A 208,235-nucleotide genomic window follows, 5' to 3' on the forward strand; every position below is an offset into this window, starting at 1 on the left:
CTGGCGCAGGGTGCCGCCGGACAGGCTCTGCATCCAGCCGGGTTGCTGGGAGTGCCAGGCCAGGGTGTGGCCGCGGACCCGTTTGCCGTTCTGGAGGGCCCAGTTGTAGACGCGGTCGCCCTGGGTGAAGGTGAACTGTCCCCGGTTCGGCTCGGTGGCGTCGATCTTCATCTCGTTCTCGGCCGTGACCATGGTGAACTCGCGGCCGGCGATCGTGGTGTAGGCGGAGTCGCCGAGTTTGCCCGAGGCTATGGCGGTGCCGAAGTAGCGTCCGCTCTGCGCGGCGGCCGCGCCGAGGGTGCTCTCGGCGGCGTCGGCCGGGATCGCCGTCGCCAGTGCTGTGATCAGGCCGAGGGCGCCTAACGCGCCGGTGATCAGTGCCCGGCGGCGCGCGCCGCGCGGCCGCCGGGCGGTCGGTGGGGACATGGCGTTGACACGCATGGTTCGAGCCTCCAAAGGCGAATCATGGGGAAAGGATCGTGCGGGGCGCGACCCGTGCGCCGGTGGGGACGTACACCACAGGCGCCGGGACGGTAGTCCGTGTGCTGGACACCGCCGATCCGATAGGGGGGACCACCTCGGGCACTCAGTGTGAGAATGGCGGCCGAAAATTGTCAAGGACGCAGTGAAAATTTCCGGCTCCGCCCGTGCCGTTCGTCTCGATTGAGCAGGTACAACGTGCATCTTGGTGCCCGGAAAGTTTCGTCAGCTCCTGTCGTGGGGAGGCGGATGAAAGTTTCATGGCGACGCTCTCGCCGGCCCTCTCGATAATTCAAGGTGAGCGCCCTCGGCGGCCGCCTCCTCCGGCCGCCGCGCGCCACGGCGCTCTTGACAGCGCCGTTCCGGCTCGTATTTGCTCCCTCCGTCCCTTCCATCGGCCCGGAAGAGCTCGACCGGTCAGCGCTTTTGTTAGCGCTAACAGAGGAGAGGTGGATGCATGAGACCAGGCGAATCGCGCAGGAGAAGGCGCGCGGGCCTCGGAGCCGCGCTGGCGGCTGTGATCACGGTGGCGGCCACCACGTTGGCCATGTTCCTCACCACTGCTCCGGGAGCGTCGGCGGCGGCCTTGACCGAAGTGACGAACTTCGGGAGCAATCCCGGCGGACTGCGGATGTACCTCTACGTCCCCGACAGGGTGGCGGCCAGGCCGGGCGTCCTGGTGGCGATGCACGGCTGCAACGGCTGGGCTCCGGGCTTCCACCAGGGCACCGAGTTCGCCTCGCTGGCCGACCGGTACGGCTTCATCGTCATCTATCCGCAGGCGAACAAGACCGCCAACGGCCTGTCGAACTGCTTCGACGTGTGGTCGAACGAGGCTCTGCGGCACGGCGGAGGCAGTGACCCGGTGTCGATCGTCTCCATGACGAACTACGTGCTGCAACGCTACGGCGGTGACCCGCAGCGGGTGTTCGCGACCGGTTTCTCCTCCGGGGCGATGGAGACCAACAACCTGCTCGCCACCTACCCCGACGTGTTCAAGGCGGGAGCGCCGTTCTCGGGTGTCCCCTACGGCTGCCTCGGGCCGGCCGGATGCGGGGACAAGACGCCGCAGCAGTGGGGTGACCTGGTCAGGAACGCCTATCCCGGCTACACCGGGCCCCGGCCTCGCGTGATGGCCTGGCACGGCACCGCCGACTCCGTCCTGCCGTACACGATGTTGCAGGAGGAGGTCGACCAGTGGACCAACGTCCACGGACTGGGCCAGACCCCCGCCTCCACCGACAGTCCGCAGTCCGGCTGGACGCGGCGGGTGTTCGGTTCCGGGCAGGTCGAGGCGTACACCGTCGCCGGCGCCGGTCACGACCTGCCCCACCCGGGGATGGCGGCGTACGCCATTCGCTTCTTCGGCCTGGACGGCGGGTCGTCCACCACGACGCCGACTCCACCACCCGCAGGTCAGATCAGGGGAGTGGCCTCCGGCCGCTGCGTGGACGTGCCCAACGCCGCCACCACCGACGGCACCGCCGTGCAACTGTGGGACTGCAACGGCCGCACCAACCAGCAATGGACCCAGACCTCAGCCGGAGAGCTGAAGGTGTACGGCAACAAATGCCTGGACGCCGGCGGCACCGGCAACGGCACCAGAATCCAGATCTACTCCTGCTGGGGCGGCGACAACCAGAAATGGCGCCTCAACTCCGACGGCACCATCACCGGCGTCCAGTCCGGGCTCTGCCTCGACGCCGTCGGCGCAGGCACCGGCAACGGCACCGGGCTCCAGCTCTACACCTGCTCGGGCGGCACCAACCAGAAGTGGACCTGGACGTGACGCCCCACAACGGCGGGCCTCATCGCCCGGCGCGTGGCCGGTGGTGAGGGGGTGAGCATGCGTACCTGGAGGCGATGGCGGGCCGCCGTGCTGACGGTGGCGGTGTTGCTGGCGGCCGGCACGGCGATGGGGACGGGGGTCGCCGGAGCCGAGTCCAACGGCGGGGTACGGGTCATGCCGCTCGGCGACTCGATCACCGAGGGCACGCAGGTGCCGGGCGGCTACCGGATCGGCCTGTGGCAGCGCCTGGCCGGCGGCCGCTACACGGTCGACCTCGTCGGTTCGCAGTTCAACGGGCCCAGCAGCCTGGGCGATCATGATCACGAGGGCCACCCAGGCTGGCGCATCGACCAGATCGACGCGAACATCACCGGCTGGCTGCGTACGTACACGCCGCGTACGCTGCTGCTCCACCTGGGCACCAACGACATCCTGCAGAACTACGACCTGGCCGGCGCTCCGCAACGGCTGTCCACGCTGATCGACCACATCACCGCGGCCGTGCCGGACGCGGACGTCTTCGTCGCGACCGTCATCCCGCTGTCGAACGCCGGACAGGAGTCCGCGGCGCGCACGTTCAACGCGGCGATCCCCGGCATCGTCCAGAGCAAGGTGAACAGTGGCAAGCACGTCCACCTGGTCGACCTGCACAGCAGGTTGGCCACCTCGGACCTGATCGACGGCGTTCACCCGACCGCCGGCGGCTACGACAAGATGGCCGCCGCCTGGTACGCGGCGCTGCAAGCGGTTCCCGGCAGCATCGGCCAGCCGCAGGGCAACCCCTCCGGCGGCTCGGAGATCAAGGGCGTGGGCTCGGGCCGTTGCCTGGATGTCACCGGCGTGTCACAGGCCAACGGCGCGCAGGCGCAGATCTGGGACTGCAACGGCCAGACCAACCAGCGCTGGACGTCGACCAGCGCCGGTGAGCTGCGCGTGTACGGCGGCAAGTGCCTGGACGTGGCCAACCGGAGCACCGCCGACGGCGCCGGCGTGATCATCTGGGACTGCAGCGGCCAGGCCAACCAGCAGTGGCGCTTCAACACCGACGGCTCCATCACCGCCGTCGGTGCGAACAAGTGCCTGGACGTGCCGAGCAACAGCACCGCCAACGGCGTCAAGCTCCAGATCTGGTCCTGCAGCGGCGCCGCCAACCAGCGCTGGACCCGCGCCGGCTCATGACGACCCCCAGGAGGTGGAGAAGCGAATGCGCACAATTCTCGGCCTGACGACGGCCGCGTTACTGGCGGCCGGCTCCCTTGTCGCGATCGGCGGCGCCACGTCCCCGGCCGTCGCGCTGGAGAACGGCCTCGCCCGGACCCCGCAGATGGGCTGGAACGACTGGAACAGCTTCGGCTGCAACGTCAACGACGGCCTCATCCGCCAGACGGCCGACGCCATGGTCTCCAGTGGCATGGCGGCGGCGGGCTACACCTATGTCAACATCGACGACTGCTGGTCCACCAAGAGCCGGAACGCGAGCGGCGACCTGGTGCCGGATCCGCAGAAGTTCCCCGACGGCATCAAGGCCCTGGCCGACTACGTGCACTCCAAAGGGCTCAAGCTCGGCATCTACTCCTCGGCCGGCACCACGACGTGCGCGGGCTACCCGGCCAGCCTGGGCTACGAGCGGCGGGACGCGGCCCTGTGGGCGTCGTGGGGGATCGACTATCTGAAATACGACAACTGCGGCGACCATCGCGGCATGAACGGACAGCAGCGGTACACGGCCATGCGGGACGCGCTGGCCGCCGCCGGCCGCCCGATCGTGTACAGCCTGTGCAACTGGGGTCAGGAGAACGTGTGGACCTGGGGGACGCCGGTGGGCAACTCCTGGCGTGACACCGGCGACATCGCGGCCAACTGGAATTCCGTCATGGGCATCCTGGACCAGCAGGTCGGGCTGGAGTCGTACTCGGGCCCGGGGGGCTGGAACGACCCGGACATGCTGGAGGTCGGCGTCGGTTCGGTGACGGCTACCGAGGGGCGCGCGCACTTCAGCCTGTGGTCGCTGCTGAACGCGCCCCTCATCGCCGGCAACGACCTCCGTACGATGAGCGCCGACACGCGCACCATCCTCACCAACACCGAGGTCATCGCGGTCAACCAGGACTGGGGCGGCAAGCAGGGCCACAAGATCAGCGACAACGGCAACCTGGAGGTCTGGCGCAAGCCGATGAAGAACGGCTCGGTCGCGGTCGTCCTGCTCAACCGGGGCACCTCGACCGCGACCGTCTCCACCACCGCCGCGGCCTTGGGGCTGGGCTCGGCGTCCTCCTACTCGGTGCGTGACCTGTGGGCGCACGCGACGTCCTCCTCGCCGGGGACGATCAGCGCGCCGGTCCCCGGGCACGGGGCGGCCATGTACGTCGTGACGGGAGGCGGCATCGTCCCGCCCACCGCGGTCGCGATCAAGGGAGTGGGCTCGGGCAGGTGCCTCGACGTCGCCGCCGCCTCGCAGGCGAACGGCGCGCAGGCGCAGATCTGGGACTGCAACGGCCAGGACAACCAGCGCTGGACGCCCACCGCGAGCGGCGAACTGCGCGTCTACGGCGGCAAGTGTCTGGACGTGTACGACGGTGGAACCACCGACGGCACCAACGTCATCATCTGGGACTGCAACGGCCAGAGTAATCAGCAGTGGCGCTTCAACGCCGACGGCACCATCACCGCCGTCGGTGCGAACAAGTGCCTGGACGTGCCGAACAACGCCACCGCCAACGGCACCAAGCTGACCATCTGGTCGTGCAACGGCGGCGCCAACCAGCGCTGGACCCGTAACTGACCCGTCATCCCGGGAGTGATCGTGAGAATGGCATTACGGTTGCCGGCCACCACAAGAGCCGGACGCGGAATCGTATGGGTGCTGGTCCTGCTCGGCCTCGTGGCGTTCCTGCCCGCCCACCCGGCCAGGGCGGACAACCCGATCATCCAGACCGTCTACACCGCCGACCCGGCGCCGCTGGTGCACAACGGCCGGGTGTACCTCTACACCGGCCATGACGAGGACGGCTCGACCTGGTTCACCATGAAGGATTGGCGGGTCTGGTCCTCCACCGACATGGTGAACTGGACCGACCACGGATCCCCGCTGAGCCTGACCACCTTCAGCTGGGCGAAGTCCGACGCCTGGGCGGGACAGACCATCTACCGGAACGGCCGGTTCTACTGGTACGTGCCCACGACCGACCGGGCGACCGGCCGGATGGCCATCGGGGTGGCCGTCTCCGACAGCCCGACCGGGCCGTTCAGGGACGCACTCGGACGGCCGCTGATCGAGAACGGCGAGATCGACCCGACGGTCTTCATCGACGACGACGGGCAGGCCTACCTCTACTGGGGCAACCCGCACCTCTGGTACGTGAAGCTGAACCCCGACATGACCTCGTACTCGGGAAGCGCGACGCAGATCCCGCTCACCACGGCGGGATTCGGCACCAGGACGGGTGACGCCAACCGCCCGACGCTGTTCGAAGAGGGGCCCTGGGTCTACAAGCGGAACGGCCTGTATTACCTCGTCTTCGCGGCCAAGTGCTGCTCGGAGTTCCTCGCCTACTCCACGGCCCCCGGCCCCACCGGGCCCTGGACCTACCGGGGGACGATCATGCCCACGCAGGGCGGCAGCTTCACCAACCACGCGGGCATCGTCGACTACCAGGGCGGCTCGTACCTCTTTTACCACAACGGCGCACTACCGGGCGGCGGGGGCTTCACCCGTTCGGTGGCCGTGGAGAAGTTCACCTACGGCTCCGGCGGCACGATCCCGACGATCAACATGACCGCGTCCGGGGTGCCGCAGGTGGGCACCCTCAACCCGTACGTCCGCCAGGAGGCCGAGACGATCGCCTGGGAGTCCGGGGTCGAGACCGAGCCCTCCGGCGAAGGGGGGATGAACGTCGGCTGGATCGAGAACGGCGACTACATCAAGGTCAAGGGCGTCGCGTTCGGCTCCGGCGCCAGGACCTTCGCCGTGCGGGTCGCCTCGGCGTCCAGCGGCGGCAGGCTCGAACTCCGTCTGGACGGCGTCAACGGCCCGTCGGCCGGGACGTGCACCGTGCCGGGCACGGGCGGCTGGCAGACCTGGAGCACCGTGTCCTGTCCGGTCAGCGGCGCGACCGGCACCCGCGACCTGTACCTGAAGTTCACCGGCGGAAGCGGCTACCTGTTCAACATGAACTGGTGGCAGTTCAGCTGACGTCGCATCTCCCGCGCGTCACCGGTGTCACCGCCGCCCGCCTCCTGCCCCGCCGGCGAGAGGGGGCTGGGGGTTCCCGGCTGGCGGCCGGGGCCCGACACAGACCGGGAAACCTCCACCGAACTTCCGGCCCGCGCTGGAGGCGATCGCGCCCACGCGGCCGACCTGGCCGTACCCGGGACGCGCGAGGCGGTCGCGGCCACCCTGCCGTGCAGCTTGCCGTGGACGAAGCGGAAGGTGCGTCCGCGGGCCCGTGGCTGCTGGACGGCGACCGGCGTCAGTACTCGTGGTGGGGGTCGTAGCTGAACACGCTCGACCTCTCCTCCTCCTCGAACAGCACGGCCGGGTGGAAGGGTGAGTTCGGCGGCGCCTCGATCGCGGCGGCCCGCCGATCGTGTTCCGCGGTGAAGGCGGAGCTGAGGACCGCCCTTGCAAGAAGCGGCTGATGCAGGAGGAAGTCGCGGGGGCCGAGGTAGAGGTAGGCGTCAACGCCCGGGTAACCGTCGCCGGAGTCCAGCGGCGCGTCGCCGGGCAGCGAGTAGTAGGAGGAGTCCAGGTCGCCGAGCCAGGTGCCGTCGAACGTGGCGAGCGTCGGCACCGGCCAGGAGGCCATCTGCCGCTCCAGCCGGTCGTTGTCCTTGGCGAAGCCGAGGTGGGCCGTGACGATGAAGGCGCAGCCGGGATACTTCTCCTCGTAGATCTCCGCGGCGCCCTGTTCATGCCGTACGTGCCCGGTCCCGGAGAGCAGCAGGGCCCTGCGCTTCTTTGACAGCACCTCGCTCTGCAGGACGGAGGCCATGTGCCGGTCCCGCTGCCCGAGCAGTGACTGCAGATCCGCCTGGCTCGTCACCCTGCTCCAGTCGGCGGGCGGGTCGCAGGCCAGGACGCGCAACCGCTCGTGCACCGGCAGCCGCTGGTTGACGCGGCGGACCAGGGGATAGAGCTGCTCGTAGAAGGCCGAGTAGCCGGCCCCCGGCTGGAGGGTGTCGCGCCACGCCTGCCGTACCTCGGTCAGCGGCACGTCCTCGCCCGCCACGTACCGGTCGATGATCGGCTGGAACCTCGCGTTCCCGCCCTCGACGGCGATGTCGTCGACCCGGCCGGGCAACCGGGGGTCGCGCAGCAGCGAGATGAGGAAGTCGTCGACGTCCTTGACGCCGTGCGACGGGCTCAGCCCGCCGACGAGCTGGTGCGTGCCGAAGGCCCCCAGCAGCGCGTCCTTGGCGTCGAGCGGCCGGGCCTCGCCCGGCGCGGTCAGCGCTCGCGCCCCGCCGACCGCGGCGGCCGCCAGCGCGGATGCCGCGGCCGCGGCGAGGACCTTTCTGCGTCGCATCGGGCGACCTCCTCTTGCGTTCGTGGGATTTGTGTCGCCTGCCGTTCTACTCCGGCGCCGGTCCCGGGACGGTGCGCGCGGCTGTTACGCGGCTGAGACCGGCCGCCCGGCATGCTGGGTGCGGACCACCCGTCAAAAGAAGGAGCCTGGCCGGTCATGAGAGTGCTCGTGGTCGAGGATTTCGAGCCGATGGCTCGGGCGATCGTCACGGGTCTGCGGCGTGAGGGCATGGCCGTCGACGCCGTTCACGACGGCGGCGCCGCGCTCGAACGGCTGGCGTGCACGCGCTACGACGTGGTGGTGCTGGACCGGGACCTGCCCGTCGTGCACGGCGACGAGGTCTGCCGCCGGCTGGCCGCCGACCGGTCACCGGGCCGGATCCTCATGCTCACCGCCGCGGGCGGGCTCGGAGACCTGGTCGACGGCCTCGGCATGGGCGCCGACGACTACCTGGCCAAGCCGTTCGACTTCGTCGAGCTGATCGCCCGGGTACGCGCCCTGGGCCGCCGCTCGGCCCCGCCCACTCCGCCGGTGCTGCGCCACGGCGACATCAGGCTCGATCCGGCCGGCCGGGCGGCGTTCCGCGCCGGTCGGCGCCTGCCGCTCAGCGCCAAGGAGTTCGCCGTGCTGGAGCACCTGCTCGCCCGAGCCGAGCAGGTGGTCTCCGCCGAGGAACTCCTGGAACGGCTCTGGGACGAGGCAGCCGACCCGTTCACCACCGCCGTGAAGCAGACGATGTACCGGCTGCGGGCGAAGCTCGGCGCACCTCCCGTCATCCACACCGTCCGCGAAGGCGGCTACCGGCTCGGCGCGCCGAGTGCCTGACGCACGGTCCCCGCGCCGGGGCCGCGGGCTCACCGTCCGGGCGCGGCTGACCCTGCTGTACGCGGCCCTCATCTGCTCCTCGGTCGTCGTCTCCCTCGGCGTGGTCTACCTCCTCCTGAGCGGCAGCAGCTGGCAACGGGCCCCTGGTCAGGTGCGGCAGGGCGGGATCACGGCGGCGGGCGGGCACTCACCGGCCCTCCTCGCGCCCTTCGCCGCCGCGGAGAGGACGGCGGGGCTGGCCGTCGCGCTGGGGGTGGTCGCCGTGGTGTCGGTCGCGCTCGGCTGGCTGGTCGCCGGCCGTTTCGTACGCCCGCTGCGTACCATCATCGCCACAGCCCAGGACATCTCGGCCACCAACCTGCACCGGCGCCTCGGACTGCGTGGCCGCCGCGACGAGTTCACGGAGCTGGGCGGCACCCTGGACGACCTGTTCGCCCGGCTGGAGGCGTCCTTCGAGGCGCAGCGGCACTTCATCGCCAACGCCTCGCACGAACTGCGTACCCCGCTCAGCGCGGGCCGCGCGCTGCTGCAGCTCGCGATCACCGACCCGGCGCCGACCGTGGAGAGCCTGCGCGCCACCTGCGAGGAGCTGGTGGAGCTCGGCGACCGGCAGGAGCGCCTCATCGCCGCGCTGCTCACCCTGGCGAGCAGCCAGCGCGGCCTGCACCGGTCGCAACCGCTGGACCTGGCCGAACTCGCCGCCCGAGCGCTCGCGGCCCGCGAAGCGGAGGCCGACCGGCATGGCATCCGGCTCGACGTCGCGCTCGGCCCTGCCCCGGCGACCGGCGATCCGAGCCTTGTCGAGAGCCTGATGGCGAACCTGCTCGACAACGCCGTCCGCCACAACGTCCCCGGCGGGCAGGTCGAGATCATCACGGGCCGCACCGCCGCCGGCGCGGCCCGCCTGACCGTCGGCAACACCGGGCCGGTCATCGCGGCCGACGCGGTGGACTCCCTGTTCCAGCCGTTCCGCCGGCTCGGCGCCGAACGGATCCGCCCCGGCGAGCAGGACGGGTACGGGCTCGGCCTCGCCATCGTCCGGGCCATCGCCGGCGCGCACGGGGCCACCCTCCTCGCGCGCGCCCGCTCCGAGGGCGGGCTGCACATCGAGGTCACCTTCCCCGCCTGAGGGTCATGCCGCACACCGGCCTGCCCGCGGAAGCGAGCCATACCGAGAACTGTCCCGGTGACCCCAAAAAAGTCTTGGACGAGCGGTTACTGAAATCGTTTTCTGGAAGAGCTGGAGCCGTACCTCCCCTCGTCACCCCGCTCCGGCACCGGGAGGAGAACCATGAGGTCGTTGCGCATCCTGGCCGCCGTCACCGTGACGCTGGCCCTGACGACGAGTCCGGCGGTGGCTCAGTCGCCGCCGCCCGGCCGGGACAAGCCGGTCACCATCGTCTCCGATCAGGCGGGCGAAACCTTCACCGAGTCCGTCAGCACGGCGGATGCAATCGGGGTCCGGACCATCACCTGGACCTCGAACACCGGTGCGAAGCTCAGACTTCAGGGAGTGCTGCCCGGCAGCACCGTCCGGGTCGTCCACGCGGCCTCTCAGGTCCCCGGTGTGAGTCCTTCCGCCCAGCTCGCCGGCGGCCGAGCGGTCGGACTGTCCATCACCGGACCGAACCTCAGCAAGTCCGAACTGCTGAAGTACGCCGGGTCCGTCCCCGATCCGGCGACGAGCGGGGGCGCCGCCGCCCTGAGCACCCCGGTGGACCGGAACCCGGACTGGTGGCTGGTCGCCGACTTCACGTACCGCAACGCCCACATGTACGGCTGGTACACCTACTGGCTGGTTAACAACGACGGAGCCGGGAACTGGGGAGTCCTCGGCCAGATCTGGCACAGCGCCAACGACCTGGCGAAGGGCACGGAGATCAAGCAGACCTGGCAGTGGACCTATGTCCCGCCCGGCAACTGGGTCGTCGACCAGGACCCCAAGTGGACGCAGTTCTTCGAGCCCTGCCGGCAGCAGCCCATCTCCATCAGTTTCCTCGGCTTCTCGGTCGGAGGCAGCATCTACAACTGCCGGGGCCAGGTCGACCCCTGGGCCTGGGCCAACAGCACCGACACCGGCGTCGGGGTGAGCTGGAAGGGCAAGAGCGGCTACACGACCGTCGGCGGCGCGGTCGACTTCGCCATCTACAGTCCCTCGACCGCGGCCTGGAATGTCTCGGGCTGGGTCGCACTGATCGACGACTGACCGCTGGTAGTCAGGAGCAGTCCTGGGCCCAGGCGAGGCTCGCGGCGATGTAGCCGGTCACCAGGGGCGAGTGATCGGTGCTTCGCCTGGCCAGGACGAGGTGGGTCGGGGGATGATCGGCCAGCGGGACGTAGCGCACGCCTGGGACGGGAGTCGTCCGCGTCGTCCGCTCGGGGACGAAGATCGCGGCCCGCTGCCACAGGACCGCGTGCAGCCCCTCGCCGAGTGATCGCACCACCGGACCGTCGCCCGGAATCTGCCAGAACCTCACCCAGGTGGGGTCCGCCTCGCTGGGCAGCCGGACGGTCCGGTGGCCGTGCAGCTCGGCGCGGGCGACTGAGAGCCGGTCGGCCAGCGGGTCGTCCATGGGCAGCGCCACGTATATCGGCTCCGGCCGGACCACGTGAACCGCCAGCCCGGTCTCGTCGAACGGCGTGAACGTGATCGCCACATCGACCTCGCCGCGCCCCAGCCCGATCGTGGGATCGGCCACGTTGCCCTGGCGAAGCTGGACCCGCGAGGCCGGATACCGCTGGGTGAAGCTCCGGGCGGCCTCGGCCGACAAGGCCGACTCGGCCGGGCCCAGCACGCCGATCCGCAGTACCGGCTCACCGTTGGCCTGCCGTACCCGCTCGACCGCGCCCGCGGCGGCGGCGAGCAGTCCCCGGGCCTCCCTGAGCAGCACCTCGCCGGCCATGGTGAGGATCATCCCGCGCGCGGTGCGGACGAACAGCGCGCATCCCAGCTCCGCCTCCAGTTCGCGAATGCGCTGACTCAGCGGCGGCTGGGAGATGAGCAGGCGGTGGGCGGCGCGTCCCACGCTGCCCTCTTCCGCGACGACCACAAAGTATTGCAATCGGCGTAAGTCCACACGCGCGACGGTATATCGAAATCTTGACCATGGATCTACCGAAGGGGGCATGAACTTGATGGGGAGGGAATGGCGGGCACGAAGCTACGAATCGTCCTGCCGGCCGCCTTCCACGGGCTGGTGATGCCGGTCGCGCCGACGCAGGCCGCGGCGACGACGAACGTTCCGGGTCGGCGGCGAACTCTCCTTCGCCAAGGGCGAGATCTGGCCACACCCCGAGTTCAAGGACTCCGGCTTCCACGTCCGGTGCTCGGGAAAGAAGATCGTCAAGGTGGAGCGGGTCTCCACACCCTGACCTTGCGTACGGCGAGCCGCCGGGGATGCTCGCCCCATGAGCGTGCGGATCGAAGGAAACGGACCGGTCGCCACGGTAGTGCTTTCCCGGCCCGGAGGTCCGCAACGCCGTGGAGCCATCCCATGAAGCCCAACGGCAGGAGACCGTCTGCGGCGCCCCGGGGGTAGTTGACCATCATGGTTCTGGCCTTGCCGCCAGATGCGGTGCGCACCGCATCCGGCGAGCGTGAAGTGTGCCCGTCCGCCGAGCCGTCGCGTAGTGCACCAATCGCAGTTCGGCTTCCTGCGCGTGCGCTCGGCCGGGCACCGCAGTTACGCCGTCGATCTGCCGGCCCACCTCAGGCGCCGTCGCGGCCGGCCTGTGCCGGGTCGAGCGTCACGGAGGGGTGGCGCTCACGAACACCATGCGCGCCCGGCAGGGGGCGTTCAGGAGTGGACGGCGCGGATCTCCGTCACGGTGAACGTGTCGACGATGTGCCGGTTCTGCACCAGGAACCCCACCACCCCGGCCACCGCCTCCACGCCCAGGGCGGCCCTCACCCGTGCACTCAGAAGGTAGACCAGGGGCGTCGACGGCTGGGTCAGCGTGAGCCCGCGGTCGTGGCGGTGCACGTCCTGCAACGCCCTGATGGGGATCGGCCGCTCGGTGGTGAACCACGCCGCCACCTCCCATTGCAGAAGTGCCGGATCGGCGTCGGCACAGGCGTGGTAGCAGTCGACGCAGCCATGGCCGGCATGCCGTCCATGCGGGCAGGTCCACTGGGCGACCTCGGCGGGGCTCTGGTCGTGGGCGCTCAGGACGGCTGCTTCGGTGACGCGGCGGCGCGCCGGCCGTGACCGGTCCTCCGGCGGAGAGGCAAAGTCGCTGCTGATGATCGGATCCCTTCCCGGCTGCATCCCAACACGTCGGAGCCTACCGGCGGCAGCCTGTGGACTTCCTGGCACAGGTGGTGCAGCAGCGGTTCGACGACGGCGCCGAACCGCCGCCGTCGGTGACGTTCGGGGGCTCTTGCCCGACGATCGCCTTGCCGCCGCTTGGGCGCGCCCTGAACCGTGCGGAGTTCTCGTTCGAGAAGAAGGCCCCCTTCGGGGTGGAGGTGAGGTGAGGCCCAGCAGGCGGATGCGGCGGGTCTCGATCTCCATGACGAACGGGACCCGGCTTGTTGAGCGCGGCCCTGGCACCAACCGCTTCACCAAGGCCGTCGAGCAACTCGGCGGAGACCAGGCTCCGGCGCGGCTGGGCGGGCTGTAGGCGCTGGAGCAGGCCGAAGGGGACGTGACGCCGTAGGCGCGGCCCTCGGTTGGGAACCAGTCCTCGTCAAGGAAGCGGCCCGTCATCCGTCCCACGACGGTGAGAAAGGCGTGCGCCAGCTTCTCCTCGCCCGCGTTCAGGAGGGGGGCGCCCGGCTCCACCCGGTTCGGGTCGGTGCCCTTGAGCGGCGGGTGCCCGCACAGGGCGGCGACGGGCGGCTCCAGGGACGGCTACCACTCGGCGAACGAGCCGTCCCGGTGCCGCCAGATCGGGTTGCGCCAGGCGTGCGACGACGCCTGGCGCACCGCCTTCTCGTCGACCTCGATGCCCAGGCCGGAGGCCGTCGGGCGATCGAGGTGGCTGTCGGTGAAGGTGAAGACCGAGCGGTCCACCAGGTAGTCGAGGAGTTCGCTGCCGTCGTGGTAGCCGATGCCCAGCGACTGCTCCTGGATGAGGAAGTTCGGGGTCGCGAAGTCGATCTGCAGGCAGGCGGCCAGGGCGATCGGGCCGAGGGGGCAGTGGGGAGCGAGGGTGACGTCCCAGGTCTCGGCCATCGCGGCGATCCGGCGGACCTCGGAGATGCCGCCGGCGTGCGACAGGTCCGGCTGGATCACCGCCACGCCCGTGGGGAGCACGTCGCGGAAGTCCCAGCGGGAGAACAGGCGCTCGCCGGTCGCGATGGGGATCGTCGTGGATTCCACCACTCGTCGCAGGTCGCGGGAGAACTCGGGAAGCACCGGTTCTTCGGCGAACAAGGGGGACAGCGGCTCAAGCAGCGGCAGCACCTTGCGCGCGGCCGCCGACGTGAAGCGGCCGTGCAGGTCGACGGCCAGGTCGACGCCGTCGCCCACCGCATCGCGCACCGCCGCGAAGCGGGCCACGATCCGGCTGGTGAGGGCCGGTGACGGGATCGGCGGCAGCCGGCCCTCCCAGGCGGCGAACTTCAGCGTGTCGAAGCCCGCCTCCACCCTGGCCATGGCGTTCTCGGCCAGTTCCGCGTCCGTGTCGCCGTGCGCCCAGGTGTAGACCTTGGCCTGATCGCGCACCGGGCCGCCGAGCAGGTCGTAGACCGGCACGCCGAGAGCCTTGCCCTTGATGTCCCACAACGCCTGGTCGATCCCGGCGACCGCGCTGGACAGCATCGGGCCGCCCCGGTAGAAGCCGCCCTTCGACATCACCTGCCAGTGGTCCTCGATGCGGCCGGGGTCGGCCCCGACCAGCGCCTCCATCAGCGTGTTCACGCAGGCGGCGACCGTCTCGGCGCGGCCCTCGACGATGGGCTCGCCCCAGCCGCTGACGCCCTCGTCGGTGTCGACGCGCAGGAACATCCAGCGCGGGGTGACGATGAAGAGCTCGAAGCCGATGATCTTCACTGGAACACCTCGGGGTTGTCGCCGTGCAGGTTCCGGTGGAACGGGTCGCCCGGACCGATCTCGCCGGAACGCACCGGCCGCCCGGTGAGCGCCGACTTGTACATCGCCGTGATCAGCTCCAGCGCCCTGCGGCCGTCCTGGCCGCTGCCGCGTGGCCGCCGTCCGGCCCGCAGGTCGGCGATCAGGCCCCGGAGCTGGGCCAGGTGGGAGCTGGGCACGTCGTCGGGCGGGGGCCAGTCGAGGCCGGTCACGCCGGGGGCGGGGGTGATCGTCCAGTTCTCGTTGGCGTAGCCGTACAGGTGGGTGAGTTCCAGGGTGGCGGCGGCGAGGTCGATGCGCAGGTGGCTGACCTGGCGCGGCGCGAGCGACGTGCTGACGACCGTGGCCAGCGCGCCGGAGTCGAAGCGCACCAGCGCGGTCGTCACGTCGTCGGTCTGCACGTCGCGGGCGAGCCTGGCGGCCATGCCGCGCACCTCGCTCCAGTCGCCGAGCAGTTCGAGCATGAGGTCGATCTGGTGGATGCCGAGGCCCATGGCGGGGCCGCCGCCCTCGGTGTCCCACCGGCCGCGCCACGGGACCGCGTAGTAGGCGGGGTCGCGGAACCAGGTGGTCTGGCAGTGCGCGACGTACGGCCGGCCGAGCGCGCCGCCGGAGATCAGCGCGCGGGCGTGCCGCGCGGCCGAGCCGAAGCGCTGCTGGTAGATGATCGCGGCGTACGGGCCGCCGTCCCGCTCGGCCGCGGTGATCTCGTCGTACTCCGCCAGCGACAGGCACGGCGGCTTCTCGCACCACGCCCACGCGCCCGCGCGCAGCGACGCGATCACCTGGGCGCGGTGGAGCGCGGGCGGGCTGGCGATGTCGACCAGGTCGGGGCGCACGTCCCGCAGCGTCGTGGCGAGGTCGTCCGAGGCGTACGGCACGGCCCACCGATCGGCGAACGACTCGGCCGCCTCGACGGTGGCGTCGACGACCGCCACAACCTCGATATCGGCTGACATTTCGCGAAAAGTCGGCATGTGGGTGGAGTTGGCGATCTGGCCGCCGCCCACCAGGGCGACGCGAAGAGGGGAAGGCATGGGGGGTACCTCGGGGGTTCAGGCGGTTTGGGCGGAGACCACGCGCAGATAGGCACGAGCCGACTCGCGGGTGCGGATCTCGATCGGCAACACCACGTGCTCGACCTCCGACGCCGTCTCCGGGTGGTCGATGCGCTCGGCCAGCAGCCGCATCGCCCGCTCGCCCATCTCCCGCGACGGCAGGCGGGCGGCGGCGACGGTCAACGGCAGCAGGTCGAACGGGCCCGCGTCGTCCATGCCGGCCAGCTCGACCTGGCCGGGCACCTCGACGCCCATCGCGGTGAGGTCGGAGGCCGCGTGCGCCAGCACGAACCCGTTGGCGCACAGCAGCACCGTCGGCGGCTCGCGCCGGTCGAGCAGCCCGGCCAGCATCTCCCGCCGCCGGTCCTCCGGCAGCCGCAGGTAGGTCTTGAGCGCGGTCAGCTCCGGCGAGACCGGCAGCCCGTGCTCGCGCAGCGACTGCACGTGCCCGGTGAGGCGCTCCTGCACGGAGGTGCACTCGGTGGCGTCCCACAGCGCGGTGATGCGCCGGTGCCCCTGCCCGATGAGATATTCGGTCAGCCGGTAGCCGATGGCGAAGTTGTCGAAGAGCACCGCGTCGGTGGGGGACTCGGGATGGTAGCGGTCGACCATGACCAGCGGGACGTGCCGCCGCCGCAGCTCGGCCAGGGCGGGGGAGTCGTGGTGGGCGTCGACCGAGTACAGCGCGACGCCGCTGGCCTGGGTGTCGAGCGCCTGACGCAGCGCCTTCTCCTGGGCGGCCGGTGAGCCCTTGGTGTTGGACAGGAACATCCGGTAGCCGAGTTCGGCGCAGACCGATTCGATGCCGTCGATCACGTCGGAGTTGTGCGGCCCGTGCCCGTGCATGATGTAGGCGATGGAGCGCTCCCGCGTCGACTCGGCCGGGACGGGCCGATCGGCCACGAACGTGCCGCGTCCGCGCCGCCGTACCAGGTAGCCCTCGGTGACCAGTTCGTTGAGCGCACGCACCGCGGTGGTGGTGCTCACTCCGAACCGTTCGCAGACCTCGCGCTGGCTGATGAACGGCTCGTCCTGCACGTACTCACCGCGCGAGATCGCCGCGACCAGATCCCGCTTGACCTGCTGGTAGAGCGGCTCCTGGCTGTCGGACGATTCGTTCATCCTGCCCCCATCTGTCCCATTCGTGATCGTTGACACGTTAACACGCTAAGACTAACGTCGGGCCGCATTCGGCGAAAGGACACCCAGCGGTGACACCCGAGGAGTTCCTGAAGGTTCAGGACGAGCGCTACGACCCCGAACACCGGCTGCCGTGGCAGCTGTCACGCAGCAACGGATACCACACGACGATCCCGGCCGGCACCCGCGTGCACGACACCCGAACCTCCACCGACTACGCGATCGCGTTGCTGCAGGCCGGCCGCCTCGACCGCGCCAAGGACGTGCTCGGCGCGATCGTCGACCTGCAGGAGCGCGACCCGCTCGACGATCACTACGGCATCTGGGGCTACTTCATGGAGGAGCCGCCCCAGGCCATGGCGCCCGCCGACTGGAACTGGGCCGACTTCATCGGCGTACGGCTGGCCCAGGTGCTGGCCGCGCACGGGGACGTCCTCGACGGCCGGATCGCCGAGGCGCTGCGCCACGCGGCCCTGTCCATCTTCCGGCGCAACGTCGGCCCGCGCTACACGAACATCGCCCTGCTCGGCTCCGTCACCTGCGCGAGCGCCGGCGAGCTGCTCGACACCCCCGGGTTCCTCGACTACGGCAGGCGCAAGCTCGCCGCGATGCTGGAACGCGACGCCTTCGCCGAGTACAACTCGCCCGCCTACAGCCCGTTCCTGCTGGAGATCTGCGAACGCGCTCACGCGCTGGTCCGCGACCGGGAGTTCCTGGAGCAGATCGAGGTCATGCGCGAACGCGTGTGGGCGGCGCTCGCCGAACGCTTCCACCCGGGCACCGGGCAGCTCGCCGGCCCGCACGCCCGCGCGTACACCGACTGGCTCAGCGAGGAGTTGACGTGTTATCTCGCCGCCCAGACCGGAGCGCCGATCGAGGCGCGCCCCGGCGTCGGGACCCGCGACGACACCCCGCGCATGGTGCCCACCCTGCCCTGCCCACCGCACCTGGCCGAGCGCTTCGCCCGGCTCCCCGAGTCCGAGGTACAGGTCAGGACCGTCTTCGACGGCCGGACCACCGGCACCACCTGGCTCAGCGAGGACGCCACGCTGGGCACGGTCAACGAGGAGTTCGCCTGGGTGCAGCGCAGGCCGCTGCTCGGCTACTGGCGCACGCCCGAGGACCCGGCCGTGGTGCTGCGCGCCCGGATCATGCACAACGGCCACGACCTGACCGCCGCCTGGTGCCGCCAGGCGCAGGACGGCCCCAGAGTGCTGGCCGGATGGTGGCTCACCTACGACTCCGGCGACTTCCACCCGAACCTCGACAAGCCAGAAGGCAGCATCTTCGACGTGGGCGACCTGCGGCTGCGCGTCACGTTGCGCGGCCGGGGCGTGCGGGGCCGCGAGCTGGGCGACGGCGTCTTCGAGCTCGCCGCCGGGACGCGCCGGGCGGTCGTGCACACGGGCGAGGCCGGCTTCCTCGGCGAGCCCGCCACCTGGGCCCTGGCCACCGGTGAGGACGAGGTCGCCGTCGAGGCGGTGCTGTACGACGGGCCGCGCGAACCGGTCGACTTCCACCACGCGATCCTGCGTGCCGGGTTCGCCGTGGAACTGCTCAGGGCGGGCGCGGAACCCGCCGCGCAGCCGGTGCTCAGCGCCGTGGGGGAGGAGGAGGTCCGCTGGTCGTGGGGCGGCCTGGAGGTCGCCGTGCCCGCCCGTCCCACCCGCTTCTGAAAGGCGCGTTCCCGCATGCAGGAAACCCAGGCCCCCTGGCCGTCCAGGGACGGGCTGACGATCACGCGCGTGCGTGCCGTCGTCACGGCGCCCGAGGGCATCCCGCTGGTCGTGGTCAGGATCGACACCTCCGACGACGGTCTGTACGGCCTCGGCTGCGCCACCTTCACCCAGCGCTTCCACGCCGTCGCCGCGGCCGTGGACGAGCACGTGGGCCCGATGCTGATCGGCCGCCATCCGGCCGACATCGAGGACATCACCCGCATGGTCCACCTGTCGTCCTACTGGCGTGGCGGGCCGGTGCTGAACAACGCGCTGTCCGGCGTCGACATGGCGCTGTGGGACATCGCGGGCAAGCGCGCCGGCATGCCCGTGTACGAGCTGCTCGGCGGCCGGGTGCGCGCGGCGGCGCCCGTCTACCTGCACGCCGAGGGCGCCACCGTCGAGGGCACGCTGGAGCACGCCCAGCGGCTCATGGCCGCCGGATATCACCACGTCAGGCTGCAGACCGGGCAACCGGGGCTGGGCGGCTACGGCGCGCCCGGCAGGGCGAACGCCTACCCGGACTCGCCGCATCCCGACGGCTGGGACGTCAGGCACTATCTGCGCACCACCCCCGCCCTGTTCGAACGGGCCCGCGAGGTCCTGGGCGAGGACGTCGAGCTGCTGCACGACGTGCACAGCCGGCTCACGCCCAAGGAGGCGATCCTGCTGGCCAGGTCGCTGGAGCCGTACCGGCTGTTCTTCCTGGAGGACGTGGTCGCGCCCGAGCATTACGACCGGCTGCCCGAGGTGCGGACGGCCTCGCCCGCGCCGATCGCGGTAGGCGAGCTGCTCGTCTCGGTGCCCGACGCGGCCAGGCTGGTCCTGGGCGGCGGCGTCGACCTGCTGCGATGCCACGTCTCGGCCATCGGCGGGCTGACCCCGGCGCGCAAGCTGGCCGCGCTCTGCGAGCTGACCGGGGTGCGCACGGCCTGGCACTCCCCGGGCGACGTCTCGCCCGTCGGCGTGGCGGCGAACCTGGCGCTGGACGTCACCACGCCCGCGTTCGGCATCCAGGAGGGCCATGTCTACCCCGACAGCGTGTGCGAGGTGTTCCCCGGCACGCTCAATCCCGTTCGCGGCCACCTCCGTCCCGCCGACCTGCCGGGCTGGGGGATCGAGCTGGACGAGCGGCTGGCCGCCGCGTACCCGCCGGTCACGCACCTGCACGAGCGGTGGGCCGCACGGGTCCGCCGCCCCGACGGCGGCATAGAAGCACCTTAGTTGACGCGTTAACTCGTTGTATTTCGCCCGCGTTACCATCCCGTGCTTTACACGTTAACGCGTCATATATAGCGTTCGACTCGACTCGCCCCCCGGCATGAACTGGAGTCCCGATGAACACGTACATGGCTAGAGGAGCCGCGGGTCTGCTGCTCCTGGCCGCGGTCGCGGCGTGCGGCGGCGGGCAGGACGGCACGTCCGGCGGCAAGACCGAGATCACCGTCTCCGGCATGCCGCCCAGCACCCAGCCGGAGAGCCAGAAGAACTTCCTGGCCCAGGTCGCCGAGTTCGAGAAGGCCAACCCGACCATCAAGGTCAAGCCGACCGAGACGCAGTACGACGTCAAGACGTTCGCGGCGCGCCTGGCCGCGGGCCAGCTGGAGACGGTCTTCCGCGTCCCGCTGACCGACCCGCAGGCCATGATCAAGCGCGGCCAGGTCGCCGACCTCACCGCCGACATGAAGCTGCTCGCCAAGTCCGACTTCGACAAGCGCATCCTGGCCCCGAGCAGCACCCCCGACGGCAAGATCTACGGCCTGCCCACCGAGGCGTACGCCGCCGGCCTCGTCTACAACCGTGAGCTGTTCACCAAGGCCGGGCTCGACCCCGACAAGCCCCCCGCCACGTGGGACGAAGTGCGGGCCGCCGCCAAGACGATCAGCGACAGGACCGGGGTGCCCGGCTTCGGCATGCACGCCACCGCCAACACCGGCGGCTGGATGCTCACGACCATGACCTACTCCTACGGCGGCCGGATGGAGAAGGAGGAGGGCGGCAAGGTCGTCCCCGCCTTCGACGACGCCCCAACCAGGCAGGCCCTCGGCCTGCTCAAGGCGATGCGCTGGGACGACCGCTCGATGGGCACCCAGCACCTGCGCAACCAGGACGACCTGCTGCGCGACTTCGCCGCCGGCAAGGTCGCGATGATGATGGGCGCGCCCAACCTCTACGGCAGTTACGTCGCCAAGTTCAACGGCAAGCCCGAGGTGTACGGCCAGACCACGCTGCCGTCCGGGTCGGGCAAGGGCACGCTGCTGGGCGGCACGGTCGCCGTCGTCAGCCCGAAGGCCACGCCCGAGCAGCGCCGGGCGGCGGTCAAGTGGATCGACGCCGTCTACCTGCGGCCCAAGTACGACGCGGCCCTGGCCACCGAGCGGGCCGAGAAGAAGAAGGCCGACGGTCTCGTGGCCGCCGTGCCGCAGCTGCCGTTCTTCGCCCCCGCGGTCTCCGACCCGGTGATGGCCGCGGAGAAGGCCGCCTCCAACGTCGACTGGGAGCACTTCGCCACCTACAACGAGGGCGTGAAGGCGCAGGAGTTCATCTCCGAGCCGGCCGTCGCCGGCCAGGAGCTCTACGCCGCGCTCGACACGGTCGTCCAGGCGGTGCTGACCCGCCAGGACGCCGACCCGGCGGCCGAGATCACCAAGGCCGTCGAGAAGGTGAAGCCGATCCTGGACAGGTCGCAGCAGTGACGGCGCTGGCCGAGAAGGCGGGCGCGGACACGACGGCCACCACGCCGCGTCCGCCCCGGCGGCGCGGGACCAGGCACCCCTACGCGGTGGCCTCGGTGTTGTTCCTCGCGCCGCTGGTGCTCGTGTTCGCCGTGTTCTCCTGGTGGCCGATCCTGCAGAGCGCCATGCTCGCCTTCCAGCGCACCAACCTGGTCGAGGCGGCGAGCTGGGTCGGCTGGCAGAACTTCACCAACCTGTTCGCCGATCCGCTGCTCGGCAAGGCCGCGCTGAACACGCTCTGGTTCACCGTCCTCGCCCTGGTCCTCGGCTTCCCCATGCCGGTCTTCCTCGCGGTGGTCATGTCGGAGCTGCGCAAGGGCGGCGGCCTGTTCCGCGTGCTGGTCTACCTGCCGGTGGCGGTGCCGCCGGTCGTGGCGATCATGATGTGGAAGTTCTTCTACAACAGCGACTACGGCCTGCTCAACGGCCTGCTCGGGCTGGTCGGCCTGGGCCCGTTCCCGTGGCTGCAGGACACGCAGTGGGCGATGCCCTCGCTGGTGCTGGAGGCCACCTGGGCGGGCGCGGGCGGCACCGTGCTGATCTACATCGCGGCGCTGACCAGCGTCCCCAGGGAGCTGTACGAGGCGGCCGAGAGCGACGGCGCGTCGATCCGGCGGCGCGTGTGGCACATCACGCTGCCCCAGTTGCGCGGCGTGCTGCTGCTCATGCTGCTGTTGCAGGTCATCGGCACCTTCCAGGTCTTCACCGAGCCGTTCGTCATGACCGACGGCGGCCCGGAGGACGCGACGGTCACGGTGCTGCTGCTCATCTACCGGTACGCCTTCGTCTACGGCGACTACGGCATGGCCGGCGCGCTGTCGGTGCTGCTGGCGGTCGTGCTCGGCCTGCTGTCGGCGGTGTACCTGCGCATGACGAAGGCTTGGAGCACGACATGAGCGGACTGATCTCCGATTCCGACCGGAAGAAGCGCGGCGTACGCGCGGTGCTCGGCTCGACCCAGTTCGCCGTCTTCCTCGGCGTGCTCGTCGCCGGGCTCGGCCCGATCCTGTGGACGGTCAAGGGGGCGATCTCCCCGACCCGGGAACTGCTCACCGACCCGCTGCGCCTCTACCCGGCCGCCCCCGACTGGTCGCTGCTCGCCGAGGCGTGGAGCAGGCTGCGCATCGGCCACTTCATGCTCAACACGGTCGTCCTGGCCGGAGGGTCGTGGCTGGCGCAGATCGTCGTGTCGGTCATGGGCGCGTACGCGCTGTCGGTGCTCCGGCCGCGCTACGGCAAGTACGTCTACGGCGCGATCCTGGCGACCCTGTTCCTGCCGGGCAGCGTGTCGCTCGTCGCGCTCTACCTGACGGTGCTCGACGTGGGCATCGCCAACACCACGTGGGCGGTGTGGCTGCCGCACGCCGCGCACGCCTTCACCGTCCTGCTGATGAAGCGGTTCTTCGACGGGATCCCGCGCGAGCTGTTCGGCGCGGCCCAGGTCGACGGCGCCGGACCGTGGCGGATGTTCTGGTACATCGTGCTGCCCATGTCGAAGCCCGTCCTGGCCGTGACGTCCCTGCTGACGATCATGGGCGCCTGGAAGGACTTCCTGTGGCCCATGGTGGCCATCTCCGACGGCGAGATGCACCCGATCTCGGTGGCCCTGCCTAGGCTGGCGGAGTTCGCCGAGGAGAACATGGTCATCGCCGGCATGTTCATGGCGTTGATGCCGCCCGTGCTCGTCTTCATCGTCTTCCAGAAGTACATCGTGCGCGGCGTGGGGTTCACGGGGGTCAAGGGTTGATGCTCAGCAGAGTGCTCGTCACCGGCGCGGCCGGGTTGATCGGCCGGGCCGTCCTCGCGCGCTGCGCGGCCGAGGACGTGCCGGTGACCGCGCTGGTCCTGGAGGATCCGGGCGACCTCAAGGCCGACCGCGTCGTCGTGGGCGACGCGGGCGACCCCGAGGTCGTACGGCAGGCGCTGGAAGGCGCCGAGGCCGTGATCCATCTCGCGGCCATCCCCAGCCCCAACCACAACCCCCCGCAGGAGGTCTATCTCAACAACACCGGCGCCACGTTCGCGGTGCTCGACGAGGCGGGCCGGGCCGGGGTGCGCCGGGCGGTCATCGCCAGCAGCCTCAGCGTGCTCGGCATGCCGTTCTCCCCGCACGGCCTGGAACCGGCCTACCTGCCCGTCGACGAGGCGCACCCGCTGCTGGCCGCCGACCCCTACGCGCTGTCGAAGGAGGCCGACGAGTCCACCGCGCGCATGATGCACCGGCTGCACGGCATGACGGTGGTGGCGCTGCGCTTCCCGTTCGTCGGCGGCCCCGAGGACCGGCTGCCCGAGCGGGCCGCCGAGTTCGCCGCCGAGCCGGCCAGGGGAGCCGTCGACCTGTGGGCCTACCTGGACTCGCGGGACGCGGCCACCGCCTGCTGGCTCGGCGTCACCCGGCCGATCGACGGCTCCCACGTGCTGTTCGTGGCCGCCCCCGACACCATCGTCCCGCTGCCCACCGAGGAACTCCTCCACCACTTCCTGCCTCGTTCCCCGCTGCGCGCGGCCCTGCCCGGCCGGGCCGTGCCGATCGACGTGACCAAGGCCCGCCGAGTCCTCGGCTTCGAGGCGGAGCACCTGTACCGGCTCTGACGAACGGAGAGGATCCACCCCCCCATGAGATCCCGCATCCATCTCTGGTTACGAACCGTCATCACCTCACTACTGATCGTTCCACTTCTGGCCGTGCCGTCCCACGCGGCCACGGACATCGACGAGGTCGTCGGCGACTTCGAGTACGGCACGCAGGGCTGGGCCCTGGGGCTCGGCCCGGAGTTCCCCGGCGCCAAGGGCACCCTCACCAGCGACGCGGCCGACGCGAAGACCGGAGCGCGCTCGGCCCTGCTGACCGCCGACCTCACCGCCGGCGGCAAGTACGTGGAGGCCGGGTACGCCATGGCCGCCGATCTGAAGGCGCTGTCGCTCTGGGCGCGCTCGCCCGCACTGCCCACGGTGACGCTGCGGCTGGTGGACAGCACCGGGCAGACCCACCAGCAGCGGCTGCCGCTGGCCGCGGGCGGCGACTGGCAGCGGCTCACCGTCGCCGCCTTCGCCGCCGGGCAGTCCTACCAGCACTTCGGCGGGGCCGGCGACGGCGTGTGGCACGGGCCGGCCAAGCGGGTGGCGTTCCTCGTCGAGCGCACCGGGCAGCTCAGGCTCGACGGGGTCACGATCACCGCGCCCGCTCCCGACCTCGCCCTGGGGCAGCGGGCCGTGGGCAACGTGTTCGTGCAGCCCGCCCAGCCCTCGTTCGACGTGACGAGCCGGGGTGACGCGCTGACCTGGAGCGTACGTGACCTGTCCGGCGTGCAGGTGGCCGCGGGCAGCGGAACCGCCGGGACGCTGGCCGTACCGGTCGCCGAGCCGGGGCACTACCGGCTCAGCGTGACCGCGACCTCGGCCGGGCAGGCGATCGCCACCAAGGAGACCGCGTTCGCCGTGCTCACGCCCTTCACCGCGACGGGCGACTCCCCGTTCGGCGTGGCCGGGCACTTCACCCGGGCCGACTGGGGCGCTCCCGGCGGCGACCTGCTGGAACTGGCCGCCAAGGCCGGGGTGCGCACCGTGCGCGACGACGCGGTCTGGGAGTCGATCGAGAAGACCGAGGGCGTCTACGAGTACGGGCGCTACGACCCGCTGCACGCCACGCTCGACGCCGAGGACATGCGCTGGCTGGCGATCGCCGCCTACACCAACCCCCACCACGACGGGAACGCCACACCGTACACCGACGCGGGCCGCGCCGCCTACGCCGCCTACGCCTCGGCGTTGATCGGCACGTACGACCTGCCGTGGATCGAGGTCTACAACGAGTTCAACATCGGCTTCGGCGACCGGGGCAACGGGCCCGCAGACTCGCGCGCCGACTACTACTTCCCGCTGCTGAAGGCCACCTACGAGAAGGTCAAGGCCGACCACCCGCAGGTCACGGTCGTCGGCCCGGCCTCCGCCGGCGTGCCGCTCGCCTGGCTGGAGGAGCTGTTCAAGCTCGGCGCCCTCGACTACCTCGACGTGGTCTCCATCCACCCCTACGTCTACCCGGGCACCCCCGAGTCGGCCGCCAAGAGCATCGACGACCTCGACGCCCTGATCAGGAAGTACAACCACGGCAGGTCCAAGCCCATCTGGATCACCGAGCAGGGCTGGCCCACCCACACCGACGCGCGCGGCGTCACCGAGGCCACCCAGGCCGCCTACGTGGTCCGCACCCACGTGGCGGCGCTGGCCAAGGGCGTGCAGCGGTTCTTCTGGTACGACTTCATGAACGACGGCACCGACCCGGCGCTCAACGAGGACAACTTCGGCCTGGTGCGCAACACCGCCGACGCCTCCGGCCGGTGGACGCCCAAGCCCGGCTACGTCGCCTACGCCGCCATGACCAGGCAGCTCACCGGGGCCGCCTACGTCAGGCAGGAGGCCGAGGGCCGTCAGCTCTTCCGGAAGGACGGCCACGACCTGCGCGTCCTGTGGTCGGCCCGGCCCGCGACCGTCTCGCTGCGCACCGACGCCCCGCTCACCGTCACCGACCTGACCGGCGCGAGCGAGGTGCTGCGCCCGCTGGGCGGCCGCGTCACGCTCTCGCTGTCCGGCGACCCCGTCTACGTGCGCGGCGACGCCGTGCTGGAGGACGCCGCCCGCTACACGATCACCGGCGGCGGCGCCGTGGTCGGCGAGGGGATCGAGCTGAAACTGGCCGTGGACGCCACGCGCGGCCCCGCCGTACGCGGCAGCTTCGCCGTCGGCGACGTCGACGTGCCGGTGTCGGTGCGCGGCGGGCGCAAGGCCGAGATCCCGGTGTCGCTGCCCGCCGTGACCCGCACCGGCCCGCTCGACCTGGTCGGCCGCCTGAAGATCCACGGGAGGCCGGTCGCCAGGCTCGGCTCGCGGGTCGAGGTGACGCAGCCGTTCGCGATCACCGCCAGGCACGTGCTCCCGGACGACCTGGCGATCACCGTGCGCAACCTGTCGGCCAAGGAGCTGGCCCCCGGCGACCTCGGCTGGGCCTTCGGCGCTCGCGCCGGCACCCTCCCGATCGCCGGGACCGTGCCCGTGGGCGGCTCGCGCACCGAGCGCCTTCCGCTGGCGGACCTGCCCGCCGGGCCGTACGAGCTGCGGCTGGGCGCCGTCGCGGGCGTCGGCGTCACCGGCCGGGTGGCCCGCGTCGCCGACGGCGCGCTCAACCGGGCCGACCGCGCCACGATCACCGTCGACGGCGTGCCCGACGACCTGATCGGCCGCCCGGCCGTCGACCTCGCCGACGGCACCGTCAAGATCCCCTCGTACGGCGGGGCGGACGACCTCAGCGGCACCCTCCACGTCACCTGGGACGCCGACCGCTTCTACCTCAGCGCCAGGATCCACGACGACGTCCACACCCAGACCAGCACCGGAGCGGACATCTGGCAGGGCGACTCCCTGCAGTTCGCCGTCGCCGCCGGACTGCCCGGCGAGACGCGCACCTGGTCCGAGCTCGGCCTCGCGCTGACCGCCCAGGGCCCGCAGTTCCACCGCTGGCTCGGCGACGGACCGGAACCCGACGCCAAGGTCGCCGTCACCCGGGACGAGACCGCCGAGGAGACCGTCTACGAGCTGTCACTGCCCTGGGCGGCACTCGCCCCGCTCACCCCGGAGGACGGCCTGTTCAGCCTGTCCGTCGTGGCCAACGACAACGACGGAACCGGTCGCGAGGGCTGGATCGAATGGGGTTCCGGCATCGCCGGGACCAAGAACCCCGCCCTCTTCCGCCCCGCACGCTTCGTCGGTCAGTAGCCGAGAACCCCCTGCCCCGCACCTCACCCTGCCCGCCGGGCCCGATCACGAGCGTCACCCAGGAGTGGCATGCATCGGCTGAAACGCTGGAACACCCCCACCGTCTACAACGGCTGGGAACAGATCACCCAACACGACATCACCTTCCACCAGGAGGAATCGCGCGACTTCATGCCCCAGATGGGCCCCATGGTCGGCCGGGCGGTCACCGTCGTCATCGAGCCGGGCAACCCGGAGCACCCCGCTGACGTGTGGGACGACTACCGGCGCTACGTGGCCTCGGTCGACGGGCCGAAGATCGTCGTCGTGCAGGACCTCGACAAGCCCAGGACCGTCGGCTCGTTCTGGGGCGAGGTCAACAGCAGCGCGCACCGCGCGCTGGGCTGCGTCGGCACCATCACCGACGGTGCGATCCGTGACCTGGACGAGATGACCGGCGCCGGGTTCAAGGCCCTCGCCAGGCGGCTGTGCGTCGGGCACGCCCATGTCCGCCCGGTGCGCTGGGGCGTACCGGTCGAGGTGTTCGGGCAGGTCGTCGAGCCGGGGCAGCTCGTGCACGCCGACCAGCACGGCTTCCTGGCGATCCCGGCCGAGGACGAGGACGGGCTGCTGGAAGCGGCGGCCTTCATGGACGCCAACGAGTGCGACACCGTCATCCCCGCCGCGCAGGCGGCGGGCCGCTCCCACGAGCAGGTGATCGCCGACCTCGGCGCGGCGGGCGAGGACTTCGCCCGCGCGGCCGCAGAGCGCTACGGACGGCAAGGAGAATCCCGCTGATGAAGATCACCTTACGGAAGGTGGCCGCCGCCTGCGCGGTCACCCTGGCGGCCGGGCTGCTGACGGCCATGCCCGCCCGGAGCGCGAGCGCCGCGGCGGCGGCCACGGCCGTGCTCGGCGCCGACCCCGTCTACACCGGCGTCGTCAAGGCGTGGCCGGGCGACGGCGACAAGGACCCGGCCCACGCCGTCAGCGAGCGCGGCGGCGAGTCGTGCTGGCAGATGTCCGGCACGCCGTACAACCGCTACGTCTACGTGGACGTGGCCGACGCCTCGATCCCGGCCGGGGCGACCCGCGCGTGGGTCGTGGTCCGCTACTTCGACGCGGGACCGGTCGGCCTCGACGTCCACTACGACGGCAAGGCGGGCGCCTTCACCGGCAGCGCCAACGTGGCGCTGACCGGCACCGGCACGTGGAAGAGCTCGGTCATCGGGCTCGGCGACATCAACTTCAAGAACCGGGCCAACGGCGCCGACTTCCGGCTCAACGTCAAGGGCGACGCCGCCTCGATCCCCGGCGTGTGCTTCAGCAAGGTCGAGGTGCACTTCACCGACCCGTCGCAACTCACGATCACCAACCCGTCGCTGGTCTTCACCCAGGGGAGCAACACGATCGACGTCGCCGCGGCGGCCGACAACGTCGAGTGGACCATCGGTGACCCGAACGGGGTTCCGCTGGAGTCGGGCACGCTGGCGGTGGCCAACGGCACGACGAAGATAGACATTTCCGATCTCGGCCCAGGCTATTACCGGCTGACCGTCTCGACCGGGTTCGCCACCCGTTCCACCTCGTTCGGGGTCATCACCCCGCTCGCCACGAAGGATCCGTACTTCGCGGCCGCCATCCACTACGGCTGGCAGAAGGACACCGAGGAGCAGCTGCTCAGGACGGCCGCCCGGATCGGGTGGACCGAGGTGCGCTCCGACGCCAACTGGTCCGGCATCGAGAAGCAGGCGGGCGTCTACGACTTCACCGGCGCCCTCGACGCCGGCCTGCGCAAGGCGTACGAGAACGGCATCACCACGATGCCGATCCTCGGCTATCGCAACCCGTTGTACGACGGCGGCAAGACGCCCAGCACCCCGGCCGGCCTGGCCGCGTTCGCCCGCTTCGGCGCGGCCACGGCGGCCGAGTACGCCCCGTTCACCAAGGACTTCTCGGTCTACAACGAGTACAACTCCACCGGGTTCAACGACGGCGCCTGCGGCATCACCCCGCAGTGCTACCTCGATGTCGTCAAGGCCCTCTACCCGGCCATCCATCAGGCGGTGCCCACGGCCAACGTGGTCGGCCCGACCTCGGCCGGCACCCAGCTCGCCTGGCACGACCAGTTCTTCGCCCTCGGCGGCCTGGACTATCTCGACACGCTGAGCGTCAACTTCTACGGCTACGCCGACGCCGGGGCCGGCACGCCGCCCGAGCGGACCGTGATGACGACCGAGTTCCCGCAGCTCGTGGCGAAGGTCAAGGCCAAGAAGAACCTGCCGATCTGGATCAGCGAGAACGGCTGGCCCACCCACACCGCCGGCTCGACCGAGGCTCAGCAGGCCGACTACCTGATCAGGGCGCAGACGCTGGCCAGGAGCGCGGGCGCGGACAAGTACTTCTGGTACGACCTCATCGACGACGGCGACAACGCCGGCGAGCGCGAGCACCGCTTCGGCCTGTTCCGCCGCCCGGTCTCCGGCGTCGCCGCCCCCTCGCCCAAGCCGGCCGCGATCTCCCAGGCCGTGCTGATCCGCAAGCTCGCCGGCCGCACGCTCGGCGCCCGCCAGGACACCGGCGACGCCGACGTCTACTCCTACCCGATCAGCGGTGGCACCCGGCTGCTGTGGGCCACCCAGCCCCGCTCGGTCACGCTCGGCGCGCTCGGCGATGTCACGCTGTCCGACCAGTTCGGCGCGGTCAGCACGCTCAAGCCGCAGGCCGGCAAGGTGCGGCTCGACCTGGACGGCAGCCCGGTCTTCGTCTCCGGCCTCATCGCCTCGGTCAAGGCCGGCGCCTCGCCGCTGTCGGTCAGCGCCCCCGAGCAGTCGGTCACCGGCGAGAAGCTGGCCGTGACCGTCACCGCCGACCGTACCGGCGGCGCGAAGCTGCCGGGCAGGCTGGCCGTGGCCGCCGGCGGGGTCAAGGCCGATCTGGTCACCCGCAAGGGGCGGAAGACGTCGGTCACGCTGGAGTTGCCCGCCACCCCGGCCACCGGCCGCCGGGCGGTCACCGCCACGGTCGCCGACGACCACGGTCCCATCGCCCGGCTGCGCTCGGGCAGCCAGGTGGTCAAGCCGTACACGGTCGAGGGGCGGCCGATCATCGTCGGGAGGAAGCTGCGGATCATCGTGACCAACAACAGCCCCGCCACACCGGTCAAGCTGGGTTCCGTCGGCTGGCAGGTGGGTTCCTGGCGCGGGGTGGTCGCCGATCCGGCCGAGGTGCCCGCGCTGGGGTCGGTCTCCGTGGAGGCCCCGGTGCCGGACGCCCTGCCGTACGTGAACTACAGCTACGCGGTCACGGCCGGCACCGCGAGCGACACCGGGTCGCTCAGCTTCAGCCCGATCGAGAAGGCCGGGGCGACCACCCTGGACCCGATCGACCTGGACGGCCTGGGCCGCTGGGCCGGGCTCCGCGGCGGCACGCGGACCGGCCCCGACGACCTGTCCGGGACGGTCCGCTTCACGCACAGCCCGGACGCGCTGATCCTGGACGCGGTCATCAAGGACGACGTGCACAACGCCGCCCGCACCGACCCGTCGCTGAACTGGCAGGTCGACTCCGTGCAGTTCAGCCTGTACTCAGCCTTCCCCGGCGAGCTCACCGGTGAACGGGTCGAGGTCGGCGCGGCCCTGCTGCCCTCGGGGCCCGCCGCCTACACCTGGACCGGCCCGGCCGGTCCGACCTCGGGCGCCGATGTCGCCATCACCCGGGACGAGACTGCCAAGACCACCACGTACCGGCTGGCCGTGCCGTGGGCGTCGCTCGGCTACGACCAGCCGCCGACCGGCGTGATCGGCATCTCGTTCCTCGTCAACGACGCCGACGCCGGAACGGGCGGCGACGCCCGCGACGGCTACCTCGAATGGGGGAGCGGCGTCGGCGCCGCGCCCAAGAACCCCGCCCTGTTCCGCTCCGCCCAGCTCGTCTGAGAGGATCCGCACCGATGCGCATCGTCGCCACGGGCGCGCACCTGACCTACCCGCACGCCAACGGCTTCCACGGCGACCGTCTGCTCCTCGCCCGGTACGAGCCGGGGCTCGGCGCGACGGCCGTGATCAGCGTGGGTCTCGACGGGCAGGACGAGCGTCTCGTGGCGGCGATCGCGCCCAGGCGGGACGGCGCGGTCCGTCCCGTCTACCCCGACGTCGCCGAGGACGCCGGGCGGGCCGCCTGGGTCTGGGACGACGCCCTGTACGTCGCGGACGGACCGGGCGGGGCCGAGATCGTCCACACGGCCGCGCACCTTCAGGACGTCTGCGCCATCACCCGCGACGGCGGCAGCGTCGTCGTGGTCAGGGAGACGGGAAAGGAGTGCATCTTCCTCAGGGTGGACCTGGACACCGGCGCGGTGACCGAGCTGTTCACCCGCGACTGGCACGCCAACCACCCGCACCACAGCCCCTTCGACGAGTCCTGGCTGGCGTACGCGCACGAGGGCCCGGCCCTGGAGACCCCCGACCGGGTCTGGGCCTGGCACGACGGCGGGCACGTCCAGGTGCTGGACCAGGCGGCGATCTCCGCCGAGCCCGATGCGTTCGTCGCCGTCGGCCACGAGCGCTGGCTGCACCACGACCTCGGCGCGGCCGTCGTCGCCTACGGCGACAGCGCGGCCGGGCCGCGTGGCCTCTACTTCGCGCACCCCGACGGCCGCCCGCCCCGACTGGTCGCCGCGGGCGAGCGCCTGTGGCACTGCGACGTCAGCCGCGACGGCCGCTGGGCCGTCGCCGACACCACCGGTCCGGCCGACCGGCCCGGACGGGGCTGGCAGGACGCTGGCGGTGTCTCCGACGTGCTGCTGATCGAGGTCGCCACCGGCCACCGGGTACGGCTGGCGCGCACCACGGCCACCAGCCATCCGGACCATCCCCACCCGATCTTCTCCCCGGCGGGCGACGAGGTCCTGTTCAACCACCAGGGCTCCGTCGCCGCGATCGCCCTGTAGGAGCGCCCCGGGATGTCAGCGGGCCGGAGCCGTCGAGGTCCGGTCCAGGTCGTCGAAGCCCAGGACGTCGAGTCCCAGCTCGGCGGCCTGGGCCAGCACCGTCTCCAGCCGCGCCGGTGACACGTGGTTGCACTCGTGCGAGTCCGCGACCGCGTGCGCGTAGAACGTCACCGCCTCCTCCCGCTCGGCGGCGCGCACCAGGGCCGAACGCACCGAGGTGTCGTCGACCCCGGCGGGCCTGAACAGCTTGCCCGTGTCGATCCCCGCCCCGATCAGCACGCGGCGCCCGGCGAGCTCGGCGGCCGGGGTGAAGATCTCGTCCACGGTGTCCAGGCCGCCCTCGGCCGGGTGCCGGGCGCCGCCGCGCAACCGGTGGAACACCCCGCCCAGCACCGCGTCCGACCGTTCGTCGCGGCGGCTCACCGGATAGGCGAAGCAGGCGGCCTCGAACCCGTGCGCGCGCAGCGCCGCCAGGCACGGGGTGACGTCCTCGGCCAGGTAGCCGTCGCCGCCGAGGGCCGCGATCCGGTCGGGCGCCCACAGGTGCCGGTAGCCGTGCGCCCCCACGGTGTGCCCGTCGTCCGCCAGCTCGCGCAGCCGTCTCCATCCGTCGTCGTCGATCCGGTACGGCTCGCTGACGAAGAACGTCACCCGCGCGCCGAACTCCCTGAACAGGCCGCGCATCGCGCTCCACTCGGGGACGAAGAAGTCGTCGAAGGTCATCAGCAGGATGCCGCTCATGGCGGTGATCGTAACGTGTTAACGCGTCAACCTGAAGGCGTACATGTCACTCGTACGCGTCCGTTGACGGGAGGTGGGCCGGATCTCTAGTCTCCACTTAATCCGGGGGATGGATTTAGTCGCCGTTCGCGAAGGAGAACCCGTGACCGCAGCCGATCCGCCCGACGTTCCTCGTGCCCTCTCCCGCCGTGCCGTCCTCGCGGGCGCGGGTCTCGGCGCGGCCGCCGCCGTACTCGGGCTCCCCGGGCCGGCGAACGCCGCCGTGACCCCCGTGCCGCTGGGGGCGCTGCTCGGGACCAACCACGCCGGCACCGCCGGTCCCGGGATCGGCGCCCTGGCGGGCATGTCATGGGATCGCGCCGACGTCCTCTGGGCCGCCGTCGAACCCACCCAGGGGACGTACGACGACAGCGCCGTCCACGCCTTCGGCGCCCGGTTCGCCGCCGCCGCGGCCAACGGCGTGACCCTGCTCCCGGTGCTGGCCTACTCCGCCCCGTGGGCCGCCCGGACGACCGCGTACGGCTGGACACACTGGGACGTGCGGTACGAGGTCGGCGCCGCCCAGGCCGCCGTCGGCTCGGGCTGGCAGCGCCGGGTGACCCGGACCCGGATCAGCACCGGTGAAGTCCTCCAGGACGAGGTCGTCGTCCTGCCCAAGGACAGGACGCCGCCGGCGGACCCGGCGAGGTGGAGCGCGTTCGTCGACCACGTCGTGGGGATCCTGCGCGGCACGTACGGGGTCGAGTACTTCCAGGTGTGGAACGAGGCGTACTGGTCGGCGGGGTTCTGGTACGGCAGCCCGTACGAGTACGTCGACCAGATCCACAAGCCCGCGTCCACGGTGATCCGCGGCCACGGCGGCAAGGTCGTCTACGGCGGCTGGCCCTCGGTGGCGGCGATCGCCCGCTTCACCGCCCTGCTGACCGAGACAGGCGCCTGGTCCAGCATCGACGTGCTCGACGTGCACTACTACAAGCCGTCCGACCTGGAGTCGCTGCGGGTCGCGTGCGTCGCCGCGCTGGGGACGTCGCTGCCGATCTGGCAGACCGAGATCGGCTACTCGACCAGCCCGGCAGCGGCCGCCCTGGTGTACCCGGGACTGCTGCACTGGGCGATCACCCGCGGCCTCGCGCAGCGGCCGGACGGCTTCAAGCTGCTCTGGTACGCCTGGCAGGCGCCCGCCTCGGCGTCCGCGGCCGACGCCGGCCGCTACCTGCGCAAAGCCGACGGGACGCCGACCTCCCACGGCGTCTGCCTCGGCATCGTCGCCGACCTCTTCGACGGCGTGGTGCCCGAGACCTACGACACCCACACCAACGACGCCGGGCTGACGACGGCCCGGGACTGGGCCTCCGGTTCCGTCGAAGGGTTCCTGGTCGGCGGCAGCAAGATCGTCATCGCCGTCCACACCCCGGCAGGCTGGGCGGGCACGCACGTGACCTTCACCCTGGCGTCGCCGCCGCCCACGGCCGTCGCGGCCCGCGTGGACCTGACCGGTCAGCGCATGCCGCTGGCCCTCACCGGCGGCACGGTCACCGTCCCGCTGGCCGACGCGCCGGGGTCGGCCGCCGCCTCCCACAACGCCGCTTCCAGCATCCGCACCTGCTATCTAGAGGTCTCCTCGTGACAATCTCCCGCCGTACCTTCCTGCGCGGCGTCGGCGTCTCCGCCACCGCCGCCGTGCTCCCCGCCGTCACCGCCCAGTGGGCGGCCGCCGATCCGCGCTCCGCCCTGCTGACCCGCGAACAGCTGACGGCGCTGCTCGGACGGGGCGCGCACCTCCCGCTCGTGAGACTCGCCGCGGCGGGGGACCTCGGCGGCGCGTTCGGCGCCCACCTGCCGAGCCGCGACGGCCAGGTGTCCGTCACGGGCTGGGCCGGCGCGGACGACCTGTCGGCCGACCTCGTGCTCGGCTACGACGCCGAACGGCTGTACGTCGCCGCGACGGTGACCGACGACGTCCACCACCCGATCGGCGGCACCAACCAGTGGCAGGGCGACGGGCTCCAGATCGCCTTCGGCGACAGCGGCGGCGGATACGGCCCGGAGTACGGCCTCGCGCTGCTCGACGGCGGCCCCGAGGTCTACCGGTTCAGCGACGGCCCGGTCACCTCGCCGGTCGGCGACGTCACCCTGACCGCCCGGCGAGAGGGGACGAAGACGCACTACCTGGCGGCGTTCCCGTGGGCCTCGACCGGCGTCGACGCTCCGGCTCCGGGCGGCTCGGTGCTGTTCAACGCGATCGTCAACGACAACGACGGCGCGAACCGGCGGGGCTGGATCCAGTGGCGTCCCGGCATCGCCACCGGCAAGTCCGCGCAGGAGTTCGTCCGGCTGGCGGCCCTGCCCGAGTCGGGCGCGTGCCAGGCGTGGATCACCCTCGACGAGGACGAGGTCGAGGCGGGGTCCACGATCGAGGCGTCGATCTTCGTCCTGAACTGGGACGACGCCGACCGCCGCGTCGAGGTGACCGGCCCGGACGGCGCCGCGACGCCCGCGACGATCCCGGCTCGCACCACCCTGCGGCTCACGATCCCCATCACCGCGACGACCGCGGGCGAGCTCGCGATCACCGCCTCGGTGAAGGACCTGACCGGCGGCGCCACCACCGATCTGGCGGCGACCGGCCGGGTGACGATGTCGGCGGAGGCGATCGCGCGGGACCTCGCCGAGATCGCCGCCTCCGTCAGGACGGCCGGGGACCTGCTGGCGCAGTGCGCGGACCGGGGGATCCCCACCCACTACGAACGCGTCGACGCGACCACCTTGGAGAAGTTCACCGGCTACACCCGCGACGACGTCACGGCAGGTCAAAGGTGGCGCGCCACCTACAACACGGTCACCATGACGGTGATGGCCGACCACCTCCTCACCCGCCTGCGCGCCCTGGCCGCCGGGAAGGCGGAGGGGACGCGGGTGCCGCGCTACGTCACCGGGCCGATCGGCCGCGAGGACTGGATGTTCACCGGCACGGTCTCCGACGGCACGACGACCAGGAAGGGCCGCCCGGTCGTGTTCAGCGGCCCGATGGGATGGGCCGAGGTGGTCGCCGACATCCCCAGGCTGGCCGATCTGGGCTTCAACGCCTGCGCCCTGGAGATGGGGCCGCAGAGCGCGATCGTCCCGCCGGACGCGATCCCGGGCTGGGGCACGACGGGCGTCGGCGACGCGGCGGTGACCTTCGCCCGCGACGCGTCGGTCTCGCACGGCTCCGCCGCGTCCCTGCGCGTGTCGTTCGCCGGTCCGAGGAGGCCGAACAACTACCGCCAGTTCTCCCAGCTGCTGACCGTGGAGCCGGGGGCCGCCTACCGGGTCCGCGCGTGGATCAAGGGGCAGGACGTCACCCTTCGCGCGGTGTCGATCCCCACCGCCACCTGGACCACCCGCTACTACCCGCCGGAGGGCTCCTACGACTGGCAGCCGGTCGAGTTCACCCTCACCCCCGGCAACGTGTCGTCCTACCGCTTCTCGATCATCTGCGAGGGCCAGGTCGGGGCGCTGTGGATCGACGACCTGACCATCACGCGCGCCGACGGGACGGGGCCGGAGAACATCGCGGGCAACGGCGGGTTCGACGAAGCCGTGACGGTCGCGGCGAGCGGCGAGTACGCGGTGTCGCCGTACGAGATCGACCGGGGCCCGGTGCGCTGGCTCGCGGCGGCGGCCGAGGCGGACGTCGCCCTGAGCCTGCTGCTGGCGCCGCAGTACTTCCCGGCCTTCCTGACGGCCAGGCACCCCGACCTCAAGCTGGCCGAGGGGTACGACGTCCACCACCCGCTGGCACGGGAGGTGATCGAGGCGTTCCTGCGTGCGATCATCCCCAGGATCGCGAAGTCGCCCGCGCTGCACAGCCTGATCCTCAGCAACGAGCCCCGCTACGTCGACACGGCGAGCCCGTCGACCAGGCGCGGCTGGGCGCGCTTCCTCACCGCGGAGTACCGCGACATCGCCGCGCTCAACAAGGTGTACGGCACCGCGCACCGGACCTTCGACGAGGTGCCCGTCCCCGGCGTGCGGGCGGTCGAGCCGACCGTGCCCTGCCACGACTGGATCACCTTCAACACCAGGGCGTTCGCCTCGTGGCACGCGTGGATGGCCGAGGTGGTCCACGACCTCGCCCCGGACGTCCCGGTGCACTCCAAGATGGTGGGCAGCACCCTGAAGGACCGCAACTACCTGCTGTGGGGCCCCGATCCCGAGCAGTGGGCCACCTTCTCCCAGCTCTCGGGCAACGACGCGTCGAACTACCCGGGACAGGGCGTCGACGGCTTCCTGGGCAAGTTCGCGTTCTACGACCTCCAGGCCGGCATCACGCGGACCCCGGTGTTCGACTCCGAGGACCACGTGATCCCCGACCGCAGCACGTCGTACTCGAAGGTGGAGGCGGCCCACGTCGCGGCGGACCTGTGGCAGGGCGCCCTGCACGGCCGTTCCGCCACCGCCTTCTGGGTGTGGGCGCGGACCACCGAGGCGGCGTCCACGCTGGCGGGCAGCATGCTGCACCGGCCGGACGTGATCGCCGCGGCCGGCCGGACCAGCCTGGACCTGAACCGGTTCGCCGCCGAGGTGGCCCTGCTGCAGGGCGCCGGGGCCGGTGTCGGCATCCTGTACTCGCGCACCTCGTCGGTGTACTCCGCGCGGCACCTGGCCGCGGTGCGCGAGGTGTACAAGGCCCTGACGATGAACGGCGTCCCCGTGCACTTCGTCACCGAGTCCGGCCTGTCCGGGCGGCAGGCCACCGAAGGGGTGAAGATGGTGATCGCACCCGGGGTGACGCATCTGCCGTTCGCCTGCCTGCGGGGGCTGCGGGACCTGGCCGGCAAGGCCCGGCTCGTCGTCGCGGGCGCCGACGCCCTGACGCGCGACGAGCGGAACCAGGCCCTTCCGGCCGGTGAGCGCGCGCAGGTGCTCAGGAAGGCGACCGTCCTGCCGGCCGACGGCCCGGCCGGCCTCGGGGCCGCCGCGCTCGGCCTGGCGCGGCGGAGCCGGCTCGACGTGGTGACGCTGGAGCGTACGTCCGGCGGCACGCCCGCGGACGTCGAGTGGCGGCCGGTGCACGACGGCAGGCGCTGGCTGGTCGGCGTGACGAACTACGGCAAGCGCACGGAAGTGGTGACGATCAGGCTCCACGGCCGCGGGCCGCTCGAACTCCAGGACCTGCTCACCGGGGAACGACTCGACCGGTCGAGGACGGAGCTGGCCCCGCTGACGCCGCGCCTCCTGACGCTCCGGTAAATGCCGTTTTTATTCCAACCAGCGGACTAAAGGAAACCCAACGTGTTGTGGACCGTGAAGTCGCCCGAGGGCGCGGTCGAGCTCGACGTCTCACTGGACGACCGGGGCCGGCTCTTCTACGACGTGCGGCGGCGCGGCGTCGTACTCCTCCGGCGCTCCAGGCTCGGCGTCGAGCGGCAGGACGCGTCGTTCCACGACGGGCTCACGCCGGTCGCCGAACCCGTGGCCGAGGTGCGGGACGACGGTCACACCGCGGCGCACGGCAAGCGCGCCGTGCTGCGCGAGCGGTTCACGGCGGCCACGCTGTCGCTGCGTGGACGCAACGGCGCGCGTCTCGATCTCGACCTCCGCGTCCTGGACGACGCCGTCGCGTTCCGCTACCGCTTCCCCGAGGGCTCCGGCACGGCCACGGTCACCAGGGAGCTGACGACCTTCGCGTTCGCGGCGGAAGGGCGGGCCTGGGCGCAGCCGACCTCGCCCTCCGACGGCGGCGGACCCGCCCACGAGAACCTCTACACCAACGGCGTGCCCATCGGCACCCCGACCGGCGCGCGCTCGTACGACCTGCCGGCCACGTTCGAGGTGAACGGGCAGTGGCTGCTCGTCTCCGAGGCCGGGCTCGACGAGACCTTCCACGGCACCCGGCTGGCCCCCGTCCCGGCCGACCGGGAGTACGGCGTGCTGGGCCCCGACCCGGACGAGGGCCTCGGGCACGGCGACGTCCTGGCCACGTCGGCGCTGCCGTGGACGCTCCCGTGGCGGTTCGTCGCGATCGCGGACACCGCGGCCGAGCTGGTCGAGTCCACGACCGTGTGGCACCTGGCCGAGACCTCCACGATCACCGACACCTCGTGGATCAGGCCGGGACGCGTCTCGTGGAGCTGGTGGTCGGAGAACGGCAGCCCGCGCGACCTGGCCGCGCTGCGGCGCTTCGTGGACCTCGCGGGCGAGATGGGCTGGGAGTACTCGCTCGTCGACGCGAACTGGACGGTCCACGCGGAGCAGGAGATCCGCGACCTGGTCCGCTACGCCGCAGAACGGGACGTGCGCCTGTTCCTCTGGTACAACTCCGCCGGGCCGAACAACGACTCGACCGAGGGGCCGCGCGACCTCATGCACCTGGCCGAGGCGCGGCGGGCGGAACTGGCCAGGATCGCGGACTGGGGGATCGCCGGGATCAAGGTCGACTTCTTCCACTCCGACAAGCAGGCCGGGATCGCGCACTACCTCGGCATCCTGCGGGACGCGGCCGAGGCCAGGCTGATGGTCAACTTCCATGGCAGCACCGTCCCGCGCGGCTGGGAGCGGACGTGGCCGCACCTGATGACGATGGAGGCCGTACGCGGGGCCGAGTGGTACCTGTTCGGGCCGACGTTCGCGGAGGAGGCCGTGTGGCACAACACCGTGCTCCCGTTCACCCGCAACGTGATCGGCCCGATGGACTACACGCCGGTCACCTTCGGCGACGCGCTGAGGCCCCGCAGGACCACGGCGGCCCACGAGCTGGCGCTCGCGGTGGTCTACGAGTCGGGGCTGCTGCACTTCGCGGACTCGCCCGAGTCCTACCGGGCGCAGCCGGCGGAGGTGCGCGAGGTGCTGCGGGCCGTGCCGGCCGCCTGGGACGACACGGTCGGGCTGGCGGGGGAGCCGGGCGACCATGTCGTGCTGGCCCGCCGTACGGGAGGGACCTGGTGGCTGGCGGGCGTCAACGGCCCGGTCGCGCGGCCGGCGGCCACCCTCGGCCTCGGGCGCCTCGGGCCGCTGAGCGGCACCTGGCGCCTGGTCGGCGACGGCGCGGACCGCGACGCGGTGGCGGTCTCCGACGTCGCGGCGGGCGAGGCGTTCCAGGTGCCCGCCATGCCCCCGGGCGGCGGCTTCGTCGCCCGCCTGCTCCCGCGGTAGGGGCTACGGGCGGGCCGAGAAGCGTTCGTCGAGGATCAGGCAGGCGGCGCCGATCGCGGCCACGTCGGCGCCCAGCGCGGTGCCCACGACGCCGAGGTCGTGGATCTCGCGCATCACGAACCGCTCGGCCACCGCCGACCGGAGCAGCGGCAGGTAGTGGTGTGCGGCCGGAGCCCAGGCGGGCCCGCCGCACACCACGAGCTCGGTGTCGAGCAGGTTGCCGATGGTGAGGATCGCGCGGGCGAGCCGCCGCCCGGACCGGCGCAGGATCTCCACGGCCCGCGCGTCGCCGTCGTCGGCCGCCCGGCACAGCGCGCCGAGCCGCCTGACCGCCTGGACGAGCTGCCCGTCCTCCGGCGTGGCGGGCAGGACGCCCGCCGCGACGGCCTCCTGGATGAGGAACAGCGGCGAGCAGGCGGTGCCCAGGCAGCCGCGCTGCCCGCACTCGCAGGGCGGCCCGTCGGCGTCGACGATCAGGTGTCCGATGTCGCCGGCGTTGCTGGACCGGCCGCGTACGACGATGTCGCCGCTGACCAGCCCCACCCCGACGCCGGTGCCCAGGTAGAGGAAGGCGAAGTCGCTGTTGCCCGTCGCGCCGCCGGCCCAGCGTTCGGCCACCGCGGCTGCGGTGACGTCCTTGTCGAGCACGATGGGCAGCCCGGTGGCCCGGTGCAGCCGGTCGACGAGCTCGACGCGGTGCCAGCCGGGCAGGTGGGGCGGGTCGACCATGGCCCCGCCCGCGATGTCCAGGGGGCCGGGCGCCGCGATGCCGAGGCCGAGCACCCGCTCGCGCTCGACGCCGGATCCGGCGAGCAGGACGTCGAGGGCCGAGGCCATGCCGGTCATGATGGCGTCGGCGTCCTGGGGGCTGGAGGTCTGCCTGCTGAAGTGGGCCACGAGGTTGCCGCCGAGGTCGAGCAGCACGTACGTGATCGTGGCCGGGTCGATGTGCACGCCGAGCGCGTAGCGGCTGGCGGGCACCAGCTCAAGGGTGCGGCGGGGCCGGCCGAACCCGGTCGTGGACGTGCCGGTCTCCGCGATGAGCCCCTGGTCGAGCAGCCGCTGGCAGACGTCCGACACGGTCTGCGCGGCGAGGCCCGTCTCGACGACCAGCTCCGCCCGCGAGCTCCCGGTCCGCGCGCGCCTGATCGCGTCGAGGACGACGGAGTCGTTGAAGTCCGCGACGTGTTCGAGGTTGGAGCCGCGCCGGAGCCCGGAGGAGCGGCCGGGCGGCCCGCCCTCGCGCCTGGCTGCCTTCCCGACCGTGGTCGACTCCCGCCTGGCTGCTGCCACTGATCCCCGTTCCCCTCGCTGTCGTCGCGCTCTGCGCCTACCTTAGCCAACCCGTCGTTGACTTATTCAAGACGTCGGAAATATTGTAGATCCGCTTTGCTTGATTCGACCCCAGAAAGTCGGCATCCATGATGCAGCTCGCACACGCCGCCGATGTCACCGTGGTCGGCGGCGGCCTGGCCGGAGTCACGGCCGCGGTGAGCGCCGCGCGCAACGGCGCGAAGGTGGCCCTGATCAACAACAGGGGAGTGCTGGGCGGCAACTCCAGCAGCGAGATCCGGGTGTGGGTGGTGGGCGCCACCGCGCACGGCGCGCAGAAGTTCGCCCGCGAGACCGGCCTGATGGGCGAGTTGTTCGCGGAGAACCAGTGGCGCAACCCGGAGGGCAACCCGATCCTTTGGGACCACGTCGTCCTCGACCTGGTACGCGCCGAGCCGAACATCACCCTCTTCCTCAACACCGAGGTCCGCGAGGTCGAGGCCGACGGCGAAGAGCATGACCGGGTGATCCGCTCGGTCACCGGCTGGCAGTCCGGCTCCGAGAAGCTGATCACGTTCGAGTCGCCGATCTTCCTCGACTGCACCGGCGACGGCCTGGTGGGCCTGCTCGCCGGCGCCAGGTTCGCCACCGGCAGGGAGGACCGCGGCGCGTACGGCGAGGAGTGGGCCCCCGAGGTGGCCGACGACGACATGCTCGGCAGCACGATCCTCTTCTACACCAAGGACACCGGCCACCCGGTCCGTTTCGTCCCGCCGGGCATCACCAAGGACATCGAGGCGTTCGACCTGCCGCTGCGCCGCCACATCGACCCCGGCATGAACGGCTGCGACTACTGGTGGATCGAGTGGGGCGGCGAGCTCGACGCGGTCGCCGACAACGAGCGCATCCGGGACGAGCTGTGGGGCATCGTCTTCGGCATCTGGGACCACATCAAGAACTCCGGCCGCTTCGAGGCCGACAACCTGACGCTGGAGTGGGTGGGCAGCCTGCCGGGCAAGCGCGAGTACCGCCGCTTCCTCGGCGACCACGTCCTGACCCAGCAGGACATCACCGGCCAGACCCGCTTCCCCGACGCGGTCGGCTTCGGCGGCTGGTCCATCGACCTGCACCCGCCCGGCGGTATCTACGCCGACGACAGCCCCTCCAAGCACCTGTTCGGCCCCGGCCTGTACGACATCCCGTTCCGCTGCCTGTACTCCGCCAACGTGCGCAACCTGCTGCTGGCCGGCCGCGACATCTCCGCCAGCCACGTCGCCTTCGGCAGCACCCGGGTGATGGCCACCTGCGCCGTCGTGGGAGAGGCCGCGGGCGCGGGGGCCGCGCTCGCCGTACGTAGGGGCGTGACGCCGCGCGAGATCACCGCCTCGCACATGGACGAGCTGCAGTCGATGCTCCTGCGGCAGGACGCCTCCCTGCTGGGCGTGCCCTGGCAGGACCCGTCCGACCTGGCGCTCAAGGCCGTGGTGACGGCGTCGTCCACGCTCACCCGCCTGGCGGGCGGCGCAGACGGCGAGCCGGAACCGTTCCCGATCGGCGAGGCCGACTTCGGGCTGCTGCTGCCCGCCGACCCGCGGATCGACGTCGTGCGGATCGGCGTCGACGCCGCCCGCGCCACCACCGCGACGGTCGAGCTGTGGGGCACGGGCGGCGGGCTGAACCACATCCCCGTGGAACCGCTCGCCCGGCGCGAGGTCCCGGTCGAGGCCGGGCGCGGCCTGCTGGAGGCCCGCTTCGACGACGTGCCCCCCGGCGGGGGCGAGGTGGTCGTGGTCGTCCGGCGGAACGCCGACCTCGCCGTCCTGGCCGGCGCGGGCCGCCCGCCGTACGGCGTCCTCGGGCTGCTCAGCAGGGAACCGGCGCTCGACACCGGCAAGCCGCAGAGCAACGCGTGGTCGGCCCTCGAGCTGCGCAGGCGCACGCCGCGGTTCGAGGTCGAACCCGCGACCGCCGCCTACCGGCCCGAGCAGGTCGCGGGCGGGCCGGCCAGGCCGTACGACGGGCCGAACCTGTGGGTCTCCGAAGGCGGCGGCGAGCAGCACGTCGAGCTGCGCTGGAGCGAGGAGCGGACGATCGGCCGGGTGGAGCTGATCTTCAACGACGACGTCGACGAGGACCTGATCAACCTGCATCACCACCGTACGTCGTACCTCGTGCCGCCGGAGCTGGTGAAGGACTACCGGATCGAGGTGGAGCGCACGGGCGGCCGGGAGACGGCCTTGTCCGTCACCGGCAACCGGATGCGGCGCCGGGTCCACGTGCTTGACCCCGCCACGCGGGCGGGCGCCCTGCGGGTCGTCGTCACGGCGACCAACGGCGACGAACGAACCATGATCGTCGCCGTGCGGGTCTTCGAAACCTGACTTTGGAGAGAGTGCATCGTGCATGACAACCGTTTGATCGTCGAGGGACGGCTGGAGCGTTTCGTCCAGCAGTTCCTGCCCGGCGCCCTCTACCGGGAACGGCGGCCCCTCGCCGTCGAGGCGTGGAACGTGCCGGGCGAGCCGGTGCCCGCACCGGTGGCGTTCGCGGCCGGCTACCAGCCGGTCACGCTGCCGCACCCCTGGGGCGACCCATGGGGCACGACCTGGTTCCACGTGACCGGCCGCGTGCCGGAGGAGATTCCCCCGGGCACCCGGCTGGAGCTCGTCGTCGACCTGGGCTTCTCCGGGCCGCGTCCCGGGTTCCAGGCCGAGGGGCTCGCGTACCTGCCCGACGGCACGCTCATCAAGGCCGTGGCGCCGCGCAGCTCCCACCTGCCGTGGGACCCGGCCCGGCCGTCCATCGACCTGTACGTGGAGGCGGCGGCGAACCCGGAGCTCGCCGGCGAGAACACCTACGAGCCGACGCCGCTGGGCGACCGGGCGACGGCGGGCAGCGGGCCGCTCTACACGGCCAGGGCGTTCGACGTGGCGCTGCTGGACGTCGGGGTGTGGGAGCTGGCGCAGGACATCTGGACGCTGGACGGGCTGATGCGCGAGCTGAGCCCGGACTCGGCGCGCCGCTGGGAGATCCTGCGGGCGCTGGAGCGGATGCTCGACGCCGTCGACCCCGCCGCCGTCTCGGCGACCGCGGCGGCCGGACGCGCGGCGCTGGCCGGGGTGCTGGCCAGCCCGGCCGCGGCCAGCAGCCACCGGATCGTCGCCGTCGGGCACGCCCACATCGACTCGGCCTGGCTGTGGCCGGTGCGCGAGACGATCCGCAAGTGCGCGCGCACGTTCGCCAGCGCGGTGACGCTCATGGACGAGCACCCCGAGTACCGCTTCGCCTGCTCCTCCGCCCAGCAGCTGGCCTGGGTGAAGCAGTATTATCCAGCGCTGTTCGAGCGCATCAGGAAGAAGGTGGCCGCCGGGCAGTTCATCCCGGTCGGCGGCATGTGGGTCGAACCCGACATCAACATGCCCGGCGGCGAGTCGCTGGCCCGCCAGTTCCTGTACGGCAAGCAGTTCTTCCTGAAGGAGTTCGGCGTGGACACGCTGGAGGCGTGGGTGCCGGACACCTTCGGCTACTCGGCCGCGCTGCCGCAGATCATCGCCGCCTCCGGCAGCCGCTGGTTCCTCACCCAGAAGATCTCCTGGAACCAGGTCAACCAGATCCCGCACAGCACCTTCCTGTGGGAGGGCATCGACGGCACCCGGATCTTCACCCACTTCCCGCCCGCCGACACCTACATCTCCGAGCTGTCCGGCGCCGAGCTCGCCCACGCCGCGCGCAGCTACAAGGAGAAGGGCGTAGCCGGAACCTCGCTCGTGCCGTTCGGCTGGGGTGACGGCGGCGGCGGCCCGACCCGCGAGATGCTCGCCGCCGCCGAGCGGCTCGGGTCACTGGAAGGCTCGCCGGTGGTGACGATCGACTCGCCCCAGGCCTTCTTCGAACGCGCCGAGGCCGAGTACGAGAGCCCGCCGGTGTGGTCGGGCGAGCTCTACCTCGAACTGCACCGCGGGACCCTGACCAGCCAGCACCTGACCAAGCAGGGCAACCGCCGCAACGAGCACCTGCTGCGCGAGGCCGAGCTGTGGGCCGCGACCGCCGCCGTCCGCGAGGGGGCCGCCTACCCCTACGACGAGCTGACCGGCAGCTGGCACACCGTGCTGCTGCAGCAGTTCCACGACGTGCTGCCCGGCACCTCGATCGCCTGGGTGCACGACGAGGTCGAGCAGAACGACGCCCGCCTGCGGGAGAGCCTGGGCCGCGTCATCGACGAGAGCGTACGCACCCTCGTCGGCGAAGGCGACCTGGAGCTCGCCACGGACGGGCTCGGCATCCGGGAGCCCGCCGCGCACCCGGCGGACGTCTCCCTCACCGAGGAGGACGCCGGATTCGTGCTCGACAACGGGCTCGTCCGGGCCGTGATCGACCGCCGGGGCCACCTGGTGTCGCTGCGCGACGCCGCGACCGGCCGCGAGGCGATCGCGCCGGGAGCGGCGGGCCACCGGCTGGTGCTGCACCGCGACATCCCCAACGAGTGGGACGCCTGGGACATCGACGAGCACTACCGCCGCGTCTCCCGCGACGTCGACGAGGTCGAGAGCCTGGAGACCGGCGACGGGGAGGTCGTCGTCACCCGCCGCTTCGGCGACTCGACGATCAGGCAGACGCTGCGGCTGCGCCCCGGATCGGCCGCGCTCGACCTGGCCTGCGAGGTCGACTGGCACGAGCGCCACGCGCTGCTCAAGCTCGTCTTCCCGCTGGACGTGCACGCCGACAGGTTCGCCGCCGAGACCCAGTTCGGCCACGTGTACCGGCCCACGCACACCAACACCTCCTGGGACGCCGCCCGCTTCGAGGTGTGCGCGCACCGCTGGATCCACGTCGGCGAGCCCGGGTACGGCGTGGCCATCGCCAACGAGTCGACGTACGGCCACGACGTGGTGCGGCACACCCGCCAGGACGGCGGCACGACCACGACGGTCGGCCTGTCCATGCTGCGCGGGCCGATGTTCCCCGATCCCGGATCCGACCTCGGCAGGCACACGCTCGCCTACTCGATCAGGCCGAACGCCGGCATCCGCGAGGCCGTCGCCGAGGGGTACCGCGCGAACGTGCCGGCGCGTGCCGTGCGCGGGGCGCGGGAGGTCGAGCCGCTGGTACGGGTCTCGCACCCGGCCGTGATGGTGGAGGCGGTCAAGCTCGCCGAGGACCGCAGCGGCGACGTGATCGTCCGCCTGTACGAGTCGGAGGGGACCAGGGCGTCCGTGCGCGTCGAGTGCGTCGGGGACGCGCGCTTCGTGGACCTGATCGAACGCGACGTCGAGCCGCCCGCGGGCGCCGAGTTCGAGCCGGGGGCCGTGTCGCTGACGCTGCGCCCGTTCCAGCTCGTCACCCTGCGCTTCACAGCAGCTGGTCGATGAACTCCAGGAGGGTGGCGAGGTCGGGGGCGGCCTGACCGCCCGCGGTCGTGCGGCCGACGACGAGCTTCGGCGCGAAGTCGGCCGCCGTGCCGGGCGCGATCAGGTGTCGCGCCGCCGCGTCGCCGAGCGCGGGCAGGTTGGGGTCGATGGTCGTCAGGAACCCCGACCTGCGCTGCGGCGGGTCCATGGAGAAGTGGTCGTGGCCGACCAGCGCGACGTCCTCGGGGATCCGCAGGCCGTGGGCGCGCAGGCCGACGTAGGCGCCGTAGGCGATGAAGTCGTTGGCGCAGAAGATGGCGTCGACGTCGGTGCCCGCCTCGATCAGCCGGTTGACGGCCTGGAGGCCCCACGCCTTGGACCAGTCGCCGAAGATCGGCTCGACCGGGTGCCCGGCGGCGGCGAGGGTCTCGACGAACCCGCGTGTGCGCAGCTCGGCGCCCCTCTCGCTGCCCTCCCCGATGTGCGCGATCCTCGTCCTGCCGAGTGACAGCAGGTGCTCGGCGGCCAGCCGCCCCGCGCCGTGGTCGTCGGGCAGGAACGAGACGTCGGCCGGGTCGTCGGACTCGCAGAAGGCGTAGGCGACGGGGCAGGACAGCCGGTCGGAGACGGACGGGTAGAGGCCCGACGGCCCGGACCCGATGACCAGCACGGCGTCGACGTGGCGGGCCTCCAGCGCCCGGACGAACTGGGAGCGCCGCTGGTCGCTCTCGGCGGCGTCGCACACGAGCGTGGCCAGCCCGGCCGCGGCCAGCCTGCGCTCGGCGCCGCGCAGCACCATGCTGCTGAAGATCTCCGAGGCGTCCTCGATGATGATCCCGACCAGCTCGCTCCGCCCCCTGGCGAAGGACTTGGCCAGGGCGTTGGGCCGGAAGTCGAGGCGTTCGACGGCGTCGTGGATGCGCCTGCGGGTCTCCTCGGAGGCGCGTCCGGTGTTGTTGAGCACCTTCGACACCAGCGACACCGAGACCCCGGCGGCAGCGGCGACGTCCGCGAGGGTTGTGGCCTTGCGCGCCATCAGTTCCTTCCCTCCCGGTGACAACAGGTTACTTCCACGTTTCTCCGGACTCTTGACAAAGTACCAGGATCAGCAAGACCATGGCGATGGTCAACCGGTTGACCATCGCCATGAAATCCGCCGGCACGCCACTGCTGCCCGCGTGAGCCCCCAGCGGTCACGACACCGCCCGAGCTCGATCGCCACCATGCCCGCAAAGAGGGATTCGTCATGCTGCATCACAAGAACTGGCGGCTCGCCGGTATCGCGATGACCGGAATCATAGCTCTCACCGCCTGTTCGTCCGGACGTCCCGAGGCCGGGGCGGACCCGGACGCCAAGGTGACGATCCACGTCGGCAACATGCCCACCAAGGACAACGCCGACAATCTCGCCCTGTTCAACAAGCAGGTCGCGGCCTTCCAGAAGCTCCACCCGAACATCACCGTGGTGGGCGAGGAGACCAAGTTCGACCCGCAGACGTTCGCCGCCCTCGTCGCCGGCGGCTCGATGCCCACCACGATGCAGGTGCCGTACACCAACATCCAGCAGCTCGCGCTCAACGGCCAGGTACGCGACATCACCGACCTCGTCAAGGGCGACGCGGTGCTCTCCAAGCTCAACCCGGCCGTCGCCAAGCAGACGCAGAACGCGGAAGGCCACACCTTCGGCGTCGTCTCGGCGGCGTACACGATGGCCTTCATCTACAACAGGGCGCTGTACGAGAAGGCGGGCCTCGACCCCGACGCCCCGCCGAAGACCTGGGACGAGGTGCGCGCCAACGCCAGGGCGATCGGCAGGTCGAGCGACGCGGCCGGCTTCACGATCGCGACCACGACCAACTCCGGCGGCTGGATCCTCACCACGATGGCCTACGCCAACGGCAGCGCCATCCAGCGGCGCGAGGGCGACACCGTCACATCCACGATCGACGCGGCCGGCGTGAAGGACGCGCTGACCCTCCTGCACGACGTCCGGTGGACCGACCAGGCGGCGGGCAAGAACTTCCTGCTGAGCCAGGACGACATGCGCAACTCCATCGCCGCCGGCCGGATCGGGCAGACCGTCCTCGGCGCCGACCTCTACCGCGACCTCGTCGGCAACCGCGACATGCCCGGCGACGACCTGGGCATCGCGCCGCTCCCGCAGTCGGCCACCGGCATCGGCACGCTGGGCGGCGGCGACATCGCCGTCGTCAGCCCCAAGGCCGCCCCGAGCGAGGCGGCCGCCGCGCTGGAGTGGGTGAAGTTCCGGTACCTGAACCGCTTCCTCGACCAGCGGGCCGCGGTCGAATGGGCCGAGACGTCCAAGGCGGGCGGCCTGCCCGTGGGCGCGCCCGAGGTGCCGCTGTTCTCGCCGGAGATCTACGACCGCTACCTGACCTGGGTCTCCGCCTACGTCAACGTCAAGCGGGACAACTACCGGGCCTACTTCGACAGCCTGGGCAAGCTGCCCATACTCGGCGAGCCGCCCGTGGCCGCGCAGGAGACGTACGCGCTTCTCGACGCCGTCACCCAGCAGGTCCTCACCAAGCAGGACGCCGACATCCCGGCGGCGCTCACCCAGGCCCGGACGGACGCGCAGGCGCTGATCGATGCCGCCGCTCAGTAGGTGGACCCAGCGCGGTGGCCTCGGCAAACTTCTGTTCACCGCGCCCATGCTCATCGTGTTCGGGCTGTTCTCGTGGTGGCCGATCCTGCGCAGCCTGGTCCTCAGCTTCCAGCGCACCAACCTGGTCACCGACCCGACCTGGGTCGGGCTGCGCAACTTCAGCAGGGTGCTCGCCGACCCGCTGCTGGCCACCGCGGCCTGGAACACCGTGTGGTTCACCGTGCTGGCCCTGGTCGTCGGCTTCCCCGTGCCGGTGCTGCTCGCCGTGTTCATCGGGGAGCTGCGCCGGACCAGGACGATCGCCAGCGTGCTCGTCTACGTGCCGATCATCATCCCGCCGGTCGTGGCGGTGCTGCTGTGGAAGCAGCTCTACGATCCGAGCGAGCACGGCCTGCTCAACACCGTGGCGGGCTGGGCCGGGCTGGGGCCCTTCCCCTGGCTGCAGAGCGCCGAGACGGCGATGCCGAGCATCGTCGTGCAGGCGACGTGGGCGGGCTTCGGCACGACGACGATCATCTACGTCGCCGCGCTGATGTCGGTGCCGCCCGAGCTCTACGAGGCGGCCGAGCTCGACGGCGCCGGGGTGCTGCGCCGGGTGTGGCACATCACGCTGCCGCAGCTGCGCCCGGTCATCCTGCTCATGCTGATCCTCCAGGTGATCGGCACCTTCCAGGTGTTCACCGAGCCCTACGTCATGACCGGCGGCGGGCCGGACAACAGCACGGTCACGCTGCTCATGCTGATCTTCAAGTACGCCTTCGTCGCCGGCGACTTCGGCAAGGCGACGGCCCTGAGCCTGATGCTCGCCGTCTTCCTCACCGCCCTGTCCGCGGTGTACCTGCGAGCCACGAGGGGGTGGAAGCGTTCATGAACGAGCGTGGCATCCTGTCCAGCGGCGAACGCCGCAGGCCGGCGACCCGCGTGGTGTTCACCGGGCTGATCGTGGCCGTGCTGGCCTGCCTCGCGGTCGTCGCGGCCGGGCCGATCCTCTGGCTGGCCAAGTCGGCGGTGTCGACCTCGCAGGACATCCTGCGCGACCCGTTCGGCTGGTGGCCGAGCGGGATCCGGTGGGACAACCTCGTCAGGGCGTGGAACGGCATGGATATCGGCCGGGCCCTGGCCAACACGGTCTGGATCGCGGCCGGCAACTGGTTCTTCGGCCTGCTGGTCGCGCTGACCGGCGGCTACTCCCTCGCCATCCTGCGGCCGAGGTACGCCGGGGTCGTCTCGGCCGCGGTGATGGCCACCCTGTTCATCCCGGGCGTCGTCTCCCTCGTGTCGCTGTACCTGACCGTGATCGACGTGCCGGGCGTCGGGGCCAACCTGATCGACAGCTACTGGGCCGTCTGGCTGCCCGCCGCCGCGCACGCCTTCAACGTGCTGCTGGTGAAGAACTTCTTCGCCGAGCTGCCGAAGGAGGTCTTCGAGGCGGCCAAGGTCGACGGGGCCAACTCCTTCGAGGTGTTCCGGCGCATCGTGCTGCCGATGTCGCGGCCGATCATCGCCGTCGTCTCGCTGCTCACGCTGGTGTCGGCCTGGAAGGAGTTCCTGTGGCCGCTCCTGGTGCTGCCCTCGCCCGATCTGCAGCCGCTGTCCGTCGTCCTCTACAAGATCTCGGCCACCGCGGAGACCAGCACGCTCGTCGCCGCCATGTTCATCGCGGTGATCCTCCCGCTGGTCTTCTTCCTGCTGTTCCAGAAGCAGTTCCTCCGGAGCGCCGGCCGAGCCGGCGCGGTCAAGGGGTGACCCGATGAAAACACTGTCCGCGCTCCTCCTCCTCGCCACCGCGTTAGCCGCCCCGAAACTCCCGTACTCCAACACCTTCGACCCGTGGGCCATCAGCCGGAGCGGCTCGGCCGAGGTCGCCTTCACCGCCACCGCCCAGGGCCACACCGGGTCCGCGGTACGCATCGTCAACCAGACTCCGAGCAGCCCGAACACCTACGGGCAGCTCGCCCAGACCGTGCCGGTCAAGCCGAGCACGCTCTACCGGTTCACCGCCTGGGTCGCCTCGGAGGGGCTGTCGAAGGCGGCCGCGCTGCAGGCGGTGCTGAGCCCGGACAGCAGCCGGCGCTTCAACTTCCCGATGGGCGCCTACGACTGGCGCCAGGTCTCCTGGACCTACACCACCCTGGCCACCCAGACCAGCTTCTCCCTGCGCATCATCTCCCAGGACGTGACCCCCGGCGTACGGCTGGACGACCTGACCATGACCGAGGACGGCACCGCGCAGAACCTGCTGGCCAACCCCGGCTTCGAGGAGCACTCCACCTACTTCGGGGTCATGAACGACTCCTTGCTCTTCGACCCCGGCCAGGCCGCGCTGGAACTGTTCACCGACGCCCGGGACCCGGCCCCCGCCCCCTGGGCCGTCCAGGACGCCCGGGGGACGCAGGTCGCGAACGGCACGGCCGCCTTCACCGGCGGGAACAGCGTGGTGAACCTCGCCTCGCTGCCCAACGGCTTCTACACCTTCACCTCGGGCACGCTGAGCACGAGCTTCGGCATCGTCCCGTCGATGCCCGCCGCCGCGGCCGACTCGCCGTTCGGGGTCGGGCTGCACGGCTACGAGCAGGAGCTCATCGACGGCATCGCGCGCATCGGCTACACCCACTCGCGCAACGACGTGGGCTGGTCCGCGGTCGAGAAGCAGGCGGGCGTCTACACCTTCGACCGCTACGACGCCGGGTTCGCCGCGCTGGACGCCGCCGGGATCGAGCCGTTGCCGATCTCGGCCTACCGCAACCCGCTCTACGACGGCAACCGTACGCCGAGCTCGCCCGAGGGCCTGGCCGCCTACGGACGCTTCACGGCCGCCGTCAACCAGCACTTCGCGAGCTACACCCGGGCGACCGAGGTCTACAACGAGTTCAACATCAACTTCAACGACGGCCTGTGCGGCCGGACGCCCGCCTGCTACGCCCAGCTCCTCCAGGCGGCCGCCGCGGTCAAGCCGCAAGGAGCGCGGCTGGTGGGCCCGGCGATCTCCGGCGCCTCGGCCGACTACGTGCGCCAGGTGCTCGAACAGGGCGGCGCGGACGCGCTGGACGCGGTGTCCGTCCACCCCTACCGCCACCCCACGCCGCCCGAAGGCATGGACACGCAGATGGCGTCGCTGAGCCAGACCGTCGACGCCGCCGCCGGCCGCTCGCTCCCGCTGTGGCTCACCGAGTACGGCTGGCCGACCCACACCGCGGGCGGCACGACCGACGCCATGCAGGCCGACTACCTGGTCCGCTCGGCGGTGCTCTCCCTGGCCGGCGGCGCCGACCGCCTCTACTGGTACGACGCCCGCGACGACGGCACCGATCCGAACAACCAGGAGCACAACTTCGGCGTCTTCGAGGTCCGGCGGGCGACCGCCCGCTACGCCGCCGAGCCCAAGCCGGCCGCGGTCGCGCAGGCGGTGATGGCGGCCGAACTCGCCGGGCGCACGATCACCCAGCGGGACACGCTGGACGCGACCACGTACTCCTTCCCCTTCAGGAGCGCCGCGGGCGACCTCGTCCGCGTCATGTGGGCGTCGGACGGCCCGAGGACCGTGACGCTGCGGACCGCCCAGCCGCTCACCCTCACCGACCAGTACGGCGTGCCCGCCACCCTCACCCCGCACGCCGGAGTCGTCCAGGTGACCCTGACCGAGCACCCGGTCTACGTCAGGGGCCAGGTCGACTCCCTCGTCCTCGACCCCGCGCCCGCGATCACGCTGAGGACGTCGCCGACCGTCGCCGACGGCGAGGGCATCGAGGTGCGCGCGGTCGTCGACCGCACCGGCCGCAACTGCCGCGCCGTCCCCGCCAAGGTGACGATCACGCTGGACGGGCGGCGCCACGACGTCAAGGTCAAGGGGTGCGGCACCGCCGAGACCGTCTTCGACCTCCCCGCCCCCGCGGGCGGCAAGGCGAGCTGGGTCACCGGCTGGGCCGCGACCGGGCACGAGAAGGTGGCACGGCTGGCGACACCGACGATCAGGGTCACCACCCCCGTGGTCGCCGCCGTGGGGGTCGACCTCGTCCGCGACGGCGGCTACCGGGCGCGGGCGTCCGTCTCGCTGGCCAACACCTCCCGCAGGACCCCGGTGACCCTCGACGGCCTCACCTGGACCCTCGGCGAGCAGTCGGGCACGATCGCCGACACCACCACGCTGCAGCCCGGCGAGCAGGTCGCGCACACCATCCCGCTCCCGTCGCTGCGGGTGTGGGAGCAGGGCTACCTGGAGGTGTCCATCGGGCTGCGCGGCCGTGACGCCCTCCGGTTGCGGCAGTCCGTCGGCGCGGGACCCATCGAGCCCGACACCGCCACCACGGCCGCGCCGATCGACCTGGCGGCCGACGCGACCTGGTTCCGCTACACCGCCGACTGGGGCGGGGCCGCCGACCTCGGTGGTCCCGTGCGGATCACCCAGACCCCGACGGGGCTGCGCGTGCAGGCGACGGTCCAGGACGACGTGTTCACCCAGAAGAACCCGGCGGGCAACCTGTACAACGGCGACTCCATCCAGCTCTCCCTGTCGCCCGCGCTCCCCGGCGCCTCCACCGAACGCACCGAGATCGGCCTGGCGCTGACGCCCGACGGGCCGGCCGCCTACACCTTCGCCGCCTTCGGCATCGCGATCACCGGCCCGACCCCGACGGACCGGCTCGCGGTGACCCGGACGGGCAGCACCACGACCTACGACGTGGTGCTGCCCTGGCAGAGCCTGGGACTCAACGGCCCTCCGGCCGGGGTGTTCGCGCTGTCCCTGCTGGTCAACGACGACGACGGCCCCGGCAGGAAGGGCTATCTGGAGTGGTCGTCCGGCATCGGCCACAGCAAGGACACCGGGCGGCACTTCCCCGTACGACTCACCAGCGGGCTCCAGGGGACGTCCGGCTCCTGAGGCCCGCCCCTTCCTCCGGGAGGGCCCGGGATGACGACGAGGTGATCGATCACTTCGTCGTCGCCCGGCGAACGGGCGACCGGCTAGGCTGTGACGCGCAGCGCGAGGAGAGGGGGCCCTTGGACGAGGCCGAGACGCCGCGCCTCACGATCCACGAGGTGGCCCGGCGCGCGGGCGTGTCGCACCAGACGGTCTCCCGATACTTCAGGAAGAACGAGACCCTGAGACCGGCGACCCGCGCCAAGATCGACCTGGTCGTCCAGGAGCTCAACTACCGGCCGAACCTCGTCGCGCGTTCCATGCGCACGCGGCACACGAACCGGCTGGCGGTCACCCTGCCCGCCTCCGACTACCTGTGGCCCGCGCGCATGCTCCGCGCCGCCGCGGCCGCGGCGCACGCCGAGGGCTTCCAGCTGGAGGTTCTCAGTGTCGAGGGAGATCCGCGGGCCAGGGCGGAGCGGGTGCTGGAGCTGGCCGGTTCCGGGCAGGTCGAGGGCGTCCTGTCGCTGACGCCTCTGGAGACCGATCTCGCCGCCTCGCCGGTGCCCATCGTCGTCACGGGCGACTACGACGACCACCTGCGCGGGACGAACGAGCTGGCGGACGCCTCCCCGGTCGAGGAGATCATCGACTGTCTCGCCTCGCTCGGCCACCGGGTCTTCTTCCACATCGCGGGCGCGCAGAGCTGGGCCTCGGCCCGCAACCGCAAGCTCGTCTTCGAGCAGACGATCGAGCGCCGCGGGCTCATCTCGTACGGCGTCGCGCTCGGTGACTGGAGCTCCCGGTCCGGCTACGACGCCGTTCGCGGTCTGCCCGACGGCTGCGGCGTGACCGCCATCGTGGCCGTGAACGACCACGTGGCGATGGGGGCCGTACGCGCGGCGCTGTCACGGGGCTGGCGGGTCCCGGGCGATGTCAGCGTGTTCGGCTGGGACGATGAGGAACTGGGACGTTTCGCCACCCCCTCACTGTCCACCGTGGCGGTCGACCGGGAAGTGCAGGGGCGGGAGGCGATGGCCCGGCTCATCGCGGCGGTGCGCGGCGAGCCCGCGCCGCCTCCGTCCGACCGGTCGATCAACCGGGTCATCGTCCGCGAGACGGCCGGTCCGGCGCCCGCCTGAGAGACCGGCCCGCACGGCGGCGCCGATCCGGCCACAGGACCCGCCGGCCGCCCGATCAGGGACGCGGCGCCCACGTGCGCAGCCGGCCGCACATGCCGAACGCGCGAGGGCCCGGCCCGGGCGTGGTCCGCACCACGGCGGCCTGCCCGAGATGGGCGGCATCACCACCCGCGAGCGCGTCGAGCTGTGACCCCGTGCGCTCGGTCTCGGCGGCGACGGTCCCGTCCCACAACTCCTTCCAGGACGCGACCCGGGGGCGCACGATCGCCGCCGCCAGCCGATGGAAGTCCGCCAGCGCCTGCCCGCCGCGCTCCTCGGCGTCCGCCACCAGCCGCCGGAACCCGGCGACCGCCAGGTCCCTGCGGACCCGTGCGGCCGCCGCCCGTTCGTCCTCCGAAACCCCCACCGGCAGCGTCGCCGCGGCGAGGTAGGCGTCGCGGTCGCGCAGGACGTCGGCGGGGAAGGTGAGCACGGCGTCGCCGGCCTCGGGCAGGCCCGCGTTCTGCATGATCACCAGCAGCCGGAGCCCGTCCTCGTTGACCAGGCGGTGAATCGTCCCGGGCGAGAACCACAGGACCGTGCCCGCTTCGAGCCGGTCGCGGGCGAAGCCGGCGGCACTGAGGGTGTGCACCTCCCCGCGGCCCGCGGTCACGACATACGCCTCGGTCGAGACCGTGTGCAGGTGCGGCGTGCCGCCGTGCACACCGTCGGCGCACTCCCAGTCGTAGACCGCCAGATCGCTGATCGAGGTGCCGCCGGGGAACAGCGGGGTCACAGCGCGAACTCCGTGCCGAGTTCGTCGAGCTCGGCCCGGTCGCACATGTGGTCGATGAAGACGTAACGGTGCGCGAGTTCGAGGGTGTCGCCGTCGGCCAGAGCGATCTCCTCGTCGAAGGAGGGGGAGGGGCTGATCACGGCGAACGCCTCGTTGCGGACGAACCACTTGATCGGCGCCGGCGCGCTGGAGTGCCCGGCGACGGCCAGCACGGTCCCGCCGCCGTCGATCCCGTCGTGCTGCCCGACCATGGCCAGCCACGGTGCCTCGACGCCCATCATCTCCTCACCGCCCAGACCGCCGGCGCCGATGATCGTGCCGCCGGTCCAGGACCTGGGGCCGCGCCAGAAGTAGCCCGCGTACCCGGCCATCGGCCGGCCGTGTGTGGTGGGGCTGCCGAAGTCGAGCGTGGCGCCGCGGACGTTGTGCAGCGTCGTGGTGAAGTCCAGGGCCCAGATGCCGCGCGCGCCGTCCACGCCGTGGAAGACCTGGCGGCGCTGCTCGGTGATCCAGTGCTCGCCCCGGGCCGAGAGCCAGTGCAGGCTCTCCTCGACCACGACCCGCGTGCCGTCGGAGGTGACGTCGGTGAAGGCGAGGTGGTTGATGTGGCCGTGGTTGTCCTCCCAGTGGTAGTCGCGCTCCACCGAGAAGGTCGGGCCGCCCCAGAAGTTCTGCCCCGACAGGTGCGCCCAGGTCATCTGCAGGCCCTTGTGCCAGCGGTGGTCGTGCGGCCGGTAGACCGACATGGGCGCGCCCGACAGGCTGCGGATGGGGTGGAGGTAGGGCTTGGGGGACTCGGCGTCGGGAGCGTCCGGCTGGTGGACGTACCGGGCGATCCGCACGTCGCCGGCGGTGATGGCCAGGGAGTCGTCCTCTTCGCGAACGGCGAGCGTGGTGTCGGGCATGGTGTGGGGCATGGGGCGGGTCCTTCTGCTGGGAGCGGGCGGCGGCGGCCGGCGCGTGGCCGCCGCCCGGGGGAGTGCATGGCCGGACCGCCGCTCCCGGTCTCCCGTCGGCCGCGCCACGAAGCCTCGGGGGGAGAGACCAAGAGTGATCGATCACTTTTTGCTTGATCAAGCTATGCCGACCGCCCCTCGGGGTCAAATCTCTGCGTTCTCGTCCCGATCGCTCACGGGTGGCAGCGCACTGCGGCGGAAGCGTTCGTGACGGTCAGGCAGGCCGGGCGCAGAGCCGCCGGCGACCGTCGCGCCGGTCGCGACGGCGCCGAAGTCGGCGTGGCCGTCATCGGGTGCCCTCGGCGGGGGCCTGGGCGGTCAGGTCGTAGGGGCCCGTGGTGCAGCCGGTGATGCGCCAGCCGCCCGGCGCCTGCCGGGCGGCGACGTCCTTGAGCCCGGTGCCATGGACGGACGGCCGGGCGTTGCCGGGGAACCAGACGTCGAGGCCGCAACCGCTGCCTTCGCCCCGGGCCGTGAGGCTCGCCCGGTCCGACGTCAGGCCGGTCAGGCGGCCGGGGGCGGAGCGGGGGTAGGGACGCGAGAGCTCGGTGACGTATTCGGCGGGCGGGGGCAGGTCCTTCCCGGTGGCACAGTCCTCGATCATGAGGTTGCCGCCGGTCCTGGAGTCGGTGTCGGCGTGGGCGTCGCCGCAGGACTGCTTCCAGACCCAGAACGCGCCCCCGATGCGGTGCCGATCCTCCTGGTCGGTGTATCTCGCGATCGGGGCCGAGGCGGGGTCGCCGAACCAACCCCACTCTCCTGACCAGAGCCCGGCGCCGTAGTACCGCGCCGCCCGGCTCGCCAGCTCGAAGCCGCGCTCGATGCTCGTGACGGTGACGCCGGTGCCCTGGTCGATGGTGATGGACTCGTTGTAGAGGTGGGGAGCGAAGACGAGCAGCCGGTCGTCGGTGAAATCCTTGGGCACCGAGACCTCGAAGCCGAGACCCGACCAGAGCACGGACGGCTCGAAGAAGATCAGGTGCGGAAATCCGCGCCGCTCGGCCGCCCTGATGGCCTTGATCGCCCGGTCGTAGTAGCGGCCGAGCAGGACGCCGGAGGTGATCGGCGGGGCCTCGCCGAAGCCCGGCTCGTTCAGCAGGTCGTATCCGGCGACCATCGGCTCGTTCGCGAACCGCTCCGCCAGCATGCCCCAGGCGGCGACCAGGCGGGTCTGGATGCCGTCCCTGTCCTGGTAGAAGTTGGTGAAGGCGCGGGCGACGGCCGGTGAGATGTCGCGTCCGGTGAACTCGCACCTGGGGGCGCCGTCGAAGCGGTCGGCCCAGGTGGGGGCGCCGTCCCAGCCGTGCATCGGGGAACCGTTCCGGCAGGTGGTTCCGGGGGCGGCGTCGACGCCTTTGCCCCACGCGTCCTGGTGCATGTCGATGACCGTGCGCATGCCATGCCGGGCCGCGGTCTCGACGGCCCAGGAGATCCTGGCGAGGTAGGCCGGGTCGTAGTGGCCGGGCCGGGGCTCCAGCGCCGACCAGGACAGAGCCAGGCGGATGACGTTGAAGCCCATCCGCTCCATGCCGGCGAAGTCGGCCTCGGTGAGCGGTCGCGTCACCGCCTTGTCCGGACGCCTCTGGAAGTAGTCTTCGAGCTGGTTGACGTTCACGCCCCGCAGCAGCACCTCGTTGCCGTCGGCGTCGACGATCCTGCGGTCGGCCGAGAGCCCCAGAGCCTTGGTGCGCGGTGGCGGTGCGGCGGTGGCGCCGGGCTGCAGGAGCGGTAAGGCGAGCGCCGCCGCGGCCACGACGACCGCCGTCCGGACCGGTACGGAAGAGGCGACGCCCTTGCGCGGCGGGAGAAGGCCGGTTCTTCGCATCGGCTGGAGGAGGGCGACGATCGTCGCCGTCCCGAGGGCGAGGAGGGCGCCGAAGGAGAGCGCGGGGGCGAGGCGAAGCATGATCGCCGGGGCCCAGAACAGGTCGCCGCCCGCCAGGTCGCCGGAGATCCCGATGGCCACCTCGACCAGGCCCAGCGTCGCGGCCGCGCCCAGCGCGGAGAGTCCGGCGACGACGGCCCGGGGCGACGTGGTGGCACCGAGCCCGCGGTTCAGTGCCCAGGTCAGCACGCCCAGCAGAGTGACGGCGGCCAGGCAGCCCAGCGGTCCCGCCTCGGGCGCCGGGGCCAGCGGGGAGTCGCCGATGGCGTACCCGACGGGTGAGCCGCCCCACCACACCCGGCCGACCGACGCGGCCAGGACCACGGCCACCCCCGCTGCCGCCCATCCGGGCCCGGAAGCCCGCGGGAAGAACGTCCCCGCGGCCGCGGCGGGGTTGGCCTCCGGCCCCGGGGACGGTGAAGAGGCCGACGCAGGAGGAGGTGGGGCGAGGCGGCGGTGCAGGAGCTGGGCGAGCCAGGCGGCCACCAGCACCGGCAGACCGAAGATCGCCGCCTTGACGCCGGTGAAGCCGGTCGACCACGCCAGGTAGACCACATCGCCGAAGGCCATCACCAGCGACATCACCAGCTTCGCCGCCATCGCCGACCACACCACCGCGCCCCAGACCAGCAGTGCCGTACGTAGCGGGGCACGTCCGCGCGCGACCGTCCACGCGAGCACTCCGACCCCCGTCAGCAGCAGCGGCACGTAGACGGCCGGCGCGGCCACCTGCCAGAGCCCGGCGACGGGCAGCAGATCGGCGCCGGTCCAGGTGTACGGCGCGGCCAGCCCTGACGGATCGAACGCCGCCCCCACCGCGATGACGGCGGCCAGCACCACGACGGCGATCGGTGACAACCAGCGGTTCCTCATAGTGTCGGCGACCATACATGAGCATTGCTCATAAAAGAAGGGCTGAGAACCACGACGGCACCGGGTCGTGCTCGGCGGTGATGTCCGCGCCGGTCTCGCGCATGCTCCTGATCGCCGTGTCGAGTGACACGATGTGCTGCCCGTTTCCCCGGACGGCCATCCGCGCGGCCGTCACCGCCGGTCCTCGCAGAGGACGCGGACGCGTTCGTCGGCGGTGGTCACGTCCACGGTCGCGGGCTCTTCGCCCATCAGGCCGAGGAGCACGGCCTTGCCGGTGCCGTGCCCGAGCCGGCGCGCATCGGTCCCACGGTGTGCGAGCTGGAGGGGCCGATGCCGATGCTGAAGAGTTCGAACGCGCTGATCACTGGGCCTCCGGGCCGATGGCGCCGCCACCGAGGGCGGCGGGGGACGCGGCGTCGGGGATGAGAATCCGCGGGGTGCCGGTGCCGTCGGCGGGGACCGTCCAGACGTCGGCGTGCTCCCGTCCCCGGGGGAGGGCGTAGGCGACGGTTCGCTGGTCGATCCAGGCGGCCTGGTCGTCCACGCTGCGGGGCTCGGCGAGCGGGGTGATCCGGCGGGTGGCCAGGTCCAGCACCGACAGGCGCCAGCCACGGGCCGGATCGCCGCCGAGCGCGGACTTGAAGGCGATCCGGGTGCCGTCGGGGGAGAGCGAGGGGCACTCGACGTTGTCCGTCAGGGCCCGCAGGCGGTGGCCGTCGAGGTCGCCGAGCACCAGGTAGCGGTGCCCGGCGGTGGACATGGTCGCGTAGAAGCGGCGGTCGTCGGAGGTGAAGGTGACGCCCCAGAAGTTGAGGTCCCTGGCCCGGTACGGCCTCCCGTCCACGGTGACCGGCCAGTCCTCCAGGGTGGGGATCAGCTCCTGGGTACGGGTGTCGAGGATGCCGACGCGGGTGGAGAAGCGGCCGCCGTTGCAGGAGTCGCCGGTGACGAAGACCGTCCAGGTCACCAGCCGGCCGCTGGGCGAGACCCTGGCCCGGTTGGGCACGCCGACCAGGGGGATCTCCCTGACCGTCCGGAGGTGCGCGTCCAGGACCGCGAGCTGGTACGTCGTCAGCCCGGGGTCCACGCGCAGGCACAGCCCGGTGCTGCCGGCCGCGTACAGCCTGGCGCACGACAAGGTGGAGATCGCGCGCGCTCCGGCGGGGTCGCCGGCCGCGACGGACACCAACCGGCCGGAGCTGCCGACGGCGGTGCTGAGCGCCACCAGCCGCGGCCCGGGGACGAGCGAGACGCTGTCCGCGGCCATGGCCTGCGAGGACGTACCGGCCGCTCTGGCGATCACGATGGACCCGGCCGCCAGGACGGCGAGCCCGGCGATGCCGGCGATCAGGAGCCGTACGCGGCCGGTCACGGCGCGTCCTCCACGGTCGTGCGGCGGCCCGTCAGGAGGGCGGCCGTGGCGGTGGCGGCCACGGCGGCGGCGACCGCCGCGGCGCCGGTCGCCGCGGCGCTGCCCCAGCTCGTCCAGGCGAGCCCGAAGGCGAGGGAGGAGCCGAGGTAGGCCAGGGCCTGCACGGTCTGCACGCAGGCCAGCCCGGTGGTACGCAGGTCCGCGGGCAGGAGGGGACCGGCCAGCGCCATCAGCACGCCGTCGGTGGCGGCGTAGAAGGCGCCGTAGCAGCAGAGCGCGGCCACGGTCACGAGGGCGGCCGGCAGGGCGCTGCACAGCAGCAGGTAGACGAAGCCGTCGCCGATGGTGGCCAGTCCCAGCAGGCCGGCGGCGTAGAGCAGCCTGCGGACCCCGGCGGCCCGCAGCAGGCCGCCGGCGGCGCGGAGGGTGACGGCGGAGGCCGCGGGCCGCCTGTCCCGGCGGTCGCGGGCGAAGGCGGCCAGGACCAGCAACCCGGCGACGGCGACGCAGAAGCTGGTCAGGAACAGCGCGTCGAACGCGGCCGGGGTGGCCGCCCCGACGGCCGTCAGGACGCCGAGCGCGGCCAGCGGCCCCGCGAACGCGCCCATGCTGTCCATCGCCCGGTGGATGCCGAAGGCCCGGCCGAGCAGCGGCTCGGGAGCCGACAGGGTGATGAGCGCGTCGCGCGGCGCGGTACGCAGCCCCTTTCCCGCCCGGTCGGCGACGATGACGGCGCCGAGCGCGGCCTGCAACACGACGACCCTTGGGAAGGGCTCGCTCACTACGTCAGCGCCTGCATCGAGTTCAGCGGCGGCTCCCTCGGGCCGTTGGCCGGCACGATCGCCGTCACCGACGAGATGGCCGCCAAGTTCACCAGGTCCGACGAGCTGATGCGGGATCTGGTGGCCCGCGCGCACGCCGCCGGAGTGCTCAGACCGGACGCCACGGCCATGGACATCTCGCTACTGATCGAACAACTCGGCAAGTCCCCCTTGATCGAACAACTCGACCGGCAGGACCGTGCCGACCTGATCGACGCGGCCCGCAACGCCCGAAAGCGTGCGATCGCCATCGCTCTCGACGGCCTCCGCCCCGGCCACCCCCAACTGCCCGGGACCACGCCCCCTCCCGCCCTCCTCGTCGAACGCTGGGAGCACCCCCTCACAAGCACGACGAGGTCGCCAGAACGGCCGTAGACGCAGGAGGCCAGTCGGCGCAAAGGCACCCGCAATCTCACAAACGGGTGTTCCTCCGGATGACCCTCCGCAGGGCGGGGCGGTCGACTGCTGGTCGGTCGAGCCCCGCTTGTAGACCAGGTTCGCCACCTGTGGGCGCCTTCCGTACGGAGGCTTGGAGCCGGAGTCGCGGAATGTCCGGGTTCATTGGACGCGTGGGACAGGCCCGTCATCGTGAAGCGTGACCCGCCGGCGCCTTGCGGGCCGTCGGGACGGATCGGGGCACCGCAGGGTCACGCCAGACCGTCGGATCAGCCGGGGACGAGGCCCGCGTAGCGAGGGTCTCGGGCGCCCGCATAGACAACGACCATCGTCAAGTGGGCCGGCTCCGGGCCTTGGCTGCTGTAGGCGTGCGGGCGGTCGCCCCGCATCCGGAGTGCGTCTCCCGCGGCGAGTTGAAAGAGTGCCCCGCCGACGGTGACCGCGACGCTGCCCGAGTGGAGCTGCAGCAGTTCCCGGGTGCCGGGCGGATGCGCGGGCGTGGAGATCTTGTCGCCGGCAGGCAGCCGGAACTCCCAGAGCTCGGTGAAAGGCGGCTGGCTGTCGTTGATCAAAAGCCTGGTTCGGCCTTCGGAGCGAACCACGGCGTCGGCGGCACGGGAGACGCGGCCGAGCTCCTCCGGGGGCTCCACCAACTCGCCGATCGAAACACCGAGCGTGGCGCTGATCCGAGCGAGCGTCGCGATGCTGGGGTTGGTGCGCATGGTCTCGATCTGCTGGAGCATGCCGCGGCTGACGCCGGACCGTGTGGCCAGCTCTTCCAGCCGCCAGCCTCGGTCTTGACGTGCGGCGCGCAGGTTTGCGGCGAGGGTGTGGCCTACGGCCTCGGCGGGATCGGTCATGGCGCAATGCTCCCCTAGAGTGCAAAATAGTGCGACTATGACACAAGATACTGGTCGCACCGAGCGTCGAGCGGTGCGGCGGCTGCTCGGCGCCAGCTTCGTGGACTTCCTCGGCTCAGGGCTCTTCTTGGCCTTCTCGGCCGTCTACTTCACCGGCGTGGTCGGGCTCGCCGCAGGCCAGGTCGGGCTGGGCATGAGCATCGCGGGGGCCGCGGCCATAGCCGCCGCGATACCGCTGGGCCGGGCGGCCGACCGCTACGGTGTCCGGCGGGCACTGGTGCTGGTGCATGCCCTGCGCGCTGCCGGAACCGCCGCTTACGCCTTCGTCGGAGACTGGTGGGGGTACCTCGTGGTCGTCACGATCATCACGGTCGCCGACCAGATCGCGACTGCGCTGACCCAGGCGTACGTGGCGGAGATCGTCGAAGGAGACAGCCGGGTTAAGGTGCTGGCCTCGTATCGGACTGTGATCAATCTGGCGATCAGCGTCGGCGGTCCACTCGGAGGGCTGCTGGCCGGCACCGGTCTCTTCCGGACCATCATCCTGGTTAACGCGGCAGCCTATCTGCTGGTCACCGCGGCCTTCGCCACCCTGCCCCAACCGGTTCGAACCGAAGAGCCCGCCCCGGTCCGGCGAGGCTTGGGCGTGCTACGTGACCTGCGGCTACTCTCGCTGGCTGGTGTGGATGGCGTACTGCAGCTCTGGCAACCGATCCTCAACCTCGCCTTTCCGCTGTGGCTCGCCCAAGCGACCACATTGCCGGACGGCTTACTCGGGGTGCTGTACGCCATCAACACAGTCCTCGCGCTCGCCTTTCAAGCTCTCATTGCACGCCACATCACAAGCCTCAGAGCTGCGCGGCGATGTCAGCCCGTCGCTGCGGCATTCGCCGCGGCTGCCTGTCTGTTGTTCTGGTACGCGGCCCAGTCGATACCTCTTGCGCTCTTCTGTGCTGCGCTGGTGATGCTCACCGCGGCGGAATTGATCGCTGTCCCCGCGTCCTGGACATTGTCGTACGCCTTCGCTCCGGATGACCAGAGAGGCGAGTACCTGGCGGCGTTCGGCATGGGTCGCTCGGTCAGCCGCTACGTTCTCGGCCCCGTCTTGATCACCGGCATGCTCCAACTGGTGGGCGGTTGGACCTGGGGCGTCCTGGCGCTGCTCTTCGTCGCCGCAGGCATCATCGCACCCCTGGCCATCAGGTACGCAGATGCAACGCGGCCGGCCGCAAGCTGACCGATCTCTGCCCGGCCGTACGGCCGGCAGGCCGGCCATGCCTTTCTCGGAGACGTCGACATGTGATCCGTCCTGCCCCCTGAACGGTTGCGACGATCGCTCGCCCATAGATAGATGACCGGCATATATTGATCACATGAGGCAGATGCAGGAGCCGACCTTCCTGATCCTGACCGCGCTGGCCGCCGGTCCACAACACGGGTACGGCGTCATCACCGACGTGGAGCGCATCTCCGAGGGCCAGGTTCGCCTGCGCGCCGGCACCTTGTACGCCGCTTTCGACCGGCTCCAGGAAGAGGGCCTGATCACCGAGGACCGAGAGGAGATCGTCGACGGCCGGGTACGCCGCTACTACCGGCTGACCGGCGACGGCGCGGCGAGACTGGCGGCGGAGGCCGAGCGGATGCGCAGGCACGCCAAAGCTGCCACCGCACGCCTGCGCGCGATCGGCTCTGGAGGCGCGGCATGAGCCCGCTCGAATCCCGCTACCGGCGGCTGCTGGCCTGTTATCCCCGCGACCACCGGGCGCGGCACGAAGCGGAGATGATGGGCGTGCTGCAGGCAGGGGCACGGCCCGGACAGACCCGCCTGGACCTGGCTGACGTGGCCGACCTGCTGCGGGGCGCGGCGCTGGTGCACGCCCGGCGGGCCTTCGGGCCGGTCTCGGCGGGCGCCTGGCGTGACGGGCCGGCCGTCGCCGTGGCGCTGTGGCCGTTCCTGATGCTGGTCTCCGAGGTGGCGACCGTGTCACTGCGGGCGGCCGAGTCCCTGCGTCATGGCGCGGCCTTTCTGGAGCAACCAAGCTCGATCCGTTTCCTGACCGAGCCGGCCCTGGTCGCGGCCCTGCCCGCGCTGGCCGTGCTGTTCGGCCGCCGGTGGATCGCCGTGCTCGCCGTGGTCGCGTTCGCGCTGCGTCAGGCCGGCCATCCGGGCCCTGAACTGAATCTGGACCTGCTGTTCCTCCCGAACCACGGTCCCCTTCTGGTGGCCGAGGTGATGGCGCTGGTCATCGCCTTCATGCCGGTGGCCTACCGTGCGGTCGGGCTGATCCCCCGGGGCGCCTTCCTGTTGTGGGGGCCGCTCGCCCTGGTGGGGCTCATCGCCGGCAAGGCCGTCGTGCGCGCGCGCTGGGTGGACGCGATCGCCGACCATGTGATCACGAGCTGGAAGCCGGTGCCGTGGCTGATCGTGGTCGCGCTGGCGGCCGGGTACGCGTGCCGGTCGACCGTGGGTCGGCGGGCGGCGCTGCTGCTGTTCCTGCCCGCAGCGGCCCTGGGCGACCTCGGGGACCTGCCGTCGGTGCCCACCTCCACGGCCCTTGCCCAGCTCGGGTGTGCGGTGCTGGCCTTCGCCGCCGCGGCTGCCCTGACCCGGCGGCGGAGCGGCCAGAGACGAGCCCCGGCCACTTGAGGAAGAACGTCCAGCGCATCAACGACCAGGCAGCCTGGAACGGCCCTCACCTTGTACGGCCCGCCGGCCACCCCGCTGCCCTCGATCGTCACGATCAGCCCTTCACCGCGCAGGGCCTGCCGTACGGCCATCGGCCCGACCCCCTGGATCTGCTGGAGCCGCGTCTCCGACGGGATCCTGTCCCCGGGCTTCAACCGTCCGGCCTTGATGTCGGCGCGGATGATGTCGGCCGGCTGCCCGTGAAGCGGCCGGTCCGCCCCGAAGTCGATCACGACATCCTGGGCACCTGCCCCTCCTGCACTCATGACCCGAGGGTCCCAGGGCACAGTCCGGCGTGACACCGGGGGAACAACGCCGCTGGGGTGAGTCCTCCTGGACCAACCTCATCTACCTGGTCTGCTCCCATTCCGGGGCAAGAATCGAATGCACGACGGAGTCCCGCCAACCGGATGCGAGTTTCAGGTGCCCGCGGATGACGCCCTCCTCGACCATCCCCAGCTTGCTCATGACCCGCCCGGACGCCTCGTTGACCGGGCTTCGTGCGCCCCAGATGCGGTGGACGTCGAGCTGCTCGAACCCGAGCCGCAGGAGCAGGCGTACGACTTCGGCGCCCAGGCCCTGCCGCCACCGGTCCGAGCGCAGCGCGAACCCGATCTGGGCGCTGTTCTGGAGCGGATGGCCGAGGTCGATCGAGAGGCGTGCGAACGCGACCAGCTCGCCGCCGTCCGGCAGCACCGCGGCGAGGGAGTAGTCCGTCCGCGGTTCGTTCCGGGCCGACTCGACCACGCCGGCGATGGCGCCTTCGACCTGCTCACGGTTCCGGGGCTCGAAGCTCATGTGCTCGGTGACCCGCGGGTCGCCGTAGATGGCCAGAAGCCCGTCAACGTCTGTCGGGACGAATTCCCGGAGGGTGAGCCTCGGGGAGGAGAACGTTACCGGGTACATGGACGCCGACCCTACTGGCCGGCCTGCGCCGCGCAGGCCCGCGCCGGGCAGGGCCAGGGGGATGCCCGCGGGCGCTCGAACGTACCAAAGCAGGCTGCCGAGCAGGAAGGCGGTTGGGAGCGCACCGCCCGCGAGGATCCGGCCGCCCAGCTTCGTGCCGCCCAATCCAAGCCGCAGGAGGAGACCGAAGGGGAATGCAACATCCCGCCGCTGCAGGCTCGCCTGGTCGCGGTCACCTTGGCCGATCAAGCCGGTTCAGCGCTGGACGCGTTTCCCCGAAACGTTCCGTCTTGGACGTACCAGCTGGCTGCTGCGGGGCGCCGGCACGCGAGGGCAGCAGCACGGCGATGAGTACGGCGCCGAGCGCCACGCAGACCGCGCCCGCCATGAGCCCGCCTGAGTAGCCCATGACGGCCAACGCGGCCACCCCGACGGCACCGCCGATCTGCTGGACGGAGGTGAACAGGGCCGAGCCGAGACCGGCGTCCTCCTCGGTGGTGCCGTCGACCGCGGCCACCGCCATGACGGGCAGGCTCAGCCCGTTGCCCATGCTCAGTATGAGCATGCCGGGCAGGACGTGGGCGATGTAGGAGTCGCCCGCCGCCACGCCGGACAGCAGCAGCAGGCCGGCGATGTTGACCAGGAACGCCAGCAGGAGCGCCCAGCGTGTCCCGATCCTGAGTGAGACGCGGGAGGACAGCCACATGCCCGCCAGGATGCCGGCGCCGTAGGGCAGGTAGGCGATGCCGGCCAGGAGCGGGCTGTAGCCCAGAACGGTCTGCACCTGGATCATCAGCAGGAACGACATCGCGTACATCGCCATCGAGAACAGCAGGGTCGCGCCGCCCGCGACCGCCCGCGTCCGCGAGGCCAGGAACGATGCGGGCACCAGCGGTGCCGCCGCCCGCGACTCGGCCACCAGGAACGCCGCCCCCAAGGCAGCGGACAGCACGACGGCGCCGATGGCGATCGGGTCGCTCCAGCCGGTCTCTCCGGCCCGCAGCAGCCCGTACACCAGCGATACCGCGGCGCCGGTGACCAGGACCGCGCCGGGAACGTCGAGGCGGCGCCGGCCGGGCGCGCGGGACTCGGGGACCAGCCGGGGGAGCAGCGCCAGGGCCACGGCGACGACGGGCAGGTTGATCAGGAAGATCCCCCGCCAGGACACCAGATCGGTCAGCGCCCCGGACAGCACCAGGCCCGAGGTCCCGCCCAGGGCCGCGATACCGCCCCAGATGCCCAGAGCCTTGGTTCGCTCCGCCGGCCCCGGGTACAGCAACGTGATCATCGACATCGCCGCCGGGCCGGCCATCGCAGCACCGCCGCCCTGCACGAACCGCCCGATCACGAGCTGCCACGGTTCCTGCGCGAGCCCGCAGGCCAGGCTGGCCACCCCGAACAGCGCCACCCCGATGAGGAAGACGCGGCGACGGCCGAGCAGATCAGCCAGCCGGCCGCACAGCAGCAGCAGCCCGCCGAAGGCCAGGAAGTAGGCATTGACGACCCAGGGCAAGCCGGACGCGCTGAAGCCCAGCTCATCGCGGATGCTGGGCAGGGCCACGTTCACGACGGTGTCATCGAGCACGAGCATGAACTGAACAAGACACAACACAATCATCGGCACCCGACGACGCTATGACCCGCCACATTTGGCCACAATCCGCGATGAGGCCAGACTATGTCGCATGGAGGACATGAGCGCGATCATCGTCGGCCACTTCCCGCTCGCCTCGGGGGAGTGGATCCCCCCGCACAGCCACACCCACCACCAGCTCGCCTGGACCCGGCGCGGCGTCCTGAGCGTCGGCGTGGGCGAGGTGTACTGGGTCCTGCCTCCCACCAGGGCGCTGTGGCTGCCCGCGGGTGTCACCCATGCCACCGGTGCGACCCGCGACGCGGTGTTGTGCAGCCTGTACCTGGCGCCGGAGCGCTGCCCGCTGGACTGGCCCGAGCCGACGGCGGTCGGCGTCGACGGCTTGCTCGCCGAACTGATCGGGTACCTGGCCCGCACCGATCTCCCCGACGACGCGCGGCTGCGCGCCGAAGCGGTGCTGCCCGACTTGCTGCGCCCGCTGCCCACCCGGCCCATCGACGTGCCGCAGCCCACCGACGAGCGCGTCCAGGTGGTGGCGGCCGCCCTGCTGGCGCACCCGGCCGACCCGCGCAGCCTGGAGGCTCACGCCCGTGCGGCCGGCGTCAGCAGGCGGACGTTGACGCGGCTGTTCGCGCGCGACACGGGCATGAGCTTCGACCAATGGCGCACGCAGGTACGGCTACGCGCCGCCCTGCCGCTGCTGGCCGAGGGGCAGCCGGTGTCCCGGGTGGCGCACGACGTCGGATACGCCACGGCGAGCGCGTTCCTGGCGGCCTTCCGCCGTACGGTCGGCACCACGCCCCGGCGCTACCTGCTCAGTCGTTGACCTTGATCTCCCTCCTCGCCGGCCCGGTCTGGCGAACTTGGGCGGATCGCTGCATGCCTGTCTGCCAAGTGCTGCGGATTCGCGCTGCCCGGGAGGCCTGGACCCGGTGCTCAGCGCAAGTCGGAGAGAATGGCCTTCGTGCTGTCTCCCCGTGCGTCCCTCCTTCGCCGAACGAGGACTCTGGCAGTTCTGGAGTTCGTCAACATTCCGCTGATCGCCGGGGTGCTGACCGGTTTGCTGGGCATGCCCCTGACCGTAGCCAACTCGGCAGGGCTTGTGCTGGTCCTGCTCGTCCTGGCTGAGGGCGGTGTGTACTGGTGGTTGAAGTTCGCCCAGCTCTCTTCGCGAGCACCCGTTCCGGCAGGGATGGGGATGTATCGCATGATTTCTCGGATCAATGTCTGCCTGCTGGTGGCGGGGGCCGTCGTGGTGGGTGCCGGCCTGGTCATGGGCGGTTCCGGCGCGCAGGTCTGGCCGGGGGTGGCGCTGGTGGTGTTCGCGCTGCTTGAGCACGTGAACTACTTCCATCTGCAGCTCATGCATGACACTCGCGCTGACCTGGGCCACTTGGTGAGGACCGGCCGCCTGCGCCGCTCGCATCTGGCTCTCGACATGGCCCGCGCTTCCAGGGAGCCAGGGGTCGGGAGCCTCCGGCGATGAGGGTCATCCCAGCCCTCGGTTGAAGGCTTGAGCAGCGATGCCTTTACTGGCGCGCTCGCGCCCTCTCGTCTCGGGCCCCGCACCAGCCGTTCCCCGGACCTCGCCGGGCCGGATCCGGGTCAGACGAAGTGATGGTAGCCGGCGGCTTCGGCCTCCTTCTCCTTGCAGTAGAACCTGTGAGCGAACGGTGTCACCGAGTAGTACTCATCGCCGGGGACGTTGTAGCTCATGCCGAAGCCGTCGCCGATGACAGGCAGGCCGCCGCATCTGACCACGTGGTACGGGTAATGGGTCATCGTGTCGATCAACGGCGTGACCGAGGCGATCGCATACACGACCACAGCCGCCACCAGCGCGCGCAGCCAGTCCGGCCGGAAGTGCAGCAGGGCGAGCAGGATCAGGCCTATGAGGTAGGCCAGCATGAACAGCCCCAGGTAGGGCACTGCGACATACCACCACGACCGCCCCCGTAACGCGAGGATCAGCGCGACCAAGCCCAGCGCGGGCAGGCCCATGACGTACGCGGCAAGCCACGCGCTCGCGCGTTGAAATGACCTCATGCGTGGTGTGATGATCAGAATCGTGGGTTGGTTCTCAGGCAGGACCAGAGGATTCCCAGCCTGGACATGGCCGGCGTGCCTCCCGGGAAGGGGCCGACTCCCTCGGAAAGACGCCCTTCAAAGAGAGCCGGCAAGCCGGTGCTCCGCAAATAGGTATTTTGGGCGGAACTTCGTCCGTGATGAGCGCATCAAACCCAGCGTGTTGATCGAAGGAGACCCTCAGCGGCTCGGTCGTTACTGGCTGGCCGGGCGGCTCGGCGCCGGCGGCCAGGGCGTGGTGTACGAGGCCTACGCCGAGGACGGCCGCCGGGTGGCGATCAAGGTGCTGCACGGTGATCAGGTGGCCCAGCTCGGCCGGGAGGCGGCGGCCGCCCAGCGGGTGGCCTCGTTCTGCACCGCGCCGATCATCGAGGCCAAGCTGGAGGGCCCGCGCCCCTACATCGTCAGCGAGTACGTGGAAGGCCCGAGCCTGCGCACGGCGGGCAGGACCTTCGCGGGCGACGACCTGCACCGCCTGGCCACCGCCATCGCGACGGCGCTGACCGCCATCCACGACGCCGGGGTGATCCACCGCGACCTCAAGCCCGACAACGTGCTGCTGGGCCCGGACGGTCCCCGCGTGATCGACTTCGGTATCGCCAGGACCGCCGAGATGTCGCTCACCGCGACCGGCGTGGTGAGCGGCACGCCCACCTACATGGCCCCCGAGGTGTTCATCGGCCAGCGGGCGGACGCCTCGGCGGACGTGTTCGCCTGGGGAGCCGTCATCGTCTTCGCCGCCACCGGCCGTGATCCGTTCCACGCCGAGAACCTGGGAAGCGTCATGCACCAGGTGTTGTCCGCCACCCCCGACCTGTCCGCGCTGCCCAGGACGCTGCGCCGGCTGGTCTCCTCGGCACTGTCCAAGGAGCCGGCCCAGCGGCCGACCGCCCGCGAGCTGCTGTTGGCGCTGGTCAGCGGCGACGGCGACCTCGACACCGCCCGCCTGCTCGCCCAGGGCGGCCACCGGGCCGCCGGGATCGGCGCGCAGGGGCACGATCCCGCGCTCGGCACGCTGGCCGAGCAGGCGTACACGATGCTCGATCCGGCCGAGCGCGAGCTGGTCCCCGAGGTGTTCCTGCGGCTGGTGACCGTGGACGAGGCGGGCGAGCTGTCGGCCCGGCACGCCGAGCTGGCCGAGCTCGTCGAGGGGCGGGGGCCGCACGAGGTGGCCGCCGTGCGGAGGATCCTCGCCGTGTTCGGCTACCTCCTGGCCAGGCAGGACGGCGGCGTACGGCTGGCCAGACCGGCGCTGCCCCAGGCCTGGCCGCGTTACCGCCGGTGGATCGAGACCAACCGCGACGGCCTGGCCGTACACCGGCAGATCCTCGCCGCGGCGCGACGCTGGGAGACGGCGGGACGCCGGGACGGCGACCTGTTCCAGGGCAGCAGCCTGGAGAACGCGTTGGAGTGGGCGGCCACCGCCCGCCGCGACATCACCCTGTCGCCCGTCGAACGCGATTTCCTGTCCGCGGCGGCCTTCCTGACCAGGCGCAGGGCCAGGCGGGCCCGGCTGACGTCGCTGAGCCTGGGCGGGCTGCTGGTGATCGCGCTGGTGGCCGGCGGGCTGGCCGTACAACAGAGCGCGGTGGCCGACGACCGGGCCGAGCAGATCGCCGGGCAGCTGACCAGGTCGGAGGCGGCCAGGCTGGCGGGGGTGGCGACCGCGACGCGCGGGAGCGACCCGCACCAGGCGATGCTGGCGAGCCTGGTGGCCTGGCGGCTGGACCGGACGCCGGCCACCAGGGCGGCCCTGGTGGCCTCACTGGCGCAGCGCGAGACGGCGATGTTCCGCGACCCGTCGACCGCGGGCGACACGGTACGCACGCTCGGCGCCGACGGCCGCACGCTGATCAGCGCCGATTCCACCGCCACGCGCGTGTGGGACGTGCGCAACGGCCGGCGCCTGCGGACGCTCGGCATCCGGCCGGCCGAGCCGCTGGACAGCGTGACGCTGAGCCCGTCGGGCAAGGTGCTGGTGACCGTGACGGCCAGGCGCGCCACCGCGGTGGACCTCGTCAGCGGCAGGCCGATCAGCGACCACGCCTTTCCCACTGCCAAGGACTTCACGAACGAGTGGGTCGACGTGACGTTCGAGCGGGACGATTCCGTCCTGCTCCAGGAGGCTGACCGGCGTACCCGCTGGGACCTGCGAACCGGCGCGGCCAAGGCGCTCGGGCCCGCCCTCGCGGGCACGTTCAGCCGGGACGGGGTCTGGCGGGCCGCACGGCGCGGTCGGCTGCTGGAGCTGACCAACCTGCGGACCGGGGCGAAGGACTTCATCGGCGACACGGACGGCGCCGGCACCCAGGGCAGGTGGAACGGCGGCGCGGCCGTGTTCGGCCCCGGCCTCGTCGCGACGGTGGCCCCGCGATCCATCCAGTTCTGGCGCAGGTCGGACACGCATCTGCTCACCACGGTCCAGGTACGGGGGGACCAGGAGACAGCGCAGGGCGCCTTCGACGGAAGCACGTTCCGCTACCTGGTGGGCGACCAGGTCTTCTCGGTGGACGTGGCCGACCTGGCCACCAAGGACGACGATCACGTTGTGGGCACGGCGGCGCTGAGCGGCGACGGGCGGCTCGTGGTCCGCGACGGCGAGCTGTCGGCCGTCGGCGGGAGGAGCGTCGGCGCGTTGCCGGAGGCGGAGTACGCGGTGTTCAGCCCGGACTCCCGTTTCGTCGCCACGTTCGGGCCCGGGGTGCGGATCGTGGACACCGCCTCGGCCGCCGTCCAGGGCACGTTGCGCACGTCGGCCGTCCAGGCGGCCTTCTCTCCCGACGGCACCAGGCTGGCCGTGGTCACCGAGAAGGGCGGGGTCGAGCTGTGGGACCGGCAGACCAGGCGGCGCTTGTGGTCGGCTGAGGCGGGCGCGGCGAAGTACGCGGCCTTCTCCTCCGACGGGCGGACGCTGGTGGTGGCGGGCGACCGCCTGCACCTGCTGGAGACGGCCGGCGGCAAGCCTTCGGGGCCGGCGTTCGGCGGCGGCGGCAGGGACGCCGAGGGGGTGCGCGCGTATTTCACCCGCTCCGGCAAGGCGGTCGTGGTGCTCGACGAGCGGCGCCGGATGACGGTCTGGGACGTGGCCACGCGCCGCAGGCTCGCCACCGCGCGCGGGTTCGGCGACCCCGCCGCCTACTCGCCGCGCGAGGACCTGCTCGCCACCCTCCAGGTGGGGGGCAGGGTGGGGCTCGTGGACGTGATGTCGGGTACGGACCTGGGCGCGCTGCTCGACGAGGGCGGCGGGCAGGACCCGGAGATCGGGCAGCCGCTCGACGTGGCGTTCACCGCCGACGGGTCGGCGGTGCTGACCGTGGACGGCAACGGCGTCGTCAGGCGGCACGCCGTGGGCGGGGAGGCGTTGGCGGCCGCGGTGTGCGCGAAGGCGGGCGGGCTGAGCGCGGCCCAGTGGCGGGTGATCGTACCCACGCTGCCGTACAGAAAGGCGTGTCCCTAGTGTCATCCGCCTTTGTGGCACATCCAGGACCGTCCGCAGTGGAGATCCCCTTGTCGGACAGCGAGCGGGCTCGGCTGATCGGCATGTCAGCGGGATCGGCCCCAGCCCGCCACGGTGACGGCCTTGCGCGCGCCGGCCGGCTAGCGCTGAAAGTGCCAGAACAGCATCGACGCCGTTCCGGCGACGGCCGCGTGCGCCGCCTCGGGGGCCAGGTTGCACAGGGCCCACGGCCACACGTCCCACGGCTCCAGGACGTCGGTCCGTTCGCCCGGCTCGCCTGGCAGGTGCAGGGGCTCGTCACACCGCCGCACCTGGAGCCCCGCCGCCAGTGCGGCTCGTAGGTAGTCTCCGACCAGATGTCGGTAGGTGGCCACCCTGCCCGGCCGTCCGTCGGGCAGGCGTACGGGCGGGACCACTCCCCGGGCCACGCCCTCGGGATGGATGTCGGCGATCACCACATTCCCGCCCGGCCGCACCACCCGGGCAAACTCGGCCAGCACCGGGTCAAGCACTGGCACATGCGTCAACGCCAGCGAGCAGACCACCAGGTCGACGGACTCGTCGGGTATCGGTAGGGACGACAGGTCACCCAGTCGGAGCTCTGCCTGTGGCACCCGCCGGCGCGCCCGCTCCAGCATGTCGGGCGAGCTGTCGACGCCGCGCACCTGGTGGCCGCGACCGGCCAGGTAGGCCGCCAGCCTGCCGGTGCCGCACGCCGCGTCGAGCGCGTCGCCGACCGGGAGCGCGTCGACGATCTCCCTGATGAAGGGCTCGTCGAGGTCGAACGCGGAGTTGGGGGCGTCGTAGGTCTGCGACCAGATCCGGTAACCGGCCACGGTGTCCACGCGGGTGACCTCGACGGCGGCGTCGGCCAGGGAGTCGTTGTCGAGGAGCTTGCGGATCTCGGCCAGGCGCGCTTCGACGAACGCGCGGTCGTGCTCGCCGGTGTAGGCCCGCATCAGGGCGATGCCCTCCAGGCCCAGCACGTACGCCAGAGGATGCTCGTAGATCACCCCGGCACGGTAACGACGACCGCTGCGCGGAAGCTACCGAATTTCCGCGGTGGCGCGGCCGCGCAGCGGACGCCTTGATGGCACGATGTTCACCTAGTTCGGCCGGCGAGCGGCTGCCTCGGATCCGTCCGCTCTGCCGGCCGCACCGCAGGCCGTCGACACCGACCACAGCCTGAATGGTTTCCGGCCCGACTGGCTGGAGGCCCGCACTATCCCGCTGCCGCCCACCGCGATCGCCGCGGTGTCCGGCTGGCAGGCCCGGCACAACGGGCGTGCTGACCTGCCGATGTCACAGCGGTAGACGCTCGGCCCCGAAGACGGGCCTCGCCCGGTCCGCGTGAGGACCAGGCGAGGACTCCGTGCGGTACCCGTCATCCGGCGGCGGCCAGCTCCACCAGCGCCTCCAAGGACGCCAGCTCGAAGGGCATCCCCACCGGGACCCGGCCCGCACGCGCGTCCTCGGCCTCGCCGGCCCAGTGACGCAGCGCCCGCAGCGGGGTCATGCCGTTGGCCTTGGCCCAGCGCAGGCGCTGCGTCCAGGCGACGGCGGCGTCGAAGGCGGCGTCACCGGCCTGCCCGCGCGGCATGTACCGGGCCGCGTCGTCCGTGGTCGCGGCCCACAGGTAGCCGATGACGACCCCGTCCTTGAGGATCGGGACGTAGCGGACCGCGGCGGACGTCGTGCGCGGATAGGAGTCCGGCGCCCGGACGGTCCGGAAGACGGGCTGGTCCTTCAGCGACAAGAGGTCGTCTCCTCCATCAGCGGCCGGTCTCCTCCGGCGTCAGCACCCGGCCGTAGATGTGCCATTCGCCGCGACGCAGTCGTACGTCCTCCCCGAACCACGGCAGGCCCGGGCCCAGCAGCAGTTCCTCCTCGTCCGGGAGCTTGCTGACCAGCTTCAGGAAGAAGGCCGGGGTGCCCGCGGGCACCCGCAGGTGCAGGTGCACGTCCCCCAGATACTTCGCCTCGTCGCCGAGGCTGGTCGAGAGGAATCCCGGCTCGCGTTGCACGGTTCCGACGAGCTCCTCGATGGGCACGCTGAACAGGTCCGGATGGAAGGTCAGCATCCGGATCACGTCGATCGTCTCGGGGACCGGCTGACGCTGCACGAGCGAGGTCAGCATCTCGATCTGCTCGATGGTCCGCGCCCGCTCCGCCGGGATCTCGTGTTCGGCGAAGTGCTGGAAGGCGTCGTCGCCCATGCGCAGGAACCGGTTGATCAAGCTGTGCCTGCCCGAGGCGAAGCGCCGGGCCGCGTCCAGCTCGGCCGGCGACATGTCGTCGCGGACTCCCGTCCAGACCACGTCCCCGAACGTGGGGCTGACGAATCGGCTGCCGAAGGGCGCGTCCAGCGGGACGTGCGGGGCGGGCGCGGTGTAGTACAGGCCCGACCCGGATCGGCGGATGGTCTGCCCCAGGCCCGGATGCCCCGACCCCGGCCCGGTGTGCGCGGCGGGGGGCGCGCCCCCGTCGTCGTGGAAGCGGGCCAGCAGGTCGGGGAGGGCCCTGGCCAGGGCCGGGTGCAGGTCGCCCTGGTTCGCCATCGCGGCGAGCTCCTTGAGCGTGAACCACTTGGCGCCACTGACCTCGACCGAGTCGAGCCTCGGGGTGAACATCGGGCCGTCGGCGGCCAGGTTGGTGTACCTCCAGCCGGTGCCGCCGACCTCCGTCGCGTGCTCGCCCCTGAGCTTCAGCCGGTCGAGGTAGCGCTGGCCGACGCCCAGTTCCTCACTGAGCTCGCGGGCGGCGGCGTGCACGGGACGTTCGAGGCTGTCGAGGGCTCCGCCGGGCAGTTGCCACTTGCCGGGGTTGGAGACGTGCTGGCTCTGCTGCATGAGCAGGTACCGCGGCTGCCCCTGCTCGTCCATGCCCCTGATCAGGACGCCTGCCGCGCCGTACCTGCCCCACAGGTTCCCGTTCACGTAACCGTCGCCGGGCCGGCCGGAGTACTCCAGGAGCTGGAACGGGCTGTGGCCGGACAGCGTGGTGTCGCCCGCGTGGGAGGAACCGGGCCGCTCCATGCTCCGGGAGCCGTTGATCAGGGCGTCGACGCCGGCTTCGCTCCTGAACGACACGTCCTGCCTGGCCCCGGCGTCGGCGAGCCTGGTGCCGTCACCGTCAGCTCTCCCGTGGACCCGCGCGCCGGAGTTCTCCGGGCGCGGATGCCCGACCGGCCCCGGGCCCGGCTTGCCCTGCGCGAACGGGCTCCAGCTCGCCCAGTGGGCGTCCGCGCCGCCCAGCACGCCCGAGGTGAAGCTCTTCAACAGCCTGTCCAGGTCGAGCGGCTGCCCGCTCTTGATCTGCGTGGTCAGGTCGGCGGCGCTGCTCGCCAGGCCGGACCGGCCCATCAGCCCCCACATGGACCTGGCGGGCACGATCCCGGTGAAGCCCGTCAGAAAGGCGCCCAGGAGTGCTCCCGTGCCGGCCGACGCCATGATCTGTTCCCAGTCGAGATGATCGCGCCGGGACTGGGACGCCTGCACCGCGAGGTCCATGCCACCCATCAGGCCGCCGAACAGGGCGATGTTGATCAGCAGCCGCTTGGCGAGCTGGGCGATGGCCAGCCGGGTCAGCTGCACCCGGGCGCCGACCATGGCCGCGGCCGCCGGTCCCCAGGGGCCTGCGGTGGCGGCCAGCAACCACATGATCTGGAAGATCAGGAACCAGACCGAGACCTCGATCATCCGCTTGGTGTACTGGACCTGGACGCCGAGATCGTTGTACCGGAGCGCGGCCGAGACGAGCTGCTCGATCAGCTTGACCAGCGCCGGGTCCGACACCGACCGGACCCGCGTGACGAACTCCTTCAGCGCGTCGCCGTCCCAGTCGTCGCCGAGCCGGGTGAAGTCCGCCAGGCCCCAGCCGTCCAGGACGTCCTGCGCGGTGGCCGCGCACGCGTCGGCGAGCCGGAAACAGCCGTCCTCGTCACCCTCGGGCCAGTCCATGCCGACGGCGTAGCCGACGAACGGTTTGGCCCAGTCGGGCACGAGGAAACCGTCGAATCCCACGGCGGCTCACCCGCCCCGCGGGTAGGCCGGGCCGTCACCGGTGGCGTACCCGGGATCCCCGTAGCCCTCGGCGGCCTGGTAGTTGGTCGCGCTGGCCCGTAATCCGTCGCGCAGGTCCTCCAGCTCGGCGATGTACTCGTCGAAGGCCACGAGGATGCCGTTCTCGATGATCCACTGGTTCTTCTCCAGCTCCGCGCCGTACTGGTCGTCGCCGAGCGGGTTGCCCTCGCGGGCGAAGACGGCGGACAGCCGGTCCTTCAGCTCCCACGCGTGCTCGACGCTGTCGTCCAACTGCGCGGAACGTGACCGCAGGCCGCTGAAGACGGCCAGGTAGCCGCCGGCGCGGGTGTCACCCACGCACGTCCCCGTCCTCGGCCGGCAGCTCCACCGGCCGGGGCAGGAACGCGTCGATGCTCGCCCCCTCGCCCAGGACCTCCTCCAGAGGCAGCCCCTCCGGCATGAACGGCGCCATGAGCTCCTTCGTCCGCTCGGCGACCTGTTCCGTGGCGGCGCCGATCTGCTGCATGATCTCGCGGGAGAGTTGCGACGGCGCGAGCTTGCGGTACACCCGGGGGTCGAGTTCGATCTCCTGCACCTGACCGCGCGGGCCCACCGTCACGCGGACCAGGCGGTCTGCGGACTCGGCGGTCCCCGTCAGCTCGGAGAGCCTGCCGTAGGCCGCGCGCAGCTCTCCGGCCTGCCGGTTGTACTCCTTGGCCAACCCTTCGATGGTCAGCCGGAACTCGTCGTTCAAGCAGCGCGCCTCTCGTCACCTGAGCATCATGCGTTGCATTTTGTCACTTCCGTTACGCAGACGACATACCGTACTAAATCTGCGTAACGGGCAGCGGCCGGTGACCGGAAGACGCCACGGCGCCTGCCGACCGGTCAGCCGGCGAACGCCGGATACGGCGGCAGGGCGGGGCAGTCCCATTTCTCCGTCGCGGCGAGCAGGCCGCGCATGGCCTCCGCGACGGCGGAGCCGGGCGGGAGGTCGGCCAGGAGGGCCTGCCAGCGGTGGCGCAACAGCTGACGCATGCTCGGAGCCCGCCGCGTGGGATGCAGCGGCCGGTCCCCGGTCAGCACGCGCGGCACCAGCGTCGTCATCTGCACCGTGAGCGCGATCGTGCCCAGCCGCATGCCCGCCCGCCACGCCTCGTCGTCGAGCAGGTCGGGGTGGCCCTTCGCCACCTCGGACCGGTACGCGGACTCGATCTCCTCCTGGATCGCCGGGGGCAGCCGGAAGACGCACCAGCAGGTGGAGAACGGCATGCGGGTGTAGACGGCGTCGAGGAACACGGAGTGGAAGCCGGCGCCCTCGAAGTCCAGCAGACGCATGCCGTCCGGGAGGATGAGGTTGTTGTCCGGGCAGATGTCGCCGGGGGAGTAGACCGGGTAGGGGCCCTTGTCCAGATCGGCGATCGGTGCCAACTCCGCGGCCAGACCGGGCGGGGTGGCCACGCCGAGCGCGTCGAGCACGCCGGGCAGCGCCTCGGCCGCCGCGCGGAGCTCGGGGTCCTCGCCCCACTGCTGCTCTCCCCGGTCGTAGCGGGCGCGCAGCGCGGCGAGCTCGTCCTCGCGCCCGGTGGTCTCGGCGGCGAGCCGGCCGTAGGCGATCGCCCAGGCGAGCAGGGCCGCGCGGGCGGTTTCGGGGCTCTCCCCGAGCAGCGCGTCGGCCAGGCTCGGCGCCTCGCCGAGGTCCTCCATGACGAGCAGCGGGTACTCGGTGTCCACCGCGAGCAACCTCGGGCCCGAGCCCGCGCCGAGCGCCAGCCCGGCGGCCTCCGCGGTGAAAGACCGAAAGGCGTCCGGTTTGTACGCCTTGATCACCACGTTCCGCCCGTCACCCGTACGGCACCGGATCACTGTGGACCGCGAAGAACCCCCCAGATCGACCGCCTCCGAGAGCGGCACACCCCATGACTCCGACGCTTTACGAAGAATCACATCCATGGCTGTCATCTCACCACGAACCAGAAAAACGGCGTGTCCGGCCTACCGGGACAACGCGGAGAAGTCGATCGGCCGCGGCGCGAGTGCCGCCGTGCGGACGGCCAGGTCACGCATCCGGCGGGGCGCCGAAACGGTCGGCGTACTGGCGGCCGTGCGCGGCGTATCTGGCGGCCAGGGTGCTGCTCCAGCGCGGCGTGTCGATCATCATCAGCGACCTCGGCGAGGAGTTCCGGGGCTCTCAATGGAGGTGGAAGTGCGGAAGGATGGGGGATATGACCACCAACAAGGTGCTGGACGGCGCGGTGCTCGCCGTTCGGCGCGACATGGAGGCCACCGGTGTCCCCGGGCGGCTCGGTTTCGACTCCCCGGAGTGGGACGACCTGGGCCACCTGCGCGTCGAGTACAAGGGGCAGTACTCCAGCGACGGGCTGCGTGCGGACGAAGCGTACGAGCCGGTCGCCACCCTCGTGCTGATCGCCGATCTCGCGCAGGGGGTGATCGCCGAGCAGGAGGGCGAGATCTGGCCGACCTGCCCGGCGCACTCCTTCGGGTTGCATCCGGAGCGGGCGGGTGGGGCGGCGCTGTGGACGTGCAAGGCCGCGGGCGGCCACACCGTGGCCGCGATCGGAGCACTGGCGGACGGCTCCTGACCACGAGAGACGCGCCTCGGGCGTCCTGAGCGAACAGGGCACGCCCCGAGGCCGCCCTTCTTCGGGAACGCCCGAGTCGGACGTCGGACGCGCGCTACGACGACAGCCGGGCAAGCATCGTGGTGACCTCATCGGCGAGTGACTCGTCGACAGGCGCGTGGCGGTTCATCAACCGGTACCACATCGCGCCGAACACCATGTCGACCGCCAGCTCCAGATCCACGTCCGCCGACAGCGTCCTGACGAGCACGGCACGCAGCGCCTGCCGGCGGGAGTCTATGAACCCGCGCATGTGCACGGCGAACGCCTCGTCGCTCTGCGCGTCGGCCATCAGGCCCACGACCACGCCGCCGACCGCGCCACCGCTCAGCCGGAAGGTCTCCAGGAGGAACGTGCGCAGGTCCTCGCTGCCTGTGGGTGCCTCGACGAACGCGGTCAGCGCTTCAAGCATCACCTCCGCCTTGGTCGGCCACCAGCGGTAGACGGTCTGTCTGCCGGTGCCCGCGGCCTGCGCGATGCCCTTCAGCGTGACGTTCTGATACCCGTCGCGCTCACACAGATCCAGGGCCGCGCGCAGGATCGCGCGCCTGGACGCCTCGCTTCTCGGTCTGCCTGCCATGGCCCCCACTTTACAAGACACAATGTCTCGATTTATGATTTCGAGGCAAGGTGACTCGAAAGAAGGTCTGAACAATGCGTACTGTGATCATTGGCGGAACCGCCGGCGTGGGCCTGGCCACCGCGAAGCTGCTGAGCGAGCAGGGCCATGAAGTGATCGTCACCGGGCGCACTCCCGAGCGGGTGGAGCAGGCGGCCAAGGAGACCGATGGCACGGGTTACGTCGTGGACGCCAGGGACGAGCAGGCCACACGCGACTTCTTCGACCGGATCGGCCCGGTTGACAACGTGGTGATCAATGTCAGCGGGCGCGGCCAGGCCGCCGGGCCGCTCTCCGCGATCACCGCGGACGCGCTGCGCCAGGCCGTTGAAGACAAGCTGATCCCGCACTTCCTGACCGCGAAGGCGGCGGCGACGGCATTGTCGGAGCGCGGCTCGATCACCTTCATCGCCGCCGCCTCGGCGGGCGCGGCCTTCCCCGGCTCCAGCGGGCTGGCCGCGATCAACGGTGCGATCGAGGCCATCGTCCCCGGCCTGGCCGTGGAACTGGCGCCGGTCAGGGTGAACGCGGTCTCGCCGGGGGTGGTGGACACCGAGTGGTGGAGCTGGCTGGACGAGGCGGTCAGGGCCGAGGCCATGAAGGGCTTCGCCGCCGCCTCACCACTCAACCGCGTGGCCGAGCCGGCTGACATCGCCTCCGCGATCGCGTTCGTGGTCGGCAACGCCTTCACCACGGGGACAGTCCTCACCGTCGACGGCGGAGGGAAGCTGAAGGCATGAGGACGATCCTGGCCACCGGTGCGACCTCCGGTCTCCGGCTGGAGGCCGACCGGCCTCAGCTGGCCCCGTGCAGAGCCCGGAGCGCCGGCGCGTCGCCCTGACCGTCCAGTCGCCTGGTCACCGTGTCGAGTGTCGGCCACGGAGGACCCTCGCGCAGCAGGCGCAGCAACTCCTCCCCGAATCGCCTCCCGTTCGGAAACTGGTCGCCGAGTTCCCAACGCCACGCGGCGACCATCGCGATGACCAGCTGCCGGCACTCGTTCAGAAGCCCTTGGTCAAGGCTCGGGTAGTGCTCGCAGACCGCCTCGGGAACATGGGCGAGATCGAACTCGACGGGTCCGCGGCAGCACGTCTCAAGGTCGATGAACAAGGGGCCGTTCTTCGTGCTGAGCACATTGCCCGGATGTGGCTCGCCGTGGAGCAGCTGTTCCACGGCGCCGCGGTCGTCGATCGCCCGGCGCAGGCCTGCCAGCCTGCCGCTGAGGAACCCGCGGTCCGCGTCGGCGAGCTCCGGCGAGCGATCCGGGTCGGCGACGATCTCCTCCGCCTCCGTGATCCGGTCCGTGAACCTCGGGCTCGGCACATCGACCTTGCGCATGCCGGCGTGCAGCTGCTCCAGCGCCGTGGCGTAGTCGACCGGTGAGGTGTGAGGTGTCACGGGCTCGTAGTAGGTCCACAGTGTCACGGCGAAGCCATCGCGCGTGTACACACGCGGGTCCGCCCGAGGCTCCAGGGGGCACACCGGGCATCCGACCTCGGCGAGCCGCTGAGCGAGCTGGACCTCGAACTGTGCGACCTCCTGGCCCACCGGGGCGACCCGGGCGAAGACGTCGCATGGCGTCAGCCGAAGTGCCAGCTTGTTCGAGTTGTGGACAACGATCGCGTCGTCGGCCGGCAGGTCGAGCGAGGCGGCGACCGCGATCGCAGCCGAGATCGCGCGCGTGACATCGGTCATCTCCACTCTCGCAATCCTGGCATGGATGAGGTGCTTGATCCACTTGGGCGGGGATCAGTAGGGTTGGGCGCTTTCCTCCTCACCCCCCGTCCCGGAGTGCCTCATGCGCCGCCATCGTTTCGGCCGGCTCGCCGCCGGTTTCGCGGCCCTCTACCTGGCCGTCGTGATCGTCCTCGCCGTCGTCGGACTGGTCACCGGCGACCTCGTCCCTCTGTGGAGAGTCGTCGCGGACCCGGGCGGACACTCGGCGGACGAGATCCGGGCGTGGCCGTGGCTGCCCGCCCTGCTGGTGCCGATCGCGGCGGTGCAGGCGTGGGCGTACCGGGAGGTGCTGCGCGGGCGGTTGCGCGGGGAACCGGCGCGGCACGGCCGGGAGGCGCGACTGCTGCGGGTCGCTCTCTACGCCATGGTCGTGTACGTCCTGACCTGGCAGCTGCCGATCCCCTACCTGTGGTGGATGTCGCTGGTCGCCGATGTGATCGAGCTCGTGGTGATATGGCTGTTCTTCCGCGTGCTGCGGGGGAGCGGTCGCCGATGGCCGCAGGTTCTCATGCTCGTGACCGGCACGCTCAGCGTGATGCATGACGTCGCCACCACCATCGCGTACCAGACGGGCGACTACCGCTTCTTCATGCAGAACTGGACATGGGCGCTGGACGTCCTGTGGTCGGTGTGGCTGGCGTCGCTGCTGGTGGCGCAGGCGCGGGATCCGCGCTGGAGCGGCGCCACGGTACGGGTCGGCGTGATCGCGGTCTTCTTCTCCCTCCTCTCGTCCGGCTCGGTCTCGATCGTGGCGTTCGGTGGCGCGGACGAGGTGGCGTGGAAGCTGCTGATGCCCTCGCTCCTGGGCGCGGTTTCGGTCTTCTCGCTGGTCTGGTGGGCGAGGTCCGCACACGACCTGGGCACGCTCCAGCCTCCCGCGCCCCGGACGGAGCCCGTGCGGGTGCGCGCCAGGTGGTGGCCGCTGCCGACCCTGGCGATCGTGCTCCCGCTGGTCCCCGCGGCCGTCAACCTCGCGCGGGGGGTGCCGTTCTGGCTCGGACCGAAGAACGTGCTGGGCGACGCGGTACGCGAGTACACCGGCTCGGAGGCCACCGCGTACTGGTTCGTGCTCGACCTCCTCGTCGGCGTCGGCGCGCCGGCGGTGCTGATCCTGGTGGCCGTGCGGCGGCGGACGCTCACGTTATTGCGCGCCACGACGCTGAGCCTGTTCCTGATGGGCGGGATCGGCGCCGTGAGCGCGTTCACTTCGGAGCACTCCACCTTCTTCGGGGAGCTGTGGCTCTACCCGGAAAGCCTCTTCGTCGAGCGGGGCGCCGTCGTCCCCTACGATGGCACCAAGCTCCTGTCTCCCGGCATCTCCCCGCTCTGGTACGCCCTCGCGCTCACCGCCTCCGGCCTCATCCTGCTCCTTCTGTACGCCGCCCCGCCCGATCACCGCGTCCGCCACCACGTCCTCCTGGCGGGGCTCGCCTCGGCCATGGTCCTGTGCCTGCTGCCCGCGGCGGACATGGCCCGCGGCCCCGTCACGGACTGCGAACTGCCCGAGCCGTGGGAGATCGACACGGGCGAGGCCGAGCCGCGCGAGCTGACGGCCGAGCAGAAGTTCGTGTGCTCCCTGCGCGGCGACCGCGGCGCACGGAGCCTGCACGCGTTCCCCGACACCACGCCCGACCAGGTCGTGCTCGCCTATGGGCGCCACCTGTGCGGCGTCCACACCCGCGACGACCCACGGGAGCTGGCCCGGTTGAAGGTCGACCGCGATTCCCTCACCTATCCTCTGGCCGGCATCTGTCCCAGCGCCACCACCATCGTCCAGGCCGCGAAGGCCAAACAGGACCAGGAGATCGCGGCGATGCGGGCCGACTCCCAAGCCATGTGCGACGCCACGCCGCGCCACCGCCCGCGCACCAGGCCGGCCCGGGCCATCCGGATGAAGGAGCCGCAGTGGACCGACTACGGGGTGCTGCAGACGTACGAGGGGGAAGGCGAGGAGGAGAACGAGCCGGACTTGGACCCCGGCAACGGGCTGGTCTCCTCCGCGCGCGGCATCCTGGCCGTCATGACCCACTCCGACTTCGACCTCTGCGTCACCCTGGAGACCTACACCCGCCGGCCGCCCGTCGAGACCAAGGGCTGGGACAAGGTGGTCGAGGTCGGCTACTACAGCCCGGGCGGCCAGATCGTGCTCTACGACAACCTCAGCGGCACCGAGCTGCCCAACCTCGCTCTCAACGGGCGCAAGGGGCACTACCGCATCCGCGTGCACTACGCCTGGTTCCCCTGGAAGGGCGAGGCACAGAGCGGCCAGCGGCTGCTGATCATGGCGTATCCGGGCAAGGGCGACAGGGAGATCGTCCACCGGAACCGGAAGTGACCTGTTTCTCCTGCTGCCGAAAGGTCTCCGCCGTAGTGCTCAGGTTCTGACGCCTGTGGCCAGGACGCGCCCGACGAGGAGGTCGGTGAACCTGTCCGGCTGCTCGAACAGCGACCGGTGCCCGGCGCCGGGCAGGACGGCGCGTTCCTTGTGGGGCGCCAGGAGGGTGGCGTACCAGTCGTCCAGCAGCCGGCTGCGTGCCGGGACCTCGTCGGCGCCGTCGATGAAGTAGGCGGGGACGGCGAGCCGCGGGACACGGGCCCGCAGGTCGAGGTCGCGGGCCCGCGGGTAGTAGCGATCGTAGGCGTCGAGGAAGCCGGTGACGAGGTGCACTTTGTCCAGCAAGGAGTATTCGGGCGCCGCCAGGCTCTCGTCGAGGCCGCCCTGGCCGTTCCCGGTCGCGTAGACCTTGCTCTCGGCGAGCAGCATCGGCTCGTAGCCGTACATGCCGGCATAGGGCGGGGGGCCGACGGCTTCCAGCGCGGCGGCGAGGTCGCGGTCCCGGTGGCCGCGCGCCCAGGTGAGGGTGTCGGCGTACTGGACGCGGTCGGCGGCGCCGGTGTTCACTGCTTGACCGACGCCGACGTAGGCGTGGAACAGCTCGGGCCGCCGTTGCACGGCGAGCACCGCGGGCAGGGTGCCCCCGGAGTGTGCCAGGAGGTAGATGCGGTCCTTGCCGAATCGGGTTCCGAGGTAGTTCGCGGCGGCGAGGATGTCGCCGGTCTCGCTCGCCGGGGTCAGCGTGGCGGTGGGTTCGAGCGTCGGGTAGGAGCTGCCGCCGCCGCGTCGGTCGAGGGTGGCGACGACGACGTGGTCCTCCAGTGCGGACAGGTGCCTGCGCACCGCTCCGCGTTCGGCCGCGCCGGGCGCGCCGGGGACGAACAACAGGACCGGCTTGGCCGTGTCCCGGCCGCGGATCATCAGCCCGAGCCCGTGGGAGCCGCTCGGGATGGCCGTCAGCTCGGCGACGGCCCGCTCACCGGTGATCGGGGCGGTGCTCGCGGGCAGCGCGACGCTGATCGCCAGCACGGCGACGATCATCGCGAGCACGCCGATCAGCGTCCGGCCGAGCAGGCGCCGGACGCGGCCCGCTCCCGAGCCTGATCGGGCAAGGCCGGCTTCCTGTCCCGATCGGGCAAGGCCTGCTCCGCAGGCGGCGCCGACGAGCATCGGAAGCAACGCGAGCAGCCCGTGCACGCCCCGCCCGGCGAGGAACGCGAGCACTCCGAACAGCCCGCCCTGCGGCGCGTCGACGCTCGGCCCTTCCGCGCCGGTCCGGACGATCTCGAAGACCATGGCGAACACCGCCGGCGCCGCGATCATCGCCCATCGCGACCTGGCGAGGTATCCGGCGACCCCGCCCACTACCAGGCTGAGCCCGATGCTGGTCAGCGCCGCTGCCGGGGTCAGCGGCCCGCGCGGCGTACTCACCCCCGCGACCGCACCCCACACCAGCGGTGCGAGCACGGGCGCCATCCTGTTCCCCATCATCGCCGCCCCTTCGCATGTAGCAGTCGCTACATGCTTATGAATGTAGCATGCGCTACATATGGGGGTGAGGCTGCTACGGTCGAGCCATGGATCGTCGTGCCGAGCTGGCCGAGCAAGTGCTGGACTACGTGCTCGAACACGGTCTCATCGGGTTGTCGCTGCGTCCGCTGGCCGCCGCCCTGAACACCAGCGACCGCATGCTGATCTACCACTTCGGCAGCAAGGAACGGCTCGTCGGCGCCGCCCTCGCGCTCGCGCAGCAGCGGCTGGCCGCGGCGGCCGAACCTCCTGGCGAGGCGGTGCGCAGCGTCGCCGACCTCGTCAGGCATCTGTGGTCCAGCCTCGCGCACCCGAGCGGCACGCAGACCACCCGGCTCTATCTCGACCTTTCCGTCCTCGCCACCAAGGAACCCGAACGCTGGCGGGCCGCCGTCGAACAACTGCGCGGGCCGTGGCGCGAGCCGTTGCGGGGCGGCCTCCTCGCCCTGGGGGTCGCGGCGGGCGAGGCGGAGCCGCTCGCCGACCTCATCCTCGCCACACTCGACGGCCTGGCGCTCGACCGTATGGTCGCCGCGGACCCGGCGCGCGCCGACAACGCGGCGGCGGCCTTCGCCGACCTGCTCGACCGCCACCCCGGCTGCCCGCCGCCCTCACACTCGCGAGGGCGGGCACAGGCGCCTGACCCGGTCAACAGCTCTGACCAGCACGCAAATCGAGGCTAGCCGTTCATGAGCAGGGTCAGGCGGTCCCAAGCGGGGGATGAGGCTCCAGGCTGGGATCGCGCGGCCAGCCGGGCGATGGCGGGGTTGGCGACGCGGCGGGTCTCGGAGCAGCCGTGGTGGTCGGTGAACCAGTTCCGGGTCCGGTCCGCGAGCGCGGGAAGGCGGGGATCGTCCTCGGTCCAGTCGTAGGCGGCGTCGTGTTCGAGGTAGAGGGCGCGGAACTCGGGATCAGCCATGAGCTCGCGCTTCTCGGCGACCCACAAGGAGGCGTCCTCGGGGGAGGCGGTCTGCATGAGGATCCAGCCGCCGCGCTCCAGGTGTATCTGGCGCTCGCTCACACCGAGTTGACGCAGACCGTCCAGGTAGTCGGCGACTTCCTGGGAGACGAAGAGCCGGTCGCCGCCGCGCAGCTGGGCGAGTTGATCGCGGGTTCGCAGCAGCTGCGCGATGCGGCCTTCGAGGTTGTGGTCGATCTCGGCGATGGCTGCCGCGAGCGCGTCCGGGTCGGCGTCGAGAAGGTCCTTGACGCGGGCCAGCGGCACGCCCGCATGGGCCAGGGTCCTGATCTTGACGAGGTCGACGGCGTCGTCGGCGGTGTAGCGCCGGTAACCGGAGGAGTCGCGGTCGGGCTCGGCGAGCAAACCGCGTTCGTGGTAGTGACGGATGGCTTTTGTGGTCACCCCGGCGTAGTCCGCGAGCTGGCCGATCGTGAGCATGCTGGACATCCTTCCACCCAGGCGGGGAGTGGTCAGGCCCGGCGGGTCAGGCGGCCGCCGCCGTTGCGGAAGCGCGCCTGGCCGTCGCGGACGTCGTGGTAGGAGACGAGCAGCAGTCGCAGGTATCCGTCGAATGTCTCCCACGGGTAGCCGGCGGGCGCGAAGAGGCCCGGCCGGATGGGCACGTAGCGCTGCGGCGGGGCGGAGGTCGTGCCGCCGGCGAACTCGGTGAAGATCCGCTCCTGCGTTTCGTCCGCCGGTTCGTAGGTCGTCCGTTCCTCAAGCTGGCCGTCGACGATGCTGACCTCGATGCGGAGCTGGTCGGAGCGGTAGGTGCCCACGTACGGGGTGAGGTCGACGTCCTCCGATCCGGTGACCAGAGCCGGGATCTGGACGCCGAGATGCTCGCTCAGCAGCCACTGCAGGATCCGGTCCTGCAGCATGATCGCCCCCGGGCTGTTGCCGAAGGCCGTGAAGACCAGGTCGTGCTCGGGCAGGACACACAAGATGGACACGCCGCCGGGCGACGCGCCGGACATGGCCAGGACGGTGGTGTCGCCGAACGGGTACAGCACCCAGCCCAGGCCCATCGGCGGAGTGTTCGGGGACGCCATGTCGTACGAGACCTGCCGCATGAGGGCGGTCGACTCGGCCGACAGCACACGTGTGCCGGAAGGCGACACCCCGCCCGCGAGGTGGGTGCGTCCGAAGGCGAGCAGGTCGGCGACGGTGCCGATCGGCGTGCCGCCGGCCGGTCCCCAGGTGTCGGGCAGCGTGAACATGGTCGTGGGCTCGGCCGTCATGGTCTCGGGGTCGAGGAAGTGGCCGACCGCCGTGCTGCGCAGGATGGCCTGCTCGGCGGAGGTGCTGGAGTCCTTCATGCCGACCGGGGCGTAGATCTCGCGTGCGAGCAGGTCGGGGAACGGCGTGCCGGTCACCACTTCCAGCAGGCGGCCTGCGACGATCATGCCACCGTTGGAGTAGCTGAGCTGCTCGCCGGGCTCGAACAAGGTGCCGCAGTCGCTCGCGAGGCCGGTGAGGTAGGTCTTCAAGGCGTCGCGGCCCCGGGCGTCGGGGAAGAACAGGTCCGCGTCGATGCCGTTGGTGTGGGAGAGCAGGTGCCGGACCAGGATCCTGTCCGCGGCGCCCGGCGCGGACAGGACGAATTCGGGAAGGTACGTCACCACCGGGGTGTCAAGGTCCAGCAGTCCGCGGTCGACCTGCCGCAGGACCAGCGTGGTGGTCAGGACCTTGGTGACGGAGCCGAAGAGGAAACCGGTGTCTTCGCGCATGGGTGCGCCGGTGGCACGGTTCGCGGTGCCGTGGGCGACGACGATCTGCTCGCCGGCGTGGTGGACGCCGGCGACGAATCCGGGGATGCCGCCGGACTCGCAGGAGGTGGCGGCCTGCTCGCGGATCTGGGCTTCGACGGTGCGCAGTGCGTTGTTCATGCGGAACATCGTGGAGCCTTGCCCTAGGGGCAGGGTCAAGCCGGAACAGGAAATCGGTTCGTCACCGGCCGGCGCGGCTCGGAGGAGCGGGAACGCCTACATGATCGCGGTGCGATCGGTGGCACCGCCGGGGACTTGCGCCGATGCTCCCCGTGCGGTGGCCGCGTCCCTCAAAGGCCCAGGCGGGCGGCGATGCCGTCGAGGACGCAGTCGAGGCCGGATTCGAACTGCCATTGGGTGTCGTCCTTGCGGGCGGCCGTGTGCAGGTACCGCTGAAAAGTGGGATAACGGCCGGTTCGCATGTGCCACATCATCAACGGGGCGAGGGTGTCGCGCAGTTCGTCCCCGTCGGACAGGTTCTGTTCGGCGATCAGGGTGGTGACGGCACTCTCGTAGTTCATGGAGCCGTGCACATAGGCGTCCACGGTACGGAAGGCGCTCATCATCGCGTCGGCGTCGAGCCCCAGGCCGTCGAGGGCCGCCAGGGCCTTTTCGGCCACGGCCATCCGGCGAGGTGTGAGGGAGAGCTTGGCCTGCGGGGGCAACTGGGCGAGCCATCGGTGGTCGAGCATCAGCCGGCGCGTGCGCACGGCAAGCGTTCGCAGGTTCTCGCGCCAGCCGAGGCCGTCGGGCAGGCTCAGGTCGGCGTAGACGTGATCGACCATCAGCTCCAGCAAGTCGTCCTTGCCGGACACGTGGCGGTAGGGCGCCATGGGGGCGACGCTCAGCTCGGCCGCGAGACGGCGCATGGTGACCGCCTCCAAGCCCTCGGCGTCGGCGATCGTGACGGCGGCCGTGGCGATGCGCTGCGGCGACAACACCTGGCGGGGCGTGGGGGCGGGCCGCTCCAGCCGTTCCCACAGCGACACGTTCTCATCCGCGGCCACAGTCAGGGCCTCCCTTCCCGTCGCGACAGATACAACGTATCAGAAGTGGACAGCGTACACATCGATGCGTACATTGTCTCTCGCGAATACGTTGTACACATTGGGGAACGACATGCTCAACATCGCCGTCCTTCTCGGCAGCACCCGTGACGGCCGCTTCGGCCCCGCCGTAGCCGGCTGGATCATGGACCACCTGGCCCAGCGGGAGGACATGAACGCCGACCTGATCGACCTGGTCGAGACCCCGCTGCCGACCGTCTACCCCGTACTCGGGCAGCCGCCCGCCACGCAGGAGGCCAAGGACCTGCTGGCGGCCGTGTCACCGCGGATGGCGGCGGCCGACGCCTTCGTCATCGTGACGCCCGAGTACAACCACAGCTTCCCGGCGGCGCTGAAGAACGCCATCGACTGGCACAACACCGAGTGGCACGCCAAGCCCGTCGCGTTCGTCTCCTACGGCGCCTTCTCCGCCGGGCTGCGCGCCGTGGAGCAACTGCGGCTCGTCCTGGCCGAACTGCACGCCGTCACCATCCGCGACAGCGTCGGCCTGCAGCACCCCTGGGCGCAGTTCGACGGCGACGGCAAGGCCGTCGACCCGGCCGCCGACGCCGCGGCCAAGGTCATGCTGGACCGGCTCGCCTGGTGGGCGCACTCGCTGCGCGAGGCCAGGACCGCCCGCCCCTACGCCGCCTGAACCGCCACAACCCGTCCCGGTATCTTCGGGCTGTTCATCGGCATGTTCCTGGCCATGCTCGACGGCCTGATCGTGGGCACCGCACTGCCCACGATCGCCGGTGACCTCGGCGGCCCGGACCAGCTGCCCTGGGTGGTGACCGGTACAGGCTCGCCGGCGCGGCCACCACCCCGATCTGGGGCAAACTCGGTGACCTGTTCGGCCGCAAGGCCACCTTCATCACGTCGATCGTGCTCTTCCCGGCGGGGTCCGCACTCTGCGGCCTGGCGCAGGACATGACCCAGCTCATCGCCTTCCGCGCCGTCCAGGGGCTCGGCGCGGGCGGGCTCATGGTCGGCGCGCCGGCCATCATCGGGGTCCTGGTCCCGCCGCGCGAGAGCGGGCGGCTGCAGTCGATGATCGGCGTCATCATGCCGGTCGCCTACGTCGGCGGACCTCTGCTGGGCGGCCCGCTCACCGACCACCTGAGCTGGCGCTGGACCTTCTACGTCAACCTTCCCCTCGGCGCGCCGGCCCTGCTGCTCCTCGACGGCGACACCCCTGCCGCCCTCGCCTCAGCCCTCACCCTCCCCATCGGAGCGGGAATCGGGCTGGTGATGCAGAGCACCACCCTGATCACCATGAACAGCGCCGATCGGCGGGGGAGCCGTCGGGCCGGTCCGCCGGGCAGCGCCCGACGCGCCTGGCGCAGGGCGCTCCTCAGCCGACCTGCCGGGCGATCAATCGGCCGGTGGCGTCAGGCAAGCCGTACGGGTCCTGTGGACTCACGCTCGATCAACGCCGGCTGTGACACCCACTCCCGTGCCTCCGTGCGCACCTTGATCCGCTCCAGCGCCAAGCCGGCCGCGACGCGGCCCATGGCGGTGCCGTACTGGGCGACGGTGGTGAGCGAGAAGCGCGGGTGCGAGGCGAACTGGGTGTCGTCGTAGCCCACGACGGAGACGTCATCGGGCACGCGTAGCCCACGCTCCGACAGCGCCCGCAGGCTCCCGAAGGCCCCCTGGTCGGACCCGACGAACAGCGCGGTCGGCGGATCTCCCCGGTCGAGCAGCGCCGCCGTGGCCCGGTAGGTCTCGGCCTCGCTGCCGCCGCACGTCACCACCGACAGGGACGCGTCGAGCCCCAGCCGTTGCATCGCTTCGCGGTAGCCGGCCTCGCGCACGGCATGCGGGCTCAGCGTGCCGGGCCCGGAGACGTTGTGCGAGAGGTGAGTGATCCGCCGGTGACCCAGCGCCGCCAGGTGCTCGACGGCCAGGGCCGCGCCCGCTCGGTCGTCGTTGACGACGCGGTCGTAATGGTCGCTCGCGTCGTGCCTGGCCACCACCACCGTCGGCAGCCGCTGGGCGAAGGAGTCGAGCCAGGAGGCGCGCACCTTCGGCGAGACGACGATGACCGCTTCCACCTCGCGGTCCCACAGCGACTCCATGCCGGGGTTGCGCTCGCTGGTCTCGTGGTCGAAGGGCGAGACGAGCATCCGGTAGGGGCCGGTGTCGAGCTCGTCGTAGACGCCGTCGAGGATGTCGGCGAAGAACTGGCCACGCAGCAAGGGGACGGCCACCCCGATGGTGCGGGTGGCGGTGCGCATGGCGCGGGCGGCCTCCCGGGGGCGGTAACCGAGCTCGGCGATGGCCCGCTCGACGCGTTCGCGCATGCGCGGGCTCACGCCGTAGGCGTCGCGCAGGACTTTCGACACGGCAGCCCGTGACACTCCTGCCGCGGCGGCGACGTCGGAGATCGTGGGGCGCGAGGAACTCATGGCAGCAACATAGCGGTCCGGAACTTCCCTCTTGAAAAATGTAGATCGATCCACAATAGTCGCTTCACACAACGCGGACCGGCGGCGTGCGGGCCGTGGAACCCCCTACACGAGGTATCGACGCAGATGACACAGACGACGGCCAGGCGTGCCTGGAGGACGGCCGCGCTCGGCGGCATGGCCTCCTACATGGACGCGGCCACCATCGTGGGGACCGGCACCGCGCTGGTTCTGTACAAGCAGCAGCTCGGGCTGAGCCCGTGGATGATCGGCACGGCGTCGTCCGTCCTGACGCTGGGCCTGGCCCTTGGAGCCGTGTTCGGCGGACGGCTCGGGGACCTGCTGGGCAGGCGCAGGGTGTTCACGTACGACCTGGTCGTCTTCGTCGCCGGTCTCCTGCTGCTCGCCTTCGCCGTCCAGCCGTGGATGATCTTCGTCGGTGTGGCCGTCACCGGTCTGGCGATGGGCGCCGACATTCCGACCTCCTTGGCGCTGGTGGCCGAGGAGGCGCCGGAAGGCCGGCGTGCCAGGCTTGTCGCCTTTTCGCAGGTGCTCTGGAGTTGTGGCGGATTCGCTGCCTACCTCATCGCGTTCCTGGTCTCGGGGAGCGGAACGATCGGCGCGCGGATCATCTACCTGCACGTGATCGTCGTGGCCTTGGTGGTGCTCGTGCTGCGCCGGAGGCTGGGGGAGTCGGAGGAGTGGGTACGCGAGCGCGACCGGCAGCAGGCCGGCCCGGCCGAGGGCGTGCGCGGCGACTCCTGGCGCGTGCTGACGTCCAGGCCGCTCCTCGGTGCCGTCGTCGGGCTCGGCCTCTTCTACGCCGTCGGCAACCTGGTCGCCAACACGTTCGGCCAGTTCCAGACGTTCCTGTTCACCGAAGTGGCCGGGGCGCAGGTGTCGACGGCCACCCTCGTGGGGATGCTGGCCTATCCGCTCGGATTCCTCACCATCCTGCTCTTCATGAAGTACGTGGACGGGCCCGCCCGGATGCTGCTCTACACGATCGGTGTCGCGATCATGGCGATCGGAGCGGCGATCCCGCTGGTCGTGGGGCTGAACACGGTGACGCTGATCATCCTGAAGTTCGCCATCACGATCGGCGCGAGCTTCGCCGGCGAGGTCATCTTCAAGGTGTGGTCGCAGGAGTTCTTCCCCACCCTGATCAGAGGCACCGCGCAAGGCGTCGCCATAGCCTTCACCCGCTTCGTGGCGGCGGGCTTCGCGCTGGTCACCCCGGCGATCGCCGATGCCAGCCCCCAGGCGCTGATGGTGGTGCTGCTCGCCGCCGTGCTCATCGCCGCTTTGATCGCCTGGACGTGGATCTTCCCGTTGCGCCGCCGCATGCAGGCCACCGCCGACCCCGTGGCGGTCCGGTGAGCGTCGACCTGCGCCTGCACGGCATGCCGGCGTCGCGACCGCGTCTGTCCTGGCGGACCACGGAGCCGTTCGACGCCTATCGCATCGAGCTCACCCTCGCCGGCGGGCAGCCCGTCGTCCACACGGCGGAGGGCGCCGAACAGCTCGGAGTGCGATGGCCGTTCGCCCCACTGGACTCCCGCGCCACCGGAACGCTGCGCGTCAGCGTCGGCAGCCGAGGCCGCTGGGGCGCCTGGAGCCGGCCGCTGGCCTTCGAGACGCCGCTCTTCGGCGCCGGGGACTGGAGCGCGCGCTTCGTCTCGCCGCGGACCCTCGGCGGGGTGCTCACCGCCGCACCGCTGCTGAGCCGTACCGTGCAGCTGCCCGCGGGGGTGACCCGCGCCCGCCTGCACGTCACCGCGCTCGGGCTGCACGTGACGCGGATCAACGGCGAGCGCGTCACCGACGAGGAACTGGCCCCCGGCTGGACCAGTTACGGCCGGCGGCTGCGTTACCGCACCCACGACGTGACCGCCCTGCTCAGGCCGGGCGAGAACGAGGTCACCGCGCTGCTCGGCAACGGCTGGTACCGCGGCAGGCTCTACTGGCGCGGCGAGCGAGCCCTGTACGGCGACCGGCTCGCGCTGCTGGCGCAACTGGAGATCGAGTGCGCCGACGGAAGCACGCACCTGGTGGTGACCGACGAGAGCTGGCAGGCGCACACCACGGGCGTCCTCGCCGACGACCTCTACGACGGACAGACCACCGACCTGCGGATCGGGCGCGGAGCGGGCGAACCGGTGGAGGTGCTCGACGAGCCGCTCGACCAGCTCTTTCCCGGCGACTCTCCGCCCGTCCGGCCGGTCGCCGCAGTGCCGGGCGACATGCGGTACGCGGCCCCGTCGGGGGAGCTGCTGGTGGACTTCGGGGAGAACCTGGTGGGCTGGGTACGGCTGCGCGTGCGCGGGCGTGCCGGGCAGGAGGTCGTCGTCCGGCACGCCGAAGTGCTGGAGGACGGTGAACTGGGCATCCGCCCTCTGCGCAGTGCCCAAGCCACCGACCGCTATGTGCTGGCCGGTGGGCGGACCGAGGTGCTGGAGCCGTCGCTGACCTTCCACGGCTTCAGGTACGCGGGGCTGCGGGGCGTGGCTCCTGAGGAGATCGAGTCGGTCGAAGCGGTCGTTCTCAGCTCCGACCTGCGCCCCACAGGGCATTTCCGCTGTTCGGACCCCGATGTGCAACAGCTCCACGACAACGTGGTGCGCAGCATGCGCGGCAACTTCCTCGACGTGCCGACCGACTGCCCCCAGCGGGACGAGCGGCTCGGCTGGACGGGCGACATCCAGGTCTTCGCCCCCGCGGCCGCCTTCCTGGCCGACTGCTCGTCCTTCCTGTCCTCGTGGTTGCGGGATCTGGCGGCGGAGCAGTTCGAGGACGGCTGCGTGCCGTTCGTGGTGCCGAACATCCACCACAACATCCTTCCCGCCGCCGCCGCGTGGGGAGATGCGGCCACGATCGTGCCGTGGACCCTCTACGAGCGTTACGGCGACGCCGAGGTGCTGCGCGAGCAGTATCCGAGCATGCGGGCGTGGGTGGAACGGCTGAACGCCTTCGCGGGGGAGGACGGCCTCTGGGCCGGCCGGTTCCAGTTCGGCGACTGGCTGGACCCGGCCGCCCCGCCGGACGCGCCCGGCGACTCCCGTACGGACAAGGACCTGGTCGCCACCGCGCACTACATCCGCAGCACCGACCTGCTGGCCAGGACCGCCGCCGTGCTCGGCCTGAGCGAGGACGCGCGACGCTACCGGGCCCTGGCGGCGGAGGTGAGGCGGGCGTTCGCCTCCGCCTACGTCACAGAGCGCGGGCTGATGGTCAGCGACACTCCCACGGCTTATGCGATGGCCCTTCAGTGGGACCTGCTGCCGACGCCGGAGCAGCGGGAAGCGGCCGGATCGAGGCTGGCCGACCTGGTGCGGGCCAACGGCTTCCGGGTGGCGACCGGATTCGTCGGCACGCCGCTGATCACGGACGCGCTCACCGAGGCGGGATACCCGCACCTGGCGTTCCGGCTGCTTCTGGAGCGCTCCTGCCCGTCGTGGCTCTACCCGGTGACGATGGGGGCGACGACGATCTGGGAACGCTGGGACAGCATGCTGCCCGACGGCTCGATCAACCCCGGCCAGATGACCTCGTTCAACCACTATGCGCTGGGCGCGGTCGCCGACTGGCTGCACCGGCGGGTGGCCGGCCTCGCGCCCGCCGCCCCCGGCTACCGGCGGATCGAGGTCCGTCCGCTGCCGGGATATGGGCTGACCTGGGCAGAGGCCGATCTGGAAACTCCGTACGGCGATGCGGGCGTGGCGTGGCGGATCAGCGACGGCACCCTCGTCCTCGAAGCGCGGGTCCCGCCGGGGACCGAGGCGATCGTGCACCTGCCGGGGCGGGAACCGTTCCTGACCGGACCTGGCGATCATCAGTGGAAGGCCGAGCTGCCGCCGCCGGCGTCGCCGGAAGTGATCGCGGACGCCGTCGACGACGCTCGGTTGTGGGAGCGCCTGACACCGGTGATGACCGCCCATGGCGTGATCGGCGATCCGGCGGCCCTGGCCGCTCGCGGGTTGCGCCTGCCGCTGTCCGAGCTGGCCTCCGTGGTCGCCCCACGTGCCACCCCGGAACAGGTCGCGCGGCTGCGGTCGGCCCTGGACGAGCAACTGCGGGGTTGAGCGCGGAAACGGGCGACGAGTAGCCGTCCTCGCCGCCCGCGGCCCCTGTGAAAGGTCTCGGACCTGAGGTACGGTCACGGGGATCTGGTGAGTTTGCACCAGCTCGGGCCTGGAACGGGGGCGAGCGACTGTCTTCCCTCTGCTGCGGGCCGGCCCCCGCGACGGCCCGCAGCACCGCGCCGGCCGCCTTCACACCGGCCCGGCACTTTCCGCGCACCACCTTCCTGAAGAAGGACCTGCCATGACTCTTCCGCCTGTCTCACCCGATGGGGGCTACTACGGCGGCTACGGCACGCGGGAACCGGACGGTCCTACCGAGGCGCAGCAGCCCTGGCGGTGGCTGGGCCGGCTGGGCCGTCGGCTGAGATCGGAACGCCGCACCGGGGGAGCGGACGAGGCAAGCGAGGTGCCGACTCCTCTTCTCAACCCTTCTGATCCGGCCGGACGGGATACGCTCCCGCCTTCGCGGCGGCGATAGCGGCCGCGGCGGCCTGTTCGGCGACGGTCTCGTCGATGGGTTCATGGCTGACGAGCATCCGGTAGTAGAACGGCGCGCCGACCGATCGGATCACCTGGACCGGGTCGGTGTCGGGCGGGAGGTCGCCGCGTTCGATCGCGTGCCGCACCGACTCGGCGGCCATGTCGTTGCGGGTCCGGAAAAAGTCGTGCAACGCCTGCGCCGCCCTCGGGTCCAGCGCTGCCGCCGTGATCAGTCCGAGCATCGCCGGGCGCCAGACCGGGTCGCTGTAGAAGCGGTGGATGCCCACCGCGAGCCCGCGCAGGTCCACCTCGATCGACCCGGTGTCCAGGAGCGGCACCTCGGAGCTGGTCAGGTCGGTGATGAGCTCGACCAGCAGGCCCACCGGGTCGCGCCATCGCCGGTACACCGTGCTCTTGGCGACGCCCGCGAGCTCGGCCACGCGTTCCATGCTCAGCTCCGCGTACCCATGGGCCTCCAGCTCGGCACGGGTGGCGGCCAGGACGGCGGCGCGCACCCGTTCGGTACGTCCGCGCGGTCGCATCGTCCCCGGTGCCGGGCGGTCCTCGGACAAGACATGGCTCCTCTGCTCGCGTGACTGCCATCCTGCCTGGACGCCAGTTTAACGCAACCCCAGTCCCCTTTAAACGCCGAAATGGGCAACTAAGAAAACCGGGGTTGTATTAGCGAGGCGGCACGGCTACGTTGAGGAGCAATTAACGAGATCCCAGTTTTATTTGTCGCGACTCTCGTAAGGAGGGCACCCATCGTGTCCGAGACCGCCATCCGCAGGTACGCCGGCCTGTCCGGCCTGGCCGCCAGCCTCCTGATCATCATCCAGGTCCCGCTGTACTTCATCTACGAGACCCCGCCGGACTGGGACGTCCTGACCCGCAGCCTGCTCGGCATCACCGGCTGCACCGTCTACATCGTCTACTTCGTCGGGCTCCGCCAGCTCATCCGCCACGTCGACCCGGCCTACGACTGGGTCGCCGGCATCGTCCAGAACGCCGGCCTGCTGTGGGTGGCCATGGTGTTCGTCCCGCAGTCCATGGAGGTGGGCGCGGCGATCACGGTGGACCACGACATCGACACCACCATGGAAGGGCCCTTCGCCGGCGCCCAATACCTCATGCAGGGCGCCGTCTCCAGGCTCCTCATGGGTCTCTTCCTGATCGCCCTGGGGATCGCGGTGTCCCGGCTCGGTCTGCTCCCGCGCTGGGTGGCACGCTCCGCCTACGTCCTCGCTGCGGTCAACCTCGCCTTCCTGCCCGCCGTGTACTTCGGCGACGACGCCGCCGACTTCTACAGCGCGCAAGGCTGGGGCACCACCGCCAGCATGGGCGCCCTCTGGAGTCTGTGGACCCTCGCCGTCAGCGTCAGCCTGCTCCGCGGCGCTCGCCGTACCGCCCCCGCGGCCCCCGGCACCGGAACGGCCGCGGTCGTGGCACCTGCGCAATAGGCCGGAAACGCATGCGCCGAGCAGCGGCGCGCAAGGCTGCGCCGCCGCTCCAAGAAACCGGAGACCTTTCATGTCGTACGCCATGCGGCGCGACCCCGTCGAAGTGATCGGGTCTCCGGTCTCCTGAGCCAGGACTCTCCCGTCTCACCCACACTGAGGAATCCCATGAGAAACGTCCTTCGGACGCCCATGACCGTGCTCGCCTGCCTGGTCACCGCGCTCGCCGCAGCCCCACCGGCGACGGCCGCGGGCCGCCGGGCCGGTGATGATCCGGGGGTGGTCCGCACCGAGACGGGCCTCGTCCGCGGCGCGTTACGCGACGAATACCGGCTCTTCCAGGGCATCCCGTACGCGGCGCCGCCCGTGGGGGCGCTGAGATGGGGATCGCCGCGACCCGCCGCCGGGTGGAGGGGGGTGCGCGCCGCGACCCGTCCCGGCCCCGCGTGCGCCCAGGTCATGGACTTCATCGGCGACAAGCCGAGCACCGCCGAGGACTGCCTGTATCTCAACGTCACCACGCCGAGGCGCACCACCGGGAAGCTGCCCGTCATGGTGTGGATCCACGGCGGCGGCTTCCTGGGCGGCTCCGGAGCGATCTACGGCGCCGAACGGCTGGCCGCCAAGGGCGACGTCATGGTGGTGACCTTCAACTACCGTCTCAACGCGCTCGGATTCCTGGCGCACCCCGCGCTGAACGGCGGCCCGGCCCGGCACGGGTCCGGCAACTTCGGGATCGAGGATCAGCAGGCGGTGCTGCGCTGGGTGCGGGCGAACGCGGCGGCGTTCGGCGGCGATCCGCACAACGTCACGCTCTTCGGAGAGTCCGCCGGCGGGATGTCGAGCTGCGTCCACCTGACCGCCCCGGGGTCGCGGGGGCTGTTCCAGCGCGTCATCATGCAGAGCGGGCCGTGCACCCTGCGCTGGCCGTGGGCCCCGAGCACGGCCGGACCGGACGCGGAGACCTGGCGTCCCAAGCCGCGGGCGCAGGCGGAGAGGCAGGCCATCGAGATCGCCACCGCGGCCGGCTGCGCCGACCTTCGCACGGCGGCTGCCTGCCTGCGTTCCAAGCCCGTGTCCGTCCTGCTGAAGGCCGTCGGTCCGCGCGGGCTCGCGCCGGCCTACGGCGCCGGAGTGCTTCCCCGGGATCCGGTACGCCAGCTCAGGTCCGGCGAGTTCGCGAAGGTGCCGGTCATGCACGGCATCACCCGGGATGAGCACGTCACCTTCCAGGTCGGCTTCGACGTCGAGGCGGGCGGCCCGATCGCCCCCAAGGACTACCCCGCGGTGCTCGGCACGTTCCTGGGCCTGGACGACAAGCAGACCGCGAAGGTGATCCGCCGCTACCCACTGAGCGACTACAAGGGCTCGACGAGCTGGGCGATGGCCGGCACGCTCACCGACTGGGCCTGGGCCTGCCCCGCGGTCGAGATGAACGAGCTGCTGGGCCGGTACGTGCCCACCTTCGCCTACGAATTCTCCGACCGGACGGCGCCGTGGTTCAAGGACGCTGCCCCACAGAGCTATCCGACAGGCGCCTACCACGCCGGGGAACTCCAGTACCTGTTCTCGCGCGCGTACGCCGGCCATGACCTGTCACCGGAGCAGCGGCGGCTCTCCGACGAGATGATCGGCTACTGGACCCGCTTCGCCCACTCCGGCGACCCCAACGGCGACGGGGCGACCGGCTGGCCGCCCTACGACGCGCCCGGAGGCCAGGTGCTGTCGCTCGCCACCGGCCAGAACGGGATCGGCGAGGTGAACCTCGCCCGCGAGCACCGCTGCGACTTCTGGAAACCCCTGACCTGATCCGAGATATCGGGTCGGCCGAGCGGGCGGCAGGCTGACCGGAACGGCGAAGACGAGCGCCCCCAGCGAGCGCTTCATCGCCACGGCACGGAGCGCACAACCGACTGGTGCCGGCAACGCCTCGTCGTGTATCCATGCGCGCCGAGGCCGGACGCGAGCCGCACGACCGCGCCCCGTGCGACCTCGTCGGTGAGCTGTCCACGCTCAGCACCGAGTTCCGCCGCCAGTGGGCCGTCCACGACGGACGGTGTACGGCCTCACCGTCTACACCGCCGAACCGGGCAGCACCTCCGAAGGGCGGCTCAAGCTCCTGGCCAGCCTGGCGGCCACCCAGCGGGCACACCCCACCAGCCGGCCGCGTTGAAGCGCGCCGACCCGCCCGCAGCGCAGCGACGGCGTGCCGGCGGGTTTGCTCGGCCCTGCGTTCGCTGATCATTTATCGGGCGAGGCCGTCGACGTGGTGTCGGGGCCGAACGGGCGTGCCGGCTCGATGAGGTGCTGAATCCAGTCGGCCCCGCGCAGAGGCCAGGGCTTTCAAGGGCATCAGCATGCCTGATCTTGCGCGCCGGGCGCGCGGCCGAGCAGTCGCAGGATGTCGTCGGACAGAAGCTCGTCCGGGCCCTTGAGAGCGTTCGCGAGTTTCGTGTCGGTGCAGAAGATCATCTCTGCGGCGATGTTGTCCTGCACGATCCGGGCGACGTTGTCCAGGGCGACGGGGATCGGCTTGGAGGGGATCTCGGCCGTGGATAGGTCGATCAGGTGGGTGTCGGCCTGTGCCGGGTCCATGAACTTCTTGATGATGACGGAGTTCTGGTTCCGGGAGGATGTGGTCCAGATCGTGAAGACGACGACGTACAGGCCTTTCCAGGCGTCATCGCCGAGCTGTCGGCGCCAGCGGGTCATGATGTCCGCGACGCCTTCGATCTGCACTTTGCATGCCCAGTGCATGTTGGTGCGGATGTTCGGGTACACGCTGCCCGAGTAGTCCTCGAAGGACTTCATGTCGAAGGAGCGGCTTCGTGCGGTGTCCGCGATGAATTCGCGTGATCTGTCGAGGATGTTTGCGCACGACTGCTGAAGGCCAGGTGGGAGTCTCGCCTCGTCGAGTTGCCGCCGGGCCGTGGCTATCGTGGCGGAGGCGTCCTTGAGTGGCTCGACCCAGCCGTCTCCCGGCCCCTTGAACGCGACCATGTCCAGGTCGTGCGGATCGATTCTGGCGTTCTGGAACGCCGGGGCCTGCTTGGGCAGGTATGGGGCGATGACTGTGAAGATGCCCAGCGGGAGGTGGGCGATCGACTTCGCCAGCTCGAAGATCTCGTCGACCGGGTGCAGCGACTCCAGTGCCTGCCCGTTCGAGACGAGGCTGTACAGACCACCCCGATGGTCGTTCTGGACGACGATGACCGGGCTCAGGTGGTTGACGAGGTCGGCTTTCAGCGCGGCGTAGTTCCGCCGCGTGTCGGCGTTGACCGCACGGATCGCGTCGCGTGCCGGTCGTTGTCCGGCCGCGTGCGACGGGGATGTGCCGGTACGTGCGGCGGGGAGTACGTTGCCGCCGAGCAGCGTCGTGGCGCCGGCTGCGGTGGCGGTGCCGAGGAATGTCCTGCGTGTGACCACTGTCTGACCTGCCTCTCGAAAGCCGCAGCGCCGACGAGATCGTCCGCCGACCCCAGGCCCTTCGCCGCACCGTCACTCCCACTCCGGCCCAAGCTGTGCTGGGCCGGAAAGTTGACTTAATGTTTGTGTATGGTAACGGTAAGTAGTGGGCCTGCGGATTCTCAGGTTCGGGGCAAGCGACTGCGTCGTAGGCAGGAGAGGGCATGTCAATCCTCAAGGGCGTTCCGCCGTTCGTGTCCACCTCACGCGGGTCTCGGTTCGCCGGGATGGCGATCGGCGGCCTTGCGCTGCTCGTCGCCATGCTCGTCCCGGTCGCGACCGGCGCACGCGCCGCGATCGGGTTGACCAAGTGCACCGGTTCCCAGACGGTGACCTACACCCCCGGCCTCACCGATCAGCCCCGGGAGGTCACGGTCAGCGGGACGGCCCCCTTGATCGAGTGCGTCTCCAGCAGTGATCCCACCATTTCCCAGGCCACGTCGACCTTCTCCGCCACAGGGACGTTCTCCTGCACCTCTGGCACGAGGGCGGGCAGCCGGAGGATCACGTGGAACAACGGCAACACCAGCACGCTGTCCTCCACTTCCGCCGTCTCACTCAACGGCGCGGAAAGCCTCGTTCTGATCAAGGGTGTGGTGGTCGACGGCGAGTTCGAGGGAGCGCGGTGGACCGGCACGTTCCCCATGTTCAGCACGAAGCCTCAGGCCTGTCTCACCGAGCAAGGGCTTGCCGACGTCTCCGGCCTGCTCACCCTGAGCATCGGTTCACTGTGAACCGGCCCGACTTCGATGGACGCCTTGCTGTCGGCCGCTGTCCCGGCGTTCCTCTGCCCTGCCCTCCACCATGGCGCGGTGTCTCGGAGGTCACGCTCGACGTTGTGACGCAGTGGATGTCGCCGCCGCGCCGTTGGCCGCGTTGGGCCGGGTGACACACCTTTCCCGGCCGGCGATGGAGCTCGCGGCCGGGGACCACTTCGCCGCCACGTGCGCCCTGAGCGCAACCCCGGCCTCAGTGAAGCTGTTCGCAACCGAGCCGCGTGACGACCCCGTCCCAATGCGTCGCGTCGCGGAGGGCGCCGAGAACCGGGCCCTTCCGGACTACGGGTGTCCCGGCATGTCGGTCAGCTGCCAGACAGGGGTGCCCGAGCACGGCACCAGTTCGAGGACGGCTCCCGTGGCGGTGCTCCGGTCCTTGACGGCGACGCATCTGGAGTTGCTGAGGGACACGATCTGCTGCCCGTCCCCCGACGGACGCAGCTCGAACTGGTAGTCGGTGAGCAAGGGCGCGCACGAGCCGCGGGTCAGGGTGTCCTGGATCCCCGCCCTCGGGATCCCCGCCTTGAGGCACTTGTCTCCGGACGGGTCGGAGATCTGGTAGGTCTTCGTCGCCACGCGGCGGAACAGCAGCCGCTGGTCGGTCCCGCACGCCGCCTGGACGACCTGCGTGCCGGAGAAGGACAGGCACTTCTCGGAGTGGCTGGCGACGGCGGTCGAGGTGAAGTCCCGTTCCGTCAGCCCGGACCGCAGCTGGAGATAGGCGGGCTTCTTGGCCAGCTTCTCGTCCAGAGGGTGGGCCGCACCCCAGCCGGGAACCCCGGACGGCACCCACGAGTACTTGTCGGTGAGGCTCCACATGGTCAGGGACACGCAGCGGGCGACGGCGAGGCACGCCTCGGCGGCCCGGCGGTAGACCTCGCCCTGGGCGGCCAGCTTGTCCGCGTCCACCGGCAGCTTGAGCCGGACGTCCAGCTCGGTGACGGCCACGTCGACGCCCAGCTCGGCGAACAACTTCAGAGTGCTCTTGAGCTGCGTCAGCGGCAGCGTGGCGGGCATCGGGTCGGCGATCATGGCGTGGGTCTGGAAGCCGACGCCGTCGATCGGCACGCCCTGGGCCCGCAGGTCGTGTACGAGGTTGTAGAGGCCGTCCCGCTTGCGGTTGCTCCACTCGGCGTTGAAGTCGTTGATGTAGAGCTTGGCCGCGGGGTCGGCGGCGTGGGCCCAGCGGAAGGCGTCGGCGATGTAGCCGGGGCCCAGGCGCTTGAGCCAGATGGATTGCCTGAGGGTGCCGTCCTCGGCGAGGACCTCGTTGACGACGTCCCACACGGCGACCCGGCCGGCGTAACGCTTGACGGTGGTCTCGATGTGCTGTTGGAGCGCGGCGCGCAGTTGCTGGTCGCTGAGTGAGCCGTCGCTGACCCACGTGGGGAGACCGCCGTGCCAGACGAGGGTGTGACCGCGGACCATCTGCTTGTTCTCCTGGGCGAAGGAGACGACGGCGTCCGCCTTGGCCCAGGTGTGCACGCCGGATTCGGGCTCCACGTTCACCCATTTCATGGCGTTCTCGGGGGTCACGCTGTTGAACTCGTACTTGAGCTTGTCGCGGTAGCCGTTGTCGGTCTCCAGGGCGCGGTCGTTGACGGCCGTCCCGATGCGCAGGTTTCGGGCCGCCGCCACGGTACGCAGGGTCTCCTCGGCGGCGGCGGCGGCGGAGGCGGGGATGACGGCCGTCGCCGCGACGCCGAGCAGAACGGCGCCCATGCCGGCGAGGGACAAAAGGGAAAGTTTCATCTCTTCTTTCGTAATCGGATCACGAGCCGGGAGCTCGTTGTGTGTGGCAGGAGGCCGGGCGCCGGAACAGGGAGAACACGCCGGCCCAGCAAGCGGGTCCGAAGACGGCCCCGGCGCCGCCCGCCGCCAGAAGAACGGGGCAGAACGAGGGATGGGTGACCGGGGCGTCCACCGGCTTGTGCCCGCCCGTGTTCGAGGCGCTGTAGATGTCGACGCCCGGAGCGGCGATCGTGATGTACGAGCGCACCTGGGAGAAGCCCGCCCGCCTCCCCGTCCGGCCCGCCGGTTGCTCCGGGACAGGCGGCCGGGGACGACGCGACGTTGTCGGCGTCGGTGGCCAGGGAGCCCGTCGATTCTCCGTTGCCCGAGCCGGCGAGCAGGAGTGCGCGCTTACCTACGGCATGGTCCACCGCGGCGGCTTCCTCCTCGTACGGCGCGAAGTCGGCCCATGCGTCGGTGCCGAGCGACATCGAGATCATCTTAGCGCCCCTGCCGGCCGCGGACCGGATGCCCGTGGCCACCGCCTGCTGCGACTTCTTGATCTCGGGATCGATCTTTCCGTTCTCGGCCCACTTGTCGGCCAGGGCGACCTCGTCGTCGTGGAGGGGCCGCCTGATCGATTGGCGCCGGCGGCCGGGGGGCGACGGCCGCGACGTGTCTCTCAGCGGCTCGTCGGGTTCTCGGCGAGCAGTGGTTCGAGGGCGCCGAGGGCCGCGCCGACGCAGATGTCGCGTAGCTGATCGCGCGTGCAGGTCTCGCGGGTGAGCCAGTCGACGCACAGGACCTGGACGAAGACCAGCCAGCTCTTCAGAACCCCGGAGACGGCCTCGCGAACGTCGTCGCCCGCGAGCGGAAGGACCGCCAGCAGCCTCGCCCGGAGTGCGTCCAGCTCGTTCGACATGATCGTCTGGATCACCGGATCGCCCGCGAGGACCCGGTTCGCGGCGAGGACGGCGTTGCGGTTGGCCACGAAGTAGTCGAGATGGACGTCCATGCCCTGCGCGAGCTGCTCCCGCAGTGAGTGGGCGGGGTCGAGCCGCGTCTCGGCGAGCAACTGGTCCGCGGCCTGCTGGTACACGGCGGCGAAGAGGGCCTGCTTGCTCGGGAAGTGCCGGTAGAGCAGAGCTCGTGACACGCCGGCCTGCTCGGCGACCTCTTCCATCAGCACGTCGGCGTAGGGGTGAGCGGCGAAGAGCCGGGCGCCGACGGCGAGGAGCTGGGCGTGGCGCCCGTCAGGGGTGAGTCGCTGGCGTGGAGGCATGGACCAAGCTTAGTTGACACACGTCTACTAGCGCGGGCACCGTAGTAGACATATGTCAACTAAGGCGGGAGAAATCATGGTCAAGGCGCTCCGTACGCTCGCTCAGCTGATGGGGTGGGCCTGCGTGCTGATCGGCCTGCTCCACGTGGCGCTCGGCAACGCGGCGATCCCCGGCGCCGCTTCCGCGGGGCCGACGATCGACAGCTGGGGCCGGTTCATGGGGGCCGCCTTCGTCGGCTACGGGCTGGCATGGGTGTGGGCGGCGCGGCAGCGCCCGATCCCGGCGACGGTGGTGCGGTGGCTGGCCGCCGTCTTCCTGCTGGGCGGCGTGGGCCGGCTGCTCTCGCTCGCCGTGTCCGGCCGGCCGCACGGGTTCCAGCTCGTGCTGGCGGTCATCGAACTCGTTCTGCCGCCGGTCTTCTTCTGGCTTGCCGACAAGGAGGAGCGCGCCTACTCGGCCTGAGCGGCACGGCGGAGGCGCTCGCGGGCGCCACTTCACCGTGCCGGGCGCCACCCGCGGGAAGTCCGGTACTCCTTCCAGGTCGTGGAGCGCCGGGATCGCGCGGGGGTGATCACCACTGCCGCCACGGCCGTTCTCGTACCTGCTCTGTCTCGCCTTGGTCGCGAGCGCCGCGACCGGCGGGCTCAGCTCCAGGTCGCCCGCTTGAGAATCGTGCCGAGCCGGCTGTCGCTCCACTGGTCGAAGATGAGGATCTTCGACTTGGGCAGGTGCCAGATCCGCTCCTGATAGGAGACGCCGGTCCGCTTGGCCGACTGCGTCGTGCAGCCGACGCGCCAGACGCGGTAGGTGGCCTGGTGTCCCGCACCGACCGGGCGGAGACCGCGGGCGACGAGCTTGCCGGGGAAGTCCTCCACGTAGCGCTTGTCGGGTGCGCAGGCCGCGAGCCCGTTGCCCGGGTGGTACGGCTCCTCGGGGTCGTAGGGGTTGCCGTGGCGGGCCAGGGAGATGCCCTCCGGCCCGACGAGGTAGAACCCGCGGCACTCGACGGCGAGCCGGTCGCAGCCGCCGGTCATGACGTGGACGCCCCACCTGTCTGCTTTCCCGACTTTCCAGGTACTGGGGATCTGGAGCGTCATGCCGCGGAAGGTCAGCGGCTTGGTCGCCGCGCTCTGTGCGGGTGCGCCGGTGAGCAGGAGGGAGGCGGTCACAACCAGGGTCGTCAACATGATCCCGAGGCTAGGGAAGCCCACTTGTGGCTCGGCTGCAACGCTCTTGTAGCGCGCTCGAACGGGCTGCCGGGCGAGCTCTCGGTGGACGACCAGCCCGACGACGCTCCGCCGGAACGCCCATGCGGCCCGCCAGCTAATTTGACTTCCGTCTAAGCAGTGGCGCATGATGACTCCTGCTTAGATGAACTTCTATCCAAAGGGGTGCGTGATGCGCGCTCTGTTCAGCCGACGCCGCCCGTCCATCGAGCGGACCGGCTTCACCGTCGACAAGGCCACCTCGCGGGTGTGCGACCTCGACTGCCGCGCCGATGCCGCCATCGAGCGCGCCCGCCTCTACGCCACGTTCCCGTCCTTCCGCTAACCTCCCTCTCGCCACCTGGAGAAACAGTCATGAGCGACAGTTGCTGCGGCCCCACCACGATCGCGATCGAGCAGGTCACGACCCCTCGGCAGGCCACCTCAGGGCGGCGGGACGACCTGCCCGTGGTCGTGATCGGCGCGGGCCCCGTCGGCCTGGCCGCCGCCGCGCACCTGGCCGAACGCGGCATCGACTTCCTGGTCCTGGAGGCCGGCGAGCGAATCGCCGCGTCGATCGCGCAGTGGGGGCACGTGCGGGTGTTCAGCCCGTGGAAGTACGACATCGACGCCGCCGCCCGCCGCCTGCTGGAGGCCGACGGCTGGAGCGCCCCCGACCCCGAATGGCTGCCGACCGGCGCCGAGATCATCGCCGACTACCTCGCCCCGCTGGCCGAGCTGTTCGGTGACCGGGTGCGTACCGACGCCCGAGTGACCGCCGTCAGCCGCCTCGGCTACGACCGGGTGCGCACGGCAGGCCGCGAGCAGGCCCCCTTCCTGATCCGCCTGGCCGACGGCGGCGAGTTGCAGGCAGGCGCGATCATCGACGCCTCCGGCACCTGGACCACCCCGAACGCGCTGGGCGCCTCCGGCCTGCCCGCCCATGGCGAGAACGAGGTGTCCATCGACCACGCCCTGCCTGACGTCCTCGGCACCGACCGCCACCGCTACGAGGGCCGGCACGTTCTGGTCGTCGGCGCCGGCCACTCGTCCGCCACCACACTGCTCGCCCTGGCCCAACTGGACGACACCCCGATCACCTGGGCCATCCGCGCAGGCAACGCCGGCCGCGCCTACGGGGGCGGCGACGCCGACGCCCTCCCGGCCCGCGGCGCGCTCGGCACCCGCCTGCACGCCCTCGTCACCTCCGGTCGCATCCAGCTCCTGACCGGCTTCTTCACCCACCAGGTACGCGCCACCGGCGACGGCGTCGAAGTGACCAGCCGCACCCCCTCCGGCACCGAGCGGACGATCATCGTGGACCGGATCGTCAGCGCGACCGGCTACCGCCCCGACCACTCCATCGCCGCCGAACTACGCCTCGACCTCGACCCCGTCCTCGGCTCCACCCGCGCCCTGGCCCCGCTCATCGACCCCAACCGGCACTCCTGCGGCACCGTCCCCCCGCACGGCGTGGACGAGCTGGCCCACCCCGAGCCCGGCTACTACGCCATCGGCGTCAAGAGCTACGGCCGCGCCCCCACCTTCCTGCTCGCCACCGGATACGAGCAGGCCCGATCGGTCGTCGCCGCGCTGGCCGGCGACTGGGAGGCCGCCCGCGACGTGCAGCTCGACCTGCCCGAGACCGGGGTGTGCTCCTCCGGCCTGGCCGAGGATCAGGAGCAGCGGGTCGGCCTGGCCGGCGGCATCAGCGGCGGCCTGCTCTCCGCCCCGCTGCCCCTGGCCACCGTCTCCGCCTCCACCGGGTCCTGCTGCGGCTGACACGTCCGAAGCCCCTGGAAAGGACGGTCCGAGGAATACCCCACGGCGGCCCATCGAGAGGCGCTCCGCCTCATCTGCGATCACGGCCCGCTGGACCCGCCCCGACCCGGCGAGCGCCTGCTCGCCGGGCTCGGGCGGACGAGCGCGGTGGTCGTGGCGTTCGCGGCGTTCGCGCTGCTCGTCTACCACCGCCTATAATTTAGACCGGCATCGAATTAAGGAGTCGCGTCATGGCAGCCCCCGCCTCCACCCAATGCTGTGCGCCGATCGCCCGCGAGCCGCTCGGCGAGGCCGACGCCGCCGAACTGGCCACCCTGCTCAAGGCCGTGGCCGACCCGGTGCGGCTGCGCCTGCTGTCGATGATCGGCTCCCACGCCGGTGGCGAGGCGTGCGTGTGCGACCTGACCGGCGTGTTCGACCTGACCGCCCCCACGATCTCCCACCACCTGAAGGTGCTGCGCACCGCCGGGCTGATCGACGGTGAACGCCGCGGCACCTGGGTCTATTACCGGATCATCCCCGAGGTGGTGAACAAGCTGGGCGCGCTGTTCACGCCGCTCGCCGCCCCCGCCAAGGCGCAGAACGGCCCGGTGGACGTGGAACTCCTCACCGTATGACCGACGCGGCACGCCTGGCCGATGTCGTGGTCATCGGCGCCGGGCAGGCCGGGCTGGCGGCCGGCTACTACTTGCGGCGGGCGGGCGTCGACTTCGTCATCCTGGATGCCGGGCAGGCCCCGGGTGGTGCCTGGCAGCATGCCCGGCCGTCCCTGCGGCTGTTCTCGCCCGCGCAGTACGGCTCCCTGCCCGGCCGGATGATGCCGATCCCGGCCGACGGCGGCTATCCGGACGCCGCCCACGTCGTCGCCTACCTCACCGACTACGAGCGGCGTTACCGGCTGCCGATCGTCCGCCCGGCCGCCGTGCGGGCCGTGCGGCGCGCCGGCCCGCGCCTGGCCGTGGACAGCAGCGCCGGCACCTGGCACGCCCGCGTCGTCGTCAGCGCCACGGGCACCTGGTGGCGTCCCTACGTGCCGCACTACCCCGGCATCGGCGACTTCCGTGGCGAGCAGTTGCACACAGCCGGCTACCGCGGCCCCGGGCCCTTCCGTGGCCGTCGGGTGCTGGTCGTGGGCGGCGGCAACTCCGCCGCGCAGATCCTCGCCGAGCTCTCCCAGGTCGGCCAGACCACCTGGGCGACGCTGCGCCCGCCCCGGCTGCTGCCCGACGAGATCGACGGCCGCGCCCTGTTCGACCTGGCCACCCGCCGCCACCGGGCCGCCCTGACCGGACAGAACGCCGAGAGCATCGCCGACCTGGGCGACATCGTCGCCGTCGCGCCCGTACGCGAGGCCCGAGACCGAGGCGCGCTCAAGGCCGAGCCCATGTTCTCCCGCATCACCCCTGACGGGGTGGCGTGGGCCGACGGCAGTACGGCGGCGTACGACGTGATCGTGTGGTGCACCGGCTTCCGTCCCGCCCTGGCTCATCTGGCCCCGCTACGGCTGCGCGGCCCCGGCGGCGCTATCCCCACCGACGGCACCCGCGCCCTGGCCGAACCGCGCCTGCACCTGCTCGGCTACGGCGACTGGACCGGCCCCGCCTCGGCCACCCTCATCGGCGCCGGCCGCACCGCCCGGCAACTGGCCGCAGAGATCACCGCCCAGCTCTAGTGCCGTGGCCCGGCTTCGCCGTCCTGGCTCTTCACCTGGTGCCCTGCTTCCTCAAGGACGGTGATGGCCTGCTGTTTCCTCGGCTCGGGAACCAGAACCAGGTCGGCATGGAAAGTCGAGGCCACGAATACCGGGATCGCCGCCTCCGCCAGCGGCTTGACGATCGCGGACAGCATTCCGGGAATGTCCAGGCCGTGTGCTGTGGCACCTCCGTAGAAGCCGATCCACTGCTCCGCCGCGTCCGCACCTCTGGCCTCACGGACCACGGTCAGCCCTTCCGGAGCGCGGACGAGCACCAGCCAATCGTCCTCGGGCACCCCGTCTTGCGGCAGCTGCTCGACGGCGAATGCGGGAGACATGATGCTGAGATGCTGAGCGGTGGATGCGTCCATGGGCATGTGTCTACCAGTCACCCATCTGGTCGCACGCTCCGCCCGCCTGTACGGCGTGCCGCTCCGGGCCGGCGCGATGGCGTCCGACAACCGCCGCTACGCCACCGTAGGACCGCCGTCCGCCCGGACCTCGGCCTGATCAGGCCCATGGCCTAACCGGTGACGTCGAGTTCGGCGTACATGCCGGCCGCGTAGTGGCCCGGGAAGTTGCACAGCAGCTCGTATCGGCCCGGCCGCAGTGTCAACGTGGTCCAGCTCGTGGATCCGGGAGCTATGCCGTTCCCGGCGCCCGCCCCACACGTACGAGACGCCTCGCCGAGGCTGCCCGCCTCGCTGACGCGCCCGTCCGAACCGGTCGCCCGCTGCCCCGGCGCGTGCCCCGCCGGGAGCGGCAGCACGACGACCTCGTGGGCGAGGGTCCCCTTGTTGTACGCACGCAGCGAAACCTTGCCGGCTGGGACGCTTGAAGGCGTGGCCGTCAGTCTCATCCGCGTGCCGTGCGGCCCTGAGCCGTACGGGCCTTGAGTGCCGGGCATCATGCCACCCGGACCGGGAGTTCCGTACGGTCCGGGATCATGGGGGCCAGGGCTCATCATGCCTGACGCCATGTCGGCAAGGGCCACGTCCACCACACGCCCTTCAAGTGGTGGCGCAGTGCACGCAGGTTGCTGATGTGGCGGGACCGCTGTTCCTCCCAAGCCGATGGCCGCGTACATGACGGCGCTCATCGCTGCGTAACTCATCCTGGGCAGCCACATGCTCGGCACCTCCGTCGCTCCGCCTCCGCTCGAGGCCGGCCGTCCTGAGGTTCTGGGTGAGGACGCCTCACCCAGACCCCCTGCCCGAACGGAGCCAGGGCATGCCACGCCCACCTCCACCTCGCGACCCACCGGATGCGAGAGGTGGGATCGGATCGATGGCGGCGGACTACCTCGTCGCCGCTGACGGGCACCGCAGTGGGGTGCGTACGGCGCTAGGCGTCGATCGGCACGGTCCCCGGCAGCCTCGGGCACAACGTCAGCATCATTTTCGACGCCGACCTCGGCGATCTGGCCGACCCCCGCGATGCCCACCCTGCACATCCTGTTCAACGACCAGGGCAGTGGCCTGTTCACCACCATCGACCACGCCATTGACCGACACCTGTACAGCGTCACCTACGACCCGGCCATCGGGGCCTCACCCGAGGACTTCACCACCGAGCGTTGTACCGAACTGATCCGCCTGATCACCGCACTGCCGGACCTCGAACCGCGGATCAAGGCGGTGGCGCCGTGGGAGATGGCGGCCATGGTGGCGGATCGTTTCGGGTGGGGCGGGTGCTGCTGACCGAGGATGCGGCGAAAGTCACCCCACCCAGTGGCGGGATGGGCGGCAACACCGCGATCGGTGACGCCTACGACCTGGCCTGGAAGCTCGACTCGACGGCCAGGCCGGGACTGCTGGACAGCTATGACGGCGAGGAAGGCGGTGCCGGGGCCTTGGCCGCGGATGGGATCCGGCTTCTTGCGCTGCTCGAGCACGAGGATCTTGAGCGGCCGGCCCCGGCGGGCCTGGCTGAGGAGCTCCAGGGTTTCGGGCGTCTCCCAGGCGGTCGGGTGCCGCCGGACGCGTGGGCCCGCAAGGCAGTGCATATGACGGACAGTTCCGGAGCGTGCACCTAAGCATGTCAAGGTGCTGAGGGTATTGCCGAAGAGTCCTGTTATAGCCCCCTTGGGCGCTCTTGTTGTGCCCTCGCCTTGACGTTTGGATCACCTAGGAGTGCTCTTCCGTGCCGCCGCCTGTGCTGCCAGGAGAAGGAGCCGCGACCTTGACCATGCTGACCTACACCCTCATCACGGACCCGGCACCCTTGGCGGCGTCCGAGGCCGGGCGGCAGTCCAAGTCCACGGGGACGGTGTACCTGCTCGTCACGAACACCGGGCAGACGGCGTACGCCACGATCAAGGTGACGGTTCCCGTCGGCACCGGCGCCGGCCACCTCACCGACGACTTCACCACGATCACGCCCAAAGGCGAGCACACCGACGTCAAGACCGGCCGCACCCGTGCGGTGACCGTCCAGGCGCAGAGCTTCGCCTTCCAGGTCAGCGATCAGGGCAGCGCGATCACCCTCGGTCCCGGTGACCACATGGTGGTGACGCTGGAGAACGTCGCTGTCGCTCCCCAAGCCGGGCTGGCTGTGCTGCGGGTGACCGAGGCCGCCGGCAGAAGCAAGAGTGGGGGACTGCGCAACAGTGACACGGCGGTGGCGGTGGTGAAGACCGCGCCGAAGGAGATACCGCCGCCGCACGGCTTCCGCGCGGACAACGTCGTGGTGGACGCCGGAACAACGGTCACGCTGAACTGGGAGGGATCCGACGACTTCACGTACGAGATCTTGTTCCCGGGTGGCCGGAAGCCCGTTCCCAAGGTCGAGCACACCGGGTCGCACGGCCCGTACTCCTTGGTGCTGGACGCCGCCGACGCCCCGAAGCGCGACACCACCTACACCCTCGTCGCCGGCTTCGGCACCCGGCGGCACACCGTCACCACGACCGTTCAGGTGCGCGATCCCATCCTGGGAACCCTCACCGCCGTCGATGGCGTCACCACCCCGCGGTTGGAGGGATCGACCAAGGGCGACGGAAGCATCACCCTCCTCCCAGGCGGGGTGAAAGTCTGGAGCACAGGCAGTTCCGACGCCCCGGGCACCGTGTTCGCCGACAAGGCCGACCTCAACGGCGTCAACACCACATGGGTGCAGGGCAGAAGCACTGACGACGGATTGATCGCCTTCTCCAGGTTCGGTCTGCAGGTGTACACGGGCGGGACGGGCACCGCCACCCCTGGCTCCGTGTACGCCGACTCCATACGCGCGAAGGACGCCCCCTATGGGCAGGGTGGCGGGTGGATCAACCTCCACGACGAAGGGATGACCGTCTACCTGTCGAAGGACGGGAGCAACGGACTGGGCAGCGTGACGGCCCGCGACTTCAACCGCTGACCTCGACTCCTTGCGATCGCCTCCCAGGCCACCGCCCGCCTGCCGGTCGATGGCCTGTCTCGTTCGCGGTGGATCGACATGGGCGGGGTTCAGTCGTGGAAGCGGCCCTCACGCGTGTATGTGCACGAAAGGCAGTTGGGGTCGGAGCCCCAGGTGTCGTCCTGGATGATCCTGCGGTAGCGGTTGATGATGCCCTTTTCGACGTGCTGCTCCTGCCCCGGGTACACCAAGGTGTCACTTTGCTCCGCCCACTTGCTGAGGACGTTGTTGAAGTAGAAGAGCCGATGGTGGGCGGCGATCTGGGGCGGGTTGCCGGCCGAAAGACAATTGATGAGCCAGCTGTCGGCGTTCACGTACTTGCCGCCGTAGCTGGAGGAGTAGGAGTCCCTGGGCAGCATGCCGGGGTGGCCCACGTCACGCCAGTGGTACCAGGGGTAGTAGGTCTTGTTGCAGTTGACCGCGCCGGACATGGTCGGGACCGCGGGGGTGGCGAGGCCGTCGACCTCCACCAGTTCCTTGGTGACCGTCCGGCGCTGCAGCTCAGCCGGCAGGGGCTTGGTGCCATGGGCCTCCACCAGCCGCTGCGGGACCGCGACCGAGGCCGGGGTGATCTTCAGGTACGTCTCGAGGAAGCTGTCGCCACTCTCGCGGGCGAACAGACGGGCGCGGCCGATGAAGGCGGTCTGGACGAGGCCCACGTCGCCGGACGGCTGGCTGTCGTTGAACTCCACGGTCAGCCCGTTGCCGTAGCGGAGCAGCGCGAGCTTGACCTCGGCGTCCGCCTCTTCGGCGATCGGTGCCGCCCTCAGTTCTTCCGCTGTGGGCTCGCTCATGGCCTTCGTCGAGGCGGTGGCCGGAGCGTTGAGCAGGAGAATGCCGGCGCTCGCCGCGAGCAGGGCTGGAATGACTCTCACGATCTTCTCCTCGTCGTTCGGGACTGAGCACGACGGTAGGAACGGAGCTTTCAGTTGCCTTAAAGTCCAGCCCGGCAGATACTTCTCGCTGTGACGGCGACCGAGCCTCTGCTGCCACGAGGGCAACTCACCGCCCTTTTCGATCAGATCCCGCGACACCGGCTCACCGTGGTGACCGCGGGCCCGGGCGGCGGTAAGACCTCGGCCGTACGCGGCTGGACGCGGGCCCGGCCTGATCATCTGGTGGCATGGCTGACCTGGGCTGACGACGCCACCCTGATCGAAGAGAGCTGCCAGGCCCTGGGCGCGCCGGCCGGGTGGATCCGCTCCGCCGGACTCGCCACCGAGCTGGCCGCCGCCGTCTCCCGGCCGACCGTCCTCGTCATCGACGAGGTGGAGCGGATCGAGCCGGGCACCCCTGGGGCGCGCCTGCTCGAAGAGTTCTGTCACCACGGCGGCGACGACCTTCACCTGGTGTTGATCTCACGCTCCGCCGTCCCCTTCCCGATCCAGCGCCTGCGCGGCCTGGGTCATGTCTTCCAGGTGTCGGCGGAACAGCTGGCCTTCACCCCTGCCGAGACCCGCTCACTCTCCTCGATCGTTCTGGGGTCGGACGACCTGGCGGAGGAGGTTCACGAGCTCACCAAGGGGTGGCCGGTCGCCGTACGGCTGACGCTGAGCTGGCTGAGCGGCCTGCCCTTGTCGGACCGTGCCAGGCGGATCGCTGCCACGCCGCTGTTCGACTATCTGGTCGAGGAGGTGGTGAAGGACGAGCACGAGGAATTCCTCCGCGCGACCGCTCGGCTGCCGTGGTTCACCGACGAGCTGTGCCAGGCGATGGGGGTCGCCGTCTCCCGCGAGGAGCTCCGCGCTCTGGCCGCTCAGCACATCCTGATCACGCCCTGCGATCAGGGTTATGTGGTGTCGACCTTGGTCCGGGAGTTCGTGGGTGAGGTCGGCCGGGTGCCGGCGGCGGCCCATTGGTATGAGTCGCATGGGTTCGTCCGGGAGGCGCTGGCGGTTTGCGACGAGCCCGGCCATCGGGTGGCGATGATCGAACGGTGGCATGCGTCGCTGCTGGCCGAGGGGCACGCGGCTGAGCTCGTCCGGGCTTGCGTCGCCGTACCGGAGAAGGCGCGGACGTGTGCCGTGGACATGGCCGAGGGACAGGCACGCCAGGTTCAGGGGGACTGGGCCGGCGCGCTGGAGTGCCTGCGCCGTGTCGATGCCACTGACCCCGCGGTGGCCTGGCGGATGGGGATGATCTACTACCAGCGGGGGGACTACAAGGCGGCGTTGTCGACGTTCGAGCTGGCCGGCGGCTTCGACGGCTCGGCGTTTCCGCTGCCCTCCTCAAGCTCCTCGGACCGGGCGATGTTGCTCGCCTGGTCCGCCAGCGCTCGCTGGCTGGTCGGCGAGAGCGCGGAGGCGACCCAGCTGGCCGAACAAGCCCTGGCGATGGCCACCCTCTGCCAGGACGAACGCGCTGCCGCCTGCGCCCACACCGCGCTGGCCATGGTCACCCACGACGCCGGCGACGGGGCCGGAAGCGAACGGCACAGCGCCCTCGCCCTCGCCGCCGCGGAGAGCTCTGGAGACCTGTTGTTGTCCGCCCGCGTCCTGGCCAACCGCGCCGCGAGCCGCGCGGAGGAGGCCCGCTACGACGAGGCCATCGCCGACTCCGACCTCTCGGTACGGCGAGCGGACCTGGTCGGGGACCCCGTCCAGACCGCGATCGCCCTGCACAACCGCGCCGATGCGCTCATGGGCCTGGGCAGACTCGACGAAGCCCTGGCCGACTTCCAGCGGGCACGCGACATCTTCAGCCGGGTGGGCAGCGACAAGCTCGGCCACCCGCTGGCGGGGCTCGGCAAGGTCTATCTGGAGCGCGGGGAGCTGATGCATGCCCGAATCAGCTTCGAAAACTCCCTGAAGCATGCCGAACAACTCCAGAACGCCCATCTGACCCAGACAGCCCTGGCCGGACTGGCCTGCGTCCACGCGGTCGACGATCCCGCGCTGGCCGTCCAACTGGCCGAACGCGCGGTCGCGGCAGGCGGCGGCTCCAGCCGGGTGGACGCGCTCCTGGCCGCCGGCTGGGTCTGGGCAGAGACCGGCGACCGGACCAAAGCCGGCGCCTACGCCCGATCCGCCCACGAGGCGGCCGTCAGCCGCCGCGACCGGGCCAAGATGGCGGAAGCCCTGGAACTGTCGGCCTTCACCGTGGCCGAATCCCCTGGCGAGCGAGCGGACCTGCTGGCGTCCGCAGCGGAGATCTGGGCACAGATCGGCAGCCCGGTGAACATCGCGCGTAACGCGTTCGCCCGGGCGCGGCTCAACGGCTCCGGCCTCGACGAGGCGGAGCAGGAGCTCCGCCGCGTCGGCCTCCGCGGGCCGCACAGCTCCGGCGCCGGCCTGCTCCGCGCGATCACGCTCCTCGACCATGACGCCGTGCGGTTCTGCATGCTGGGTGGAGTACGGCTCAGCCGCTGCGGCAGCGCTGTCGAATGGCAGTCCCGAAAGGCACGCGACCTGCTGACCTGGCTGGCGTGCCAACGCGGCCGCATTGTCGCCCGGGAAGCGGTGATGGAGATCCTTTGGCCGGGTGAGGAGCCCGCGTCCTGCTCCAACCGGCTTTCGGTCGCTCTGTCCACGGTGCGCTCGGTCCTGGACCCGCAACGGAAGTTCGGGCCCGGGGAGTTCGTCCGCGCCGACAGGTACAGCATCCAGCTGGTCGGACTCCGTACCGATGTCGAGGAGTTCCTCTCCGCTGCCGCCGAGGCGCTCGCCTCCGGAGACGAGGACCTCCTTGTCGCGGCTGAGGCTCGCTACACCGGGGACGTCTGCGAGGACTCTCCTTACGCCGAGTGGCTGGAGCCTCTGCGTGAAGAGGCTCGCGCCGTACACCAGGCCCTGCTCCGCGAACTGGCCTCACTCGCGGAGGCGGCCGACGACCCCGACAGAGCGGTTCGCTACCTGCTCCGCCTGCTCGAACGGGACGCCTACGACGAGGCCGCCCACCTGGGCCTGGTTCGAACGCTGACCGGAGCTCGCCGCCATGGTGAGGCCCGTAGACGCTACCGGCTCTATGCCGAGGCGATGAGGGAACTCGACGTGGAACCGGCCCCGCTCAGCCTCATCTGAGCCCACGGTCATTCGCGCGCCGTTCAGCAGAGTTCGCGGTACGGGGCGTCCGGGACGTAGCGTGACCAGTCGGTCCGGGAAGGGGAGCCGCCGACGCGGGCGCACAGCAGGGCGGCGGCGCGGGGGCCGTCGGTGACGTAGGTGAACAGGGCGCCGTCGCCGGTGAGCGCGTAGAGGGTGCGGCCGTCGGGGGAGAAGGACAAGGCGAGCACGGGGCCGGCGGCGCCGGGGAACGGGAGGTCGGCGGCCTGGCCGGTGGAGGTGTCGCGGACGCGTATGCGCTGGTCCCGGTCGACGGTGGCGAGGGTGCGGCCGTCGGGGGAGGAGGCGGCGACGATGCCGGCCTCGCTGACCAGCGGCGGCTCGATGAGGCGGCCCGTGCGCAGATCGGCCAGGTACAGCGCGTTGACGCCGGTGAGCGCGTACCGGGGGTCGGGCGCGAGGCCGCTCAGCGATCCGCCGACGGCGTCGGTGGTGATCCGCCGGACCGTCCGCCCGGAGGCGACGTCGAGCAGCACGAGCCCGTTGTCGTCGCGTGCCACCACTTCCCGGCCACCGGGGAGGAAGGCGAAGCTCCCGTAGGTCGCGCTCACCGTGTGGGCCGGCCGCCAGGAGGGGGTGGCGGTCCAGAGCTGGGTGGTCCGTTCCTCCTGGCAGGTGCCGGCCGCGCGGTAGATCGTGGCGGCGGCGAGCGTCCTGCCGTCGGGGCCGAACGTGAGGTCGCCGACCCGCCACAGATCGCCCGTCCGCCGGGTCCGGCGGCCCGGGAGGCGGGCCAGTTCGCGGCCGGTGACGACGTCGCTGATCCGTACGGCTCCGCCCGGGGTGACCACCGCGAGGGTGGCGCCGTCCGGGCTGAGGGTCACCGCGTGCTTGGGGTCGTTCGTGGCGGCGCACGGCGAGGTCGCCTCCGTGCCCTGGAAGACCAGGGTGGGCCCGACCTGGCGGCGGGTGCGCAGGTTCCACACCCGTACGCCGTCCGGCCCGGCCGTGGCGGCCCGTCCCGCCCCGACCGCCAGCGCCGCCTGCTCGGCCTGCCCGCCCAGCCGATCGGGCGCGGTCCAGGCGGTGACGTCGGCGAACCGTACGCCGCCCGGCCGTACCGTGTAGGCCAGGCCGCGGCCGTCGCCGGTGAACGCCAGCTCCTCCACCACGGACGGCAGGCCCGGTACGACGGTCGCCGACCGGCGGGCGGGTACGTCCCAGAGCCGCAGGCCCAGGTGGCTCACGGTCGCCAGCCACCGTCCGCCGGGGTCCGTGGCGAAGCTCTCCACGTGCTCCCCGGCCGCGGCGTGGCCGGCGAGCTCGGCGCCGGTGCCCGCGTCCCAGAAGCGGAGCTCGACGGCGTGGCTGATCAGCGTCCTGCCGTCCGGGGTGAAGCGCAGGGCGCGGATCTCGTCGTCGGAGGGCGGGACGGTGAACGCGCGTGCCGTACGTCCCGACGCGAGGTCCACCAGCTCCACGCGGCGGTCGGCGACGGCCAGCGCGAGGGTGGAACCGTCGGGGCTCAGGGCCGCCGCCGTGACCGTCTTCCTGGTCAGCGTGCTCACGACGGTGCCGCGGCGCAGGTCGAGCACCGAGACCGGCCTGCCGGAGCTGTACGTGAAGACCGCCGCCCGGTCGCCCCCGGCGGCGAAGACCGCTCCGTTGCCCACCAGGGGCAGTTCGTGCAGCAGGCGGCCGTCGCGCACGCCGAACACGCGGGCCGTGGACTGGTAGGAGTCGATGGCGAGCAGGAGGGAGGCGTCCGGGCTGAGGAAGCTGTTCGCGCAACAACCGGGCGAGGCGATCGTGCCCAGCGTCCGGCGCGTGGCCGGGTCGCGGACCGTCGCGCCGTCGCTGTCCCAGGTCAGGACGTGCCCTTGGGCCGACACGGCGAGGTACTTGCCGTCGATGCCCGTACTGACGTCGGCCTGGCCGAGCGAGGCCAGCAGCCCGAGCCGCGCCTCGGGCACGGGGGACAGCCGCCAGGCGGCGAGGCTGAGCTGCATCGCCGTGGTGGGTGTGTGCAGGCGCAGCGCGGGCACCCGCGCGGCGAGCCCGCGGGCGATCGCCTCGTCCCGCTGCCCGGTGACGGTGCGTCGCTGCGTCTCGGCCAGCGTGCCCAGGACCGCCGCCACCGCGAGCAACGCGGCGAGCAGGGCGAGCAGCAGGGCCCTGCGCCGCCTGCGACGGACCGTCAGCGCGGCCGAGGCGGCGAGGAAGCGCCGTTCGACCGGGTTGAGCCGCAGGTGCCGCCTGGTCTGGCCGGCCCAGCGGTGGTCGCGTTCGAGCGCGGAGCCCTGGTGCAGGTCGGCGTCCTTGTGCCCGTTCGCCGCCCATGCCCGGGCCGCGTCGCGCAGGCGCTCGTGATCGGCCAGGCCGGGACGTTCGTCGGCCAGCCAGCCGCGCAGCCGGTGCCAGGCGACGGGCAGGGCGGGCGAGGCGATGCGCACGCCGTTCGCGTCGCCGGTCAGCATCCCCGCCCGGCGCAGGGCCTCGACGGCGACGGGCGCCGCCGGGTCGTCGCCGAGTTCGTCCAGGGCGGCGGATCTGAGCTGGTCGCCGGGGCCGACCAGGCGTACCAGGAGGCCGGGGACGGCGGCCTGCGCGGGCTCGGGCAACGCCGCGAACGCCTGCTCGGCGCGCTCGCCGAGCGGCGGCCGTACGGCGCCGTTCCTGGCGGCGACGACGCCCGCCGCCCGGTTGCCGGCCTCCATGAGGCTCCCGTGCGCGGCCCGGTGCTCCAGCAGGCCGAGCAGGAGGTCGCGGGCCGCCGGACGCTCTTCCGGCCGCTCGGCCAGCCCCGCGTCCACCAGCGCGCGGAGCGGCTCCGGCAACGGGACGGTGTGCGCCTGCGCCCGGTACGGCGGACGGCCCGACGCGGCGTACAACATGACGGCCGCCCAGCCGTAGACGTCGGCCGCCCCGCCCGCGGGGGCGCCGCGCAGCACCTCGGGGGCCATGTAGAGCGGGGTGCCGACGGCGCCGCCCGGGGTGATCGAGCCGGTGAGCAGCCGGGCGATGCCGAAGTCGATGACGCGGGGCCCGTCGGGGCCCAGCAGCACGTTGTCCGGTTTGAGATCGCGGTGCACCACGCCCGCGCGGTGGACCGCCACCAGGGCCGTGGCCACCCCCACCGCCAGCCGGTGCAGCTCGTCGCCGTGGAAAGGGCCGTGCTCCTGGACGGCCGCGCGCAGGCTCGCCCCCGACACGAACTCGCTGACGAGGTACGGCCGCTCGGCCTCCAGGTCGAAGTCGAGGATCCTGGCGGTGCAGAAGGGGGCGATCCTCGACAACGCCCGCACTTCGCCGTCGGGCGGGCGGAGGGAGGCCGCCCCGGCGTGCAGCACCTTGACCGCCACCTGGTCACCGGCCGGCCCGTACGCCTCGTAGACGACCCCCTGGCCACCCGCGCCGAGCCGCCCCGCGAGGGTGTACACGCCGATGCGCCAGGGGTCACCGTCGAGGAGCGGGCTCCAAGCCACGACCCATTGTGTGCGCGAGGCCGTCACGAACGTCAATGCCCGACCGGCGGGGAGGGCCGGATGGGGGTCTTCTCCGACTACTACCGGGCGGCGCATGGTCGAATGGACATGAGCGATCGCTCATGGCGCACGCCTGGTCCGGTATTGGCGCTCAGACCGGAACGCCGCATAGTGAGGCCATGGACCGACCCCTGCGCGTCGCGGTCATCGGCGACCGCGATCCGGCTTGTTCCCCGCACGTGGCTACCGACGACGCGCTGCGGCATGCCGCCGCGCACCTTGGCATCGGGGTGGACGTCCGCTGGCTGGCCACCGAACCGCTCGAATCCGACCTGGCCGAGGTCAAGGCCGCCGACGTGTTGTGGTGCGCGCCAGGCAGCCCGTACCGCAGCCTGCGCGGCGCACTGGCCGCCCTTCGTCACGGCCGAGAGCACAGCCTCCCCACCTTGGGTACGTGCGGCGGCTGCCAGCACATGATCATCGAGTACGCCCGCCACGTGCTCGGCTACGAGGACGCGGAGCACGCGGAGTACGACCCGTACGCCTCCACCCTCTTCGTGTCGGAACTGGCCTGCTCGCTGGCCGGCAAGACCATGCCCGTCACCCTGCTCCCCGGTACCCGGGTGGCCGCGCTGTACGGACGGACCGAGGTCGAAGAGGAGTACTACTGCAACTTCGGTCTCGACCCCAGCCGGCAGAAGACCCTGCACGACGGTGGCTTCTCCGTCACAGGAGTGGACGGTGATGGCGAGGCCCGGGTGCTGGAGATTCCCGGCCACCCCTACTACGTGGCCACACTGTTCGTGCCGCAGGCCCGCTCGCGTCCCGAGGCCCCGCACCCGCTGGTCGTCGGCCTGCTGCGCGCGGCGCTATGACCTTCACCCAACTGAGGATCCTGCAGGCGGTCGCACGGACCGGCAACATGACCCGGGCCGCCGAGGAACTGTCCACCACGCAGTCTGCCGTCAGTCACGCTCTGCGCGCGCTGGAGAGCGAGCTCGGGATCGCGCTGCTGGTGCGGGGCAACCACGGGGTGAGCCTGACGGCGGCTGGACGTGCCGTGTGCCGCCGCGCCACGCTCATCCTCACCCAGGTGGAAGCGTTGGAGCAGGAGGTGGCCGCAGCCCAGGAGCATGAGCGTGGCAGCCTGCGCGTCGGTGTCATCCCCAGCGCCAACGTCCGGCTGCTGCCGCCGATCCTGCGGCGGTTCGGGGAGTCCTACCCGCAGGTGCGGCTCAGGGGGATGGAGGGCTCGGACGACGAGGTGCGGGAGTGGCTCGAAACGGGAGCGGCGGACATCGCAACCGTGTCCGCCGGAGTGGCGCGCGCACAGGCCACCCCGGCCTCGCTCCCCGCGGGGTTGATGGCGCGACCGCTCGCCACCGACCGCATGCTGGCCGTCCTGCCCAGCGGTCACGAACTGGGCGTCCGCGACTCGATACCGGTGGCCGAACTGTCCCGGCATCCGTTCATCATGTCCACGGGCGGCTGTGAGCCTCTGATCACGACACTCGCGCGGGCGGCGGGGGCGAGCCTGAAGTGCCATTACCGGGTGCGCGACACCAGCAGCATCCTCGCCATGGTCGCCGAGGGGCTCGGGGTGAGCATCGTCCCTGAACTGGCGCTGCCCGCCCATCGCCCGGGCGTGCACGCGATCCCGCTGGACCCGGCTGCCGAGCGCACCATCCTGCTCGCCTTGCCCGCGAGCCCGCTCCCGACGGCCACCGCCTTCGCCGAACTGGCCCTTACCCTCACACCTCAACCCAGCTGCGCCGAAGGGATGGGTCCCGGCAGGGAGTTCGCGGGCCCGGTCCAGGATTCCGTCGTATGAGCCGGAGGCTCCCGCCCCCGCCGGCGTCCAGTCGGAGAGGGTCGGAGAGGTGGGTCAGTGGCGGGCGGTGGGGAAGCGGCGGAGGGTCGGGCTGAGCGTGGTCGCGGTCGCCACGAGGGCGAGCGCGGCGGCGCAGGCCAGGATGCCGCCGGTCCCCGCCGTGACCAGCGCTCCGCCGAGCAGCGGCCCGAGCGCCGCCGCGCCGCCGCCGCACAGCCCCGTGACGCCCGTCAGCCGGCCGCGCAGCGCGTCCGGGGTGACGGTGATCTGGTAGGTCAGGATCGTGGTGTTGGCCAGGGGGACGAAGAAGGCGGCGCAGCCGAGCAGCAGCCCGAGCGGCAGGCCGCTCGGCACGACCGCCATCAGGGCCGTCAGCGCGGCGGTGACCCAGGAGAAGCCCACGATCACCACCGGCGCGGGCAGCGCGGCGTGCAGCCGGTCGGCCAGCGCGGCGCCGAGCAGCCCGCCCGCCCCCATGCAGGCCATGCTCAGCCCGATCACCCCGGCGCCCACCTGGTCCTCGTGGGACGTCGCCAGCACGATGATGATCAGGGCGGTGAAGACCAGGTTGGACAGCAGCATCCACAGCAGCGTCGTCCTGATGACCCGCCGGCCCAGCACCCACCGCAACCCGGCCACGAGGTCACCGCCCGGCCCCCGCTCCTCCCCGGCCGGATCCGGACGCGCGGGCAGCCGCAGGAAGAGCAGCGCGACGGAGGAGAACGCGAGCATGACGGCGTCCACCACGAACGGGATCGCCCGCTGCAGGGCGAACAGGAAACCGGCCAGCGCCGGTCCCACCAGGGTCGCGATGAACGGCCGCGCGGTGTTGGCCGCCACCGCCCGCGAGAGCTGCGAGGCGGGCACCACCTGCGGCAGCGCGGCCTGCTCGGCGGGCTCGAACGCGGCCCCGAGCAGGCCGTCGAGCAATGCCACCAGCAGGATGTGCGGGAAGGAGTAGACGTCCAGCCACACGGCGGCGGCGACGGAGGCCATGGCCAGCGCCCGCCCTGTCTGGCAGATCAGCAGGGTGCGCCTGCGGTCCCAGCGGTCGGCGATCACCCCGGCCGGCAGGTTGGCGATCATGTGACCGGCCGCCACCACCGACGAGGCCAGCCCGGCCTCCAGGGCGGAGCCGGACATGGCCAGGATCAGCAGGGGGATCGCGATGAAGTTGATCTCGTTGCCCAGCTCGGAGAGGAACTGGCCGCTCCACAGCGTGGCGTAGCTCCTGTTGCGCGACAGTGGCGCAGGTGCGGGTTCGACGGCGGAATCCTTCATGGTCGACGTGTTCCTCCCGTTCAGGACTCCGGCGGCAGGCGGCGGGCCAGTCGTCCGGTCACTTGGATCAGGCCGATCCGGCCGGCGTCGCTGAGGACATCGGGGATGAACCGGCCGGCGTGCGCGGTGCGGCCGTGGGGCGGCGGCTCGCCGACGGCGAACACCAGGCCGGGGAAACACGTGATCGCGCCCGTGGACCGCAGGCTCAGGCGGCCCGCGCCGTCCTCGGCCACCTCGAACCTGGCCGCGCCGTTCGCGTACGCTCCCGCGCAGCCCGGCGGGCCTGGCACGGGCGGCCCGGGAGCGGCCAGCGGGCGGTGGTCGCCCACCTCGACGCCCGCCGCCGCCAGCCGGTCCACCAGGTCGCGCCACACGGCCAGGCCGGTGTTCGCGTTCGTGGTCAGCGCGACGACCGTGCCGCTGACGGGATCGGCGCGCAGGTGGCACGAGGTGCCCTCCCCCGTGCCGTCGTGGCCGAACCACTCGGCGCCGTCGCGGCGGTGGATCGCCCAGCCGAGACCCCACCCGTCCGCCATGCCGTAGGGGCCGATCGCGGCGCCGGCCAGCCGGTCCACGCGCATCCGCAGCAGCGTGTCCGCGCCGAGCAGGGCGGGCAGGGACGGGTCGCCCAGGTGCAGGCGGGCGAAGGCGACCAGGTCGGCGGCGCTGAGCGCCAGCGCGCCGTCCGGGGCCTCGACGGGCGACTCCTCCTCGGCCACCGCCACCACCACGTCCCGGGACGGGTGCACGGTGTGGCCGGTCGCCGCCCGGCGGGCCGTCGGCGGGCCCGCCACGTACGCGGGCGTGATCTCCAGCGGGGCCAGCAGCAGGTCCTCGACCGCCTCCCACCAGGTCATCCCGGTGACGGACTCGATCAGGTGCCCGGCCAGGACGTACCCGGCGTTGGAGTAGGAGAACGCGGGGACGATGCCGGGCCAGGCGGGCCCGCAGTGTCCTTCGGCCCACGCCCGCCTGCTGGGCGCACGGTCGGCGTCCTCGGCGTTGGCCGCCAGGCCGGCGGTGTGGCTGAGCAGCCGGCCCAGGGTGAGGTCCGCGGCGTACGGGCCCAGCTCGGGCAGCGGTCCGGCGAGCGGCGTGCCGAAGCCCACGTCGCCGTCGTCGGCCAGCATGGCGGCCAGCGTCGCGGTGAACGGCTTGGTCAGCGACCCGAGCGGGAACGCGGTGCCGGCCGTCACCGGCGGGCCGCCGGGGGTCTGCACGCCGTACTCGGCGGTCGTCGTCCGGCCGTCTCGGTGGACGGCGAGCTGGGCGCCGGGGACGCGGTGCCCGCGCGCCAGCTCGGCCAGCAGGCCCGGCAGGTCGAGGCGGTCCATGTCAGCCCACCCCACCGGAGCTGGGGCCGGAGCCGGGGTCGGAGCCGGGGCCGGAGCGGGAGTCGGGGCCGGGAGCGAAGCCGGAGCGGGAGCCGGTGGCGTGGCGGGGGCCCGGGTGGCGGGCCAGCGAGCGCAGGCAGGCCAGGAAGTCCGCCATGAGCCGGTCCACCGTGGCCTGGTCGTGCACGTTCCGCGAGTGGTACCAGTCGAAGGACAACCGGCCGTCCCGGATCGCGCCCACGACCTCCAGCAGGTGATCGGCCCGCTCCAGCGGGCTCTGCTCGCGGCCGATCGGGTCGTGGAAGGCGCGAAGGAGGCCGTCACTGTGGCCGTCACTGTGGCCGCCGGGCGCGTCCGCCTGCCCGTGGTAGTTGAAGGCCACCTGCGGGACGGGCCGCGACGCCAGCTCCGCCCCGGCCGATCCCGGCGGCCCGAGATGGCGCAGCAGGCCGTAGCCGAGCCCGTTGCCGGGGATCGCGCGAAGCTGCTCGCGCACCGACCGGACGATCTTCACCCAGTCGTCGCCGCCGGGCAGCGTGAGGGCCGCCGGGTACTCCGTGGTGAACCAGCCGACGGTCCTGCTCAGGTCGAGGTCGTCGAACAGGTGCTCGCGGCCGTGCCCCTCCATGTCGATCACCACCCGCTCGTCGCCGCTCCACCGGCTGAGGGTCCAGGCCAGGGCGGCGACCAGCAGCTCGTGGAGCCGTACGCGGAAGGCGGCGGGGGCGGCGCGGACCAGCGCGCGGGTCTCCTCCTCCGACAGCGCGCCGGGCACGACGGCGACCGAGCCGACCAGGTTGTCGCCGTCGTGGTCCACGGGCAGCGGCGGCGGATCCGGCAGCCCGGTCCAGTACGCGGCCTCCCGGCCCGGTCCGTCGCCCGCGGCGTACCCGGCCAGCCTGGTCGCCCAGGTGCCGAACGGCGAAGAGGCGGGGCCGAGGTCGATCGGCTCGCCGTCGGCCGCCTGCCGGTACGCGGTCTCCAGGTCCTCGGTCAGGACGCGCCAGGAGACGGCGTCCACGACCAGGTGGTGGGCGGTGAGGTACAACCACGGCCGGCGGCCGGGGCCGGTGTCGAACAGCAGGGCCCGGCACAGGGGGCCACGGGCGAGGTCGAACCCGGCGTCCGCGGCGGCGGCCCGTTCGTCCATGGCCCCTCGCAGGTCGGTGTCCGTGTCCAGGTGCGTCAGGTCGTGCCGGGCCAGCGGCAGCCGCGCGTCGTCGGCGGGGGCGATGTGCTGCCGCCATTGGTCGCCGTCCCGTTCGAAGCGGGACCGCAGCGCGTCGTGCCGCCGCGCCAGCGCGGCGAGCGCGGCCCGCAGGACCTCCTCGTCCACCGGGCCGGTCAGCTCGGCCAGCATGGACTGGTTGTAGTGGTGCGGGGCGACCCGGTGACCGGCCAGGAAGGCCCGCTGCACCGGCGTCAACGGCACCGGCCCGCCGGTGACCTCGCCCGCCCCGAGAGCGCCGCCGGCCCCGGCGCCCGTGGAGGCCGGGGCGGCGCGAGCCACCGGGGCCAGCTCGGCGATCGTCTGGTGCAGGAAGAGGTCCTTGGTGGTGACGCCGATCCCGGCGCGCCGGGCCCTGGCGACCATCTGCATGCTGAGGATGGAGTCGCCGCCCAGGTCGAAGAAGTTGTCCTCGACCCCGAACGCCCCGGGCTCGACGCCCAGGACCTCCGCCCACACCTCCACCAGCGCCGACTCCACGCCGTCGCGCGGCGCGATCCGCTCGTCCGCCGCCGTGCCCACGTCCGTGGCGGACGGGTGCGGCAGGGCGCGCCGGTCCACCTTGCCGCTGCTGGTCAGCGGCAGCTCGTCCAGTGTCACGAAGAAGTGCGGCACCATGTAGCCGGGCAGCCGCCCGCGGGCGAACTCGCGCAGCGCGGCGGTCTCCGGCGCGGCCCCGGCCACCGGCACGACGTACGCGGCGATCCGCGGCACGCCCTGTCCGTCCCCGAGCACCACGACGGTCGCCCGCGCCACCCGCGGGTGCTCGCCGAGCACCGCCTCGATCTCGCCGGGCTCGATCCGGAACCCGCGCACCTTCACCTGGTCGTCGGTCCTGCCGAGGTACTCCAGCGTGCCGTCGGGACGCCACCGCGCCAGGTCCCCGGTGCGGTACATGCGCCCGCCCGCTTCCTCGAACGGCCCGGCGACGAACCGTTCGGCGGTGAGCGCGGGCCGGCCGAGATAACCGCGGCCGAGCTGGTCACCGGCGAGGTACAGCTCCCCGGCCACGCCCACGGGGACCGGCCGCAGCGTCCCGTCCAGAACGTACGCCCGGGTGTTGCGCATCGGCCTGCCCACGATGGGCCGTTCGCTGTCGGACAGGCGGCAGTACAGGGTGTCCACGGTGCACTCGGTCGGCCCGTAGTAGTTGTAGCCGGCGGTGTCCGGGGCCGTGCGCAGGTCGTGCCAGAGCGCCTCGCCCACCGCCTCGCCGCCCAGCATGACCACCGCCGGCCGGTGCCGTTCCCCGGTGAGCAGGCCGAGCGGCACGAGCTGCTCGGCGTAGGACGGCGTCAGGTCCAGCACGTCGATCCGGTGCCGGTCGATGTAGGACAGCAGCGCCTCCGGGTCGCGCCGCGTGAGGTCGTCGATCACGTGCAGCTCGTGGCCGTCGGCCAGCCACAGCACGCCCTCCAGCGAGGTGTCGAAGCTGAACGCCGCGGTGAGCCCCGCCCTGAGCCGCCCGCCGCCCGCCTCGGGCCGGATGAGGCCGGCCCGGTGGTCGAGGAACAGGTTGGTCAGCCCGCGGTGTTCGAGCACCACGCCCTTGGGCCGGCCGGTCGAGCCGGAGGTGTAGATCACGTACGCCGGGTGCCCGGGGAGCGGCGCGGGCCAGTCCGGCGGGCCGTCCGGCTGCCCGTCGAGCAGCGCGGGATCGTCCAGCATGATCAGCTCGCCGGGCACGGGCGGGCCGAACGCCGCCTCCCGGTCGGTCAGGACGATCACCGGCTTGGCGTCGTCCAGCATGAACGACAGCCGTTCGTCCGGCAGGTCGGGATCCAGCGGGAGGAAGGCGGCCCCGGCCTTGAGCACCGCCAGCAGGGCCACGACGGTCCGGTCGCCGCGCGAGCAGGCCAGTCCCACCAGCGTCTCGGGACCGGCCCCGCGCGCCCGGAGCAGCCGTGCCAGGCGGTCGGCGCGGGCGTCCAGCTCGGCGAAGGTGAGCGTGCGGTCGCGGAAGGACAGCGCGGGCAGCGCCGCGTCGGCGCGGGCCCGTTCGGCGAACAGGTCGGTGAACAGCGCGGACGACGCCGGGGCGCGCGTGCCGTTCCAGCCGGTCAGGACCTGCTCCCGTTCGGCGTCCGTCATGATCGGCAGGTCGGCCAGGAGGGCGCCGGGGTCGGCCGCGACGGCGTCGAGCAGGGTCGTCAGGTGGCCGGCCAGCCGTTCGGCGGTGGAATGGTCGAACAGCGCGGTACTGTAGCCGATGGCCGCCGTCAGCCGGCCGCCGTGCTCGTGGAAGTCGACCGTCAGGTCGTGGCTGACCTGGCCGGAGACGGCCGGCAGCGGCGCGGCGCGCAGGCCCGGGAGGTCCGGGTCGGCCGACGGCGTGTTGTCCAGCACCACCATGACGTCCACCAGCGGGTTCCTGCTCGGGTCCCGCTCCGGACGAAGCAGTTCGACCAGCCGCTCGAACGGCACGTCCTCGTGCTCGAACGCCTCTAGCACGGTCGAACGCACCTCGGCCAGGAAAGCGGCGAACGACGACGAGCCGTCGACGGTGGACCTGAGCACGACGGTGTTGACGAAGAACCCGACCAGCCCCTCCAGCTCGGCCCGGCCGCGTCCGGAGGTCGCCGTGCCGACGGCGACGTCCCGCTGTCCGCAGATCCGGGACAGCAGGAGCTGCGTCACGGCGGTCAGGACCATGAACAGCGTGGCGTCGTGCCCGCGGGCCAGCGCCTTGAGCCGGTCCAGCGTCCCCGGCGCGACGTCGAGCAGGCGCATCGCGCCGTCGGCCACCCGTACCGGCGGGCGGGGCCGGTCGACCGGCAGCGCGAGCGGCGTGAGGCCGGCCAGCCGGCGTTCCCAGTAGCCGGGGTCGGACGGGTGCCGGCGCTGCCAGGAGGCGAAGTCGGCGTACCGCAGCGGGAGCGGCGGCAGCTCGGCCCGCTCGCCCCGGAGCGCGGCGGCGTAGCAGGCGCCCAGCTCGGCGCCGAGCACGCCCATCGACCAGCCGTCGGTCGCGATGTGGTGCATGACCAGCGCGAGCGCGTGCTCGGCGGCGCCCAGCCGCACCAGCGTGGCCCGCAGCACGGGCCCGCGCCGCAGGTCGAACGGCCGGGACGCGGCCCGCTCCACGGCCTCCCGCATCGCCCGTTCGGGATCGTCGTCGCCGGACACGTCGGTCACCGGCAGGGGCACCGGGCCGGGAGGCAGGATCGTCTGCGTGCCGCGGCCGTCCACGTCGCCGTAGACCGTGCGCAGCGACTCGTGCCGCTCCACCAGCCGGTCGAGCGCGGTACGCAGCGCCGCCACGTCCAGCTCGCCGGACAGGCGCAGCCCGTACACGGTGTTGTACTCCGAGCCGCCGGGCTCGAACTCGCTGAGGAACCACAACCGCTGCTGGGCGAAGGACAGCGGCAGGCCCTCGTCGCCCGCGACCCGCTCGACGGCGTCGGGCACGGGCGCGGCGGTGAGCGTGCCGGCGAAGGCGGCGATGGTCGGGGTGTCGAAGAGCTGGCGCGGCGAGGGCGCCGCGCCGAGCGCCGCCCGCACCCGCGAGATCACCCGGATGCTGAGGACGGAGTCGCCGCCGAGGTCGAAGAAGTCGTCCTCGACGCCCACGTCCGCCACGTCCAGCCCCAGCACCTCGGCCCAGATCCCGGCCAGCAGCGATTCGGTGGCATCGCGCGGGGCGACCCGGGGCACGGCCGCGTCGAGCGGCCCGTCGGGCACGGGCAGCGCCCGCCGGTCGAGGGTGCCGCCCGCGGTCAGCGGCAGGGCGTCCAGCCGGGTGAACGCCGACGGCACCGCCTGCGCGGGCACGTGCGCGGCCATGAACGCGCGCAGCTCGGCCGGACCCGGGACGTCCTCGCCGGCCGGCACGACGTAGCCGACCAGCCGCGTCCGCCCGGCCTCGTCGCGGTGCCCGGCCGCCGCGGCGGCGGCCACCCCGGGATGGCGGGCCAGCGCGGCCTCCACCTCGCCCAGCTCCACGCGGAACCCGCGGACCTTGATCTGGTCGTCGGCGCGCCCGACGATCTCCAGCTCGCCGTCGGCCCGGCGGCGGCCCAGGTCGCCGGTACGGTAAACGCGCTCCCCGGAGGCGTCGCGCAGGAACCGGCTCGCGGTCAGCTCGGGACGCCCCCAGTAACCGCGCGCGACCCCGTCGCCCGCGACGCAGATCTCGCCGGTCACCCCCACGGGCACCGGACGCAGCCCGGCGTCGAGCACGTGCACACGGGTGTTGGCGAACGGCCGCCCGATCGGCGCGTACGCCCCCTGCCCCATGGGCGCCGCGCCGAGCTGGAACACCGTCGAGTCCACGGTGGTCTCCGTCGCGCCGTAGGCGTTGACCGCGATCGTCCCGGGCCCGAGGCGGGCGAGCACCCGTTCGGCCTCGGCCACCGGCCAGCCCTCCGAACCGACCATCAGCACCCGCAGCGCCTCCGGCCGCCGGCCCGAGCGCGCCAGCTCCTCGGTCACCGCCGCCGCCAGCGACGGCACGGTCACCATGAGGTGCGCGCCGCTGCTCACCAGCAGGTCGGCCATGGCGCGGGGGTCGCCGACGTGGTCGGCCGGGCAGATCACCATCTCGCCGCCGAACATCGCCGACAGCAGGAAGTCGCCGAAGAACAGGTCGACCGACTGGCTGGAGACCGCCAGGCAGCGCGGCCGGGTCCCGGCCAGGCCGTAGCGGGCGTCCCAGGCGTGGGTCATGTGGTGGACGTTGCGGTGCTCGACCATCACGCCCTTCGGCCGTCCCGTCGAGCCCGAGGTGTAGATCACGTACGCCAGGTCGTCCGGCCCGACGTCCACGCGCGGCGGCCGGGCGGGGGCGCGGGCCGGATCGAGGGCGGGATCGTCCAGCAGGACGGCCTCCGTCCCGCCCAGCCGGTCGAGCAGCGCCGTACGGGTGACCACGAGCGGGGCGGCGCAGTCGGCCAGCATGGATTCCAGCAGGGCGCGCGGGTAGTCCGGGTCGAGCGGCACGAACGCCGCCCCCGACTTCAGCACGCCGAGCAGCGCGGCGACGGCGTCCACGCCGCGTTCGACGCAGACGCCGACCAGCGTGCCCGGCCGCGCGCCGCGCTCGATCAGCAGGTGCGCCAGCCGGTCGGCCCGCCCGTCCAGCTCGGCGAAGGTCAGGCTGTCGGGGCCGCAGCTCACGGCGGTGTCGCCGGGCGTGCGTGCGGCCTGCTCGGCGAACAGCTCGTGCACCGGGCGGGCGGCGGGGAAGCGCGCCGCGGTGTCGTTCCAGGCGGCGAGCTGCGCGCGTTCGGCGGCGGTGAGCACGGGCAGGTCCGCCGTCCGCCGGGCGGTGCCGTCGGCGAGGGCGTCGAGCAGGGTCTCCAGGTGGCCCAGCAGCCGGGCCGCGGTGGCCTCGTCGAGCAGCGCCGGGTCGTAGTCGGCGGCGATGGTCAGTTCGTCGCCCGCGTGCACGGTGATCATGAGCGGGTAGTTGCTGCGCTCGTCGCCGAGGTGTTCCAGCACCCGCACGCCGTGCCCGTCGCGCCGGCCCTCGGGGTAGTTCTCGAACACCAGCACGCTGTCGAACAGAGGAACGCCGCCCGGCAGCTCGCCGCACCGGTGGACCTGGGCGGGGGACAGGTAGTCGTACTGGCGGCACTCGGCCTGGTGGTCCTGGAGCCGGCGCAGCCAGCCGAACACCTCGGCCTCGCCGTCCACCTCGACCCGGACGGGCAGCATGTTGATGAACAGCCCCACGATCGACCCGGCGTCCCGCAGGCCGGCGGGGCGGCCGGAGACGGTGGCGCCGAAGCACACCTCGCGCTCTCCGGCGTAGCGCGACAGCAGGATCGCCCACGCGCCCTGGAGCAACGTGTTCACCGTCAGGCGCGCGTTCCTGGCCCGCTCGTACAGGCGGGCGGAGCGGTCGGCGGGCAGGCTCACCCGTACGGCGGCGGTGGAGCGTGACCGGTGCGCCCGCGCCGGAGGCCGGTCGTACGGGATCGGCGTCGGCGCGGCGAACCCGGCCAGCTCCCGCCGCCAGTGCCCCTCGGCCGCCGCCACGTCCTGCCGCCCGAGCCATTCCAGGTAGTCCCGGTACGGCCTGCGCACGGGGGCCGGACGGCCCGCGTACCGCTCGAACACCTGGGTCAGCACCTGCGCCGCGCTCCAGCCGTCGAGCATGAGGTGGTGCGCGGTCCAGAAGACCCGTACCCGGGTGTCGGTCAGGCGGGCGACGACCAGCCGCGCCAGCGGCGCGGTGGCCAGGTCGAGGCGGCGTTCGGCGCGGCGCGCCCACAGCCGTTCGGTCTCGGCCCGCCGCGCGGACTCCGGCAGCCCGCGCCAGTCGTGCAGCTCGACCGGGAGGCGCACGCCGCGCCGCACGACCTGCACGGGCTCGGGCACGTCCTGCCAGACGATCGCCGTGCGCAGCGCCGGGATCTCGTCGGTGACCTGCTGCCAGGCCCGTACCAGGCGGTCCGGGTCGTCCACGCCGTCGAGCAGGAGACTGAAGTGGGAGGCGTAGGTGTCGGCGGCGGGGTCGGCCAGCGAGTGGAAGAGCAGGCCGCCCTGCAACGGCGTGAGCGGGTAGACGTCCTCGACCGAGCGGCCGTCGCCCGCGACGCGGTCCACGGCGGCCTGGTCGAGCCGGGCGAGCGGGAAGTCGGAGGGGGTGCAGCCGCCCGCGCCGGGCTCCGCGCAGTGCTCGACGATCTCCGCCAGCGCCGCCGTCATCCGTTCGGCCAGGGCCGCCACGGTCGCCTCCCGATGCCGCCGGCACGAGTACGACCAGCGCATCTCCAGCCGGTCCCCGCGCACCACCGCGTTGACCTCCAGCAGGTGGACGCGCTCCTGGCGCGGGTCGCGCTCGGTCCCCTCGGGGGTCGGCAGCATGCCGCGCGACTCCATCCGGCCCAGGTAGTTGAAGGCGACCTCGGGCTGCCGGTCGTCGCGCAGCTCGGCCCCCGCGGGGGACAGGTGGCGCAGCGCGCCGTACCCGAGTCCGCGCAGCGGGACCGCCCTGACCTGCTCCTTGACGGACCGGAGCAGGTCGCCCCAGCCGCCGTCCGGGAGTTCCAGCACCAGGGGGGAGACGGTGGTGAACCAGCCGACCGTGCGCGACAGGTCCACCTCGGGGAACAGCTCCTCGCGGCCGTGCCCCTCCAGCTCGACCAGGACGCGGGCGCCGCCCGCCCAGCCGGCCAGCACCCGGCCGAGCGCGCCGAGCAGCACCTCGTCGACGCGCGTCCGGTAGACCTCCGGCACCTCGCGCAGCAGCCGCCGGGTGAGGCCGGCGTCCAGCGTGGCCGTCACCGTCCGCAGGTCGCCGGCGACGTTCGCGCCCTCGGCGTCGTCCACGGGCAGCGGGGGGACCTCGGAGGCCAGCTCCCGTACCCGCCGCCAGTGGGGCAGCTCGTGGTCGAAGCCGCCGGATGCCGCGTGGTCGCCCAGCCGCAGCGCCCACTCGCGGAACGACGTGGAACGCGGGCCCAGCCGGATCGGTTCTCCGGCGGCGGCCTGGCGGCAGGCGATCTCCAGGTCCGACAGCAGCACCCGCCACGACACGCCGTCCACGACCAGGTGGTGGGCGGCCAGGAACAGCCGCCGGGGGCCGTCGCCGGTGAACAGCACGGCCTTGATCAGCGGCCCGCGGTCGAGCGCGAACGAGGTCTGCGCCTCCACGGCCGCGCGGTGGGCGTACCCGGCGCGCTCGTCCTCGGGGACGCCGGACAGGTCGACGCGGCGCAGCACCCGGCCGTGCTCGGCGGCGGCGTTGTGCTGCCGCCACCCGGCGTCGTCCCGCTCCAGCCGCAGGCGCAGCGCGTCGTGCCGCTCGACCAGGGCCGTCAGCGCCGCCTCGACGGCGTCGTCACCGGCTTCGGCGGGCGGTTCCAGCGCGACCGCCTGGTTGAACCGCGGCAGGCTGCCGGCCAGGTTCTCCAGGAACCAGTGCTGGATCGGCGTGAGCGGCACGTCGCCACTCACCGGGCCACTCACCGGGCCACTCACCGGGCCACTTACCGGGCCGTCCCCGGTGTCCCGGCCCGTCGGGGCGTCGGGCAGCTCGGCGGCCAGGTCGGCGACGGTCTGGCGGAGGAACATCAGGCGCGGGGTCAGCGCCAGCCCCGCCGCCTGCGCCCCGGCGACGACCTGGAGCCCGAGGATGGAGTCGCCGCCGAGGTCGAAGAAGTTGTCGTGCACGCCCACGCGCTCGACGCCCAGGACCCGCGCCCACACCTCGGCGAGCGCACGTTCGGCCGGGGTGCGCGGCTCGGCGTACTCCTCGCCGCTGTGGCGGGCGCCGGTCGGCGCGGGCAGGGCCCGCCGGTCCACCTTGCCGCTGTGCGTGAGCGGCAGGGCGTCCAGGATCACGAACGCCGTCGGCACCATGTGCTCGGGCAGCCGCCGCCGCAGGGCCTCGCGCAGCTCCGCGGGGTCCGCGCCGCCCTCGGCCGGTACGACGTAGCCCACCAGCCGCCTGGTCCCGTTCGCGTCCTCCTTGACCGCGGCGGCGGCGGCGACCACGCAGGGCTGCTCCGACAGCGCGGCCTCGACCTCGCCCGGCTCGATCCGGAACCCGCGCAGCTTGACCTGGTCGTCGGTGCGGCCCGCGTGCTCCAGCCGGCCGTTCGCCAGCCAGCGGGCCCGGTCCCCGGTGCGGTACATGCGCGTGCCCGGCGGCCCGTACGGGTCGGCCACGAACCGCTCGCCGGTCAGGCCGGGCCGGTTCAGATACCCCCTGGCCAGGCGCGTGCCGCCCAGGTACAGCTCGCCCGGCACGCCGATGGGCGCGGGCCTGAGCCGCTCGTCCAGCACGTACGCCCGGATGCTCGGGAACGGCCGCCCGATGGGGACCGGCCCCGGGCCGGCGTCCGCCGGGGTCAGCGGCTCGCTCAGCGTGGCGCCGACCATGGTCTCCGTGGGCCCGTAGCCGTTGAACACCCGGCGCCCCGGCGACCAGGCGCGCACCAGCTCGGGCGGGCACGTCTCGCCCGCCACCACCACGACCGCGCCGCGCGGGACGCCGTCCTCGGGCAGCGTCGCGAGCGCGGTGGGCGGCAGCGTGACGTGGGTGACCCGCTCGCGGGCGATCAGCCCGGCCAGCGGCGCGCCGGGCGGGCGTTCGTCGTCGGCGGCGACCACGAGCGTGCCCCCGGACAGCAGGGCGAGCACCAGCTCCCAGAACGCGCCGTCGAAGGAGAGCGAGGCGAACTGGAGCACCCGCGCGCCCGGCCCGGCGTCCATGCGCTCGCGCTGGACGCGCACCATGTCGTGCACGCCCTCGTGCGTGACCACCACGGCCTTGGGCCGGCCGGTGGAGCCGGAGGTGTAGATCACGTACGCGGGGTTCTCCGGCCGCGCGGCCGGGGAGCCGCCGGGCGGTCCGGCGGGCGCCGGGTCGTCCGGCCCGACGAACGGCAGACCGGCGGGCAGCGCGGACGCGCTCTCCCGGGTGGCCACCGCCAGCACCGGACGGGTGTCGCCGACCATGGCCGCGATCCGGCCGGCCGGCTGCCCCACGTCCACCGGCAGGTACGCGGCCCCCGCCTTGAGCACCGCCAGCACCGCCACGACCATGTCGATCGACCGGGGCAGCGCCACCGCGACGTACCGCTCCGGCCCCGCGCCCCTGGCGGCCAGCAGCCGGGCCAGCCGGTCGGCGCGCTCGTCCAGCTCGCCGTAGGTGAGCGAGCGGCCGCCGCACACCACGGCCTGGGCGTCCGGCCGGGCCGCCGCCTGCTCGGCGAACAGCCGCGTCACCCTCAGCGTCTCCGGCCCGGCGCCGGTCCCGGGCCACAACGAGGTCAGCAGCCGGTGCTCGGTCCGGCCGAGCAGCGGGATCCCGGCCAGCGGCCGGCCGGGCGCCGCCGCGATCCCGGCGAGCAGGCGCACCAGGTGGGCAGTCATCCGCTCGGCGGTGTCCGGGCCGTACAGGCTCGTGTTGTAGGCCAGGCTCCCGGCCAGGGCGCCGTCCCGTTCGGTGAAGTCGAACGACAGGTCCATGCTCGCGGCCAGCACGGGCGGCGGCAGCTCGGTGACCCGCAGGCCGGGGAAGGCGGCCGTGCCGGGCGGCAGGTTGCGCAGGTTGACCGCCACCTCCGTCAGCGGCGGGCGGCTCGGGTCGCGTTCCGGGCGCAGCGCCTCCACCAGCCGCTGGAACGGCACCCGGTCGTGGGCGAACGCGTCCAGCACCGTCGTGCGCGTACGGCCCAGCAGCTCCTCGAACGGGCGCGACTCGTCCACCTCGCCGCGCAGCACCAGCGTGTTGACGAAGAAGCCGACCAGGTTCTCCGTCTCGACCCGGTCCCGGCCGGAGACGACGGTGGCCACGGCCACGTCCGGACGGCCGGTGTAGCGGGCCAGCAGCGTGTGCACCGCGGCGACCAGCGTCATGAAGAGCGTGGCGCCGGCCCGCTCGCCGATCTCGCGCAGCCGCCCGGTGACGTCCGCGGGCACCTCGAACCCGCACGCCGCCCCCGCGGAGCTCCTGACCGGCGGGCGCGGCCGGTCCGTCGGCAGGTCCATGGGGGCCAGCCGGTCCAGCCGGCGCCGCCAGTACGCGAGCTGCTCCCCGGCCTGCGGCCCCGAGGCCCGCTCCCGCTGCCAGGCGCTGACGTCGGCGTAGCTCACCGGCAGCGGCGGCAGGGCGGCGGGCGGGCCGCCGGCGGCCTCGGCGTACAGGGCGGCCAGGTCGTCGAGCAGCACCCGCGAGGACCAGCCGTCGGTGACGATGTGGTGGGCGTGGGCGGTCAGCACGTGCTCGCGCGCGCCGAGCCGGATCAGCCGGGCCCGGAACACCGGCCCCACCCGCAGGTCCACGGGCCGGCGGGCCTCCTCCTCCAGCAGACGGTCCAGCTCGCCGGGACGCTCCGACAGGTCCGTCAGCGGCAGCGGCACCTCGGCGGCCGGCATGACCCGCTGCGTGCCGCGCCCGTCCAGGGAGCCGAACGTCGTGCGCAGGGTCTCGTGCCGGGCCACCACCCGGGTGAGCGCGGTCCGCAGCGCGGGCACGTCCAGGTCGCCCCTCAGCCGGACGGCCAGCGGCACCAGGTAGTCCACGGCGTCCGGGTCCAGCTCGTACATGAACCAGAGCCGCTCCTGGGCGGGGGAGAGCGGGACCGGGCCGGTGGTGTCCGTACGCGGGATCGGGTCGGCGGCCGACCGGCCGGACAGTCTCCGCAGCATCTGGTCACGGAGGTGTTCCGGCAGTGCCGCGATCCGCTCGTCCCGCTGGGAAGAGATATGCATCGGGGTGTCTCCAAGCCCTCCGATTGACGGTCGGCCGCCCGCGCCTGGATGACGTTTCGATGAACTGCGGTAAGCGCGCGGCCCGGACCTCGCGGGCGTCGTCCGAGGCCGCCCGCCGCCTCCTCCTGATGGTGTCAACGGCCGCCCGGCCGCTCCAGAGCATTGAACCGACGGCTAAAGAACCAGGTCGGAGGCAGGTACGGGCAGCGGGCGCGGAGGTGGTTAGGCCGGCGGCCCAAGGGGCAGAGCAAGCACGACGTTGTCATGGTCGAAGCGGATGCGACACGATCGTGATCGGATGTCGATGCTGAATTGTTAGCCCTGGAGAGGTATGACTCCCGCCGGCAAGAAGTTCAGGCTCATGCGGCGTCGCTGCGCGGAGATCGCCCGCCGATTACCGATGCCGCGGCCCTATCGCGTCAGAACGCTCTGCGACCTGGTCGCCGCCGAGCGGGGGCGTCCCATCCGGCTCCTGGAGCTGCCCGGCGACGACGAGATGCTGGGCGCCTGGCTGGCCACCGAGGCGACCGACCTCATCTTCTACAAGCCCGACACGACGCCGCCGCACCAGGACCACATCATCCTGCACGAGCTGAGCCACGTGATCTGCGGCCACTACCCCGAGGCCGACCCGAAGGCCCAGCGGCACGTGTTGTTCCCCAGCCTCAACCCCGCCCTCGTCCGCCGCGTGCTCAGGCGTTCGATCTACGGGTCGGAGGAGGAGCAGGAGGCCGAGCTGCTCGCCTCGCTCATCTGGCAGCGGGCCTGCCGGGAGTCGCACCCGCGGGCGTCGGACGTCCGGCGCGTGGACGCCGCGCTCACCGGGACCGCCGAGGCGATCCACGGCGGGGTGTCCGGCCTCGGCCGTGGGTGAGTGGCTGCGGCTCAACGGCCCCGCGGTGCTGGCGTGCGCGCTGACGGCCTACCGGCTGGCCGCCGTGCGCTCCTGGGTGCGGGACCCGGCCGGGCGGGCGGTGTTCGTCATCCTGGCCGCGATCGCCGCCTCGACGACGGTCAACACGCCCTGGGCCTACGACGTCGTCTGGCGGCTGACCGGCGTGCCGAACCTGGCCAGGCTGGTGTCCCACGCGTTCATGCTGGCCCTCGCCTGGTCGGTCGGGACGTTCGTGCGGCAGGTCGGCGGGCCGCCGGAAGAGCCGCGCCGCCGTACGTGGGGTGAGGCCGCCTGGCCGGCGCTCGTGCTGCTCGGCATGTGCCTGACCTTCGCCCTGGCCCGTACGCCGGTCAACAGCCCGCGCTTCGCCGTCCGCTACGGGGACACGCCGGGCGTGCTCGAATACTGGCTCATCTTCCTGTGCTACCTCGTGCCGGTGTTGTGCCACGTCACCTGGTTCGCCCTGCGTGAGGCCCGCCAGACGGGGAACCGGGCGGTGAGCGCGGGACTGCGTCTGGTCGCCGTGGGCGCGTCCCTGACCGTGCTCTACCACCTGCACAAGGCGGCCTACTTCGCCTGCCGGCGGATCGGCGCCGACTACCCCGACCTGCTGCGGGCGCCTCTGGACATGCTGCTGGTGCCGCTCGGCGTGCTCGCGGTGCTGATCGGCCTGGCCCTGCCGTCGTGGTGGCCCGCGCGGCTGCGCTGGTTCCGCGACTTCCGGCTGCACCTGCGGCTGCGTCCGCTGTGGCGGGCGCTCTACCGGGCCAGCCCGGACATCGCGCTGCTGGCCCCGGCGCCCTTCCTGACCGAGCTGGTCACCTTCCGCGACCTGGACCTGCGGCTGTACCGGCGGTTCGTGGAGATCCGGGACGGCCGGATCGCGCTGGAGCCGTACCTGGACCAGCGCGTGACGGACGCGGCCCGGCGAGAGGGCGTGCGGTCCGGCCTGCGCGGGCAGCGGCTGGAGGCGTTCGCCGAGGCCGCCTCGGTGGACGCGGCCATCCGCGCCCGTGCCCGGGGCCGGCCGCCCGACGGCGGCGCCCAACCGGCGGCCGTGCCCGGCGGCGTCGACCTGAGCAGCGACGCCGCCTTCCTCGGCCTCGTCTCGCGCGCCTACCGGCGGCTGGGCGCGCGCTGAGCCGCCGTCACGACCGGTGGACCGCCTCCTCCAGGGAGTCCAGGATCCTGTCCTGCACCACCTCCGACAACGCGGCGACGGTCGGCGTCAGGAAGAGGTCGCGCGGCGACAGCTCGACGCCGAAGGCCGGTCCCACCCGCGACGTCACCCGCAGGCTGGTGATCGAGTCGCCGCCCAGGGCGAAGAAGTCGTCGTGCACGCCCACCCGGTCCAGGCCGAGCACCTGCTCCCAGATACGGCCGAGCGCCTCCTCGGTCGGGTTGCGCGGCGCGACGTACGACTCCGCCTTCTCCCGCGGCGGGGCGGGCTCCGGCAGGGCGGCGCGGTCCACCTTGCCGTTGGCGTTCAGCGGCAGCCGGTCCAGGGACACGAACGCCGCGGGCACCATGTACGCGGGCAGCCGCGCGCCCAGGCTCGCGGCCAGCTCCTCGTGCGAGGGCGCGGGCCCGCCGGCCGCCGGCACCACGTACGCCGCCAGCGTCCGGCGTCCGGCGGCGTCCTGCCTGGCCATGGCGACGGCCTCGGCGATCCCGGGATGCGCCAGGAGCGCGGCCTCCACCTCGCCCGTCTCGATCCGGAAGCCCCGGATCTTCACCTGGCCGTCCACCCGGCCGAGGAACTCCAGATCGCCTTCGGGCGTCCAGCGGACCCGGTCCCCGGTGCGGTAGAGCCGCCCGCCGCCGCCGAACGGGTCGGCCACGAAGCGTTCGGCGGTCAGCGCCGGCCTGCCGAGATAGCCCCTGGCCAGGCCGGCGCCCGCCAGGTACAGCTCGCCCGGCGCGCCGACGGGCACGGGCGCCAGGGAGGCGTCCAGCACGTAGGCGCGGGTGTTGTCCATGGGACGGCCGATCGGCGCCCGTCCCGCCTGTACGATCTCGGGGGTCATCTCCCGGGTCGTGACGAACGTGGTGGTCTCGGTGGGCCCGTACCCGTTGTGGAACGTGGTCCCGGGGCAGCGGTCGATCACCCGCGCGAGCGCCTGCGGCGAGGCCGCCTCGCCCCCCGTCCACACCTCGCGCAGCCCGGCGAAACACTCGGGCAGCTCCTCGGCGAACAGGTTGAACAGGGCCGCCGTGAGGAACATCCCCGTGACGCCGTGCTCGGCCGCCAGCGCCCGCAGCCGCCGCGCGTCCAGGTCGCCGGGCGCGACCACCACCTCGCCGCCCGCCAGGAGCGGCACCCACATCTCGTACGTGGCCGCGTCGAAGGCGTGCGGCGAGTGGAACAACACCCGGTCGTGCCCGCCGCCGCGCCAGCGGTGGTCCATGGCCAGGCTCACCACGTTCTCGTGGGTGACCGCGACGCCCTTGGGCAACCCGGTCGAGCCCGAGGTGTACATCACGTACGCCAGCGACCCGGGCAGGGGGGCGGGCAGGGGGGTGGAAAGGGGGCCGGGCGCGGGCAGGTCGCCGTCCACCTCGACGGCGGGCAGGCCCAGGTCGGCGGCGCGCCCGGCCAGCGACCGGTCGGTCAGCACCGCGACCGCGCCCGTGTCCCGCAGGATCCACCGCATGCGTTCGGCCGGGAAGTCCGGGTGCAGCGGCACGTACGCGCCGCCCGCCCTGAGCACGGCCAGCATCGACACCAGCGCGTCCGGCGAGCGTCCCTGCAACACCGCCACCCTGGACTCGGCGCGCACGCCCCGCCCGGCCAGCACCTCCGCCAGCTCCCCGGAACGGCGGTCGAGCTCGCCGTACGTCAGCTCCGCGCCACCGCCGCGCACCGCCACCGCGCCGGGCGTCTCCCGTGCCCGCTCGGCGAACAGCTCATGGACCGTCCGGCGCGGGTGGTCGCGCGCGGTGTCGTTCCACTCCGTCAGCGTCAGCCGCCGCTCCCGCGCGCTCACCGCGCTCAGGGACCCCACGGTCCCGCCGGGGTCCGCGGCGAGCTGCCCGAGCAGCGCCGACAGGCCCTCACCGAGCCGCCGCACGGTCGCGGCGTCGAACAGCTCCTCGTCGTGCAGCAGGACGAACGACAGCTCCTCGCCCGGGTAGACGACGAGGCCGAGCGGGTAGCCGTTCGCCTCGGCGGCGTCCACGTCCCGCAGGCGCGGGCCGGGGGCGGAGTAGTCGATCGGGTAGTTCTCGAAGACCACGATGCTGTCGAACAGCGCCGTCCCCGGCGGCACGTCGCTCCACGCTCGGATCCGGGTGAGCGAGGCCGCCTCGTGCTCCCGTGCCCCCGCCTGCGACTCCTGGAGCTCGCGCAGCCAGGGCAGCAGCGGGCGGGCGCCGTCCACGTGGACGTGGACGGGCAGCGTCTGGATGAAGATGCCGATCATGGATTCGGCGCCGTCCAGCTCCTCGGGGCGGCCCGACACCGTGGCGCCGAAGCACACCCGCGGCTCGCCGCTGTGCCGGGACAGCAGGATCGACCACGCGCCCTGGACCACGGTGTTGAGCGTCAGGCCGGCCGCCGCGGCCCGGTCGGCCAGCCGCCGGGTCAGGTCGGGCGGCAGGGCGGCGCGGACCCGTCCGGCCGCCTTGGGCCGGTGTCGCCTGCCGGGCGGCCGGTCGTAGGGGAGCGGCGTCGGGGCGGTGAGCCCGGCCAGCGCCTCCCGCCAGTAGGTCTCGTCCGCGGCGAGGTCGCGGCCGGCCAGCCATTCCACGTAGTCGCGGAAGGGGCGGCGCGGCTCGGGCGGGCCGCCGTCGCCCTCTCCGGTGAGCCGGGCGTACTCGGCCAGCACGTCGCGCAGCAGCCGGTGCACGCTCCAGCCGTCCAGCAGGATGTGGTGCAGGGTCCACACGACGCGCACGGTGTCGTCGTCCAGCCGGATGACCGCCAGCCTGGACGGCGGCGCGGCCGTCAGGTCCAGGCCCTCGGCCCGGTCCGCGGCGAGGAGGGCGGCCAGCGCGGCCCGCCGCTCGTCCTCGGGCAGGCGGCGCCAGTCGTGCCGGACGACCGGCAGGCGGGCCCGCCCGTGCACGATCTGCACAGGATGGTCCAGGCCCTCCCAGGCCAGGGACGTGCGCAGCACGGGCGTCCGGTCCACGACCGACTGCCACGCCCGCGCCAGCGTCCCGGGGTCGGTGACGCCGTCGAGCAGCATCCCGAACTGGGCCACGTACAGGTCGTCGCCGGCCGCCAGGCACTCGTAGAGCATGCCGGCCTGGCCGGGGGTGAGCGGGTAGACGTCGGCGATGTCGGCCGCGTCGCGTCCGTCGCCGAGCAGCCGGTCCAGGCTCGCCTGGTCCAGCCCTGCCAGCGGGTAGTCCGACGGGGTGCGCCCGCCCGCGCCCGGTTCGGCGCAGTGGCGTACCAGCCGGGTCACGTTCGCGGCGAACCCGTCCGCGAGCCGGGCGACGGTGGCCTCGTCGTGCAGGTCGGCCGAGTACTCCCAGGTCACCTCCAGCCGGCCGGCGCGCACCGCGGCGACGACGTCCAGCAGGTGCGGCCGGACGTCGCCGGGGTCCTGGAACAGGCCGATGGGCGCGACGTCCCGGTAGAGGTCGCCCAGAGGCGGGTCGAACCGGCCGAGGTAGTTGAAGCAGACACCGGGGTGGCAGTCGGGCGCGGTGCCGCGCAGGTGACGCAGCACGCCGTACCCGAAGCCGCGCCCCGGGACGGCCCTGACCTGCTCCTTGACGCTCTTCAGCAGCTCGCCCCAGCCGTCTTCGTCGGGCAGGCTCAGGGCCAGCGGGAAGTAGGTGGTGAACCAGCCGACCGTGCGGGACAGGTCGGTGCCGGGGAAGATCTCCTCCCGGCCGTGGCCCTCGGTGGCCAGCAGCAGGTCCGTACGCCCGGTCCAGTCGCCCAGGGTGCGGGCCAGCGCGGCCAGCAGCACCTCGTTGACCTCCGTACGGTAGACGCCCGGGACGTCGCGCAGCAGGGCGCGGGTGGTCTCCTCGTCCAGCGACACCGTCGTACGCCGTCCCGACGCCACGAGGTTGGGCCCCTCGCGGTCCAGCGGGACGTCCGCCCTGCCCGGGGCGCCGGTCGCCCGGGTCCAGTGGGGGAGTTCGCCGTCGAAGGCGCCGGAGGCGGCGTGGGCGGCCAGGGTGCGGGACCAGCTCACGAAGGAGGCGGTCTCCGCGCCCAGGTCGACGGGCTCGCCGCGGACGGCCTGCCCGTAGGCGGTGTGCAGGTCCTGGAGCAGCACCCGCCAGGACACGCCGTCCACGACGAGGTGGTGCGCGGTGAGCAGCAGCCGCGGCGCGCCGGAGCCGGTGAACGACACCGCCGCGAACACGGGCCCGCGGTCGGCGTCGATGCCACGCTGCACGGCCTCGCTCTCGCGCGCCATCACGCCCTGTGCGTCGCCGTCGAGACGGACGTGGCGCAGGACGTTCCCGGCCGGTGGTGAGGTGACCTGCTGGGATCGTCCGCCGTCGTGCCGGGTGAATCGGGTCCGCAGCGCGGCGTGCCGGGTGACCAGGGCGGACACCGCCACGCCCAGCGCCTCTACGTCCACGTCCGCCGCCAGTTCGGCCTCCACGTACTGGTGGAACGTCCCCGGCACGGTGAACCGGTCGAACAGGAAACGCTGGATCGGCGTCAGCGGGGCGGGCCCGCCGTCGGCGGCATCCCCGGCGGTGGCGTTCGCGGGCTGCCCGGCCCGCCGCACGTACGGCGCCAGGGCCGCCACGGTCTGCCGCCGGAACAGGTCGCGCGCGGTGAGCCGCAGCCCGGCGCGCTGCGCCCTGGACACGACCTGGATGGCCAGGATCGAGTCGCCGCCCAGCGTGAAGAAGGAGTCCTCGGCCCCCACGCGCTCGACGCCCAGCACCTCGCCCCAGATCGCGGCCAGCTCCCGCTGCACGGGCCCCGAGGGCGCGACGTAGGCCGCCGCCCCCGCCCGTGCGCCGGGCTCGGGCAGCGCCGCCCGGTCCACCTTGCCCCGCTCGGTCAGCGGGAACGCGGGCAGCACCATGATCACGGCGGGGATCATGTGGTCGGGCAGCGACCCGGCGAGGAAGGCGCGCAGCGCCGCGGGGTCGGGCTCGGCGTCGCCCGCCGGGGTGACGTACCCGTTGAGGCGGTCGCGTCCAGAGGAGGCCAGCACGACCGCGCCGCCCACCGAGGGGTGGCGCTGGAGGGCGGCCTCGATCTCGCCCGGCTCCACCCGGAAGCCGCGGATCTTCACCTGGTCGTCGCCACGCCCCAGGTACTCCAGCTCGCCGCCGGGCAGCCGGCGGACCAGGTCCCCTGTCCGGTACATCCGTCCGCCCGGCGGGCCGAACGGGTCGGCGACGAAGCGCTCGGCGGTGAGACCGGGCCGGTTCAGGTAGCCCCTGGCCAGGCCGGGCCCGGACAGGTACAGCTCGCCGGGCACGCCCTCCGGGACCGGGTTGGCGTAGGCGTCCAGGACGTACCCGGCGCTGCCGGTCAGCGGGCGGCCGATCGGCGGCAGCCCGTCGCCCTCCCGGCTCACGTCCCCGGCGGTGGCCACGACGGTGGCCTCGGTGGGCCCGTAGTTGTTGACCAGCCGGAACGGGACGCCGGGCCGCGGCCTGCGGCGCAGCACGTCGCCGCCCGTCAGGACGGTACGCAGCGCCGTCCCGTCGATCGCGGGCAGGTCGAGCACGGTCTCCAGCCGGGGCGTCGGCAGGAAGCAGATCGTGGTGCCCATGGCGGTGAACCAGGCCACCAGCTCGTCCGGGTCGTCCAGCGCGTCCTGACCGGGGAAGGCGACGCGGGCCCCCGCGCACAGGTAGGGCCAGACCTCCCACACGGCGGCGTCGAACCCGAGCGAGGCCACCTGGGACGCCCGGTCCCGGGGCACCACCCCGAACGCCGCCACGTGCCAGGCGCACAGGTCGGCCAGGCCGCGGTGCTCGATCATGACGCCCTTGGGACGGCCGGTGGAGCCGGAGGTGTAGATGATGTACGCCAGGTCGCCCGGCTCCGTCCCGCGACCGGGCCCGGGTCCGGGGTGGCCGTCACCCGTCTCCGCGTCGGGCCCCTCGTGGTCGTCGCCCGTCTCCGTGTCGCGGGGGCGTACGACGGGCAGCCCCTCGTGGTCCTCGTCGGCCAGCAGGATCGGCGCGCCGGTGTCGGCCATCACGTACGCCAGCCGCTCGGCCGGGATGCCGGGGTCGAGCGGCACGTACGCGCCGCCCGCCTTGAGCACGCCGAGGGCGGCGGTCACCATGTCCGGGCCGCGTTCCATGCACACCACCACGGGCACGCCCCGGCCCACGCCGAGGCCGCGCAGCCGGTGCGCCAGCCGGTCGGCGCGCCGGTCGAGGTCGGCGTAGGTGCGGGTGCCGCCGTCCCACTCCAGCGCGACGGCGTCGGGCGCGACCCGCGCCCATTCACTCACCTGCACATGCACCGGCCGCCCGGCCTGGTCACCGCGGCTACCGGCGGCGGGAGCGGCGGGACCGGTCAGCGTGGGTCCGGTCAGGGTGGCATCGGTCAGGGTGGCGTCGGCAGGCGCGGGGGCGGGCTGCGGGGTGGGGGGCAGGGGGAGGCGGGCCAGGGGATGGTCGGGGGCCGCGGTCACGGCTTCCAGCAGCGCGATCAGGTGCGCGGCCATCCGCTCGGCCGTCGCGGCCTCGAACAGGTCCGTGCTGTACTCGATCATCGCGTCGAGCGCGCCGCCGTCCTCGCGCTCGACGAACTCCAGCGTGACGTCGAAGATCGAGGACACGTGCGGCAGCCGGTACGGCTCGGTACGCGCCCCGGCGAAGCGCGGCGTCTTCGGCGGCGCGTTCTGCAACGCCACCATGGCCTGCACCAGGGGCGTCCTGCTGGGATCGCGCTCGGCGTCCAGCTCGCGCACCAGCCGGTCGAAGGGCACGTCCCGGTTGGCGAACGCGTTCAGCACGGTCTCCCGTACCGCGCCCAGGAACTCGGCGAACGTGGCGCGCTCGTCCACGGTGGAGCGCAGCACCAGGGTGTTGACGAAGCAGCCGATGAGCGGTTCGAGCTCGGGCAGGTCGCGTCCGGAGACGGGGGTGCCGACCGAGACGTCCCGCTGGCCGGCGTACCTGGACAGGAGCACCTGGCACGCCGCGACCAGCACCATGAACGGCGTCGCCCCGGCGCGGGCGGCGAGGTCCCCGAGCGTGGAGGCCAGCTCCGCGGGGACGGTGAAGCGGTGCGCGGCCCCCGCCGAGCTGCGTACGGCCGGGCGTGGCCGGTCGGCGGGCAGGTCGAGCGGGGTGATCCCGTCGAGCCGGCCACGCCAGTGGTCGAGCTGGTCCGCCAGGCTGTCGTCGGTCCAGCGGTCGCGCTGCCAGGCGGCGTAGTCGGCGTACCGGACGGGCAGCGGCGCGAGGGGGGCCCGGTGGCCGTGGCGGGCGGCGTCGTAGAGCAGGCCCAGTTCGTCGGCCAGGATGCGCATGGACACGGCGTCGATCACCGAGTGGTGCAGGCTCAGCACCAGCAGGTGGTCCTCGGCGGCCAGGCGCAGCACGGCCAGGCGCAGCACGGGGCCGCGGGCCAGGTCGAAGGGCCGGGTCACCTCGTGCCGCACCATGCGGTCCAGCTCCTCGCCGGGGAGGCCGGCGACGTCGGTGACGGTCAGCGGCACCTCGACGGCCGCATGCACCTTCTGCACGGGTTCGGCCCGCGCGGGGTCGGCGTCGCCGTGCTCGATCGTCGTGCGCAAGGGCTCGTGCCGGGCGATGAGCTCGCCGAGCGCGGTGCGCAGCGCCTCGGGGTCGAACGGCCCGCTCAGCCGGTAGCCGAACCGGACGTTGTACTCGGTGCCGCCGGGGTCGTGCGCGTGGAAGAACCAGAAACGCCGCTGGGCGTAGGAGAGCGGCGCGTCGCGTCCCGGCGGGAGCGGGGTGACGACGTCCGCGCCCGCGTCGCCCGCCTCGTCGCGGCTCGCGGCGCGAACCCCGCCCCGAACCCCGCCCGGAACCCCGTCCCGATTCCCGGCACGGTTCTCGTCGTCGTACTCGGCGGGGTTCTCGGCCGGTTTCAGGGAGGCGGCCAGGGCGGCCACCGTGCGTTCGCGGAAGATCGCCCGGGGGGACAGGCTCGTGCCGAGCGCGGCACGGATGCGCGGCACCACGCGGAAGGCCAGCAGGGAGTTGCCGCCGATGGCGAAGAAGTCGTCGGTCACGCCCACCCGGTCCAGGCCCAGCACCTCGGCCCACAACTCGGCGATCACCCGTTCCTCGTGACCGCCGGGAGGCGTGTAGCCGGTGGCGCCCTGGGGGCCCGTGGCGGGCAGGGCGGCGCGGTCCACCTTGCCGCTGGCGGCGAGGGGGAGCCGGTCGAGGTGCTGGAACACCGAGGGGATCAGGTACTCGGGCAGGTCCCGCGCGAGGAAGGCCCGCAACTGCTCAGGCGACGGCCCAGCCGCCCCCTCAAGGGACGCACCGCCCGAGGGTGCTTCGGCGGGCGCGGCCGTGGGGCCCTCGGAGGTGGTGGCGGGCTGGGGGACGGGCCGGGTGACGGGGACGACATGGGCCACCAGGCGGTCGCCGTCGGCGACGACCGCGGCGGCGGCCACCCGCGGATGCCGGGTCAGGGCGGCCTCGATCTCGCCGGGCTCGATCCGGTGCCCGCCCACCTTGACCTGGTCGTCCGCCCGGCCGAGGTATTCGAGCTCCCCGTCAGGCAGGAGGCGGACCACGTCCCCGGTGCGGTACATGCGTTCGCCGTCCGTCCCGTACGGGTCGGCGACGAACCGTTCGGCGGTGCCGCCGGGACGGCCCCGGTACCCGCGGGCCACCCCGGAGCCCGCGACGTACAACTCGCCCCGCTCACCCGGCGGGACGGGCCGCAGCCGGGCGTCGAGGACGTAGGCCCGCGACCCGGACATCGGCCGGCCGATCGGCACCGCGCCGCCGGGCGTGCGGTCGCCGGGTTCGAGGCGGAAGGCCACGCAGCCGACCGTCGTCTCCGTGGGGCCGTACTCGTTGACCACCGTCACGCCGGGACGGTCCGCGCGCCACCGGCCGAGCGCGTCGCCGTGCAGCGCCTCGCCGCCGATCACCAGCTCGCCGCGCTCCGGAGCGGCGTCCGGGGACCCGTCCTCCAGCAGCGGCAGGTGGCTCGGGGTGATCTTCAGGAAGGACGGCCGGACGCCGCCCGGCTCGTCGAGCGTCCCCGCGTGGACGCGCCCGCCCGCGACGAGCGGCCCCCACAGCGTGGTCACCGACAGGTCGAACGAGATCGACGAGTGCAGCAGCGCCGTGCCCGCCAGGCCCGGGTAGTCCCGCAGGCAGCAGGCCAGGTAGGCGGCGAGCTGCCGGCGTTCGACGAGCACCCCCTTGGGACGGCCGGTGGAACCGGAGGTGTAGATCGCGTACGCCAGGTCCGCCGGACGGCCCGGGGGAGCGGGCGGCGCGTCGGCGAGCGGCGCGGGATCGTCGTCCACGCACAGCACCCGCGCCGCCGTCACGGGCAGGCGCCCGCGCAGCGCCCGCTGGGTGACGACGACGGGCGCGCCCGCGTCGTCGATCACGACGGCCAGGCGGCTCGCCGGCACGCCGGGATCCAGCGGCAGGTACGCGGCGCCCGCCTTGAGCACGCCGAGCAGCGCCACGACGAGGTCGAGGCCGCGCTCGGCGTAGACGGCGACGAGCGTGTCCGGGCCCGCCCCGAGCCCGCGCAGGCGATGGGCGAACCCGTTCGCGCGCGCGTCGAGCTCCCGGTAGGCCAGCGAGCCCGCGGCCGAGGACACGGCGGTCGCGCCGGGGGCCAGCCGGACCCGCTCGGCGAACAGATCGAGGACGTCACGTGTCGAGTTGTCCATCACCCGGTGCTCCTAGCCTCAGTAGATGACGCGGGACCGCGCGTCCAGCCGGAACTCGCGCGACTTGCGAAGATCCCTGGCCACGTTCAGCCGGCGCAGCCACCGGTCCGTCCCGTCGAAGCGGGCGCGGAAGGGCTTGCGTCCGTGCACGGCCTTGTAGTTGTCGATGACGCAGATGTCGCCGGGTTCGAGCACGACCCCGGTCATGGCCGCGTCCACGGTCGCGGCGAGGGCGGCGAGCGCTTTCTCCTCGTCCTCTCCCTGTATTCCTTGCATATAGTGCGGATCGACGCAGAGATACGGGTCGTCCGGGGCGCCGAAAAGCACCGGCATGGGCTTCGGGTCGGTCAGCGCGCTTTCGACCTGGCGATAACTGCGGCGTTTCAGGTCGGTCACCCTCGGGTCGTCGTCCCGGTCCGGGGCACGATTCTCCGGACGGTGCGAGTCGTCCGGGAGAATGAGAAATCGGTGCTCCCGGAGGAAGGCTTCTGTGGCCTCGTCGAGATGTATCGAACCGACCTCGGCGAAGGTCGTCTCCACCTTGTCGGGATTACGCAGGCAGAACAGCCCGAGATAATCCGTGCGGAGCGGGTGGAAGGCGTCCTCGGTGTGCCAGACCAGCGTTTCCTCGCTGCTCCAGCCGATTTGCTCGCGTTCGAAGCCGCGCATCGGGAAAACGTCGTGCATGATGCGCCCGTCCTGCTGCGTCACCCAGCCGATCGGCTCGCCCAACAGGCTCATGACCAGGTAGAACGCGATGTCCAGCGTCAGTGTCGGCGACGGCGTGGGACGTGATCTCCAGTCCTCGGGAGTGGGGCCGAGGGCGGCGTCGTCCACCGGCAGCCCGGAGATCACCAGCAGGCCAGAAGGCTCGGCCAGCCGGAAATCGTGCAACTCCGCGCGGAGGCGTCTCGGCAGCTCGTCGGCATAAACCCGGCCGATTTCCTGGAATTGCGCGGACTCGACTCCCGGATGCTGCCGGGCGAGCTCGCCCGCCAGCTCCGTGATCGCCGTCGCCTCGTCTTTCCGCAGTTCGAAAGTCGACACAACTCGCTCCCTTCCTCGGCGACACCCGTCCGGTCAAGGTTCGGTCGCCGGAGGGCCGGAGCTCAATGTGTTTGAGCCTCAAGCTAAACAGGGCAGTCACGAAGCCGGTGTGCTAGCGTCGAAAAGGTATCAGCGAGCGTCCCGTGCCGGTGTCGGCCCCCGGGCGGAAGCGCCGCGCAAGTGAAATTCGCCGACGACCCGGCTCCTGGTCGGCGCTTCCCACGACGTCATTGACAGCGGAGGAGGACCCGGTGCGCCGATCACGACTGGCAAGGATCACCAGTGCGGCGGCTCATCTGCAGGTGTTCGCCATCGCGGGGATCAGCGCGGTGCTGCTGATCAGGACCTGGCTGGCGAGCACGGGCTACCCGAAGCTCGGCGGCGGCGACCTGCACATCGCGCACGTCCTGTGGGGCGGCCTGCTGATGGCGGTCGGGCTCGGCCTCACCCTCGCCTTCCTCGGCGAGCGGGCCAGGACGTGGGGCGCGCTGCTCGGCGGAGCCGGTTTCGGCACGTTCCTCGACGAGGTCGGCAAGTTCGTCACCGAGCGCAACGACTACTTCTACCGGCCCGCCGCCGGCATCATCTACCTGGTCTTCGCCGTCCTCGTCGTGCTGGCCCAGTGGCTCAAGGGCCGCACCGGCTACACCGGCGCCGAGCGGACCGCCAACGCGCTGCACGCCGCCCTCGTCGGCGTCACCTCCGGGCTGACGGTCGAGCAGCGGCGCAGCGCGATCCGCCTGGTCCAGGACTCCGGCGACCCGCTCGACGCCGCCACGGTCCGCCTGCTCGGCATGGTGCCCTCCAGCGAACCGCCCCGCTTCCCCGCCGTGCGCGCCGCCCTGGCCTGGCTGGAGCGCTTGTGCCGGCGGCCGGTCGTGGTGGTGCTCGCGGTGGTCTACCTCGCCGTACGGGCCCCGCTGCCCCTGGTCGGCCTGGCCCTGGAGAGCTCCTACGACTCCCTCGGCCAGGAACGGGAGTGGGGAGCGGTGATCGGCCTGGCGGCGTCCGCGGCGGTGACGGTGCTGCTCAGCCTGTGGGGCGCGGCCCGGTTGCGGTGGAACCGGGCGGCCGCCTTCCAGGCGCTCTACCTCGCGCTTCTGGTCGACATCCTGTTCGGCCAGGTGTTCGCGTTCATCGTGAACCAGTTCTCCGCGGTGCCGGGGCTGGTCGCGGACCTGCTGGTGCTGGCCGTGCTCGGTACGACGAACCGGCACCTGCGCAGAACCGCCCCGGCCCGCGACCCCGGCGACGGGCCGGGGGCGCGGGCCGGGATCGAGGACCGGGACGGCTGAGGTTCCGGGAGCTACGACCCCGACGGCTCCGCCATGGCGACCGCGATCCGCCGCGCCCCCGTGTACGGCTCGCGCCCGTGCGAGGTGAGCATGTTGTCGATGACGAGCAGGTCGTCGGCCGCGTAGTCGAAGCGGCGGGAGGCCGCCCGGTAGCACTTGCGCAGGTGGTCGGTGACCTCGTCGGGGATGGCGCCGCCGTCGCCGTAGTAGGTGTTGCTCGGCAGCCCCTCCTCCCCGCACATCTCCAGCAGCCCCTCGCGCACGGCCTCGGGCAACGTCGTGACGTGGAAGAACGTGGCGTGGTTGAACCAGACGGGCTCACCGGTCACCGGATGCCGGTGCACCGCCGCGCGGACGGCCTCGGTGCGCAGCCGTCCGTCCCCGAGCCAGGTCGCCCGTACGCCGTTGCGCTCGCAGTACGCGGTGACCTCGTCCCGGTCGGAGGTGTTGAACGCCTCCGACCACGGCATGCCGAGTTCGTCGTCGTAGGTGCGCACGACCATCCAGCCGCGCCGCTCGAACTCCTCGCGCACCGCCGGGTCGAGGGTGTCGTGCACCTCCCGCGTCGAGGCCAGGGGCGTGGCCCCCTGCGACTTCGGCGGCCGCATGCAGTGGAAGAACAGCACCATGGGCCAGACGGCCTGGTAGGAGTTCTCGTTGTGGAGGAAGATCTCCTCCTCGGGCGGATAGTCGGTCGAGGTGTAGACGTTGCCCTTGATCACGCTGCGCGGCGACGACCGTTCGGTGTAGGCCAGCGGCGTCCCGGAGAACGCGCGCACAGCCGCGTCGAACCCCTCGACGCCGCCCACCTCGAAGCCGCGGAACAGCAGCGCCCCGTGGCTGGTCAGGCTCTCGCGCAGCGCGCGGTGCCCGGCCCTGATCCGGTCCTGGACGGGCTCGCCGCCGCCCTCGATGATCAGCACGGCTCACTCCTCCATCGCCGCGATGAGGCTCTTGGGCCGCAGGTCGGTCCAGTTCTCGTTGATGTAGCCGAGCGCGCGTTCGCGGTCGGTCTCGGGCAGCGCGACCGCCCATCCGGCCGGCACGTCCACGAAGGCCGGCCAGAGCGAGTGCTGTCCTTCGTCGTTGACGAGCACCAGGTAGATGCCCTCGGGGTCCTCGAAGGGGTTCGTGCTCATCGTGCGTCCTCCAGGGAAGGTCAGTTGCGTTGTGAGATGAGTCCGCCGCCGCGCAGCAGCGCCATGCCCAGCGACGTCAGCGTGTGCAGGGCCGTGTTGCGGTTGCGGGCGGTGGTGATGAGCCCGGCCTTGCGCAGCACGGTGGCGTGCTTGCTGGCGCCGGCCAGGGAGATGCCGAGCCGCTCGGACAGCGCGCCGGTGGTGCAGCTGTCCATGAGCGCCTGCATGGCCGCGGCCCGGGTGTGCCCGACGAGCGCGCCGAGCGCCTCGTCGTCGGCCGTGGGCTCGGCCACCAGGTCCGACAGCACGGCCGGCGTCCAGGGGACCGAGACCACGAGCGCGGGCAGCCCCGTCTCGTGCTCCCGGTCCAGGAACAGGCAGTGCCTGACCTGGAGGAAGAACGAGGGGCTGAGCAGCAGGCCCTTGCCGTCGAGGTACACGTCGCGGTCCTCGTCGTGCGGGACCTCCAGGACCGGCGGGTTCCAGACCAGCTTCGGGTGCAGGGTGTCCAGCAGGCACTCGACACCGTTGGTGATCGTGATCCGGCCGAACGTCTCCCGTTCGAGCTCCAGGTAGGCACGCACCCGCCCCCAGTACGGCAGCACCGCGGCCCGGCAGAACGCCAGCACGGTCGCGGTCGCCCACGGGACGGCGGCGTCCCCGGCGCGGAAGCCGGACTCGCCGGGGGAGCGGTCGAGCAGTCCGAGCAGCTCGCCGAGCGGCCGGCGCTCGCGGGCCAGCCGATCCACCTGGCCGGCCGTGCCGTTCATGCGTTCGCGCACGTCCCTCCGCCACTCGCCGTGGACCGCGCCGCCGCTTCTGGCGAACAGGTCGAGGGCGAACACGCTCTCGGTCACCGGGCCCAGCGTCGCCGCCATGCGCAGGCGTGCCAGGTCTTCGACCGTGAAATGAATCCGCAGCACCGCGGCTCCCATTTCGCATTTTCCGGGTTCGTCGATCACGCCGCGGCGCGGGAAAAAGCGCACGACGCGGTGGCCGCGTGGATCAGGGCGGCTTGGCGATGAGGGCGTCCGCGGTGGGAGCCCCCAGTTTTGCTCAAGCTAACTCGGAGGCAGTTGGGAAGTCAACTGGGGTTGGTGGATCAAGAATTTTGCATCTACGCCAGTTGATGACCGCCTGTGGGCAACCGTGAACGCCCTGCACAGGGGGCGCATGCCAAGCCGCGGCGCCGCGCGCCACCACCCTTCTGACCGCCCTGTTTAGCTCCGGCGTCAATGAGCTGGAAATCGGCCGGGGCCGTCCGGCACGCTCGGAAAAGGGCGGTCGGAGCACTGCCCAATCCTTTTTCCGGTTCTTCCGACGCGCGTTTCCCAACGCCATGGACAAGGGCTCAAGAATGGTAAAGAACGTCGTCATCGTGGGCGGCGGCACCTCGGGCTGGATGACCGCCGCATATCTCCGGGCGGCATTCGGTGACCGAATCGCCGTCACTCTGGTCGAGTCGAAGAACATCGCGACGATCGGCGTGGGAGAGGCCACGTTCAGTACGATCCGTCACTTCTTCGACTATCTCGGGCTGGACGAGCGGGAGTGGATGCCCGCGTGCAACGCCACGTACAAGCTGGGGATCCGGTTCGAGAACTGGCGCGCCCAGGGCCATCACTTCTACCACCCGTTCGAACGCCTGCGCGTCGTGGACGGCTTCCCCCTCACCGACTGGTGGCTCGACGCCCGTCCCGGCGGCGACTTCGACCGCGACTGCTTCGTCATCAGCTGGCTGTGCGAGGCCAAGCGCTCGCCCCGCTACCTGTCGGGCGAGCTGTTCGAGCAGGACTTCACCGAGAACCCCGACGAGCGCGCCTACCGCACCACCCTCACCGAGCAGAACACCCAGTTCCCCTACGCCTACCACTTCGACGCCGCGCTGCTGGCCTCCTACCTCACCCGGTTCGGCACCGAGCGCGGCGTCCGGCACGTCCTCGACGACGTCGTGGACGTCCGGCTGGACGAGCGCGGCTGGATCGACCACGTGCTCACCAAGGAGCACGGCGAGCTGTCCGGCGACCTGTTCATCGACTGCACCGGCTTCCGCGGCATGCTGCTGAACAAGGCGCTGGACGTCCCCTTCGTCTCCTACCAGGAGAGCCTGCCCAACGACCGGGCGGTGGCGCTGCGCGTGCCCGCCGACATGGCCCGCCGCGGCCTGCGCCCCTGCACCACCGCCACCGCCATGGACGCCGGCTGGATCTGGACCATCCCCCTGTACGGCCGCATCGGCACCGGCTACGTCTACGCCGGCGACTACTGCACCCCCGAGGAGGCCGAACGCGCCCTGCGCGAGTTCGTCGGCCCCGAGGCGGACGAGCTGGAGGCCAACCACATCCGCATGCGGATCGGCCGCAGCGAGCGCTCCTGGGTGAACAACTGCGTGGCCGTCGGCCTGTCCAGCGGCTTCGTCGAGCCCCTGGAGTCGACCGGCCTGTTCTTCATCCAGAACGCCATCGAGCAACTGGTCAAGCACTTCCCCGCCGAGCGCTGGGACGACCGGCTGCGGGAGTCGTACAACCGCCAGGTCGGCAACGTCATGGACGGCGTGCGCGAGTTCCTCGCGCTGCACTACCACGCCGCCGCCCGCTCCGACAACGACTACTGGAAGGACGCGGCCACCCGGGCCCTCCCCGATGGGCTGGCCGAACGCCTGGAGCTGTGGCAGGCGCGCCTGCCCGACAACGAGACGATCTTCCCGCACTACCACGGCTTCGAGTCCTACTCCTACATCGCCATGCTGCTCGGGCTCGGCGGCGTCCCGGTGCAGGCCCCGCCCGCGCTGCGGCACTTCGACCACGGCCGCGCGGAACGTGAGCTGCGGCTCGTACGCCAGCAGGCCGAGGCGCTGGTCGCCAACCTGCCCAGCCAGTACGAGTACATCGCCGCCCTCAACGGCGACGCCATGCCCGGACGGCGACCCGAGCTGAGCCGGACACGATGATCCCGGCCGAGGGACCGGCGCGGATCGCCCTGTTCGGCGTCCTGCTCGCGGCGGTCCTCCTCCTCGCCTGGGCAGGGCGGCGGCTGGCCGGCGTGCTGCGCCAGCCGGCCGTGATCGGCGAGGTGGTGCTCGGGATGGCGGCGGGCCCGCTGGTCGTCGCCGTGGCCGGTCCCGGCGCCGCGCGGGCGCTGCCCCTCGACTGGCTGAGCTGGTGCGGGCACGCCGGCCTGGTGCTCTACCTGGTCGGCGTGATCCACGAGCTGCGCCTGGCCGCGCCGCTCGTGCGCGGCCGGGCGGTGGGCTGGACCGCGGCGGGCGCGCTGATCGTCCCGCTGCTGGCCGGCGCCGCCGTGGCCGTGTGGGCGCTGGCCGGGGACGAGCCCGGCCTGCGCGGCACGGCCCCGGCGTCCGCGCTGGTCGTCTTCCTGGCGGTGTCGTTGTCGGTCACCGCCGTCCCCGTCCTGGCGCGGATCCTGTCCGAACGTGACCTGGTCGGCACCCGGGTGGGGGTGTTGTCGATGACGGTCGCCACGGTCACCGACGTGGCGGCCTGGCTGCTGATCGCGCTGGCGGTCAGCCTGGCGACCGGCGGCCTCGGGAACGTGGCCGTGCTCCTCGCCGTCACCGCCGCGGCCCTCACGGGTGCGGTCGCGGTACGGCACGCGCTGAGCCCGGCCCCGCTCCTGGGGCTGCCCGCCCGCGCCCCGCGGGCGGCGGCGGTGCTCCTCGCCGTCTGGGCGCTGGCGGCCGCGGCGGCGATGCGCTCGTGGGGGCTGACCGAGATCCTGGGCGCGGCCCTCGCCGCCCTCGCCCTGCCCCTGACGGCCGCGGCTCCCGCCGATGGGACTGCCACGGGCGGCGGCGAGGATCCGTGGGCACGGCCCGTGCGGCTGGTCGCGGGCGCCGGGCGGCTGCTCGTCCCGGTGTTCTTCGTGGTCACCGGGTTCACCGTGTTCGCCGAGCCGTTCGCGGTGGCCCCCTGGTCGGCGATCGTCCTGGTCACGCTGCTCGGCATGGCGGCCAAGGCCGGGGGCGCGTACGCCGGCGCCCGCCTCGGCGGCGAGCCGCCCGGGACGGCGCTCCGACTGGGCGTGCTGCTCAACACCCGGGGCCTGACCGAGCTGGTCGCGCTGCAGATCGGCCACGAGGCCGGGATCCTCACCCCGGCCATGTTCCTCGCGCTCGCCGTCATGGCGGTGGTGACCACGGCGGCGACCGGCCCGTCGTACGCCCTCCTCCAGCGGCCGCGACGGCCGCGCGGGACGGCCCCGGTACCCGTCGCACAGAACGGAGGCTTGCGATGACGGATCTCCCGCTGGTGGAGGCCCTGCCCATGACGCCGACGGTCGACCCCGACCGTTTCCGGTCACTGATGTCCACCTTCCCGAGCGGCGTCGCCGTCGTGACCGTGACCGACCCGGACGGCCGCCCGCGCGGCATGACCTGCTCGTCGGTGTGCAGCGTCACCCTCGACCCGCCGACGCTGCTGGTCTGCGCCCGCAGCCTGAGCCCCACGCTGCACGCCATGCTCAAGACCGAGCAGTTCACCGTGAACCTGCTGCACGCCCACGCCCGCGACACCGCCGAACTGTTCGCCTCGGGCGCCGCCGACCGCTTCGACAGGGTCAGATGGTCCGCCCGCCCCGCCTACGGCGGGCCGCACCTGGTGGAGGAGTCCCACTCCGTCGCCGACTGCCGGGTCGCCAGGACCGTGGAGGCCGGCGACCACATCGTGGTCTTCGGCGAGGTGTACGGCATCGAGCGGTGCGCGCCGGCCGTACCCCTCCTGTACGGCCTGCGCGCCTACTCGTCCTGGCGTCCGGGGACCGAGCCGTCATGACCGGCTCAGAAGGTGCCCGTCCACCGCAGCCGCCGCCACGTCTCCGCCCACGGCAGGCGCGGCTCCCGGCACACCAGCAGCTCCTTGCCCTCCTCGAAGTGCGGGACGTCGAAGGTGAGCCGCCCGCGCGCCTCGCACCGGCCGAACAGCGCCGAGAACGACGCCCGGTCCACCCCGACCGCGACGACCACGTCCACGCCGTCGGCCGGACGCCCGAAGTCGGCGTAGGAGTTCTGGGCGCTGTAGGTCCTGGGCAGCCCGTACGCGCCGCCGTACCGGGCCAGGGCCCCGGCCTCGCCGTAGTTCTGGGCGTACACGACGGCCCGCCGCCGTTCGTCCACCGGCAGCGCGCGGTGGACGGCGGACACCTGCGCGGCCAGGTCCGGCCAGCCGGTCTCCCCGAACTGCTCCTCGCCGAGCACGGCCAGCACCGGGTTGCCGGCGTACGTCGCGATGGGCAGGACCGGCAGCACCATGAGCGCCGCGAGCACCCCGTTGAGCACCGCCGCCGCCCCCAGCCACAGGCGGCGGCCGAGCGTCGCCGCCCGCACGCACCCGGCCGCCACCAGCACGGTCAGCAGCCCCTCGGTGTAGCGGGGCTCGGCCCCGAGCAGCATCAGCAGCGGCGCCACGACGAGGTACGCCGCGGCGACCGCCCGGTACGGCCGCCACTCCGCCCGCCGGAGCAGGGCCACCAGCCCGATCACCCAGACCGGCGTGAGGAAGGGCCCGATCATGAGCACCTGGCCCACCAGGAAGTTGACGGCGCCCGCCGGCCCCGCCGACATCTCGCTCGCCATCGTGAACTGCGGCCACCCGTGCGCGGCCTGCCAGACGAGTCCGGGCGAGGCGATCAGCAGCGCGACCCCGGCGCCGCCCAGGAGCCACCCGCCGCGCAGCACGCGCCGCGGCCCGGCGACGAGCAGCCCCGCCGCGAGGGCCACGACCAGCAGCACCACCAGGTACTTGGCCAGCAGCCCCACGCCGACGACCGCGCCCACGGCGAGCCACAGCCGCTCGTCGCCGGTCCGCAGGACGCGGATCACCAGCCAGCAGGCCGTGACCCACACCAGGTGGTCGACGGCGGTGGGGTGCAGCACGTGCCCGGCGGCGAGCGTGGCCAGCGTGGCGGCGCAGACGCACGCGGTCAGCACCTGGAGCCGGCGTCCCGCGCCGAGCTCGCCCGCGATCAGCCCGGTGACCAGCACCGACACGGCGGTCAGCAGCGCCGGCACGACCCGGATCGCCGTCAGCGAGTCGCCGAACAGCACGATCTGCAGCCGGGCCAGCAGGGGGACGAGCAGCGGCTGGTCGACGTACCCCCACGCGAGGTGCTCACCGGCGACCCGGAAATAGAGCTCGTCGACGTAGTAGCCGGGGCCTCCGGCGAACGCCAGAAAGACCGCGAGGACCGCGACGGTGACCGCGGAAAGGCCGATTACGGCCCTTTTCGGAGATGTTTCCGCACGAGGCGGAGAAATAGTTGCGACGGTGTCCACGAAAACCCCTTCCAGCGTTTGTGTGGAGGTGTAACCGCTGGTCGCAGCCTCCCATCGAGTCGATGAGGACACAATGGAATTGACTCGTCCGGAAAACACACAGCTCGTCGGCCGAGTCCTCCGCCATGCATTGACGGGAACGAATCGAGCGACTTATTTTGCGTCCGGGTATCCCACTCCAAAACGCACGTGAGGTGAATGTGATGCAGGAACTCCAGGCGATCAATCTCACCGAATTCGAATGTCTGGCGCTGAACAGCCCGCTGAACCTCGCCGACGGGCACGCCCGGCAGGCGCTCACCGCCAGCCAGGCGCGGATCATCGACGACCTGCCCAACCTGTTCGCCAAGGCCGCCGCGCGGGCTCCCGAGGAGGTGGAGCTCGACGCCTGCCGGGCGTACCTGGGCCTGCTCGGCCAGCACAGCCACCCGGTCGGCGAGAACCGCGTGTTCGCCTGCTACTCCTCCTCGGTGGCCATGGAGATCTTCGCCAGGGCCCTGGCCCAGAAGGGCGACACGGTCGCGCTGATCCACCCGACGTTCGACAACATCCCCGACATCCTGCGCGGCGTGGGCCTGAACCTGCTGCCCCTGGAGGAGGACGTCCTGCACGGCGGCGACCTGCCCCGCGCCCTGCTCGACGCGGTGAGCTGCGTCTTCGTCACCACGCCCAACAACCCCACCGGCCGCGTGGTGACGGAGGAACGGCTGCGCGCCCTGGCCGCCCAGTGCGCCGAGCACGACGTCGTCCTGACACTGGACACCTCGTTCCGCGGCTTCGACCCCCGGGCCCACTTCGACCACTACCGGGTGCTGGAGGACAGCGGCTGCCGCTGGATCGTCATCGAGGACACCGGCAAGCTGTGGCCCACGCTGGAGCTGAAGATCGGCTGGCTGGTGACCTCGGCCGAGCCCGGCCTGCCCGTCGCCAAGGTCTACTCCGACATCCTGCTCGGCGCCTCACCGCTCGTGCTGGCGCTGGTGCAGCGCTTCGCCGAGGACGCCGCCGACGGCGGTCTGCCCGACCTGCACCGCTTCATCGCCGGCAACCGCGCGCTGGTGCGGCGGTCGCTCGCCGGCCTGCCGGACGTGGACTTCCCCGACCCCGCCAGCCGGGCCAGCGTCGAACGGGTCCGCCTCGGGCGGCGCTCGTCACTGGAGGTGTGGTCCGCGCTGCGCGAGCACAACGTGTACATGCTGCCCTGCCAGAAGTTCCACTGGGCCGACCCGTCCGAGGGCGACCACATGCTCCGCGTGGCGCTCGCCCGGCCGGCCGCCTCGCTCGACGAGGCGACGCGGGCCCTTCGCCTCGTCCTGTCCTCCCGATGAGCCCCACCCCCGCCGCACCCCACCCCCGCGCGGCCCCCGGCCCCCCGGCGTCCCCGGCGCGGGGGCGGGCCGGGCCCGGGTCGCACGCGCTGCGCTGGGAGGCGGGCGTCGTGCAGTCGGTGGCGCCACCCGGTACGACCGACCTCGGCCCCGGCTACCTCGGCCCCGGCCTGCTGCCCGTGGACCTGCTGGCGGAGGCGTACGCCGAGGCCCTGACCGGTTACGGCGCGGCCGCCCTGGCGTACGGCGACGACCGCGGCGCGCTCACCCTGCGCGCGGCGCTCGCCGCCCGCCAGGACGTGTCGTGCGGGCCAGGTGGCGTGCTGGTCACCGCCGGCACCTCGCAGGCCCTTCACCTGCTCGCCACCGCCCTGGCCCGGCCCCGTGACGCGGTGCTCGTCGAGGACTCCTGCTACGACCTGGGCAGGCTCGTCCTCACCGACTGCGGCCTGCGACCGTACGGGGTTCCGGGGGACGCCTCCGGGATGGACCCGCAGGCTCTCGACGCGGCCCTGACCCGCACCCGCCCCGCCTTCGTGTACCTCAACCCCACCTTCCACAACCCGACCGGCCGGGTCGTGCCGCCCGGCCGCCGCCGCGAGCTAGTGGCCGTCGCGCGCCGGCACGCGACGACGATCGTCGAGGACGACGCCTACGCCGACCTGCGCCTCGACGGCGATACCGGACCGCCCGCCCTGGCCTGCCTGGACGGGCACCGGGGCGTGATCAGACTGGGCACCTTCTCCAAGTCCCTGGCCCCCGGGCTGCGCCTCGGCTGGCTGACGGCCGAGCCCGCCGTGGCCGACCGGCTGGCCGCCCATGGCGTGTTCCAGAGCGGCGGCTGCCTGAACCACACCACCTCGCTGGCCGTGGCCACCCTGCTGCAGCGGGGCCACTACGACCGCCACCTGCTCTGGCTGCGCGAACGCCTGCGCGAACGGCGCGACGCCTTGGTGGACGTCCTCACGGCGCGGCTGGACGGCGGCTTCGCCCTCGACCGGCCCGCCGGCGGCCTGTTCGTGTGGGTGCGCGCCGACCGCCGGGAAGCCGGGCTGCTCGCCGCGGCACGCCGCGCGGACGTCCTGGTCGCCGCCGGCTCCCGCTTCGCCGCCGCCCCCGTCCCCGGCTCGACGGCGGGCGCCGTACGGCTCGCGTACGGCCTCAACGGCCCGGACGAGCTGGCCGCCGCCGCGGAACGGCTGGCGGAGGTCTGGAACACGATCCCCCCGGAGACCTGAGAATCCGCCCACCGAGAATCCGATGCCCCGACAGGAGACGACCCCCTGATGACCGCCCCCCCGCACACCGGACCCTCGCCCACCGCACCCTCGCCCACCGCAGCCGACCCCCCACCCGCCGCGTCCCCGCACGGCTACACGCTCCCGCTCTCGCCCTCGGGGCGTGCGGCGATGGTCACCCCGCCGCCCTGGCACTTCTCCGGTGACGTCATCATGGCCGACTACCGCGTGGACCCCGAGGCCGCCGCCCGCTTCCTGCCCCCGGAGCTCACCCTGGGCCCCGACCCGGGAGCCGCCGCCGCGATCTTCGCCGAGTGGCAGTGGTGCTCCGCCGACGGCGCCGAGCTGGCCGACCCCGCCCGCTGCCGGTTCGCCGAGTTCCTGATCCTGCTCGCCTGCGAGTACCGCGGCCGCCCCCTGGCCCGCTGCCCGTACGCCTGGGTGGACGAGCCGGTGCCGCTGGTGCGCGGCTGGATCCAGGGCATGCCCAAACAGTTCGGTCAGGTGCACCAGATCAGGCCGGCCCGGGTCGGCAGGGCGGGGCCCAGGCTCGCCCCCGGAGGCCGCTTCGACGCCGCGCTGTCGGCGGGCGGCAGGCGCGTCGCCGAGGCGGCCGTGACCCTTGAGGGCCGCGCCGACGAGCCGCCCCGCCTGCACACCGTCCCGCTGGTGCACACGCGGCTGTTCCCGGCCTGGCTCCCGGCGGAGGAACCGGTGACGCGGCTGGTGACCTCGGAGGTGAGCGACGTGGAGTTCTCGGAGATCTGGACGGGCCGCGCCGAGGTGCGCTTCCCCGACGTGCCGGACTCCGACCTCGCCCGACTGGCCCCGGTCGAGGTGGGCAGGGGGTACGTCTTCTCGTACGCGGAGACGCTGCACCATGGCCGGGCGCTGGAGCCGACGTAGACTGTCGTTAACGGAACGCTATTCGGTCGTCAACTGAAGTTAATTCCTCTGCTATGCTGGCGGCAGCGTCCCCTTCTCCACCCAGCCGCCTCCGTGCATCCGGCAGAGGAATCATGCCCGACACCCCATCCGAGGGACGCCGTACCCTAGCGGCGAAGCTGGACCACCTGTTCCGCACAGTCCACTCGCGAGAGGGCGGCGAATACAGCTTCGAGGACGTCGCCGACGCGCTGCGGGCGGCGGGCGGGCCCACCATCTCGGGCACGTACATCTGGCAGCTCCGCAAGGGGTTGCGCGACAACCCCACCAAGCGCCATCTCGAGGCGCTCGCGGGATTCTTCGGCGTCCCGCCCGCCTACTTCTTCGACGACGAGGCGGCTGAGCGCATCGACGCCGAGCTGTCGCTGCTCGCCGCCATGCGCGACGCCTCCGTCCGGGGCATCGCGCTGCGGGCGGCCGGGCTCTCGCCGAAGAGCCTGACCGCGATCCTGGAGATGGTCGAGCGCGTACGCGAGCTCGAAGGGCTGCCCGACGCCGCCGGGGGCGACACCCCCGAAGAGTGACCCGCGAACGCGCCTGCCGCGGCGCGATGTGTCAGCCGACGCCCGCTCCGCCGACCTCGGCCGCACCGGCGTGCCCAGGCCCGCCGCCCGCGAGCCGACGCCTTCCGGGATCGCCCGCGGACGGATGGTGACGTTCCCCTTCGTGCCTTGGCGGCCGGCGATCGCGCCCATATCTTGGTGATCGTTTTTGCCGGCTCTTCGGACAGTGGGGTGACCATGAGAACCACACGCACGAGCCTGACCATCCTGGCGAGCATCCTCCTCATGGCCGGACAGGCGGCGGGCGCGGGCCCGGCCGCGGCGGACGGCTGCCCGGCGACCACCGACCAGTGGGAGGTCACCGACCTGGGCGTCACCGGGTACGCACTCGACATCAACGACCTGGGACAGATCGCCGGCTCCAGCGTGAGCGCGACCGGCGAACAGCGGGCGACCGTCTGGGACGGCGCGCAGGCGGTCGACCTGGGCAGTCTCGGCGGCGGCCACGCCTCCGCCGTCGCCCTCGACGAGGACGGCAACGTCGTCGGCAGCAGCTACACGGCGACGGAGAAGGGGCACGCCTTCCACTGGCGCGCCGGGACGATGACCGACCTCGGCATCTTCGGCAGCGTCCCCACCCTGGTCCACGACGTCAGCGCGGGCGTCGTCGTGGGCGAATATCGGTACTGGCTGCCCAACGGCACGGCCCGCTACCAGGCGTTCCGCATCCAGGACGGCGTCCGGACCGACCTCGCCGCCGTCCCCGGCAGCCATGCGGCGGCCGTCAACCCGGCCGGGCAGATCGCCGGCACCCAGGGCCGCCTCGAACCGCCCGGCCCGGCCGGCCAGCGGACCCACCGGGCCTTCCTCTGGGAGGACGGCGTCATCACCGAGCTCGGCACGCTCGGCGGCCAGTGGAGCCAGGCCGAGGGGATCAACGGCGACGGTCACATCGTCGGCCAGTCGGCGCTCGGCGCGGACGGCGTGCTCGCGGGCGGCTACATCTGGAGCGCCGAGGAGGGCATGCGGCGCCTGCCCGACGCCGGCGGCCTGGCCACGCCCAAGGCCGTCAACGACGACGACGTGATCGCCGGCACGCACACCTGCACGGGGGCCGGCACCGCCGCCCACGCGGCGGTCTGGACCGGCCCCGGCGCGGCCCCGGCCCTGCTGCCCGACCCGGCGACCGGCACCGCCACGATGGCCAACGCCGTCAACGCGCAGGGCGAGATCACCGGGTGGGCCGAGGCCCCCGACGGCTCGCGCCGCGCCCTCGTGTGGCGGCCCGCGCCCGGGAACTCCTGAGCGCCGGCGAGCACCGCCGTCAGAGCTGCTCGCTCACGGGCGGGGACTCCTCCCGTCGGCATCCGCACCTGATCTCTCCGTTAGCTGAATGTGACCGAGTGGCTACTTTCAGCAATACGGCGGCGGGCATGAGCAGGCGTACCAGAAGGTGCACCCGAAAGGATCACGTCATGAACGAACTGCCCGGCCTCCCTATTGGGCTTCTCTCCGACGAGATGGCCTCCCTGGAGGACTGGCGCTCCGAAGCCACGACCGGCGAGCTGAGCTGACCGGCACCGACGGGCCCGCCGACGCCTCGGCGGGCCCGTCGGCGAGCGGGAGGGAGGGGGAGCCCGTGCCGTCGCCCTACCCGCCCGCTCGCCGCGTCCCGACGGCGGACCTGCTGCACGGGCACCTGGTCACCGACCCCTACCGATGGCTGGAGAACGCCGACAGCGCCGACTGCGCCACCTGGCTCGACGGCCAGGCCGCGCTGCTGGCCGCGCACACCCCCGCCTGGCGCCACCGGCCGCGGCTGCGGCGACTGCTGGAGGAGTTCGCGGCGGACGGCGGCCCGGCGGCCGGCCCACCCGTGATCCGCGGGCCGCGAAGCTTCTACCTGCACCGCGCCGCCGGGCAGGAGCTGCCGGTCCTCATGACCGCCCTCGCCGGCCGCGCACCGGCCCCGCTGCTCGATCCGCTGAGGCTGGACCCGTCGGCGCTGACCACCCTGGACGCCTGGCGGCCGTCGTGGACCGGCGATCTGCTGGCCTACCAGACCTCGCGCGGCGGCGACGAGCGGCCGGTCCTCCAGGTTCTCGACGTGCCTCGCCGGCGCGTCGTGGCCGGGCCGCTGCACCCCGGCCGGATCACGCCGATCGCCTGGCTGCCCGACGACTCCGGCTTCTACTACCTGACCCTCTCCACCGGCCCGTTCCCGCCCCGCCGCCAGGTACGGCTGCACCGCCTCGACCCCGCGGACGACGACGCCGTCGTCTTCTCCACCGCCTGGCCGCATCTGTCCATCGCCATCAGCCCCCACGGCCACGGTCTGTCCATCAGCGCCGCCCCCGGGGCCCAGAGCGGCAACCGCCTGTGGCTGGCCCCGATCGTCCCAGGCCGGGAGCACATCCTGGACGCGCGCCTGATCCACGACGGCGTCCGGGACCACACCACCGCGATGCTCAAATCCGGCCCCGCCGGCCGCCTGTACGCCGTCACCGACGCAGAAGCCCCTTATGGTCGTGTCTGTGCCGTCGAGCCCGGCGACCCGCACGCCTCCCGGTGGCGGACGCTGGTCACCTCCAGCGCTCCCGCGGTGCTGTCCGGCTGCGTCCCGCTCGTCGGTCCCCGCCGGCAGCCGTACCTGTTGGTCAGCCTCATCAGCCCCGACGGCGCCGAACTGCGTCTGCACGACGGCGAGGGCGCCTTCCTGCGCGCCGTCCCGGCGCCCGGCCGCGGACCGGGCACCATCACGGGCCTGACCGGCCCGCCCGGCGGCGCCGAGGCCCACTTCACCTACAACGACTTCGTCACCGCACCGGCCGTGTACCGCTACGACCCGCGCGACCAAGGGTGCCGCCCATGGCGACGGCCCGGCGGGAAGCAGAGGGCGCCACGCCCGGCGAACGCGCCCACGGTCGCCCGGCTCACCTACCCCTGCGGCCAGAGCGCCGGGCACCTGTACGTGCTCGCCCGCCCAGGACCGCGAGGCCCGCGCCCGGCCGTCCTGACCGCCTATGGCGGCTTCGGCGCCTCCTTCCGGCCCACGTACTCGCCCACCACGCTGGCCTGGGTGGCCGCCGGCGGCATCTACGCCATCGCCGCGGTACGTGGCGGCGGCGAGTACGGCACGGCCTGGCACGCCGCCGGGCGCGGCGTCAACAAGCCCAACGCCGTGGCGGACTTCATCGCCGCCGCCCGTCATCTGATCGACGACGGCTGGACCACCGCCGGTCAGCTCGCGATCAAGGGCGCCTCGCACAGCGGCCTGCTCGTGGCCGCCGCGCTCACCCGCGCCCCGGAGCTGTTCGCCGCCGCCGTCTGCTCCGACTCCGTCACCGACCTCGTCCGCTACCCGAGCTTCGGGCTGGGCCGTTTGTGGACGACCGAACTGGGCGACCCGGACCACCCCGACCACCTGCCGGTGCTGCTCGGCTACTCTCCCTACCACCAGGTGCGACCCGGCATCCGCTATCCGGCGGTGCTGCTGACCACCCCGCGCACCGACCCCCGGGTGGACGCCATGCACACCCGCAAGTTCGCCGCCGCCCTGCAGCACGCCACCGCCTCCGAGCAGCCGATCCTGCTGCGCTGCGAGGACGGCGTGGGCCACGGCGCGCGCGCCGCCTCCCGCTGGCACGACCTGCACGCCGACGCGCTGGCGTTCTGCGCCGCCCACACCGGGCTCGCGGACGATCTCCAAGGGTCATGAGCCCGGCCGACGGCCTGTCCGAACCGGCAGCACCCGGACCGGCGCGCATCTACGGCATGGCTCGCACGTCGCCGGTGGCCCGTAGGGCGCCCAAACCCCGCGCACGAGGGTTCAGGCGGCCCGGCGGTGTTCGCTCATCGGACGGCGTGGACGACTCGCGCATCCGGCCCCGGAAAGACGAGGGACTCGTGATCGTCGTCCAGCCACCGAACCAGGTAGGGCGGCGAGCCGTCCGCGTGCGCCACCTCCACGATGAACCCCACGCGGCGGTGCTCGCCGTCGCGCGTGCCCTCCACGATCAGCTGATCGCCTTTTGCAGCCTTCATCTCGACTCCCTCACGTCCTGTTCCATGAAGTGACGTCCGGCTGCTCCTACCCCTCCGAACGCGTCTCTCCCATCATCCTCGGCCTGTGCCGCTTCGCGAGTGCCCGTGCCGCGCTGCTCCGCCCTGAGGCGGACGGCGATGTCGGTCCGGAGGGCCTTCTTGTCGATCTTGCCGACCTTGGTCCAGGCGAGTTCCCCGACGACGACGAGCCGTTCGGGAAGCTTGAAACGGGCGACCTGCGCGCTCTCCATCCGCGCGCGGATCTCCTCCAGCGTGACCGTCGCGCCGTCCCGGGGCACGACGTACACGCACACGCGTTCCCCGAGCAGGGCGTCCGGCATGGCCACGGCGGCGACCTGGCTGACCGAGGGGAGCTGGTACACGAGGTTCTCGACCTCCTCGGCGGAGATCTTCTCCCCACCCCGGTTGATCATGTCCTTGTCGCGGCCGGCCACCACGAGGTTGCCCTCGGGGGTACGCAGGCAGATGTCACCCGTGCGGAACCAGCCGTCGCCGGTGAAGGAGCGGGCGTTGTGCTCCGCGGCCCGGTAGTAGCCGCGAGGGGTGTACGGCCCGCGCGTGAGCAGGAGTCCGGCCTGGCCGTCCGGTACGTCCCGGTCCTGCTCGTCCACGATTCTGATCTCGTCATCCGGGCACAGAGGACGGCCCTGCGTGGTGCACACCGTCTCCGAGGGGTCGTCCAGGCGGGTGAAGTTCAGCAGGCCCTCCGCCATGCCGAACACCTGCTGCAGCGTCGCCCCGAGCACCGGCTCCACCTTGTACGCCAGCTCGTCCGCCAGGCGGGCGCCGCCCACCTGGACGACCCGCAGGGTGGCGAGCTGCCCGGCGCCGTGCTCGGCGGCCCGTTCCAGCCAGCGACCGGCGACCGCGGGCACCACCGCGGTGTGCGTGACGCCTTCCGCCGCGATCGTGGCGAAGGCCCGTACCGGCTCGGGCGAGGGCAGCATGACCACCCGCCCACCGGCGAGCAGGACGCCCAGGATCCCCGGGCAGGCGAGCGGGAAGTTGTGCCCGGCGGGCAGGCTGACCAGGTAGACCGACTCCGACGTGATCCCGGCGACCTCGGCGCTGGCCAGGGCGTTGTAGGCGTAGTCGTCGTGGGTGCGGGCGATGAGCTTGGGCAGGCCCGTCGTGCCCCCGGACAGCAGGAAGACGGCCACGTCCCGGGAGGAGGGAGGGGGCGCGTCGAAGCCGGCCCGGCCGGCGGGCGGGCCGCACAGGGCGCGCAGGTCGACGCTTCCTGGTTCGACGTCGTCCCCGGCGACCAGCACCCGCCATCCGGCCCCGGTGGCGGCGCGTACGTCGGACGCCAGGTCGTGGGCCAGTCGTTGGTGGTCGAAGTCCCTGCTCCGGTCGGGGACGGCGATCGCCACGGCCTCGGCGTGCACGGCCAGATAGGTGAGCTCGGCCCGGCGATGGGCGGGCAGCGCCATCACGGGCACGACGCCCGCGCGCAGGCACGCCAGGAGGAGGACGACGAACTCCCACGAGTTGCCCAGCTGCATGATGATCCGCTCGCCCGGGGCGAGGCCGAGGTCACGCAGGCGCCCGGCGGCGGCGTCGGCGCGGTCGGCCAGCTCGCCGTACGTGAGGCGGAGGCCCGTCCCGTCGACCAGCGCCGTGGCGTCCGGATCGCGGTCGGCGACCTCTCGCAGCAGGGTGCCGATCGCGGCCCCGGCCCAGTAGCCCCGCTCGGTGAAACGGGCGATGTCGGCGTCCGGCCAAGGCACGGTGTGCTCAGTGATCGGTGTGGGCATCGTCGGCCTTCCTGGTGAGGATGACGGCGTCAAGCGCGATCAGACCTTGTGGCGTGAGCCGTAGCGGATTGACCTCGATCTCGTCCAGGAGCGGATTGGCGGCCAGCAGGTCGCCGAGCCTGGAGACGATCGTGCCGAGGTCGTCGGGGTCGAGGACGGGGCCGCCGCGCCACCCGGCGAGCAGGGCCCGCCCGGCCAGCTCGGACGGCATGCGGGCGGCCTCGCCGGGGGACAGCGGGGCGAGCCTGACGGTGACGTCGGCCAGGGCTTCGGCCACCGTGCCGCCCAGCCCCACGAGCACCAGGGGGCCGAAGACGACGTCGCGCCGCGCGCCGACCACCAGGTCGATCCCGGCCGGCGCCATGGCCTCGACCAGGTAGCGGCGCGCGCCGGCCGCGTCCAGCGCGTCGAGCGCCGCGTCCAGGCCGGCGTGGGTGGACACGCCCAGGTGCACGCCGCCGATCTCCGTCTTGTGCAGGATCTCGGCGTCCAGCAGCTTCACGGCGACCGGCGTCCCGACGGAGTCGAACGCGGCGTGGGCCGCCGCCCGGTCCGCGCAGGCACGGCGTGGCATGGTCGCCACGCCCAGCCGTTCGAGCAGCTCCTTTCCCTCGTGCTCGTCGTACCGGGTGGCCAGGCCGGTCGGCGCCTGCCACGGGTCCGGGACGGCCGGTCGGGGCGTGCGCGCACGGGCGTCCGCGAGCAGAGCGGCGGTGGCGGCGGCGACGCCGCGGGCGTCGTGGGCCACGGGGACGCCCGACTCGCGCAGGGCCCTGCGGTCGCGGGTGACGTCGTCGCCCGTTCCCGCCAGCCCGAGGACGACGGGGACGCCCGCGGTCCCGCCTTCCGTGACGGCGGCGACGACGTCGACCGCGTCCGGTTCGTGCAGGACGTACCCGGCGATGACGTCGACGCCGGGGTCGGCGCCGGTGGCGGCGAGCACCGCTCCCAGCTCGGGCCCGGGGCGGCCGGTGTCGACCGGGTTGCGCTGGAAGGTCAGCGGCGGCAGCAGCCCGGCCAGGCTCCGGCGGGTGCCGGGAGTGAGCTCGGGCACCCGGATCCCGCGTCCTCGCAGGTCGTCGAGGAGCAGCAGCCCCGGACCCGCCTGGGCGGTGACGACACCGACCCCCGGGTCGGCGCAGGGCCGGGCCCGCGTCACCGCGAGCGCGCCGACGGCGTCGACGAGTTCGCGTTCGTCATCGACGAGGACCGCCCCCGCCTGGGCCAGTGCGGCGCGCGTGGTGCGCCAGGAGGTCGCGAGCGCCCCCGTGTGCGACGCGGCGAAGGCTCCGACATCGTGGCGGCCGACGACCAGGGCGACGACCGGCCGGGTCGCGGTGAGCCGGCGCACGCTCGCGACCAGCCGGGGCCCGTCCGCCACCGACTCCACGTGCAGGGCGACGGCGGTGGTGCGGGGATCGCCGGCGAGGTGGTCGAGGACGTCGGGGGCCGTGACGTCGGCCGCGTTCCCGAGGCCGACGGCGAGGCTGACGCCGTGCCCCGCCTCGGTCAGCGCGAACGCCAGGGCGTGGTTGACGCCGCCGCTGGCCGCCACGACGGCGACGGCGCCGGGCGCCACCCGATGGGCGCCGGGGACGAAGCTGGCCGTCAGCCGCGCGTGGGGGGCCAGGAAGCCGCTGGTGTTCGGACCGAGGAGCCGAAGGCCCGAGTCCCGGGCGACGGCGGCGAGCCGACGCTGATGCTCGATCCCGGCGCCGCCCGCCTCGGCGAACCCGCCGCCGCACACGACGGCGGCCCGCACACCCGCGGCGGCCGCCTCGCCGAGCACGTCGGCGCAGGCCGCGGCGGGGACGCAGAGCAGCGCGAGGTCGAGGGGACCCGCGCCGGCCGCGGCGCCGACGGACGGGTGCATGGTGGTGTCGCGCGGGTTCACCAGTGCCAGGAACCCGTCGAAACCGGACAGCGAACGGGCCATGGCGGCGCCGAGTTTGCCCGGGTCGCGGGAGGCGCCGACGACCGCGACGCCGCGCGGGGCGAACAGCGGGCCGAGGTCGTTCGCGCGATCGCCCCGCCCGGTTCCGAGGCCGTTCACGTGAGGACTCCGACCAGGTCCGCGCGGCCGGACAGCACCGTGGTCAGCGCCCGGTCCCGGTCAGGTTCCCGTTCGATCAGCAGTACGGGGAGTCCCGCGCGCATCCGTGCCTCCTCGCACAGCCGGGTACGGGTCAGGGCCGTGCCGCCGTGCACGGCGACCAGCGCCGGTCCGGCGGCGATGGAATCGCACAGACCGGGCAGGCCGGCCTCGGTGTCCGGGGCCCTCAGCAGAGCGCCCCACGCGCCGGGCAGCGGAGTCACGGAAAGCGGCAGATCGCTCTCCCCCCGGACGGCGGCCGGGACGCCGTCCGCGGCGGCCACGACGTCGAGCAACCGGCCGGGCGCCGACCAGCCCGCGGATTCGAAGCGCGTCTCCAGGGGAGCGGCGCCGTGCAGGTCCCGCCACCGGCGGTGGGCCCAGCCGGTGAACTGCGGCGCGCGTCTGGCCAGCCGCGCGTCGGAGATGCTGCGGGACATGAAGTGGTAGGCGAACTGCCACGGCTCAAGGGCGTCGTAGTAGCTGCCGAAGCTCTCCCACCAGGCGAGGCTGGGCCGCGCCGAGTCCTGGATGTGCCGGACCGGCGGCTGGGCCGCCCGCTCGTAGCTCGCGAGGGCCGTACCGAGGTCGCCGGGGTGCCCGGCCAGCGCCCGTGAGAGCGCGACGGCGTCCTCCATGGCCATCTTGGTGCCCGAGCCCACGGAGAAGTGCGCGGTGTGCGCGGCGTCGCCGAGCAGCACGACGGGCCGCGGGGTCAGGGTGTGCCAGTGACGGGTGCGGCGCGTGCGGAAGCCGGCCCAGCGGGAGTTGTTGGTGAGCAGCCGTCCGCCCTCGATCTGCTCGGCGAACAACCTCTCCAGGTACGCCTTGGAGCGCAGGTCGCTCGCCCCGGGCGGCAGGCTCTCGTCGAACGCGTCGAGACCGGCACGCCGCCAGGACGCCTCGTCGGTCTCCACGATGAACGTCGACATGGTGTCGGAGATCGGATACCCGTGCACCGCGAAGACGCCGTCGGGGCCGCGTTCGTGGATGAAGGTGAGCCCGTCGAAGAGGTGGTCGGTGCCGAACCAGATGAACTTGGCCGTGGCGGTCTCCACCTGCGAGCCGAGGCCGGGGCCGAGCTCCTCGCGGATCCGCGAGGAGGACCCGTCGGCGGCCACCACGAGGTCGTAGCCCGCCAGGTCGTCGAGCGTCACCTCGGTGGAGAACCGCAGGTCCGCCCCGACCGAGCGGGCCCGTTCCTGCAGCAGCAGGAGCAGCGTGCGCCGGACGACCGCGGCCATGCCGTTGCCGCCGCACCTGATCCGCTCGCCCTTCAGCCGCACCTCGATGTCGTCCCAGTGCCTGCCGTGCTCGGTCAGGGCCGCGCGCAGCACGGGGTCGGCCTCGTGGATCGCCTCCAGGGTCCGGTCGGAGAAGACGACCCCGAAGCCGAAGGTGTCGTCGGCGCGGTTGCGCTCGAAGACGGTTACCGCGGACGACGGGTCCGCCTGCCGGATCAGCGCGGCGAAGAACAGCCCGCCGGGCCCGCCGCCGACCACCGCGATGCGCATGGCCCCCTACTCCTTGGTCGTCAGGCCGAGGATCTGGCCGAGCGCGGCGCTCAGCGCCGCCTCCGGATCGTCCGCCGCGGTGGCGGACCGCCAGGCGACCATGTGGTCGGGACGGACCAGGAGAGCCCCGTCCTCAGCGACCTCGGAAAGGGCGCGGTAGTCGCCGTAGCTGTCCTCGAAGTCGCAGCCGCGGCCGATCGAATGGACGCGGACGGGCACGCCGAGGCGTTCGGCGACGCGTTCGGCCGCCTCCCGCCAGGCCGCGCCGCCGACGCCGGTGAGCAGGGTGAACCGGCCCCGGCCGCACAGGTCGAAGGTGGAGACGCGCTGCTGGTCCTTGGTCAGCCACACGTGCGGCAGGTGGCGTCCCGGACGGGTGGAGGCGAAGTGGTAGACCTCCTCGTCCCGCGGCGCGGGCTGCTCGGGCGTGCCGTCGGGGACGATCGCGCCGGACGTGTAGTGCTGGTTGGTCTCGACGCCGTGCGTGTTGAAGCACATGATCGTGGCCCGCAGCGCGGCGTCGAACTCCTGCCGCCGCTGGGCGCCCTCGGCCGTCGGCCGCAGCAGGGCGTCGAGGGCGTCCCGCAGTTCCCGCGCGCCCGAGGCGGGCGGCAGGCGCAGCGCCATGAAGATCGGCGGCATCAGCCCGTCGCTGCGCTTGGCGCGCTGGACGATCTGCTTGGCGACCGGCAGCCGCTCGTCCCGGTAACTGTCGAGCAGCGCCGGCCCGGCTTCGCCGCGCAACACCATCGCGAGCTTCCAGCACAGGTTGTAGCTGTCCTGGATGGAGGTGTTCGACCCCAGGCCGTTCATCGGCGAGTGCCGGTGCACGGCGTCGCCGACGCAGATGACCCGGCCCGCCATGTTGTCGGTGGCGTAGACGTCGTTGACCGCCCAGATGGAGATCGACTCGACCTTCACCGGCACCTGGTCGTCCCCGATCAGCTGGTGCGCGATGCGGACGCCGTCCTCCTCGGTGAGCGAGGGACGCCCGGCGTCGACGTCGTATCCCCACACACCGACCCATTTGGTCCACGGGCGCACCATGCGCAGCACGCCGATGCCGTTGCCGTCGTGACCGACGCCCGGCTGAACGAACCAGTACATGTCACCCGGGCGGTGTTCGACGAAGCGGGTGAGGTCCGCCTCGAACACCACGTTGATCGAGCCGCCCAGCCCCATCTCGCCGACCAGCGGCAGGCCCGCCTGCGCGGCGACGGTCGAGTTGCCGCCGTCCGCGCCGATCAGGTACTTGCTGCGGATGCCGTACTCCTGGCCGGTCAGCCTGTCCCTGACCAGGGCGGTCACGCCGTCGTCGTCCTGCGTGAACGTCAGCAGCTCGGTGTTGAAACGCACGGACGACCCGCGCGAGGCGGCGGCGTTGACCAGGATCGGCTCCAGCACGTGCTGCGGCAGGTCGCACACGGAGGTCGGGCTGGCCAGGTCGTGTTCGGCCTTGAAGTGCGGATGGGTGTACCAGGTGCGCAGGCGGCCGAGCTCCTGCCCGGCGAGGCTGGTGGCGTACACGTGCTCGCCCATCAGGTGCTGCGGGGTCGCGTTCTTCGTCACCTCGCCTTCCAGCCCGAGGTCGCGCAGCACCTCGACGCCGCGCTGGTTGGTGATGTGCGCGCGAGGCGTGTTCGAGACGCCGGCGTACTTGTTGAGCACCACGTTGGCGATGCCGTACGTCGACAGCAGCGCCGCGGCCGTCGCGCCCGCCGGGCCGGCCCCGACGATCAGCACGTCCGTCTCCACGACGGGGGTGAGGGTTTCCATGTCAATGGCTCCTAGAAGGGTGACGTCAGTGCCGGTGGCCCCAGAGGTCGGGGCCGGGGATCTCGGTGACCTCCCAGGTCGCGTCGTCGATGAGGACGCCGCCGCTGCCGAACTCGGTGTGCACCCCGACGGGGGACTGCGCGTAGAAGGAGAACATCTGGTCGTTGCTGTGCCGGCCGAGCGTCATGGTGACCGGGACGTCGCGGTCGAGCACGAGGTCGTAGGTCCGGCCGACCTGGTCCATGTCGGGGACCTCCAGCATGAAGTGGTGCAGGAACGGCTGGTGGATGCCGAAGAACGGGCCGTCCACGAAGGCGATGCTGTGGTGACGCGGGTTCGTGTGCAGGAACGTGGCCTGGAACGGCACGCGCATCGTGTCGCTGATCTTGAAGCCGAGGACGTCGGTGTAGAAACGCTGCTGGGCCGCCACGTCCGGGCTGGCGAGCACGACATGGCCGAGGCCGAGGTCACCCGTGACGAACCGCTCGATGTCCCGCGCCGAGGTGAACTGCCCCTCGCCCGGCGAGGCCCCGTGGAACAGCTCGACCCGGTTGCCCGCGGGGTCGAGGAAGTGCGCCATGCCGGCCACGCGGCGGATCTCCAGCTCGCGCTGCGTCGCCTGGTGGGCCACGACGCCGTGGTCGCTCAGCTCGTCGAGCGCGGCGCTCAGCGCGTCGGCGTCGGCGATCTCCCAGCCGTAGTACGCGCCGCCGTCCTGCTCTCCCGCCTCGACGGTGACGCGGTGGTGCACGTCGTCGATGCGGAAGTGGGTGGCGCCGTCCTCTCCCGCGACGCGCTGCATGCCGAGGATGTCCGTGGCGTACGTGGTGAAGGCGTCCGGCTCGCGCGCGGACAGGCCGAGGTAGCCGAGCTGCTTGATGTCCATGCCTGTTGTCTCCTGGTCGTACGAGGTCAGAACGCGTCGGTGAGGAAGCCGCGCAGCAGCGCCGCGTACTGGGCGGCGCGCTCGATCTGCACCCAGTGGCCGCAGTGCGGGAAGATGTGCAGTTGCGCGTTGGGCAGGTGCTGCTGCAGGAAGACGCTGGAGTCGGGGGTGACGAAACGGTCCTCGCGGCCGTGCACGATGAGGAACGGGTGGGGCATCCGGCGCAGCGCCGACGGCGGCACGGCCATCTCGGCGGGCGAGGAGGAGAAGAAGCGCTCGAAGGAACGCCGCACCTCGGGCCGCATGACCTCCTTGTAGCGCGTCTCGGTGATCTCCGAGATCGACGTGCCCAGCGCGTCCTCGTCATAGACGAACCACTTGGTGAGGTTCTCCAGCGCGCTGATCGTCGGGTCCTTGTAGAAGGACACCATCCGCATGACCTCGGGCGTCGGCTGCGAGTGCCCGCCCGCGCTGCCCATCAGGGAAACGCGGGCGAAGCGCTCCGGCGCCGTCATCACCAGGTGCATGGCGAGCGCGCCGCCCATCGAGTTGCCGACCAGGTGCGCCCGCTCGATCCCGCGGACGTCCATCAGAGCGAGCACCTGCTCGACCCGCATGCGCATCCATCCGGTCAGGCTGCCCGGCATGTCCTCGGGATGGTCGGTGCGGCCGTAGCCGACGAGGTCGGGAGCCAGCACGTGATAGTCGTCGCTCAGAGCGGGGATGAAGCCGCTCCAGTTCGACACCGCGTTGGCGCCGGGGCCGCCGCCGTGCAGCAGAATTACGGTCTCGTGGGCCTCGTCGCCGCTTTCCAGGAAGAAAGTGGAATAGCCATGGGTTTCGACGGTGCGCTCGGTCACTAGAATGGGCTCCTTCCCGTCATGCGCGGGCATTGCTCAGGATGCGCAGTGATCGGGTGAACGGCCGGGATCAGGCCCGCCAGACGACGGCGGGCTTGGCCTTTTCACCTCTCGCATTGCTAACTTGTGCGCTGTCGCACCACCGTAGACAGACACCCTGTTGAAGCGCTTCGTACGATCTGTCGCTATTTGTTGGTGCCGATCCGACGTTGTGTCGCAGGAGAGGAGCAACCCCGGTGAGCCTTGATGACGCCGTCCAAGATCTGGCCGATCGCCTCGGCGTGGCGCTGGTGGTGCTCGACCACGACCTGAAGATCGCGGCGTTCAGCGTCCACGACACCGACGCCCGGCTCGCCCGGCTCGCGCGGTTGCTCGCGGGCTCGACGGCGCCGGTGACGAAGTCGCTGGTCAAGGAGCATCGGCTGCACCACGCCAAGCACGGCGTGCGGGTGACCCAGGACGACGGGGAGCTGGTCGTCCTGCCGTTGCGTCACGAGCAGCAACTGCTCGGCTACGTCTACTACGTCGAGGACCGGGAAACGCCGTGCGCCGACGACCTCGAAGTCCTGGAATCCGCCGCGCCGGAAATGGGCGCGCTGCTCTCGTTGCGGATCTCCGAGCGCAGGCACGGCAAGGAGAATTCGAAGCACCTTCTCGCGGCATTGCTCGGAGGATCGCCGGAGGCCCGCTCGAAGGCAGCCGAAACCCTCGTCCGGGACGACCTCATCGACGATGTCGAGAATTACTCGGTTCTCGTTCTCCAGGCCCCGGAATCGTCCTCGAAGTCGGTGACGCGACTTGCCGTCGAGGCGACCCTTGAATTCACCACGAGATCGACGACCGTGAAGATCGTCGGTGCCGTTCTCGGGGCCGAGGGAATCGTTCTCTTTCCGCGTCCGGTGAATCACGACAGGCTTGAACGCGCACTCGCCGGTCCCGATCTGGAAGAGGTCGTGGCGGCCGTGGGCGGCGTGAAACCGTCGTTGACGGAGGCGGTGCACTCCTACCACGAGGCCCAGCTCGCCTCCCGCGCCTCCCGGCTGGATCGGCACCGTTACGGCAAGCGGGTCTTCTGGGAGGACCTCGGCATCGACCGCCTGTTCCTGCAACTGCCGCTCGACCGGCTGACGCCGAGCCAGCTCCCCACCGGAGTACGACGCCTGCTGAACGCGCCCCACGGCGTCGAACTCGCGACGACCCTGGAGGGCTACCTCGACAGCGGCGGCGAGATCCAGGGCACGGCACGACGTCTGCGCATCCACCGCAGCACGCTCTACTACCGGCTCGACCGCATCCGCGAGGTCATCGACTGCGACATCACGGACGGGTCGGTCCGCCTGGAACTGCACGCCGGCCTCCGCATCGCCCGCCTCGCCGGCCTATGGCCACACAAGTGAGCTTCCGGCGCCCACCACGTCGACCGCAGGCCGGGCCGGGGGCGAGCGGGCGCTCAGTCCGTCGCTGTCCCGGCACTCGCGGGGAGCGAGGAAGCGTGCGCGTGCACCCACCAGGCGAGCGGGAGTGCGATCAGCACCACCGCCTGGATCGCGAGCAACGCCGGAACGATGCCCCAGCGGTCTGCCACCAGGCCGGCTCCCAGGGCGACGAGCGCGTAGAGCACGCTGCCGAGCAGCGACGCGAGCGAACCCATCGTCGCGCGTTCCCGGTCGGTGAACTCGCGCTGCAGCAACGTCTGCTGGGCGATCGTCGACATGCCGTAGGCCGGGGACCCGAGCAGCACGGGCGAGAACACCGTCGGCTTGACCAGCGCCAGGAAGTTCGCCACGTTGTCGAACAGCTCACCGAACAGCAGAGTGCGGGCCGCGCCCACCCGGCCGATCACCCAGCCACTGACGCGGAAGCCGATGAAGGCCACGCCATGGCCGAAGGTGCGCCACAGGCCCAGCGCCCAGAGCGGCCACAGCCCCGTCACGAACACGGGCGACAACTGGGCCGCGCTCTCGCTGCTGTAACGAAGCGCCGACACCAGCGTCATCCGGCGGAGCACCGGATTACGTCGGATGCCGCGCAGAGCCGATCCGAGATGTGCCAGCACGCTCGATTCCCGCGGGCCGTGCACCCGCGGTTCCCGGACCCACAGGGCGACGAGCACGCACAGCACCTGCGGCACGACCGACAATACGACCACCACCCGCGGCGACCAGGTGCCGGCGACCACGCCGCCCAGGGCTGCCGCCAGTGCGAGCGCGATCTGGAACATCGAGTTCACCCGGCCCGAGTGCCGGGGGAACTCCTCCTCCCGGCCGGCTTCGAGCAACGTGTCGTAGAGCAGAGACTCGTTGTTGCCGCTCCACAGCGAGGTCGCCAACCCCTCCAGCACCACGGCCGCAAGGAGGAGGCCGTAGCCGGAAGCGCCGGCGTACCCGAGGTGGGCGGCCGTCATGACGACGGCGCCGGCGATCATCGTGCCGCGTCGGCCGAGGCGGTCGGAGAGCACCCCGGTAGGCACTTCGAACGCCGCCGAAGACAGCATCTTCACCGCCAGGAGGCTGGCGGCGGCGGCGTACGAGCCGGTGACCTGCGCGAAGTAGATGACCATGATCGGCCCGTACATGCGGAAGTCGCCGAGGAAGTTGAACCAGCTCAGCAGGCGGACATTCCGGCTGACAGTCTGGTCAGCGGGGCTCGGAGCCGACGTCGACGGTTGAGGTTTCCTGCCGAGCAGGCGTTCGACCAGGACACGAACATGGAGCAGTGAAGAATGACGAGCGGACACAGCAGAACTCCCGGAAGGGCGAACGGAGACGCCGAACAGCGCCAAGGGTCGGTGACACGTGTCACTTCGCCCCGGTGACCGGGATGTGTGCTGACTTCGCTGCTACACGCGCGGCGTCACAAGGCCGCGACTGCGGTCACCAAGGGGCGAACGGAAGCTCCGGTCATCGTCGTAGACATCAGGCTCCTCAGTTCCCCAGGCGGACGGGATTCCGCATCGGCTCCGACCCTAGCGGCCGAAGGGCCTACATGTCCGCTGAATTACGGTCACACGGCTGCCTCGCGCGGTGCATATCGATCTAGCAGGGAGTGCCGCCCGTTTCAACCTCAAACGGGCCCTGATCTCCCCTCCGAGCGGACGGGTGCTTCCGCCGTTCGCAGGAAGGCCGAACTCATCTCCGGTGAGGAGTTTCCGGACAGCGAGCCACCCTAGCGTGGCCGTCATGAACTACGCATTGCTCAGACGGGGCGTGGCCGCCGCGGTGGCGGTCGGACTTCTGGTCACCGGGCCCGCCGCACAGGCCGCGTCGAAGCCCGTCACTGTGGCCCTGCCCAAGCCGACAGGTCCGCGCGAGATCGGCACCGTCGCGCTGCACCTGCGTGACAGCTCCAGGGCCGACCCATGGATCAAGACGCACGACCGGCGTGAGCTGATGGTCAGCCTGTGGTATCCCACCCGTAGCCCGGACGGCCACCCCGCCGCGCCCTGGCTGCCGCCTCGCGCCGCCGAGGCCTTCTACCGCACCAACGGCCTCTCGCCCGCGGCTGTCAGCCTGCCCTTGACCCATGGCCGAGAAGGGGCCCCGGTGGCGGGTCGAGAGCTGCCCGTCGTGCTGTTCTCACCCGGCAACGGCGCCGACCGTTCCATGAACACCGCCACTGTCGAAGAACTGGCCAGCCGGGGCTACATGGTGGTCACGATCGATCATCCAGGCGATGCGGGAGAGGTGGAGTTCCCCGACGGCACGGTCACCGGCCGGGTCCTGAAGCCGGTCCCGGTGAGCCGGCTGGACGAGAAGGCCGAAGAGGTCAAGGTGCGGGTGGCTGACACACGCTTCGTGCTGAACCAGCTCAAGGAACTGAACAAGGGGCAGAACCCCGATGCCGAAGGCCGGAAGCTGCCGAAGGGGCTGCGTGGCGCGTTCGACCTGAGCAGGGTCGGCATGTTCGGCCATTCCGCGGGAGGAGCGACGGCCGCCGCGACGATGCTGGAGGATCGGCGGGTCAAAGCGGTGCTGAACCTGGACGGACCCGCACTCGGCAAGGTGGCCGCCAAGGGATTGACCAGGCCGTACATGCTGATGGAGGCCGAGATCTTCGACAAGCCCATCCGCGGGCAGAAGGGCTTCTGGTCCCGGCTGAGGGGCTGGCGGCTGCACGTGAAGACCAAGGGCGCCAAGCACAATTCCTACACCGACCTGCCGCTGGTGTACGAGCAGGCGGCGCCGGTGATCGGCCTGTCGAAGGAGCAGTTGCAGGCGGTGAACGGGACACTGTCGGCGGCGCGTTCCGTGGCCGTCACCCGCGCCTACACCACGGCCTTCTTCGACCTGCATCTACGGCGCAAGGGCGACCTGCTCGACAAGCGTTCCTCGCGGTTTCCCGAGGTGCGGGTGATCGCCCGCTAGGGCTCACACGACCATCTGGATGGATCACCCCGGGGGCGGTGGGTCATCAGGCGCTGGGCCAGCACTTTCGCATCTGCGGGCGATATGGAAGGATCCTTCTCCGAATCGATCATGCCGAAGGATCACGCATGTCCATAAAGGCGATCGCGTTCATTGCCTTCCTCTTTGTTGGTGCCGGGGTGCTTGCTGGGGTGATGCCCCTTACCGAAGGTGGCTCGGAGTGTGGTTCGGCCTTCATCTCGCCGTCCGATTCCGCCGGTCAGGACCATGTGAACGCGTGCGAGGACGTTCGCAATCTCGTTCAGATCCCGACAACGATTCTGCTGGCCGTCGGCGGTGTGTTGCTCCTCGCGGCCTTCTTCTTGGATGTGGGTCTGACGATGGAGAGACATCGAAGAGAAGAGCAGTGAGGCCGGCCTGGAGATCCGTACGGGCTCCGGCCGGAGAACCCCAGCGGAAGCCCTCGACGATCGCCTGCCATCGCTCCCGATCTGGCCCCGAACCAGGAGGTGATGGCCCCTGTGCCCACTCGTGAGGCGAGGCGGCGGATACGGGACGCCGCCTCAGCCGAAGTCGTCCGATGGTGACGTCGCACCGTATGTCGTCCGGCCGGACAACGCGGGAGTGTCTCGAAGAACAGCGAGGAAGTTGGCCGTCATGGGCTGAACGCGATCACGGTTCCACACCACGGCGATCTGCCACTCCGCCACCGGATGAAGGACCGGGGTGACGGTGACCGGCGGGGGCGCGATGCGGCCGGCGCGGGCCGGGACGAACGCCGCGCCCACTCCGGCTGCCACGAGCGCCAGCACGGTCTGCAGGTCGTCCGCCTCCTGGATGACGTCGGGACGAACCGTGAGGGCCCCGCACAGCCGTTCGATCTGCCCGACCAGGCCCGGCCCTCTGTCCTTCCTCAGTTGCACGAACCGGTGACGAGCGACCCAGCGCGGCAGGTCTGACGCGTCCTGTGGCGGCGAAGTGTGCTCGCCGGTCGAGGCGAGGGCGAGGCGATCGGTGTCCAGCACCATGTGGGCCCAGGCGTCCCCCTCGGGAAGCCGGACGAAGCCCACATCGAGTTCCCCGGTCGCGAGCCGGTCGAACTGCTCCTGGGAGGACATGTCGTCCAGGGTGACGTGCGCGTCGGGATGGCGCCGACGGAAGGCGGCCACGGCGCGCGGGGCCAGATCGATGCTCGACAGCCCGAAGCCGACCGACAGGCGCCCGATCTCCCCGGCGGCCGCCCTGGTGATGCGCAGAGCCAGGGCATCGGCGCGCCGCACCAGATCCTGCGCCTCGGGCAGCAGGATCGCCCCCAGGTCGGTGAGCGTGGCACCGTGCCGCCCGCGGTGGAACAGCCGGCCTCCCACCCGTGCCTCCAGGGACTGGATCTGCTTGGTCAGCGTCGGCTGCGTCACCAGCAGCTTCTGCGCGGCCGAACCGTACCTGCCCAGCTCGGCCACCGTCAGGAAGGCGCGGAGCAGCATCAATTCCATTCCAGGAGTCTATAGAAAGCCAAATGGAATTCATTGGACGCATGAAAGACGCGTATGGTCACCTGCTGTCGAAACGGCGACGTGGAGGAGTCAGCAGTGGAACAAGGTGACGTGGCGGTGCGCGGCGCGACCGTTCAGTTCGAGCCCCGGCCCGACGACAAGAGCTACAACCTGGCCAGGATCGAGCATTACGTGCGCGAGGCGACCGCCGCGGAAGTGCGGATCCTCGCCTTCCCGGAGATGTGCCTGCTGGGGTACTGGCACCTGCGCCGACACCCCGCCGACCGGCTCCGCGAGCTGGCCGAGCCGCTGGCCGGGCCGTCGATCTCGGTCGTCCGGCAGCTGGCGGCCGATCACGGCATGGCCATCGGGGCCGGCTTCCTGGAGATCGACGAGCAGGGTCGCCTGTTCAACAGCTACGCCGTGTGCATGCCGGACGGGAACGTCCACTGCCACCGCAAACTGCACGCCTTCGAACACGAGGCGATCAGCAGTGGCGATTCCTACACCGTCTTCGACACCCCTTGGGGCGTACGCGTGGGCGTGCTCATCTGCTGGGACAACAACCTGGTCGAGAACGTCCGGGCAAGTGCGCTGCTGGGCGCGTCGATCCTGCTGGCCCCCCACCAGACCGGCGGCACCGACTCACGCAGCCCCCACGGGATGCGGCCGATCCCCGCGCAGCTCTGGCACGATCGCCGCCGCGCCCCGGAGGCGATCGAGGCCGAGCTGCGCGGCCCCAGCGGACGCGGGTGGCTGATGCGCTGGCTGCCCGCCCGCGCCCATGACAACGGCCTGTTCATCCTGTTCAGCAACGGCATCGGTCAGGACGACGACGAGATCCGCACAGGCAATGCGATGGTCATCGACCCCTACGGCCGCATCCTCGGCGAGACCTGGAAGGCGGGGGACGACATGGTGATCGCCGACCTCGACCTCTCCCTGCTGCCGCTGTCGACGGGCCGGCGATGGCTCCAGGGACGACGCCCGGAACTCTACGACATCCTCACCCGCCGGTTCGGAGACGAACGCGAGCCTCGTGCCGCGCGATTCGCCACCGATTCGGTGCCACTCCACCGCGCCCCCACCGACCACGACGGGCCGGCCACCTGAGCCACCAGCGGGGCGACACCCGGTCATCGGCCGCGTTCGTCCTGGCGGTGGCGCTCCGGCAGCTCACGGGCGGCACGTAGAGAGGATCGGAGGTGCCGTGTGCGGACATGGCCACGTTCGGTGATCGCAGCTCGCTCATTTCGCCATGGTCGAGCCGCTGCTCGCCGCCACCACCCCGGAGGGTTCACCCGGGTCACGCAACAAGACCACCGCGACATGGGCGGTCAGCCAGAGCAACGCCGCGGCACCGGAGCGACGCCGCCACGGCCCGGTGATCAGCGCGAAGGCCACGAGGGGCACGTTGACCAGGAAGACCGCGCCCCACCACCAGCGCTCCACCAGCGCGCCGCCGAGAACCGGCCCGACGGTGGCGCCCGCGCTGTGCACCGCGGTCCACACCCCGAGCGCGATCGCCCGCTCGCGGTCGTCGGAGAAGGTCGTCCTGATGATCGCCACCGTGGACGCCATGATCATCGCAGCGCCGACGCCCAGCAGCACCCGCGCGCCGGTGAGCTGCGCGGTCGTGGGAGGCCGCCGCGGCGGCGGAGGCGACGCCGAACACGGCGAACCCGGCCGGCACCATCCGTTTCCTGCCGAGCCGGTCGCCCAGCGTTCCGCAGGTCACCAGGAGCGCCGCCACCGTGAGCGAGTAGACGTCGACGATCCACAACACCTCGGTCGCGCCGGGCATCAGCTCTTCGGTCAGGCTCGGCAGGGCGACGTTCAGCACGGTCAGATCGATGCCGACCAGGAACAGGCTCGCGCACATCACCGCGAGAACCGCCCACCCCTCCGAGGCATGCACCACGTTGCACGGACGCCTGGCGTGGGCGCTCCCCGCGAAGCGCACGCAGGACCAGCAGTAGGCGATCCCGCGCACCGGGAAGGCCGTCTCGGCCAGGTGACGCCACGAGCGACGGGCCCCGCGACCATGCGAGGGCCTTCCGCTTTCTCCGGAGCCGTTCCCGTCTCCCGAACATCGCCGAGGCCCGCGGCCGGTCGGCGCGGCCGTCAGCGACCAGCACCTGAACGAGCTCACCCTCGCGCCGCTGCCCTCGGCCTGGGGACGCCGTCCGGAACGGCCCGCGGCGTCCGGCCCGCGCTCAGCCACAGGACGGTGAACACGGCGCAGGCCAGCGTCACGGCACCCGCCACGAGGAAGGCGCTGTTGAGGCCGGATTCGAAGGAGGCGCCGCCGGACTCCCGCGTGTGAACGATCGCCCCGAGCACCGCCACGCCGAGCACCGCGCCGATCTGCCGGGTGGTGCTGCTGACGCCCGAGGCCAGGCCGCCCTCCTGCGGGCTGACCGCCTGGATGGCGGCCCCGGTCAGCGGCGACATGGTGAGAGCGAACCCGATGCCGACGACCGCCAGCCGCCACCACACGTTCCCGTAGCCGGTATCGGCGTGGACGAAGCCCAGCGCCAGCAGCCCCAGCCCGGCCAGCGCCAAGCCGAGGCCGGCGACGACGCGGAAGCCGTACCTGGCCGCGAACCGGCCCGCGTACGGGCTGACGATCACCATGGCCAGCGAGACGGGCAGGGTCCGCAGCCCGGCGACCAGGATCGAAGTGCCCTGGACGTAGACGAAGAACTGGGAGAAGAAGAACGACGACCCCATCAGCGCGAACCCGACCACGACCATCGCCGTGTTGGACACCGTGAACAGCCGCTGACGGAACAGCCGCAGCGGCAGCATCGGCGTCGACACACGACCCTCGACCACGACGAACGCGACCAGGAGCACCAGCCCGGCGGCGAAGCTGCCCAGGATCACCGGCGAGGTCCAGCCTCGGGAACCGCCCTCGATCAGGCCGTAGGTCACAACGCCCACGCCCGCGACGGACAGAACCGTGCCGGGGACGTCGATCGGCGGCGCGCTCGCGTTGCGGGATTCCCCCAGCACGCGCAGCCCGGCGAGCAGCAGGACCGCCCCGATGGGCACGTTGACCAGGAAGATGGCGGGCCAGCCGAAGGACTCCACCAGGATCCCGCCCGCCAGCGGTCCGGCGGCCAGGCCGATGCCGCTGAACCCGGCCCACAACCCGATCGCTCTGACGCGCTCCCCCGGGGCGGGATACGCGGCGGCGAGCAGCGCCAGCGAGGCGGGGCTCAGCGCCGCGGCCCCGACGCCCTGCATCACCCGCCCGGCGATCAGCCAGCCGATCGAGGGCGCCAGGGAACACACCACCGACGCGGCCGTGAACACCACCACCCCGGCCAGGAACACCCGCCTGCGGCCGAACCGGTCGGCGAAGACGCCGCCCGACAGCAGCAGCATGGCCACCAGCAGCACGTAGGCGTCGACGATCCACTGCAGGCCGGTCAGCCCGGTGTGGAGCCGCTGCTGCATGTCGGGCAGGGCGGCGCCGACGATCGTGTTGTCGAGCAGCACCATGAACTGACCTGCGCAGGTCAGGGTCAGCAACGCTTTCACGCAAATCCTTCCTCAGAGCAGTTGATTCTCACGCTGTGAACGCGGTCAAGGGGGTACGGAATCTTCTCCAAGTTCGGCCACCGGTTCGTGCCCGCTTCGCCGACCTGGACGCCCCGCGATCAAAAAGTCGATTCCATGAATGTGCACCCTAATGGCACGCCGCAAGCGCTCAAAAAGCCGAGAAAACTGCCTCTGGGATATCTCTTCCCAGGTCAGATTGGGTGTCGGCGGTGAAGCCATAGAATGGCGCTCCGCACAATGAGATAGATGTCTCTCTGCTCATCGGTGCGTAGCCATATCGAGCGAGATTTGTCCAGTAGTGAAATCTGCGGGCTTGGAAACGGGCCACTAAGAGGAGAGGCCGGCTTTTGGGCCCTCCCTGATGGCCGAACGGCGCATCAAGACCCGCCGCCAGGTCGGACGCGACGCCGTCGCCGTCATGCCCGCGAGCCGGCAATACCGCGATGGTGCCGAGACCACCCTGCCGTCTCCGAGGCGATCATCGGCTGGGTTGCCATCGCCGGGGCGGCGGTTGATCGGCCGTTCCGCCGCCAGGTCCGTGCGCCGATCAGGCTGTGGCGATACGTTCCAGGCACACCTGGTGCGGGCCGGCTCCGCCTCCAGTTCCGTTCACGGAAATGTGGCCGTCCTCCGGCGCGCCGGAGGACGGCTGCGGCAGCCGTGCCGGATCCAGTACCGGCGAGATGCCCCAGGAGGTCAGCCGTTCCACGCTGAGGGTGAAGGCGGGGTGGGCGGCCGGCGCCACGTTCGGCCACGGCACCGCGACCAGCGGCAGCCCCAGGCCGATCGCTTCGTTCAGCAGCCCGAGTGCCGGCGTGTCGGAGATCCCGCCCGCCCATTTGTTGATCGTCGCTCGGGACCACCGCCATCGCGCCGGCCGGTGGCAGCACGTCCGGCTCCTCCGGCCGTTTGCAGTCCTGCCGGACCGGATGGCCTGTCCAACCGTGGTGCTGGGCGGCGGTTAGTGCCGCTGCGTCCGGCCTGCAACCGACCTGGCCGCGTCGATCGACCCCGGACGCCCCCTGGCGGACCTAGCCGAAGTCCACCTCCTTGTAGTTGCCCACCTTGCGCTTGGTGTACAGGTAGGTGCCGCCGGCGGGTACGTTGCGCTCCTCGACGACCCCGGACGTGTTGAGCTCGGCCAGCGCCTGCAGCTGCTTGGAGGTGTCGCCGCTCTGGGTGCCGAACCCGATGGGCAGGAACGGGTGGCGCCAGCCCTGCTGGGAGGCGGCGTCGGTCACGGTCTCGCCTTCGCGCTGCGCGGGCCGGAAGCTGTAGGGGATCTCGTAGTGGTCGAGGACCACCTTGCAGAAGTCGCAGACGGGCGCGCAGCACTTCAGGTACTTGATGGACGACAACTTCTTCTCGCCCACCGCGGCCAGGATGCACATCTCGGCGTGGTTGCTAACGTTGTCGCAGAACGGGCCGGCGATGCACACCAGCCGGTCGGTGTTGAGGCGCCGGGACTCGATCTCGCTGACGATGGCGTCCGGGCCCTCGCCGGTGACGCCGCCGAGGCCGTTGGACTTGGTGAACCAAAGGTTGTCGTCGACGATGGCGAGCGTGTAGTTGGTGGTCTTGCCGAACTTCTTGCCGGCGATCCACTCGACCAGGGAGTCGATGTCGGACTTCTGCAGTGTCATGGGGCCCCTCCTCCTCGTGACTGTCCACTCGGGTCGGAGGGCGTACGGGCGCGGAAAATACCCCGGGAAGCGGCGGGACGCGGAGCCCCTGGAAGGCTCACATACGGCGAACTCAGGGGCCGCCCGTCTCGGCGCCACATGATGTGAAGACTCCGCTGACGTCCCCCACCCGGAAAGCGATCCCCCACCCGCACCCCGCCTCCGAGGACTTCTCCCGCGTGCTGGCTCAGGTGCCCGGGGCTTTCGTGTTCCTGGGCGCGCGCCCGGCGCGCCTGAGCCGCGACGAGGCGGAGGAGAACCACTCGCCACGCGCCGAGTTCGACGACGTGGTGCTGAACGACGGCGCGCGGCTCCTGGCCGAACTCGCGGTACGGCGACTGAACGCGTACGCGATGAATGCGGCGATGTATTTGTAGGCGACGCATGTCGCGGGGTCGGCTCCGGCGCATGCGGGCGGCCCCCGGAGTGGTTCTCCAGGGGCCGCGAGGGCAGGCGGCGCCAGGGGCTACGGCGTGATTTCGCGCACGAGCCTGGTGGTCCAGCCGCACCAGACGAGGCCGGGCAGGAACGCCCCGCCGGCCTCGTCCAGGTGATCCTCGACGTAGGGGATCGTCGCGTCGCAGACCTCGATGATCTGGTCGAAGAAGTCGATGGTGTCGGCGTTCAGGTGGTAGCTCCAGCGCGGGTTGAAGTCGGTCTGGCGCTTGAGGATGCGTCCGACGACGTGCGGCCGGTCCATGGTCTCGCCGTTCACCAGGTCACGAGCGTGTTGGATCTTCGCGGGGTCGGTGAGCTTGACGATGAACTCCTCGCGGGTGATGTCGGTCATCACGAAGTAGGCCGCGTCCGCCGCCTGGGCGGGTGCGGGGGCGGTGACGCCGAGGGCCGCGACGGCGACGAGCGCCGTGAGGGTCTTGGTCAGGATGCTGCGCATGGGATCCCTTCACCAGGTGTGCGTTGCGTAGCGAATGGCAACACTAAGTAATCACACGGCTTGCCGCGCAGCACCTGACGCCACCGTGGCAACGCAGTCACCCCGGCCTGGACACCGCCCGCGCCGCGGCCCGCCGTTCCACGAACCAGAACGTCACCAGCAGCGCCGCTCCCACAGCCAGCGCGGCGAGCCCGGCCTGGTCTTCGTGCCGTTCCACGACGCACCGCCGGTCGAGTCGGGGCTGGTGTGGCCCACCGCCAGGCAGACGCCCCTGGTCGAGGCGTTCGCCCAGGCGGTCGCGGCGATCGAGATCAATGCCTGACGTCGTCGGGGACGTCCGGGGCCGGGCCGCAGTGGCCGACGGAGTAGGTTCTCTCCCGTGACTGACATTCGACTTCTCGCTCCAGCGGAACTGCCCCTGTGCCGGCGGCTCGAAAGTGATCGCGAGTGGTCCACCGACGAGGCCAAATGGCGGCTGATGTTCGAGGTGGGCGAGGTGTACGCCATCGACGCGGCCGATGGCGACGGCCTGGCCGGGTGCGTGGTGGTGACCCGCCACGGCGACGCGCTGGCCGACGTCGGCATGATGCTGGTCGCCGCCAGGTACGGCAGGCAGGGGCTCGGCATGCGGCTGATGGAGCACGCCCTGGAAGTCGCCGGGGACCGCGTCGTGGAGCTGACCGCGACCCGGTTCGGGCGCCCCGTCTACGAGCGGCTGGGCTTCCGGCCCACCGGCAGCCTGACGATCACCATGGGCCCGATGGAGGGGGCGTCGTCGTCCGGGGTTCGCGTGGCGACACCGGAGGACCACGCCGCGCTCCTCGCCCTGGACGCCGAGGTCACCGGCGCCGACCGGAGCAAGGCGCTGACCGCGCTGCTGGCCACGGCCGAGCGCACGGTCGTCACCGACGGCGGCTTCGCCGTGGCCTGGAACGCCGGCCCTCACCGCGTCATCGGCCCCGTCGTCTCCCCCTCGGAGGAAGCGGCCCGCGAGCTGATCCTGGCCGCCGCCCACGGCTCCGACCGCGACGTGCGGATCGACCTGCTGGACGCCTACCCGGGCCTGCGCCCGTGGCTCACCGAGCTGGGGCCCACGGAGGGACCCGCGGCCCTGCCGACGATGGTCCACGGCGCCCGCCGCCACCCGGGCGACCGTGGGCGATACGTCGCGCCCATCCTCATCTCGATGGGCTGACCGGCCGCCGCCCGCAGCGGGGGAGGAGTCGGCACGTTCGTACAAGTGCCGCCGTGATCCACCGGAGCATCCTGGGGACGGACGACCGTTCCCAGGAGAGGGTCACGATGCTCAATCTGTCGATCGTTCTGGAAGACAGCGCCCGCAACGCGCCGGACCGTACCGCCCTGGTCCTCGGTGACCTGCGCCTGTCGTACGCCGTGGTGGACTCCGTCGCGAACCAAGTGGCCAACCTGCTGGTGACGCGGGGGATCGGCAGGGGCGACAAGGTGGCGCTGCTCTGCCCGAACCTTCCCTACTTCCCGTTCGTCTACTTCGGCATTCTCAAGGCCGGGGCGACCGTGGTCCCGCTCAGCGTGCTGCTGCAGCCGCGCGAGATCACCTACCACCTGACCGACAGCGACGCCAAGGCGCTCTTCTGCTTCGAGGGCACCGGTGAGCTGCCGACGGGGGCGCGCGGGCGGGAGGGGTTCGACGGCACGCAGGGCTGTGAGCACTTCTTCGTCCTGCCCGCCACGCCGCTGGCCACCGAGTCGGAGCACGGCGAGTCGTTCTGGGCGGCGCTGGACGGCATGCCCGGGGAGTTCGAGACGGTTCGAACCGGGCCGGAGGACGTCGCGGCCGTCCTCTACACCTCCGGCACCACCGGCCGGCCCAAGGGCGCCGAGCTCACCCACGCGAACCTGCTGATCAACGCCGTCGTCAGCGACCAGATGTTCCCCGCCGATCCCGAGGGTGACGTCTCGCTCGCCGTACTGCCGCTCTTCCACTCCTTCGGCCAGACCTCCGTCATGAACGTGAGCCTGCGCCGCCGCGCCACCCTGGTGCTCCTGCCGCGCTTCGAGCCCGGCCAGGCCCTGGAGCTCATGCGCCGGGAGAAGGTGACCATGTTCGCCGGGGTGCCCACCATGTACTGGGCGATGTTGTCGAAGATCCACGCGGAGGGGGCCGAGGTGCCCCCGACGCTGCGGGTGGCGGTGTCGGGGGCGGCCGCCTGCCCGGTCGAGGTGCTCAAGGATTTCGAGGCCACGTTCGGCATCCCGATCCTGGAGGGTTACGGCCTGTCGGAGACGTCGCCCGCGGCCTGCTTCAACCAGCTCAGCCGGCCCACCAAGCCCGGCGCCATCGGCTTCCCCCCTCTGGGGGGTGGAGATGCGGCTGGTGGACGGCGACTGGAACACCGTCCAGGGCGAGGGGCCCGGCGAGATCGCCATCCGCGGTCACAACGTCATGAAGGGCTACCACGGGCGACCCGAGGAGACCGCGGAGGTCCTGCGGGACGGCTGGTTCCGCACCGGCGACATCGCCACCCGCGACCAGGACGGCTACTACGCCGTCGTCGACCGCACCAAGGACCTGATCATTCGGGGTGGGTTCAACGTCTACCCGCGCGAGGTGGAGGAGGTGCTGATGACGCACCCGGCGGTCTCGCTGGTGGCGGTGGTCGGCGTGCCGCACGGCTCGTACGGGGAGGAGGTCAAGGCGTACGTCGTCCCGTCGGCCGGTGCGACGGCGAGTGAGGACGAGCTCGTCGCCTGGTGCCGGGAGAACATGGCGGCCTACAAGTACCCGCGGACCATCGAGTTCCGTGAGAGCCTGCCGATGACCGCGACCGGCAAGATCCTCAAGCGCGAGTTGCGCTAGGCGCTCGCCCGGGGGTCAGGGCAGCCAGTCGATCGCGGCGGCGAGCTCGGAGGGCACGCTGCCGAAGGTGCGCCGGAAGGCCCGGGTGAAGTGCGGGCCGTCGGCGAACCCGGCCGCGTGCGCGGCCGCCGTCAACGTCTCCCCGGCGGCCACCCGGTCGATGGCCCGCCGCAGGCGCAGCCACCGCACGTACGGCCGTAGCGGGAGCCCCACGTGCGCGCTGAACAGGTGCGCGAGCCGGCTCGGCGACAGGTGGACCGCGTCCGCGACCGCCCGCAGCCTTACCGGTCCTCCTGCCAGGAGCGCGGGGATGACGGCGATCGCCGCCTCCACCGCCGGGTGCGGCGGGACGCCGCCGGAGCCGCCGGGGCCGCCGGGGCCGCTCCACGCCTCGACGGCGCGCAGCGCGCCGGCCGCCTCGGCCGAGCGCGCGTGACCGACCGGCGGCTCGGTGAACATGAGCGGCCGTGTTCCCGCGCGGTTCGCCGGCTGCGAGCTCACGGGCTCGATCTGCGGAAGGCCGTGTCCGGCCCGGGTGGCGGACGGCGACCAGGACGAAGCCCCCGGCCCGGCGCCGGCGCGCGCGAGCAGGGACCTGCCCGGCGAACTGCGCGGATCCAAGTGGGCGAGCAGGGCGTCGCGCGCCCCGGTCAGCACCGTGTGGCCGGTGTCGGGCGGGACGACGGCGACGCGCGTGGTCAGCTGTTCGCCGTGGGCGTCGGCCAAGGTGAACGGCTCGGCGGCGATGATGAGCTGGACCGCGTGGTGCGCGTGCAGGTCGTTGCCGCCGATCGCGCCGCCGTACAGCATGAGGCCGGGCCGCAGGAGACACCAGCCGCGCCAGGCACGCGACATCACTCCGCCCTCCTTCTCAGGGGGTGGGCCCGCTGCGCCAGGCCGGTCCCTCAGACGATCGGCCCCCTGGTGTTCGCCGTCGCCCTGCGGTGCGCGCCTCCACCCCGGGTGGGTCCCCAAGAGCTGAGGGTCCCATTACCGATCACGTGCCTGATCGGTAACGGGATATCGAAGGCGGTTACTAGTTCAGCACGTCCACGGCGACAGGTGACTGGTTGCCCTGTGCGTCGACCGCGACGACCTCCGCGCGATACTTCACGCCGTCGCGCGTGACCGGGAGCGGAATGTCCATGGAGCCGGCGGCGGGCACCACGTCGAAGCGGTTGGCGACCTTGGTGCTGAGCACCTCGTCGCCGTTGTCGGCCCGGGTGACGCGCACCTTGTAGTGGTACACCAACTCGTCGTCCGCGGCCTGCTCGACGCGCAGCGCCAACTGGCCGTCCTTGCCGGTCTGCGCCGACAGGGGGTGCGACGACGTCCAGCGCGGGGCCGTGCGGTTGCGGTTGGCGTCGGTGTAGGTGAAGTTCTCCACGACCTGGGCATCGCTACCGGCCGTCTTGATCTCCCAGGGCTTGCCGGCCAACGTCCCGTCGCTCTGGAACGGCGGCTTCCAGTTCGCCGACCATTTCCCGCCGGTGTACATGTCGTGGAGGTCGGCGTTCAGATTGATGCGGTTGATGACCGTACGGCCCGGGTAGATCTCGACGGCCAGCCCCTGGGCGGTGGGGGTCTCGAAGCGATTGGCCAGTCGCCCTTCCGCGTCGAGCATCTGGTAACCGTGGTCGATTTCGATGTACGACGAACTGGAGTCGTTGACCGCGGTGAAGTTCTTCTGGTGGATCGAGCGCGGGTCGTTCAGGTTCAGATGCGAATGGCCCGAGAAGTAGATGGCGCGCGGGAACTTCGACAGATCCTCGGCCAGGCGCGGGTTGCTGGTCTGCTGGCCGTCCATGACGGTTCCCGGAACCGGCCGGTGCCCCCCGACGATGATCGGCAGGTCCCGGTAGGCGGGGTTCGCGGAGATCTGGCCGAGCTGTTCGCGCAGCCAGGCGGCCTGGGCGGGGGAGTAGTCCTCGGTGTTGACCGTGACGATCGGGATCCCCTTGACGTCGGTGCGGTAGTAACCGGCACCGGAGTCCGGGAACCACTCCTTCGGGTAGCCCGCACGGACTTCGGCCAGGGTCGCGTCATGGTTTCCGTACGCCATGAGCACCTGGGTCGCGTTCATGCCCTTGCGTTCGAGGTTCTCCTTGAAGATGCGGGCGGTCAGCTGGTGATCCTTGCCGCGTCCGTCCCAGTTGTCGTTGATCATGTCGCCGTTGGAGAGGATGGCGTCCGGGGTGCCCAGGACTCCGGCGAAGGTGTCGAAGTAGGACGACCAACGGTGGCGATCGGCCTCGTAGTCGCCGATGTGCACGTCAGAGACGATCATCATGCGGGCGATCGGCTGCTCACCCTCGCGGATGAGGTACCCCTCGGACTTGAAGGCGCCGGCCTGGTTGCCCTTGAAGGCGCGTGCCGTCAGGTTCGTGTCCGCGGTGATGCGGATCGGCTTGCCGGCGTACGTCGGGCTGCTCTTCGTGGGAATGCTGCCGTCGGTGGTGTAGCGGATCGTCTCACCCTGCTTGGCCTTGAGCTCGACGGACACCGCCTGCTCGTAACGGCCGCCGTCGACGCTGAACGCCGGGGCCAGTGGCGTCCCGCCCGGGACGGCTGAGGCGGCTTGCGCCAGCGGGAAGAGTCCCATACCGAGGCCAACCGAGACTGCTGCGATGTGGCGCCAGGTTGCCGATTCTCGGCGACCGGTGAAGTTGGCCTGTGGCATGTGGTTGCCCCGATCTCGTCACGACGCACTCGGCGCTGTGACGTGTGCTTCAAAAGTTAACGACTTGAACCTGGAGCACCAAGATGTACGGAAGCGCCGACCTGCATGAAGTTCCTACGACGTCGAAGGTAAGAAGTGGCCATTCGGCCGCTCGACGCAGGCGCCGGCCGGCGGCTCTCGCCCGGGACGGGCTCCAGCCGCCGGCCGCTTCACCTGTCAGGCGGTCGTGAAGGAGATCCACACGTCCGGCGGGACGTCCGGCCGGTGCGGGACCGTGTGGCGTTCCTCCGTCCACGCCTCGCCGGCGATCGTGGTGGCCACGCGCCTCCAGAACGCCACGGCCGCCGTGTTGGAGTCCTGGAAGGCGATCTTCCACGGGCCGGGATGCCGGGAGATCACGTCCCGCACGACCGTCATCCCGATCCCGGACCGGCGTGCGCCGCGTACGACGAAGAAGCTGTTAAGCACCCGCTCCGGGCCGGACAGTGCGCGTACGAAGGAGAACCCGATCGGGTGGTCGTCGCTGGTGAACAGGTAGGACGCCCAGTCGTCGTCCTGGAACGCGGCCCGCAGCCGGTCGCTGTGATAGGTGGCGTCGGCGGCGGGCAGCCCGCCCTGGAACTCCGACATGTCGTGACGGAACATGAGCCAGAGTCGTTCGACAGTGGGGAAGTCCGCGGCGGTCGCAGGCCGCACGCTTGCTTGAAAAGTGGTCATACAAGCACTTTCCGGCCGCAATCAACATCAGGCCGGAAAGGTAACAATACCAGACGTTGATCATCAACGGCGCACGGTGCGATGCGTTACAGCTGCGGCGGCCACAGTTTTCCCACTCGTCGGTCGCGATCGAGTGACTCCTCCGCAGGGATCATCCCGCGCATGCTTCTGGTCACGACCCCCTGTTCCACGGACCGACAGGAGATCATCATGCCCGGAGCACCCACGGTGGCGATCGCGCGCGGAGCGGTCGCGTGCCTGCTCCTCTTATCGGCCGCCCTGACGTCGGCGAACCCCGCCGGGGCGAGCACCTCGGCGGTGGCGTGCGGGGACGTCCTGACGACGAACACCACGCTCACCGACGACCTGACCTGTCCGGGCGGCGCCCTGACCATCGGGGCCAACGACGTCGACCTGGACCTCAACGGGCACACGATCACCGGCTCGGGCACCGGCAACGGACTGCTGGTCGCCGGCCGGCGGGGCACCACGGTCCGCAACGGCACGATCACCGGCTTCGCCTACGGGATCTACGTCGACTTCGGCGGCACCGTCCTCACCGCCACCGACGTACGGCTGCTCGCCCCCGTGGACGTCTGGCGGGGCACGGTCACCTTCACCGGCACCCGCCGGGACGCCTGCCTGCTGTCCGGCATCAGGCTGATCGACGGGCTGCTCACGGCCGACCGGTGCACGGTGACCGGGCAGACCGTCCTGGTGCGCAGCTCCGGCTCGACGATCCGCGACAGCGCCCTGACCGGCGGAAGCCTCACCGTCAGCGCCACAGACCGGAGCGTCTTCACCGGCAACGTCTTCGACGCCTTCCCTATGGGCCTGTCGAACGACAGCCGCCGCAACCTCGTGAAGACCAACGTCTTCAAGAACTCGCCCACCGCGGGCCTCGGCGCGAACGAGACCTTCCTGCCGCAGGACGCGAACACCATCGAGTACAACGTGTTCACCGGCAACGACATCGGCCTGCACTCCAGCTCCATGCTGAAGCACCTCATCGTCCGCAAGAACGTGTTCAACGGCAACAAGACCGTCGGCATCTTCGTGGAGAACCCGTGGGGGACAAACCGGGCCGGTCCTGATCCCGTCTCCGACAACGTGTTCGTCGGTAACGGCCACAACCCCAGTGGACTCGTCGACCGTCTGGGGCAGACGGTTCAGGGCGGCATCCACCTGACGTCGCGCGCGGCTCTCACCCCGCCGGTCACCTTGAGGAACAACGTCGGCACCGGCAACGCCGGCCATCTGATCTGGGCGCCCCCGGGCACGGTCGCCGACGGCGGCGGCAACCAGGGACCCTGCGGCCCCACCCCCAACCCCGACCTGACCTGCTGGTGACGCCCTCGGCGGTCAGGCGACCGTCACGCCGCCTTCGGGGGAGTCGGTGGAGCGGCTGAGCTCCGCCCAGGCGTCGAAGTCGTCCTGGACGCGTCGGCGCCCGGCCGTGACCAGGCGCAGCGCGTCCGAGCCGAGCAGAAGGTGCACGGGCGGCTCCTCCACGTCCAGGAGGGTGAGGATGGCGTCGCCCGCACGATCCGGGTCACCGATGCCCTGCCCCGCGAGGGCCTGGCGGCGGGTCCGGATCGGGTCGAACAGCGCGTCGTAGTCGGCGATGCTGCGGGGTGCGCGGACCAGTGACCTGCCTGCCCAGTCGGTCTTGAACGCGCCGGGCGCCACGGCGGTGACCCGGACGCCGAACTGGGCGACCTCTTGTGCCAGGGTGCCGGTGATGCCTTCCAGCGCGTGTTTGCTGCCTTCGTAGAACGCCAGTCCGGGGAAGGTGGTGTGCCCGCCCATCGAGGTGATGACGAAGATGTGGCCGCCGCGCCGTTCCCGCATGCCGGGCAGGACCGCCTTCATGGTCGCCACCGTACCGAACACGTTGACCTCGAACTGCCGGCGCAGATCGGCCATCGACGACTCCTCGAAGGTGCCTTCGAGCCCGTAGCCGGCGTTGGCCACGAGCACGTCGATCGGGCCCAGTTCCGCTTCGGCGGCCCGGACCGTGGGGTCGATCCGGTCCGCGTCGGACAGGTCGAGGATGAAGGCGCGGGCGCGGTCGGGGTCCAGCGCCCGGAAGGCGGCCGCGTGCCGCTCGGTGCGTACGGTGCCCGCGACCCGGTGCCCGGCCGCCAGGGCTCGCCGGGCGACGGCCAGTCCGAGGCCGGTGCTGACGCCGGTGATGAGGAATGTCTTGCTCACTACGGATGTCCTTTCGTGGACGCCGGGCGTGCGTGCGCACGGCGGCATCGACCCCACAGGTTGGGCGGGATCGTGTCCGGGTGGTTTCAGTGGTGGTCAGGACCCGGCGGCGGCGTCCCGAGCGGTGACGGGTTCGCTGCCCCAGCTGGCCAGCAGCCGCAGGCGCTCCTCGGACGGCGAGCCGGACGGCGCGCAGTAGACGACGAGCGACTGGCCAGGGTCGGCGACCGAGGTGAAGATCTCGTACTGCAGTTCCAGGTCACCGGCGACCGGGTGGCGGAGGCGTTTGAGACCGGTGCTGCGTTCCTGGACGCGGTGTTCCGACCACCACGCCGGGAACTCGGGGGAGCGCATCATCAGCTCACCGATCAGGTTGGCGATGTGCTGGTTCCGCGGCTGGGCGGCGGCGGCCAGCCGCAACCCGTGCACGTAGTCACGGGCGACGCGTTCCCAGTCGCACCACACCAGGCGGGCGCGCGGATCCAGCAGCGTCCAGCGCGCCATGCTGCGTTCCCGGCGCGGCAGCTCGGCCACGTCGGGGAACAGCGACGCCCACAACCTGTTCCCGCCGACGACGGTGAGGTTCCGGTCGGTGACGAAGGCGGAAGCCGTCTCCATCGACTCCAGCACCTGCCGCAGCGCCGGTCGTAGCCGTGACGAGTGCTCGGCCCGGTCCTTGCGCCCGGCCGCGGCGCCCGCGAGGGCGAACAGGTGCCGCCGCTCGATGTCGTCGAACCGCAGCGCGTCGCACAGGGCATGCAGCACCTGTTCGGACGGCTGCCGGGCGCGGCCTTGCTCCAGACGGGTGTAGTACTCGGTGCTCACCCCGGCCAGTTGCGCGACCTCCCCGCGCCGCAGACCGGCGACCCGGCGACCGGCGTCGAACTCGACCGGCAGGCCGATCTCGTCCGGCGTGAGTCCGGCACGGCGGGCCCGCAGGAAGTCGCCCAAGTCGTTGTCGCCCATGCCCCAAGTCTGCTTCCTCGCCCAGCCGGCCACCAAGGGCGTAGCAGGCCCTGCCAGTACTACACACGTCCATGGTCAAGCACCGCTCGCCGCCTGCCCGCGGCGCCGGCGTCGGCCGCGCCGACCCTCCTTGTGCGGAACGGGCGGACCCAGCCCGCCTTTTCCTGCGCGGAGGCGGTGCGCGAGACGGTGTACGTCGAGACGCCGATGGACAGCGATCGCGACGGCCGCCGCGACCGGGTCGCCGCGGCCGTGATGCGCCCCGCGGAGGCCCTGAACGGGATGAGGGTCAGGTGCAGGGCACGGGCGCCTCGGCAGGATGCCCGACGACCGGTGGCCGTGAGGACGTCCTCAGCGCCACCGCGGCCGTCTGGCTCAACGGCCGGGCACGCGCCACCGACGCGAACGGGCGCGCGGTGGCCGCCGACTGGAGCACCGGCGCCGTGGGCCTGATCGGCCTCTCCTACGACGGCACTCTCGCCGAAGCGGTCGCCGCCCGAGGGGAGGGGCTCAGGACCATCGTTCCCGAAGGAGCGATCTCCAGCTGGTACGACTACGCGCGGGATCAGAGGATCGCCAATCCCGATTCCCGGCCGGTTCGCATGTGGTTCGGTCCGGCCGATTCGTCGGCTGTGGGCACCCTCGGAGACACGCCCGCCACGAGCGCGACCCAGACCTTCACCGACGGCCCCACGCGGTACGCAGCGGAAATGATCGCCAACCCGTCGGCCGGCGCACCTTCCCGGCTCGCCTACCTCGCGGCCCCCCTGCCCCCCCGCGCCGAGGGGCAAGCCGACCAAGCTGCCGATCGTCACGCACGGTTCCATCGACGTCAAGAACCGTGACTCCGTGACCCGTCCGAAGGCCGTCCGCCCCGGCCAGGCGTGCACCGTGAGCTGGCGCCTGCACGCCACGGACCACGTCTTCCCGGCCGGCGATCGCATCGGGATCGTGCTCGTCGCGAACGACAAGGACCACGTCACCACCGGCCCCGCCGCCAGGTCCGTGACCGTCGACCTCGGCCCAAGCAACGTGATGCTCCCCTTCTGAGGAGAACGACAGCATCTTCGACCAGAACCATCTGCGCGTCGAGGACGTCAGGGCGGCGACAGCAGGGGAGCCGCGGGAGGTGGTGGTGGCGGCGGAGGAGACGCCGACGTACCTGACGGACCTGTGCGCGGCCGAGCGGGCCGATTCCTACGGGCGTCCCGCCGCCTGCCGATCATTCACGGTACGCGGACCGCTTCCGGAACTCGCCGATCGCCTCGGCCACGTCGGCGTAGTGGTCGCGGATGAAGAAGTGGCCCCCGGAGAAGGCGCGCAGCTCGAAGCCGGCGCTGGTGTGCAGGCTCCACGCCTGCACCTCCGCCAGGCTCGTCAGGGGGTCGTCATCGGCGGAGAACGCCACGACGGGGCAGGACAGCGGGGCCTCTCCGCCGAACCGGTAGGTCTCGATCGCACGGTAGTCGGAGCGGATCACGGGGAGTACGAGGGGGCGCAGCTCCATGTCATCCAGCACCGCCGCGGCGCTGCCGTCCAGCATCTTCACGTGTTCGACCAGCGCCTGGTCGTCGAGCAGGTGCGTCATCTCGAAGCGGGCCCGGCTCGGGGCGCGTTGCCCCGACGCGAACAGCGCCACGGGGCCGCGGCCGCCCAGAGCCACGGCGGTCTGGAACGCCACGAGGGCCCCCATGCTGTGCCCGAAGAAGAGCCGCGGCCGGTCGTCGGACTCGGCATCCAGAGCGTCGGCGACCTGGCCGGCCAGTGTCCGCAGGTCCTTGACCAACGCCTCGTGGCGGCGTTCCTGCCTGCCGGGGTACTGCACCGCGAGCACCTCGGCCGAGGGCGAAAGGACGGCCGACAAGGCGTGGTAGAAGCTGGAGGAGCCGCCGGCGTGCGGAAAGCAGACCACCTGCAGGTCGCCTTCCGGCGACGGATGGAAGCGGTGGAGCCAGGGATTCGCTCGGGTCACTGCGTCCCTCCTTCGTGACGACCGTGCTCTTTTCGCAAAAGAAGCCGGGACGATGAAACGGCGAATCATCTCTCGCGAGAATGCCGATCATACCCACTCGCCACAGCCCGCTCCCGGCGAACCCGGGACGGGTAGGGGGATGTCCTGCTGAGCACAGCCTTTGCCGAGCACTGTGGAAGCGCCTTTACGGGAGGGATAGGGGAGAGACGCCGCATCCAGATGCTTGTCGCGAAAGCCGCTAGGGGGGACGTAAGGGTTGGGGTGTGGAAAACGCCCATATAGCGTGCCGGTTGAGCAGGCAGGAAGCCAGCCTTTCGAAAGGGAAGCGCCGTTTTCCGTAATGGCCGTCCACCGATGGTCACGGTGACGGGAGAGGTGTGTCCCGACGTCGTCCGAGAGCCGGCGCGTGCTCCCTTTCGCTGGTCGAGGCAGACGTCACGGGAGACACGATGAGAGAGATCAGCAAGGTCGGCATCGTCGGAGGCGGCGTCATGGGCTCGGGCATCGCCGAGGTGTGCGCCCGCCGGGGGCTGGACGTGCGCGTCGCGGTCTCCGCCGAGACGTCGCTCGCACCCGCCCGGCGGCGCCTGGTCGCATGGCTCGACCGGGGCCTGCGCAAGGGCGGGATCACCGAGGCCGAGCGGGACGCGGCCTTGGGGCGTGTGTCGTTCGTCGCCGATCTCGGCGAACTCGCCGACCGGCACCTCGTCTTCGAGTCCGTGCCGGAACGTGAGTCGATCAAGCTTGAGGTGCTGGGCGCGCTCGACAAGATCCTCGACGACCAGGACGCGATCCTCGCCTCGAACACCTCCTCGATCCCGATCATCAGGCTCGCACGGGCCACCGGCCGGCCGAGCCAGGTGATCGGGGTGCACTTCTTCAACCCGGCTCCCGTGCTTCCCCTGGTGGAGCTGATCGGATCGTTGCTGACGGCGGAGGCGACGTTCGCGCGGGTGGAGTCGTTCGTCGCCGGGACGCTCGGCAAGGACGTGATCCGGTCGCCGGACCGCGCCGGATTCGTGGTGAACGCGCTGCTCATCCCCTACCTGCTGTCGGCCGTGCGCATGGTGGAAAGCGGGTTCGCCCCCGCCGAAGTGGTCGACAAGGGCATGACGCTGGGCTGCTCCCACCCGATGGGCCCGCTGAGGCTGGCCGACCTGATCGGCCTGGACGTCGTGGCCTCCATCGCCGAGGCCCTGTACGAGGAGTTCAAGGAACCGCTCTACACGCCCCCGCCGCTCCTGCTGCGCATGGTCGACGGCGGCCTGCTGGGCAAGAAGGTCGGCCGGGGCTTCTACGACTATCCGTGATCCTGACCGGAGGACTGGTGGACTTCAGCGACAGCGCCAAGGGCGGCACCGCGATGATCTTCCCGGGGATGGGCCCGGTCCGGTTCGGGGACGTCGCCGAGTTCATGCGGGGCGATCCCGCCGCGCGCAGACTGATCGCCCTGGCCGACGACGTCGTCGGCTACCCGCTGACGGACCGGTTCCATCGGTCGGAGGGCGACTACTCGGAGGCGGCCCAGGTGGCGTTCATGGTGAACTGCCTGGCCCTCGCCGACTGGGCGGAGCGCACCCTGGGCGTGACGCCGGCGGTGTGCGCCGGACCGAGCTTCGGCGGCAAGGCGGCCGCGGCGTACTCCGGCGCCCTGTCCTTCGAGGACGCCGTCCGCATGACGGCGGGCCTGGCCCGCTGCACCGAGGAGTACTTCGGCCGGGCCCATCAGGACATCGTCACCTGCTCGTTCGTCAGGACCCCGGAGCCCAGGCTCCAGGAGGTGCTGGCCGAGCTCGACGAACGCGGCGAATGGCACGACCTCTCCTGCACCGTCGACCACGACTTCTTCATGCTCTCCCTGAGGGAGCGGCAGGTGGAGTGGCTGGAGCAGCGGGTGCGCGCGGCCGGCGGGCTGCCGCTGTACACGATGCGCCCGCCGATGCACTCGGCCGCGTTCGAGCCGCTGCGGCGCCTGGCCGAGGAGCGGGTCATGGGGGAGCTGCGCTTCGCCGACCCCAGGCTGCCGGTGGTGGACGACCACGACGGGACCCTGCTGACCACCGGGGAAGGCGTGCGGACGATGCTGCTGGACGGCTTCGTCAGGCCCCTCCGCTGGCCGGAGGTGGTGGCCGCGCTGCGGCGGCTGGAGATCGCCAAGGTGTGTGTCGCCGGTCCGGACGCGCTGTTCGGCCGGGTGGCGATCACCAGGGAGAGCTTCGAGGTGACGCCGGTGACCCCGAGGACGGCGATGACGCCGCCCCGGGCCCCGGTCGCCTAGACCGGCCCGGCCTGTCAGTGGCCGGGCGACCGGTCGGACAGCCCGCTCAGCACGCCCCACAGCGTGCCCGGAGTGCGAAAGGTGTCCAGGGCCAGCGCCTCGTCCTGGAACCGTACGTCGAATGCGCTTTCCAGAGCGGCCAGCAGGTCGACTATGCCGAGCGAATCCAGGCCGAAGGCCATCAGGTCGAGGTCCTCCTGAACCTTCTCGTCGGGTGCGAGAAAGGGGAGGCGCATTCGCAGAATGGTCTCGAACTGATCGTTCCACATTATGTGCGAACCCTTTCTTGTCGGCGGATTCGGAGTGCTGATCTATTTGACGATATAGGCCGTCTGCGGCAAAGTCCAGAAAATACAAGTGAATGCCAGGCGAGGAGGAAAGAATGGCAGGGGAATCCGTCTCGGCCCTCTACGGACTTTTTCTGGACGGCCTGCGGAAGTCGCCGGGCGGGACCGCGTTCCGGGTCGGCGACGACAGCGCGACGTACGAGCGGCTGCACGAGCTGGCCCTGTCGTGGGGCGGGGCGCTGCTGCGGACGCCCTCCCCGCGGCCCACTGCCGTGGGAGTGCTCGCCGGTAAGGGGACCGTCTGCTACGCGGGCATCCTCGCCGGCCTTGCCGCGGGGGTGACCGTCGTGCCGCTGCGCCCGGACTTCCCGGCCGCGCGCACCAGGCAGATGATCGAGGCCGCCCGGGTGTCCACGCTGATCGTCGACGAACGCGGGGGAGAGGTCGCCGCCACCCTTCGGGCAGAGGGCCTGGAGGTGCACGTCCTCGCGGTCGGCGGGAGCCGCGCCCTGCCGGAACCTCGGCCGGTCCGCGCCGACGACATCGCCTACGTGCTGTTCACCTCCGGCTCCACGGGCGTTCCCAAGGGAGTGCCGATCACCCACGGGAACACCGGCCACTACTTCCGGTTCCTGGCCGGGCGGTACGACTTCACCTGCGACGACGTCTTCTCGCAGACCTTCGACCTGACCTTCGACTGCGCCATGTTCGACCTGTTCTGCGCCTGGGGAGCGGGCGCGACCTCGGTGGCCGTGCCCCCAGCCGCCTACCGGGACCTGCCGTCGTTCCTGGCGGAGCAGGGCGTCACGGTGTGGTTCTCCACCCCGAGCGCGATCTGGACGGTGCGGCGGACCGGCGGCCTTCGCGCGGCCGCCATGCCGCACCTGCGCTGGAGTTTCTTCGCCGGAGAGGCACTGAGGTGCGCCGACGCCGCCGACTGGCAGCGTGCCGCCCCCGCCTCCGTCGTGGAGAACCTGTACGGCCCGACCGAGCTGACCGTCACCATCGCCGGCCACCGCTGGTGCCAGGAGATCTCGCCCGGGCTGGGCGTCAACGGCCTGTCGCCGATCGGGTCCGTGAACCCCGGGCACGACCACCTGCTGATCGAGGACGGACGGCTCGCGGACACCGAGGGAGAGTTGTGGATCACCGGGCCGCAGCTGACTCCCGGCTACCTCGACCCCGACCACGACAAGGGACGATTCGTGGAGCGTGACGACCGCGTCTGGTACAACACCGGTGACCGGGTCCGGCGGGCCGTCAACGGCGAGCTGGTCTACCTCGGGCGGGCCGACAGCCAGGTCCAGGTGCAGGGCTGGCGGGTCGAGCCGGCCGAGATCGACCACGCCGTGCGCAGCTGCGAGGGCGTCGAGAACGCGGTGACGGTGAGCACCACGGCCGGGAACGCCACCGAGCTCGTCGTGTTCTACACCGGGCGACCCACGTCGATCTCCCGCTTCGCCGCCCAGCTCCGCAGGACGCTTCCGACGGGTCTCATTCCCCGTCACTACCGCCATCTGGAAGAGCTGCCGTTGAACCCCAACGGGAAGGTCGACCGGGCGGGGCTGCGGGACAGGGCCGCGGAACTGGTCGCGGGGACGACGGTGGCCCCTGACGACCTTTGAGACCTTGACGCTTCGTTCCGGAAACGCGGTCAGTCCTCGCGGAAGCGGTTGATCTGGTCGATGTGGCGGGCGCGGAACTCGGGATCGTCGACGCCGAGGCCGGGACGCGGCGCCAGGCACAGCACCCCCACCTTGCCGCTGTGGGTGTTCTCGTGGACGCGACGGGCCGCCGCCCCGACCTCGTGCAGGCCGTACACGGCGGACAGTGTGGGGTGGACCGCCCCCTTGGCGATGAGCCGGTTCGCCTCCCACGCCTCACGGTAGTTCGCGAAGTGGGTCCCGATGATCCGCTTCAGGGCCATCCACAGGTAGCGGTTGTCGTACTGGTGCTGGTAGCCGGAGGTGGAGGCACAGGTGACGATCGTGCCGCCGCGGCGCGCCACGTACACGCTGGCGCCCATCGTCTCCCGGCCGGGATGCTCGAAGACCACGTCAGGGTCGTCGCCGCCGGTGAGGTCGCGGATCCGCGAGCCGAAACGCTTCCACTCCGTGGTGTCGGGGGTCTCCGGGTCCTTCCAGAACCGGTAGCCTTCCGCGCTCCGGTTGATGATCAGCTCCGCCCCTTGGGCGCGGACGAGCTCCGCCTTCGTCTCACTGGACACCACGCACACGGGGATCGCCCCGGCGCGCAGGACGAGCTGCGTCGCGTACGAACCGAGCCCGCCCGCGGCGCCCCAGACGAGCACCACGTCGCCGAGCTTGATCTGCCCCCCGTTGCGTGAGATGAGCTGACGGTAGGCCGTGGAGTGGACGAGGCCGGAGCAGGCCGCCTCCTCCCAGGTCAGGTGGGCGGGCTTGGGCATGAGCTGGTTCGCCTTGACCAGGCTGAGCTGCGCGAGGCCGCCGTAGTTGGTCTCGTAGCCCCAGATGCGCTGGTCGGGGTCGAGCATGCTGTCGTCGTGGCCGTCGGCCGAGGAGAGCTCGACCGACAGGCAGTGCGCCACGACCTTGTCGCCGGCCTGCCAGCGATGCACCCCCGGACCGGTCTTCAGCACGACTCCGGACATGTCCGAGCCGAGCACGTGGAAGGGCTGGTTGTGGCCGCTGGCGGAGGGGACCGACTTGGCGTACCGCTTCAGGAAGCCGAAGGTGGGCATCGGCTCGAAGATCGCACTCCAGACCGTGTTGTAGTTGATGCTGCTGGCCATCACCGCGACGAGCGCCTCGCCGGGGCCCGGCTCCGGCGTGGGGATGTCCCAGATGGTCAGGGACTTGGCGGGATCGCGGTTCTCCGTGGGAGTCCCGTCGAAGAGGTTGACGTCGTCGCGGAGCACGACCGCGCCCCGGTAGCTCTCCGGTATCGGGAGATGCCGGACCTGTTCGGCGTCGAATTCCCCCGACACCAGGACGTCTCTGATCTCGTCCATCGATTCTCCTTGGGTGGGTTGTGGCTGGGAGGTGGTGCCCGGATCAGGACGGGCCGAGCTGATCGTCCAGCGTGGCGAAGAGCTCTTCGTCCGTGAGGTCGTCGAGGTCCTGCTCCTCGGGCAGGTCGGACGCCTCTTCGGCCGCCAGCAGGATGGCCCGGCACCGCTTGCCGATCTCGGACCTGTCCTCGGGGGACATGCTCTGCTCCCGCAGCAGCCGCTCCAGCTCCTCCAGCTGGACGAGGACGGAGCCGGACGTGCTCGGCGCCTCGGGAAGAAGCCTGTTCAGGATGAAGCGGGCGAGGGCCGTCGGGGTGGGATGGTCGAAGACCAGCGTGACCGGCAACTCCAGCCCGGTGGCCTGGTTCAGCTGGTTGCGCAGCTCGACGGCGGTCAGCGAGTCGAACCCCAGCTCGTTGAAGACCCGGTCCGGCTCGACGGAGTCGTCCGAGACGTGTCCCAGGACCGTCGCGGCCGCCGACCGCACCAGTGACACCACCACCCGCTCCCGCTTGGCCGCGGGCAGGCCCTCCAGGGAGGCCGCCAGCCCCCTGTTCTCCTCGTCGTCCTCGCGGGTGGACGGACCGTCGAGCGCCTGACCGAACTCGGGCACGCCGCTCATCAGCGGGCGAGGCCGGGCCAGCGAGAAGACGGGCGCGAAGCGTCCCCAGTCGATGTCGGCCACCACCAGGTGGGCGGCGCCACCGCCCACGACCTGGCCGATCGCGATCGCGGCGGCGTCGGGCGCCATCGCCCTCAACCCGCTGCGGCCGAGCCGCTCCCCGGCGGCCTCCATCATTCCGCCGCCGCCCCAGCCGCCCCAGGCGATGGAGGAGCCTGCCAGCCCTCGGCCACGTCGACGCAGGGCCAGCCCGTCGAGGAAGGCGTTGGCGGCGGCGTAGGGAGCCTGTCCGCTCGACCCCCAGACGGCCGCGCCCGACGAGAACATCATGAACGCCTCCAGAGGGCGGTCACCCAGGAGCTCGTCCAGGATCACGGCTCCGCCGACCTTGGCCCGTCCGAAACGGGCGAAGTCGTCCAGGGTGATGTCGGCCACCAGCACGTCGTCGTGTCCGACGCCGGCCGCGTGCATCACCGCGGTCAGCGGGGCACCGCCGGGCAGCGAGCAGAGGAGGTCTCGCACGGCTGCGCGGTCGGTGACGTCGCAGGCCGTGACCGTGACCGCGGCCCCCAGGCCCGTCAGCTCCGCTTCCAGCTCGGGGACGCCCTCGGCGTCGCGGCCGCGCCGGCTCACCAGCACCAGGTGGTCGGCGCCCTCCCGCGCGAGCCACCGGGCGACGTTCGCGCCGACTCCGCCGGTTCCCCCGGTGATCACGACCGTTCCGTGCGGCTTCCAGCCCTGCGTCGGCTCTTCCTCGCCGTACGGGGATCGCACCATGCGGCGTGCGTGCAGGACGCCCGCCCGGATCGCGACCTGGTCCTCGCCCGTCGTTCCCGCCAGCGCATCGTGCAGCAGCGCGACGTCCGCCGCGCCGGGCGCGTGCGGCAGGTCGACGAGCCCGCCCCAGGTGTCCGGATGGTCCACCGCGAGCACCGCGCCCAACCCCCAGACGGAGGTCTGGAACGGGTTCACGGACTCGCGGGCCTCGTCGACGGCCACCGCACCCGCGGTGGCGAGCCAGAGCGGCGCGGTCACGTCGGCGTCAGCCAGCGCCTGCACCAGCGTGAGGACGGACGCGGTGCCGCGGGACAAGGTCGGGTGGGCCGCGCTCGGTCCGTCGTCGAGCGGAAGAAGGCACAGCACGCCGGACACGGGAGGTTCCGCGCGAAGGGTGTCCGCGAGCGTCGCGCGGTCCTCATCGCCGACGACAAGGGTGCGGACCTCGACGCCGTTCTCCGCCAGGCCGGCGAGGACGTCGCGGACGATCGGCAGGTCCTGACTGGGTACGGCCACCAGCCACGTCGCGTCCCCCGGTTTCTCCAGGGTGGGGGCGGTGGTCGTGCGCCAGGTCACCTTGTAGCGCCAGGTGTCGAGCCTGGACCTCTTGCGTTCCTCGTCCCGCAGTGACGTCAGGGCGGGCAGGACGGCCTTCAAAGAATCGGTGTCGACGTTCAGCCGGGTGGCCAGGTCGTCGGTGTCCGCCGACGCCACCTTCTCCCAGAAGCCGTCGTCCGCCGTGGAGACCGGTTTGCGGGTGGTCTTCGGGAGGAGCCAGTAGCGCTGGTGTTGGAAGGGGTAGGTGGGGAGGTTGGTGGTGGTGGTTGGGGTGGGGGTGAGGAGGGTGTTCCAGGTGATGGGGGTGGTGGTGTGGGTGTGGATGGTGGCTAGGGCGTGGAGGAGGGTGGGGGTTTCGG

Annotated in this window: 156 protein-coding genes and 7 pseudogenes; 85 read left to right on the forward strand and 78 right to left on the reverse strand. The window is 71.9% G+C overall.

Going from position 1 to position 208,235, the window contains the following annotated elements:
* A partial coding sequence (locus tag ACIA8R_RS41705) for an endo-1,4-beta-xylanase (protein WP_397043071.1) occupies positions 1–441 on the reverse strand: 441 nt, incomplete at its 3' end.
* 496 nt (positions 442–937) lie between these two features.
* On the opposite strand from ACIA8R_RS41705, the gene ACIA8R_RS41710 reads away from it, so the two are divergent.
* From ACIA8R_RS41710 to ACIA8R_RS41725, 4 genes are all read left to right on the forward strand, one after another.
* On the forward strand, positions 938–2,269 hold the full coding sequence (locus tag ACIA8R_RS41710; RefSeq protein WP_397043073.1) for a PHB depolymerase family esterase: 1,332 nt from the start codon (positions 938–940) through the stop codon (positions 2,267–2,269).
* 57 nt (positions 2,270–2,326) lie between these two features.
* Positions 2,327–3,448 carry a lectin gene (locus tag ACIA8R_RS41715; RefSeq protein WP_397043075.1) on the forward strand — a complete coding sequence of 374 codons (1,122 nt, stop codon included), beginning with the start codon at positions 2,327–2,329 and terminating at the stop codon, positions 3,446–3,448.
* 25 nt (positions 3,449–3,473) lie between these two features.
* Positions 3,474–5,051, forward strand: a complete 1,578-nt coding sequence (locus ACIA8R_RS41720) for a lectin (protein WP_364095119.1) — start codon at positions 3,474–3,476, stop codon at positions 5,049–5,051.
* A gap of 78 nt (positions 5,052–5,129) precedes the next feature.
* A complete protein-coding gene (locus tag ACIA8R_RS41725) occupies positions 5,130–6,461 on the forward strand; it encodes a glycoside hydrolase family 43 protein (RefSeq protein ID WP_397043077.1) in 1,332 nt (443 codons plus the stop codon).
* A 277-nt stretch (positions 6,462–6,738) separates the two neighbouring features.
* On the opposite strand, the gene ACIA8R_RS41730 is transcribed toward ACIA8R_RS41725, so the two are convergent.
* Positions 6,739–7,794, reverse strand: coding sequence for a hypothetical protein (locus tag ACIA8R_RS41730; RefSeq protein ID WP_397043079.1), 1,056 nt, complete (start codon positions 7,792–7,794; stop codon positions 6,739–6,741).
* 156 nt (positions 7,795–7,950) lie between these two features.
* Between ACIA8R_RS41730 and ACIA8R_RS41735 the strand changes: the two genes are divergently transcribed.
* The 3 genes from ACIA8R_RS41735 (at position 7,951) to ACIA8R_RS41745 (ending at position 10,825) form a co-directional block, all read left to right on the forward strand.
* Positions 7,951–8,619 carry a response regulator transcription factor gene (locus ACIA8R_RS41735; protein WP_364095109.1) on the forward strand — a complete coding sequence of 223 codons (669 nt, stop codon included), beginning with the start codon at positions 7,951–7,953 and terminating at the stop codon, positions 8,617–8,619.
* The gene (locus tag ACIA8R_RS41740) at positions 8,612–9,748 is read left to right on the forward strand and encodes a sensor histidine kinase (protein WP_397043081.1); all 1,137 of its coding nucleotides are present in this window, start codon (positions 8,612–8,614) and stop codon (positions 9,746–9,748) included. The genes ACIA8R_RS41735 and ACIA8R_RS41740 overlap by 8 nt, the downstream gene beginning before the upstream one ends.
* Positions 9,749–9,910: 162 nt before the next feature.
* Positions 9,911–10,825: a hypothetical protein gene (locus tag ACIA8R_RS41745; protein ID WP_364095103.1), complete on the forward strand. Its 915-nt coding sequence runs from the start codon at positions 9,911–9,913 to the stop codon at positions 10,823–10,825.
* A gap of 10 nt (positions 10,826–10,835) precedes the next feature.
* Here ACIA8R_RS41745 and ACIA8R_RS41750 read toward each other — a convergent pair whose 3' ends face one another.
* Complete coding sequence (locus ACIA8R_RS41750) at positions 10,836–11,681, reverse strand: LysR family transcriptional regulator (protein WP_397043083.1); 846 nt, start codon at positions 11,679–11,681, stop codon at positions 10,836–10,838.
* A gap of 735 nt (positions 11,682–12,416) precedes the next feature.
* A complete protein-coding gene (locus tag ACIA8R_RS41755) occupies positions 12,417–12,887 on the reverse strand; it encodes a hypothetical protein (protein WP_357701369.1) in 471 nt (156 codons plus the stop codon).
* 32 nt (positions 12,888–12,919) lie between these two features.
* On the opposite strand from ACIA8R_RS41755, the gene ACIA8R_RS41760 reads away from it, so the two are divergent.
* A complete protein-coding gene (locus ACIA8R_RS41760; RefSeq protein WP_397043085.1) occupies positions 12,920–13,096 on the forward strand; it encodes a hypothetical protein in 177 nt (58 codons plus the stop codon).
* Entirely contained in the window at positions 13,093–13,242 is a 150-nt protein-coding gene (locus ACIA8R_RS41765) for a hypothetical protein (RefSeq protein ID WP_397043087.1), read from the forward strand. The genes ACIA8R_RS41760 and ACIA8R_RS41765 overlap by 4 nt, the downstream gene beginning before the upstream one ends.
* Positions 13,243–13,472: 230 nt before the next feature.
* On the opposite strand, the gene dgoD is transcribed toward ACIA8R_RS41765, so the two are convergent.
* From dgoD to ACIA8R_RS41780, 3 genes are read right to left on the reverse strand one after another with little or no spacing between them, the layout of a single operon-like run.
* On the reverse strand, positions 13,473–14,615 hold the full coding sequence (dgoD, locus tag ACIA8R_RS41770) for a galactonate dehydratase (protein WP_397043089.1): 1,143 nt from the start codon (positions 14,613–14,615) through the stop codon (positions 13,473–13,475).
* On the reverse strand, positions 14,612–15,691 hold the full coding sequence (locus tag ACIA8R_RS41775) for a Gfo/Idh/MocA family protein (RefSeq protein WP_397043091.1): 1,080 nt from the start codon (positions 15,689–15,691) through the stop codon (positions 14,612–14,614). Before ACIA8R_RS41775 ends, dgoD begins: the two co-directional genes overlap by 4 nt.
* An 18-nt stretch (positions 15,692–15,709) precedes the next feature.
* Positions 15,710–16,834: a GntR family transcriptional regulator gene (locus ACIA8R_RS41780; protein WP_357701377.1), complete on the reverse strand. Its 1,125-nt coding sequence runs from the start codon at positions 16,832–16,834 to the stop codon at positions 15,710–15,712.
* Between the two features lie 89 nt (positions 16,835–16,923).
* Here ACIA8R_RS41780 and ACIA8R_RS41785 point away from each other — a divergent pair, with 89 nt between their 5' ends.
* From ACIA8R_RS41785 to ACIA8R_RS41830, 10 genes are all read left to right on the forward strand, one after another.
* Entirely contained in the window at positions 16,924–18,528 is a 1,605-nt protein-coding gene (locus ACIA8R_RS41785; RefSeq protein ID WP_364095086.1) for a hypothetical protein, read from the forward strand.
* Between the two features lie 15 nt (positions 18,529–18,543).
* Entirely contained in the window at positions 18,544–19,794 is a 1,251-nt protein-coding gene (locus tag ACIA8R_RS41790; protein WP_364095083.1) for an enolase C-terminal domain-like protein, read from the forward strand.
* A 125-nt stretch (positions 19,795–19,919) separates the two neighbouring features.
* Positions 19,920–21,266, forward strand: coding sequence for an extracellular solute-binding protein (locus ACIA8R_RS41795; RefSeq protein ID WP_364095080.1), 1,347 nt, complete (start codon positions 19,920–19,922; stop codon positions 21,264–21,266).
* Positions 21,263–22,201 (forward strand): sugar ABC transporter permease, encoded by a 939-nt coding sequence (locus ACIA8R_RS41800; protein ID WP_357701385.1) that lies wholly within the window; start codon positions 21,263–21,265, stop codon positions 22,199–22,201. Before ACIA8R_RS41795 ends, ACIA8R_RS41800 begins: the two co-directional genes overlap by 4 nt.
* Positions 22,198–23,052 (forward strand): carbohydrate ABC transporter permease, encoded by an 855-nt coding sequence (locus ACIA8R_RS41805; RefSeq protein WP_357701386.1) that lies wholly within the window; start codon positions 22,198–22,200, stop codon positions 23,050–23,052. The genes ACIA8R_RS41800 and ACIA8R_RS41805 overlap by 4 nt, the downstream gene beginning before the upstream one ends.
* A complete protein-coding gene (locus ACIA8R_RS41810) occupies positions 23,052–23,897 on the forward strand; it encodes an NAD(P)-dependent oxidoreductase (protein WP_364095075.1) in 846 nt (281 codons plus the stop codon). Before ACIA8R_RS41805 ends, ACIA8R_RS41810 begins: the two co-directional genes overlap by 1 nt.
* A gap of 24 nt (positions 23,898–23,921) precedes the next feature.
* Positions 23,922–27,074, forward strand: a complete 3,153-nt coding sequence (locus ACIA8R_RS41815) for a sugar-binding protein (protein ID WP_397043094.1) — start codon at positions 23,922–23,924, stop codon at positions 27,072–27,074.
* 69 nt (positions 27,075–27,143) lie between these two features.
* Positions 27,144–27,851, forward strand: coding sequence for an RraA family protein (locus ACIA8R_RS41820; RefSeq protein WP_364095070.1), 708 nt, complete (start codon positions 27,144–27,146; stop codon positions 27,849–27,851).
* On the forward strand, positions 27,851–30,991 hold the full coding sequence (locus ACIA8R_RS41825) for a hypothetical protein (RefSeq protein WP_397043096.1): 3,141 nt from the start codon (positions 27,851–27,853) through the stop codon (positions 30,989–30,991). Before ACIA8R_RS41820 ends, ACIA8R_RS41825 begins: the two co-directional genes overlap by 1 nt.
* A gap of 14 nt (positions 30,992–31,005) precedes the next feature.
* Positions 31,006–32,004: an oligogalacturonate lyase family protein gene (locus ACIA8R_RS41830; RefSeq protein WP_397043098.1), complete on the forward strand. Its 999-nt coding sequence runs from the start codon at positions 31,006–31,008 to the stop codon at positions 32,002–32,004.
* A 15-nt stretch (positions 32,005–32,019) separates the two neighbouring features.
* On the opposite strand, the gene ACIA8R_RS41835 is transcribed toward ACIA8R_RS41830, so the two are convergent.
* Positions 32,020–32,745, reverse strand: coding sequence for a polysaccharide deacetylase family protein (locus ACIA8R_RS41835; RefSeq protein WP_397043100.1), 726 nt, complete (start codon positions 32,743–32,745; stop codon positions 32,020–32,022).
* 142 nt (positions 32,746–32,887) lie between these two features.
* Here ACIA8R_RS41835 and ACIA8R_RS41840 point away from each other — a divergent pair, with 142 nt between their 5' ends.
* From ACIA8R_RS41840 to ACIA8R_RS41850, 3 genes are read left to right on the forward strand one after another with little or no spacing between them, the layout of a single operon-like run.
* Positions 32,888–34,372, forward strand: a complete 1,485-nt coding sequence (locus ACIA8R_RS41840) for a twin-arginine translocation signal domain-containing protein (protein ID WP_397043102.1) — start codon at positions 32,888–32,890, stop codon at positions 34,370–34,372.
* A complete protein-coding gene (locus tag ACIA8R_RS41845; RefSeq protein WP_397043104.1) occupies positions 34,369–37,980 on the forward strand; it encodes a beta-galactosidase in 3,612 nt (1,203 codons plus the stop codon). The genes ACIA8R_RS41840 and ACIA8R_RS41845 overlap by 4 nt, the downstream gene beginning before the upstream one ends.
* Positions 37,981–38,022: 42 nt before the next feature.
* Positions 38,023–39,882: a glycoside hydrolase family 97 catalytic domain-containing protein gene (locus ACIA8R_RS41850; RefSeq protein WP_397043106.1), complete on the forward strand. Its 1,860-nt coding sequence runs from the start codon at positions 38,023–38,025 to the stop codon at positions 39,880–39,882.
* 3 nt (positions 39,883–39,885) lie between these two features.
* On the opposite strand, the gene ACIA8R_RS41855 is transcribed toward ACIA8R_RS41850, so the two are convergent.
* Positions 39,886–41,175 carry an ROK family transcriptional regulator gene (locus tag ACIA8R_RS41855; protein WP_364095052.1) on the reverse strand — a complete coding sequence of 430 codons (1,290 nt, stop codon included), beginning with the start codon at positions 41,173–41,175 and terminating at the stop codon, positions 39,886–39,888.
* Positions 41,176–41,303: 128 nt separating this feature from the next.
* On the opposite strand from ACIA8R_RS41855, the gene ACIA8R_RS41860 reads away from it, so the two are divergent.
* Both ACIA8R_RS41860 and ACIA8R_RS41865 read left to right on the forward strand, forming a co-directional pair.
* Positions 41,304–43,535, forward strand: coding sequence for an FAD-dependent oxidoreductase (locus tag ACIA8R_RS41860; RefSeq protein WP_397043108.1), 2,232 nt, complete (start codon positions 41,304–41,306; stop codon positions 43,533–43,535).
* Between the two features lie 18 nt (positions 43,536–43,553).
* Positions 43,554–46,523 (forward strand): glycoside hydrolase family 38 C-terminal domain-containing protein, encoded by a 2,970-nt coding sequence (locus ACIA8R_RS41865; protein WP_364095046.1) that lies wholly within the window; start codon positions 43,554–43,556, stop codon positions 46,521–46,523.
* On the opposite strand, the gene ACIA8R_RS41870 is transcribed toward ACIA8R_RS41865, so the two are convergent.
* Positions 46,504–47,538 carry a LacI family DNA-binding transcriptional regulator gene (locus ACIA8R_RS41870; protein WP_357701408.1) on the reverse strand — a complete coding sequence of 345 codons (1,035 nt, stop codon included), beginning with the start codon at positions 47,536–47,538 and terminating at the stop codon, positions 46,504–46,506. The genes ACIA8R_RS41865 and ACIA8R_RS41870 overlap by 20 nt on opposite strands.
* A gap of 210 nt (positions 47,539–47,748) precedes the next feature.
* Between ACIA8R_RS41870 and ACIA8R_RS41875 the strand changes: the two genes are divergently transcribed.
* The 5 genes from ACIA8R_RS41875 to ACIA8R_RS41895 all read left to right on the forward strand — a co-directional run bounded on the left by ACIA8R_RS41875 (position 47,749) and on the right by ACIA8R_RS41895 (position 55,128).
* Positions 47,749–49,128, forward strand: coding sequence for an ABC transporter substrate-binding protein (locus tag ACIA8R_RS41875; RefSeq protein WP_397043110.1), 1,380 nt, complete (start codon positions 47,749–47,751; stop codon positions 49,126–49,128).
* Positions 49,112–49,999: a sugar ABC transporter permease gene (locus ACIA8R_RS41880; protein ID WP_357701412.1), complete on the forward strand. Its 888-nt coding sequence runs from the start codon at positions 49,112–49,114 to the stop codon at positions 49,997–49,999. Before ACIA8R_RS41875 ends, ACIA8R_RS41880 begins: the two co-directional genes overlap by 17 nt.
* Complete coding sequence (locus ACIA8R_RS41885; protein ID WP_357701414.1) at positions 49,996–50,874, forward strand: carbohydrate ABC transporter permease; 879 nt, start codon at positions 49,996–49,998, stop codon at positions 50,872–50,874. The genes ACIA8R_RS41880 and ACIA8R_RS41885 overlap by 4 nt, the downstream gene beginning before the upstream one ends.
* Before the next feature lie 4 nt (positions 50,875–50,878).
* The gene (locus ACIA8R_RS41890; RefSeq protein WP_397043113.1) at positions 50,879–54,007 is read left to right on the forward strand and encodes a glycosyl hydrolase; all 3,129 of its coding nucleotides are present in this window, start codon (positions 50,879–50,881) and stop codon (positions 54,005–54,007) included.
* A gap of 119 nt (positions 54,008–54,126) precedes the next feature.
* Positions 54,127–55,128, forward strand: a complete 1,002-nt coding sequence (locus ACIA8R_RS41895) for a LacI family DNA-binding transcriptional regulator (protein ID WP_364095035.1) — start codon at positions 54,127–54,129, stop codon at positions 55,126–55,128.
* 55 nt (positions 55,129–55,183) lie between these two features.
* Here ACIA8R_RS41895 and ACIA8R_RS41900 read toward each other — a convergent pair whose 3' ends face one another.
* The 7 genes and pseudogenes from ACIA8R_RS41900 to ACIA8R_RS41930 form a co-directional block, all read right to left on the reverse strand.
* Positions 55,184–55,903: a cupin domain-containing protein gene (locus tag ACIA8R_RS41900; RefSeq protein WP_397043115.1), complete on the reverse strand. Its 720-nt coding sequence runs from the start codon at positions 55,901–55,903 to the stop codon at positions 55,184–55,186.
* Complete coding sequence (locus ACIA8R_RS41905; RefSeq protein WP_397043117.1) at positions 55,900–56,820, reverse strand: PmoA family protein; 921 nt, start codon at positions 56,818–56,820, stop codon at positions 55,900–55,902. The genes ACIA8R_RS41900 and ACIA8R_RS41905 overlap by 4 nt, the downstream gene beginning before the upstream one ends.
* 325 nt (positions 56,821–57,145) lie before the next feature.
* Positions 57,146–59,617, reverse strand: coding sequence for a glycoside hydrolase family 5 protein (locus ACIA8R_RS41910; protein ID WP_397043119.1), 2,472 nt, complete (start codon positions 59,615–59,617; stop codon positions 57,146–57,148).
* A 28-nt stretch (positions 59,618–59,645) separates the two neighbouring features.
* On the reverse strand, positions 59,646–59,792 hold the full coding sequence (locus ACIA8R_RS41915) for a hypothetical protein (RefSeq protein ID WP_364095023.1): 147 nt from the start codon (positions 59,790–59,792) through the stop codon (positions 59,646–59,648).
* A pseudogene (locus ACIA8R_RS41920) lies at positions 59,789–59,916 on the reverse strand (serine dehydratase beta chain). The gene ACIA8R_RS41915 and the pseudogene ACIA8R_RS41920 overlap by 4 nt, the downstream one beginning before the upstream one ends.
* A 62-nt stretch (positions 59,917–59,978) precedes the next feature.
* Positions 59,979–60,989, reverse strand: coding sequence for a TolB family protein (locus ACIA8R_RS41925; RefSeq protein WP_397043121.1), 1,011 nt, complete (start codon positions 60,987–60,989; stop codon positions 59,979–59,981).
* Positions 60,986–61,771: a hypothetical protein gene (locus ACIA8R_RS41930; RefSeq protein ID WP_364095017.1), complete on the reverse strand. Its 786-nt coding sequence runs from the start codon at positions 61,769–61,771 to the stop codon at positions 60,986–60,988. Before ACIA8R_RS41930 ends, ACIA8R_RS41925 begins: the two co-directional genes overlap by 4 nt.
* Before the next feature lie 45 nt (positions 61,772–61,816).
* Here ACIA8R_RS41930 and ACIA8R_RS41935 point away from each other — a divergent pair, with 45 nt between their 5' ends.
* Complete coding sequence (locus ACIA8R_RS41935) at positions 61,817–62,185, forward strand: hypothetical protein (protein ID WP_397043123.1); 369 nt, start codon at positions 61,817–61,819, stop codon at positions 62,183–62,185.
* A gap of 290 nt (positions 62,186–62,475) precedes the next feature.
* Here the strand turns inward: ACIA8R_RS41935 and ACIA8R_RS41940 are convergent, their stop codons facing one another.
* Positions 62,476–63,066 (reverse strand): helix-turn-helix domain-containing protein, encoded by a 591-nt coding sequence (locus tag ACIA8R_RS41940; RefSeq protein WP_397043125.1) that lies wholly within the window; start codon positions 63,064–63,066, stop codon positions 62,476–62,478.
* Positions 63,067–63,139: 73 nt separating this feature from the next.
* On the opposite strand from ACIA8R_RS41940, the gene ACIA8R_RS41945 reads away from it, so the two are divergent.
* The 3 genes from ACIA8R_RS41945 to ACIA8R_RS41955 all read left to right on the forward strand — a co-directional run bounded on the left by ACIA8R_RS41945 (position 63,140) and on the right by ACIA8R_RS41955 (position 65,713).
* On the forward strand, positions 63,140–64,303 hold the full coding sequence (locus tag ACIA8R_RS41945; RefSeq protein WP_397043127.1) for an MFS transporter: 1,164 nt from the start codon (positions 63,140–63,142) through the stop codon (positions 64,301–64,303).
* Between the two features lie 136 nt (positions 64,304–64,439).
* The gene (locus tag ACIA8R_RS41950) at positions 64,440–64,772 is read left to right on the forward strand and encodes a helix-turn-helix transcriptional regulator (protein ID WP_357701430.1); all 333 of its coding nucleotides are present in this window, start codon (positions 64,440–64,442) and stop codon (positions 64,770–64,772) included.
* Positions 64,769–65,713: a hypothetical protein gene (locus ACIA8R_RS41955; protein WP_397043267.1), complete on the forward strand. Its 945-nt coding sequence runs from the start codon at positions 64,769–64,771 to the stop codon at positions 65,711–65,713. The genes ACIA8R_RS41950 and ACIA8R_RS41955 overlap by 4 nt, the downstream gene beginning before the upstream one ends.
* Positions 65,714–65,841: 128 nt before the next feature.
* Here the strand turns inward: ACIA8R_RS41955 and ACIA8R_RS41960 are convergent.
* The 3 genes and pseudogenes from ACIA8R_RS41960 to ACIA8R_RS41970 form a co-directional block, all read right to left on the reverse strand.
* Positions 65,842–66,018, reverse strand: a pseudogene (locus tag ACIA8R_RS41960) (GntR family transcriptional regulator); the annotation flags it as partial.
* Positions 66,019–66,100: 82 nt separating this feature from the next.
* Positions 66,101–66,658 (reverse strand): GNAT family protein, encoded by a 558-nt coding sequence (locus ACIA8R_RS41965; RefSeq protein WP_364095004.1) that lies wholly within the window; start codon positions 66,656–66,658, stop codon positions 66,101–66,103.
* Positions 66,659–66,890: 232 nt separating this feature from the next.
* A complete protein-coding gene (locus tag ACIA8R_RS41970; protein ID WP_397043263.1) occupies positions 66,891–68,276 on the reverse strand; it encodes an MFS transporter in 1,386 nt (461 codons plus the stop codon).
* Between the two features lie 67 nt (positions 68,277–68,343).
* Between ACIA8R_RS41970 and ACIA8R_RS41975 the strand changes: the two genes are divergently transcribed.
* Positions 68,344–69,078 carry a helix-turn-helix transcriptional regulator gene (locus ACIA8R_RS41975; protein WP_364095001.1) on the forward strand — a complete coding sequence of 245 codons (735 nt, stop codon included), beginning with the start codon at positions 68,344–68,346 and terminating at the stop codon, positions 69,076–69,078.
* 129 nt (positions 69,079–69,207) lie between these two features.
* Positions 69,208–69,738 carry a hypothetical protein gene (locus ACIA8R_RS41980; protein WP_397043130.1) on the forward strand — a complete coding sequence of 177 codons (531 nt, stop codon included), beginning with the start codon at positions 69,208–69,210 and terminating at the stop codon, positions 69,736–69,738.
* 119 nt (positions 69,739–69,857) lie between these two features.
* Here the strand turns inward: ACIA8R_RS41980 and ACIA8R_RS41985 are convergent, their stop codons facing one another.
* On the reverse strand, positions 69,858–70,298 hold the full coding sequence (locus ACIA8R_RS41985; protein ID WP_397043132.1) for a hypothetical protein: 441 nt from the start codon (positions 70,296–70,298) through the stop codon (positions 69,858–69,860).
* Between the two features lie 199 nt (positions 70,299–70,497).
* Here ACIA8R_RS41985 and ACIA8R_RS41990 point away from each other — a divergent pair, with 199 nt between their 5' ends.
* Positions 70,498–73,794 carry a WD40 repeat domain-containing serine/threonine protein kinase gene (locus ACIA8R_RS41990; RefSeq protein ID WP_397043134.1) on the forward strand — a complete coding sequence of 1,099 codons (3,297 nt, stop codon included), beginning with the start codon at positions 70,498–70,500 and terminating at the stop codon, positions 73,792–73,794.
* Between the two features lie 140 nt (positions 73,795–73,934).
* On the opposite strand, the gene ACIA8R_RS41995 is transcribed toward ACIA8R_RS41990, so the two are convergent.
* The 6 genes from ACIA8R_RS41995 to ACIA8R_RS42020 all read right to left on the reverse strand — a co-directional run bounded on the left by ACIA8R_RS41995 (position 73,935) and on the right by ACIA8R_RS42020 (position 79,649).
* A complete protein-coding gene (locus ACIA8R_RS41995) occupies positions 73,935–74,807 on the reverse strand; it encodes a class I SAM-dependent methyltransferase (RefSeq protein WP_364094989.1) in 873 nt (290 codons plus the stop codon).
* Positions 74,808–75,178: 371 nt separating this feature from the next.
* The gene (locus ACIA8R_RS42000) at positions 75,179–75,550 is read right to left on the reverse strand and encodes a hypothetical protein (protein WP_397043136.1); all 372 of its coding nucleotides are present in this window, start codon (positions 75,548–75,550) and stop codon (positions 75,179–75,181) included.
* Between the two features lie 16 nt (positions 75,551–75,566).
* Positions 75,567–77,816, reverse strand: coding sequence for an NUDIX domain-containing protein (locus tag ACIA8R_RS42005; protein ID WP_397043138.1), 2,250 nt, complete (start codon positions 77,814–77,816; stop codon positions 75,567–75,569).
* Between the two features lie 6 nt (positions 77,817–77,822).
* A complete protein-coding gene (locus ACIA8R_RS42010; RefSeq protein WP_357701443.1) occupies positions 77,823–78,173 on the reverse strand; it encodes a hypothetical protein in 351 nt (116 codons plus the stop codon).
* Positions 78,166–78,570: a YbaB/EbfC family nucleoid-associated protein gene (locus ACIA8R_RS42015; protein ID WP_397043140.1), complete on the reverse strand. Its 405-nt coding sequence runs from the start codon at positions 78,568–78,570 to the stop codon at positions 78,166–78,168. Before ACIA8R_RS42015 ends, ACIA8R_RS42010 begins: the two co-directional genes overlap by 8 nt.
* A 134-nt stretch (positions 78,571–78,704) precedes the next feature.
* The gene (locus tag ACIA8R_RS42020; RefSeq protein WP_397043142.1) at positions 78,705–79,649 is read right to left on the reverse strand and encodes a hypothetical protein; all 945 of its coding nucleotides are present in this window, start codon (positions 79,647–79,649) and stop codon (positions 78,705–78,707) included.
* Positions 79,650–80,041: 392 nt separating this feature from the next.
* Here ACIA8R_RS42020 and ACIA8R_RS42025 point away from each other — a divergent pair, with 392 nt between their 5' ends.
* Positions 80,042–80,419, forward strand: a complete 378-nt coding sequence (locus ACIA8R_RS42025; RefSeq protein ID WP_364094968.1) for a hypothetical protein — start codon at positions 80,042–80,044, stop codon at positions 80,417–80,419.
* Positions 80,420–80,513: 94 nt separating this feature from the next.
* Here the strand turns inward: ACIA8R_RS42025 and ACIA8R_RS42030 are convergent, their stop codons facing one another.
* Positions 80,514–81,038 carry a TetR/AcrR family transcriptional regulator gene (locus ACIA8R_RS42030; RefSeq protein WP_397043144.1) on the reverse strand — a complete coding sequence of 175 codons (525 nt, stop codon included), beginning with the start codon at positions 81,036–81,038 and terminating at the stop codon, positions 80,514–80,516.
* Positions 81,039–81,121: 83 nt separating this feature from the next.
* On the opposite strand from ACIA8R_RS42030, the gene ACIA8R_RS42035 reads away from it, so the two are divergent.
* Positions 81,122–81,817, forward strand: coding sequence for an SDR family oxidoreductase (locus ACIA8R_RS42035; RefSeq protein WP_397043146.1), 696 nt, complete (start codon positions 81,122–81,124; stop codon positions 81,815–81,817).
* A gap of 55 nt (positions 81,818–81,872) precedes the next feature.
* On the opposite strand, the gene ACIA8R_RS42040 is transcribed toward ACIA8R_RS42035, so the two are convergent.
* The gene (locus ACIA8R_RS42040) at positions 81,873–82,772 is read right to left on the reverse strand and encodes a phosphotransferase (RefSeq protein ID WP_397043265.1); all 900 of its coding nucleotides are present in this window, start codon (positions 82,770–82,772) and stop codon (positions 81,873–81,875) included.
* A 103-nt stretch (positions 82,773–82,875) separates the two neighbouring features.
* Here ACIA8R_RS42040 and ACIA8R_RS42045 point away from each other — a divergent pair, with 103 nt between their 5' ends.
* Complete coding sequence (locus ACIA8R_RS42045) at positions 82,876–85,149, forward strand: hypothetical protein (protein WP_397043148.1); 2,274 nt, start codon at positions 82,876–82,878, stop codon at positions 85,147–85,149.
* A 39-nt stretch (positions 85,150–85,188) separates the two neighbouring features.
* Here ACIA8R_RS42045 and ACIA8R_RS42050 read toward each other — a convergent pair whose 3' ends face one another.
* Complete coding sequence (locus ACIA8R_RS42050; RefSeq protein ID WP_397043149.1) at positions 85,189–86,616, reverse strand: alpha/beta fold hydrolase; 1,428 nt, start codon at positions 86,614–86,616, stop codon at positions 85,189–85,191.
* Between the two features lie 110 nt (positions 86,617–86,726).
* Between ACIA8R_RS42050 and ACIA8R_RS42055 the strand changes: the two genes are divergently transcribed.
* On the forward strand, positions 86,727–87,362 hold the full coding sequence (locus ACIA8R_RS42055; protein WP_357701459.1) for a TetR/AcrR family transcriptional regulator: 636 nt from the start codon (positions 86,727–86,729) through the stop codon (positions 87,360–87,362).
* Here ACIA8R_RS42055 and ACIA8R_RS42060 read toward each other — a convergent pair.
* The 3 genes from ACIA8R_RS42060 to ACIA8R_RS42070 all read right to left on the reverse strand — a co-directional run bounded on the left by ACIA8R_RS42060 (position 87,359) and on the right by ACIA8R_RS42070 (position 90,416).
* Positions 87,359–88,078: a MerR family transcriptional regulator gene (locus ACIA8R_RS42060; RefSeq protein ID WP_397043151.1), complete on the reverse strand. Its 720-nt coding sequence runs from the start codon at positions 88,076–88,078 to the stop codon at positions 87,359–87,361. The genes ACIA8R_RS42055 and ACIA8R_RS42060 overlap by 4 nt on opposite strands.
* 32 nt (positions 88,079–88,110) lie before the next feature.
* On the reverse strand, positions 88,111–89,529 hold the full coding sequence (locus ACIA8R_RS42065) for a serine hydrolase domain-containing protein (protein WP_397043153.1): 1,419 nt from the start codon (positions 89,527–89,529) through the stop codon (positions 88,111–88,113).
* Positions 89,530–89,699: 170 nt separating this feature from the next.
* The gene (locus ACIA8R_RS42070) at positions 89,700–90,416 is read right to left on the reverse strand and encodes a TetR/AcrR family transcriptional regulator C-terminal domain-containing protein (RefSeq protein WP_397043155.1); all 717 of its coding nucleotides are present in this window, start codon (positions 90,414–90,416) and stop codon (positions 89,700–89,702) included.
* A 100-nt stretch (positions 90,417–90,516) separates the two neighbouring features.
* On the opposite strand from ACIA8R_RS42070, the gene ACIA8R_RS42075 reads away from it, so the two are divergent.
* Both ACIA8R_RS42075 and ACIA8R_RS42080 read left to right on the forward strand, forming a co-directional pair.
* The gene (locus ACIA8R_RS42075; protein ID WP_357701466.1) at positions 90,517–91,110 is read left to right on the forward strand and encodes an NAD(P)H-dependent oxidoreductase; all 594 of its coding nucleotides are present in this window, start codon (positions 90,517–90,519) and stop codon (positions 91,108–91,110) included.
* Between the two features lie 194 nt (positions 91,111–91,304).
* A pseudogene (locus ACIA8R_RS42080) lies at positions 91,305–91,577 on the forward strand (MFS transporter); the annotation flags it as partial.
* A gap of 269 nt (positions 91,578–91,846) precedes the next feature.
* On the opposite strand, the gene ACIA8R_RS42085 reads toward ACIA8R_RS42080, so the two are convergent.
* The gene (locus ACIA8R_RS42085; RefSeq protein WP_357701470.1) at positions 91,847–92,866 is read right to left on the reverse strand and encodes a LacI family DNA-binding transcriptional regulator; all 1,020 of its coding nucleotides are present in this window, start codon (positions 92,864–92,866) and stop codon (positions 91,847–91,849) included.
* 126 nt (positions 92,867–92,992) lie between these two features.
* Between ACIA8R_RS42085 and ACIA8R_RS42090 the strand changes: the two genes are divergently transcribed.
* On the forward strand, positions 92,993–94,246 hold the full coding sequence (locus ACIA8R_RS42090; RefSeq protein WP_357701472.1) for an MFS transporter: 1,254 nt from the start codon (positions 92,993–92,995) through the stop codon (positions 94,244–94,246).
* Entirely contained in the window at positions 94,243–96,948 is a 2,706-nt protein-coding gene (locus ACIA8R_RS42095; RefSeq protein ID WP_397043158.1) for a family 78 glycoside hydrolase catalytic domain, read from the forward strand. Before ACIA8R_RS42090 ends, ACIA8R_RS42095 begins: the two co-directional genes overlap by 4 nt.
* A 422-nt stretch (positions 96,949–97,370) precedes the next feature.
* Here ACIA8R_RS42095 and ACIA8R_RS42100 read toward each other — a convergent pair whose 3' ends face one another.
* Positions 97,371–98,000 carry a TetR/AcrR family transcriptional regulator gene (locus ACIA8R_RS42100; protein ID WP_357701476.1) on the reverse strand — a complete coding sequence of 210 codons (630 nt, stop codon included), beginning with the start codon at positions 97,998–98,000 and terminating at the stop codon, positions 97,371–97,373.
* Positions 98,001–98,195: 195 nt separating this feature from the next.
* Between ACIA8R_RS42100 and ACIA8R_RS42105 the strand changes: the two genes are divergently transcribed.
* The 3 genes and pseudogenes from ACIA8R_RS42105 to ACIA8R_RS42115 all read left to right on the forward strand — a co-directional run.
* Positions 98,196–98,888: a hypothetical protein gene (locus ACIA8R_RS42105; RefSeq protein WP_357701478.1), complete on the forward strand. Its 693-nt coding sequence runs from the start codon at positions 98,196–98,198 to the stop codon at positions 98,886–98,888.
* Between the two features lie 165 nt (positions 98,889–99,053).
* Complete coding sequence (locus ACIA8R_RS42110) at positions 99,054–100,694, forward strand: carboxylesterase/lipase family protein (protein WP_397043160.1); 1,641 nt, start codon at positions 99,054–99,056, stop codon at positions 100,692–100,694.
* Between the two features lie 134 nt (positions 100,695–100,828).
* Positions 100,829–100,891, forward strand: a pseudogene (locus ACIA8R_RS42115) (hypothetical protein); the annotation flags it as partial.
* A gap of 346 nt (positions 100,892–101,237) precedes the next feature.
* On the opposite strand, the gene ACIA8R_RS42120 reads toward ACIA8R_RS42115, so the two are convergent.
* Positions 101,238–102,311 (reverse strand): twin-arginine translocation signal domain-containing protein, encoded by a 1,074-nt coding sequence (locus tag ACIA8R_RS42120; protein WP_397043162.1) that lies wholly within the window; start codon positions 102,309–102,311, stop codon positions 101,238–101,240.
* 266 nt (positions 102,312–102,577) lie between these two features.
* On the opposite strand from ACIA8R_RS42120, the gene ACIA8R_RS42125 reads away from it, so the two are divergent.
* The gene (locus ACIA8R_RS42125) at positions 102,578–103,084 is read left to right on the forward strand and encodes a hypothetical protein (protein ID WP_397043164.1); all 507 of its coding nucleotides are present in this window, start codon (positions 102,578–102,580) and stop codon (positions 103,082–103,084) included.
* Between the two features lie 324 nt (positions 103,085–103,408).
* On the opposite strand, the gene ACIA8R_RS42130 is transcribed toward ACIA8R_RS42125, so the two are convergent.
* The 3 genes from ACIA8R_RS42130 to ACIA8R_RS42140 all read right to left on the reverse strand — a co-directional run bounded on the left by ACIA8R_RS42130 (position 103,409) and on the right by ACIA8R_RS42140 (position 106,139).
* Positions 103,409–104,878: an endo-1,4-beta-xylanase gene (locus tag ACIA8R_RS42130; RefSeq protein ID WP_397043166.1), complete on the reverse strand. Its 1,470-nt coding sequence runs from the start codon at positions 104,876–104,878 to the stop codon at positions 103,409–103,411.
* Positions 104,879–104,897: 19 nt separating this feature from the next.
* Positions 104,898–105,125: a hypothetical protein gene (locus tag ACIA8R_RS42135; protein WP_357701492.1), complete on the reverse strand. Its 228-nt coding sequence runs from the start codon at positions 105,123–105,125 to the stop codon at positions 104,898–104,900.
* A 414-nt stretch (positions 105,126–105,539) separates the two neighbouring features.
* Positions 105,540–106,139, reverse strand: a complete 600-nt coding sequence (locus tag ACIA8R_RS42140) for a helix-turn-helix domain-containing protein (protein ID WP_357701494.1) — start codon at positions 106,137–106,139, stop codon at positions 105,540–105,542.
* 76 nt (positions 106,140–106,215) lie between these two features.
* Here ACIA8R_RS42140 and ACIA8R_RS42145 point away from each other — a divergent pair, with 76 nt between their 5' ends.
* On the forward strand, positions 106,216–106,602 hold the full coding sequence (locus tag ACIA8R_RS42145) for a DUF4345 domain-containing protein (RefSeq protein WP_397043168.1): 387 nt from the start codon (positions 106,216–106,218) through the stop codon (positions 106,600–106,602).
* A gap of 182 nt (positions 106,603–106,784) precedes the next feature.
* On the opposite strand, the gene ACIA8R_RS42150 is transcribed toward ACIA8R_RS42145, so the two are convergent.
* Positions 106,785–107,327: a hypothetical protein gene (locus ACIA8R_RS42150; RefSeq protein WP_397043170.1), complete on the reverse strand. Its 543-nt coding sequence runs from the start codon at positions 107,325–107,327 to the stop codon at positions 106,785–106,787.
* Between the two features lie 211 nt (positions 107,328–107,538).
* Here ACIA8R_RS42150 and ACIA8R_RS42155 point away from each other — a divergent pair, with 211 nt between their 5' ends.
* The 4 genes from ACIA8R_RS42155 (at position 107,539) to ACIA8R_RS42170 (ending at position 110,799) form a co-directional block, all read left to right on the forward strand.
* Positions 107,539–107,691: a hypothetical protein gene (locus tag ACIA8R_RS42155; RefSeq protein ID WP_364094912.1), complete on the forward strand. Its 153-nt coding sequence runs from the start codon at positions 107,539–107,541 to the stop codon at positions 107,689–107,691.
* A 29-nt stretch (positions 107,692–107,720) separates the two neighbouring features.
* A complete protein-coding gene (locus ACIA8R_RS42160; protein WP_397043172.1) occupies positions 107,721–109,127 on the forward strand; it encodes an FAD-dependent oxidoreductase in 1,407 nt (468 codons plus the stop codon).
* 230 nt (positions 109,128–109,357) lie between these two features.
* Entirely contained in the window at positions 109,358–109,744 is a 387-nt protein-coding gene (locus ACIA8R_RS42165) for a metalloregulator ArsR/SmtB family transcription factor (protein WP_397043174.1), read from the forward strand.
* On the forward strand, positions 109,741–110,799 hold the full coding sequence (locus ACIA8R_RS42170; protein ID WP_397043176.1) for an ArsO family NAD(P)H-dependent flavin-containing monooxygenase: 1,059 nt from the start codon (positions 109,741–109,743) through the stop codon (positions 110,797–110,799). Before ACIA8R_RS42165 ends, ACIA8R_RS42170 begins: the two co-directional genes overlap by 4 nt.
* Here the strand turns inward: ACIA8R_RS42170 and ACIA8R_RS42175 are convergent.
* Complete coding sequence (locus ACIA8R_RS42175) at positions 110,796–111,191, reverse strand: ACT domain-containing protein (RefSeq protein ID WP_364094896.1); 396 nt, start codon at positions 111,189–111,191, stop codon at positions 110,796–110,798. The two genes, ACIA8R_RS42170 and ACIA8R_RS42175, sit on opposite strands and share 4 nt — an antisense overlap.
* Before the next feature lie 4 nt (positions 111,192–111,195).
* On the opposite strand from ACIA8R_RS42175, the gene ACIA8R_RS42180 reads away from it, so the two are divergent.
* Complete coding sequence (locus ACIA8R_RS42180) at positions 111,196–111,330, forward strand: hypothetical protein (RefSeq protein ID WP_397043178.1); 135 nt, start codon at positions 111,196–111,198, stop codon at positions 111,328–111,330.
* 13 nt (positions 111,331–111,343) lie between these two features.
* Here ACIA8R_RS42180 and ACIA8R_RS42185 read toward each other — a convergent pair whose 3' ends face one another.
* Positions 111,344–111,679 carry a sulfocyanin-like copper-binding protein gene (locus ACIA8R_RS42185; RefSeq protein WP_397043180.1) on the reverse strand — a complete coding sequence of 112 codons (336 nt, stop codon included), beginning with the start codon at positions 111,677–111,679 and terminating at the stop codon, positions 111,344–111,346.
* A gap of 428 nt (positions 111,680–112,107) precedes the next feature.
* On the opposite strand from ACIA8R_RS42185, the pseudogene ACIA8R_RS42190 reads away from it, so the two are divergent.
* Both ACIA8R_RS42190 and ACIA8R_RS42195 read left to right on the forward strand, forming a co-directional pair.
* Positions 112,108–112,855 (forward strand): annotated as a pseudogene (locus ACIA8R_RS42190) (FAD-dependent monooxygenase).
* Between the two features lie 146 nt (positions 112,856–113,001).
* Entirely contained in the window at positions 113,002–114,177 is a 1,176-nt protein-coding gene (locus ACIA8R_RS42195; RefSeq protein WP_397043182.1) for a hypothetical protein, read from the forward strand.
* Between the two features lie 89 nt (positions 114,178–114,266).
* Here the strand turns inward: ACIA8R_RS42195 and ACIA8R_RS42200 are convergent, their stop codons facing one another.
* A complete protein-coding gene (locus ACIA8R_RS42200) occupies positions 114,267–115,091 on the reverse strand; it encodes a hypothetical protein (RefSeq protein WP_397043184.1) in 825 nt (274 codons plus the stop codon).
* Positions 115,092–115,181: 90 nt separating this feature from the next.
* Here ACIA8R_RS42200 and ACIA8R_RS42205 point away from each other — a divergent pair, with 90 nt between their 5' ends.
* Entirely contained in the window at positions 115,182–118,235 is a 3,054-nt protein-coding gene (locus ACIA8R_RS42205; RefSeq protein WP_397043185.1) for a tetratricopeptide repeat protein, read from the forward strand.
* 23 nt (positions 118,236–118,258) lie between these two features.
* On the opposite strand, the gene ACIA8R_RS42210 is transcribed toward ACIA8R_RS42205, so the two are convergent.
* The gene (locus ACIA8R_RS42210; protein ID WP_397043187.1) at positions 118,259–121,702 is read right to left on the reverse strand and encodes a protein kinase; all 3,444 of its coding nucleotides are present in this window, start codon (positions 121,700–121,702) and stop codon (positions 118,259–118,261) included.
* Between the two features lie 179 nt (positions 121,703–121,881).
* Between ACIA8R_RS42210 and ACIA8R_RS42215 the strand changes: the two genes are divergently transcribed.
* Both ACIA8R_RS42215 and ACIA8R_RS42220 read left to right on the forward strand, forming a co-directional pair.
* Positions 121,882–122,577: a hypothetical protein gene (locus tag ACIA8R_RS42215; protein WP_364094878.1), complete on the forward strand. Its 696-nt coding sequence runs from the start codon at positions 121,882–121,884 to the stop codon at positions 122,575–122,577.
* Entirely contained in the window at positions 122,574–123,533 is a 960-nt protein-coding gene (locus ACIA8R_RS42220; RefSeq protein ID WP_397043189.1) for a LysR family transcriptional regulator, read from the forward strand. Before ACIA8R_RS42215 ends, ACIA8R_RS42220 begins: the two co-directional genes overlap by 4 nt.
* A gap of 54 nt (positions 123,534–123,587) precedes the next feature.
* Here the strand turns inward: ACIA8R_RS42220 and ACIA8R_RS42225 are convergent, their stop codons facing one another.
* From ACIA8R_RS42225 to ACIA8R_RS42235, 3 genes are read right to left on the reverse strand one after another with little or no spacing between them, the layout of a single operon-like run.
* Positions 123,588–124,814 (reverse strand): MFS transporter, encoded by a 1,227-nt coding sequence (locus ACIA8R_RS42225; RefSeq protein ID WP_364094872.1) that lies wholly within the window; start codon positions 124,812–124,814, stop codon positions 123,588–123,590.
* 20 nt (positions 124,815–124,834) lie between these two features.
* On the reverse strand, positions 124,835–126,148 hold the full coding sequence (locus ACIA8R_RS42230) for a serine hydrolase domain-containing protein (protein WP_397043191.1): 1,314 nt from the start codon (positions 126,146–126,148) through the stop codon (positions 124,835–124,837).
* A 1-nt stretch (position 126,149) separates the two neighbouring features.
* On the reverse strand, positions 126,150–138,542 hold the full coding sequence (locus ACIA8R_RS42235; RefSeq protein ID WP_397043193.1) for an amino acid adenylation domain-containing protein: 12,393 nt from the start codon (positions 138,540–138,542) through the stop codon (positions 126,150–126,152).
* Positions 138,543–138,873: 331 nt separating this feature from the next.
* Here ACIA8R_RS42235 and ACIA8R_RS42240 point away from each other — a divergent pair, with 331 nt between their 5' ends.
* On the forward strand, positions 138,874–139,416 hold the full coding sequence (locus ACIA8R_RS42240; protein WP_357701530.1) for a hypothetical protein: 543 nt from the start codon (positions 138,874–138,876) through the stop codon (positions 139,414–139,416).
* Entirely contained in the window at positions 139,409–140,578 is a 1,170-nt protein-coding gene (locus tag ACIA8R_RS42245; RefSeq protein ID WP_364094861.1) for an MAB_1171c family putative transporter, read from the forward strand. Before ACIA8R_RS42240 ends, ACIA8R_RS42245 begins: the two co-directional genes overlap by 8 nt.
* 7 nt (positions 140,579–140,585) lie before the next feature.
* On the opposite strand, the gene ACIA8R_RS42250 is transcribed toward ACIA8R_RS42245, so the two are convergent.
* Together ACIA8R_RS42250 and gntD are read right to left on the reverse strand one after the other, a co-directional pair.
* On the reverse strand, positions 140,586–150,236 hold the full coding sequence (locus tag ACIA8R_RS42250) for an amino acid adenylation domain-containing protein (protein ID WP_397043195.1): 9,651 nt from the start codon (positions 150,234–150,236) through the stop codon (positions 140,586–140,588).
* 18 nt (positions 150,237–150,254) lie between these two features.
* A complete protein-coding gene (gene gntD, locus ACIA8R_RS42255) occupies positions 150,255–151,283 on the reverse strand; it encodes a guanitoxin biosynthesis L-enduracididine beta-hydroxylase GntD (RefSeq protein ID WP_364094855.1) in 1,029 nt (342 codons plus the stop codon).
* A gap of 251 nt (positions 151,284–151,534) precedes the next feature.
* Between gntD and ACIA8R_RS42260 the strand changes: the two genes are divergently transcribed.
* Positions 151,535–152,578 (forward strand): hypothetical protein, encoded by a 1,044-nt coding sequence (locus tag ACIA8R_RS42260; protein WP_397043197.1) that lies wholly within the window; start codon positions 151,535–151,537, stop codon positions 152,576–152,578.
* Between the two features lie 11 nt (positions 152,579–152,589).
* Here ACIA8R_RS42260 and ACIA8R_RS42265 read toward each other — a convergent pair whose 3' ends face one another.
* From ACIA8R_RS42265 to ACIA8R_RS42275, 3 genes are read right to left on the reverse strand one after another with little or no spacing between them, the layout of a single operon-like run.
* Positions 152,590–153,501 (reverse strand): TauD/TfdA family dioxygenase, encoded by a 912-nt coding sequence (locus ACIA8R_RS42265; protein ID WP_397043199.1) that lies wholly within the window; start codon positions 153,499–153,501, stop codon positions 152,590–152,592.
* Positions 153,502–153,504: 3 nt separating this feature from the next.
* Positions 153,505–153,717 carry an MbtH family protein gene (locus ACIA8R_RS42270; RefSeq protein WP_357701542.1) on the reverse strand — a complete coding sequence of 71 codons (213 nt, stop codon included), beginning with the start codon at positions 153,715–153,717 and terminating at the stop codon, positions 153,505–153,507.
* Positions 153,718–153,737: 20 nt separating this feature from the next.
* The gene (locus ACIA8R_RS42275) at positions 153,738–154,640 is read right to left on the reverse strand and encodes a winged helix-turn-helix domain-containing protein (RefSeq protein ID WP_357701544.1); all 903 of its coding nucleotides are present in this window, start codon (positions 154,638–154,640) and stop codon (positions 153,738–153,740) included.
* Between the two features lie 434 nt (positions 154,641–155,074).
* On the opposite strand from ACIA8R_RS42275, the gene ACIA8R_RS42280 reads away from it, so the two are divergent.
* From ACIA8R_RS42280 to ACIA8R_RS42290, 3 genes are read left to right on the forward strand one after another with little or no spacing between them, the layout of a single operon-like run.
* A complete protein-coding gene (locus ACIA8R_RS42280; RefSeq protein ID WP_397043201.1) occupies positions 155,075–156,667 on the forward strand; it encodes a tryptophan halogenase family protein in 1,593 nt (530 codons plus the stop codon).
* Positions 156,664–157,971, forward strand: coding sequence for a cation:proton antiporter (locus ACIA8R_RS42285; RefSeq protein WP_397043203.1), 1,308 nt, complete (start codon positions 156,664–156,666; stop codon positions 157,969–157,971). Before ACIA8R_RS42280 ends, ACIA8R_RS42285 begins: the two co-directional genes overlap by 4 nt.
* The gene (locus tag ACIA8R_RS42290) at positions 157,968–158,507 is read left to right on the forward strand and encodes a flavin reductase family protein (RefSeq protein ID WP_364094839.1); all 540 of its coding nucleotides are present in this window, start codon (positions 157,968–157,970) and stop codon (positions 158,505–158,507) included. Before ACIA8R_RS42285 ends, ACIA8R_RS42290 begins: the two co-directional genes overlap by 4 nt.
* Before the next feature lie 5 nt (positions 158,508–158,512).
* On the opposite strand, the gene ACIA8R_RS42295 is transcribed toward ACIA8R_RS42290, so the two are convergent.
* Positions 158,513–160,006, reverse strand: a complete 1,494-nt coding sequence (locus tag ACIA8R_RS42295; RefSeq protein WP_397043205.1) for a glycosyltransferase family 39 protein — start codon at positions 160,004–160,006, stop codon at positions 158,513–158,515.
* Positions 160,007–160,209: 203 nt separating this feature from the next.
* Here ACIA8R_RS42295 and mppP point away from each other — a divergent pair, with 203 nt between their 5' ends.
* From mppP to ACIA8R_RS42325, 6 genes are all read left to right on the forward strand, one after another.
* A complete protein-coding gene (gene mppP / locus ACIA8R_RS42300; protein ID WP_357701554.1) occupies positions 160,210–161,334 on the forward strand; it encodes an enduracididine biosynthesis enzyme MppP in 1,125 nt (374 codons plus the stop codon).
* Positions 161,331–162,572, forward strand: coding sequence for an aminotransferase class I/II-fold pyridoxal phosphate-dependent enzyme (locus ACIA8R_RS42305; protein WP_397043207.1), 1,242 nt, complete (start codon positions 161,331–161,333; stop codon positions 162,570–162,572). Before mppP ends, ACIA8R_RS42305 begins: the two co-directional genes overlap by 4 nt.
* A gap of 48 nt (positions 162,573–162,620) precedes the next feature.
* Positions 162,621–163,478 carry an enduracididine biosynthesis enzyme MppR gene (gene mppR, locus ACIA8R_RS42310; RefSeq protein WP_364094827.1) on the forward strand — a complete coding sequence of 286 codons (858 nt, stop codon included), beginning with the start codon at positions 162,621–162,623 and terminating at the stop codon, positions 163,476–163,478.
* 113 nt (positions 163,479–163,591) lie between these two features.
* On the forward strand, positions 163,592–164,041 hold the full coding sequence (locus ACIA8R_RS42315; protein WP_364094823.1) for a helix-turn-helix domain-containing protein: 450 nt from the start codon (positions 163,592–163,594) through the stop codon (positions 164,039–164,041).
* A gap of 216 nt (positions 164,042–164,257) precedes the next feature.
* Positions 164,258–165,325, forward strand: a complete 1,068-nt coding sequence (locus ACIA8R_RS42320; RefSeq protein ID WP_397043210.1) for a hypothetical protein — start codon at positions 164,258–164,260, stop codon at positions 165,323–165,325.
* A 334-nt stretch (positions 165,326–165,659) separates the two neighbouring features.
* Complete coding sequence (locus ACIA8R_RS42325) at positions 165,660–167,738, forward strand: prolyl oligopeptidase family serine peptidase (protein ID WP_397043212.1); 2,079 nt, start codon at positions 165,660–165,662, stop codon at positions 167,736–167,738.
* Positions 167,739–167,872: 134 nt separating this feature from the next.
* Here the strand turns inward: ACIA8R_RS42325 and ACIA8R_RS42330 are convergent, their stop codons facing one another.
* From ACIA8R_RS42330 to ACIA8R_RS42360, 7 genes are read right to left on the reverse strand one after another with little or no spacing between them, the layout of a single operon-like run.
* A complete protein-coding gene (locus ACIA8R_RS42330) occupies positions 167,873–168,064 on the reverse strand; it encodes a DUF1918 domain-containing protein (protein ID WP_357701566.1) in 192 nt (63 codons plus the stop codon).
* Positions 168,061–169,842: a (2,3-dihydroxybenzoyl)adenylate synthase gene (locus ACIA8R_RS42335; protein WP_397043213.1), complete on the reverse strand. Its 1,782-nt coding sequence runs from the start codon at positions 169,840–169,842 to the stop codon at positions 168,061–168,063. Before ACIA8R_RS42335 ends, ACIA8R_RS42330 begins: the two co-directional genes overlap by 4 nt.
* Positions 169,823–171,895, reverse strand: a complete 2,073-nt coding sequence (locus ACIA8R_RS42340) for an acetate--CoA ligase family protein (protein ID WP_397043215.1) — start codon at positions 171,893–171,895, stop codon at positions 169,823–169,825. Before ACIA8R_RS42340 ends, ACIA8R_RS42335 begins: the two co-directional genes overlap by 20 nt.
* On the reverse strand, positions 171,892–173,448 hold the full coding sequence (locus ACIA8R_RS42345; RefSeq protein WP_364094808.1) for an FAD-dependent monooxygenase: 1,557 nt from the start codon (positions 173,446–173,448) through the stop codon (positions 171,892–171,894). The genes ACIA8R_RS42340 and ACIA8R_RS42345 overlap by 4 nt, the downstream gene beginning before the upstream one ends.
* A gap of 6 nt (positions 173,449–173,454) precedes the next feature.
* Positions 173,455–175,224 carry an FAD-dependent monooxygenase gene (locus ACIA8R_RS42350; protein ID WP_364094804.1) on the reverse strand — a complete coding sequence of 590 codons (1,770 nt, stop codon included), beginning with the start codon at positions 175,222–175,224 and terminating at the stop codon, positions 173,455–173,457.
* 25 nt (positions 175,225–175,249) lie between these two features.
* The gene (locus tag ACIA8R_RS42355) at positions 175,250–176,110 is read right to left on the reverse strand and encodes a VOC family protein (protein WP_357701576.1); all 861 of its coding nucleotides are present in this window, start codon (positions 176,108–176,110) and stop codon (positions 175,250–175,252) included.
* A 26-nt stretch (positions 176,111–176,136) separates the two neighbouring features.
* A complete protein-coding gene (locus tag ACIA8R_RS42360) occupies positions 176,137–176,970 on the reverse strand; it encodes an alpha/beta hydrolase (RefSeq protein ID WP_357701578.1) in 834 nt (277 codons plus the stop codon).
* Between the two features lie 281 nt (positions 176,971–177,251).
* On the opposite strand from ACIA8R_RS42360, the gene ACIA8R_RS42365 reads away from it, so the two are divergent.
* Complete coding sequence (locus tag ACIA8R_RS42365; RefSeq protein WP_397043218.1) at positions 177,252–178,367, forward strand: PucR family transcriptional regulator; 1,116 nt, start codon at positions 177,252–177,254, stop codon at positions 178,365–178,367.
* A gap of 53 nt (positions 178,368–178,420) precedes the next feature.
* Here the strand turns inward: ACIA8R_RS42365 and ACIA8R_RS42370 are convergent, their stop codons facing one another.
* The gene (locus ACIA8R_RS42370) at positions 178,421–179,752 is read right to left on the reverse strand and encodes an MFS transporter (RefSeq protein WP_397043220.1); all 1,332 of its coding nucleotides are present in this window, start codon (positions 179,750–179,752) and stop codon (positions 178,421–178,423) included.
* Positions 179,753–180,149: 397 nt separating this feature from the next.
* Between ACIA8R_RS42370 and ACIA8R_RS42375 the strand changes: the two genes are divergently transcribed.
* Complete coding sequence (locus ACIA8R_RS42375; protein WP_397043222.1) at positions 180,150–181,334, forward strand: alpha/beta hydrolase family protein; 1,185 nt, start codon at positions 180,150–180,152, stop codon at positions 181,332–181,334.
* A gap of 128 nt (positions 181,335–181,462) precedes the next feature.
* On the forward strand, positions 181,463–181,744 hold the full coding sequence (locus ACIA8R_RS42380) for a hypothetical protein (RefSeq protein ID WP_397043224.1): 282 nt from the start codon (positions 181,463–181,465) through the stop codon (positions 181,742–181,744).
* Between the two features lie 153 nt (positions 181,745–181,897).
* On the opposite strand, the gene ACIA8R_RS42385 is transcribed toward ACIA8R_RS42380, so the two are convergent.
* Positions 181,898–182,827, reverse strand: a complete 930-nt coding sequence (locus ACIA8R_RS42385; protein WP_397043226.1) for a LysR substrate-binding domain-containing protein — start codon at positions 182,825–182,827, stop codon at positions 181,898–181,900.
* A 96-nt stretch (positions 182,828–182,923) separates the two neighbouring features.
* On the opposite strand from ACIA8R_RS42385, the gene ACIA8R_RS42390 reads away from it, so the two are divergent.
* Positions 182,924–183,940, forward strand: a complete 1,017-nt coding sequence (locus tag ACIA8R_RS42390; protein ID WP_364094787.1) for a nitrilase family protein — start codon at positions 182,924–182,926, stop codon at positions 183,938–183,940.
* Between the two features lie 135 nt (positions 183,941–184,075).
* Here ACIA8R_RS42390 and ACIA8R_RS42395 read toward each other — a convergent pair whose 3' ends face one another.
* Positions 184,076–184,438 carry an MFS transporter gene (locus ACIA8R_RS42395; protein WP_397043228.1) on the reverse strand — a complete coding sequence of 121 codons (363 nt, stop codon included), beginning with the start codon at positions 184,436–184,438 and terminating at the stop codon, positions 184,076–184,078.
* A gap of 94 nt (positions 184,439–184,532) precedes the next feature.
* Positions 184,533–184,709 (reverse strand): annotated as a pseudogene (locus ACIA8R_RS42400) (MFS transporter); the annotation flags it as partial.
* On the opposite strand from ACIA8R_RS42400, the gene ACIA8R_RS42405 reads away from it, so the two are divergent.
* Entirely contained in the window at positions 184,681–184,806 is a 126-nt protein-coding gene (locus ACIA8R_RS42405) for a hypothetical protein (protein WP_397043229.1), read from the forward strand. The pseudogene ACIA8R_RS42400 and the gene ACIA8R_RS42405 overlap by 29 nt on opposite strands.
* 169 nt (positions 184,807–184,975) lie before the next feature.
* On the opposite strand, the gene ACIA8R_RS42410 is transcribed toward ACIA8R_RS42405, so the two are convergent.
* The 3 genes from ACIA8R_RS42410 to ACIA8R_RS42420 form a co-directional block, all read right to left on the reverse strand.
* Positions 184,976–186,376: an MFS transporter gene (locus tag ACIA8R_RS42410; RefSeq protein ID WP_397043231.1), complete on the reverse strand. Its 1,401-nt coding sequence runs from the start codon at positions 186,374–186,376 to the stop codon at positions 184,976–184,978.
* A 568-nt stretch (positions 186,377–186,944) separates the two neighbouring features.
* Positions 186,945–187,157: a hypothetical protein gene (locus ACIA8R_RS42415; protein WP_397043232.1), complete on the reverse strand. Its 213-nt coding sequence runs from the start codon at positions 187,155–187,157 to the stop codon at positions 186,945–186,947.
* A 271-nt stretch (positions 187,158–187,428) separates the two neighbouring features.
* Complete coding sequence (locus tag ACIA8R_RS42420) at positions 187,429–188,040, reverse strand: hypothetical protein (RefSeq protein ID WP_397043234.1); 612 nt, start codon at positions 188,038–188,040, stop codon at positions 187,429–187,431.
* 218 nt (positions 188,041–188,258) lie between these two features.
* On the opposite strand from ACIA8R_RS42420, the gene ACIA8R_RS42425 reads away from it, so the two are divergent.
* Positions 188,259–188,456, forward strand: a complete 198-nt coding sequence (locus ACIA8R_RS42425) for a hypothetical protein (RefSeq protein WP_397043236.1) — start codon at positions 188,259–188,261, stop codon at positions 188,454–188,456.
* A gap of 89 nt (positions 188,457–188,545) precedes the next feature.
* Here ACIA8R_RS42425 and ACIA8R_RS42430 read toward each other — a convergent pair whose 3' ends face one another.
* On the reverse strand, positions 188,546–188,974 hold the full coding sequence (locus ACIA8R_RS42430; protein WP_357701604.1) for a calmodulin-binding protein: 429 nt from the start codon (positions 188,972–188,974) through the stop codon (positions 188,546–188,548).
* Between the two features lie 379 nt (positions 188,975–189,353).
* On the opposite strand from ACIA8R_RS42430, the gene ACIA8R_RS42435 reads away from it, so the two are divergent.
* Complete coding sequence (locus ACIA8R_RS42435) at positions 189,354–190,169, forward strand: GNAT family N-acetyltransferase (RefSeq protein WP_397043238.1); 816 nt, start codon at positions 189,354–189,356, stop codon at positions 190,167–190,169.
* 107 nt (positions 190,170–190,276) lie between these two features.
* Positions 190,277–191,813 (forward strand): annotated as a pseudogene (locus tag ACIA8R_RS42440) (long-chain fatty acid--CoA ligase).
* 15 nt (positions 191,814–191,828) lie between these two features.
* Here the strand turns inward: ACIA8R_RS42440 and ACIA8R_RS42445 are convergent.
* From ACIA8R_RS42445 to ACIA8R_RS42455, 3 genes are all read right to left on the reverse strand, one after another.
* Complete coding sequence (locus ACIA8R_RS42445; RefSeq protein ID WP_397043240.1) at positions 191,829–192,668, reverse strand: helix-turn-helix domain-containing protein; 840 nt, start codon at positions 192,666–192,668, stop codon at positions 191,829–191,831.
* A gap of 181 nt (positions 192,669–192,849) precedes the next feature.
* A complete protein-coding gene (locus ACIA8R_RS42450) occupies positions 192,850–194,415 on the reverse strand; it encodes a chitobiase/beta-hexosaminidase C-terminal domain-containing protein (protein ID WP_397043242.1) in 1,566 nt (521 codons plus the stop codon).
* A gap of 294 nt (positions 194,416–194,709) precedes the next feature.
* Positions 194,710–195,138 (reverse strand): GNAT family N-acetyltransferase, encoded by a 429-nt coding sequence (locus tag ACIA8R_RS42455; protein ID WP_397043243.1) that lies wholly within the window; start codon positions 195,136–195,138, stop codon positions 194,710–194,712.
* A gap of 282 nt (positions 195,139–195,420) precedes the next feature.
* On the opposite strand from ACIA8R_RS42455, the gene ACIA8R_RS42460 reads away from it, so the two are divergent.
* Positions 195,421–196,560, forward strand: a complete 1,140-nt coding sequence (locus tag ACIA8R_RS42460) for a right-handed parallel beta-helix repeat-containing protein (RefSeq protein ID WP_397043245.1) — start codon at positions 195,421–195,423, stop codon at positions 196,558–196,560.
* Positions 196,561–196,572: 12 nt separating this feature from the next.
* Here the strand turns inward: ACIA8R_RS42460 and ACIA8R_RS42465 are convergent, their stop codons facing one another.
* Complete coding sequence (locus ACIA8R_RS42465; RefSeq protein ID WP_397043247.1) at positions 196,573–197,424, reverse strand: oxidoreductase; 852 nt, start codon at positions 197,422–197,424, stop codon at positions 196,573–196,575.
* Between the two features lie 96 nt (positions 197,425–197,520).
* Entirely contained in the window at positions 197,521–198,390 is an 870-nt protein-coding gene (locus ACIA8R_RS42470) for a helix-turn-helix transcriptional regulator (RefSeq protein ID WP_397043249.1), read from the reverse strand.
* A 293-nt stretch (positions 198,391–198,683) separates the two neighbouring features.
* Here ACIA8R_RS42470 and ACIA8R_RS42475 point away from each other — a divergent pair, with 293 nt between their 5' ends.
* Both ACIA8R_RS42475 and ACIA8R_RS42480 read left to right on the forward strand, forming a co-directional pair.
* The gene (locus ACIA8R_RS42475) at positions 198,684–199,235 is read left to right on the forward strand and encodes a CocE/NonD family hydrolase (RefSeq protein WP_397043251.1); all 552 of its coding nucleotides are present in this window, start codon (positions 198,684–198,686) and stop codon (positions 199,233–199,235) included.
* Between the two features lie 4 nt (positions 199,236–199,239).
* Complete coding sequence (locus tag ACIA8R_RS42480) at positions 199,240–199,440, forward strand: CocE/NonD family hydrolase C-terminal non-catalytic domain-containing protein (protein WP_397043253.1); 201 nt, start codon at positions 199,240–199,242, stop codon at positions 199,438–199,440.
* Positions 199,441–199,612: 172 nt separating this feature from the next.
* On the opposite strand, the gene ACIA8R_RS42485 is transcribed toward ACIA8R_RS42480, so the two are convergent.
* Positions 199,613–200,362 (reverse strand): alpha/beta fold hydrolase, encoded by a 750-nt coding sequence (locus ACIA8R_RS42485; RefSeq protein ID WP_364103797.1) that lies wholly within the window; start codon positions 200,360–200,362, stop codon positions 199,613–199,615.
* A gap of 449 nt (positions 200,363–200,811) precedes the next feature.
* Between ACIA8R_RS42485 and ACIA8R_RS42490 the strand changes: the two genes are divergently transcribed.
* Together ACIA8R_RS42490 and ACIA8R_RS42495 are read left to right on the forward strand one after the other, a co-directional pair.
* Positions 200,812–201,672, forward strand: coding sequence for a 3-hydroxybutyryl-CoA dehydrogenase (locus ACIA8R_RS42490; protein WP_357701635.1), 861 nt, complete (start codon positions 200,812–200,814; stop codon positions 201,670–201,672).
* Complete coding sequence (locus ACIA8R_RS42495) at positions 201,669–202,640, forward strand: ACP S-malonyltransferase (protein WP_397043255.1); 972 nt, start codon at positions 201,669–201,671, stop codon at positions 202,638–202,640. Before ACIA8R_RS42490 ends, ACIA8R_RS42495 begins: the two co-directional genes overlap by 4 nt.
* Before the next feature lie 14 nt (positions 202,641–202,654).
* On the opposite strand, the gene ACIA8R_RS42500 is transcribed toward ACIA8R_RS42495, so the two are convergent.
* Entirely contained in the window at positions 202,655–202,909 is a 255-nt protein-coding gene (locus ACIA8R_RS42500; protein WP_357701639.1) for a phosphopantetheine-binding protein, read from the reverse strand.
* 113 nt (positions 202,910–203,022) lie between these two features.
* Between ACIA8R_RS42500 and ACIA8R_RS42505 the strand changes: the two genes are divergently transcribed.
* Positions 203,023–204,552, forward strand: a complete 1,530-nt coding sequence (locus ACIA8R_RS42505; RefSeq protein ID WP_397043257.1) for an AMP-binding protein — start codon at positions 203,023–203,025, stop codon at positions 204,550–204,552.
* 29 nt (positions 204,553–204,581) lie between these two features.
* On the opposite strand, the gene ccrA is transcribed toward ACIA8R_RS42505, so the two are convergent.
* Both ccrA and ACIA8R_RS42515 read right to left on the reverse strand, forming a co-directional pair.
* Positions 204,582–205,919 (reverse strand): crotonyl-CoA carboxylase/reductase, encoded by a 1,338-nt coding sequence (gene ccrA, locus ACIA8R_RS42510; protein WP_397043259.1) that lies wholly within the window; start codon positions 205,917–205,919, stop codon positions 204,582–204,584.
* A gap of 43 nt (positions 205,920–205,962) precedes the next feature.
* Positions 205,963–208,235 (reverse strand): SDR family NAD(P)-dependent oxidoreductase (locus ACIA8R_RS42515; RefSeq protein ID WP_397043261.1); only part of this gene is annotated, 2,273 nt, incomplete at its 5' end.

Source organism: Nonomuraea sp. NPDC051191, from assembly GCF_044455665.1.
Lineage (GTDB): Bacteria > Actinomycetota > Actinomycetes > Streptosporangiales > Streptosporangiaceae > Nonomuraea.

Excerpts from the sequence above, each read along its gene's own strand:
- ACIA8R_RS42225 (WP_364094872.1), bottom strand. The coding sequence starts at position 124,814 with ATGAAGGATTCCGCCGTCGAACCCGCACCTGCGCCACTGTCGCGCAAC.
- ACIA8R_RS42420 (WP_397043234.1), bottom strand. The coding sequence starts at position 188,040 with ATGACACTGCAGAAGTCCGACATCGACTCCCTGGTCGAGTGGATCGCC.
- ACIA8R_RS42160 (WP_397043172.1), top strand. The coding sequence starts at position 107,721 with ATGAGCGACAGTTGCTGCGGCCCCACCACGATCGCGATCGAGCAGGTC.
- ACIA8R_RS42065 (WP_397043153.1), bottom strand. The coding sequence starts at position 89,529 with ATGAACAACGCACTGCGCACCGTCGAAGCCCAGATCCGCGAGCAGGCC.
- ACIA8R_RS41870 (WP_357701408.1), bottom strand. The coding sequence starts at position 47,538 with ATGGCGCGCAAGGCCACAACCCTCGCGGACGTCGCCGCTGCCGCCGGG.
- ACIA8R_RS42140 (WP_357701494.1), bottom strand. The coding sequence starts at position 106,139 with ATGCCTCCACGCCAGCGACTCACCCCTGACGGGCGCCACGCCCAGCTC.
- ACIA8R_RS42150 (WP_397043170.1), bottom strand. The coding sequence starts at position 107,327 with ATGTTGACGACCCTGGTTGTGACCGCCTCCCTCCTGCTCACCGGCGCA.
- ACIA8R_RS42130 (WP_397043166.1), bottom strand. The coding sequence starts at position 104,878 with ATGAAACTTTCCCTTTTGTCCCTCGCCGGCATGGGCGCCGTTCTGCTC.
- ACIA8R_RS42230 (WP_397043191.1), bottom strand. The coding sequence starts at position 126,148 with ATGGACCGCCTCGACCTGCCGGGCCTGCTGGCCGAGCTGGCGCGCGGG.
- ACIA8R_RS41955 (WP_397043267.1), top strand. The coding sequence starts at position 64,769 with ATGAGCCCGCTCGAATCCCGCTACCGGCGGCTGCTGGCCTGTTATCCC.
- ACIA8R_RS42270 (WP_357701542.1), bottom strand. The coding sequence starts at position 153,717 with ATGAGCACGAACCCCTTCGAGGACCCCGAGGGCATCTACCTGGTGCTC.
- ACIA8R_RS42505 (WP_397043257.1), top strand. The coding sequence starts at position 203,023 with ATGGCAGGGGAATCCGTCTCGGCCCTCTACGGACTTTTTCTGGACGGC.
- ACIA8R_RS42025 (WP_364094968.1), top strand. The coding sequence starts at position 80,042 with ATGACCACCAACAAGGTGCTGGACGGCGCGGTGCTCGCCGTTCGGCGC.
- ACIA8R_RS42110 (WP_397043160.1), top strand. The coding sequence starts at position 99,054 with ATGAGAAACGTCCTTCGGACGCCCATGACCGTGCTCGCCTGCCTGGTC.
- ACIA8R_RS41890 (WP_397043113.1), top strand. The coding sequence starts at position 50,879 with ATGAAAACACTGTCCGCGCTCCTCCTCCTCGCCACCGCGTTAGCCGCC.
- ACIA8R_RS42450 (WP_397043242.1), bottom strand. The coding sequence starts at position 194,415 with ATGGGACTCTTCCCGCTGGCGCAAGCCGCCTCAGCCGTCCCGGGCGGG.
- ACIA8R_RS42060 (WP_397043151.1), bottom strand. The coding sequence starts at position 88,078 with ATGCTCACGATCGGCCAGCTCGCGGACTACGCCGGGGTGACCACAAAA.
- ACIA8R_RS41835 (WP_397043100.1), bottom strand. The coding sequence starts at position 32,745 with ATGAGCGGCATCCTGCTGATGACCTTCGACGACTTCTTCGTCCCCGAG.
- ccrA (WP_397043259.1), bottom strand. The coding sequence starts at position 205,919 with ATGGACGAGATCAGAGACGTCCTGGTGTCGGGGGAATTCGACGCCGAA.
- ACIA8R_RS42280 (WP_397043201.1), top strand. The coding sequence starts at position 155,075 with ATGGTAAAGAACGTCGTCATCGTGGGCGGCGGCACCTCGGGCTGGATG.
- ACIA8R_RS41970 (WP_397043263.1), bottom strand. The coding sequence starts at position 68,276 with ATGATTGTGTTGTGTCTTGTTCAGTTCATGCTCGTGCTCGATGACACC.
- ACIA8R_RS41980 (WP_397043130.1), top strand. The coding sequence starts at position 69,208 with ATGGCCTTCGTGCTGTCTCCCCGTGCGTCCCTCCTTCGCCGAACGAGG.
- ACIA8R_RS42170 (WP_397043176.1), top strand. The coding sequence starts at position 109,741 with ATGACCGACGCGGCACGCCTGGCCGATGTCGTGGTCATCGGCGCCGGG.
- ACIA8R_RS42330 (WP_357701566.1), bottom strand. The coding sequence starts at position 168,064 with ATGAAGGCTGCAAAAGGCGATCAGCTGATCGTGGAGGGCACGCGCGAC.
- ACIA8R_RS42250 (WP_397043195.1), bottom strand. The coding sequence starts at position 150,236 with ATGGACAACTCGACACGTGACGTCCTCGATCTGTTCGCCGAGCGGGTC.
- ACIA8R_RS42030 (WP_397043144.1), bottom strand. The coding sequence starts at position 81,038 with ATGGCAGGCAGACCGAGAAGCGAGGCGTCCAGGCGCGCGATCCTGCGC.
- ACIA8R_RS41810 (WP_364095075.1), top strand. The coding sequence starts at position 23,052 with ATGCTCAGCAGAGTGCTCGTCACCGGCGCGGCCGGGTTGATCGGCCGG.
- ACIA8R_RS42455 (WP_397043243.1), bottom strand. The coding sequence starts at position 195,138 with ATGTTCCGTCACGACATGTCGGAGTTCCAGGGCGGGCTGCCCGCCGCC.
- ACIA8R_RS42145 (WP_397043168.1), top strand. The coding sequence starts at position 106,216 with ATGGTCAAGGCGCTCCGTACGCTCGCTCAGCTGATGGGGTGGGCCTGC.
- ACIA8R_RS41950 (WP_357701430.1), top strand. The coding sequence starts at position 64,440 with ATGAGGCAGATGCAGGAGCCGACCTTCCTGATCCTGACCGCGCTGGCC.
- ACIA8R_RS41710 (WP_397043073.1), top strand. The coding sequence starts at position 938 with ATGAGACCAGGCGAATCGCGCAGGAGAAGGCGCGCGGGCCTCGGAGCC.
- ACIA8R_RS41715 (WP_397043075.1), top strand. The coding sequence starts at position 2,327 with ATGCGTACCTGGAGGCGATGGCGGGCCGCCGTGCTGACGGTGGCGGTG.
- ACIA8R_RS41820 (WP_364095070.1), top strand. The coding sequence starts at position 27,144 with ATGCATCGGCTGAAACGCTGGAACACCCCCACCGTCTACAACGGCTGG.
- ACIA8R_RS42125 (WP_397043164.1), top strand. The coding sequence starts at position 102,578 with ATGGCGATCGGCGGCCTTGCGCTGCTCGTCGCCATGCTCGTCCCGGTC.
- ACIA8R_RS42460 (WP_397043245.1), top strand. The coding sequence starts at position 195,421 with ATGCCCGGAGCACCCACGGTGGCGATCGCGCGCGGAGCGGTCGCGTGC.
- ACIA8R_RS41745 (WP_364095103.1), top strand. The coding sequence starts at position 9,911 with ATGAGGTCGTTGCGCATCCTGGCCGCCGTCACCGTGACGCTGGCCCTG.
- ACIA8R_RS41805 (WP_357701386.1), top strand. The coding sequence starts at position 22,198 with ATGAGCGGACTGATCTCCGATTCCGACCGGAAGAAGCGCGGCGTACGC.
- ACIA8R_RS42355 (WP_357701576.1), bottom strand. The coding sequence starts at position 176,110 with ATGGACATCAAGCAGCTCGGCTACCTCGGCCTGTCCGCGCGCGAGCCG.
- ACIA8R_RS41720 (WP_364095119.1), top strand. The coding sequence starts at position 3,474 with ATGCGCACAATTCTCGGCCTGACGACGGCCGCGTTACTGGCGGCCGGC.
- ACIA8R_RS42215 (WP_364094878.1), top strand. The coding sequence starts at position 121,882 with ATGGACCGACCCCTGCGCGTCGCGGTCATCGGCGACCGCGATCCGGCT.
- ACIA8R_RS41730 (WP_397043079.1), bottom strand. The coding sequence starts at position 7,794 with ATGCGACGCAGAAAGGTCCTCGCCGCGGCCGCGGCATCCGCGCTGGCG.
- ACIA8R_RS42375 (WP_397043222.1), top strand. The coding sequence starts at position 180,150 with ATGAACTACGCATTGCTCAGACGGGGCGTGGCCGCCGCGGTGGCGGTC.
- ACIA8R_RS42445 (WP_397043240.1), bottom strand. The coding sequence starts at position 192,668 with ATGTCGCGTGCCTGGCGCGGCTGGTGTCTCCTGCGGCCCGGCCTCATG.
- ACIA8R_RS42090 (WP_357701472.1), top strand. The coding sequence starts at position 92,993 with ATGACACAGACGACGGCCAGGCGTGCCTGGAGGACGGCCGCGCTCGGC.
- ACIA8R_RS41775 (WP_397043091.1), bottom strand. The coding sequence starts at position 15,691 with ATGCCTTCCCCTCTTCGCGTCGCCCTGGTGGGCGGCGGCCAGATCGCC.
- ACIA8R_RS42335 (WP_397043213.1), bottom strand. The coding sequence starts at position 169,842 with ATGCCCACACCGATCACTGAGCACACCGTGCCTTGGCCGGACGCCGAC.
- ACIA8R_RS42385 (WP_397043226.1), bottom strand. The coding sequence starts at position 182,827 with ATGGAATTGATGCTGCTCCGCGCCTTCCTGACGGTGGCCGAGCTGGGC.
- ACIA8R_RS41795 (WP_364095080.1), top strand. The coding sequence starts at position 19,920 with ATGGCTAGAGGAGCCGCGGGTCTGCTGCTCCTGGCCGCGGTCGCGGCG.
- ACIA8R_RS42490 (WP_357701635.1), top strand. The coding sequence starts at position 200,812 with ATGAGAGAGATCAGCAAGGTCGGCATCGTCGGAGGCGGCGTCATGGGC.
- ACIA8R_RS42185 (WP_397043180.1), bottom strand. The coding sequence starts at position 111,679 with ATGAGACTGACGGCCACGCCTTCAAGCGTCCCAGCCGGCAAGGTTTCG.
- ACIA8R_RS41790 (WP_364095083.1), top strand. The coding sequence starts at position 18,544 with ATGCAGGAAACCCAGGCCCCCTGGCCGTCCAGGGACGGGCTGACGATC.
- ACIA8R_RS41965 (WP_364095004.1), bottom strand. The coding sequence starts at position 66,658 with ATGTACCCGGTAACGTTCTCCTCCCCGAGGCTCACCCTCCGGGAATTC.
- ACIA8R_RS42430 (WP_357701604.1), bottom strand. The coding sequence starts at position 188,974 with ATGCGCAGCATCCTGACCAAGACCCTCACGGCGCTCGTCGCCGTCGCG.
- ACIA8R_RS42285 (WP_397043203.1), top strand. The coding sequence starts at position 156,664 with ATGATCCCGGCCGAGGGACCGGCGCGGATCGCCCTGTTCGGCGTCCTG.
- ACIA8R_RS42220 (WP_397043189.1), top strand. The coding sequence starts at position 122,574 with ATGACCTTCACCCAACTGAGGATCCTGCAGGCGGTCGCACGGACCGGC.
- ACIA8R_RS42345 (WP_364094808.1), bottom strand. The coding sequence starts at position 173,448 with ATGCGCATCGCGGTGGTCGGCGGCGGGCCCGGCGGGCTGTTCTTCGCC.
- ACIA8R_RS42315 (WP_364094823.1), top strand. The coding sequence starts at position 163,592 with ATGCCCGACACCCCATCCGAGGGACGCCGTACCCTAGCGGCGAAGCTG.
- ACIA8R_RS41780 (WP_357701377.1), bottom strand. The coding sequence starts at position 16,834 with ATGAACGAATCGTCCGACAGCCAGGAGCCGCTCTACCAGCAGGTCAAG.
- ACIA8R_RS42155 (WP_364094912.1), top strand. The coding sequence starts at position 107,539 with ATGCGCGCTCTGTTCAGCCGACGCCGCCCGTCCATCGAGCGGACCGGC.
- ACIA8R_RS41735 (WP_364095109.1), top strand. The coding sequence starts at position 7,951 with ATGAGAGTGCTCGTGGTCGAGGATTTCGAGCCGATGGCTCGGGCGATC.
- ACIA8R_RS42405 (WP_397043229.1), top strand. The coding sequence starts at position 184,681 with ATGCCGACCAGGAACAGGCTCGCGCACATCACCGCGAGAACCGCCCAC.
- ACIA8R_RS42055 (WP_357701459.1), top strand. The coding sequence starts at position 86,727 with ATGGATCGTCGTGCCGAGCTGGCCGAGCAAGTGCTGGACTACGTGCTC.
- ACIA8R_RS41985 (WP_397043132.1), bottom strand. The coding sequence starts at position 70,298 with ATGAGGTCATTTCAACGCGCGAGCGCGTGGCTTGCCGCGTACGTCATG.
- ACIA8R_RS41975 (WP_364095001.1), top strand. The coding sequence starts at position 68,344 with ATGGAGGACATGAGCGCGATCATCGTCGGCCACTTCCCGCTCGCCTCG.
- ACIA8R_RS41755 (WP_357701369.1), bottom strand. The coding sequence starts at position 12,887 with ATGCAGCCGGGAAGGGATCCGATCATCAGCAGCGACTTTGCCTCTCCG.
- ACIA8R_RS41940 (WP_397043125.1), bottom strand. The coding sequence starts at position 63,066 with ATGACCGATCCCGCCGAGGCCGTAGGCCACACCCTCGCCGCAAACCTG.
- ACIA8R_RS41860 (WP_397043108.1), top strand. The coding sequence starts at position 41,304 with ATGATGCAGCTCGCACACGCCGCCGATGTCACCGTGGTCGGCGGCGGC.
- ACIA8R_RS41910 (WP_397043119.1), bottom strand. The coding sequence starts at position 59,617 with ATGAGGAACCGCTGGTTGTCACCGATCGCCGTCGTGGTGCTGGCCGCC.
- ACIA8R_RS42165 (WP_397043174.1), top strand. The coding sequence starts at position 109,358 with ATGGCAGCCCCCGCCTCCACCCAATGCTGTGCGCCGATCGCCCGCGAG.
- ACIA8R_RS41880 (WP_357701412.1), top strand. The coding sequence starts at position 49,112 with ATGCCGCCGCTCAGTAGGTGGACCCAGCGCGGTGGCCTCGGCAAACTT.
- ACIA8R_RS41885 (WP_357701414.1), top strand. The coding sequence starts at position 49,996 with ATGAACGAGCGTGGCATCCTGTCCAGCGGCGAACGCCGCAGGCCGGCG.
- mppP (WP_357701554.1), top strand. The coding sequence starts at position 160,210 with ATGCAGGAACTCCAGGCGATCAATCTCACCGAATTCGAATGTCTGGCG.
- ACIA8R_RS42500 (WP_357701639.1), bottom strand. The coding sequence starts at position 202,909 with ATGTGGAACGATCAGTTCGAGACCATTCTGCGAATGCGCCTCCCCTTT.
- ACIA8R_RS42040 (WP_397043265.1), bottom strand. The coding sequence starts at position 82,772 with ATGACCGATGTCACGCGCGCGATCTCGGCTGCGATCGCGGTCGCCGCC.
- ACIA8R_RS41905 (WP_397043117.1), bottom strand. The coding sequence starts at position 56,820 with ATGCCCCACACCATGCCCGACACCACGCTCGCCGTTCGCGAAGAGGAC.
- ACIA8R_RS42350 (WP_364094804.1), bottom strand. The coding sequence starts at position 175,224 with ATGGAAACCCTCACCCCCGTCGTGGAGACGGACGTGCTGATCGTCGGG.
- ACIA8R_RS42240 (WP_357701530.1), top strand. The coding sequence starts at position 138,874 with ATGACTCCCGCCGGCAAGAAGTTCAGGCTCATGCGGCGTCGCTGCGCG.
- ACIA8R_RS41815 (WP_397043094.1), top strand. The coding sequence starts at position 23,922 with ATGAGATCCCGCATCCATCTCTGGTTACGAACCGTCATCACCTCACTA.
- ACIA8R_RS42175 (WP_364094896.1), bottom strand. The coding sequence starts at position 111,191 with ATGGACGCATCCACCGCTCAGCATCTCAGCATCATGTCTCCCGCATTC.
- ACIA8R_RS42305 (WP_397043207.1), top strand. The coding sequence starts at position 161,331 with ATGAGCCCCACCCCCGCCGCACCCCACCCCCGCGCGGCCCCCGGCCCC.
- ACIA8R_RS42380 (WP_397043224.1), top strand. The coding sequence starts at position 181,463 with ATGTCCATAAAGGCGATCGCGTTCATTGCCTTCCTCTTTGTTGGTGCC.
- ACIA8R_RS42180 (WP_397043178.1), top strand. The coding sequence starts at position 111,196 with ATGTGTCTACCAGTCACCCATCTGGTCGCACGCTCCGCCCGCCTGTAC.
- ACIA8R_RS42320 (WP_397043210.1), top strand. The coding sequence starts at position 164,258 with ATGAGAACCACACGCACGAGCCTGACCATCCTGGCGAGCATCCTCCTC.
- ACIA8R_RS41830 (WP_397043098.1), top strand. The coding sequence starts at position 31,006 with ATGCGCATCGTCGCCACGGGCGCGCACCTGACCTACCCGCACGCCAAC.
- ACIA8R_RS42045 (WP_397043148.1), top strand. The coding sequence starts at position 82,876 with ATGCGCCGCCATCGTTTCGGCCGGCTCGCCGCCGGTTTCGCGGCCCTC.
- ACIA8R_RS42085 (WP_357701470.1), bottom strand. The coding sequence starts at position 92,866 with ATGAGTTCCTCGCGCCCCACGATCTCCGACGTCGCCGCCGCGGCAGGA.
- mppR (WP_364094827.1), top strand. The coding sequence starts at position 162,621 with ATGACCGCCCCCCCGCACACCGGACCCTCGCCCACCGCACCCTCGCCC.
- ACIA8R_RS42470 (WP_397043249.1), bottom strand. The coding sequence starts at position 198,390 with ATGGGCGACAACGACTTGGGCGACTTCCTGCGGGCCCGCCGTGCCGGA.
- ACIA8R_RS41825 (WP_397043096.1), top strand. The coding sequence starts at position 27,851 with ATGAAGATCACCTTACGGAAGGTGGCCGCCGCCTGCGCGGTCACCCTG.
- ACIA8R_RS42290 (WP_364094839.1), top strand. The coding sequence starts at position 157,968 with ATGACGGATCTCCCGCTGGTGGAGGCCCTGCCCATGACGCCGACGGTC.
- ACIA8R_RS41875 (WP_397043110.1), top strand. The coding sequence starts at position 47,749 with ATGCTGCATCACAAGAACTGGCGGCTCGCCGGTATCGCGATGACCGGA.
- ACIA8R_RS42235 (WP_397043193.1), bottom strand. The coding sequence starts at position 138,542 with ATGCATATCTCTTCCCAGCGGGACGAGCGGATCGCGGCACTGCCGGAA.